The 226,344-nt window shown below is 67.9% G+C and carries 210 protein-coding genes, 3 pseudogenes and 1 riboswitch (2 of these 214 running past the window's edge); of the genes and pseudogenes, 106 read left to right on the top strand and 107 right to left on the bottom strand.

Annotated elements, in window-relative coordinates:
- Together HWX00_RS08785 and HWX00_RS08790 are read left to right on the top strand one after the other, a co-directional pair.
- On the top strand, positions 1-361 hold the final stretch of the coding sequence (locus tag HWX00_RS08785) for an MFS transporter (protein WP_049035680.1). The gene continues 950 nt to the left of window position 1, outside the view; 361 of the gene's 1,311 nt are visible here — the last part of the coding sequence; its start codon lies off the left edge, out of view; it ends in the stop codon at positions 359-361.
- Positions 358-636 (top strand): type II toxin-antitoxin system RelE/ParE family toxin, encoded by a 279-nt coding sequence (locus HWX00_RS08790; protein WP_175029053.1) that lies wholly within the window; start codon positions 358-360, stop codon positions 634-636. Before HWX00_RS08785 ends, HWX00_RS08790 begins: the two co-directional genes overlap by 4 nt.
- Before the next feature lie 37 nt (positions 637-673).
- Here HWX00_RS08790 and HWX00_RS08795 read toward each other — a convergent pair whose 3' ends face one another.
- Positions 674-2,467 carry a sensor histidine kinase gene (locus HWX00_RS08795; protein ID WP_175029042.1) on the bottom strand — a complete coding sequence of 598 codons (1,794 nt, stop codon included), beginning with the start codon at positions 2,465-2,467 and terminating at the stop codon, positions 674-676.
- Positions 2,464-3,117 carry a response regulator gene (locus tag HWX00_RS08800; protein ID WP_049031728.1) on the bottom strand — a complete coding sequence of 218 codons (654 nt, stop codon included), beginning with the start codon at positions 3,115-3,117 and terminating at the stop codon, positions 2,464-2,466. Before HWX00_RS08800 ends, HWX00_RS08795 begins: the two co-directional genes overlap by 4 nt.
- Before the next feature lie 322 nt (positions 3,118-3,439).
- Between HWX00_RS08800 and HWX00_RS08805 the strand changes: the two genes are divergently transcribed.
- Together HWX00_RS08805 and HWX00_RS08810 are read left to right on the top strand one after the other, a co-directional pair.
- Positions 3,440-3,892 (top strand): hypothetical protein, encoded by a 453-nt coding sequence (locus HWX00_RS08805; protein ID WP_059559643.1) that lies wholly within the window; start codon positions 3,440-3,442, stop codon positions 3,890-3,892.
- Positions 3,893-3,994: 102 nt separating this feature from the next.
- Entirely contained in the window at positions 3,995-6,013 is a 2,019-nt protein-coding gene (locus tag HWX00_RS08810) for an LssY C-terminal domain-containing protein (protein WP_175029043.1), read from the top strand.
- A gap of 15 nt (positions 6,014-6,028) precedes the next feature.
- Here the strand turns inward: HWX00_RS08810 and HWX00_RS08815 are convergent, their stop codons facing one another.
- From HWX00_RS08815 to HWX00_RS08825, 3 genes are read right to left on the bottom strand one after another with little or no spacing between them, the layout of a single operon-like run.
- A complete protein-coding gene (locus tag HWX00_RS08815) occupies positions 6,029-6,325 on the bottom strand; it encodes a helix-turn-helix domain-containing transcriptional regulator (RefSeq protein WP_049032874.1) in 297 nt (98 codons plus the stop codon).
- Positions 6,322-8,772 (bottom strand): flavin-containing monooxygenase, encoded by a 2,451-nt coding sequence (locus tag HWX00_RS08820; RefSeq protein WP_175029044.1) that lies wholly within the window; start codon positions 8,770-8,772, stop codon positions 6,322-6,324. Before HWX00_RS08820 ends, HWX00_RS08815 begins: the two co-directional genes overlap by 4 nt.
- Positions 8,759-10,477 (bottom strand): GMC family oxidoreductase, encoded by a 1,719-nt coding sequence (locus HWX00_RS08825; RefSeq protein WP_175029045.1) that lies wholly within the window; start codon positions 10,475-10,477, stop codon positions 8,759-8,761. Before HWX00_RS08825 ends, HWX00_RS08820 begins: the two co-directional genes overlap by 14 nt.
- Positions 10,478-10,716: 239 nt before the next feature.
- On the opposite strand from HWX00_RS08825, the gene HWX00_RS08830 reads away from it, so the two are divergent.
- Positions 10,717-11,748, top strand: a complete 1,032-nt coding sequence (locus HWX00_RS08830) for an AraC family transcriptional regulator (RefSeq protein ID WP_049033181.1) — start codon at positions 10,717-10,719, stop codon at positions 11,746-11,748.
- Between the two features lie 55 nt (positions 11,749-11,803).
- A complete protein-coding gene (locus tag HWX00_RS08835; RefSeq protein WP_034188321.1) occupies positions 11,804-12,313 on the top strand; it encodes a GNAT family N-acetyltransferase in 510 nt (169 codons plus the stop codon).
- Between the two features lie 20 nt (positions 12,314-12,333).
- Here HWX00_RS08835 and HWX00_RS08840 read toward each other — a convergent pair whose 3' ends face one another.
- Together HWX00_RS08840 and HWX00_RS37140 are read right to left on the bottom strand one after the other, a co-directional pair.
- Entirely contained in the window at positions 12,334-13,287 is a 954-nt protein-coding gene (locus tag HWX00_RS08840) for a CgnE/CgnB domain-containing protein (protein WP_175029046.1), read from the bottom strand.
- 58 nt (positions 13,288-13,345) lie between these two features.
- Positions 13,346-13,468, bottom strand: a complete 123-nt coding sequence (locus HWX00_RS37140) for a hypothetical protein (RefSeq protein ID WP_006766865.1) — start codon at positions 13,466-13,468, stop codon at positions 13,346-13,348.
- Positions 13,469-13,953: 485 nt separating this feature from the next.
- On the opposite strand from HWX00_RS37140, the gene HWX00_RS08845 reads away from it, so the two are divergent.
- Positions 13,954-15,204, top strand: coding sequence for a YbfB/YjiJ family MFS transporter (locus tag HWX00_RS08845; protein WP_175029047.1), 1,251 nt, complete (start codon positions 13,954-13,956; stop codon positions 15,202-15,204).
- 11 nt (positions 15,205-15,215) lie between these two features.
- Here HWX00_RS08845 and hpaC read toward each other — a convergent pair whose 3' ends face one another.
- A complete protein-coding gene (gene hpaC, locus HWX00_RS08850) occupies positions 15,216-15,761 on the bottom strand; it encodes a 4-hydroxyphenylacetate 3-monooxygenase, reductase component (protein ID WP_034188318.1) in 546 nt (181 codons plus the stop codon).
- A 351-nt stretch (positions 15,762-16,112) separates the two neighbouring features.
- On the opposite strand from hpaC, the gene HWX00_RS08855 reads away from it, so the two are divergent.
- Positions 16,113-16,748, top strand: a complete 636-nt coding sequence (locus HWX00_RS08855; protein WP_059559628.1) for a response regulator transcription factor — start codon at positions 16,113-16,115, stop codon at positions 16,746-16,748.
- An 11-nt stretch (positions 16,749-16,759) separates the two neighbouring features.
- Here HWX00_RS08855 and HWX00_RS08860 read toward each other — a convergent pair whose 3' ends face one another.
- The 5 genes from HWX00_RS08860 to HWX00_RS08880 all read right to left on the bottom strand — a co-directional run bounded on the left by HWX00_RS08860 (position 16,760) and on the right by HWX00_RS08880 (position 20,903).
- Positions 16,760-17,503 carry an SDR family NAD(P)-dependent oxidoreductase gene (locus HWX00_RS08860; protein ID WP_175029048.1) on the bottom strand — a complete coding sequence of 248 codons (744 nt, stop codon included), beginning with the start codon at positions 17,501-17,503 and terminating at the stop codon, positions 16,760-16,762.
- A gap of 59 nt (positions 17,504-17,562) precedes the next feature.
- Entirely contained in the window at positions 17,563-18,687 is a 1,125-nt protein-coding gene (locus tag HWX00_RS08865; RefSeq protein WP_175029049.1) for an amidase, read from the bottom strand.
- 31 nt (positions 18,688-18,718) lie between these two features.
- A complete protein-coding gene (locus tag HWX00_RS08870) occupies positions 18,719-19,240 on the bottom strand; it encodes a nuclear transport factor 2 family protein (RefSeq protein WP_034188590.1) in 522 nt (173 codons plus the stop codon).
- Positions 19,241-19,248: 8 nt separating this feature from the next.
- Positions 19,249-19,626, bottom strand: coding sequence for a hypothetical protein (locus tag HWX00_RS08875; RefSeq protein ID WP_175029050.1), 378 nt, complete (start codon positions 19,624-19,626; stop codon positions 19,249-19,251).
- 83 nt (positions 19,627-19,709) lie between these two features.
- Positions 19,710-20,903: an acyl-CoA dehydrogenase family protein gene (locus tag HWX00_RS08880; protein ID WP_175029051.1), complete on the bottom strand. Its 1,194-nt coding sequence runs from the start codon at positions 20,901-20,903 to the stop codon at positions 19,710-19,712.
- A gap of 195 nt (positions 20,904-21,098) precedes the next feature.
- Between HWX00_RS08880 and HWX00_RS08885 the strand changes: the two genes are divergently transcribed.
- Positions 21,099-22,628, top strand: a complete 1,530-nt coding sequence (locus tag HWX00_RS08885; RefSeq protein WP_226193656.1) for a sensor histidine kinase — start codon at positions 21,099-21,101, stop codon at positions 22,626-22,628.
- A 44-nt stretch (positions 22,629-22,672) separates the two neighbouring features.
- On the opposite strand, the gene HWX00_RS08890 is transcribed toward HWX00_RS08885, so the two are convergent.
- The 3 genes from HWX00_RS08890 to HWX00_RS08900 form a co-directional block, all read right to left on the bottom strand.
- Complete coding sequence (locus tag HWX00_RS08890) at positions 22,673-23,059, bottom strand: tautomerase family protein (protein WP_034188311.1); 387 nt, start codon at positions 23,057-23,059, stop codon at positions 22,673-22,675.
- Between the two features lie 65 nt (positions 23,060-23,124).
- Positions 23,125-23,628, bottom strand: a complete 504-nt coding sequence (locus HWX00_RS08895) for an aromatic-ring-hydroxylating dioxygenase subunit beta (protein WP_049030802.1) — start codon at positions 23,626-23,628, stop codon at positions 23,125-23,127.
- On the bottom strand, positions 23,625-24,908 hold the full coding sequence (locus tag HWX00_RS08900) for an aromatic ring-hydroxylating oxygenase subunit alpha (protein WP_175028476.1): 1,284 nt from the start codon (positions 24,906-24,908) through the stop codon (positions 23,625-23,627). Before HWX00_RS08900 ends, HWX00_RS08895 begins: the two co-directional genes overlap by 4 nt.
- Before the next feature lie 139 nt (positions 24,909-25,047).
- Between HWX00_RS08900 and HWX00_RS08905 the strand changes: the two genes are divergently transcribed.
- Complete coding sequence (locus HWX00_RS08905) at positions 25,048-25,968, top strand: LysR family transcriptional regulator (RefSeq protein ID WP_049030804.1); 921 nt, start codon at positions 25,048-25,050, stop codon at positions 25,966-25,968.
- Between the two features lie 24 nt (positions 25,969-25,992).
- On the opposite strand, the gene HWX00_RS08910 is transcribed toward HWX00_RS08905, so the two are convergent.
- Together HWX00_RS08910 and HWX00_RS08915 are read right to left on the bottom strand one after the other, a co-directional pair.
- Positions 25,993-26,982, bottom strand: coding sequence for a PDR/VanB family oxidoreductase (locus HWX00_RS08910; RefSeq protein ID WP_034188307.1), 990 nt, complete (start codon positions 26,980-26,982; stop codon positions 25,993-25,995).
- 151 nt (positions 26,983-27,133) lie between these two features.
- Positions 27,134-28,531 (bottom strand): spinster family MFS transporter, encoded by a 1,398-nt coding sequence (locus tag HWX00_RS08915; protein ID WP_069704515.1) that lies wholly within the window; start codon positions 28,529-28,531, stop codon positions 27,134-27,136.
- Between the two features lie 410 nt (positions 28,532-28,941).
- Here HWX00_RS08915 and HWX00_RS08920 point away from each other — a divergent pair, with 410 nt between their 5' ends.
- On the top strand, positions 28,942-30,060 hold the full coding sequence (locus HWX00_RS08920) for a porin (protein WP_124608057.1): 1,119 nt from the start codon (positions 28,942-28,944) through the stop codon (positions 30,058-30,060).
- A 32-nt stretch (positions 30,061-30,092) separates the two neighbouring features.
- On the opposite strand, the gene HWX00_RS08925 is transcribed toward HWX00_RS08920, so the two are convergent.
- The gene (locus HWX00_RS08925) at positions 30,093-31,130 is read right to left on the bottom strand and encodes a LysR family transcriptional regulator (protein ID WP_175028475.1); all 1,038 of its coding nucleotides are present in this window, start codon (positions 31,128-31,130) and stop codon (positions 30,093-30,095) included.
- A complete protein-coding gene (locus HWX00_RS08930) occupies positions 31,127-32,095 on the bottom strand; it encodes an AraC family transcriptional regulator (RefSeq protein WP_175028474.1) in 969 nt (322 codons plus the stop codon). Before HWX00_RS08930 ends, HWX00_RS08925 begins: the two co-directional genes overlap by 4 nt.
- 149 nt (positions 32,096-32,244) lie before the next feature.
- Between HWX00_RS08930 and HWX00_RS08935 the strand changes: the two genes are divergently transcribed.
- Both HWX00_RS08935 and HWX00_RS08940 read left to right on the top strand, forming a co-directional pair.
- Complete coding sequence (locus tag HWX00_RS08935; protein WP_124608054.1) at positions 32,245-33,351, top strand: NAD/NADP-dependent octopine/nopaline dehydrogenase family protein; 1,107 nt, start codon at positions 32,245-32,247, stop codon at positions 33,349-33,351.
- Positions 33,348-34,358 (top strand): 3-hydroxybutyryl-CoA dehydrogenase, encoded by a 1,011-nt coding sequence (locus tag HWX00_RS08940; RefSeq protein WP_175028473.1) that lies wholly within the window; start codon positions 33,348-33,350, stop codon positions 34,356-34,358. The genes HWX00_RS08935 and HWX00_RS08940 overlap by 4 nt, the downstream gene beginning before the upstream one ends.
- An 11-nt stretch (positions 34,359-34,369) precedes the next feature.
- Here HWX00_RS08940 and HWX00_RS08945 read toward each other — a convergent pair whose 3' ends face one another.
- The 8 genes from HWX00_RS08945 to HWX00_RS08980 form a co-directional block, all read right to left on the bottom strand.
- Positions 34,370-35,707 (bottom strand): MFS transporter, encoded by a 1,338-nt coding sequence (locus HWX00_RS08945; protein WP_175028472.1) that lies wholly within the window; start codon positions 35,705-35,707, stop codon positions 34,370-34,372.
- A 165-nt stretch (positions 35,708-35,872) separates the two neighbouring features.
- Positions 35,873-36,919, bottom strand: coding sequence for an ABC transporter substrate-binding protein (locus HWX00_RS08950; protein ID WP_069704520.1), 1,047 nt, complete (start codon positions 36,917-36,919; stop codon positions 35,873-35,875).
- On the bottom strand, positions 36,916-38,067 hold the full coding sequence (locus HWX00_RS08955; RefSeq protein WP_124608052.1) for an NAD(P)/FAD-dependent oxidoreductase: 1,152 nt from the start codon (positions 38,065-38,067) through the stop codon (positions 36,916-36,918). Before HWX00_RS08955 ends, HWX00_RS08950 begins: the two co-directional genes overlap by 4 nt.
- Complete coding sequence (locus HWX00_RS08960; protein WP_175028471.1) at positions 38,060-39,499, bottom strand: FAD/NAD(P)-dependent oxidoreductase; 1,440 nt, start codon at positions 39,497-39,499, stop codon at positions 38,060-38,062. Before HWX00_RS08960 ends, HWX00_RS08955 begins: the two co-directional genes overlap by 8 nt.
- Positions 39,496-39,828: a (2Fe-2S)-binding protein gene (locus tag HWX00_RS08965; RefSeq protein WP_059559588.1), complete on the bottom strand. Its 333-nt coding sequence runs from the start codon at positions 39,826-39,828 to the stop codon at positions 39,496-39,498. The genes HWX00_RS08960 and HWX00_RS08965 overlap by 4 nt, the downstream gene beginning before the upstream one ends.
- Positions 39,828-40,622, bottom strand: a complete 795-nt coding sequence (locus HWX00_RS08970; RefSeq protein ID WP_034188296.1) for an ABC transporter permease — start codon at positions 40,620-40,622, stop codon at positions 39,828-39,830. The genes HWX00_RS08965 and HWX00_RS08970 overlap by 1 nt, the downstream gene beginning before the upstream one ends.
- Positions 40,619-41,596, bottom strand: coding sequence for an ABC transporter permease (locus HWX00_RS08975; RefSeq protein WP_175028470.1), 978 nt, complete (start codon positions 41,594-41,596; stop codon positions 40,619-40,621). Before HWX00_RS08975 ends, HWX00_RS08970 begins: the two co-directional genes overlap by 4 nt.
- Positions 41,597-42,679, bottom strand: a complete 1,083-nt coding sequence (locus HWX00_RS08980; protein WP_175028469.1) for an ABC transporter ATP-binding protein — start codon at positions 42,677-42,679, stop codon at positions 41,597-41,599.
- A 294-nt stretch (positions 42,680-42,973) separates the two neighbouring features.
- Between HWX00_RS08980 and HWX00_RS08985 the strand changes: the two genes are divergently transcribed.
- Positions 42,974-43,861 (top strand): IclR family transcriptional regulator, encoded by an 888-nt coding sequence (locus HWX00_RS08985; RefSeq protein ID WP_034188293.1) that lies wholly within the window; start codon positions 42,974-42,976, stop codon positions 43,859-43,861.
- A 269-nt stretch (positions 43,862-44,130) separates the two neighbouring features.
- Here HWX00_RS08985 and HWX00_RS08990 read toward each other — a convergent pair whose 3' ends face one another.
- On the bottom strand, positions 44,131-45,216 hold the full coding sequence (locus tag HWX00_RS08990; protein ID WP_175028468.1) for a DUF1176 domain-containing protein: 1,086 nt from the start codon (positions 45,214-45,216) through the stop codon (positions 44,131-44,133).
- Positions 45,217-45,453: 237 nt separating this feature from the next.
- On the opposite strand from HWX00_RS08990, the gene HWX00_RS08995 reads away from it, so the two are divergent.
- The 3 genes from HWX00_RS08995 to HWX00_RS09005 all read left to right on the top strand — a co-directional run bounded on the left by HWX00_RS08995 (position 45,454) and on the right by HWX00_RS09005 (position 47,810).
- Positions 45,454-46,200: a glucose 1-dehydrogenase gene (locus HWX00_RS08995; protein WP_034188291.1), complete on the top strand. Its 747-nt coding sequence runs from the start codon at positions 45,454-45,456 to the stop codon at positions 46,198-46,200.
- Positions 46,201-46,351: 151 nt separating this feature from the next.
- Positions 46,352-47,206 (top strand): DJ-1/PfpI family protein, encoded by an 855-nt coding sequence (locus HWX00_RS09000; protein ID WP_049030899.1) that lies wholly within the window; start codon positions 46,352-46,354, stop codon positions 47,204-47,206.
- Positions 47,207-47,327: 121 nt separating this feature from the next.
- On the top strand, positions 47,328-47,810 hold the full coding sequence (locus HWX00_RS09005; protein ID WP_034188289.1) for a YybH family protein: 483 nt from the start codon (positions 47,328-47,330) through the stop codon (positions 47,808-47,810).
- A 93-nt stretch (positions 47,811-47,903) separates the two neighbouring features.
- Here HWX00_RS09005 and HWX00_RS09010 read toward each other — a convergent pair whose 3' ends face one another.
- Together HWX00_RS09010 and HWX00_RS09015 are read right to left on the bottom strand one after the other, a co-directional pair.
- On the bottom strand, positions 47,904-48,851 hold the full coding sequence (locus HWX00_RS09010) for a GlxA family transcriptional regulator (RefSeq protein ID WP_034188288.1): 948 nt from the start codon (positions 48,849-48,851) through the stop codon (positions 47,904-47,906).
- Positions 48,852-49,056: 205 nt separating this feature from the next.
- The gene (locus HWX00_RS09015) at positions 49,057-49,578 is read right to left on the bottom strand and encodes a GNAT family N-acetyltransferase (RefSeq protein WP_069704598.1); all 522 of its coding nucleotides are present in this window, start codon (positions 49,576-49,578) and stop codon (positions 49,057-49,059) included.
- A gap of 315 nt (positions 49,579-49,893) precedes the next feature.
- On the opposite strand from HWX00_RS09015, the gene HWX00_RS09020 reads away from it, so the two are divergent.
- Positions 49,894-50,277 (top strand): hypothetical protein, encoded by a 384-nt coding sequence (locus HWX00_RS09020; protein ID WP_034188287.1) that lies wholly within the window; start codon positions 49,894-49,896, stop codon positions 50,275-50,277.
- A 106-nt stretch (positions 50,278-50,383) separates the two neighbouring features.
- On the opposite strand, the gene HWX00_RS09025 is transcribed toward HWX00_RS09020, so the two are convergent.
- The 3 genes from HWX00_RS09025 to HWX00_RS09035 are packed head-to-tail and all read right to left on the bottom strand — an operon-like array spanning position 50,384 to position 52,098.
- The gene (locus HWX00_RS09025; RefSeq protein WP_175028467.1) at positions 50,384-51,229 is read right to left on the bottom strand and encodes an MBL fold metallo-hydrolase; all 846 of its coding nucleotides are present in this window, start codon (positions 51,227-51,229) and stop codon (positions 50,384-50,386) included.
- Between the two features lie 18 nt (positions 51,230-51,247).
- Entirely contained in the window at positions 51,248-51,574 is a 327-nt protein-coding gene (locus tag HWX00_RS09030) for a hypothetical protein (RefSeq protein WP_124670866.1), read from the bottom strand.
- On the bottom strand, positions 51,562-52,098 hold the full coding sequence (locus tag HWX00_RS09035; RefSeq protein ID WP_124670879.1) for a sugar ABC transporter: 537 nt from the start codon (positions 52,096-52,098) through the stop codon (positions 51,562-51,564). Before HWX00_RS09035 ends, HWX00_RS09030 begins: the two co-directional genes overlap by 13 nt.
- A 166-nt stretch (positions 52,099-52,264) precedes the next feature.
- On the opposite strand from HWX00_RS09035, the gene HWX00_RS09040 reads away from it, so the two are divergent.
- On the top strand, positions 52,265-53,155 hold the full coding sequence (locus tag HWX00_RS09040; RefSeq protein WP_175028466.1) for a LysR substrate-binding domain-containing protein: 891 nt from the start codon (positions 52,265-52,267) through the stop codon (positions 53,153-53,155).
- Positions 53,156-53,327: 172 nt separating this feature from the next.
- Here HWX00_RS09040 and HWX00_RS09045 read toward each other — a convergent pair.
- Positions 53,328-54,193: pseudogene (locus tag HWX00_RS09045) on the bottom strand (helix-turn-helix transcriptional regulator).
- Positions 54,194-54,288: 95 nt separating this feature from the next.
- On the opposite strand from HWX00_RS09045, the gene HWX00_RS09050 reads away from it, so the two are divergent.
- Positions 54,289-55,182, top strand: coding sequence for an SDR family oxidoreductase (locus HWX00_RS09050; protein ID WP_175028465.1), 894 nt, complete (start codon positions 54,289-54,291; stop codon positions 55,180-55,182).
- A 20-nt stretch (positions 55,183-55,202) separates the two neighbouring features.
- Here HWX00_RS09050 and HWX00_RS09055 read toward each other — a convergent pair whose 3' ends face one another.
- Both HWX00_RS09055 and HWX00_RS09060 read right to left on the bottom strand, forming a co-directional pair.
- Positions 55,203-56,582 (bottom strand): FAD-containing oxidoreductase, encoded by a 1,380-nt coding sequence (locus HWX00_RS09055; RefSeq protein WP_175028464.1) that lies wholly within the window; start codon positions 56,580-56,582, stop codon positions 55,203-55,205.
- A 116-nt stretch (positions 56,583-56,698) separates the two neighbouring features.
- Positions 56,699-57,277 carry a hypothetical protein gene (locus HWX00_RS09060; RefSeq protein ID WP_175028463.1) on the bottom strand — a complete coding sequence of 193 codons (579 nt, stop codon included), beginning with the start codon at positions 57,275-57,277 and terminating at the stop codon, positions 56,699-56,701.
- 270 nt (positions 57,278-57,547) lie between these two features.
- Between HWX00_RS09060 and HWX00_RS09065 the strand changes: the two genes are divergently transcribed.
- The 5 genes from HWX00_RS09065 (at position 57,548) to HWX00_RS09085 (ending at position 63,587) form a co-directional block, all read left to right on the top strand.
- A complete protein-coding gene (locus tag HWX00_RS09065) occupies positions 57,548-58,186 on the top strand; it encodes a LysE family translocator (RefSeq protein ID WP_175028462.1) in 639 nt (212 codons plus the stop codon).
- 304 nt (positions 58,187-58,490) lie between these two features.
- Positions 58,491-59,276, top strand: a complete 786-nt coding sequence (locus HWX00_RS09070; RefSeq protein ID WP_175028461.1) for a DUF3348 domain-containing protein — start codon at positions 58,491-58,493, stop codon at positions 59,274-59,276.
- 10 nt (positions 59,277-59,286) lie between these two features.
- Positions 59,287-62,334, top strand: a complete 3,048-nt coding sequence (locus HWX00_RS09075) for a DUF802 domain-containing protein (RefSeq protein WP_175028460.1) — start codon at positions 59,287-59,289, stop codon at positions 62,332-62,334.
- Positions 62,335-62,337: 3 nt separating this feature from the next.
- Positions 62,338-62,982, top strand: coding sequence for an OmpA family protein (locus tag HWX00_RS09080; RefSeq protein WP_049032929.1), 645 nt, complete (start codon positions 62,338-62,340; stop codon positions 62,980-62,982).
- Positions 62,979-63,587 (top strand): DUF2894 domain-containing protein, encoded by a 609-nt coding sequence (locus HWX00_RS09085; protein WP_175028459.1) that lies wholly within the window; start codon positions 62,979-62,981, stop codon positions 63,585-63,587. The genes HWX00_RS09080 and HWX00_RS09085 overlap by 4 nt, the downstream gene beginning before the upstream one ends.
- 33 nt (positions 63,588-63,620) lie before the next feature.
- Here the strand turns inward: HWX00_RS09085 and HWX00_RS09090 are convergent, their stop codons facing one another.
- Positions 63,621-64,124, bottom strand: a complete 504-nt coding sequence (locus tag HWX00_RS09090) for a DM13 domain-containing protein (protein WP_034188276.1) — start codon at positions 64,122-64,124, stop codon at positions 63,621-63,623.
- Positions 64,125-64,364: 240 nt separating this feature from the next.
- Here HWX00_RS09090 and HWX00_RS09095 point away from each other — a divergent pair, with 240 nt between their 5' ends.
- The gene (locus HWX00_RS09095) at positions 64,365-64,670 is read left to right on the top strand and encodes a DUF4148 domain-containing protein (RefSeq protein ID WP_049032932.1); all 306 of its coding nucleotides are present in this window, start codon (positions 64,365-64,367) and stop codon (positions 64,668-64,670) included.
- A gap of 81 nt (positions 64,671-64,751) precedes the next feature.
- Here the strand turns inward: HWX00_RS09095 and HWX00_RS09100 are convergent, their stop codons facing one another.
- From HWX00_RS09100 to HWX00_RS09115, 4 genes are all read right to left on the bottom strand, one after another.
- Positions 64,752-65,324, bottom strand: a complete 573-nt coding sequence (locus HWX00_RS09100; protein WP_175028458.1) for an NADPH-dependent FMN reductase — start codon at positions 65,322-65,324, stop codon at positions 64,752-64,754.
- 56 nt (positions 65,325-65,380) lie between these two features.
- A complete protein-coding gene (locus HWX00_RS09105) occupies positions 65,381-66,049 on the bottom strand; it encodes a histone acetyltransferase (RefSeq protein WP_226193651.1) in 669 nt (222 codons plus the stop codon).
- A 457-nt stretch (positions 66,050-66,506) separates the two neighbouring features.
- Positions 66,507-67,790 (bottom strand): isoprenylcysteine carboxylmethyltransferase family protein, encoded by a 1,284-nt coding sequence (locus HWX00_RS09110; protein ID WP_049032935.1) that lies wholly within the window; start codon positions 67,788-67,790, stop codon positions 66,507-66,509.
- 134 nt (positions 67,791-67,924) lie between these two features.
- On the bottom strand, positions 67,925-70,270 hold the full coding sequence (locus HWX00_RS09115; RefSeq protein WP_175028457.1) for a collagen-like triple helix repeat-containing protein: 2,346 nt from the start codon (positions 70,268-70,270) through the stop codon (positions 67,925-67,927).
- Between the two features lie 360 nt (positions 70,271-70,630).
- Between HWX00_RS09115 and HWX00_RS09120 the strand changes: the two genes are divergently transcribed.
- A complete protein-coding gene (locus tag HWX00_RS09120) occupies positions 70,631-71,029 on the top strand; it encodes a carboxymuconolactone decarboxylase family protein (RefSeq protein ID WP_034188269.1) in 399 nt (132 codons plus the stop codon).
- Between the two features lie 50 nt (positions 71,030-71,079).
- Here HWX00_RS09120 and HWX00_RS09125 read toward each other — a convergent pair whose 3' ends face one another.
- Genes HWX00_RS09125 through HWX00_RS09135 form a run of 3 tightly spaced genes read right to left on the bottom strand, consistent with a single transcriptional unit; the run spans position 71,080 to position 74,559 of the window.
- Positions 71,080-72,078 carry an alpha/beta fold hydrolase gene (locus tag HWX00_RS09125; protein ID WP_124610212.1) on the bottom strand — a complete coding sequence of 333 codons (999 nt, stop codon included), beginning with the start codon at positions 72,076-72,078 and terminating at the stop codon, positions 71,080-71,082.
- 7 nt (positions 72,079-72,085) lie between these two features.
- Entirely contained in the window at positions 72,086-73,660 is a 1,575-nt protein-coding gene (locus tag HWX00_RS09130) for a flavin-containing monooxygenase (protein WP_175028456.1), read from the bottom strand.
- Entirely contained in the window at positions 73,657-74,559 is a 903-nt protein-coding gene (locus HWX00_RS09135) for an SDR family NAD(P)-dependent oxidoreductase (protein ID WP_034188266.1), read from the bottom strand. The genes HWX00_RS09130 and HWX00_RS09135 overlap by 4 nt, the downstream gene beginning before the upstream one ends.
- A 103-nt stretch (positions 74,560-74,662) precedes the next feature.
- Between HWX00_RS09135 and HWX00_RS09140 the strand changes: the two genes are divergently transcribed.
- Positions 74,663-75,304: a TetR/AcrR family transcriptional regulator gene (locus HWX00_RS09140; RefSeq protein ID WP_226103882.1), complete on the top strand. Its 642-nt coding sequence runs from the start codon at positions 74,663-74,665 to the stop codon at positions 75,302-75,304.
- 216 nt (positions 75,305-75,520) lie between these two features.
- Here HWX00_RS09140 and HWX00_RS09145 read toward each other — a convergent pair whose 3' ends face one another.
- The 12 genes from HWX00_RS09145 to HWX00_RS09200 form a co-directional block, all read right to left on the bottom strand.
- Positions 75,521-76,423: a LysR substrate-binding domain-containing protein gene (locus HWX00_RS09145; RefSeq protein WP_124671348.1), complete on the bottom strand. Its 903-nt coding sequence runs from the start codon at positions 76,421-76,423 to the stop codon at positions 75,521-75,523.
- Positions 76,424-76,502: 79 nt separating this feature from the next.
- Complete coding sequence (locus HWX00_RS09150; protein ID WP_069245851.1) at positions 76,503-77,228, bottom strand: amino acid ABC transporter ATP-binding protein; 726 nt, start codon at positions 77,226-77,228, stop codon at positions 76,503-76,505.
- Between the two features lie 41 nt (positions 77,229-77,269).
- On the bottom strand, positions 77,270-77,926 hold the full coding sequence (locus HWX00_RS09155; RefSeq protein ID WP_049035687.1) for an amino acid ABC transporter permease: 657 nt from the start codon (positions 77,924-77,926) through the stop codon (positions 77,270-77,272).
- A complete protein-coding gene (locus HWX00_RS09160) occupies positions 77,923-78,687 on the bottom strand; it encodes an amino acid ABC transporter permease (protein ID WP_175028478.1) in 765 nt (254 codons plus the stop codon). Before HWX00_RS09160 ends, HWX00_RS09155 begins: the two co-directional genes overlap by 4 nt.
- A 43-nt stretch (positions 78,688-78,730) precedes the next feature.
- Positions 78,731-79,549, bottom strand: a complete 819-nt coding sequence (locus tag HWX00_RS09165) for a transporter substrate-binding domain-containing protein (RefSeq protein WP_049035690.1) — start codon at positions 79,547-79,549, stop codon at positions 78,731-78,733.
- A gap of 41 nt (positions 79,550-79,590) precedes the next feature.
- Positions 79,591-80,664 (bottom strand): ABC transporter ATP-binding protein, encoded by a 1,074-nt coding sequence (locus HWX00_RS09170; protein WP_124609012.1) that lies wholly within the window; start codon positions 80,662-80,664, stop codon positions 79,591-79,593.
- 40 nt (positions 80,665-80,704) lie between these two features.
- On the bottom strand, positions 80,705-81,547 hold the full coding sequence (locus HWX00_RS09175) for an ABC transporter permease (protein WP_175028455.1): 843 nt from the start codon (positions 81,545-81,547) through the stop codon (positions 80,705-80,707).
- Positions 81,544-82,464, bottom strand: coding sequence for an ABC transporter permease (locus HWX00_RS09180; protein ID WP_226193650.1), 921 nt, complete (start codon positions 82,462-82,464; stop codon positions 81,544-81,546). The genes HWX00_RS09175 and HWX00_RS09180 overlap by 4 nt, the downstream gene beginning before the upstream one ends.
- Before the next feature lie 4 nt (positions 82,465-82,468).
- Positions 82,469-83,566 carry an ABC transporter substrate-binding protein gene (locus HWX00_RS09185; protein ID WP_034185574.1) on the bottom strand — a complete coding sequence of 366 codons (1,098 nt, stop codon included), beginning with the start codon at positions 83,564-83,566 and terminating at the stop codon, positions 82,469-82,471.
- 150 nt (positions 83,567-83,716) lie between these two features.
- Positions 83,717-85,189 (bottom strand): aldehyde dehydrogenase family protein, encoded by a 1,473-nt coding sequence (locus HWX00_RS09190; RefSeq protein WP_175028454.1) that lies wholly within the window; start codon positions 85,187-85,189, stop codon positions 83,717-83,719.
- Entirely contained in the window at positions 85,186-86,880 is a 1,695-nt protein-coding gene (locus HWX00_RS09195; RefSeq protein ID WP_200086600.1) for a 5-guanidino-2-oxopentanoate decarboxylase, read from the bottom strand. The genes HWX00_RS09190 and HWX00_RS09195 overlap by 4 nt, the downstream gene beginning before the upstream one ends.
- A 203-nt stretch (positions 86,881-87,083) precedes the next feature.
- Positions 87,084-88,019, bottom strand: a complete 936-nt coding sequence (locus tag HWX00_RS09200; RefSeq protein WP_059558626.1) for a LysR family transcriptional regulator — start codon at positions 88,017-88,019, stop codon at positions 87,084-87,086.
- A 126-nt stretch (positions 88,020-88,145) separates the two neighbouring features.
- On the opposite strand from HWX00_RS09200, the gene HWX00_RS09205 reads away from it, so the two are divergent.
- The 11 genes from HWX00_RS09205 (at position 88,146) to HWX00_RS09255 (ending at position 104,460) form a co-directional block, all read left to right on the top strand.
- A complete protein-coding gene (locus HWX00_RS09205) occupies positions 88,146-88,790 on the top strand; it encodes a glutathione S-transferase family protein (protein WP_175027481.1) in 645 nt (214 codons plus the stop codon).
- A gap of 35 nt (positions 88,791-88,825) precedes the next feature.
- The gene (locus tag HWX00_RS09210) at positions 88,826-90,883 is read left to right on the top strand and encodes a pyridoxamine 5'-phosphate oxidase family protein (protein WP_175027480.1); all 2,058 of its coding nucleotides are present in this window, start codon (positions 88,826-88,828) and stop codon (positions 90,881-90,883) included.
- Positions 90,884-91,005: 122 nt separating this feature from the next.
- Complete coding sequence (locus HWX00_RS09215) at positions 91,006-91,209, top strand: DUF2970 domain-containing protein (protein WP_034185578.1); 204 nt, start codon at positions 91,006-91,008, stop codon at positions 91,207-91,209.
- A 599-nt stretch (positions 91,210-91,808) separates the two neighbouring features.
- Positions 91,809-94,040: a TonB-dependent siderophore receptor gene (locus HWX00_RS09220; RefSeq protein WP_175027479.1), complete on the top strand. Its 2,232-nt coding sequence runs from the start codon at positions 91,809-91,811 to the stop codon at positions 94,038-94,040.
- Positions 94,041-94,099: 59 nt separating this feature from the next.
- Complete coding sequence (gene pnuC, locus HWX00_RS09225; RefSeq protein WP_059558612.1) at positions 94,100-94,735, top strand: nicotinamide riboside transporter PnuC; 636 nt, start codon at positions 94,100-94,102, stop codon at positions 94,733-94,735.
- A gap of 36 nt (positions 94,736-94,771) precedes the next feature.
- Entirely contained in the window at positions 94,772-95,962 is a 1,191-nt protein-coding gene (locus HWX00_RS09230) for a phosphotransferase enzyme family protein (RefSeq protein WP_175027478.1), read from the top strand.
- A gap of 240 nt (positions 95,963-96,202) precedes the next feature.
- Complete coding sequence (locus HWX00_RS09235; protein WP_124609018.1) at positions 96,203-97,513, top strand: TolC family protein; 1,311 nt, start codon at positions 96,203-96,205, stop codon at positions 97,511-97,513.
- A 26-nt stretch (positions 97,514-97,539) separates the two neighbouring features.
- On the top strand, positions 97,540-99,009 hold the full coding sequence (locus tag HWX00_RS09240) for an efflux RND transporter periplasmic adaptor subunit (RefSeq protein ID WP_175027477.1): 1,470 nt from the start codon (positions 97,540-97,542) through the stop codon (positions 99,007-99,009).
- 125 nt (positions 99,010-99,134) lie between these two features.
- Positions 99,135-102,347 (top strand): efflux RND transporter permease subunit, encoded by a 3,213-nt coding sequence (locus HWX00_RS09245; protein WP_175027476.1) that lies wholly within the window; start codon positions 99,135-99,137, stop codon positions 102,345-102,347.
- On the top strand, positions 102,347-103,030 hold the full coding sequence (irlR, locus tag HWX00_RS09250) for a heavy metal response regulator transcription factor IrlR (protein WP_006490455.1): 684 nt from the start codon (positions 102,347-102,349) through the stop codon (positions 103,028-103,030). Before HWX00_RS09245 ends, irlR begins: the two co-directional genes overlap by 1 nt.
- Entirely contained in the window at positions 103,027-104,460 is a 1,434-nt protein-coding gene (locus tag HWX00_RS09255) for a heavy metal sensor histidine kinase (RefSeq protein WP_175027475.1), read from the top strand. The genes irlR and HWX00_RS09255 overlap by 4 nt, the downstream gene beginning before the upstream one ends.
- Before the next feature lie 79 nt (positions 104,461-104,539).
- On the opposite strand, the gene HWX00_RS09260 is transcribed toward HWX00_RS09255, so the two are convergent.
- Complete coding sequence (locus HWX00_RS09260) at positions 104,540-104,827, bottom strand: DUF4148 domain-containing protein (RefSeq protein ID WP_034185587.1); 288 nt, start codon at positions 104,825-104,827, stop codon at positions 104,540-104,542.
- A gap of 140 nt (positions 104,828-104,967) precedes the next feature.
- On the opposite strand from HWX00_RS09260, the gene HWX00_RS09265 reads away from it, so the two are divergent.
- Entirely contained in the window at positions 104,968-105,363 is a 396-nt protein-coding gene (locus tag HWX00_RS09265) for a hypothetical protein (RefSeq protein ID WP_226193649.1), read from the top strand.
- Positions 105,364-105,565: 202 nt separating this feature from the next.
- Here HWX00_RS09265 and HWX00_RS09270 read toward each other — a convergent pair whose 3' ends face one another.
- The gene (locus tag HWX00_RS09270; RefSeq protein ID WP_175027474.1) at positions 105,566-106,726 is read right to left on the bottom strand and encodes a porin; all 1,161 of its coding nucleotides are present in this window, start codon (positions 106,724-106,726) and stop codon (positions 105,566-105,568) included.
- Between the two features lie 316 nt (positions 106,727-107,042).
- Between HWX00_RS09270 and HWX00_RS09275 the strand changes: the two genes are divergently transcribed.
- Both HWX00_RS09275 and HWX00_RS09280 read left to right on the top strand, forming a co-directional pair.
- Positions 107,043-107,318 (top strand): DUF4148 domain-containing protein, encoded by a 276-nt coding sequence (locus HWX00_RS09275; protein ID WP_034185589.1) that lies wholly within the window; start codon positions 107,043-107,045, stop codon positions 107,316-107,318.
- 66 nt (positions 107,319-107,384) lie between these two features.
- Positions 107,385-107,888, top strand: a complete 504-nt coding sequence (locus tag HWX00_RS09280; RefSeq protein WP_175027473.1) for a hypothetical protein — start codon at positions 107,385-107,387, stop codon at positions 107,886-107,888.
- Positions 107,889-107,902: 14 nt separating this feature from the next.
- Here the strand turns inward: HWX00_RS09280 and HWX00_RS09285 are convergent, their stop codons facing one another.
- Both HWX00_RS09285 and HWX00_RS09290 read right to left on the bottom strand, forming a co-directional pair.
- Positions 107,903-108,628: a ZIP family metal transporter gene (locus tag HWX00_RS09285; protein WP_175027472.1), complete on the bottom strand. Its 726-nt coding sequence runs from the start codon at positions 108,626-108,628 to the stop codon at positions 107,903-107,905.
- A gap of 159 nt (positions 108,629-108,787) precedes the next feature.
- Complete coding sequence (locus tag HWX00_RS09290) at positions 108,788-110,083, bottom strand: O-acetylhomoserine aminocarboxypropyltransferase/cysteine synthase family protein (RefSeq protein WP_175027471.1); 1,296 nt, start codon at positions 110,081-110,083, stop codon at positions 108,788-108,790.
- 149 nt (positions 110,084-110,232) lie between these two features.
- Here HWX00_RS09290 and HWX00_RS09295 point away from each other — a divergent pair, with 149 nt between their 5' ends.
- On the top strand, positions 110,233-110,901 hold the full coding sequence (locus HWX00_RS09295) for an O-methyltransferase (RefSeq protein ID WP_175027470.1): 669 nt from the start codon (positions 110,233-110,235) through the stop codon (positions 110,899-110,901).
- A gap of 9 nt (positions 110,902-110,910) precedes the next feature.
- Here HWX00_RS09295 and HWX00_RS09300 read toward each other — a convergent pair whose 3' ends face one another.
- From HWX00_RS09300 to HWX00_RS09315, 4 genes are all read right to left on the bottom strand, one after another.
- The gene (locus tag HWX00_RS09300) at positions 110,911-112,062 is read right to left on the bottom strand and encodes a DUF1176 domain-containing protein (RefSeq protein WP_175027469.1); all 1,152 of its coding nucleotides are present in this window, start codon (positions 112,060-112,062) and stop codon (positions 110,911-110,913) included.
- A 196-nt stretch (positions 112,063-112,258) separates the two neighbouring features.
- On the bottom strand, positions 112,259-113,074 hold the full coding sequence (locus HWX00_RS09305; protein WP_034185595.1) for a nucleotidyltransferase domain-containing protein: 816 nt from the start codon (positions 113,072-113,074) through the stop codon (positions 112,259-112,261).
- A gap of 55 nt (positions 113,075-113,129) precedes the next feature.
- Positions 113,130-114,353 carry an RtcB family protein gene (locus HWX00_RS09310; protein WP_049036771.1) on the bottom strand — a complete coding sequence of 408 codons (1,224 nt, stop codon included), beginning with the start codon at positions 114,351-114,353 and terminating at the stop codon, positions 113,130-113,132.
- Positions 114,354-114,415: 62 nt separating this feature from the next.
- Entirely contained in the window at positions 114,416-115,555 is a 1,140-nt protein-coding gene (locus HWX00_RS09315; protein WP_034185957.1) for a slipin family protein, read from the bottom strand.
- A 665-nt stretch (positions 115,556-116,220) separates the two neighbouring features.
- Between HWX00_RS09315 and rtcR the strand changes: the two genes are divergently transcribed.
- Positions 116,221-117,837 carry an RNA repair transcriptional activator RtcR gene (gene rtcR / locus HWX00_RS09320; protein WP_049036766.1) on the top strand — a complete coding sequence of 539 codons (1,617 nt, stop codon included), beginning with the start codon at positions 116,221-116,223 and terminating at the stop codon, positions 117,835-117,837.
- A 28-nt stretch (positions 117,838-117,865) separates the two neighbouring features.
- Here rtcR and HWX00_RS09325 read toward each other — a convergent pair whose 3' ends face one another.
- Positions 117,866-118,459, bottom strand: a complete 594-nt coding sequence (locus tag HWX00_RS09325) for a nuclear transport factor 2 family protein (protein ID WP_049036765.1) — start codon at positions 118,457-118,459, stop codon at positions 117,866-117,868.
- 129 nt (positions 118,460-118,588) lie between these two features.
- On the opposite strand from HWX00_RS09325, the gene HWX00_RS09330 reads away from it, so the two are divergent.
- Positions 118,589-119,131: a MarR family winged helix-turn-helix transcriptional regulator gene (locus HWX00_RS09330; RefSeq protein ID WP_034185598.1), complete on the top strand. Its 543-nt coding sequence runs from the start codon at positions 118,589-118,591 to the stop codon at positions 119,129-119,131.
- Positions 119,132-119,171: 40 nt separating this feature from the next.
- On the opposite strand, the gene HWX00_RS09335 is transcribed toward HWX00_RS09330, so the two are convergent.
- Positions 119,172-120,383 carry an IscS subfamily cysteine desulfurase gene (locus HWX00_RS09335; protein WP_059558576.1) on the bottom strand — a complete coding sequence of 404 codons (1,212 nt, stop codon included), beginning with the start codon at positions 120,381-120,383 and terminating at the stop codon, positions 119,172-119,174.
- Between the two features lie 273 nt (positions 120,384-120,656).
- On the opposite strand from HWX00_RS09335, the gene HWX00_RS09340 reads away from it, so the two are divergent.
- The 4 genes from HWX00_RS09340 to HWX00_RS09355 all read left to right on the top strand — a co-directional run bounded on the left by HWX00_RS09340 (position 120,657) and on the right by HWX00_RS09355 (position 123,893).
- Positions 120,657-121,184, top strand: a complete 528-nt coding sequence (locus HWX00_RS09340) for a flavin reductase family protein (RefSeq protein WP_226193648.1) — start codon at positions 120,657-120,659, stop codon at positions 121,182-121,184.
- A gap of 36 nt (positions 121,185-121,220) precedes the next feature.
- Complete coding sequence (locus tag HWX00_RS09345) at positions 121,221-122,699, top strand: 4-hydroxyphenylacetate 3-hydroxylase family protein (protein WP_049035521.1); 1,479 nt, start codon at positions 121,221-121,223, stop codon at positions 122,697-122,699.
- Between the two features lie 45 nt (positions 122,700-122,744).
- The gene (locus HWX00_RS09350; protein ID WP_011356002.1) at positions 122,745-123,131 is read left to right on the top strand and encodes a hypothetical protein; all 387 of its coding nucleotides are present in this window, start codon (positions 122,745-122,747) and stop codon (positions 123,129-123,131) included.
- A gap of 72 nt (positions 123,132-123,203) precedes the next feature.
- Positions 123,204-123,893: a DUF2848 domain-containing protein gene (locus HWX00_RS09355; protein WP_175027468.1), complete on the top strand. Its 690-nt coding sequence runs from the start codon at positions 123,204-123,206 to the stop codon at positions 123,891-123,893.
- A 20-nt stretch (positions 123,894-123,913) separates the two neighbouring features.
- Here HWX00_RS09355 and HWX00_RS09360 read toward each other — a convergent pair whose 3' ends face one another.
- Positions 123,914-124,666, bottom strand: a complete 753-nt coding sequence (locus tag HWX00_RS09360; RefSeq protein WP_049035525.1) for a class I SAM-dependent methyltransferase — start codon at positions 124,664-124,666, stop codon at positions 123,914-123,916.
- 13 nt (positions 124,667-124,679) lie between these two features.
- Positions 124,680-125,306, bottom strand: a complete 627-nt coding sequence (locus HWX00_RS09365; protein WP_049035527.1) for a LysE family translocator — start codon at positions 125,304-125,306, stop codon at positions 124,680-124,682.
- Positions 125,307-125,475: 169 nt separating this feature from the next.
- Between HWX00_RS09365 and HWX00_RS09370 the strand changes: the two genes are divergently transcribed.
- The 3 genes from HWX00_RS09370 (at position 125,476) to HWX00_RS09380 (ending at position 127,969) form a co-directional block, all read left to right on the top strand.
- Positions 125,476-126,276: an AraC family transcriptional regulator gene (locus HWX00_RS09370; protein ID WP_175027467.1), complete on the top strand. Its 801-nt coding sequence runs from the start codon at positions 125,476-125,478 to the stop codon at positions 126,274-126,276.
- A gap of 124 nt (positions 126,277-126,400) precedes the next feature.
- A complete protein-coding gene (locus tag HWX00_RS09375; RefSeq protein WP_034185607.1) occupies positions 126,401-126,820 on the top strand; it encodes an ATP--cob(I)alamin adenosyltransferase in 420 nt (139 codons plus the stop codon).
- A 99-nt stretch (positions 126,821-126,919) separates the two neighbouring features.
- Entirely contained in the window at positions 126,920-127,969 is a 1,050-nt protein-coding gene (locus HWX00_RS09380) for a LysR family transcriptional regulator (RefSeq protein WP_080287694.1), read from the top strand.
- 27 nt (positions 127,970-127,996) lie between these two features.
- Here the strand turns inward: HWX00_RS09380 and HWX00_RS09385 are convergent.
- The 6 genes and pseudogenes from HWX00_RS09385 to HWX00_RS09410 all read right to left on the bottom strand — a co-directional run.
- Positions 127,997-128,492: pseudogene (locus HWX00_RS09385) on the bottom strand (LysR substrate-binding domain-containing protein); the annotation flags it as partial.
- Positions 128,493-128,583: 91 nt separating this feature from the next.
- Positions 128,584-129,378: a polysaccharide lyase family 7 protein gene (locus tag HWX00_RS09390; RefSeq protein ID WP_175027466.1), complete on the bottom strand. Its 795-nt coding sequence runs from the start codon at positions 129,376-129,378 to the stop codon at positions 128,584-128,586.
- 357 nt (positions 129,379-129,735) lie between these two features.
- Positions 129,736-130,233, bottom strand: coding sequence for a shikimate kinase (locus HWX00_RS09395; protein ID WP_175027465.1), 498 nt, complete (start codon positions 130,231-130,233; stop codon positions 129,736-129,738).
- Positions 130,234-130,444: 211 nt separating this feature from the next.
- Complete coding sequence (gene argG, locus HWX00_RS09400) at positions 130,445-131,779, bottom strand: argininosuccinate synthase (protein WP_059558537.1); 1,335 nt, start codon at positions 131,777-131,779, stop codon at positions 130,445-130,447.
- Between the two features lie 330 nt (positions 131,780-132,109).
- Complete coding sequence (locus HWX00_RS09405; RefSeq protein ID WP_175027464.1) at positions 132,110-133,180, bottom strand: FUSC family protein; 1,071 nt, start codon at positions 133,178-133,180, stop codon at positions 132,110-132,112.
- Positions 133,181-133,309: 129 nt separating this feature from the next.
- Positions 133,310-134,842, bottom strand: coding sequence for a sensor domain-containing diguanylate cyclase (locus HWX00_RS09410; RefSeq protein WP_034185612.1), 1,533 nt, complete (start codon positions 134,840-134,842; stop codon positions 133,310-133,312).
- A gap of 587 nt (positions 134,843-135,429) precedes the next feature.
- On the opposite strand from HWX00_RS09410, the gene HWX00_RS09415 reads away from it, so the two are divergent.
- The 4 genes from HWX00_RS09415 to HWX00_RS09430 all read left to right on the top strand — a co-directional run bounded on the left by HWX00_RS09415 (position 135,430) and on the right by HWX00_RS09430 (position 139,470).
- Positions 135,430-136,965: an amino acid permease gene (locus tag HWX00_RS09415; RefSeq protein WP_059558530.1), complete on the top strand. Its 1,536-nt coding sequence runs from the start codon at positions 135,430-135,432 to the stop codon at positions 136,963-136,965.
- 263 nt (positions 136,966-137,228) lie between these two features.
- Positions 137,229-137,474, top strand: coding sequence for a DUF3717 domain-containing protein (locus HWX00_RS09420; protein WP_031399027.1), 246 nt, complete (start codon positions 137,229-137,231; stop codon positions 137,472-137,474).
- 171 nt (positions 137,475-137,645) lie between these two features.
- The gene (locus HWX00_RS09425; RefSeq protein ID WP_021157347.1) at positions 137,646-138,563 is read left to right on the top strand and encodes a LysR family transcriptional regulator; all 918 of its coding nucleotides are present in this window, start codon (positions 137,646-137,648) and stop codon (positions 138,561-138,563) included.
- Positions 138,564-138,672: 109 nt separating this feature from the next.
- Positions 138,673-139,470, top strand: coding sequence for an alpha/beta fold hydrolase (locus tag HWX00_RS09430; protein WP_059558527.1), 798 nt, complete (start codon positions 138,673-138,675; stop codon positions 139,468-139,470).
- Between the two features lie 37 nt (positions 139,471-139,507).
- Here HWX00_RS09430 and HWX00_RS09435 read toward each other — a convergent pair whose 3' ends face one another.
- A complete protein-coding gene (locus tag HWX00_RS09435; RefSeq protein ID WP_034185614.1) occupies positions 139,508-139,861 on the bottom strand; it encodes a hypothetical protein in 354 nt (117 codons plus the stop codon).
- A 192-nt stretch (positions 139,862-140,053) separates the two neighbouring features.
- Entirely contained in the window at positions 140,054-140,674 is a 621-nt protein-coding gene (locus HWX00_RS09440; RefSeq protein ID WP_175027463.1) for a TetR/AcrR family transcriptional regulator, read from the bottom strand.
- Between the two features lie 93 nt (positions 140,675-140,767).
- Between HWX00_RS09440 and HWX00_RS09445 the strand changes: the two genes are divergently transcribed.
- A complete protein-coding gene (locus HWX00_RS09445) occupies positions 140,768-142,009 on the top strand; it encodes a glycosyltransferase (protein WP_175027486.1) in 1,242 nt (413 codons plus the stop codon).
- 15 nt (positions 142,010-142,024) lie between these two features.
- On the opposite strand, the gene hutC is transcribed toward HWX00_RS09445, so the two are convergent.
- From hutC to HWX00_RS09460, 3 genes are all read right to left on the bottom strand, one after another.
- Positions 142,025-142,720, bottom strand: a complete 696-nt coding sequence (hutC, locus tag HWX00_RS09450; protein WP_034185960.1) for a histidine utilization repressor — start codon at positions 142,718-142,720, stop codon at positions 142,025-142,027.
- 182 nt (positions 142,721-142,902) lie between these two features.
- Positions 142,903-144,030 carry a porin gene (locus tag HWX00_RS09455; RefSeq protein ID WP_175027462.1) on the bottom strand — a complete coding sequence of 376 codons (1,128 nt, stop codon included), beginning with the start codon at positions 144,028-144,030 and terminating at the stop codon, positions 142,903-142,905.
- A gap of 122 nt (positions 144,031-144,152) precedes the next feature.
- The gene (locus tag HWX00_RS09460; protein WP_080287695.1) at positions 144,153-144,467 is read right to left on the bottom strand and encodes a hypothetical protein; all 315 of its coding nucleotides are present in this window, start codon (positions 144,465-144,467) and stop codon (positions 144,153-144,155) included.
- Positions 144,468-145,016: 549 nt separating this feature from the next.
- Here HWX00_RS09460 and HWX00_RS09465 point away from each other — a divergent pair.
- The 4 genes from HWX00_RS09465 (at position 145,017) to HWX00_RS09480 (ending at position 148,164) form a co-directional block, all read left to right on the top strand.
- The gene (locus HWX00_RS09465) at positions 145,017-145,790 is read left to right on the top strand and encodes an ABC transporter substrate-binding protein (RefSeq protein WP_175027461.1); all 774 of its coding nucleotides are present in this window, start codon (positions 145,017-145,019) and stop codon (positions 145,788-145,790) included.
- Between the two features lie 173 nt (positions 145,791-145,963).
- Positions 145,964-146,653, top strand: coding sequence for an ABC transporter permease (locus HWX00_RS09470; protein WP_034185619.1), 690 nt, complete (start codon positions 145,964-145,966; stop codon positions 146,651-146,653).
- On the top strand, positions 146,650-147,363 hold the full coding sequence (locus HWX00_RS09475; protein ID WP_034185620.1) for an ABC transporter permease: 714 nt from the start codon (positions 146,650-146,652) through the stop codon (positions 147,361-147,363). The genes HWX00_RS09470 and HWX00_RS09475 overlap by 4 nt, the downstream gene beginning before the upstream one ends.
- 33 nt (positions 147,364-147,396) lie before the next feature.
- Entirely contained in the window at positions 147,397-148,164 is a 768-nt protein-coding gene (locus tag HWX00_RS09480) for an ABC transporter ATP-binding protein (protein ID WP_034185621.1), read from the top strand.
- 45 nt (positions 148,165-148,209) lie between these two features.
- On the opposite strand, the gene HWX00_RS09485 is transcribed toward HWX00_RS09480, so the two are convergent.
- Both HWX00_RS09485 and HWX00_RS09490 read right to left on the bottom strand, forming a co-directional pair.
- Positions 148,210-149,430: a M24 family metallopeptidase gene (locus tag HWX00_RS09485; RefSeq protein ID WP_208456738.1), complete on the bottom strand. Its 1,221-nt coding sequence runs from the start codon at positions 149,428-149,430 to the stop codon at positions 148,210-148,212.
- Positions 149,431-149,511: 81 nt separating this feature from the next.
- Entirely contained in the window at positions 149,512-150,300 is a 789-nt protein-coding gene (locus tag HWX00_RS09490) for a HalD/BesD family halogenase (RefSeq protein WP_208456739.1), read from the bottom strand.
- A 275-nt stretch (positions 150,301-150,575) separates the two neighbouring features.
- Between HWX00_RS09490 and HWX00_RS09495 the strand changes: the two genes are divergently transcribed.
- The 6 genes from HWX00_RS09495 (at position 150,576) to HWX00_RS09520 (ending at position 154,201) form a co-directional block, all read left to right on the top strand.
- Complete coding sequence (locus HWX00_RS09495) at positions 150,576-151,436, top strand: LysR family transcriptional regulator (RefSeq protein ID WP_244131157.1); 861 nt, start codon at positions 150,576-150,578, stop codon at positions 151,434-151,436.
- A 143-nt stretch (positions 151,437-151,579) separates the two neighbouring features.
- The gene (locus HWX00_RS09500) at positions 151,580-152,587 is read left to right on the top strand and encodes a glycine betaine ABC transporter substrate-binding protein (RefSeq protein WP_226193647.1); all 1,008 of its coding nucleotides are present in this window, start codon (positions 151,580-151,582) and stop codon (positions 152,585-152,587) included.
- 27 nt (positions 152,588-152,614) lie between these two features.
- A complete protein-coding gene (locus tag HWX00_RS09505) occupies positions 152,615-152,773 on the top strand; it encodes a hypothetical protein (protein ID WP_167361891.1) in 159 nt (52 codons plus the stop codon).
- Between the two features lie 24 nt (positions 152,774-152,797).
- Positions 152,798-153,232 carry a cupin domain-containing protein gene (locus HWX00_RS09510; RefSeq protein WP_049035781.1) on the top strand — a complete coding sequence of 145 codons (435 nt, stop codon included), beginning with the start codon at positions 152,798-152,800 and terminating at the stop codon, positions 153,230-153,232.
- A 304-nt stretch (positions 153,233-153,536) separates the two neighbouring features.
- Positions 153,537-153,674, top strand: a complete 138-nt coding sequence (locus HWX00_RS09515) for an HHHH-motif protein (protein ID WP_006488624.1) — start codon at positions 153,537-153,539, stop codon at positions 153,672-153,674.
- A 62-nt stretch (positions 153,675-153,736) separates the two neighbouring features.
- On the top strand, positions 153,737-154,201 hold the full coding sequence (locus tag HWX00_RS09520; protein WP_034185626.1) for a DUF3761 domain-containing protein: 465 nt from the start codon (positions 153,737-153,739) through the stop codon (positions 154,199-154,201).
- A gap of 108 nt (positions 154,202-154,309) precedes the next feature.
- Here HWX00_RS09520 and HWX00_RS09525 read toward each other — a convergent pair whose 3' ends face one another.
- Positions 154,310-155,665, bottom strand: coding sequence for a polyhydroxyalkanoate depolymerase (locus HWX00_RS09525; RefSeq protein WP_049035779.1), 1,356 nt, complete (start codon positions 155,663-155,665; stop codon positions 154,310-154,312).
- Positions 155,666-155,952: 287 nt separating this feature from the next.
- Here HWX00_RS09525 and HWX00_RS09530 point away from each other — a divergent pair, with 287 nt between their 5' ends.
- The 7 genes from HWX00_RS09530 to HWX00_RS09560 all read left to right on the top strand — a co-directional run bounded on the left by HWX00_RS09530 (position 155,953) and on the right by HWX00_RS09560 (position 165,381).
- Positions 155,953-156,615: a glutathione S-transferase family protein gene (locus tag HWX00_RS09530; RefSeq protein ID WP_034185628.1), complete on the top strand. Its 663-nt coding sequence runs from the start codon at positions 155,953-155,955 to the stop codon at positions 156,613-156,615.
- A gap of 236 nt (positions 156,616-156,851) precedes the next feature.
- Positions 156,852-158,102, top strand: a complete 1,251-nt coding sequence (locus HWX00_RS09535; protein WP_034185629.1) for a Crp/Fnr family transcriptional regulator — start codon at positions 156,852-156,854, stop codon at positions 158,100-158,102.
- A 13-nt stretch (positions 158,103-158,115) separates the two neighbouring features.
- A complete protein-coding gene (locus HWX00_RS09540; RefSeq protein ID WP_034185630.1) occupies positions 158,116-158,880 on the top strand; it encodes a flagellar motor protein in 765 nt (254 codons plus the stop codon).
- Between the two features lie 57 nt (positions 158,881-158,937).
- Positions 158,938-159,609, top strand: coding sequence for an OmpA/MotB family protein (locus HWX00_RS09545; protein ID WP_175027459.1), 672 nt, complete (start codon positions 158,938-158,940; stop codon positions 159,607-159,609).
- 152 nt (positions 159,610-159,761) lie between these two features.
- On the top strand, positions 159,762-161,624 hold the full coding sequence (locus tag HWX00_RS09550; protein WP_175027484.1) for a methyl-accepting chemotaxis protein: 1,863 nt from the start codon (positions 159,762-159,764) through the stop codon (positions 161,622-161,624).
- A 498-nt stretch (positions 161,625-162,122) separates the two neighbouring features.
- On the top strand, positions 162,123-164,201 hold the full coding sequence (locus tag HWX00_RS09555) for an AAA family ATPase (RefSeq protein ID WP_175027458.1): 2,079 nt from the start codon (positions 162,123-162,125) through the stop codon (positions 164,199-164,201).
- A gap of 331 nt (positions 164,202-164,532) precedes the next feature.
- Positions 164,533-165,381: a hypothetical protein gene (locus HWX00_RS09560; protein WP_175027457.1), complete on the top strand. Its 849-nt coding sequence runs from the start codon at positions 164,533-164,535 to the stop codon at positions 165,379-165,381.
- A gap of 1,160 nt (positions 165,382-166,541) precedes the next feature.
- On the opposite strand, the gene HWX00_RS09565 is transcribed toward HWX00_RS09560, so the two are convergent.
- The 3 genes from HWX00_RS09565 to HWX00_RS09575 form a co-directional block, all read right to left on the bottom strand.
- A complete protein-coding gene (locus HWX00_RS09565) occupies positions 166,542-167,783 on the bottom strand; it encodes a metal-dependent hydrolase family protein (protein WP_175027456.1) in 1,242 nt (413 codons plus the stop codon).
- A gap of 12 nt (positions 167,784-167,795) precedes the next feature.
- Positions 167,796-169,112: an MFS transporter gene (locus tag HWX00_RS09570; RefSeq protein WP_069704572.1), complete on the bottom strand. Its 1,317-nt coding sequence runs from the start codon at positions 169,110-169,112 to the stop codon at positions 167,796-167,798.
- Positions 169,113-169,243: 131 nt separating this feature from the next.
- Positions 169,244-170,155, bottom strand: coding sequence for a LysR substrate-binding domain-containing protein (locus HWX00_RS09575; protein WP_069245868.1), 912 nt, complete (start codon positions 170,153-170,155; stop codon positions 169,244-169,246).
- Positions 170,156-170,530: 375 nt separating this feature from the next.
- On the opposite strand from HWX00_RS09575, the gene HWX00_RS09580 reads away from it, so the two are divergent.
- The 3 genes from HWX00_RS09580 (at position 170,531) to HWX00_RS09590 (ending at position 171,919) form a co-directional block, all read left to right on the top strand.
- On the top strand, positions 170,531-170,734 hold the full coding sequence (locus HWX00_RS09580; protein WP_034185637.1) for a cold-shock protein: 204 nt from the start codon (positions 170,531-170,533) through the stop codon (positions 170,732-170,734).
- A 279-nt stretch (positions 170,735-171,013) separates the two neighbouring features.
- Complete coding sequence (locus HWX00_RS09585) at positions 171,014-171,238, top strand: hypothetical protein (protein WP_034185638.1); 225 nt, start codon at positions 171,014-171,016, stop codon at positions 171,236-171,238.
- Between the two features lie 270 nt (positions 171,239-171,508).
- Positions 171,509-171,919 (top strand): TIGR02594 family protein, encoded by a 411-nt coding sequence (locus HWX00_RS09590; protein ID WP_175027483.1) that lies wholly within the window; start codon positions 171,509-171,511, stop codon positions 171,917-171,919.
- Between the two features lie 145 nt (positions 171,920-172,064).
- Here the strand turns inward: HWX00_RS09590 and HWX00_RS09595 are convergent, their stop codons facing one another.
- The 5 genes from HWX00_RS09595 to HWX00_RS09615 all read right to left on the bottom strand — a co-directional run bounded on the left by HWX00_RS09595 (position 172,065) and on the right by HWX00_RS09615 (position 177,722).
- Positions 172,065-173,495, bottom strand: coding sequence for an efflux transporter outer membrane subunit (locus tag HWX00_RS09595; RefSeq protein ID WP_059558509.1), 1,431 nt, complete (start codon positions 173,493-173,495; stop codon positions 172,065-172,067).
- Between the two features lie 16 nt (positions 173,496-173,511).
- Positions 173,512-175,086 carry a DHA2 family efflux MFS transporter permease subunit gene (locus tag HWX00_RS09600; RefSeq protein ID WP_034185641.1) on the bottom strand — a complete coding sequence of 525 codons (1,575 nt, stop codon included), beginning with the start codon at positions 175,084-175,086 and terminating at the stop codon, positions 173,512-173,514.
- A gap of 13 nt (positions 175,087-175,099) precedes the next feature.
- Positions 175,100-176,194 carry an HlyD family secretion protein gene (locus HWX00_RS09605; protein WP_059558506.1) on the bottom strand — a complete coding sequence of 365 codons (1,095 nt, stop codon included), beginning with the start codon at positions 176,192-176,194 and terminating at the stop codon, positions 175,100-175,102.
- A 68-nt stretch (positions 176,195-176,262) separates the two neighbouring features.
- Positions 176,263-176,694, bottom strand: coding sequence for a MarR family winged helix-turn-helix transcriptional regulator (locus HWX00_RS09610; protein ID WP_034185643.1), 432 nt, complete (start codon positions 176,692-176,694; stop codon positions 176,263-176,265).
- Between the two features lie 107 nt (positions 176,695-176,801).
- On the bottom strand, positions 176,802-177,722 hold the full coding sequence (locus tag HWX00_RS09615; RefSeq protein ID WP_034185644.1) for a LysR family transcriptional regulator: 921 nt from the start codon (positions 177,720-177,722) through the stop codon (positions 176,802-176,804).
- Between the two features lie 91 nt (positions 177,723-177,813).
- Here HWX00_RS09615 and HWX00_RS09620 point away from each other — a divergent pair, with 91 nt between their 5' ends.
- The 3 genes from HWX00_RS09620 (at position 177,814) to HWX00_RS09630 (ending at position 180,109) form a co-directional block, all read left to right on the top strand.
- Positions 177,814-178,242: a MarR family winged helix-turn-helix transcriptional regulator gene (locus HWX00_RS09620; protein ID WP_034185645.1), complete on the top strand. Its 429-nt coding sequence runs from the start codon at positions 177,814-177,816 to the stop codon at positions 178,240-178,242.
- A gap of 177 nt (positions 178,243-178,419) precedes the next feature.
- A complete protein-coding gene (locus HWX00_RS09625) occupies positions 178,420-179,667 on the top strand; it encodes an aconitase X (RefSeq protein WP_069245871.1) in 1,248 nt (415 codons plus the stop codon).
- Positions 179,660-180,109: an aconitase X swivel domain-containing protein gene (locus HWX00_RS09630; RefSeq protein WP_175027455.1), complete on the top strand. Its 450-nt coding sequence runs from the start codon at positions 179,660-179,662 to the stop codon at positions 180,107-180,109. The genes HWX00_RS09625 and HWX00_RS09630 overlap by 8 nt, the downstream gene beginning before the upstream one ends.
- A 20-nt stretch (positions 180,110-180,129) precedes the next feature.
- Here the strand turns inward: HWX00_RS09630 and HWX00_RS09635 are convergent, their stop codons facing one another.
- The 3 genes from HWX00_RS09635 to HWX00_RS09645 all read right to left on the bottom strand — a co-directional run bounded on the left by HWX00_RS09635 (position 180,130) and on the right by HWX00_RS09645 (position 182,449).
- Positions 180,130-180,612, bottom strand: coding sequence for a hypothetical protein (locus HWX00_RS09635; RefSeq protein WP_226193645.1), 483 nt, complete (start codon positions 180,610-180,612; stop codon positions 180,130-180,132).
- 116 nt (positions 180,613-180,728) lie between these two features.
- Positions 180,729-181,274, bottom strand: coding sequence for a hypothetical protein (locus HWX00_RS09640; protein ID WP_175027454.1), 546 nt, complete (start codon positions 181,272-181,274; stop codon positions 180,729-180,731).
- 92 nt (positions 181,275-181,366) lie between these two features.
- Positions 181,367-182,449 carry an AraC family transcriptional regulator gene (locus HWX00_RS09645; protein ID WP_175027453.1) on the bottom strand — a complete coding sequence of 361 codons (1,083 nt, stop codon included), beginning with the start codon at positions 182,447-182,449 and terminating at the stop codon, positions 181,367-181,369.
- 75 nt (positions 182,450-182,524) lie between these two features.
- Between HWX00_RS09645 and HWX00_RS09650 the strand changes: the two genes are divergently transcribed.
- Positions 182,525-184,558: an NADPH-dependent 2,4-dienoyl-CoA reductase gene (locus HWX00_RS09650; RefSeq protein WP_175027452.1), complete on the top strand. Its 2,034-nt coding sequence runs from the start codon at positions 182,525-182,527 to the stop codon at positions 184,556-184,558.
- A 24-nt stretch (positions 184,559-184,582) separates the two neighbouring features.
- On the opposite strand, the gene HWX00_RS09655 is transcribed toward HWX00_RS09650, so the two are convergent.
- Both HWX00_RS09655 and HWX00_RS09660 read right to left on the bottom strand, forming a co-directional pair.
- Positions 184,583-184,993 carry a DUF2471 family protein gene (locus HWX00_RS09655; protein ID WP_049036155.1) on the bottom strand — a complete coding sequence of 137 codons (411 nt, stop codon included), beginning with the start codon at positions 184,991-184,993 and terminating at the stop codon, positions 184,583-184,585.
- Between the two features lie 138 nt (positions 184,994-185,131).
- The gene (locus HWX00_RS09660; RefSeq protein ID WP_175027451.1) at positions 185,132-186,025 is read right to left on the bottom strand and encodes a LysR family transcriptional regulator; all 894 of its coding nucleotides are present in this window, start codon (positions 186,023-186,025) and stop codon (positions 185,132-185,134) included.
- A gap of 86 nt (positions 186,026-186,111) precedes the next feature.
- Between HWX00_RS09660 and HWX00_RS09665 the strand changes: the two genes are divergently transcribed.
- Positions 186,112-186,891, top strand: coding sequence for an NAD(P)H-dependent oxidoreductase (locus HWX00_RS09665; RefSeq protein ID WP_175027450.1), 780 nt, complete (start codon positions 186,112-186,114; stop codon positions 186,889-186,891).
- A 139-nt stretch (positions 186,892-187,030) separates the two neighbouring features.
- On the opposite strand, the gene catC is transcribed toward HWX00_RS09665, so the two are convergent.
- Genes catC through HWX00_RS09680 form a run of 3 tightly spaced genes read right to left on the bottom strand, consistent with a single transcriptional unit; the run spans position 187,031 to position 189,433 of the window.
- Positions 187,031-187,321, bottom strand: a complete 291-nt coding sequence (gene catC, locus HWX00_RS09670; protein WP_034185653.1) for a muconolactone Delta-isomerase — start codon at positions 187,319-187,321, stop codon at positions 187,031-187,033.
- A 43-nt stretch (positions 187,322-187,364) separates the two neighbouring features.
- Positions 187,365-188,267: a catechol 1,2-dioxygenase gene (gene catA, locus HWX00_RS09675; RefSeq protein ID WP_175027449.1), complete on the bottom strand. Its 903-nt coding sequence runs from the start codon at positions 188,265-188,267 to the stop codon at positions 187,365-187,367.
- A 32-nt stretch (positions 188,268-188,299) separates the two neighbouring features.
- Positions 188,300-189,433, bottom strand: a complete 1,134-nt coding sequence (locus HWX00_RS09680; RefSeq protein ID WP_175027448.1) for a muconate/chloromuconate family cycloisomerase — start codon at positions 189,431-189,433, stop codon at positions 188,300-188,302.
- Between the two features lie 91 nt (positions 189,434-189,524).
- Between HWX00_RS09680 and HWX00_RS09685 the strand changes: the two genes are divergently transcribed.
- Positions 189,525-190,418, top strand: coding sequence for a LysR family transcriptional regulator (locus tag HWX00_RS09685; RefSeq protein ID WP_175027447.1), 894 nt, complete (start codon positions 189,525-189,527; stop codon positions 190,416-190,418).
- A 129-nt stretch (positions 190,419-190,547) separates the two neighbouring features.
- On the opposite strand, the gene andR is transcribed toward HWX00_RS09685, so the two are convergent.
- Entirely contained in the window at positions 190,548-191,507 is a 960-nt protein-coding gene (gene andR / locus HWX00_RS09690; RefSeq protein ID WP_034185657.1) for an anthranilate 1,2-dioxygenase regulatory protein AndR, read from the bottom strand.
- Between the two features lie 213 nt (positions 191,508-191,720).
- On the opposite strand from andR, the gene andAc reads away from it, so the two are divergent.
- From andAc to HWX00_RS09715, 5 genes are all read left to right on the top strand, one after another.
- Positions 191,721-192,992 carry an anthranilate 1,2-dioxygenase large subunit AndAc gene (gene andAc / locus HWX00_RS09695; RefSeq protein ID WP_049029683.1) on the top strand — a complete coding sequence of 424 codons (1,272 nt, stop codon included), beginning with the start codon at positions 191,721-191,723 and terminating at the stop codon, positions 192,990-192,992.
- Positions 192,993-193,006: 14 nt separating this feature from the next.
- On the top strand, positions 193,007-193,483 hold the full coding sequence (andAd, locus tag HWX00_RS09700) for an anthranilate 1,2-dioxygenase small subunit AndAd (RefSeq protein ID WP_175027446.1): 477 nt from the start codon (positions 193,007-193,009) through the stop codon (positions 193,481-193,483).
- 17 nt (positions 193,484-193,500) lie between these two features.
- The gene (andAb, locus tag HWX00_RS09705) at positions 193,501-193,827 is read left to right on the top strand and encodes an anthranilate 1,2-dioxygenase ferredoxin subunit AndAb (protein WP_006479527.1); all 327 of its coding nucleotides are present in this window, start codon (positions 193,501-193,503) and stop codon (positions 193,825-193,827) included.
- Positions 193,817-195,037: an anthranilate 1,2-dioxygenase system ferredoxin--NAD(+) reductase gene (gene andAa / locus HWX00_RS09710; RefSeq protein ID WP_175027445.1), complete on the top strand. Its 1,221-nt coding sequence runs from the start codon at positions 193,817-193,819 to the stop codon at positions 195,035-195,037. The genes andAb and andAa overlap by 11 nt, the downstream gene beginning before the upstream one ends.
- Positions 195,038-195,146: 109 nt before the next feature.
- A complete protein-coding gene (locus tag HWX00_RS09715; RefSeq protein WP_034185659.1) occupies positions 195,147-196,433 on the top strand; it encodes a DUF445 domain-containing protein in 1,287 nt (428 codons plus the stop codon).
- An 83-nt stretch (positions 196,434-196,516) separates the two neighbouring features.
- Here HWX00_RS09715 and HWX00_RS09720 read toward each other — a convergent pair whose 3' ends face one another.
- Entirely contained in the window at positions 196,517-196,816 is a 300-nt protein-coding gene (locus HWX00_RS09720) for an addiction module antidote protein (RefSeq protein WP_034185660.1), read from the bottom strand.
- 3 nt (positions 196,817-196,819) lie between these two features.
- The gene (locus HWX00_RS09725) at positions 196,820-197,158 is read right to left on the bottom strand and encodes a type II toxin-antitoxin system RelE/ParE family toxin (protein ID WP_175027444.1); all 339 of its coding nucleotides are present in this window, start codon (positions 197,156-197,158) and stop codon (positions 196,820-196,822) included.
- 338 nt (positions 197,159-197,496) lie between these two features.
- Here HWX00_RS09725 and HWX00_RS09730 point away from each other — a divergent pair, with 338 nt between their 5' ends.
- The 11 genes from HWX00_RS09730 to HWX00_RS09780 all read left to right on the top strand — a co-directional run bounded on the left by HWX00_RS09730 (position 197,497) and on the right by HWX00_RS09780 (position 213,263).
- Positions 197,497-199,137: an acetolactate synthase large subunit gene (locus HWX00_RS09730; RefSeq protein WP_034185662.1), complete on the top strand. Its 1,641-nt coding sequence runs from the start codon at positions 197,497-197,499 to the stop codon at positions 199,135-199,137.
- Positions 199,138-199,166: 29 nt separating this feature from the next.
- Positions 199,167-200,600 (top strand): aldehyde dehydrogenase family protein, encoded by a 1,434-nt coding sequence (locus HWX00_RS09735; RefSeq protein WP_034185663.1) that lies wholly within the window; start codon positions 199,167-199,169, stop codon positions 200,598-200,600.
- Positions 200,601-200,833: 233 nt separating this feature from the next.
- On the top strand, positions 200,834-202,417 hold the full coding sequence (locus HWX00_RS09740; RefSeq protein WP_034185664.1) for a Na+/H+ antiporter: 1,584 nt from the start codon (positions 200,834-200,836) through the stop codon (positions 202,415-202,417).
- 476 nt (positions 202,418-202,893) lie between these two features.
- Positions 202,894-204,027: a hybrid sensor histidine kinase/response regulator gene (locus HWX00_RS09745; protein WP_034185665.1), complete on the top strand. Its 1,134-nt coding sequence runs from the start codon at positions 202,894-202,896 to the stop codon at positions 204,025-204,027.
- Positions 204,028-204,153: 126 nt separating this feature from the next.
- Positions 204,154-205,830, top strand: a complete 1,677-nt coding sequence (locus HWX00_RS09750; RefSeq protein ID WP_034185666.1) for a methyl-accepting chemotaxis protein — start codon at positions 204,154-204,156, stop codon at positions 205,828-205,830.
- Positions 205,827-206,339, top strand: coding sequence for a chemotaxis protein CheW (locus tag HWX00_RS09755; protein WP_034185667.1), 513 nt, complete (start codon positions 205,827-205,829; stop codon positions 206,337-206,339). Before HWX00_RS09750 ends, HWX00_RS09755 begins: the two co-directional genes overlap by 4 nt.
- Positions 206,336-207,715 (top strand): CheR family methyltransferase, encoded by a 1,380-nt coding sequence (locus HWX00_RS09760; RefSeq protein ID WP_034185668.1) that lies wholly within the window; start codon positions 206,336-206,338, stop codon positions 207,713-207,715. The genes HWX00_RS09755 and HWX00_RS09760 overlap by 4 nt, the downstream gene beginning before the upstream one ends.
- Before the next feature lie 46 nt (positions 207,716-207,761).
- A complete protein-coding gene (locus tag HWX00_RS09765) occupies positions 207,762-208,466 on the top strand; it encodes a chemotaxis protein CheW (RefSeq protein ID WP_034185669.1) in 705 nt (234 codons plus the stop codon).
- On the top strand, positions 208,463-210,772 hold the full coding sequence (locus HWX00_RS09770; RefSeq protein ID WP_059558466.1) for a hybrid sensor histidine kinase/response regulator: 2,310 nt from the start codon (positions 208,463-208,465) through the stop codon (positions 210,770-210,772). The genes HWX00_RS09765 and HWX00_RS09770 overlap by 4 nt, the downstream gene beginning before the upstream one ends.
- Positions 210,769-211,788, top strand: a complete 1,020-nt coding sequence (gene cheB / locus HWX00_RS09775; RefSeq protein WP_034185671.1) for a chemotaxis response regulator protein-glutamate methylesterase — start codon at positions 210,769-210,771, stop codon at positions 211,786-211,788. The genes HWX00_RS09770 and cheB overlap by 4 nt, the downstream gene beginning before the upstream one ends.
- Positions 211,789-211,838: 50 nt before the next feature.
- Positions 211,839-211,942: riboswitch (Fluoride riboswitch) on the top strand.
- Positions 211,943-212,021: 79 nt separating this feature from the next.
- Positions 212,022-213,263 carry a voltage-gated chloride channel family protein gene (locus tag HWX00_RS09780; RefSeq protein WP_175028370.1) on the top strand — a complete coding sequence of 414 codons (1,242 nt, stop codon included), beginning with the start codon at positions 212,022-212,024 and terminating at the stop codon, positions 213,261-213,263.
- 125 nt (positions 213,264-213,388) lie between these two features.
- On the opposite strand, the gene HWX00_RS09785 is transcribed toward HWX00_RS09780, so the two are convergent.
- Positions 213,389-214,102, bottom strand: coding sequence for a riboflavin synthase (locus tag HWX00_RS09785; protein ID WP_034185673.1), 714 nt, complete (start codon positions 214,100-214,102; stop codon positions 213,389-213,391).
- A gap of 214 nt (positions 214,103-214,316) precedes the next feature.
- A pseudogene (locus HWX00_RS09790) lies at positions 214,317-216,178 on the bottom strand (ABC transporter ATP-binding protein).
- A 489-nt stretch (positions 216,179-216,667) separates the two neighbouring features.
- Between HWX00_RS09790 and HWX00_RS09795 the strand changes: the two are divergent.
- On the top strand, positions 216,668-217,549 hold the full coding sequence (locus tag HWX00_RS09795) for a Dyp-type peroxidase (protein WP_049028163.1): 882 nt from the start codon (positions 216,668-216,670) through the stop codon (positions 217,547-217,549).
- Between the two features lie 104 nt (positions 217,550-217,653).
- Here HWX00_RS09795 and HWX00_RS09800 read toward each other — a convergent pair whose 3' ends face one another.
- Together HWX00_RS09800 and HWX00_RS09805 are read right to left on the bottom strand one after the other, a co-directional pair.
- Positions 217,654-218,055 carry an OsmC family protein gene (locus HWX00_RS09800; RefSeq protein ID WP_175028371.1) on the bottom strand — a complete coding sequence of 134 codons (402 nt, stop codon included), beginning with the start codon at positions 218,053-218,055 and terminating at the stop codon, positions 217,654-217,656.
- Positions 218,056-218,136: 81 nt separating this feature from the next.
- Positions 218,137-219,060, bottom strand: coding sequence for a LysR family transcriptional regulator (locus tag HWX00_RS09805; RefSeq protein WP_034185677.1), 924 nt, complete (start codon positions 219,058-219,060; stop codon positions 218,137-218,139).
- A gap of 460 nt (positions 219,061-219,520) precedes the next feature.
- Here HWX00_RS09805 and HWX00_RS09810 point away from each other — a divergent pair, with 460 nt between their 5' ends.
- From HWX00_RS09810 to HWX00_RS09835, 6 genes are all read left to right on the top strand, one after another.
- Positions 219,521-220,585, top strand: coding sequence for a helix-turn-helix domain-containing protein (locus HWX00_RS09810; protein ID WP_175028372.1), 1,065 nt, complete (start codon positions 219,521-219,523; stop codon positions 220,583-220,585).
- Complete coding sequence (locus HWX00_RS09815; RefSeq protein WP_049028188.1) at positions 220,534-221,850, top strand: Nramp family divalent metal transporter; 1,317 nt, start codon at positions 220,534-220,536, stop codon at positions 221,848-221,850. The genes HWX00_RS09810 and HWX00_RS09815 overlap by 52 nt, the downstream gene beginning before the upstream one ends.
- Before the next feature lie 81 nt (positions 221,851-221,931).
- Entirely contained in the window at positions 221,932-222,522 is a 591-nt protein-coding gene (locus HWX00_RS09820; RefSeq protein WP_049028189.1) for a phosphatase PAP2 family protein, read from the top strand.
- A 435-nt stretch (positions 222,523-222,957) separates the two neighbouring features.
- Positions 222,958-223,746: an SDR family oxidoreductase gene (locus HWX00_RS09825; RefSeq protein ID WP_034185681.1), complete on the top strand. Its 789-nt coding sequence runs from the start codon at positions 222,958-222,960 to the stop codon at positions 223,744-223,746.
- Positions 223,747-223,783: 37 nt separating this feature from the next.
- Positions 223,784-224,800: an NADP-dependent oxidoreductase gene (locus tag HWX00_RS09830; protein WP_034185682.1), complete on the top strand. Its 1,017-nt coding sequence runs from the start codon at positions 223,784-223,786 to the stop codon at positions 224,798-224,800.
- A gap of 195 nt (positions 224,801-224,995) precedes the next feature.
- Positions 224,996-225,514 carry a hypothetical protein gene (locus HWX00_RS09835; RefSeq protein WP_034185683.1) on the top strand — a complete coding sequence of 173 codons (519 nt, stop codon included), beginning with the start codon at positions 224,996-224,998 and terminating at the stop codon, positions 225,512-225,514.
- A 9-nt stretch (positions 225,515-225,523) separates the two neighbouring features.
- On the opposite strand, the gene HWX00_RS09840 is transcribed toward HWX00_RS09835, so the two are convergent.
- Positions 225,524-226,344: the 3' portion of an AI-2E family transporter gene (locus tag HWX00_RS09840; protein WP_034185684.1), read on the bottom strand. 232 nt of this gene lie beyond the right edge of the window; the window shows 821 of its 1,053 coding nt (coding positions 233-1,053); the start codon falls outside the window, past its right edge — the gene reads right to left on this strand; its stop codon occupies positions 225,524-225,526.

Genomic DNA, 226,344 nt, shown 5'->3' on the forward strand with positions numbered 1-226,344 from the left:
GATCGTCGCGGCGCTCGGCGCGCTCGGCTTCCTGCTGAGCCTCGTGCTGCCGTCGACGCCGCTGCGCTTCGTGGCGCTCGTGCTGGGCGGCGCGTGCATCCCGCTGCTGTATCCGTGCTTCTGGTCGATGCCGCCGCGTTATTTCACCGGCGCGCGGGCGGCGGCGAGCGTCGCGGCGATCAACTCGATCGGCAACCTCGGCGGTTTCTTCAGCCAGAACCTGATGCCGTTCGCGGGCAAGGTGACGGGCACCGCGTTCGGGCCGATGATCGTGCCGATCGTGTGCCTCGCGCTGCTCGGCATCGGCGCGCTGGTCGCATGGACGCGATCGGAGCGGGGGATGGTGGCGGCGCGGGTGTGACCGGCGGGCGGATTGCGGTTCCAGATACGTTTCGAACCCTGCTCGAACGTGATGTGGATGCGGCGGCGCACGCCGCGGACGCGATCGGGCAAGGTGTTGCCGTGCTGCGCCTGTTTCCGTTCACATGCCGCAAGATCGAGAATGGAAATCCGTTTTTGCGCGAGCTGATCGTGTCCTTCGGCGCGTCGGGTTTTGTCCTGCTGTTCGAGATTGAAGCGGCCGAACAAGTTACGATTCTCGCGGTGCGACATCAACGGGAAGAGGATTACCACTGACGCGTGATCGATGCGGCGGCCGGCATCGCCGCCTCGGTCAGCGATCGGGCCGAGAACCCCCATTCCCGCCATGCGCGACCGCGACGGGCGCGTGCGTCAGCGGAATCTCGACGTCGACCGTCGTGCCTTCGCCGAGCGTCGTCGCGATCCGCAGCGTGCCGCCGACCAGATACGCGCGCTCGCGCAATCCCACCAGCCCGAACGAACCCGACTTGCGCGGCACGCCGGGATCGAATCCCGCGCCGTCGTCGCGAATCGTCAGCGCGAGCGTATCGCCGCCGTGCACGAGTTCGACGTCCGCATGCGACGCGGCCGCATGCCGCGCGACGTTCGCGAGCGCTTCCTGCGCGATGCGGAACACGGCCGTCGCGTACGGCTCGTCGAGTTGCAGCTCGGGCGGCTCGACGCGCAGCGAGCACGCAATCCCGTGACGGTGCCGGAAATCTTCCACGAGCCATTGCATCGCCACGGCGAAACCGAGGTCATCCAGCATCAGCGGGCGCAGGTCCGACGCGATGCGCCGCGTCGCGGCCACCGCGCCGCGCGCGAGCGCATGCATCGCCGCGATCTTGCGCGCGAGCAACGCGTCGTCCTGCGGCACGCGGTCGATCAGCCATTCGAGATCGTTCTTCAGCGTCGCGAGCGTCTGCGCGAGTTCGTCGTGCAGCTCGCGTGCGATGCGGCGCTGCTCGGCTTCGCGCGCGCTGGCGCTGATCGCGGCGATCTCGCGCAGTTCCTCGCGTGACGTCTGCAGCGCCCGCTCCGCGCGCACGCGCTCCTCGACTTCGCGCCGCAGGTCGCGGTTCGACGCGCTCAGTTGCGCGGTGCGCGCGGCGACGCGCTGTTCGAGCCGTTCGTTCGCGTCGTTCAACTGCGCGCTCTTCTGCACGACGAGCAGATGCTGGTAGCGCGCGCCGGCCAGCGCGCGCACGGTCTGCGCATGCAGCCGGCCGTTCTCGAACAGCATCGCGAACAGCACGACGCCGGACGCGACGAGGCCGTACGCGCGCCCCGCGTAGAAGCCGAGATCGTAGCGCCCGTGATTGAGCATCGACGACAGCGCGATATCGAACAGCCACGCGACGAGTACCGTCATCACCCACAGGTCGAGCACGGAATGGCGGCGCCGCTGCCGCCACATCAGCATCAGCGCGACCAGGTTCAGCCCCCAGACGATCGTGATCGCGTTCGTCATCGTCGCGGCCATCCGGTTGCCGTTCATGATGCGCGGCAGCAGGTCGTGGCCGGCGGTCGCGAGCAGCGCGAGCGCGACCGTCGCGGCGGCCGCCGACGCGAGGCAGAACCCCACCGGAATCGCCGCCCGGCGCTGCGGGCTCGCGATCGGGCGGGCGCGCGGCGTCGCGCGCAGCAGCGCATACGCGGAAACGGCCAGCGGAAACCCGCCGTGCCAGAACAGGTACAGCCACGCGGTGGTCTGGTCGCCGCCGCCGAGCAGGCCGTGCGGTGCGAACAGCCCGGGGAAGGTCAGCATGTGCGTGCCGGCCATGAAGCCCGTGAACAGGTAGCCGCCCGCGAGCACGAGCAGCGGTTTCTGGCGCAGGATCGCGTACTGGCCGAGCAGCAGGCCGGCCGTCACCATGTCGTTGACGACGATCGCCGACTGGTACACGGGAATGAACGCCGAGCCCGGCGCGAGCGGCATGCCCGCGAACGGCGCGAGCGCGGCGAAGATCACGGCCGACACGAGCACGGTCGCGAGCGCGAAGCGCCGTTCGCGCCGGCCCGGCGGCAGCGACGACATGAACAGGCGCGACGTGTCCGGATCGTCGTCTTCCGGCGGCGCGGGCGGGAGCCGGGACGCGGCCGTCATGCGTCGTCGGCGCCGGCGCCAGGATCGAGATCGTGGCGTACCGCGTAGCGGACCAGCGCCGCGTCGTGCGGCAACTCCATTTTCTCGAGGATCCGGGTCTTGTACGTGCTGACCGTCTTCGTGCTCAGCCCGAGCTCGGACGCGATCTGCGTGACGGTCTGGCCGGCGACGATGCGGCGCATCACGTCGAGCTCGCGGGCGGACAGCCGCTCGTGCGGCAACGTCCGGGCCGGCGCGCGCAGCGTGCGCGCGAGGCTTTCGGCCGCGGACGGGCTCACGTAGACGCCGCCGGCCGCGACCTTGCCGACGGCCTCGACGAGTTCGGCGGTCGCGCTGTCCTTCGTCAGGTAGCCGGTGGCGCCGGCCTTGAACGCGCGCGCGGCGTACTGCGCCTCGGCGTGCATCGTCAGCACGAGCGTGCGCAGCGACGGCGCGTGACTCTTGACCATCCGGATCAGCTCGATGCCGGTCGGCGCGGGCATCGACAGGTCGAGCAGCAGCACGTCGGCGGCCGCGTGTTCGGCCAGCGCGAGCGTGGCCGAGCCGTCGCTTGCCTCGCCGACGATCTCGAAACCGCCGGCCATTTCCAGGATGTAACGCAGTCCGTCCCGCATGACTGCGTGATCGTCAGCCAGAATTACCCTGATCATCTAGCGGCCCTCTTCGGGATGACGCCGCGAACTGCATGTCTGGTTATCGACGCGGCCGTTCTTCTGACCAATATATTCCGCCGAATTCGAAAACGGTACTCATTCGGGAAATTTTCGAGATGGCTGATCGACGAATGTGTACTGAAGCGAAATAATCGACCGGAAAGGGCACGACGTGTCGTGCGCGGCGGTCAGGGTATTCCCGGGTGACTGCCGTACCCGGGCCGGACCGGCGACGCGCTGCCCGGACCGTGCGTCGAGCCGCCGCGATTCGGGACTAAACTGGTGCCCGATGCCAATCCACCTACAGGGGAGCCCCGCGATGATCGATCTTGCCGATATCCTGCCGTCCGCATTGCCCGCCGCGGTCGCATGGGCCGAAGCGGAAGCGGCGCGCGGGATCGCGCAGGGGGCGCCGCTGACGCCGGCGCAGGCGGACGACGCACGCGCGGTGGGCGTTGCCCGGCCGGAACGGATCCGCGTGGTGACCGTCGATCGCATGCCGTTCCCCGAGACGCCGTCGCTGGCCGCGATCGCCCGCGACACGGGGCTGCTGTCGCCGGGGACGATCGGTCTGACGCTCGGCCATGCGGTGTACGTGCTGCGCGGGCAGGACACGCGCCGCCTGCTGACCCACGAATTCCGTCACGTGCATCAGTACGAGGCCGCCGGTTCGATCGGCGCATTTCTTGCGCGCTATCTGCAGGAAATCGCGACGGTCGGCTATCACGACGCGCCGCTCGAGGTCGATGCGCGGCAGCACGAGTTCGATTGACCGTTCACGCCGGCGCGAGCGCGCGCACCTCGCCATGACCGTTCACCCTGCCATCGCCGATCCGGTGTTCGACCGCCGGGCCGTTTCGCCGCGGGGCGTGCGATGAGCGACACGATCCACGCGTGGATCGGCGCGATCGGCGCGCATCCGCTGCTCGTGCTGGCAATCGTGTTCGTGGCGGCGTGCGCCGAGGCGATCGCGCTGATCGGCACGATCGTGCCGGCCGGCGCCGTGATGTTCGCGGCCGGTGCGCTGATCGGCGCGGGCGCGCTCGACGGCTGGACGACGATCGGCATCGCGGCCGCCGGCGCGGTGGTCGGCGACGGGATCAGCTACGAGCTCGGGAGGCACTACCGCGGGATGATCCGCAACGTGTGGGCGCGCCTCGGCTACGCGAACGCCTATGCGCGCGGCGAGGAGTTCGTCCTGCGTCACGGGATGAAGAGCATCGTGCTCGCGCGCTTCCTCGCGCCGGTGCGTGCGGTCGTGCCGGTCGTCGTCGGCTGCGCGACGCTGCCGCGGCGGTCGTTTTATCCGGTCAACGTCGTCTCGGCGCTCGTGTGGGCGCCCGTACACGTCGCGCCGGGCATCGTGTTCGGCGCGTCGGCCGCGCTGGCCGCGGCGATCAGCGTGCGGGTCGCCGCGATCCTGCTGGTCGTCGCCGCGCTGGTCGTGCTCGTCTGGGTCGGCGTGCGCGTCGCGCTGCGGCGCGGCTGGCCGTTGCTGCGCCGCGCGCTCGTCGCAGCCGTGCATGCTTGCGTGCGCCGCTGGCCGCGGGTGGGCGCGCGGCTGCACGACGCGATCGCGGACGTGCGCGGCCTGCCGGGCGCGGTGCCCGTGCTCGCGCTGCTGTTCGCCGGCTGCGTGTGGCTGTTCGCGGGGATGGTGCGGGATGTCGTCGCGAACGATCCGCTGATGCACGCGGACATCGCGCTGTATGCGTTCCTGCAGAACCTGCGCACGCCGCCCGTCGACGCCGCGATGAGTGCGCTTGCCGTGCTGCACGGGCACGACACGGGGCTGATCGTCGCGGCCGCGTTCCTCGTCTGGCTGATGATCCATCGCTGCTGGCTGACGTCCGCGTGGTGGCTCGCGACGGTCGGTGTCGCGGTCGTGCTCGTGCCGGCGTTCGGCGCGGGCGTGCCGGGCGCGACGCCCGCGAGCCTGCCGCCCGGCGCGCTGCACCTGCCGCTGCCCGATGCCGACGCCGCGTTCGCGATCCTCGCGAGCAGCGGCCTCGGCTGGGTGCTCACGCGCGACCGGCCCGCGCGATGGCGCATTCCGGTCGTGACGGCGGTCGTGCTGTGGATCGTGCTCGGCGGTTTCGCGCGGCTCTACGTTGGCGACACCTGGCTGTCGGGCCTGCTCGGCGGCTGGAGTCTCGGGCTGGCCTGGTTCGCGCTGCTCGCCGGCGCCTATGCGTACTGGCGCGTGCGCGAGCAGGTGCAGCCGCGCGGCGCGCTGGTCGCGGTGGTCGTGGTGCTCGCGACGGCCGGCGTATGGACGGTTCCCGCGCAATGGCAGCTCGAGCGCGCGGCGCGCCCGCACGTCGGCGACGTGGTGGCGATGACGGTCGATCAGTGGCTGCACGGCGGGTGGCAGCGCGTGCCGATGCGGCGCACCGAGATCGGCGGCGATCGCGAGGAATATCTGCCGTTGCAATGGAGCGCGACATCGGACACGCTCGACCGGCATCTCGCGCAGGCCGGCTGGCAGCGCGCGACGCCGTGGTCGCCGGCCACCGCGTTGCGCTGGCTGTTGCCGCAGGCGCCGGCCGACGCGCTGCCCGTACTGCCGCGCTATACGCATGGCGAAAGCACGCGCCGCGTGTTCGTCCGCGTCGATCCGGCCCATCCGGACAGCCGCCTCGTGCTGCGGCTGTGGCGCTATCCGTACGTGCTGGAGGACGCGCTCGGCATGCGGCCGCTGTGGTACGGCGCGCTGTATCGCGAGGCGCTGCACCGGCCGGCGCGGCTGATGACGATCGTGCGCACGACGCCGATCGACGATGCGGCGGCGATCGCGCAGGCGCTGGCGGTCGAGCCGACGATCGAGCGTCCGCCGGCGGGGATGACGGCCGCGCCGGCCGGGATGCTGCTCGTGTGGATGGTCAGGCCGTGAGCGGGCGCGCGCCGCTCATGCATGCTCCGGCTGGGCCAGGACGACGGACCGGCGCAGGCCGACGGTCTTGAGCACCGCGAGCAGGGTTTTCCGCGTCGGGTTGCCGTTCGGGGACAGCGTGCGATACAGCGATTCGCGGCTGATGCCGGCTTCGGCCGCGACCGCGCCGAGCCCGCCATAGGCTTCCGCGACCGTGCGCAGCGCGAGCAGGCCGGCCGCGCGATTGTCGGGATCGTCGAGCGATTCCATCGCGACGCGCAGATAGGCGACCGCGCACGCGCCGCTCGCCGCGCATTGCCGCCCGATCGTCACGCGCTCGCGGCCACCCGTGCCGACGCAAATCCCGCCAGCGTGCGCAGTGCATCGCGCGCCGAGCGCAGGTAGAACGCCTGCAGATGAAACACGTGCCAGCGCGCCGCGTGAATCTCCAGCCGGCACGGCACGCCGCACGCGCGTGCGTGATCCGCCAGCCGTTGCGCATCCGACAGCAGCACCTCCTGGTCGCCGGCCTGAATCAGCATCGGCGGCAGACCGCGCAGGTCGGTGTCGAGCGGGCCGCGCGCGGCGGTCGAGCCGGCGCCGTGATACCAGCGCAGCCCCTGTTCGAGCCAGCCGCGCCGGATCATCGGATCGTCGCGGCGGCGCGAGGCCAGCGTCGGACCGCCGAGCGCCGGGTCGGTCACGGGCGAGATCAGCAGCAGCGCGGCGGCGGCCGGATCGCCGCGCGCGCGCAGCGCAATGGCGAGTGAGAGGGCCAGCGCACCGCCGGCCGAGTCGCCGGCGATCACGATCCGGTGCGGCGCATGACCCTGCGCGCGCATCGCGTCGTACACGGCGAGCGCATCGTCGAGCGCGGCCGGGCTCGGATGCTCGGGCGCAAGGCGGTAATCGGGCACCCACACCGGCAGGCCGGCATCGTTCGCGAGCCGCGTCGTCACGCCGCGATGCGTATGCGGGCCGCCGAGGCAGAATGCTCCGCCGTGGAGATACAGGATCGCGCCACCCGTGTCGCCGCGTTTCGGCGCGACGACTTCGACCGGCACGTGGTGCGCGGACGTGCGATAGCGCAGCGTGCCGCCGGCACCGGGCATCAGCGGCGACAGCAGCGCGACGACGCGGCGCTGCGTGCGTGCACCGAACGGCGGCCCGATCAGCGGCCGGAACGCAACGCGCAGGAAGCCGCGCAGCGAAGCGGCGGCGAGCGCCTCCAGCCGACCGGCCGGCGGCGCGATCACCGTGCCGTGCGCTGCCGCGGCCGACTCGGGCAACGGGCGCGTGAAGCGGTATGCGGACATGCCGCCGACACGCGTGATCCACCGGTAGGTCAGCGTGAAACCCGGCCAGTTCGTGCTGTTGTGCCCCGCTGCATCGACGTACCAGCTCTTGCAGCCGCTCCAGACCGAACCGGCGAGCCGCTGCTGCACGTGCGCGTTGAAGCGCCGGTAGCGGCGCGTATCGACGTCGATCTCGCGCGCGCCGTCGCGCCGCATCGCCCGCACGCAGCGCATCACGTGCGCGATCTGGCTTTCGAGCATGTAGACGATCGAGTTGTGCCCGAGGTTGGTGTTCGGGCCGTACAGCATGAAGAAGTTCGGGAAGCCGGGCACGGTGAGCCCGAGATACGCCTGCGCGCCGCGTCGCCACGCGTCGTTCAGGTCGAGCCCGTCGCGGCCCGTGATGCGCATCGGCGACAGGAATTCGGTTGCCGCGAACCCCGTGCCGTAGACGATCGCGTCGACCGGATGCTGGACGCCGTCGACGGTTTCGATGCCGTCCTCGGTCACGCGCCGGATGCGTTGCGTGACGAGCGCGACGTTGTCGCGGCTCATCGTCGCGAGGTATTCGCTCGACAGCAGGAGGCGCTTGCAGCCGATCGGGTAGTCGGGCGTGAGCCGGGCGCGCAACGCGGGGTCCGGCACGTCGCGCGCGAGCAGCTTGCGGAACGGCCGGCCGACCGCCACCTTCATCAGCCCGTGCAGGCGCGTGAACGCGATCGCACGCGATTCGTAGCGGGTGTAGATCCACGCGCGATGCAGCTTCATCGCCCACGGCATCCGGCGAAACATCGCCTTTTCCCACGGGCGATACGCGCGGTCGGGACGCGGTATCACGTAGGCCGGCGAACGCTGGAACACGGTCAGCTGCCGCACGCTGCCGGCGATCGCCGGGACGAACTGGATCGCCGACGCGCCGGTGCCGACCACGGCCACGCGCTTGCCGGCGAGCGAATAGTCGTGATCCCAGTGCGCGGAGTGGAACGCGCGGCCGCGGAACGTGTCGATGCCGGGCAGGTCGGGCATCGCCGGGCGGCTCAACTGGCCGGTGCCGCTGACGAGCAGGGCGGCGCTGAGCGTCGTGCCGTCGACGAGCGTGACGTGCCACAGCGCACCGGTTTCGTCGTAGCGCGCGTGCCCGACTTCGGCGCCGAAGCGCAGGTGGCGTGCGAGCCCGTACTTGCGTGCGCAATGCTGCAGGTATGCATGAATTTCCGGCTGCGGCGCGAACACGCGGGACCAGGCCGGATTCGGTTCGAACGAAAACGAATACAGGTGCGAGGGCACGTCGCACGCGGCGCCCGGGTAGCTGTTGTCGCGCCATACGCCGCCGACGTCGTGCGAGCGTTCGACGATCACGAAATCGTGGATGCCGGCGCGTTGCAGCGCGACGGCCATGCCGATGCCGGCGAAGCCGGCGCCGATGATGATCGCGGCAAGCGGTGCGGCGGAGCCGGCGCAACGGGAAGGATCAGGCGACAGCATGGCGGGTTTCCTCGGGCTGGATGACGTCGTGTGCCGCGCGCGCGGCACGGGGGGAATCGCAATCCGTCGCTGTCCTGACGGTCTCGCCGGCATGCGGCCGGTCCGGCACGCGGCGCACGCCGCGCATCAGGTCGACGGCCTTCTCGGCGATCATGATCGTCGGCGCGTTGGTGTTGCCGCCGATCAGCGTCGGCATCACCGACGCATCGACGATGCGCAGTCCCTGCAGGCCGCGCACGCGCAGTTGCGGATCGACGACGGCGAGTGCGTCGTGCCCCATCCGGCAGGTGCCGACCGGGTGATACACGGTGTCGGTGCGCCGCCTCAGCACGTCGCGGATCTCGTCGTCGGTCGTCACGTTCGCGGTGAACAGGTCGCGCGTGATCCAGCTCGCGAGCGCCGGTGCTTCCATCAGCCGGCGCGTGATGCGGAAGCCCGCGACCATGTCGTCGACGTCGCGCGGATCGTCGAAGAACGCGGGGTCGATGCGCGGCGCCGCGAGCGGATCGGCGCTGTTCAGCGTGACCGAGCCGCGGCTGCGCGGCCGCAGCAGGCACACGTGGCACGACAGCCCGTGGCCGGCATGCGGCTTGCGCGCATGGTCGTCGACGAGCGCGACGACGAAATGCAGCTGGATGTCCGGCGCGGCGAGATCGGCGCGCGTTTTCAGGAACCCGCCGCCTTCCGCGAAATTCGACGTCAGCATCCCGCGCCGTTCGCGGCGAAAGCGCGCGAACTCGCGCAGCATCCGCAGGCCGCCGCGTGCGGACACGCCCATCGTGTCGACGCTGCGCGTGCGATAGCCGAAGATGAAATCCGGATGATCCTGCAGGTTGCGCCCGACGCCGGGCAGGTCCGCCAGCACCGCGATGCCGAACTGCCGGAGTGCGCGGCCCGGGCCGACGCCCGACAGCATCAGCAACTGCGGCGTCTGCAGCGCGCCGGCCGCGAGCACGACTTCGCGCCGCGCGCGCAGCGTGCGGACCTCGCCGTGCTGGCGGACCTCGACGCCGATCGCGCGCGTGCCGTCGAACAGGATGCGCAGCACCTGCGCGTGCGTCTCGACCGTCAGGTTGTCGCGGCGGCCCAGATGCGGCAGCAGGTACGCGCGCGCCGCGCTCCAGCGTTCGCCGTGCTTCTGCGTGACCTGGTAGATCCCGATGCCCTCCTGCCGCGCACCGTTGAAATCGTCGGTGAGCGGCAGGCCGGCCTGTCGCGCGGCTTCCAGGTAGCGTGCATGGAACGGGTTGTCGGTGCGCAGGTCGCTGACCCACAGCGGGCCGTCGCGGCCGTGCCATGCATCGTCGAAGCGCTCGTTGTGCTCGCTCAGGCGGAAGTACGGCAGCACGTCGTCGTACCCCCAGCCTTCGTTGCCGAGCGCGGCCCAGCCGTCGTAGTCGACACGATGGCCGCGGATGTAGACCATCGCGTTGATCGCCGACGATCCGCCGAGCGTCCTGCCGCGCGGCTGGTAGCCGATGCGTCCGCCGAGCCCGGGCTGCGGCACCGTGTCGAACGCCCAGTTGTTCAGGCGCGTGGACATCATCGCGACCGCGCCGGTCGGCACGTTGACGAGCGCGCCGTCGCCACGGCCGCCGGCCTCCAGCACGCATACGGTCACGGCCGGGTCCTCGGTCAGGCGCCCGGCGACGACGCAGCCGCCCGATCCGCCGCCGACGACGATGTAGTCGAACGTCTTGCTCATGGAATCGTCTCCTTTGTTCGGTAGTCGATGGATCAGCCGACGGGCGCCGGCACGGGGGCGCAGGCGGCGGGATCGGTCGGGCGGCTCGGTCGCATGGTGTCTCCTCCTGGGGCGATGGCGTCGTTCGGGTGACGACTGGATGACGCCGATGGTGCGGGCCGCACGGGGAAACACCAATGCTGCTTGGGGACAATTGTTTTAGTATTTGGGCCAAATCGGCGCTTCGAGGGTTTCTCCGCATGAGCTTCTGGGATTTCACCCGGAGTCCGGCCAGCGCCCGGCTGCTGGTCGATTTCGGCGACGAACGCGGCGTGCCGCACGCGACGCTGCTGGCCGGTACCGGCCTGGCGGATGCGCAGCTCGACGATCCGAAGGTCGAGGTGACGGCCGCACAGGAGTTGCGGCTGACCGGCAACCTGCTGCGCGCGCTCGGCCGCGCGCAGGGCCTCGGCTTCGAGGTCGGCCTGCGCTATCACTTCTCCGCGTACGGCGTGTGGGGCTACGGGCTGATCGCGAGCGCGACCGGGCGCGACGCGCTCGCGCTGGCGATGCGCTTCCTGCCGCTCACGTATGCATACACCGTCATCACGTACCGCGAGGCGCCCGATACGGGCGTGCTCAACTTCGGCGCGCCGGAACTCGACGGCGACCTGAGCCGGTTCCTCGTCGAGCGCGACATGACGGCTGCTGCCGTGCTGCTGCAGGAAATCGCCAGCGGCGATTTCGCGTTGTCGCGCTTCACGCTGCAGGCCGCGCGTTCACCGTCGCTCGTCGCGCCGCGCATCGCCGGCATCGAGCCGGCCTTCTCGGCGCGCGCGAACAGCCTCGCGTTCGACCGCGCGTTTCTCGACCGGCCGTTGCCGCATGCGAATCCGCTGACGGTGTCGATGTGCGAGCAGATGTGCGGGCAACTCGTCGAAGCGCGGCGCGCGCGCGTGGGCACGTCGGAGATGGTGCGCCAGTACCTGGGCTCGACGGCCGGCGGTGCGCCGTTTTCGCTCGAGGACATGGCGCGGCTGATGAACACGAGCCCGCGCACGCTCAAGCGCCGACTGCAGGAGGAGGGCACGACGTTTCGCACGCTGCTCGCGCAGGCGCGCGGCGCGATGGCCGAGACATTGCTCGGCGATGCGCGGCTGTCGCTCGCGGAGGTGGCCGAGCGGCTCGGCTTCAGCGACCTGTCGAGTTTTTCGCAGGCGTTCAAGCGCTGGTACGGCGTGCCGCCGGGCGCGTATCGCAGTGCGGCGCGGCGGGCCGGCGACCGTCGATGAATCGCGGTACGATCGACCGCTTGCCTGCCGACATCCCCCTCACGAGAGAACCCGCATGATCACGATTCGCCCGATGACCGACGACGATTTCCCGCGCTTCTGGCCGACCTATCGCGCCATCGTCGCCGCTCAGGAAACCTATGCATTCGATCCCGCGCCGACACGGGAAGCGGCGCGCGTGCTGTGGCTCGACGCGCCGCTTTGCACGTGGATCGCCGAGGAGGACGGCGTGGTGCTCGGCTCGTACTACCTGAAGGCGAACGCGGCCGGCCCCGGCAAGCACGTGAGCAACTGCGGCTACATGGTGAGCGAGGCCGCGCGCGGCCGCGGCGTCGCGCGCCTGATGTGCGAACACTCGCAGCAGGTCGCGCGCGAGCGCGGTTTCCTTGCGATGCAGTTCAACTCGGTGGTCGCGACGAACGAGGTCGCGGTCGCGCTGTGGCGGAAGCTGGGATTCGAGATCGTCGGCCGCCTGCCGCGCGCGTACCGCCACGCGCGGCTCGGCTTCGTCGATTGCCTCGTGATGTTCAAGTGGCTCGGCGACACGCCCGCCGCCGAAGCCTGAGCCCGCAAGCCGCCCCGTCGTCAGACGGCGAACGCGCCGTCGAACACGATCCGTTCGTCGAGCGCGAGCGTGCCGCGCGCGAAGATCAGGTCGAGGTGATGGCTGCCGTTTTCGCCGCCGCCGAGCCCGAGATGCAGGCCCGGATGGCGTTCCTCGAACCCGGCGTTGCGGCCGTACAGTCCGCGGATGCCGAGGTTCGTGCCGATGCCGAATTCCTCGATGCGCCGGTGGTTCGCGTGCCGGTCGAGATAGGTCGTGAAATCGCGTCGAAAGCCGGCATCGTCGGTGTCGAAATCGACGATCGTGCTGTTCTCGACCCGCAGCGTCGCGAGCCGCTCGGCCACCTTGTACTTGATCGCGAACGGCACGGTGCCGAGAAACGTGCCGCTGAACACGACCGAGCCGTTCAGGTCGGTCACGTGCGTCGCGATCTCGCCGGGCACGACGTCGAGGTTGCCCATGCCGTCGACGCTCGTCCATTTCTGGTCCGGTGCGAGCGAGCCCGTCAGCGTGTTGCCGGCTTCGTCGATGAAGCGGATCCGTGACGCGCGTGCGGCCGCGTCGATCAACCGGCCGTTGCGTGCGGCGATGTCGTCGAGCGATTCGGCGAAGGCTTCGTCGAGATGCGGGCCGTAATCCTTGAACAAGACCGACTTGCTCCAGTGCTCGACGATCGCGGGGCGGATCGCGGCGAGGAACGGCGGCCCGCTCGGCGAGGGTGTCGGCAGGCACGACGAGTCGTACAGCAGCACGAACAGGTCGGCGTCATTGAGCGCGGCGGCGATGTCGGCGGGCGGGGTGCTTTCGAGGCAGAGGGTCGTGGCGTCGAGCGAATCGGGCAGGGCGGAAAACGCGCGCAACGCGATGTCGCGGTTGCGGGTGTCATGGCCGACCAGCAGTTTTCCCGACTCGCCGCGCGCCAGCTTGTCGTGCAGCGCGGGGTGAAACCCGAGCGCGCGGTGCAGGTTCAGCATGCGTATCTCCGGAAGCGGCGGAAGGGCCGAGGCCCTTCCGCGAGAACGGGTGGCCCGCTCAGACCGGCCAGAGCGCGGTGCCGAACGGCACCACGGCGTCCTCGACCATCATGTCGACGGCCTCGGGGTGCGTGTCTTCCTGCATCCAGTCAAGCAATTCGATCTGCTGGGTGTCCTGCATGTCAATTCTCCTGTGGTGAACATGAGTGATTCAACATGAAAGTGCGGTAGAAAATCTTGCCGCTCCTTGTTCGGTATTTCGTGAATGCCGGACAAGTGGCGTCGATATTAGTCTGATGATTTTGTTAATGCAATGCATTGCGACGTTTTTAGCCAAAGCGTGCTAAACACCGGCATTTTATCGAGGTCGACGGGAAAAGGAGGCCGATAAATAGAATAACGGGACCGACCTGATTTTCCAATTATCGGGATTCCGTTCGATTAATGCATTCGGCCGTTTTTTATAATTCGACGTGCAATGGCGTCGATTATTTCGCATTGCGTGATTCATGAAAGACGATCGCGCACGCGTATCACGCGCATATTGCGCGCGGGCCCGCGTGCGGCGATGCCTCCGGTTTTCTGGCACCATCTGACGATCTTGCGCGATGGCCGCGGCCGCGTGCGCCGTCGTCAGGACGGCATCACAACGATGGAGACGACCCGATGCGTGCAGCGCCGCAACCGGAGCGCGCCGGCCCGACGCAGCCGGCCGCCGGCACCACCGATCCCGACCGCATGGCCGCGTGGCGGCTCGCGATCGGCCTGTCGCTCGGCAGCGCGATCGCGCTCGGCCTCGCACGCTTTTCGTATGCGCTGCTGCTGCCGCCGATGAAGGCCGATCTCGGCTGGACCTTCGCGCAGGCCGGCGCGCTGAATACCGCGAACGCGGCCGGCTACCTGGTCGGCGCGCTGGCGTTTCCGCTGCTATCGCGGCGCTGGCGCGCGGGCACGCTGCTGGCGGCCGGCTGCGCGTTGACCGTGGTGCTGATGGCGACCTGCGGGCTCACGTCCGGCATGCACGCGCTGCTCGCGCAGCGGCTCGCAACGGGTATCGGCAGCGCGCTGATCTTCATCAGCGGCGGCGTGCTGGCCGCGCGGCTCGCGTCGGCGTCGCCGCGCGATGCGGGGCTGCTGCTCGGCCTCTATTACGGCGGTACGGGGTGGGGCATCGTCGCGTCGTCGCTGCTCGTGCCGGCCACGCTCACGCATGGCGTGCACGGCTGGCAGGCCGCGTGGTTCGCGCTCGCGCTCGCCTGCGTGCTGTTCTCGGCGGTGGCCATCGCGGCCGCGCATCGCATCGAGCGCGCACACGCGGCACCGGCGAGGCCGCGCGACGGCACGGCACCGGCGGCAACCGCGCGCGCGGCCCGTTTCGGACTCGCGCTGGCCGGCTACGGCCTGTTCGGCGTCGGCTACATCGGCTACATGACGTTCATCGTCGCGCTGCTGCGCGGCGCGGGCATGAGCGGCACGGTGGTCGCCGCGTTCTACGTGATGCTCGGCGTCGCGACCGTCGTGTCGGCGCGGCTGTGGTCGGGGCTGCTCGACCGGATGCGCGGCGGGCAGGCGCTCGCGGTGCTCAACGCGCTGCTCGGCATCGCGACGCTGATGCCCGCGATGTTCGTGCATCCGGCCGCCGCGTTCGCGTCGGGCGTGCTGTTCGGCGCGACGTTCCTGTCGGCCGTCGCGTCGACGACGGCCTTCGTGCGGCACAACCTGCCGCCCGACGGCTGGGCGAAGGGGATCAGCGCGTTCACGACGGTCTTCGCATTCGGCCAGATCGCGGGGCCGGTCGCGATCGGCTGGGTGTCGGACAGCGCGGGGCTCGCGCGCGGGCTCGTGTATTCGGCGCTGACGCTGTTCGCGGGCGCGGCGCTTGCGGCCGCCCAGCGCGCGTTGCGGACGCCCGCGTAGTCACGCGAACGTCACCGCACGTACGCGGTGCGCGAGACGCGATGAAACGCGCGGCTGAAGTAGATGAGGCTGTCGCCGTCGTCGCGCACGCGGATCGACGTCGCCTCGATGAACATCACCGAATGCGAGCCGACTTCCTTCATGTCGGCGATCGTGCCCTGCAGGCTGGCGAGCGCGTCGCGCAGCACGGGCACGTCCTGCTCGCCCCGATCCCACACGGGCAGTTCGAAACGCTGCGCCATCGGCAGGTCGGTGAGTCCCGCGAAATGCCGCGCGAGCAGCTCGTGCTCGGCCGGCAGCACGTTGATGCAGACGTGGCGGTTGCGCTCGAAGGTCGCGTGCATCGCGCTCGACCGGTTCAGGCACACGAGCAACGTCGGCGGCGTATCGGTGACGGAGCACACGGCGCTCGCGGTGATCCCGCAGCGGCCGTGCGGCCCGGCGGTGGTGATCACGTTGACGGCCGCGCCGAGGTGGGCCATCGCCTGGCGGAAGGCCTTCTGCGTGTCGGTCGGTTCGACGCGTGCCGGTCGCGGGATATCGGTCGTGGAAGACATGGGTGCTCCTGTTGGACGAAGGCGGCGATCGCGTCACGCTGTCGAGGCAGCGCCGGATCGCCGACGATGATCCAAGCGTACGTCGCGAAAATGCGGGCGACCATTCGCACGATTGACGATGGACATGGCGTTCCCGCCAACGCATCTAAAGGTTCTACCTAGATGCGCGCCGCGCCGCGCGAAAAAAGCGCGATTGGGCGGACGTGCGGCACGCAAAAGGGTATTCAGCGGGTTTTCGGCTCGTTATGATGTGCCGCACACCCCCAGCGAACGACGCGCGCGACCCGCCGGCCACCGGCCTGTCGCGCGGCGCGTGCGACACCCATACCGATATTCAGCGAGACACCCGCGATGACGACGTCACCCGCACCGATCGTATACATCGTCGACGACGACGGCGGCATGCGGACGTCGCTCGCGTGGTTGCTCGAATCGGTCGGCATTGCGTCCGAAGGGTTCGCGAACGCGGGCGAGTTTCTCGCGCGCTTCGACGCGAACCTGCCCGCGTGCCTGGTGCTCGACGTGCGGATGCCCGAGAAAAGCGGCTTCGACGTGCAGGCCGAACTGAATGCCCGCGGCGCGACGTTGCCGGTGATCTTCGTCAGCGGGCACGGCGACATTCCGATGTCGGTGCGCGCGCTGCAGAACGGCGCGATCGATTTCGTCGAGAAGCCGTACAACTCGCAGCAGATGCTCGAACGCGTGCAGCGCGCGCTGCGGCTCGCGCAGCAGCGGCACGCGGTGAGCCAGCGCCACCGCGAGCTGCGCCAGCGGCTGGATGCGCTGACCGCGCGGGAGAAGGAAGTGCTGCGCGGCGTCGTGGACGGCAAGGGCAGCAAGCAGATCGCGTCGGACCTGTCGATCAGCGTGAAGACCGTCGACGTGCATCGCGCGAGCATCAAGGAGAAGCTCGGCGCGACGTCGATCGCCGCGCTCGTGCGCGACGTGATGGTCGTGTGGGGCGACGGCGGGGAGTCGTCGCGATAAGCCTGCCGCGCTCAGCGCATGTACAACCCGCCGTTGATGTCCCAGCACGCCCCGTTGGCGAAGTGCGCGTCGCCCGACGCGAGCAGCACGGCGGCATCCGCCACGAAACCGGCCGACCCGAGCTTGCCGCCCGGCAGGCTCGCGAGCACCTGGCGCAGCTTCTCCGGCGCGACGCTCTCGTACACGATCGGCAGGTCGAGCGGGCCCGGCGAGATCGCGTTGACGGTCACGCCCTGCGCGGCGAGGTCGCGCGCGAACACCTTGGTCAGCGTCAGCGTGCCGCCTTTCGCGGCCGCATAGTGCGCGCCCGTCGCCGAGCCGCCGTTCTGTCCGGCGAGCGACGCGATGTTGACGATGCGGCCCGCGCCGCGCGCCGCGAAGTACTGGCCGAACACCTGGCAGCCGAACAGCACGCTGCGCAGGTTCACGTCGATCACCTGGTCGAACTGCTCGGCCGTGATCTCCATGGCCGGCACGACCTTCGAGGCGCCCGCATTGTTGACGAGCACGTCGATCGTGCCCCAGCGTGCGACGAGCGCATCGCGCGCGGCTTCGAAATCGCGTTTCGACGTGACGTCGAGCGGCAGCGCGATCGCGCGGGCGCCGCTCGGGTCGAGGTCGCGTGCATGCGCGCGAACGGCGTCGGCGGCGATATCGGCCAGTGCGACGCGGTAGCCGGCTGCATGGAAGCGCTCGGCAATGACGGCGCCGAGCCCGCGCGCGGCGCCGGTGACGATGACGACTCGATCTGACATGGTGCGTGGTTCCCTGGTTCGCGGGCGCATGCCGGTGGAAGCGGCGCCCGTATCGTGGTTCATGCGGCGAGGGCCGCTTCGAAGTGCGCCGCGATCGCGCAGACCTGTTCGTCCGCGCCCTTGCGCCCGACGATCTGCAGGCCGGCCTTCAGCGGCGAACCGGCGAGCGGCAGCGGCAGGCTGAGCGCCGGATGGCCGCTCAGGTTGAACGGCCGGATCAGCGACGACATCGCGATGACCGACACGCCGTCGCGTGCCTGCTGCAGCGTGATCGGCAGCGCGGGCAGCGTCGGCAGCACCAGCACGTCGGCGTGCTCGAGCGCGGCATCGACCTGCGCGGTGAAGCGTGCGCGGACGGTTTCGGCTTCGGCGAGCGCGGCCGGTGTCGTCGTCGCGGCCATGCGCAGGCGCGTATCGAGATCGGCGCCGAGCCGGCCCGTCGCGACCAGATGACCGAACGCGCGCGACGTTTCCGCGTTGATGACGGTGAGCCCCGCCGCGAACGCGGCCGGCATGTCGTCGAGCACGACGGCGTGCGCGTGCAGGCCCGCGGCGCGAACGGCCGCATCGAGCGCGGCCGCGATGGCCGGATCGGCTTCGACCGTGACGTGCGCGACGGTAAAGCCTGCCGCGGATGCCGCGGCCTGCGCACGATCGAAGCCCGGTGCGATCGCGGCCATCACCGCGGCCAGCGTGCGGATATCGCGCGCAAACGGCCCGACGCAATCGAGCGTCGTGTCGGCGGGCGCGACGCCGCGGCGCGATACGCGGCCGAACGTCGGCTTCAGGCCGGCCACGCCGCAGCACGCGGCCGGCCCCCGGATCGAGCCGCCGGTGTCGGTGCCGAGCGCCGCGTCGACGGCGCCGAGCCCGACGAGCGACGCGGACCCGCTCGACGAGCCGCCGGGAATGCGCGTCGCATCTTGCGGATTGACGGGCGTGCCCGTGTAGTCGTTGATGCCGGTCATGCCGAACGCGAGCTCGTGCATGTTCGCCTTGCCGGCAATCTGCCAGCCGGCGTCGAGCAGCAGGCGGACCACGTCCGCGTGATGTGCGGCCGGCGGCGCGTCGGCGAGCGCGCGGCTGGCCGCGCGGGTCGGATGGCCCGCGATGTCGATCGTGTCCTTGATCGCGATCGTGGGGCCGGGGCCGCCCAGCGTGAAGGTGTCGATGAAGCCTGTCATGGTCGGTATCGCGCGAAAGCGGTGGAATGGATCAGGACCGTGGCGCGGCGGCGAGCGGCCACGGGCCGTCGAGTACGCGTTCGGTGCGGAAATGACGGATCAGCCACGCGGAGCCGCTGGCCGCCGGCGCGAAATCGACGGTCAGCCGCGCGGCGATCAGCTCGGCCGAACCGTCCGCATAACGCGACGCCTGCAGCATGATCCAGCGGCCGCGCGCGCGCGTGTTGCCGGCGCCGATCTCGATCGACTCCGACGTCAGGAAGTGCAGGTTCGCCGCGAAATGCGGGTCGGGCGGCAGGTAGCGGCCCAGCATCGCGACGATCGCGGCGGTGCCTTCGAGGCGGCCGAACTTGCGCGCGTAGTGCGGGCCGATGCCTTCCCACACGGCGTCGGCGGTGAACAGTTCGGCGAGCGACGGGCCGTCGCCGGCATCCTCGGGCACGTCGCACAGCGCCATGTAGCGCGTGAGCGTCGCGCGGACCGCGCGCTCGGCGTCGAGCGCGGCCAGGCGCTGCACGAGCGCATCGATCGGGTCCGGCGGCAGGTCGCTCATCGCGCGCCTCACGCCGCGGGCTTCCCGGCCGGCGGCACGGTCAGCGCGCGGCCGACGCGCGCCTCGATCTTGCCGTAGCGCCACAGGTTGTATTCGCCGACGGGCGTCGTGCGATACAGGTTGCATACGGCGACCGTCGTGTCGAAATCGGCGACGTCGGCCATGATGTAGAACGTCCACGGCGCGCCGTCGGCCTGGCCGACCACGAGGCGGTCGTCGTCCATCACGCCGAGCACGCGCACGCCGGGCATCGCTTCGACGGCCGCGAGCATCGCACCGTACGCCTGCCACACTTCGCCGATCTTCTCGCGCGGCAGGTCGAAGAAGTTCTGCGACACGCCGCAGCAGAACAGGACGCGCAGCGGCAGCGGATTCGGGTCGGACATATCGGGCTCTCCAGAGGAATCGATGGGGCGCATGAATCGGCCGGCGATCATGCGTGTTCAGGAACGGCTTCGGTCGACACGGGTCACAGATAGCCGGGAAACGGCGTCACGCCGGTGAACACCGCACCCGCGCCGTCGAAGTTGCCTTCGCCGAGAAACGCGTGCTGCGTGACGACCATCGCGTCGCGCAGCAGCCGCTGCAGCGGATGCGTGCGATAGATCGCCGCCGTGCCGCCGAGGCGGTACGCGCGTTCGACGACGCTCGCGCCTTCGCGTGCGATCTGCGTGGCCGCGAGCCGCAGCAGGCTGACCTGCTCGGGCGTCACCGGATTGCCGGCGAGGATCGATCGCCACACGGTGTCGGTCGCGTCGTAAAAAAACGCGCGCGCCGAGCGCAGTTGCGCCTCGGCCTTCGCGAGCTCGATGCGGTAGTACGCGCGATCGGCGAGACGCGGTGCGCCGGTCGTCGTTTGCCGGCCGCCCGACATCCGGTTCACGACGTCGAGCGCCGCGCGCGCGAGGCCGAGGTTGACGACGGCCAGCACCTGCGCCGCGTACGCGACGGTCGGGTAGCGGTACAGCGGCTCGTCGACGGTCGGTTCGCCGCCGCGTACGAAGGTCCACGCTTCCGGCACGAAGCGGTCGTCGATGCGCAGGTCGTGGCTGCCGGTGCCCTGCATGCCGACCACGTTCCAGTTCTCGACGATCTCGACGTCGGCCGCGCGGAACACGGCCGTGCGCGGCTTGTTCGGTGCGGCGTCCTGTGCGCCCGGCACGGCGATGCCGACACCGAGCCAGTCGGCGCCCTTGCAGCCGCTCGCGAATTTCCACGTGCCGTTCACGCGCCAGCCGCCCGGCGCGGCCTGCGCCGGCTGCACCGGGAACAGGCCGCCCGCGAACACCTGGTCGGGACCGCTCGCGTACAGCTCGGCCTGCGTCTCGAGCGGCAGCGCCGCGAGATAGACGTTCGCGGAGCCGAAGCTCGCGACCCACGCGGCCGACCCGTCGGCCGTCGCGATGCGCTCGATCATGTCGAGGAACGCGGTCGGCGCGAGCGCGTCGCCGCCGAAGCGACGCGGCGTGCCCGCGCGATAGATGCCGGCCTGCTTGAACAGCGCGATCACGTCGCGCGGCACGTGCGACAGACGGTCGAATTCTTCACGGCGCGCGGCGACGGTCTCGATCACCGCGTCGAGCGGCGACAACGGCGCGGCCATGGAACCTGCCACGGACGGCGAGGACGGCGCGGGTTCGATGGCGAGGGCGGCTTGCGGCATGGTTGTCTCCTGGGCGGACAAGGGTTCGGATGCGGGTGGCATGCGTGCCGTGCGGGGCTGGACCTGCGGCACGACGATGCAGCCAGTCTAGAAACGCCGAAAACACGCAGCAATTGGTGCGTTGGGCCGTGCGACTGGTGACGTTCCGGGCCGGCCTAAAGAAATCTTCAGGTGCGATCGGCGCGCGCCGGTGCTATGTTGGATTTCCGGCCGCGCGATGCCGCGCGCCTTCATCCGGATCCGATCATGAGTTTCCCCGAAGACGACGATTTCCACCGGCTGCTCGACGCGCTGACGACCTGCGTGCTGCTGCACGACGCGCGGACGAAGGCGATCGTGTGGGCGAATCGCGCCGCGTGCATCGCGCTCGGTTTCTCCGTCGAGGAGTTGCTGCCGCTGAAGGCGCCGGACATGACGCGGCCCGAGCCGAAATACCAGCGCGAGATCGCGGTGAGTGCCTGGGATCGTGCGCTCGTCGACGGGCCGCAGGTGTACGAGTGGTGCTATCGCTCGCGTACGGGCGTCGACATGCTGTCCGAGGCCACCGCCACCTACGTGCCGCTGCGCGGGCGCGACGTCGTGATGGTGCAGTTCCGCGACATCAGCGCGGAAGAGGCGGTTCGCCGGCAGTTGCGCCGCTACGAGGCGCGGCTGCGCGAGTTCATGCAGGATCTCGACGAAGGCATCGCGGTCGTGACGCCGCACGGCGGCGTGCAGTTCATCAGCGAATCGGGCCGCCGCGTGCTCGGGCTCGCGCCCGACGAACCGCTCGGCGCGGTGCTCGACTACTGTTCCGCGGCCGATCGCGACCGGCTCGTCGCACAACTGCGCGATGCGCCGTCGGCGTACCCGTCCGCGCCGCAGCGCTACCGGATCGTGCGGCGCGACGGCTCGCCGTGCTGGCTGCGCATCCTGTGCCGGCAGGTCGAGATCGAAGGCGATCTCGACGGGCTGCTCGTGCAGTTCCGCGACGTGAGCGACGAAGTCGCGATCGAGGACGCGCGGCGTGCGGAGGCGCGGATGCTCGAATACGCGGGCCGCTACAACGCGATGGGCGAGATGGCGAGCGTGATCGCGCACGAGCTGAGCCAGCCGCTCGCGGCCGTGCGCAACTTCATCGAGGGCGCGGTGCGGCGGCTGAACGGCAACGGCGCCGTCGACGACGCGATCTGGGGGCTGCGCAGCGCGGACCGGCAAGCCGAGCACGCGGCGCTGATCATCAAGAGCGTGCGCGAATTCATCGTGAAGCGCGAGCCGGTCGTCGCGGTCGCCGACCTGCGCGACATCCTTGCCGATGTCGCTTACTTCATCGAGCTGCGCGCGAAGGAAGCCGGCGTGACGGTCGCGCTCGTGCAGGCCGACGTGCCGCTGCCGATCCGCTGCGAGCGCGTGCTGATCGGGCAGGTGATCCTGAATCTCGCGTTCAACGCGATCGAGGCGTTCGCCGGCTGCGAGCGCCTGCCGCGTACGCTGACGCTCGCGACGGCAAACCTCGCCGGGCATGCGGAGCTGCGCGCGATCGACAACGGTCCCGGCATCGCGGAAGGTGCGCACGACCGGTTGTTCGACGGTTTCTCGTCGTCGAAAGCCGGCGGCAACGGCATCGGGTTGTCGCTGTGCAAGAGCATCGTCACGCGTCACGGCGGGCGGATCGCCGCGAGCCCGGCCGGCGGCGGCGGGCTCGACTGCCGCGTGACGTTGCCGCTCGCCGGCGCACCCGCGTAGCCGCCGCGTCGCGTCGCGGCCGGGCAGCGACGCGCGGCGCGCGCTCATCGTCCCAGCGCCCGCGCGGTCTGGCCGCCGATGCCGAAGTCGGTGGCCGGAATGTCCTTGATGATCACGCGCGTGGCTTGAAGCGGCGCGTCGAGCACGCTCGCGCCCGCGTCGGACAGCGCGGCGATCAGCGCGCGTTTCCGTGCGTCGGTGCGGCCGGCGATCAGGATCGCGACGATCACCGGCAGCGACGGCGGCGCGCCGTCCGCGGCACTGCGGCCGCCGAGGCCGACATGCGTCGCGGGCAGCTCGGTGAGCAGCACGCGCACGGATTCGGCCGGTGCGCCGATCGCGTCGACGGTCGCACCGGTCAGCCGCGCGATCAGCTCGGCCTTGCGTGCGTCGTCATGGCCGGCCGGCAGGAAAACTTCGAGTGTGGGCATGGTGGTCCGGAAAGGTGAAGGTTGCCGGCTCACCTTTGCACTTGCAGCGGTGAACCGGCCGCGGCTTACAGCAGGAAGCCGATCGCGCTGAGTGCTTCGGTCGAGTCGATCAGGCGCACGACCTTCTCCGCGATCCGCATCTCGCCTTCGGCATCGACGTGCAGCGTGTGCGTGACGTCGGCCGCGAACAGCGTCGCGGCGCCGCGCTTGTACGCGACGACGACCTGCGCCGATTTCAGCGCGACGGTGTCGGCGCCGCCGCTTTCCAGCGTGAAGCGCGACACGGTGCGCACCGTGCGCGCCGCGTCGGTCGCCGAGGCCGAATAGCCGGACACCATCCGCTGCACGCGCTTCTCGCGCATGTCGTGGTCGTCGAACACGTAGTTCAGCGTCGCCGCGAAATCGGTCGCATCGGGGTCGATCGGCACCACGTAGTGGCCGGCGGGCTCCCACAAGTCGAGCCAGGCGCGGTAGTCGCGGCGGTCGAGCATCTCGGCTTCGCGCCACACGAATTCGACCGCGCGGGCGAAGGTCTGCTCGGAAAAGAGGGCGTTGCGGTCGTCCATCATCGTTGCTCCATCATCTTGCGCCATTGCTGGTAGGCCTCGCGCATGCCGGTCTCGTCGGTCGCATGGGCGGTCTTTTCGCCGTTCGCGGCGGTCGTTTCGCGGTTCAGCCCGCGGTTCACGAGGATCGGCACGTCGGGGCCCGCATGCGCGCCGCGCTGCACGCGCTCCCACGCTTCCGCGTCGTCGGGGCTGCCGAACCCGAACGGGCCCTGGAAGTGCTCGTGAATCCGCAACCGCTCGCGGTTCGCTTCGTCGGGGCCGCCGTCCATCGCGAGCGCGACGTGGCGAATCTCGGTTTCGTTCGCGGAGATCGGCCGCAGCACGCGGAAGAACGCCATCGACAGCGCGAGGTTCGGGAACAGGTTCAGGTTGAAGCCGACGCCCATCAGCGAGCGCACGATGCGGCGCACCTCGTCCGGCGCGTGACGTTCGGCGAGCGTGGCCGCGAGCGGCGCGAAGCGCTCGGGCAGCGGCGCGCCGTCGTCTTCGTCGAGATCGATCAGCTCGGGCATCAGCACCGCGAGGCTGTGGCCGTTGCCGAGCCCGCGGCAGAACGCGTCCTCGCTCGTCATGAAGCTCGTGATCGCGGCGGCCGTCTCGTCGTCGATCGACTTCATCCACGACTTGTGCACGACCGGAAAGTGGTAGAGATCGGTGGTGTTCTCGAGCTGGATCTTCCAGTTGCCCTTGAACTTGAACTTGTGCTCGCCGTTCGCCTTGATCGGGTAACCGGCGCCCTGTTTCATGAACAGGTCGATCCACGGCTTCGCGCCGCCGAGGAAATCCTCGAGCGGCTCGACGGCGTCGTTGAAGCTCGCGAAGATCAGCCCCTGGTACACGCCGACGCGCAGCTTCACGAGCGGCAGGTCGCCCTTCTCGCACACGCCTTCGTAGCCGTCGCCGTACGGCAGCGCGCGCAGCGTGCCGTCGAGTGCGTACGACCAGCTGTGATACGGGCATGTGAAGCCTTTCGCGTTGCCCTTGTGCGCTTCGCACACGGTCGCGCCGCGATGGCGGCAGCGGTTCTGCAGCACGTTGATTTCACCCGTCCTGTCGCGTACGACGATCACCGGCTGGCGGCCGATCGTCGTCGTGACGAAGTCGCCCGGGTTCGGCAGCTCGCTTTCGTGCGCGACCCAGATCCAGGTGCGGTAGAAGATGCGGTCGAGCTCGGCTTCGAACAGCGCGGGGTCGTGATACATCGCGGGCGCGATGCGGTCGGGTTGCACGAGACCGTGCAGCGCACGGGTGTCGATCGTCTGGTAGGCAATGTCGCTCATCGTCGTCGTGGGGAAAGAGCTGCGAAATCGGGCCGCGTCGCGCGCGGCATCGAGTACCCAGTCTCGTCTTCCGCTATATATCCGTCAAATTGATCTAAAATTGGCCGTTCAATAAATGCGGCAAATGATGGAGGCTACAATGACGTCGGTCGATCATCTCGATCTGAACCTGTTGCGCGTATTCCAGGCGATCGTCGAGGAGCGCAGCCTGACGAAGGCCGGCGAGCGGCTTGCGCTGTCGCAGCCGGCCGTCAGCTATTCGCTCGGCCGGCTGCGCACGCTGTTCGACGATCCGCTGTTCGTGCGCACGCGCTCGGGCATGCAGCCGACGCCGGTCGCGCTGGAGCTGGCCGGCATCGTCGGCAAGGCGCTCGACATGGTGCGCGTGGCGCTGCGCTACGCGGAGCGTTTCGATCCGGCCACCAGCACGCGCACGTTCCGGCTGTCGCTGTCGGATGCGGGCGAGATGGCGTACCTGCCGGCGATCTGCCGGGCGCTGCGCGAGCGCGCGCCGCGCGTGACGCTGAGCGTGCAGCCGCTGCCGGTGGAGGAGATCGAGGAAGCGTTGCGGGCGAGCCGGCTGGATTTCGCGATCGGCAACCTGCCGGAGCTGATGCCGCGCACGCGTCACCAGGTGCTGTTCGAGGAAACCTACGTGTGCATGACGGGCCGCCGGCGCGGGTTGCCGGCCGGCGCCGCGCTGGGTCTCGAGCCATTCGTGCGCGCCGCGCACGTCAACGTGAAGTCGGTCGAGCACAGCCATCACGCGCTCGACGACGCATTGCGCGCGCAGGGCGTGGGCCGCAACATCGCGCTGGAAGTCCCGCACTTCGTCGCGCTGCCGAGCGTGCTGTCGGTCACCGATCTCTATGCGACGCTGCCGAGGCGGCTCGCGCAGATCCTGAACCGCGACAACGCGTTCCGCCTCTATGACCTGCCCGTCATGCTGCCGCCCGCACCGGTGACGATGCACTGGCACGAGCATTTCCACGAGGACGAGGGCAACGCATGGATGCGTGCGCTGCTCGCCGAGATCGTCGAGCGTTTCGACGACGCATGACGGCCGCGACGCGCGCGTCGAATCTCAGAGATCGAGCACCAGCACCGCCGAGCGCGCGCGCGACACGCAGCAGCAGATCACCGTGTTGCTCGCGCGTTCGGCCTTGCTGAGGCAGTGGTCGCGATGATCGGGCTCGCCGTCGAGGACGGGCACCATGCAGGTGCCGCACACGCCTTCGCCGCATGACGTATCGACTTCGATGCCGATGCGCGCGAGCGCGTCGACGATCGACGTGTCGGGCGTCACGCGCACCGATTGTCCGCTGCGTTGCAGCCGTACCTCGAAGCCGTCGACCGGACCGGGATCGGCGCCGGTCTTGCCCGCCTCGGCGGCGACGGGTTCCGCCGCGAAACGTTCGAGATGGATCGAATCGTCGGGCACGCGCGTCGCGGCCGCCGCGACGACCGCGTCCATGAACGGCCCCGGGCCGCACGTGTAGACATGCGCGCGAGCATCGATCGGTGCGACGCAGCGGCCGAGTTCGGCCGCGAGCGTATCGGGCTCGACACCGTAGTGGAACGTCACGTGCGGCGCGAACGGCTCGGCCGACAGCGCGTCGACAAAGGCCGCGTGCTCGCGGCTGCGTGCGAAGTAATGCAACTGGTAGCGCGCGCCGCGCTTGTGCAGCGCGTACGCCATCGACAGCAGCGGCGTGATGCCGATGCCGGCCGCGATCAGCACGTGCTCGCTCGCGTCGTCCGTCAGGCGAAACAGGTTGCGCGGCGCGCCGATCGACAGCTCGGCGCCGACGGCCACGTCGTCGTGCAGCGAACGCGAGCCGCCGCGCGACCGCGCTTCCTTCTTCACCGCGAACAGGTAGCTGCCGCGCTCGTCGGGGTCGCCGCACAGCGAGTATTGCCGCGTGATGCCGGACGGCGCGGTGACGTCGATATGGGCGCCCGGTTCGTACGCGTCGAACGGCTGGCCGTCGACGCGCGAAACCCGGAAACAGCGGATGTCCTGCGCCGCGTCGATCAGCGCGTCGATCCGGACCTGGTGGCGGTTCGCTTGCATGGAAAATTCCGTGGGGTAGGAGGAGCGCGGCGCGGCAGGCACCGCGCCGTCATGCGATCGAGAATAGGGACGGGCGTCGCATAAATCAAATCGATTAAAAAGCAATGTCCTAATCAGTGGGGCGGATAATGGTCGGTTGGCGCGATGGCGCTCACCGCACGGCGATCGCGTCGCCCGCATCGGCTGCCGGCAGCGGCGCCGCCGCTGCCTGGCCGCGTTCGCGATCGAGGCTGCGGCGATAGTGCCGGCAGCCGGCGGCGAGCAGCAGCGCCGCGAGCGTGGCCGCCGCGACGTTGACGATCGACATCGAATGGCCGACCGCGGCCGGCGCGCCGAACACCCGATCGGTGAACAGCGCGACGACGGTCGTGCCGATCCCGAGCGCGATCAGGTTCGACACGAGCAGGAACAGCGCGGAGATCTGCGCGCGCATCTGGTTCGGCGCGAGCGTCTGCATCGCGGCGGTCGACGTCGGCATCGGGAACGACGCGAAGAACATCGCGACGACGAGCATGGCCAGCGACGCCGGCAGGCTGTCGAGCTGCGTGAACAGCGTGGCGGGAATCACCATGCAGGCGGCGCCGAGCGCGCCCGCGCGCATCGGCGCATCGGCACGGCCGCGCCGCAGCAGCCAGTCGTTGAGCCAGCCGCCGCAGAACACGCCGGCCGTGTTCGCGACCAGCAGCACGATGCCGAGCGTGTAGCCGGCTTCGACGGCCGTCATCCCGAAGCGGCGGATATAGAACGCGGGCGTCCAGCTCAGCAGGCAGTACAGCGTCATCGCATAGAACGAGAAACCGAGGTAGTGGCACGAGAAGGTCGCCCGATGCGTGCCGACGAAGCGCAGCGAGTCGCGCATCGACACGCGCCGCACGGCGCCCGAGCGATCCTGCGCGAGCCCCTTGCGCTGCGGGTCGCGCACGGTCGCGGCGAATAGCAGCGCGACGAGGATCCCCGGCAGCCCGACGATCAGGAACGTGACCTGCCATGCATGCACCTGCCCGACGACGGGCAGCGTGAACGCGCTCGCATGCTTGAGCAGCGCGATCACGTAGCCGCCGATCAGGAACGCGACGCCGCCGCCGATGAACGAGCCGAGCGAATACACGGCGATCGCGCGCCCGAGCTTCTCCTTCGGGAAGTAGTCGGCGAGCATCGAATACGCGCCGGGCGACAGCGCGGCCTCGCCGACGCCCACGCCCATCCGCGCGACGAACATCTGCACGAACTGCTGGCTGAGCCCGCATGCGGCCGTCGCGACGCTCCACAGCGCGATGCCGAGCGAGATGATGCGCGGGCGCGCATAACGATCGGCGAGATACGCGACGGGCAGCCCCATCACCGCGTAGAACAGCGAGAACGCGAAGCCGTTGAGCAGGCTGAACTGCGTGTCGGACAAGTGCAGGTCGCGCTTGATCGGCTCGATCATCAGCACGAGGACCTGGCGGTCGACGAACGAAAAGACGTACGCGAGCATGCAGATGACGACGACATACCATTCGTACGTATAGCGCTTGCCGTCGGCAGCGCGGGCCGGGGATGCGGACATGCGGATTCTCCAGGAGCGGGCGGTGGAAAAGCGCGGCAGCGGCCTTGCGGGCCGGGCGCCGTCGCGGCGCGAAAGCGTGCGGGTGACACGATCGGAGACGCAGCGTAGTCGGCCAAATTCGGCTGCCATAGGCGGAGTGACAGCGGCGCCACACGGACATTTACCGACCCGGATAAAGAAAACACCGAGGCCGTGCTCACGGGCCGCCGCGCGGCACGCGTGCGGCGGGGCGCGCGCGCATCATGCGGCGCATCTATAAGCGTTATGGCGCGCATTGCGTCGACATCCGAAATTGTCGTTTCTAGACTCGGCCCGTTTTTGATCGGCAGCGTTGGCCGTTGGCGGCGAACGCGCATCACACCACGCGGCGCGGCGCCGACCGACGCCGGCACTTCTACGGGACGACGAAGATGAACCAACCGAACGGGCGGGCCGACCGGCTTGCCGTACCGCTTGCCGCGCTGCTCGCCTGCGCCGCGCTGCCGGCCGCCGCGCAATCGAGCGTGACGCTCTACGGCCGCATCGATACCGCGGTCGAATACGCGAATGCCGGGCCGAACCATGTGGCGCGCATGGGCAGCGGCAACTTGTGGGCGTCGCAGTGGGGGCTGAAGGGCGTCGAGGATCTCGGCGGCGGCTACGCGACGATCTTCAAGCTCGAGGACGGTTTCAACGCGGGCAGCGGCGCGCTGTCGAACGGCAGCGCGCTGTTCGGCCGCGAAGCGTGGGTCGGCATCACGGGGCCGTTCGGCGGCGTGCAGTTCGGCGAGCTTTACACGATCCTGCATACGACGCTCGTCACGTACAGCCTGCCGGGCCTCGGCGCGGGGCTCGCGTGGGGCAACGCGACCAACAATTTCGTCGGCCCCGCGTTCCTGCGCGTGCGCAACGCGATGCGCTACACGTCGCCGCGCTACGCGGGCTTCATGCTGCGCGCGATGGCCGCGCGCGGCACCAACGGCGCGGCCGGGCAGCCGGCGACGCTCGGCGACACGTATGGCGCGGGCATCAACTACGTGCGCGGCGGCCTGTCGGTCGACGTCGACTACATGCAGCAGAAGTTCAGCCCCGTGGCGGCCTCCGCGCTCGGCGACACCAGCCCGGCCGCGAACGGCAACTACACGCTCGGCGCGATTTCGTACGACTTCAACGTCGTGAAGGTCGCCGCGCTGTACCTGCGCCATCGCGGCGGCCCCGACGTCGCGGCCGCGATCGACAGCCAGAGCGCGTATCCGCACAGCGACATCATGGAGCTGAGCGCGACGGTGCCGATCGGGCGCGCGTCGCTGCTGTTGAGCGTCGGCCATTACCGGAAGGTCGCGGACAGCGACGGCAATGCCGATTCGTACGGCATCCGGTTCGACTATCCGCTGTCGAAGCGCACGGTGCTGTACACGGGCGCCGCGATGGTGCGCAACGGCGCGCATGCGCGCTTCGTCGTCAACGGCGCGGCGGGTGGCGGCGTCGCGGTCGCCAGGCCGGGCGCCACCGCCAGCTCGATCGTCGCGGGCATCCTCACGGCGTTCTGAGCGTCTCGCCCGCGCCGCGCCCGCTCGCGCCGCTACGCGCAGGCGGGCGGCTGCGGCGCGAGCCATGCGTCGAACGGCGCCTGCTCGCCGATGTTGAACAGCTCGAGCAGCAGCGCGCGCAGCCAGCGATGGCCGGGGTCCGCGTCGAAGCGCCGGTGCCAGTACGCGTTGACGGCCCATTCGCCGGCACCCGCGATCTCGTACAGCGCGCACGGCTGCCGCGCGGCGAACGTGATCGCGATCGTCTCCGGCAGGATCAGCGCGTAATCGCCGTGTTGCAGCAGCGCGGGCACCACCATGAAATCGGGCAACGCGGCGCGCACGCGCGGCATCAGCGCGTGCCGTTCGAGCAGTTGCATCGACTGCGGATGCGACGTGACCGCGACGAAGCGCAGCGCGTCGGGCGCGGCGCCGTCGAGCACGAAATCGTCGGGCAGCCCGGCGCGCCGCGCGGTGCGGCGCGGCATCAGCAGCACGCAGCGCTCGTGCAGCAGCGCGGTGCGCTGGAAGTGGCTCGAGGCGTCGGCGAAATGCCCGAGTGCGAAGTCGATGCGCCCCGATTCGAGCGCGACGTTGAGCTGGCATTCGTCGACGTGCAGCGTCTCGATCACCGCGCCCGGCGCGCGGCGGTCGAACGCGGCGAGCAGCGTCGGCAGGAACGCGCTCGCCGCGAAATCGCTCATATGCAGGCGGAACACGCGCTGCGTGCTGTCGGGCGTGAAACGCGACCCTTCGTCGAGCACGTCCTGCAGGATCGCGAGCGCCTTGTCGACCGAGATCGCGAGCCGCTGCGCGCGCGGCGTCGGTTCGACGCCGGTGCCGGTGCGCACGAACAGCGCGTCGCGGAACATCAGCCGCAGCCGGCCGAGCGCATGGCTGACCGACGGCTGCGTGACGCCGAGCCGTAGCGCCGCGCGGCCCACGTGCCGCTCCTCGTAGACCGCGCGAAACGTCTTCAACAGGTTGAGATCGAGATCCTGCACGCGCAAGCCGTCGGGCGAGTCGGCGTCGTGCGATGAAGGTTCGGGGCGGGCCGGCGTCAGCGGGCGGCCGGTTGCGGCGTGCATCATCGTGTCTGCCTCGCGGTAACGGAAGGCGCATGGCCGTAACGCCGCGCATAGGCCTTCGCGAAATGGCCGAAACCGTGGACGCCGTGCGCGATCAGCACGTCGGTCACGCTGCGCGCGTCGCCGCGTTGCAGCGCCGCGTGTACGGCCGTGAGCCGGCGTTCGCGCACGTACGCGGCGGGGGTGGTGTCCAGGAACGCGCGGAACGCGTGCTGCAGCGTGCGCGGGGCGACGCCCGCGACGGCCGCCAGCGCGGCGAGCGCGAGCGGCTCGCCGAGATGCGCATCGACGTGGTCGCACGCGCGGCGCACGTATGCCGGCAGCGGCGGCGTACGGTGCGCGAGCGCGTCGCTGTACGCATGCGGCAGGTGCGTGAGCAGCAGCGACATCAGCCACGCGGTGAGGTCCGCGCCGAATACGGGCGACGCGGTGCCGATGCCCGGCCGGGCGCCCAGCCGGCACAGGTATTCGAAGGTGGGCAAGACGAGCGCGGCGCCCGTGTCGCCGCTCGCGAGCGCGAACTGCAGCGGCCGCGTGAGTGTCGTCTGCAGCATGTCCTGCAGCTTGCGTTCGAGCGCGCCGCGCTCGAGGCGCAGCACGAGATTGCGGCAATCGGGGCTCGTGCGCAGGCGGCTCGCGCGCGCGGGCGACGACACCGTCAGCTCGCCGGGGCCCGCGCGCGCAACGACATTGCCGGCCCGCAGCTCGCACGCGCCGGCGAGCGTCAGCCTGAACAGGAAATGATCGGCGTCGTCGCCGAACTCGATGTGCGTTTCGCGGCCGTAGCAGAGTTCAAGCAGCGCGCCGTGGTGCAGCGGCACTTCGTACAGCTCCGCATGAAACGGATCGCGGCCGCACGCGGCCATCCGGTGCGGCCCGAGCCGGTGCGCGACCGCGCGTTCGACGTCGTCGGGCGCCTGCAGCGTGCCCAGCCGGTTCGGCGCATGGCGGGAAAGGGCGATGTCCATTCGTAGACCTCGTGGCGGATGCCGGGGCGCGGCGGGATGCGCAGCGCCGCGATTGCGTTGCGCGAACGGGCGTGTCGTTGCGCGTTTTGAAGCGACGCGGCGCGGGCCGCCGCGTAGTCTCGGAAACACTCAATCACCGGGAGACGGCAATGAAGGTATGTGTTCTGGGCGGCGGCCACGGCTGCCATGCGGCGGCCATCGACCTGCTCGAGAAGGGCCACGACGTGACGTGGTGGCGGCGCGACCGGGAGCCGCACGCGCGGCTGCGCGAGCTTGGCGTGCTGAACGTGACCGACTATCGCGGCAAGCGCGCGGTGACGCTCGGCGATGCGCCCGGCGCGATCCGCCTGACCGACGATCTCGCGGCCGCACTGCGCGGCGCGCGGCTCGTCGTGGTGCCGCTGCCGTCCACGTCGCACGATGCACTCGCCGCGCAGGTCGCGCCGCTGCTGGCGGACGGTCAGGTCGTGTTCCTGCCGCCGGGCACGTTCGGCAGCTTCGTGTTCGCGCGCGCGGCGGCCGATGCCGGCAACCGTTCGCGCGTCGCGTTCGCCGAAACGGGCACGCTGCCGTATCTCGTGCGCAAGCATGGCGACAACGAGGTGGTGATCAGCGCCTATGCGACGCGCCTGCCGACCGGCGTGTTGCCGGCGAGCGCGGCCGGCTGGGCGTTCGACGTGCTGCGCGCGGGCTATGCGTCGGTCGAGCCGGTCGAGGATGCGTTGTCCGGCGCGCTGATGAACGCAGGCCCGGTGATCCATCCGCCGTTGATCCTGATGAACGCCGGGCCGCTCGAGCACTTCGACGCGTGGGACATCCACAACGAGGGCACGCAGCCGTCGATCCGCCGCGTGACGAACGCGCTCGACGCCGAGCGCATCGCGGTGCGCGAAGCGCTCGGTTACCGCGCGCCGCATTTCCCGCTCGCGGATCACTACGCGGCCGAAGGGGACGAGTGGATGTACGGGCGCGGCGCGCACGGCAAGCTGACCGAGAGCGGCGACTGGCGCGAGAAGATCGATCTGCGCACGCATCGCTACATGCTCGAGGATACCCGGCTCGGGCTGTCGTTCGTCGTGTCGTGCGGGCGCCGGGCCGGCGTGCCGACGCCGGTCGCGCAGGGGCTGCTGAGCATCGCGAGCGCGGTCGCGGAGCGCGACCTGTACGCGGAAGGCCGCACGCTGGAGCGGCTCGGGCTGGCCGCGCTGTCGAACGACGCGCTGCGCGCGCTGCTCGGCAACGGGTACGCGGCATGAAGGCGGCCGCCGATGTGACGCGCATCCACGTGCTCGGCGCGGGGCGCATGGGGCAGGGGATCGCGCTCGTGTTCGCGTACGCGGGCCTCGACGTGACGCTGATCGACTTCAAGCGGCGCGATGCGGCCGGCTGGCGCGCGTTCGGCGAGCGCACGCGCGACGGGATCGCCAGGCCGCTGCACGCGCAGGTCGCGCTCGGCGGCATCGATGCCGCGCAGGCCGCAGCGGTCGTCGCGCGCATCGCGCTCGTCTCGCACGACGGCGCGGCGGACGCGGTGCGTGACGCCGATGTCGTGTTCGAGGCGCTGCCCGAGGTGCTGGACGCGAAAGCCGACGCGCTGCGCTGGCTCGGCGAGCACGTCGATGCGCGGGCAACGATCGCGTCGACCACATCGACGTTCGTCGTCACGGAACTGCAACGCCATGTCACGCATCCCGCGCGGATGCTGAACGCGCACTGGCTCAATCCCGCGCTGCTGATGCCGCTCGTCGAGATCAGCCGCAGCGACGCGACGGACCCGTCCGTCGTCGACATGCTTGCCGCGCTGCTCGGGCGCGTCGGCAAGAAGCCGGTGATCTGCGGGCCGGCGCCCGGCTATATCGTGCCACGCATCCAGGCGCTCGCGATGAACGAGGCCGCGCGGATGGTCGAGGAGGGCGTCGCCAGCGCGGAGGATATCGACACGGCGATCCGCACCGGCTTCGGGCCACGCTTCGCGGTGCTCGGGCTGCTCGAATTCATCGACTGGGGCGGCTGCGACATTCTGTACTACGCGTCGCGGTATCTGGCCGGCGAGATCGGCCCGCGCTTCGCCCCGGCCGCGAGCGTCGTGCGCAACATGGAAGCCGGGCGCGACGGCGTGCGTACCGGCGCGGGTTTCCACGACTATGCGGACGTCGACGTCCCCGCGTACATGCGGCAGCGGCTCGGCGAATTCGCGCGGCTGCTCGAGCACCTGGGGCTCGCGCCGGCGTTCGACGGCGCGCGGCGCGACGCCGGGCGCTGACCGTCGCGCGATCATGCGGCGTCGCCGCGTGAGCCGTCGGCGTGCGGGGTGCGCGTCTCGCGCATCACGCACAGGGTCGCGACGGTCACGAGGCCGAGCGCGACGAGGAACAGCGACACGGGCCACGACGCGTGATAGCGCGCGAGCAGCGCGGTGGCGATCAGCGGCGACATCCCGCCCGCGAAGATCGACGCGACCTCATGCCCGAGCGCGACGCCCGAGTAGCGTACCTCGGTGCTGAACAGCTCGCCGACGAGCGCGGGCAGCGTACCGATCATCGCGCCGTGGCTCACGGCCGTGCCGACCGTCAGCGCGAGCCAGACGAGCGGCGTCGCGCGCGTATCGAGCAGCCAGAAGAACGGAAACGCGCATGCGACGAGGCTCAGCGCGCCGATCAGGTACACGGGCTTGCGGCCGATCCGGTCGGACAGCCGGCCCCACGCGAGCATCGCGCCCATCTCGACGATCATCGCGATCATCACGCCGGTCAGCATCACGCCGTTCGGGATGCCGAGGTACTTGCCGTAGACGAGCGAGAACGCGAGAAAGATGTACGCACCGCCGTTCTCGGCCACGCGCAGCCCCATCGCGAGCAGGATTTCCTTCGGATGGCGGCGGATGCACTCGACGATCGGCAGGTGCGTGCGCGCGCCGCGCTGGCCGGCCTGCTCGAAGTCGCGGCTTTCCGGCAGGTGGCGGCGGATATAGATGCCGATCGCGAAGATGACGATGCTCGCGAGGAACGGCAGCCGCCAGCCCCAGGTGCGGAACAGGTCGTCCGGCAGCGTCTGCGCGGCCAGGAACGCGGCCGACGACAGGACGAAGCCGCCGCCCACGCCGAGCTGGCTCCACGCCGCGTAGTAGCCGCGCTGCTCCGGCGGCGCGTTCTCGCTGATCATCAGTACACCGCCGCCCCATTCGCCGCCGGACGCGATGCCCTGCAGCAGGCGCAGCACGACGAGCGCGGCCGGCGCCCACAACCCGATCTGCGCATAGGTCGGCAGCAGGCCGATCGCGAAGGTCGACGCGCCCATGATCAGCAGCGTCCACACGAGCGACGCCTTGCGCCCGTAACGATCGCCGACGTGGCCGAACACGATCCCGCCGAGCGGGCGCGCGACGAAGCCGAGCGCGAACGCCGCGAACGCGGCGAGGCTGCCCGCGAGCGGCGATGCGCCGGGCGGAAAGAACACATGGCCGAACACGAGCGCGGCAGCCGTGCCGTACACGAAGAAGTCATACCACTCCATCGCGTTGCCGGCGACGGAGGCGATGACGATCCGGCGCAGCTGCCGGTCGGCGAGCGGCCGGGCGGCGCTCGGGGATTGCACGGTGTCGGTCGGGTACATGGCGGACTCTGAAGGGGGCGGGCGCGTGCCGTCTCGTGCAGCACTGCGGGCTAGTGTTGTCGGCCCGCCGCGTCCCGGTCAAATCCGCAGAAAAAGGGGAGTGTCATCACTCCCGCAAATGATGGTCGCGGCGCGCGGTCCCGTGCCGCCGCGCGCCGCGGCCGGTTACCGCTCGATCTGCCGGTTCCAGCGCGTATCCCACTGCGCGCGGCGCGCGTTGATCGCGGCCCAGTCGACCACCGTCACCTTGCGCACGAGATCGTCGACGTTGCCGAGGCTCTGCTGCATCGCGGCAGGCATCTTCGCGAGGCGGTTGGTCGGGATCTGCTTGCCGGCCTCGGCCGCCTTCGTCTGCGCGGGCGCGGACAGCAGGAACTGCGCGAGCTTCTGCGCGAGCTGCGGATCGGGGTTGTTCGCGACCACGCACAGGTCGACGAGCAGCAACACGGGGCCTTCCTTCGGGTTCGCGTACGCGACGGGAATGCCCTTGTCCTGCAGATCGCCGACGCCGGTCGGCGTGAGCGGGAACAAGCCGGCTTCGCCGGTCTGCACCATCTCGGAGATCTTCGCCGAGTTCGGGATGTACTCGACGACGTTCGGCCCGACCGTGCTCGCCCACTTGCTGAAGCCGGGCTCGACATTCTGCTCGTTGCCGCCCAGCAGCCGGTTGATCGCGAGGAAGCCGTGCAGCCCGAACGTGCTGCTCGACGCCGACTGGAACACGACCTTGCCCTTGTATTTCGGGTCGGCGAAGTCCAGCCACGACGTCGGAGGCGCCCAGCCTTTCTCCGTGAACAGTTTCCGGTTGTACGCGATGCCGGTCATCCCGAGCTGCACGCCCGCGCCGACGTCGTCCTTCATCCGCGCGAACGGATACAGCTCCTTCAGCACCGGCGAATCGTCGAGCTTCTGGCACACGCCGAGGCTGACCGCGCGCGCCATCACGCCGTCGTCGAGGAACGCGACGTGGATCTGCGGCTTGTTGCGGTTCGCGAGCAACTTCGCGAGCACGTCCGACGACGTGCCGGGCACGACGACCACCTTTACGTTGTTCGCTTTCTCGAAGTCGGGCAGCACCTGGCTCGTATAGGCCTTCTCCATCGGCCCGCCGTTCATGCCGACGTAGATCGTCTTCGTTTGCGCGAACGCGGGCGCGCCGGCGCCCGCGAGGCAGAGGGCGGCGGCCGCCGCGATCGTTCCGAGCAGTTTCATTTGTGGGTCTCCTCTTGACGGAAAGGGGCGGTCGGCGCGGTTTGCGGTGCGAAGCGGCCGATCGAGAATGCATCGAGTGGCGTGGCGGTTTCGCCGGTCGTGACGAGGTCGGCGAGCACGTCGCCGACGCCCGGCGCGAGCAGGAAGCCGCCGCCGGAAAAGCCGAACGCATGCAGCAGGCGCGGCGTCGTGCGGCTCGCGCCGATGATCGGGTTGTGGTCGGGCGTGCAGCCTTCAACGCCGCTCCAGGTGCGGATCAGCAGCGCATCGCGCAGCGCGGGCAGCAGCGCGCACGCGTCGCGCATCACGGCGCGCGTCGTATCGACCGACGGCTGGCCGAATTCGCCGTCGCCGCGGCCGCGTCCGCCACCGATCACGCAGTTGCCGCGCGCGACCTGCCGCGCGTACACGCCGCCGCCGTATACGCCGAGGTTGTGCGTGATGAACGGCGGCAGCGGTTCGGTCACCCACATGTTCGGGTAGATCGGCTCCATCGGCACGGCTTCGCCGAAGCGTTCGGCGATCGTGTTCGCCCACGCGCCGGCCGAGTTGATCAGCCACGTCGCGGTGCATGCGCGGCCGCCGGCCTGAAAGTGAAAGCGCGCGCCGTCGTGGTGCACGTCGTCGACGGGCGTGTGCTCGAACACGTCCGCGCCCGCCGCGCGGGCCGCGCGCGCGAACGCGGGCGACACGAGGCGCGGGTTCGCATGGCCGTCGGTTTCGCACAGCGAGCCGCCGAGCGCCGCGCGGCCGAGCCACGGGTAGCGGCGGCGGAATGCGTCGCCGCGCATCACCTGCAGCGGCAAGCCGTGTTCGCCGGCGAGCGCGGCGTACGCGTCGAGCGCGTCGAGATCGGCGTCGCTGCGCGCGAGCCGCAGATGGCCCGACACGACGAATTCGCCGTCGATGCCGATCAGTTCGGGCAGGCGGTCCCAGATGCGCCGCGCACGCAGCGCGAGCGGCAGTTGCTCGGCCGGCCGGCCCTGGCAGCGCACGCCGCCGTAGTTCACGCCGCTCGCCTGCGCGCCGCAATCGCGCCGTTCGAACAGCCCGGTGCGCAAGCCGCGGCGCGTCAGCGCGAGGGCGGCCGACGCGCCGACGAGGCCGCCGCCGACGATCGCGACGTCGTAATGCGGGCGCTCACTCATCGCGCGCCTCGTCGGGAATCGCCGCGACATCGTCGCCCGTGAGCGCGGCCGAGATCGGGAACGGCTTCACGGGCGGTTGCGCACGCAACCGACCGACGTCGGCGAGCGGGCGCGCGGTTGCGGCGGCCAGCACGAGCGCGGCGGCGTCGCCGCACATGCGGCCCTGGCAGCGGCCCATGCCGACGCGCGTCAGCGCCTTCAGCCGGTTCAGCTCGGTCGCCGCGCCGTCGCGGACGCAGCGCCGCAGCGTGCCGGCGTCGATCTCCTCGCAGCGGCACACGATCGTGTCGTCGGGGCAGTGCGCGGCCAGCTCGACCGGCGGCGCGAACGCCGTGTCGAGGCCCGCGCGGAATGCGCCGATGCGTGCGAGCGTGCGTTCGAGCGTTGCCGCGTCGGGTTTGCCGGATAACGACGGCGACGCGATGCCGGCGTCGTCGAGCAACGCGAGCGCCGCTCGCCGGCCCGATGCTTCGGCCGCGTCGGCACCCGCGATGCCCGCGCCGTCGCCGGCGACGTACAGGCCGCGCACCGACGTGCGGCCGGCCGCGTCGCGCTCGGGCAGCCACGCACGATTGAGTGGGTCGAACCCGAACCGGCAGCCGGCGAGATCGGCGAGCTGCGTTTCGGACCGCAGGCCGAAGCCGAGGCCGAGCGCGTCGCAGTCGAGCCGGCGCGGCGGGACGCCGTCGCCGTCACCGGCGGCGCGCCACGCCAGTCCCGTCACATGCCGGTCGCCGAGCACGCGCTCGAGCGTGACGCCCGTTTCGATCGCGACGCCCCGCGCGCGCAGCCAGCCGATGTAATAGAGCCCCTTCGCGAAGGTCGACGGCACGCGCAGCAGCGCGGGCGCGGCGGCGGCCTGACGGCGCAGCGGGCTCGTGTCGAGCACGGCCGCGACCTGCGCGCCGGCCTTCGCATACTGATAGGCGACGAGGTAAAGCAGCGGGCCCGTGCCCGCGAACACGATGCGCCGGCCGATCGCGCAGCCCTGCGCCTTCAGCGCCACCTGTGCGCCGCCGAGCGTATACACGCCCGCGAGCGTCCAGCCCGGCACGGGCAGCAGGCGGTCGGTCGCGCCGCTCGCGACGATCAGGTGCGAGTACGGCACCGTCACTTCGCGGCCGTCCTGCAGCGTGTCGACGCGGCCCGCGCCGCACGACCACGCGAGCGTATTCGGCCGGTAGTCGACCTGCGGCAGCAGCGCGGCCATCGTCCGGTGCGCGGCGTCGGCCTTGGTCGCCTCGAAACCGTACAGCGCGCGCTTGCCGCGCGTGAATGCGCCGCCGGCCGGCGGTTGCCGGTAGATCTGCCCGCCCCAGCGCGCGTTTTCGTCGATCACGACGGGGCGCAGCCCCGCGTCGACCAGCGCTTCGGCCGCGCGCACGCCGGCCGGCCCGGCGCCGACGATCACCGGTTGCAGCCCGGCGCTCACGATGCGTCTCCACTCGCGGGCCCGGCGGCCGTGACAATCCGCATGCCGTCGGCGATCGGCGTCGAGCATGCGCGCACGCGCGCGCCGGCTTCGGTGCGCACCCAGCAGTCCTGGCACGCGCCGATCAGGCAGAAGCCCGCGCGCGGCTGGCCGCTGAATTCGCTCACGCGCACGCGGCGCTGCGCGACGAGGATCGCGGTGAGCACGGTATCGCCGGCGAGCGCCTGCGCGGGGCGGCCGTCGAGCGTGAACGCGACGGCGGCGCGCTCGCGTTCGGCGATGCGAACGAACTGTGCGCCGTCGGTGGAACGGGAAACGGAAGTCGTCATCAGTGTTGGCCGATCAGGATGCGGTTCAGGCCGTACACGCGATCGAGCAGCAGCATCGCGCCGGCGGTGATGAAGATGACGAGCGCCGACACCGACGCCATCATCGGGTCGATCGATTCGGTCGCGTACATGTACATGCGCACGGGCAGCGTGACCGTCTGCGGCGACGTGACGAAGATCGACATCGTCAGTTCGTCGAAGCTGTTGATGAACGCGAGCAGCCAGCCGCCCGTGATGCCGGGCACGATCATCGGCAGCGTGATGCGCCGGAAGGTCGTCCACGGGTCCGCGCCGAGCGAGCACGCGGCCTGCTCGATGCTGCGGTCGAGGCCCGCGACGGACGCGAGCACGAGCCGCATCACGAACGGCGTGATGACGATCATGTGCGCGAGCACGAGCCAGGCGAACGAGCCGGTCGCGCCGATCAACGCGAAGAAACGCAGCAGCGCGATGCCGAGCACGAGACCGGGAATCACGAGCGGCGACAGCAGCAGCCCGTTCAGGAACGCGCGGCCGGGAAACGCCGCGCGGCCGATGGCGAGGCCCGCCGGCAGCGCGATCGCGAGCGACAGCGTGGCCGACGCGAACGCGAGCTTCACGCTGTTGAGGAACGCGGTGACGAAGTCGGGATAGTCGAGGATCGCGCGGAACCAGCGCAGCGACAGCCCGCGGGTCGGCAGCGTCAGCGTTTCGTCGGGCGTGAACGCGACGAGCACGACGATCACGAGCGGCGCGAGCACGAACAGGATCACGAGCGTGTGGAAGGCGAGGGCAACGGGGCCGTTCTTTCTCATCGCGATGCGCCTCCGAGGCTGCGCGCGTAGCGGCGTTCGAGCGCGCGGTAGTAGGTGAGCATCACGACGAGGTTCGCCACCAGCAGCAGCACCGCGATCGTCGCGCCGAGCGGCCAGTTCAGCGAGCCGAGGAATTCGTCGTAGACGGCCGTGGCCGCGACCTTCAGCCGGCGTCCGCCGAGCAGGCCGGGGATCGCGAACGCGCTCGCCGACAGCCCGAACACCATCAGGCTGCCCGACAGCACGCCCGGCATCAGTTGCGGCAGCACGATGCGGCGCAGCGTCGTGAACGGCGATGCGCCGAGCGACAGCGCCGCGTGCTCGGTCTGCGGATCGAGCCGCTGCAGCGCGGTCCATACGGGAATCACCATGAACGGCAGCATCACGTGCACCAGCGCGATCACGATCGCGAAGGTCGTGTATTCGAGCTTGTACGGCCCGAGGCCGGCGAGCCCGAGCGCCTGGTTCACGAGCCCGCTCGTGTTCAGCAGCATGCTCCAGCCGAACGCGCGCACGACCACCGACACCAGCAGCGGCGCGAGGATCGCGAGCAGGAACAGCGAGCGCCACGGGTCGCGCATTTTCGACAGCACGTATGCTTCCGGCGTGCCGATCGCGACGCAGATCGCGGTCGTCAGCGCGGCGATGCCGAACGTGCGCGCGAAGATCGTGTGGAAGTACGACGAGCCGAGCACGTCCGCGTAGTTGCCGAACTGGAGCGCGGCGATCGGGCCGGTGGCCGGGTCGAAGCGGTAGAAGGTCAGTACGAACGTCATCGCGAGCGGCACGAGCACGAGCGCGGCGAACAGCACGAACGCGGGCGCGCACATCAGCCACAGCGGCGCATGTGCGCGCCAGGTCGCGCGCATCGCGTGCGCGGCGGCGGCGCGTGCCGGTACGGCGTCGGCGGAAACCGCGGCCGCGAGCGCGGACGGCGCGCCGTCGGTCGGGAGCGGGCGGACAGGCTGTCCCATTCAGGCCTCCCGGCGCATCACGCGCACCGCGTCGCTGTGCCAGTCGATCCCGACCGGCGCGCCTTCCGAAAGCGGCTCCGCGCCTTCGTTCTGGCAGCACACGAGCACTTCGCCGAGCGCGCTGTCGACGCGGTACAGCCACTGGCTGCCGAGGAAGAAGCGGCTCGTGACGGTCGCGGCGAAGCGGCCCGCATCGGGCGCGCACAGCCGCAGCTTCTCGGGACGGATGCAGACCGACACCGCATCGCCGACGCGCATGTCGCGCTCGCGCGGCGGCAGGTGCGCGGTGCGGCCCGTCTCGGCGAGGTCGTGCCCGAGGTCGATGCGCATGGCGTCGCCGTCGTGCGCGACGATCGTGCCGGGCAGCAGGTTCGCCTTGCCGATGAACTGCGACACGAAGCGGTTTTCCGGGCGCTCGTACGCGCGGTACGGCGTATCGGTCTGCGTGATGCGGCCGGATTCCATCACGACCACGCGATCGCTGATCGACAGCGCTTCCGACTGATCGTGCGTGACCATGATCGTCGTCGTGCCGATCTTGCGCTGGATCGCGCGCAGCTCGAACTGCATGTCCTCGCGCAGCTTCGCGTCGAGGTTCGACATCGGTTCGTCGAGCAGCAGCACCGGCGGCTCGATCACGACCGCGCGCGCGATCGCGACGCGTTGCCGCTGGCCGCCCGACAGCTCGCGCGGGAAGCGGTGCGCGAGCGTGTCGAGACGCACGAGCGCGAGCGCCGCACGGATGCGTTCGGCGCGCTCGGCCTTGTCGACGCCGCGCATGTCGAGGCCGAAGCCGACGTTCTCCGCGACGCTCATGTGCGGAAACAGCGCATAACTCTGGAACACGATGCCGAGCCCGCGCCGGTTCGGCTTCAGGTGCGTGATGTCCTGCCCGTCGAGTGCGATGCGGCCGCGCGTGACGTCGACGAAGCCCGCGATCATCTGCAGCGTGGTGGTCTTGCCGCAGCCGGACGGGCCGAGCAGCGACACGAACTCGCCTTGTTCGACCGACAGGTTGACGTCGGCGACGGCGGTGAGTTCGCCGAAGGTTTTCGTCAGGTCCGTAAGCGTGAGAAACGACATGGGAAGCTCCGGGTTCGCACACCGCGTGGCCGGTGTACCGATGTCGCGGACTCTAGCCAGCCATATTTCGGCGCGTCAATTTCGAATTCTGCTGAACGGGAGGAATTTCGGAAAAATTCCGATGAGTGGAACGGATGGCGAAATCGCGTGCGAATCGTTCCGTTGGGTGACGTGTGGCCGAGCCACGAAACGCGCGCGTCAATCCCGTGCACACCCGGATGCCCGTGGAATTTCGGCGGGACGACAATGACGGCTACCGTATTCCGTTCAGTGAAATCATCGAGGAGAGCCGGCATGCAGGAACCCCATTCGACCGGAACGTCGCCGGCCGCACGCGCGCCGCGCCCGGACGTGGACACCGCCGATGCGGCCGGCGCGCCGGGCACCGGCATGCTGCAGCGCGCGTTCGCGATCCTGCGCGCGCTGGCCGGCATGCAGCAGGATGGCGTGCGCGTCACGCATCTGGCGAAGGCCGTCGGGCTCACGCAGGGCACCGCGCACCGGATCCTGCAATCGCTGATCGCCGAAGGGATGGTCGAACAGGACGAGCAGTCGAAGCTGTACCGGCTGAGCGTCGACTTCTTCGCGCTCGCCGCGCAGGCCGGCAACCCGAGCAGCATGCGCACGCTGTGCCGTCCCGCGCTGCTGAGGCTGTGCGCGAGCCTCGGCGAGACCATCTTCCTGCTCGTGAAGAGCGGCTTCGACGCCGTGTGTCTCGACCTGTGCGAAGGGCCGTTTCCGATCCGCTCGTTTACCGGCGACATCGGCGGACGCATCGCGCTCGGCGTCGGGCAGGGCAGCCTCGCGATCCTCGCGTTCCTGCCCGAAGCCGAACGCGAGGAAGTGATCCGCTTCAACGTGCCGCGCATTCGCGGCTACGGCGTGCTCGACGAGGTGTACCTGCGCACCGAGATCGAACGCGTGCGGCAACTCGGCTACGCGGGCCGCAACAGCGGCGTGCTCGACGGGATGGCTGGCGTCGCGGTGCCGATCCTCGATCGCACCGGTTATCCGGTCGGCGCGTTGAGCGTCGGCACGCTCGCGTCGCGCCTCGGCGACGACCGCATGCCGATGGTCGTCGAACTGCTGCGGCGCCAGGCCGACGCGATCGGCCCGCGTACCAATCCGTTCGACGCCGCGTTGCGGCGGCCGATGCACGGGCTGTCGGGGAAAACCGTCTAACGCACGTCGCGCGTCGCCGTTTCGTCGGCTTGCCGACGCGCGCCATTCACGTCCGATCAAAGCGTGTGTTGTCCAGCGGGCCGGTGCCGCGCACGCGCAGTCGACGGTGACGCTGTACGGGTTCGTCGACGATTGTCCTCGTCGACCTGTTCCGGCCGCGCATGATGCCGATGAACATGCCTGTCTATCGCGTGACGTGTTCCGCGAACGCGGCCGACGTATGCACGACGATGGTCGGCGGCCGCGCGTCGTCGCGGGCGAGCGTGGCGTTACTTCCTTCGCGACCGATAGAGCGTGGGCCAGTCGCCGGGCGCGACACCGCCGCACGTCTCCTGCCGGGCCGCGGACGACATGCGAAAGGCCTGGCCATCCCAGATCCATTCGGCCCGAAACCCGCAATCGGTCAGCCCGCGTCCTTTGCCGAAAGTCGACAGGGTGCCGGTAGCGGGATCGAAGTTCGGTTCGAACAGCAAGGCGTCCGACACGCCGCCCTCGGCATCGCTCAGCTTGACGGGCTCCGGCGCGCCGCCACCGGTGCGCGGGGCGATGAACACGTCCGACGATCCCTGGTACGCGCCTTGAATGCAGGGAAGAAAAACCAGCGCCGTTTTGGCGTCGAGCGCATACGCCGCCTCTTCGAGATACTTCGACGCATTCTCTTCGCACCTGCTGGCATCCCGGACACGTTTCGTGCGCGCGATCAAGCTCTTTTCCTCCTGCGCGGACAGCTGCGCGGCGATCTTCCGCGCCGGCACGACCGGCAGCGGCGGCGCGGGCGGGACCTGCGACGCGAGCGCCGCGCCTTTGCGGATCAATGCGGTCGCGCCGCCGGCGCGCCCCTGCCGATCATCGATGCGCAAGAGGGCGGCGACCATGCCGTCGAGCGGAATGTAGGTGCTGGCATCCGATCCGAGCGCGAGCTTCGCGCCGTTGCGAAGCCGGGAGACGAACGCGGCGACGGCGGCCGGCCGTGTGGTCGACAGGGTTGCGATGTTGTTGGTGTGGTCGACCTTGATGTGCCAGGCCGACTCGTCCAGCCGCAGCGGCGCGCCGTCAATCCGCAGATCGCCGAGATCGTCACGGGTGTCGGTGGCCACGCTCACCCGCGCTTCGAGCGCGCCGTTCGGTCCGGCCGCGCGAATGAAGCGCAAGTCCGCACCGGTTTCGCCGCCGCTCGCGAAACTCTTCGCCTCGCAGGTCAGGCCGTTGTCGCAGGCGACCAACCACGACTTGTAGGTGTCGTAGCTCGGCGCGCCGACTTCCCGGGGCGGCGTTGCGCCGGCGGCGAGCGGGGCGCCGGCGATCGTGAAAAGGGCAATGACCACGGCGCGTGCGTTGAGGGATCGAGTGCTCATGTCTTTCCGCTGAGTCGAGGATGAAGCGCATCGTAGCGCAACCGAGGCGCCGGAAATGAAAAATCCCGATCCGTCGCCCGTTCCGATCGAGTGGCGTTTTTCGAGGGTTATACGACCTTTGCGCCATTGGCGTCGCGTTCCATACTGCAGTGGAAGGTCAAGCCGGGAACCGCGCACGAACGCGAACGCGTTTCGCGCTTTCGGCCCGATCAATCACGACATGAAAAGGAACGGAAGATGAGGCTCAAGAACAAGACGGCGTTGATCACGGGCGGAACCAGCGGCATCGGTCTCGCCACCGCGAAGCTGTTCGTTGCGCAAGGCGCCCGCGTGGCGGTGACCGGCCGCGACGATAGCGTGTTTGAACGCGTGAAGGCCGAGCTCGGCGAGCAGGCGATCGTCCTCAAGGGCGACGTCCGTTCGCTCGACGACATGCGGGCGATCGCCGCCGACGTCAAGGAAAGGTTCGGCGGCCTGGATATCGTGTTCGCCAATGCCGGCTGGGCGTTTCCGTCCGCGGTCAACGACATCGACGACACGCTCTACGACCAGATCATGGACATCAACGTCAAGGGCGTGGTGTTCACGCTTCAGGCGGTGCTGCCGCACTTGCGGGAAGGATCGTCCGTCATCCTCAATACTTCGTTCGTCGCGCAGACCGGCAAGCATGGCATCTCGTTGACCGCGGCCGCGAAGGCCGCCGTGCGCTCGCTTGCCCGCAGCTGGTCCTACGAGTTTCTCGACCGGAAGATCCGCTTCAACGCGATCGCGCCCGGTGCGATCGACACGCCGCTGCTCTCCAAATGGGGCATGCCCGACGAATGGGTGCGCGACCGCAAGGCCGAGTTCGCCGAAGCGATTCCGGTCGGCCGCATGGGCAAGGCCGAGGACATCGCCTACGCGGCGCTCTATCTGGCCAGCGACGAATCGTCCTACGTCGTCGGCACCGAACTGGTCGTCGATGGCGGTGCGTCGCAGCTTTAAGGCCGCGGCGCGCGATGCCGGAGCCCGACACGTCATCGCGGCGCATTCACCACCCGATCTCACGCCCGCCACGTCTTGCGTCGTGGCGGTTGTTCAATCCGGCCCGTCCTGGGTGCGCTCGCAGGGGGCCGCAGTGCAAGGAGAAATCATCTTGACCGACAGTAGCGATAACGAGGCGTCCGTCAATCAACTCACGCGTGCCGGCCGTTCGCGCCGCGATGCGCTCAGGCTGGGTGGCGCCGCCGCGCTCGGCGCCGCGCTGGGCGGCGGGGCGTTGTTCGGACACGCCACGCCCGCGCTCGCGCAGGCCGGTGGCGACGGCGTACTCGCGCAGAACGAGCCGCTCAATATCCTGATCGTCAATTACGACGGAGGGACGCTTCTCGATTTCGCGGGCCCGAGCGAGATTTTCCACCGGCTGCCGAATACGAACGTGCGCTACGCGAGCCTCGACGGCGGCAACGTGACGCTCGAATTCGGCGTCGTGTACGGCAATACCGAGCGGCTGGCCGATATCGAGAAGACCGACGTGATTCTGGTTCCCGGCGGGTCCGATTTGAGCGCGCCGATGCGCCCGGCGTACCAGGCGCAGATCCGGCGTCTGGCGCAAGGCGCGAAACACGTGACGTCGGTCTGCAACGGATCGCTCGTGCTTGCCGCGACGGGCGTGCTCAACGGCAAGCGCAGCGCGTGTCATTGGGCGTTCGTCAACAAGCTGGCCGAGTACGGCGCCATTCCCGTTCCCGAGCGCTTCGTCGAAGACGACGACGGCCGCTTCATGAGCGGCGGCGGCGTGACGGCGGGCATCGACTTCGCGCTGCGCGTGGCCGCGAAGCTGCGCGGCCAACGGGCCGCCGAATTCACGCAGCTCGTGATCGAATACGATCCCGCTCCGCCGTTCCATTCTGGTCATCCGAGGGACGCGCGACCGGAAGTGATCGCGATGGTCGACAAGGAACTGCCCGGCGCATCCAGGGGGCTCGCGCGCATCCCCGGCGTTCGTTGAACGCCTCGGCCCATGTTTGCGATGCCATTCGCCGGCGTCAATGAAGGCGCAGGCGACGCTGGCTGCGCCACCGCCCAATCGGGCAACCGCTTCAATTCAAGCCCAAACCGGAAATCACTCGATGCAACGAATTCGTTTTTGTACAGCCGCGCTTGCAGCGTGCGTATCCCTTTTCGCATTCACGGCGCCGGCTGTTGCCGGCGGTTCGCAACGTCTGCCCGAAGCGGCCATCAAGGCCGAAAACGCGCGCTGGGCCGATGCCTTCGCGCGAGGGGACTATGAAGCGATCGGCCGCCTCTATACCGACGACGGCGCGCTCCTGCCGCCCGGCGGCGACAAGGTCACGGGGCGCCGCGCGATCGTCGAATATTTCTTGAACGGGTATGCCGGATCGAAACCCGGCACCGTCTCGTTCAGCAACTACGAGTTTTACGGTAGCGATCGGGCCGTGACGGAAGTGTCGGATGCGGAGGTGCGCGACCACGACGGCAAGCTCAAGATCCGCGCGAAGCAGACGCTCGTCTTTCTGAAGCAGGGCGGCGCGTGGAAGCTGCATCGCGACATGTGGAGCGATTACGCGCCCGTCAAGACCGACGGCCATTGAAGGTCCGGCGACAGGGCGCGTCGCGTACCGATGCGCCACCAGCCGGTTGAAGTGACGTCGAACCCGTAGCGCGCTGAGCGGCCAGGCGGTCGATCAGCGTGCTGCGTTCGACCGGCTCTCGCGTCGAATCGCTTGCGGCGGGTGCCCATGCAGTTTGATGAAGGCTCGCCGCATCCGTTCGGGATCGGTGAATCCCACCGCCAGCGCAATCTGTTCGATCGGTTCGCTGCCTCCCTGCAGGCGCAGCCGCGCGGCTTCGACGCGCAAGCGCTCGACCGCCTTCGCGGGCGTTTCGCCGGTTTCCCGGCGAAAGGCGCGGCCGAACTGCCGCAAGCTCAATCGCGCGGCCTCGGCCAGCCGTTCGACAGGCAATGCTTCCGCCAGATGTTCCCGCGCGAAATTCAGTGCGATGCGGATGCGATCCGATTCCGGTTCCATCTGCGACATCGCGGAGAACTGGGATTGCCCGCCGGGTCGTCGATACGGAACGACCAGCAGCCTGGAGACCGCGCGTGCAATCTCCGCACCCATGTCCTTTTCAATGATGCCGAGCGCCAGGTCGATGCCGGAGGCGATGCCCGCCGACGTCCAGACGCGGCCGTCCACGACATAGATGCTGTCGCCGTCGACCTTGATGCGAGGGAAGCGCGACTGCATCAGCGCGGCGTATCGCCAGTGCGTCGCGGCCCTCAAGCCGTCCAGCGAGCCGGTTTCCGCGAGCAGAAACGCGCCCGTGCACACGCTGGCGACCCGCGGTGTCCTGGCGGCCAGTTTTCTGGCGGCGGCGATATTGTCCGATGTCTGCATCGGCGCGATGTCGCCGCCCACGAACACGACGGTGTCGAACGTGCGCCTGCCGATCGGTTTCGTGTCGATCGCAAGGCCCGTATTGCCGGGAATCGGGCCGCCCGATGGCGAGATCACATGAAGGTCGTACGGCGTATGGCCGGCCGCCGTGGCCACCTGATTGAAGGCCGACAACGGGCCGCCAAGGTCGAGTGCATCGTAGCCACGGCAAATGAAGAATCCAATTCGATGCATGACAGCGCGGAAACTCGGAAACGCGGAGAGGCGTATTTTACCGAGAACCCTCAAATCGTGCCGTTCGGCCCGAAACGAGGGAAATACGTCGTTGACAGCGCCATCGATGGCCGCGCGGCCGGCAAGGTGCGACGAAACGTTTGCGCGAAACGCGAAGCGCCCCGCCGTTTGCGGGCGGGGCGCGGTTGTCATGCGAGGGCGCAGGTCAGCGGCGGTAGATGTATTCGAGGTCGGTCGATTCACCGACCTGGAAATGGTACGTGCCGACTTGCCGGAAACCCGCCTTCTCGTAGAACGCGATGGCCTTCGCGTTGCCGGACCACACGCCCAGCCATACCGGGCCGGGCCGCGTCTCGGCGAGATAGTGCAGCGCGGCGTCGAACAGCGCGCGTCCGGCGCCGGTGCCCTGGATACCGCGGCGAAGGTAGATTTGATGTATCTCGCCCGAACCGTCCGCGACTTCCGGATGCGGGAGTTTGCACGGCCCCGCATGTGCGTAGCCGACCAGCGTGCCGTCGTCGTTTTCGGCCACCCACGTGCGGCATTGCGGGTCGACGAGTTGCGCGCTGATCGTTTCGACCGAGTAGCTGCGCGCCTCGTACGCGGCAAGGTCGTCCGGCGGATAATCGATGCCGAAACCGTCCTGCAGAAAGGTTTCGCGAAACGTCTCGCGCTTCAGGTCGGCAAGCGCGGCTGCATCGGCCAGTGTCGCAACGCGGATCAACATCGGAAGTTTCTCGCTTCGGTGGTCGGGCGGACAGTGTATCGCGAGCGGCATCGGGCCCGCGTTGTTGACGACGACGTCGATGCGGCCATGCTCGGCGAGCGATTCTCCGACGATGCGGCGGCGGGATTCGGTGTCGGGTACGAAAACCGTCCCGGTCCAGGCGCGAGTACGCGCGCCGGTTCAACACGCCGCCGACGCGCGGCGCGGCAACGCGAAAGACGCTGGCGCGTGCCCGAGCGGCGCGGCAAACATGCCGATGGTTGACCGCCGACGGACATGCTAGGATTTCCGTCAAACAACTTCGGAGACGCTGCGATGCCGTTCATCTGCGAAAACGTTGAATGTCGTGCCGTGCTGGCGCGCGGGCAGGTCAAGGCCCGTCAGGAGGACGCGGGGTGGTGTTTCTACTGCCCGGACTGCAAGGCCAGGAACGAGTTGATGGATATCGGCACGGTGGTGGGCCACGCCGAGCTGGTTCAGCCTGAGCGGGCGAGCCCGCCGCACAAGGTCGTCGCGACGGCCCGGCCGCTGGACGACGGCACGTATGCGGCGCAATTGAGCGTCCAGCGCGCGCTCGCGGTGAAGGGCACATTCGCGGCCGAAGAGCACTGGGATCAGCTCGGCGTGTTCGGCGACCCGCAGGAAGCCGTCGCGCATGCGCAGTCGTTCGCGGCGGATCTGTTGCAACGCGCGGCTTAGTGTACGGCCGCGCGCCGAATGGCGCGGCACCGCGCCACGCGCGGATCGCGGCGGGCGTCATGACCGCGGATCCGCGCGCCGGATGTGACCGTCTCCGTTCGTGATCTCACGCATCGGTCTCGTCAAGCAGGCCGTATCCCTCTTTCGTTCGCGTGACGCGTGCGAACCCCGCTTCTCCCAAATGCATGCCGGCGATCAGCAACCCCTCCGCGCTGACCCGGTCCAGCAGCCGCGATCGTGTGGTGGCGGCCTCGGTCGCGTCCTGATCGAAGGCGATCGACACGTCGGGCCGCCTGATCTGGATGTGCGGGAAATGCACGATATCCCCCCACACGAGCAGGCCCCGATCGCCGGATTCGACGACGTATCCCGTGTGCCCGTCCGTATGCCCCGGTAGCGGCATCGCGCGGATGCCGGGCAGCACTTCGCCTTCATCGAACATACGCAGCCTGTCGCGATAGCCGTCGAATACCTGACGCGCGATCAGGAAGTTGCCGCGGGCCCGCTCGCTGGCACGGCTCAGATTGGCGTCGTCCTGCCAGAAGCCGACTTCGCGCCGATGTACAACCAGCTCCGCCTGCGGGAAGGTCACGTGGCCGGCGGCATTCATCAGTCCGCCGACATGGTCGGGATGCGCGTGCGTGAGCAGGATCGTGTCGATCACGGCCGGGTCGATGCCGGCCAGCAACAGGTTGGGAATCAGGCGACCGCCCCATTGCCGGATGCCGCCGGCCCCGGCGTCGACGAGGATCGTGCGGCCCGCGCCGCGTATCACGTAGCAGTTGATGTGAATGGCGGACGGTTCCTGCTGCCCGGCGTCGCGCTGCATCCGGGACGCCTCGGCCGTGTCGATATTCGACAGGAAATCGAGGCTGGCGGTCAGGTAGCCGTCGCTGATCGCCGTGACCGTGAAGTCGCCGACTTGTTGAAAGGGAAAGGTAACGGTGGACACAAGGCTGCTCCAGGCAAGCTAGTTTCGTGCATGAATATTCGGTGCGGCATGGCCGAAACAGCGGATGCGCGCCGACAGGCCGGTACGGCGAACGATCGCGTGATCGAGCGCTTCCATGAACCGGTTCATGATCGCGGGTTGGCGAAACGCGTCGACGCGATACTGGATTTCCGCGTATGCGGGATGCCCGTATCCGTGCCGAACCGCGATGAAGATCACGTGAACGTTTTCGAGTTTCGCGTGGAGAACATCCGTGCAAAGCGCGACGCAGTCGCTGGACAGCGCGGCGAGGTCATCGTCGGACGGCAGGCGTTCCGCCTGAATATGGAGCGTCACGTTCGGCATGGTTCGCCTGCGTGGGTCAGCTGCGCGGTGATCGGTGCGTAAAGATGAAGGCCGGCCGCGGCGTACCCGGCCGGCGCGGCGTCGCGCCGCGGCACGACGGCGAGCCAGCGGCGCGCCGGACACTGCTCCAGCGCGACGGCCTGCATGGCCAGCGGCGCCAGTCCCATGCGGATCAGCGGCTCGGGGCCGCGCTCGCCCAGCACGAGCAGCTCGTCGGCGGCGACGGCGGGTGCGACACCGATATCGCTGTACAGATTGCGGTGCCAGTCGGTGATGTGCTGCTGCCATCGCGCGAAATTGCCGCCGCCTTTCCGGCGATATTCGTCCCCGGTCAGCACGTCGAGACCGTCGATCGTGTGGACGGCCAGGTAGACGGGGCAACCGTCGCCGATCGCCTTGAAGCGCTGCGACGAGTGAAACCCCGTCACCGAGATGAGGGCCGGCAGCTTTTCGAGGCTGTAAAAGTCGTTCCATTCGGCTTCGCTGTCGCGATCGGCGAAGCTGCATTCCACGGTGTAGATCATCGGATCGTCCTTCGTCACGGAGGGGGTATCGTGCGGTGAACACGCGGTGTTCAGTGCGGTGACGTAATGCTAAGCTGATGTTTGCGCGGTAAATAACGACAAAAAATCAGCCTTCAGTGATGTTTGCTCAAGCTGGCATCGAATCCCTCCCATCGGCGAGATCCCCATGCGACGCAAGATTCCCAGCAATTCCGCGCTCCTGGCTTTCGAGGCGGCGGCCCGGCACGGGAGCTTCGCCCGCGCGGCCGACGAGCTGGCCCGCACCGAAGGCGCGATCAGCCGCCAGATCGGCCGGCTGGAGGCGTTTCTGGGCGTGACGTTGTTCGAGCGCGTGGGAAACCGGGTGAAGCTGGCGCCGAACGGCACGCGATACGCGGCGCAGGTGCGCGAGATCCTGGACCGGCTGGAACGGGACAGCCTGTATCTGATGGGGCAGCCCGTCGAGGGCGCGAGTATCGATGTCGCCGCGATCCCGACCTTCGCCACGCGCTGGCTGATTCCCCGGCTGAAGCGGTTTCAGGAGCGGCACCCGAACATCACCGTGCATATCGCCGAGCGGATGGACCCGTTCCTGCTCGCGGGCAGCGGTTTCGACGCCGCCATTCATTTCGCGCATCCGGCATGGGCCGGCATGCATCTGCATCCTCTGCTGGAGGAAGTGCTGGTACCGGTCTGCAGCCCGGCGCTCCTGAAGGGCGCGGGAAAGCGCGCGTCGCTGGATGCGCTGCCGCGCCTTCACCGGCGGCAGAATCCCGATGCCTGGCAGACGTATGCGGAAGCGTCCGGCATCGCGCTGAGCAATTCGGCGATCGGCCCGCGGTACGATCTCCATTCGATGCTGATCGAGGCGGCGCTGGCCGGCCTGGGGGTGGCCTTGGTGCCGCGCCTTTACATCGCGGCGGAGCTCGAGCAGGGCCGCCTGGTCGCGCCCTGGCCCGACGGGCAGGCGGTGACCAAGACCTTCTGTCTCGTGCTGCCGGAGCCGCTCGAATTGAGCGAGGGGCCGGTACGGGCGTTCGCGGCATGGATGCTGGAAGAGGCCGGCGGCGCGCGTTGAAGCCGCGCGTCGCGCGTGCGTCCGTGCATGTCGCGTCGTTTTCGTGATCGAACGTCGAGCGGCATCCGGTGCGATCCGCGGGAGGAGAAAATCAAATATTCGTCCGGGAATCAGTGCGGATCGCGGTGATTCGACGCGGACTGAAGAGGAGGCGGCTGCTTGCTGCTTGCCGTCATGCCGCGGACACCGGCAACGCGCGCGCCCGTTCGCGGGCCTCGACGAGTGCCCGGATGCGCGCGCGGTCGGCCGGCGTCGCCGGCGTGAAGATCACGAGACTCAGGTCGGGGCGGCCGGTCACCGAGAACGCCGAATATTCGAGCGCGATCCGGCCGGCCTGCGGGTGGCGGATCTCCTTCGTGCTTTCGTCGTGCGTATGGATATCGTGGTCGCGCCACATCGCGTCGAATTCGGCGCTCGTCGCGCGCATCTCGTCGACGAACACCTGCACGGCCTGCGTCGCACCGCTGCGCGCGACGTCCGCGCGAAACGCGCCGACCGCGAACCGCGCGACGCGCTCCCAGTTCGGCTGGGCGTGGCGTACGCCCGCGTCGACGAAGATCAGCCGCAGGATGTTGCGCGCGGCGGGCGGCAGCGTCGCGTAGTCGGTCAGCGTCGCGGCCGCCGCGTCGTTCCACGCGACGACGTCCCACGTCGCCGAGCGCACGATCGCGGGGCTCGCGTCGAGCGAATCGAGCACGTGCTGCAGGCGCGGCGTCATGCTGGCCGGCGCGTGATAACGCACTTCGGGCGGATGGCCGACGCCGATCAGGAACAGGTGCTCGCGTTCGGCTTCGTTCAGCATCAGCGCGCGGGCGAGCCGGTCGAGCACGTCGGCCGACGGCGCGCCGCCGCGCCGCCGCGCCCCTGTTCGAGCCACGTGTACCACGCGGCGCTCACGTGCGCGCGCTGCGCGACTTCCTCGCGCCGCAGCCCCGGCGTGCGGCGGCGCGTGGCCGGCAGCCCGAGCGCGGCCGGGTCTAGTTTCTCGCGGCGGTCCCGCAGGTACGCGCCGAGCAGGTTGTCGGGGGCGTCAGCCATATCCTGTTAGTTCGTTTACCGGTAAACCGTCACGACTTCACCGTGTGCGGCGTTCGACAGATAGTAAGCCTCCATTCCATCCGGAGGTGCTGAACATGCGTGTCTTTGTTACTGGAGCGTCGGGGTTCGTCGGCTCGGCCGTCGTCGCCGAACTGGTTGCCGCCGGGCATTCGGTGCTCGGCCTCGCGCGGTCCGATGCGGCGGCCGCGGCGGTGGCGGCCGCGGGCGCCGACGTGCATCGCGGGTCGCTCGAGGATCTCGACAGCCTGACGCGCGGCGCCGAACGCGCCGACGCGGTGATCCACACGGGATTCAATCACGACTTCTCGCGCTTCGCACAGAACTGCGAACTCGATCGCCGCGCGATCGAGACGATCGGCGCGGTGCTCGCGGGCTCGACGCGGCCGCTGGTCGTCACGTCGGGGCTCGCGCTCGTCGCGCCCGGCCGCGCGGCGACCGAGGACGATCCGCACGTGCCGGTGTCGGCGACCTATCCGCGTGCGTCCGAAGCGACCGCGGTCGCGCTGGAGGCGCGCGGCGTGCATGCGTCGGTCGTGCGCCTGCCGCCGTCCGTGCACGGCGACGGCGATCACGCGTTCGTGCCGCGCCTGATCGCGTTTGCGCGGGAGAAGGGCGCGTCGGCGTTCATCGGCGACGGCGCGAACCGCTGGCCGGCCGTGCACCGGCTCGACGCGGCGCGCGTGTACCGGCTCGCGGTCGAACGCGGCGCGGCCGGCGCGCGTTATCACGCGGTCGACGATACGGGCGTGCCGTTCCGGGCAATCGCCGAGGTAATCGGCCGCCGGCTGAACGTGCCGGTCGTCGCGAAGTCGCCGGCCGAGGCCGCCGAGCACTTCGGCTGGTTCGCGATGTTTGCCGGAATGGATGCGCCGGCAACCAGCGAGCGCACGCGCGCATCGCTCGACTGGGTACCCGCGCAGCCGGGGCTGCTGGCCGATATCGACCGGCCGCGGTATTTCGAAAGCTGATAAGCCCCGCGCACCGCGCGTCATTCGACCGGATGCAGGTCCTGCAGCAGCGTCGGCACGAGTTCCGACACGGTCGGATGGATATGCATCGCGCGGCTGATCGTCGTGTACGGCGCGCCGGCGGCCATCACGTCGAGCATGCCGTGCACGACTTCGTCGCCGGTCACGCCGAGGATCGAGGCGCCGAGGATCGCATGGCTGTCCGCGTCGACGATCACCTTCATGAAGCCCTGGCTTTCGCCTTTCTCGACTGCACGGCCGACGCGCGTCATCGGGCGCGTGCCGACCAGCAGCCGGCGGCCCGTCTGTTTCGCTTCCGCGAGCGTCATGCCGATGCGGCCGAGCGGCGGGTCGATGTACATCGCGTAGGCCGTGATGCGGTCGGACACCTTGCGCGGATCGTCGTCGAGCAGGTTCGCCGCGACGATCTCGTAGTCGTTGTACGCGGTGTGCGTGAACGCGCCGCGACCGTTGCAGTCGCCGAGCGCCCAGATGCCCGGCACGTTCGTGCGCAGTTGCTCGTCGACGGCGATGTAGCCGCGCGCATCGGTGCCGACGCCCGCGCGGTCGAGCCCGAGATCGTCGGTGTTCGGCACGCGCCCGACCGCGAGCAGCAGGTGCGAGCCCGCGACTTCGCGGCCGCCGCCCGAACAATCGAGGCCGACCACGATGCCTTCGCCATCGCGTCGCGCGCTCAGGCAGTTCGCGTCGAGCTGCACGTCGATCCCTTCGTTCTCGAGAATCTCGCGCACGGCCTGCGACACGTCTTCGTCCTCGCGGCGAATCAGCCGCGGTCCTTTCTCGACGATCGTGACCTGCGATCCGAAGCGGCGATACATCTGGCCGAATTCGAGCCCGACGTAGCTGCCGCCGACGATCACCAGATGCTCGGGCAGGAAGTCGACATCCATCATCGTCGAATTGGTCAGGTACGGCACCGAGTCGAGGCCCGGCATCGCGGGCACCTGCGCGCGGCCGCCGACGTTGATGAAGATGCGCCCGGCCTCGAGCAGTTCGTCGCCCACGCGCACGGCGTCGGCGCGCTCGAAGCGGGCGTGACCCTGAAACACCGTGGTGTTCGCGAGACCGCGCACCCATTGCTCGACGCCGTGGTTCGAGCGGCCGGAGATCTGGTCCTTGCGCGCCTTCACGGCTTTCATGTCGACGGTGACGGGGCCGCCCACCGACACGCCGTATTCGCCGGCGCGCCGTGCGAGCTGCGCGGCGTACGCGCTCGCGATCAGCGTCTTGGTCGGGATGCAGCCGGTGTTCACGCAGGTGCCGCCGAAGCGGCCGCGCTCGATGATCGCGACCTTCATGCCGGCGGCCGACAGCCGCGCGGCGAGCGGCGGGCCGGCCTGGCCGGTGCCGATGACGATCGCGTCGAAGTGTTGCGTCATGACGTCCTCCTGTGCGGGTGCGACGAGGGAACGCGTGCGGGCGAGCCGCGTGCGATGCCGGCGCACGGTCGCGCGACGGCGAGCGCCTATGGTAGTCCTGTTGGCGTGCGCCCGCGTCAGTCCTTGCGCTTCCACTGGCCGAACGACACCGGCCGGTGCGTGTCGGCGCGCGTGACGGTGACGCGGTCAGGCTGGTCGTCGAGCGGGAACGATTCGGTGACGATCTGGTTCGAGAACAGCCAGCCGCGCGTACGGGGGTCGTAGCGGAACGTGATGTAGTCGGTCCAGTGCTGCCCGCACGCGACGAAGTTCTGCACGGTGAAATAGCGGCCCTTCACCGACAAGCCGTTGTCGGCGGCGTCTTCGGGATCGAACGGGTCGCACTGGCCGCCGTCGTTCGCGCGCAGCACGACCACGTCGTTGCGCGCGGCGAGCCGGTAGGTGTGGTCGGCCTGCTCCTCGTAGATCAGCAGCGGGCGCGGCGACGGGTGTTCGCGCGTATCGACCGCGCGATGCACGACGACGAGCACGCTGTGCCGCCCGTGGTCGAGATCCGGCCCGGCTTGCGCGAGCAGCGGCTGGTAGCCGGGCGGCAGTTGCGCGGCGATCGACTTCGGCACATCGGCGGCGCGGGCGGCGGCCGGCAGGCCCGCGAGCAGCGGGAGCATCAGGGTAGCGAGGCGGAGAGCACGCATGGCGGGAGGTCGGATCAAAAGGCGGAAAGGGTTACCGGTCGCGCGGTTGCTGCGCGCGCTAGGGAAATTCGGTGCCCGGCATCGAATTGAACGCAACGGGGAGCGCGGATCTCGATCATGGCGGCGGGGCGGGATGACGGTAAAGAGGGCCAGCATAGCAGCGTGCAGCCGCTTTCGATCATGCGCGAAGCGTGCCAGAATCGGCGGCTCGACCGTCGGAAACGACACGCCGGCGCTGGCGAAACGGCGTCGTTGAACAAGGAGACTTCGATGACTGCATCGGCTGCCGTACTCGCCATCCTGGCCGCGTTGTTTCTCGGTGCGATGATTCCGGGCCCGAGTTTCGTGCTGGTGGCCCGCAATTCGATCGGGCTGTCGCGTCGCGACGGGCTGGCCACCGCGCTCGGCATGGGTATCGGCGGCATCGTGTTCGGCGGCGTCGCGCTGGCTGGGCTCTACACGCTGCTGCAGGCCGTCGAATGGCTGTACGTGGGCCTCAAGGTCGCGGGCGGCGCGTACCTGATCTACATGGCGTCGAAGATCTGGCGCGGCGCCGACCGGCCGATCGCGATGGACGATCCGCAGGCGCTGGCCGGCGGCAGCGCGCGCAAGTCGTTCCTGACGGGCCTGACGACCCAGCTCAGCAACCCGAAGACGGCAATCTGGTACGGCAGCATCTTCGCGGCGCTGCTCCCGCAGCATCCGCCGCTGTGGTGCTATCTCGCGCTGCCGCCGCTCGTGTTCGCCGTCGAATTCGGCTGGTACACGCTCGTCGCGCTGTGCTTCTCGACGCGCCGGCCGCGCGAGCTCTACCTGCGCGCGAAGAAGTGGATCGACCGCATCGCGGCCGGCGCGATCACGCTGCTCGGGCTGCGGCTGATCCTGAACGCGCCGAAAGCAGGGATCTGACCTTTCATTCGCGATCCGCATCGCACGGCGGCCGGCCATGCGTCGGCCGGGCCGCCGGAGCGAACCGCCGGGGCCGGCGCGCGAATGCGCATCGGGTCGCCGGAAACGCCTGCCTTTTCTCGTGACGCGGCCGCGCGCCGGGCCGCCGCCGACTTGCCTCCCGGAGCCCTCCGCCGCCCGCCGAGCCTTGCGTGGCGGGCGTTCGCGCGTGCCGCGCGGCGCGCCGACGGGCGCCGCCTCCCCGATTCTGACGGTCGACCTCCCGGCGGCGTGTAAACTGCTGCCTTTTTTGACGGTTTGCAGCATGGTGCAAGCACCTCCGCGCCCGGCGCTGAGCGGTCCGACGCTCGTCCGGCTGCTCGCGCGCCTGGCCGATGCCGACGTCGCGGAATCCCGGCAGACGTTGTCCGACCGGCTGAGCCAATGGCTCGGCTGGACCGACGCGATCACGCTGTCGTCCGCGCTGAACGCGAGCCCGCCGGGCGTCGCGGCCGGCGTGCGCGGCTACGATGCGGAACGCGACTGCGCGCGCGTGCGCCACGACCTCGCGCAGGCGATCACGGCCACCCACCGGCCGCGTGCGCGGCGCCGGCCCGGCGACCTGCCGCCGCCGGCCGCCGATACGGCCGATTTCGCGGACTTCCGCCAGCGTTACCTGACGCTGCAACAGGATATGGAGACCGCGATCGGCCAGTTGCGCGGCCGCCTGCGGGTCGCGCTCGCCGCGCGCTCGTCCGGGATGGCGCGGCTCGCGACGCTCGACACGATCATGGAGCGCGTGCTCGGCGCGCGCGAGCGCAGCCTGCTGTCGGCCGTGCCCGCGCTGCTCGGCACGCGTTTCGCGCGGTTGCGCGACGCGGAACGGCAGGCGCTGGCCGACGCCGAATCCGCTGCTGCTGCTGCTGCTGCCGCCGACCCGGCCGGATCGGCCGATGACGGCGCGGCGGCCGGCACCACGGCCGTCGCGGCGATCGTGCCCGGCACATGGCTCGATACGTTTCGCGACGAGATGCAAAGCATCCTGCTTGCCGAACTCGAAGTCCGGTTTCAAACGGTAGACGGGCTGCTCGCGGCCCTTCGCACCTGCTAATCAACACGCTATGTCCAGAATTCGCCTTGATCTCGTTGTCTTCGTCGCCGGTCTGCTCGCTGTGGGCTGGATCGGTGCCGGCTATGTCGCGTCGAACCCGCTGGCGTCGGCCGTCACGCTGCTGATCGGCGCGTGCTACGTCGCCGGCGCCTGGGAACTGCTGCGCTACCGCCAGGCGACCGCCACGCTGTCGCGCGCGGTGGCCGGCCTGGCCGAGCCGCCCGCGAAGCTCGACACGTGGCTCGACACGCTGCACCCGGGCCTGCGCGGCGCGGTGCGTGCGCGTGTCGAAGGCGCGCGCGTCGCGCTGCCGGGCCCGGCGCTCACGCCGTACCTCGTCGGCCTGCTCGTGCTGCTCGGCATGCTCGGCACGTTGCTCGGCATGGTCGTCACGCTGAAGGGCACGGGCGCCGCGCTCGAAAGCGCGACCGATCTCGACGCGATCCGCGCATCGCTGATCGCGCCGGTGAAGGGCCTCGGGTTCGCATTCGGCACGTCGATCGCCGGCGTCGCGACCTCCGCGATGCTCGGCTTGCTGTCCGCGCTCGTGCGCCGTGAGCGGATCGACGCGGCCCAGCAGCTCGACGCGAAGATCGCGACGACGCTGCGCGTGCATTCGTCCGCGCATCAGCGCGACGAATCGTTCCGGTTGCTGCAGCGCCAGGCCGACGTGATGCCGGCGCTGGTCGACCGTCTGCAGACGATGATGACGACGCTCGAAGCGCGCAGCGTCGCGCTGCACGATCGCCAGCTCGAAAACCAGCAGGCATTTTTCGACCGGACCGAGCGCGCGTATGCGGGCCTTGCATCGAACGTCGGCGACGCGCTGAAGGAAAGCGCCGCCGAAAGCGCACGCGTGGCCGGCGCCGCGTTGCAGCCGGTCGTCGCCGCGACGATGACGGGGCTCGCGCAGGAGATGGCCGCGTTGCGCGACACCGTGACGGGCGCCGTGCAGCGTCAGCTTGACGGATTGACGGACGGCTTCGAGAAGACCACCGGCAACGTGACGGCCGTCTGGAACCGCGCGATCGACGAACAACGTCAGGCGGGCGACGCCGTCGCGCGTCAGTTGCAGACGACGCTCGGCCAGTTCACCGATACCTTCGCGCAGCGCACGTCGGACCTGCTCGACAGCGTCGCGACGCGCCTCGAATCCACCGAAAGCCGTCTGTCGGATGCGTGGCGCGATGCGCTGGCGCGCCAGGAGCAGGTCGGCGAGACGCTGGCCGGCCAGCATGCGCGTGCGCTGGGCGAAGCCGCCGCGACGTTCGAGCGCCATTCGGGCGCGGCGCTCGCCGCGATGCGCGAGTCGCACGCCGGGCTGCAATCGCAACTGGCCGCACGCGACGAAGAACGTCTGTCGGCGTGGAACGATTCGCTGGCCGCGATGGCCGCGAAGCTCGGCGACGAATGGCAGCGTGCGGGTGTGCACAGCGCAGGCCGCCAGCAGGAAATCTGCGACGCGCTCGCGCAAACGACGCGCGAGCTCACCGCACAGGCCTCGACGTTCGAACAACGCTCGAACGACTTGCTGACGACGATCCGCGAGTCGCACACGGGCCTTCAATCGCAACTGGCTGCGCGCGACGAAGAGCGTCTGTCGGCGTGGAACGACTCGCTGGCCGCGATGGCCGCGAAGCTTGGCGACGAATGGCAGCGTGCGGGTGTGCACAGCGCCGGCCGCCAGCAGGAAATCTGCGATGCACTCGCGCAAACGACGCGTGACCTCACCGCACAGGCGTCGACGTTCGAACAACGCTCGAACGATTTGCTGACGACGATCCGCGAGTCGCACACGGGCCTTCAATCGCAACTGGCCGCACGCGACGAAGAGCGTCTGTCGGCGTGGAACGACTCGCTGGCCGCGATGGCCGCGAAGCTCGGCGACGAATGGCAACGTGCGGGCGTGCACAGCGCCGGCCGCCAGCAGGAAATCTGCGACGCGCTCGCACAAACGACGCGTGAGCTCGCCACGCAGGCGTCGACGTTCGAACAACGCTCGAACGACTTGCTGACGACGATCCGCGAGTCGCACACGGGCCTTCAATCGCAACTGGCCACACGCGACGAAGAGCGTCTGTCGGCGTGGAACGACTCGCTGGCCGCGATGGCCGCGAAGCTCGGCGACGAATGGCAGCGTGCGGGCGTGCACAGCGCCGGCCGCCAGCAGGAAATCTGCGACGCGCTCGCGCAAACGACGCGTGAGCTCGCCACGCAGGCGTCGACGTTCGAACAACGCTCGAACGATCTGCTGACGACGATCCGTGAGTCGCACGCCGGTCTGCAATCGCAGCTCGCCGCACGCGACGAAGCTCGCCTGTCCGCCTGGAACGATTCGCTCGCCGCGATGGCGGCGGCACTGCGCGACGAATGGGCGCAGACGAGCGCGCAAGCCGCGACGCGCCAGCAGGACATCTGCGACACGCTGGCCCGCACCGCGAACGACATCACCGCGCAGGCACAGGTGCACGCGAGCGACACGATCAACGAGATCGCGCGCCTCGTGCAGGCCGCGTCGGAGGCGCCGAAGGCCGCGGCCGACGTCGTCGCCGAGCTGCGCCAGCGCCTGTCCGACAGCATGGTGCGCGATACCGCGACGCTCGAGGAGCGCAGCCGCCTGCTCGCGACGCTCGAAACGCTGCTCGGCGCGGTCAACCACGCGTCGACCGAACAGCGCGCCGCGATCGACGCGCTCGTCAGCACGTCGGCCGACCTGCTCGATCGCGTCGGCGCACGCTTCAACGATGCCGTCGATGCCGAAACGCGCAAGCTCGACTCGGTGGCCGCGCAGGTCACGGCCGGCGCCGTCGAGGTGGCGAGCCTCGGCGATGCGTTCGGGATGGCCGTGCAGGTGTTCGGCGAATCGAACGACAAGCTGCTGACCCACCTGCAGCGCATCGAGGCCGCCCTCGAGAAGTCGCTCGCGCGCAGCGACGAGCAGCTCGAGTACTACGTCGCGCAGGCGCGTGAGGTGATCGACCTGAGCATGATGTCGCAGAAGCAGATCGTCGAAGACCTGCAGCAGCTCGCCGGCCGGCGCGCGCCCGTCGGAGCGTAACGCATGCACGACGAAATCGACGGCGGCGCGCAATCGGCGCCGGTTTGGCCCGCGTTCGCCGACCTGATGTCGGTGCTGCTCGGCGCGTTCGTGCTGATCCTCGTCGGCGTGATCGGCATGCAGCTTCAGTTGACGTCGAAGCTCGAGGAAGCCGTGCGGGCGCGCCAGCTCGAGGCGCAGCAGCGCAAGTCGCTCGAACAGGCGCTCGCCGGGCCGCTCGCGGCCGGCCGCGTGACGCTCGTGAACGGGCGCATCGGCATCAGCGGCAGCGTGCTGTTCGCGCTGAATTCCGACCAGTTGCAGCCGGCGGGCCGCGACCTGCTGAAGTCGCTGGCCGCACCGCTGGCCGCGTACCTGAAGACGCGCGACGAGATCCTGATGATCAGCGGCTTCGCGGACGATCAGCAGGTGCACGCCGGTAACCGCCTGTTCGCGGACAACTGGGAACTGTCGGCCAAGCGCGCGTTGACGGTCACGCGTGCGCTGATCGACGCCGGCGTGCCGGCATCGTCGGTGTTTGCCGCCGCATTCGGCTCGGAGCAGCCGGTCAGCTCGAATGCGGACGATGAAGGCCGCGCGAAGAACCGCCGCGTGGAGATCGCGCCGGTGCCGCGCAAATCGGCATCGAACGGAGGGAAGGCGAAGTGACGGACGACGCGACGCACGTCCGCGCGACGCTCGACGCATGGCGCGAGCAGGGCGCCGACCGGCTCGATCCCGTCCGCTTCCACCGGATCGACGCGCTCGAACGGCGTGCGGCCGCGCTCGGCGGAAACGCGCGTGCATTGCTCGACGCGCGGCTGGCGGCGTTGATCGAAGACTATTCGGCAGTCGTCGCGCGGGCGGAGGAAACGCGCGCCACGGATGACGCGGCACCGGTTGCGCCCCGGCGTGGCGCGCTCGCGGCGCTCGTCGACCGGCTCGCGCGCGATGCGCAGGCCGACCGGCGCGGGCTCGATCCCGAACTGGTCGACTACTTCCGCACGATGTGGTCGAAAGTCCGCACGGAGCAGCAATACCGCCAGTCGCTCGACCAGGTGCCGCGCAACGCGGGGCCGCTCAATTCGAACAGTCTCGTGCACCGGTCGCTGGCAACGATGCGCGAATTGTCGCCGGAATACCTGCAGCAGTTCCTGTCGTACGTCGATGCGCTCGCGTGGCTCGAGGATCTCGCCGGCGGCGGCGCGCAACCCGAGAAGGAAGCGCCGCGCGCGAAGGTGGTGAAGAAGTCCACGCGGAGCAAGAGCCGCTAGCGCACTGGCGCGCACCGCCGCGGCGGGGGGCGGTTACATCGACAGCCGGCCCGAGGCCGCCGCGTGTTGATACCGCGCTGCGCTGATGAATTTCGAAAAGCGTTCGCACCAGATCACGACGGACGTGTATTGCGCCGGATTCACGTCGTCGGGCAGCGGCACGACGAAATTGCCGAATGTCCTCAGGTCGCCCACGCGCGCGGCACGCGCCTTGATCGCGAGGAACGATGCCTTGGTATCGACGAATTCCGGCACGAGATAGATCTTGTAGTCGGGCCCCGGTGCGATGTCGCCTTCGAACGCGATCGACGTATCGGTGACCGTCAGCTTGCCGTCCGCCCAGTGCAGCGCATCGCTGCCCGGCAGGCCGCGTTCGAAGCGGCCGGTATGGCGTGCGTTTTCCGCGGCCACTTGCAGTTCGACGGCGCTCGCGCCTTCCGATGCCGTCAGGATCGGCAGCACGTAGATGCCCGCGGCGAATGCCACGAGGCCCGTCGCGAGATGCGACGCGATCAGTATTCCGATTCCGGTTTTCATATCGGACCCTTTGAGCGTGAACAGAGGGTGGCGCACGGCTACGTCCCTGTAGTCGCGCGAGCCGGTGAAATCTGACAGCGGGCCGGTTTTCCGTTGAACACGCCGATTCGGTCGGGCAAGCCGCGTGACGGCCGTGTCGCGACACGGCGAACCATTTTTTCCGTCGGCGTGTGTCATCTTTGCCCGCGTGGAGCGACTCACTCTCCGTCGACAACATCGTCGATGCCAAGGAGAGTTCAAATGAACAAGCTTGCTCTGTATGTTCTTGCGACGGTTGCCGCAGCCGCTTCCGTTTCCGTATGGGCCGCGCCGGAATCCACCGTGACGCGTGCCGGGGTTACCGCCGAACTGGCCGCACTGCACGCGGCCGGATACCGCCAGACCGGCGAAGATCCGCATTACCCGGCACGGCTGGCTGAAGCGTTGACGAAGATCGGCTCGACCGGTGCGTCGACGGCCGATACCAGCGGATACGGGATGGCGGAAACGGCAACGAGTGAATCGGGCTCGATCACCGCCGACCGGCCGATCTATCGGGGACGATGATCCGGGCCGGACGTTGCGTCCGTCGACGGGCGCAACGTCCAATTGTTTCGGACTACGGTGAATTTCACCGAATGCGCGGTGTCAGTGCGTTGACTCGCCTTCCGAAATCGCGGTGCCGAGTGCGTGCAGCGCTTCGGCCAGTGCCGCCGCGAACGGTGGATGCGCGGCGATGCCCGCCGCATCGAGCTGGCTGCCGAGGATCGGCAGCGCGATCGACGCGCGCTCGACGATGCGTGCGGACATCACCGACAGCGTTTCGCGCAGCGCCGCGTCCGCATGCGTCGCGCGCGGCGACGCATTCAACACCGCGACCGGTTTGTACACGACCGCCTCGCATCCCACGACCCAGTCCAGCGCGTTCTTCATCACGCCGGTGATGCCGTGCGCGTATTCCGGGCTTGCGATCAGCACGCCGTCGGCGGCGTTCAGGCGATCGATCAGGTCGCGCACGGCGGCCGGCGACGGAGATTCGGCATCGGGATTGAACAACGGGAATTCGCCGAGCTGATCGAAGCGCGCGATGCGCATGCCGGGCGGCGCGACGAGTGCGGCCGCATCGAGCAGCGCGGCGTTGTACGACTGCGCGCGGAGGTTGCCGCACAGCGCGACGATGTCGATGGGACGGTCGGTGTCGGTTCGGGGATGGGTGGTCATCGAGGGGCGTGTCGGTTGGCGCGCGGTGTGCGGCCGCGTTGAGCGGGCCGGACCGATTATCGCATCGGCGTGCGGGTGGCGTGGCGTGCGTTGCCAATGCGCGCGGCTCGCGGCGCCGCATTGAAAACCGCCGCGGGATCATGCCCATCCGGTTCCGCGTCGCTCATCCCGGCCGCCCGGGCGAATTCCGTCATCGTCCATCCGTTGCCGAGCAGCAGCCGGCGTGTATGCAGTGCGCCGTGCACCTCGTCGGCGACGGCTTCGCCGAGATAGCGCAGCGCGCGGCCCTCGACATCGACGAAGCCGTGACGGTAATCCTGCGCGAGCGCCGTCCACAGCCGCGCGGCGCCGACCGACTGGCGCGCGCCGCTGATCAGGCACAGGCCCGCGTCGAGCCCCCAGCGGTACAGCGTCGTCGCGAGGCCGTTGCGTTGCGCCGAGCCGCGCAGCCGTGTGTGCGGCGCGCGCAGGTAGCGATCGGCGCGGCGGGGGATTTCCGGAAGACGGTTGAATACCGTGTAGCCGGCGAGCTGGCGCGAGGCCGGATCCTCGACATACAGGAAGTATTCGCCGTCCGCTTCGCGGTGGCGGACGATCAGGCCCGAGCGGCCGAGCGTAACGGCCGGCAGGCCGTGCAGGCGATGGCCCGGCTGGTGGAGGCGCTCATGGAGTGTGTCGAGTTCGTCGTCGATGTCGTGCTGGGAATGCTGTACGTCGATACGCATGGCAAAGGTCGCCCGTCCCGGGCGGTTCGAGAAAGGGGTTCATCGCAAAAGGGAACAGGAGCGGGTGCGGCCCCCGGGCTCGGCGGAGCGAGCCGGGGCCGCGAATCAGCTGGGGATGTGCTGGAAACCGGCGGCGATCGCGGCGAGGCCCGCGATGCAGAGTGCGAACAGGATCAGGACTTTGTGGATCACGCCTCTTTCCTCATGAATGCGCGGCGCCGGCGGGCGGCATCGCGGAGACGGTGAGCGGCGGGCACGGCCCGCACGGCCGTCGTGCGGGACGACGGTCGGGTGTCCGGGCGACGGATCGTGCGCGGACGGCCAGCACCATACGCGAGGTGCCGGAGGCGGGCAATCGGACGGGCGGAAAAAGGCGATGAAAAGCGGAGAAAGACGTTGTTTCGCGACAATGGGCCGCAGGCTGCCGGGCGTCGCCGCCCGGTAGCCGATCGATGCATCACGCCACCTGCCGCCCCCCGAACGCCTGCCGTACCCGCGCGAACAACCCATGCTGCGCGATCCATTCGGCATACGCGCGATAGTCGGGGTCGCGCATCAGGTGGCGCTCTTCCGTCTTCGCGCGCGTGTAGTAGATCAGGTTGACCGCGACGAGCCCGGCGCAGTGCATGAGCCCGACCTGCCAGCCGAGCGGTTCGACGAACGGCACCGACACCATCCAGTACGACAGGTTCTTCGTGATGTACGCCGGATGCTTGGTGAAGCGGTACGGGCCCGACGTGATGATCCCGCGGTTGGTGAGATTCGAGAAACGCAGCCCGAACGAAATCGTGCACAGCGCGTAAGTCAGCAGCAGCAGGATGATCACCGTGCCCCAGATCACGCGCAGCGTCGGCGCCGACAGCAGCCAGTTGTCCCAGAACACCGAGCCTTCGTAGCGGATGTAGTTGTTCGAGATCAGCGACCAGAACGGCTGGTAGCAGATCAGCGCGGCCACCCAGCCGAGCGTCGTCGGCTCGACGGTGCGCACGTGGCTGTCGAGGATGCGGAACGTGCACAGGTAGCCGACCGTGCCGAACATCAGGTCCATCGTGAACGACAGGTCGTACATGAACACGAAGGTCGCGATCGTCATCGGCGCGTGCATCGCGTTCGCGAGCGACGCGCTCAGGTGATCGGCGTCCTTCGACAGGTAGACGGTCATCAGCGGCAGGAAGAATGCCTTCACGCCCCAGCCGGCGAGCATCTCGCGCACCGGCTTCCAGCTCGCGGGCTGCTCGCGGCGGAACAGGAAGCGGCCCCACAGCAGGTACGCGTCGTCGGTCTCGCGCTGGTGACGGTCCATCCACGCGAAGTAGAACGGTGCGGCGACGATCACGTACGGCGCGAGCGAGCGCAGCAGCGACCAGAACGGCAGGTAGAACGCGCCGTGGTATTCGGGCAGCAGCCAGTAGATCACGCCGATGCCCGCGTAGATCGACGTCAGCGCGCCGAGCCGCGTCGCGACGCGCGCGATGCTCAGGGGCCGCACGGCCTGCCGCGACAGCCCCGCGCTCGGGCGCAGGTAGACGCGCGAGATGAAGAGTTCGTGCAGCGCGATCGTGCCGATGATCGCGAGGCTGGCGATGACCCCGCGCGTGGCCGCGTCGAGCGTCGGATGGTCGCGCGTGATCCACAGCGCGAAGAGTCCCGCCGTGATGCCGAGCAGGCCGGCGCGGAAGGGCGTGGCGGAGCGCGGTGGGCGGTCCTGGGCGGCGACGATGCCGTCGAGCGTGGAATTCATGATCGGATCCTCGTGGGGATGAGGGCCGGCGCCCCCGCTTGGCGGGTGACGCCGGCCGTCGGCCGGGCTTGGTATCGATGCGCGCCCGGCCATTGGCCTGTGGTTCTGATGGGTGAAACGTCGACGCTTGCTTCTTACTTCTTGGTGCCGCCGCCCAGCAGACCGCCGAGCAGGTTGGTCACCGGCGACAGCAGGTTGCCGGCACCGCCCGCGGCGCCCCCGTTCGAGCTGCCGGTCAGGCCGCCGACCACGGAGCCGCTGCCGGCCGGCGTCGTCACCGTGCCGGCCGCGCCGCCGGGGCTGACCGTGCCGGTGGCGCCGGCCGCACCGGCCGGCGTCGTCAGCGCACCCGTCAGCGTGCCGACCGGGCCGCTCGACAGCAGGCCGCCGAGGGTGCCCGTCACGTTGCCGCCCGGCGTCGTGACCGTGCCCGTGAGGCTCGCGCCGAGCGGGGTCAGCGAATTGACGAGGTTCGTGACCGGCGCCAGCAGGCCGCCCAGGCCCGCGCCACCGGTGCCGCTGGTGCCGCCGGTCCCGCTCGTGCCGCCCGTGCCGCTCGAACCGATCCCGCCGAGGGCGCCGGTCAGCGAGCCGAGCAGGCCGGTGACGGGGCCGAGCGGGCCGCCGCTGCTCGTGCCGCTGGTGCCGCCCGAACCGCTCGAGCTGCCGCCGCCGAGCCCGCCCGTCAACGTGCCGAGCAGGCCCGTGATCGGGGCGAGCGGGTTGCTGCCGCCCGAGCCGCTGCTGGAGCTGCCCGCGTTGTTGTCGTGGACGAGGCCGCCGGTCGACGTCACCGTGTTGCCGAGCTGCGTGACGACGCCGCCGAGTGCCGCGCCGACCGGGTTGTCGGTCGCGCCGCCGACCTTCGAGCCCGCGAGCGCGAGGCCGTTGCCGAGCGTGCTCAGCAGGCCGTTGAGCGGCGTGCCGAGCAGCGTCACGCCGCCGAGCGTCTGCGTGGCGCCCGGCGTCGTGACGCCGCCGGTCAGCGTGTTCGTGATCGGGTTGATCACCTTGCCGAGCTGGGTCTCGAGCTGCTGGACCGGCGAGCTGTTCAGCGCCGTGTTGAGGCCCGATGCGGTCGAGTTGACGGCACCGCCGACGGTGTTGACGAGATCGCCGACGAGCGTCGTCACGGGCGACAGCGGCGACAGCGGGCCCGAGCCGAGGCTCTTCACCGCGTTGCCGAGGTTGTTGACCGCGCCGCCGGCGCCGGTCAGCAGGCCGGTGGTCGACGTCAGCGTCGGCCCGAGCGGATTCGCCGACACGCCGATCGAGCCGAGGCCGGCCGCGACGCCGTTGCCGAGTGCCTGCACGCCGTTGCCGAGGCTCGTGACCGCGTTGCCGACACTGGTGGCCGTCGTCGGGTTCGTGCCGGGGATCTGCACGCCGCCGATCTGACTGCCGCCGGTCGCGACCGTCGTGCCGAGCGCCGTCACGAGGTTGCCGGATTTCTGCAGGACATTGCCCAGCGGGGTGACGCCGGAGCCGGAGGTGCCGGAAGTACCCGAGGTGCCGGAGGTGCCGGAGGTGCCCGAGGTGCCCGAGGTGCCCGAGGTGCCGGAGGTGCCGGAGGTGCCCGAGGTGCCCGAGGTGCCCGAGGTGCCCGAGGTGCCCGAGGTGCCGGAGGTGCCCGAGGTGCCGGAAGTACCCGACGTGCCGGAGGTGCCCGAGGTACCGGAAGTACCCGACGTGCCGGAGGTGCCCGAGGTGCCGGAAGTACCCGACGTGCCGGAGGTGCCCGAGGTGCCGGAAGTACCCGAGGTGCCGGAAGTACCCGACGTGCCGGAAGTACCCGACGTGCCGGAAGTGCCCGAGGTGCCGGAAGTGCCCGAGGTGCCGGAAGTACCCGAGGTGCCCGAGGTACCGGAAGTACCCGAGGTACCGGAGGTACCGGAGGTGCCCGAGGTACCGGAAGTGCCCGAGGTGCCGGAAGTGCCCGAGGTACCCGAGGTACCGGAAGTGCCCGACGTGCCGGAAGTGCCCGACGTGCCGGAAGTGCCCGAAGTACCGGAAGTGCCCGAAGTACCGGAAGTGCCCGAGGTACCGGAAGTGCCCGAGGTACCGGAAGTGCCCGAGGTACCGGAAGTGCCTGAGGTGCCGGAAGTGCCCGAGGTGCCGGAAGTGCCGGAGGTGCCGGAAGTGCCCGAGGTGCCGGAAGTGCCCGAGGTGCCGGAAGTACCCGAGGTGCCGGAAGTGCCTGACGTACCGGAGGTGCCTGACGTGCCGGAGGTGCCCGAGGTACCCGAAGTCCCCGACGACGTACCGGAAGTCCCCGAGCTACCCGACGTGCCGGAACTACCGGAAGTCCCGGAACTACCGCCGCCCGAAGTCCCCGAAGTCCCCGAACTGCCGCTCGTCCCCGACGTGCTGGGCTTGATCGTCGGCGGGGTCGTCGGTCCGTCGACCGAACCGCAGCCGTACAGCGCGAGCAGCGAGGAGACGGCCATCGTTACCGTCGTCTTCTTGAAGAGTGTGTGCATGTTGGCCTCGACATTGGAAGTGTGTCCAAGCCTCCTCTGCAAATTCCGAGCCACGACAGCTTTCGCGAAACGGTGCCGCGCTTTGTTGCAGGAATCGGGAATATCTGCGCGATTTAAACGGAGTAACGGCGTTTTCGCGCATCGGCCGCGCAAGGGGGGCCGCCGTGTCCGTCGTGATGTTCCCGTAAGCAGACGTAACGCGCGGCGGGATGTTACGTAGCGTTCGGCACCGCGTCACGCGGGCGGCGCCCGACCGAGGGCCCTGTCTTTGACGAAACGCGTCCGGCCCCCGAACATGACACGACACCCCGCGGCCGCCGGCGACGCCGAAGCGGCCGCGACTCCAACCAGGACACCGACATGAGCGAACAGGACAGGGAAGACGGCAAGGCGCGGCGGATCGACGTGATGGGCGAGGCGTTCGTCGAGCGCGCGATGCGCGATCTCGACGGGTTTTCGCGCCCGTTGCAGAACTGGCTGAACGAGCACGCGTGGGGCAGCACGTGGCAACGGGGCGGGATCGACCTGAAGACGCGCAGCCTGTGCACGTGCGCGATGCTGGCGGCGCTCGGCCGCAGCACGGAACTGAAGGGGCATATTCGCGGCGCGCTCAACAACGGCGCGAGCCTCGTCGAAATCCGCGAGGTGTTGCTGCACAGCGCGCTGTACGCCGGCGCACCGGCCGCGGTCGAGGCGTTCCGGACCGCGCGCGAGGTGATATCGGATCTCGGGTTGCCGATCCCCGACGACGAGGCCTGATTCCGCGCCAGCGTCCGCCGCGCGGCACGGCATCAGGCCGGGCTTCGTCGTTACGCGATGCGCCGTGCCGCTTGCGCCGGCACCTCGGCCGGCACCTCGGCGGGCGCGGCGGCCACGTCGAGCAGCCAGTCGGCCGTTGCATCGGGAATCGTGACCGGCAGCATGTGTCCGCCGTCGACGACCTTCAGCCGCACGCGCGCCGATTTCTTCGCGAGCGCTTCGCCGTGCTCGCGCCAGTTCAGGATCGGATCGGCGCGGCCGTACAGCACGTCGACCGGCAGCGCGAGATCCGCGTAGCGGCGCTCCATCGCGGGCAGGTCGACCGGCGCCGACAGCAGGTCCGTCGCCGTCGCGTAGAACACGTGCGGGCGCATCCCGAGCAGGCCGCCGCCCTTGACCGGAAAGTCGCGCGGCACCGCTTCCGGCGCAAACACCTGGCGCACGGCCTTGCGGCCGGTCAGGATCGTCAGCGGGATCGCGAAAGTCCACGACACGAAGCGGCGCACGAGCGGCGACGGCAGCATCAGCGGCTTGAACGGCCCCGGCGGCTCGGTTTGCTCGTGCGACAGCGGCGCGATCAGCGCGAGCCGGCTCACGCGGTCCGCGTGGTTGAGGCCGACCGCGAGCGCGATCGCGCCGCCGAGCGAATGGCCGACCAGCACGGGCTTGTCGAGCCGCAGCGCGTCGATGAACGCGGCGACCGTGCGGGCCTGGGCGAACACGTTCGCCTGCGAGCCCGCGCCGCGCAACGACCGGCCGGCGCCCGGCCGGTCGAGGAGGATCACGCGATGCCGCTGCGCGAGCCGCGCAAGCGGCAGGTACGCGAAGTTGCGCAACTGCCCCGCGAGCCCGTGGACGAACACGATCGGCGGCCCGTTGCCGTATTCGACGTAATGGATGCGGTCGCCGCCGATGTCGACGAAGCGGCCTTCGGGCGGAAACGCGCGCGTCACGCGGCGGGCCACGTAAGCGGTGAACAGCGCGAGCGCGGCGAGTACCGCGACGACGCCGAGCAGCACGTTCTGGATCAGATGGAGCACGGGGGTCATGTCGGCCTCAACGGGGTTCGAGTGCGGGTTCGGCAACCGGCGCCGTGGCAGCCGTGCCGGCTTTCGCGCGGCGTTCGAAATGCATCGCCGAATCGGCGAGCGCGCTGAACTTCAGCGATGCGAGATCGCGCACGTAGTTCTGGTGGAATTTCCACGGCTTGTGATGGCCCTGCTTTGGCAGGATGCCGGCCGCGCGCTGGATGTAGCCCGAGCTCAGGTTGACGGCCGGCACGTCGCCGAGCTCGCCGGCGCCGAGCCGCGGCACGCACGTGTCGTAGTCGTTCGCGCGCATGTGGTTGAGCAGCCGGCACACGTAGCGCGCGATCAGCTCGGCCTTCAGCGTCCACGACGCGTTCGTGTAGCCGAACGACGACGCGAGGTTCGGCACGTCGCTGTACATCATCCCCTTGTACGACACGGTTTCCGGCAGGTCGACCGCGCGGCCGTCGACCGTGACGCGCGCGCCGCCGAGCATCTTCACCTTCAGCCCGGTGGCCGTGACGATCACGTCCGCGTCGAGCTGCTGGCCGCTCTTGAGCTTGAGGCCGGTCGGCGTGAAGCGCTCGATCTCGTCGGTGACGATCGACGCGCGGCCCGCGCGGATCGCCTTGAACAGGTCGCCGTTCGGCACGAGGCACACGCGCTGGTCCCACGGCATGTAGCGCGGCGTCAGGTGCTTCGCGACGTCGAAGTCGGGGCCGAGCTGCTTGCCGGCCGCGCGGATGATGAACTTCTTCGTCTGCTCGGGCTTGCGGCGCGATACGTTGTACAGGTAAATCGTCAGCAGCACGTTCTTCACGCGCACGAGCCGGTGGGCGAGCCGCGACGGCAGCACGCGGCGCAGTGCGTTCGCGATCTTGTCGCGGGCGGGCAGCGACACGATGTAGGTCGGCGAGCGCTGCAGCATCGTCACGTGCTGCGCATCGGCCGCCATCGACGGCACGAGCGTGACGGCCGTCGCGCCGCTGCCGATCACGACCACGCGCCGGTTCGCGTACGACAGGTCCTTCGGCCAGTGCTGCGGATGCACGAGCTCGCCCTCGAACGTGTCCATGCCGGCCCAGTCGGGCAGGTAGCCGGCGTCGTAGTCGTAGTAGCCGCTGCACATGAAGAGGAAGCGGCAGGTATACACGAGCGTGTCGGTCGCGCCGTCCTGCGTGCGCTCGATGCGTACCGTCCAGCGCGCGCGGTTCGAATCCCAGTCGGCCGCGACGACCTTCTGGCCGTAGCGGATCGTCTTGTCGATGCCGTGGGCCCGCGCGGTGTCGCGGATGTAGTCGAGGATCGTCTGGCCGTCCGAGATCGCCTTGTCGCTGTGCCACGGGCGGAAGCTGTAGCCGAGCGTGAACATGTCGGAATCCGAACGGACGCCCGGATAGCGGAACAGGTCCCAGGTGCCGCCGATCGCGTCGCGCGCTTCGACGATGGCCACGCTCGCGTACGGGCAGCGCTGCTTCAGGTGATACGCGGCGCCGATGCCGGACAGGCCGGCGCCGACGATCAGCACGTCGAGGTCGTTGCCGTCGCGGCGGGCGCCGGGGGCGGACGGCGCGTCGCGCCGGTCGGTCGTCGTCGAGGTCATGCGGGGTCCTTGGTCGGCGTGGTCGGGAGCGCGGCCGGAGCGTGGGCGCGTTCGAGGTTGCGTGCGCGGGCGCGGCGCACATGGCGCAGCATCAGCCACTGGTAACCGGCACCGAGCAGGCGCGCGATCCGGTCGAGCCGGCGCGCGTCGGCGCCGACGAGCACGCGGCGCGCATTGCGTTCGACGCCCGCGAGGATCTGCCGCGCGGCATCGTCGGCCGTCGTTGCGTTGATCAGCCGGTTCGCCTGGCGGCGATGGGTTGCTTCGTCCTGGCCCGTCAGTGCGTGGATGCTGGTATCGACGCGGCCCGCGTCGACGATGCCGGTCGCGACGCCGCCCGGATGCACGCAGGTCGCGCTCACCGGCGCGCCGTCGAGTTCGAGCTCCATCCGCAGCGCCTCGGTGAAGCCGCGCACCGCGAACTTGGTGGCGTTGTACGCGCTTTGCGTCGGCATCGCGACGAGCCCGAACAGGCTCGACGTGTTGACGACGTGCCCGTCGCCCGACGCGCGCAGGTGCGGCAGGAACGCCTGCGTGCCGTGCACGACGCCCCAGAAGTTGATGCCGACGATCCATTCGAGATCGGCGAGTCGCGCCGTCTCGGCGCTGGCGGCCAGCGATACGCCCGCGTTGTTGAAGACCAGGTTGACCTTGCCGTGCTCGGCGCGCACGCAATCGGCCCATGCGAACACCGCGTCGCGGTCGGCGACGTCGAGCCGCCGCGTGCTCACGCGCACGCCGTGCCGCGCGCAGGCGGCCGCCGTGCCGGCGAGCCCGGTTTCGTTGACGTCGGCGAGCGCGACCTCGCAGCCGCGCCGCGCGAGCTCGACCGCGAGGCTGCGGCCCATGCCCGAACCGGCGCCCGTGATCGCGGCAACCTTCCCGGAAAACCCCTTCATCCGTCGTTCCTCCCGTTCCGCTTGCGCTGCGTCGGCGGCGCGTCTATTGTGGTGTTGGTCGTCACCACTTTAGTTTTCGGGTGTCCTGATGTCAAATAGCGGAATGGAGAAAGCACTCGAAACGGAAAAACGGGGCCGGTCGTATGGCGGCGTGGCGCCCGAGGTACGGGCCGCCGAGCGGCGCGGCGCGTTGATCGGCGCGGCGACGCGCGTGTTCGGCACGGTCGGGTTCCGCAAGGCGACCGTGCGGTCGATCTGCCAGGAAGCGAAGCTGAACGACCGCTATTTCTACGCGGCGTTCGACAGTACCGAGGATCTGCTGCGCTGCACCTACCTGCACCACGCGCAGCAACTGCACGATGCGGTCGCGCAGGCGGTGGCCGCGCGCGGCGGCGAGCTGCGCGAGCGCGTCGACGCGGGGCTCGCCGCGTTCTTCGCGTTCCTGCGCGACCCGTGCGCGGCGCGCGTGCTGCTGCTCGAGGTGATGGGCGTGAGCGCGGATACCGACATGACCTACCAGCGCATGCTGATCGACTTCGGCAAGCTGATCATGGCGATCGGCGCGCCGGGCGAGGCCGGGACGCCCGCGGAGCGCACCGAGCAGCGGCTGATCGGGCTCGCGCTGGTGGGGGCGATGACGAACGTGGGCGCGGCGTGGCTGCTCACCGGGTATCGCGATCCGGAGGCGCAGATGATCTCGAGCTGCCGCAAGGTGCTGCTGGGGACGTTGCGGGAGATCGGCTGACCGGATGGCGCCGCGCCGGCCGTGTTCGGTCCTCGCCAATGGCAGGCTGAACATGAAAACAAGGTGGTAACCGCACGGCACGCGGAGTGAAGTGTCGTCTGTTTGCGTGATTGGGCCGTCTTTTCAATAAATGAACATTGGCCGTGCGGACACGAATCGACGGCGTGGTTCCCCATGAAATCGCGGCGCGCGCCGGCCTGCGCGCGGCCGGCCGGCTCACGCCGGCTGGTTGAATGCCGAGGTCTGGCGCTCGCGTTCGCCCGCGATCCAGTCGCCGAACAGCTGGATCTTGTACTGCTGTTCGGCCCCGCCCGGATACACGAAGTAGTAGCCCATCCCGGTCGGCAGCGACACGTCGAACGGAGTCACGAGCCGGTGCGCCGCGACGCTTTCGTCGACGAGCGTCCGGTCGCCCATCGCGACGCCGTAACCGTCGAGCGCCGCATGTGTCGCGAGGTCGAGCGTCTCGAAGCTCAGTCCGCGCGTCGAGTCGACGTGCGGTGCGCCCGCATGGTCGAGCCAGTGTTTCCAGTCCCGGTGATCGCGCGTCGGATGCAGCAGCGTATGGTGGGTCAGGTCGTCGACGCTCGCGAGCGGTTGCCGCTCCAGCAGGTCCGGCGCGCATACGGGCGTGAGCCGCTCTTCGAACAGCGGAATCGCATGCATGTCGGGGCCGGCGCCGGGAGCGTAGATCACCGCGGCATCGAACGGTTCCATGCGGAAATCGACGTGATGACCCCAGGTCGTCGTGATCTGCACCTGGAGCTCGGGGTGCTCGGACTGAAACCGCATGATCCGCGGCAGCATCCACTGCATCACGCAGGTCGGCACCTTCAGCGCGAGCTCGGTGCGTCGGCGCGACAGGCGCATCGACACCTCTTCGATGCGCGCAAAGCTTTCACGCACCGTCGGCAACAGCAATTCGCCTTCCGCCGTCAGCGTCAGGCCCTTCGGCGTGCGCTTGAACAGCGGGAACTGGTAGAACGCCTCCAGCGCGAGGATTTGCCGGCTCACCGCCCCCTGCGTCAGGCACAGCTGCTCGGCGGCGCGCGTGAAGCTGCCGTGTCGGGCGACGATGTCGAATATCTGCAGCGCGTTGAAGGAGGGAAGTCGTCTCATCGGAAAGGCGGATGTGGAGCGGGCGACCGGAAGGGCAGGGGGGCGGCGCGTCGTCCGGCACGACGCACCGCGGCATCGTTCAGTGCAGGATCTTCGCGAGGAAGTCCTTCGCGCGTTCCGATTTCGGATTCGAGAAGAAATCGTCCTTGCGGTCGTCCTCGACGATCGCGCCCTTGTCCATGAAGATCACGCGATGCGCGACCTTCTTCGCGAAGCCCATCTCGTGCGTGACGACCATCATCGTCATCCCTTCCTGCGCGAGTTCGACCATCACGTCGAGCACTTCGTTGATCATCTCGGGATCGAGCGCGGACGTCGGTTCGTCGAACAGCATCGCGATCGGGTCCATCGACAGCGCGCGCGCGATCGCGACACGCTGCTGCTGGCCGCCCGACAGCTGCCCCGGGAACTTGTGTGCATGCGCCTTCAGGCCGACGCGCTCGAGCAGCTTCATGCCCTTCTCGGTCGCTTCGTCCTTGCCGCGGCCGAGCACCTTGACCTGCGCGAGCGTCAGGTTCTCGGTGATCGACAGATGCGGGAACAGCTCGAAATGCTGGAACACCATCCCGACCTTCGAGCGCAGCTTCGACAGGTTCGTCTTCCTGTCGCCGACCGACTGGCCGTTCACGAGGATCTCGCCCTGCTGAAACGGCTCGAGGCCGTTGACGGTCTTGATCAGCGTCGACTTGCCCGAGCCCGACGGGCCGCACACGACGACCACTTCGCCTTTCTTGACCTCGGTCGTGCAGTCGGTGAGAACCTGAAACTGGCCGTACCACTTCGAAACGTTGCTGATGGAAATCATGGGGAATACCTGCATCGTAATCAGGCGCGAGCGGCGCCGGTTCAGCGTACCTTCGCGGCGCGGTAGCCGCGCTCGAGCGCGCGGGCGTACCACGTGAGCGGGAAGCACATCGCGAAGTAGAGCAGCGCGACCATCGCGTAGATCGGGAACGGCTTGAACACCGCGTTGGTGATGATGTTGCCGGTCTTCGTGAGTTCGGTCAGCCCGATGATCGACGTCAGCGCGGTGCTCTTCACCGCCTGCACGAGAAAACCGACGGTCGGCGGCAGGGCGATTTTCCATGCCTGCGGCCACACCGCGTAACGCAGTTGTTGCGTCCACGTCATGCCGAGGCTGGCCGCCGCATTCCACTGACCGCGCGGCACGGCGTCCACGCAGCCGCGCCAGATGTCGGCCAGACAGGCGCTCGCGTTCAACGTCAGTACGACCGACGCGGCGACCCATGGTGTCACGTCGATGCCGACCAGCGGCAGTCCGAAGAAACCGAGGAACAGCTGCATCAGCAATGGCGTGCCCTGAAACAGCGCGATGTACAGGATCACGAAGCGGCGCAGCGCCGGCACGGGCGAGATGCGCATCGCGAGCAACACGAACCCGGCGACGCTGCCGCCGACGAACGTGATCAGCGACAGCAGCACGGTCCAACGTGCGGCAAGCAGCAGGTTCCACGCAATATCCTGGAAGGTGAATTCGATCATCGTGCCCGCTCCGTCGGGAGGCCGGTTTCAGGGGAGCGCAGGCGCCACCTGAAGCGGGCGCCGCACGATCGGCGCGGTGCGGCGGCCGCATCGTGCGGTGCACGGCCCGCAAACAGCCGGCGGGCGACGCGATTGAGCAGCGTGCGCAGCGCGATCGACAGCAGCAGATAGATCGCGGTCACGACGATGTAGATCTCGAACGCACGGAAATTGCGCGACTGGATGAAGTTCGCCGCGTAGGTCAGGTCAGGCACGGAGATCTGCGACACGACGGCCGAGCCGAGCATCACGATCAGCACTTGCCCGAGCAGCGCGGGGTACACGTTCGCGAGTGCCTGCGGCAATACGATCTGGCCGAACACCTGCCGGCCATGCAGCCCGAGCGCGCGTGCTGCTTGCGTCTGCCCGTGCGGCACCGATTCGATGCCGGCGCGCAGGATCTCGACCGCATACGCGCCCAGGTTGACCGTCATCGCCAGCACGGCCGCCTGCGCTTCGTCGATGTGCACGCCGATCCCGGGCAGCCCGAAGAAGATGAAGAACAGCTGGACCAGGAACGGCGTATTGCGGATCAGTTCGACGTAGGCCGCGACGAGCGCCCGCGCCCAGCGCGGGCCGGCGAGCGCGGCCCACGCGCCGGCGGTGCCGATCAGGCCGCCGAGCACGGTGGAGGCCGCGGTGAGGCCGAGCGTCACGCCGATCCCGCGCGCGAGCATCCCGGCGTAGAGGTCGAAATCGCTGAAGTCGAACACGTAGGTCATCACGATACCTTTCGTCGCGCATGCGGGGCGGGCGCGGCGCGCATCACAGGTCGGCCGGCAGTGCCGCGTGCAGCCACTTCTGCGACAGCGTGTTCAGCGTCCCGTTCTTCTTCGCGCCGGCGATCGCGTCATTGACCTTCTGCATCAGACGCGGCTCGTTCTTGTTCAGGCCGACGTGATCGGGCGAGCTGAACAGCGAGAACTTCTGCTCCGGATCGATCGACGGGTGGCGCGCGATGATCGTCGCGCCGACGTCGTTGCCGACCACGAGCAGCTGCGCCTGTCCCGACAGGAACGCCGCGATCGCGCCGTTCGGATCGTCGAAGCGCTTGATGGTCGCGTTCGGCGGGGCGACCTTGCTCACGCTCAGGTCCTCGAGCGTGCCGCGCGCGACCGCGACGGACTTGCCGGCGAGATCCGCGGTGCCCTTCACCGCGAGCGATTTCGGGCCGAATACCGCGAGATAGTACGGGGCATACGCATTCGAGAAATCGATCACCTTCGCGCGCTCCGGCGTCTGGCCGACCGACAGCAGCATGTCGGTCTTGCGGTCGGCGAGGTACGCCATCCGGTTGTCGCCGGTGACCTGCACGAGCTCGACTTTCGCATTGAGCGCCTTGCCGATCAGCGTCGCCATGTCGATGTCGTAACCCTGCGGCTTCATGTCGGGGCCGATCGAACCGAACGGCGGGTAATCCTCGAACACGCCGATGCGCACGACGCCCGATTTCGCGATCGTGTCGAGCGCGTCGGCATGGGCGAGCGGCGCGATGGCCGCGAGACCCGCCGTGCAGGCGCAGAAGAGGGCGGTGCGGGCGAACAGGCGTCGCACGAGACGATGGGCTTGGGTCGATGCGTTCATGGTGAAGTCCTTGTTGCTGCGCTGGAGGGAGGGAAAGGGCATCAGGCGCCGCGTGCGGCGATCAGTTTGCAGGCATGCGCGGGCAGTTCGGCGGCGACCGGCATGCCGACGTGCAGGTCGGGCGTCTCGCGTGGCGTCGTCGCGGCCGTCAGCGTGAAGCCGCGGCAATCGATCGTCGCCTCGATCGATGCACCGACGTCGCGCACGAACGTGACCGTGCCGGCGAGCGTGTTCGGTGCGGACGGCGATACCGCGATCGGGCGCACGCACACGTCCTCGGGGCGAATCAGCAGGCGCACGGTGTCGTCCGCGCGCGGCGTGTCGGGCGCGCGCCGGATCGCGAGCCGCTGCCCGCCGGGCAGCACGATCGCGTCGTCGCCATCGCACGCGACCGGCAGGATGTTGCCGAGGCCGATGAAATCCGCGACGAATTCGTTGACCGGATCGCGATAGATGTCGAGCGGCCGGCCGACCTGCTGGATGCGGCCTTTCTCCATCACGACGATCTCGTCGGCCATCGTCATCGCTTCGCGCTGGTCGTGCGTGACCATGATCGTCGTGATGCCGAGCCGTTGCTGGAGCAGCCGGATCTCGACCTGCATCGCCTCGCGCAGCTTTGCGTCGAGTGCCGACAACGGCTCGTCGAGCAGCAGCAGGCGCGGCGAAGAGGCAATCGCGCGCGCGATCGCGACCCGCTGGCGCTGCCCGCCCGACAGTTGCGTGACGAGCCGGTCGGCCAAGTGCGGAAGCTGGATCAGCTCCAGCAGCTCCGCGACGCGCCGCGCCTGCGCGGCCTTGGCGGTCTTGCGCAGCCGCAGCGGATACGCGATGTTCTGCGCGACCGTCATGTGCGGGAACAGCGCGAGCGACTGGAACACCATGCCGAAATCGCGCCGGTTGGCGCTCACGTGCGTGAGGTCGCGGCCGGCGAACGTGATCGTGCCCGACGTCGGTGTCTCGAGGCCGGCGATGATCCGCATCAGCGTGGTCTTGCCGCAGCCCGACGGGCCGAGAAAGCAGACGAGCTTGCCGTCCGGTACGGACAGATCGACGTGATCGACGGCATACGCGTGATGGAAGCGCTTCGTCACGTTCTGGAGGGTGAGCTGGGTCATGGGGATTCCTTGGATGAGCGAAGGCGGAGCCGTACGCGCGTCAGAGCGCGACGCCCTTGTCGCCGACGAGTTTTTCGAGCATCCAGATCAGCGCGAAATCGATCGCGACTGTGAACACCGCGAAACAGAACACGGTCGGGTCGAGCGACGACACGGTGCGGCTGTAGAGCCAGACCGGCAGCGTCATCGTGTCGACGCTGTACAGGAAGAACGTCACGGTGAATTCGTTGAACGACACGATGAACGCGAACAGCATGCCGGCGAGGACGCCCGGGCGCATCAGCGGCAGCACGACATCGACGAACGCGCGGCGCGGGCTCGCGCCCATCAGGCACGCGGCTTCCTCGAATTCCTGGCCGATCGACGCGACCGACGCGACGCAGTTCTTCACGGTGAAAGGCAGTGTCAGGATCACGTGCGCGACGACGAGCCGCACGAACCCGAGTTCGACCGGCAGCGCGTTGAACACGAGCAGCAGCGCGAGGCCGAGCATGACGAGCGGATAGACGACCGGCAGTGCGACGAGCTGTTCGACCAGCGTCTTGCCGCGGAAGCGGTAGCGCGACAGCGCATAGGCGGCCGGCACCGACACCGCGGTCGCGACCAGCATCGTCGCGATCGCGACGACGAGGCTCGTCGTCAGCGCGGCGCCCATCGATTGGGCGCTGCCCGCGTCGCCGGCCACGAAGGTCTGCAAGGCGGCGCGGTACCAGTGCAGGCTGAAATCGCGCGGCGGGAATTCGAGCGTGCCGGACGAGCCGAACGACATCGTGATCATCGTCAGGATCGGCATCGCGGCGGCGAACAGCACGAGCGTCGCGAGCGCGCCGGTCGAGCGGCTCAGGCGGCCGGGCAGCGGCGCGCGCGGCGAAAGGGCATTCATCGGGTCACCTCGTCATGTTGCACGGCGCGCACGAGGCGCTGGGACACGGCCATCACGACCAGCGTCGCACCCATCAGCACGACACCCGACGCCGAAGCGGCCGGCCAGTTCAGCAGCGGCGCGACCTGGTCGTGCACGAGCACCGCGAGCATCGGCACGCGCCGGCCGCCGAGCAGGAGCGGCACCGCGAATGCGCTTGCGTTGTACGCGAACACGAGCAGCGCCCCCGACACGAGCCCCGGCATCGCGAGCGGCAACGTCACGTGCCGCAGCGTTTGCCAGCGCGTCGCACCGAGCGTCGCGGCCGCTTCGTCGTACGAGCGGGACACGGCGCGCAGCGCGCTCGACAGCGGCAGCACGGCGAGCGGGAATGCCGTCTGGATCAGCCCGAGCAGCACGCCGTGTTCGCGGTACAGGAGCTGCAGCGGCCGTTCGACGATGCCGGCCGCCAGCAGCGAGCGGTTGAGCAAGCCTGCCGGGCCAAGCATCACGAGCCAGCCGTAGCCCTGCAGCAGCAGGTTGACGAGCAGCGGCAGCAGTACGCCGGCGAGCATGAGTCGCCGCGCGAGCCGCGATTCGGCGCGCGCCATCGCCAGCGCGACGGGGATCGCGAGCAGCATCGCGCACACCATGCTCTCGAACGCGAGGCGCAGCGTGAGCCACAGCGAATGCATGAAGTACGGATCGGCGAGATCGGCGTAGTTCTGCAGCGTGAATGTGCGCCATTCGTCGCCCGGCGTACCGACGCTCATCCGCAGCACGGTGAGCGTCGCGGCCGCGAGCACCGCGAGGAACGCGAGGACCGGCGCGAGCAGCAGCCACGGCGGCACGCCGGGCCGCGCGGCGGCGGCCTGAGCGCCGCCGGCCAGGCCGGCGGCGACCGGCTCCGCGTGACGGGAGGAGGGCAGCGAGGCCATGTCGTCAGGCCGCGAAGAGGCTGGTATAGCGTTTGATCCACGCCGGCTGGACGGCCGCGAGGGCCTTGTCGTCGTGCAGGATGGCCTTCTCCGCGATCTGCTGCGGCGACGGCACGAACGGGCGGCTTTCCGCCGGGATCACGGCCTTCGCGTTCACCGGCCCGTTCAGCACGTCCGCCGCCATCCGGCCCTGCACGCCCGCGTCGAGCGTGTGGTTGATGAACGCATGGATCAGATCGAGGTCGCCGGGGTGCGCTTTCGGAATCACCGTGAACATCAGTTGCGTCGCGAAGCCTTCCTTCATCCCGTACGTCACGCCCATCTTGTAGTCGGGTTTGCGGATCTGGTCGGGGAAGAACGCGGGCGAATAGATGCCGCCGATGTCGAGCGAGCCGGTGCGGAACAGGTCGGCGATCTGGTTCGGGTTCTCGCCGAGCGTCATCACGCGATCCTTGAGCGCCGCGAGCTTGCGGAAGCCGGGCTCGATGTTCTGCTGCGAACCGCCGGCCAGCTTCGCGGCGACGATCGCGAGATCGACCGCCTCGGCCCATTCCGGCGGCGGCAGGAACAGGCGGCCCGCATATTTCGGATCCCACAGCGCTTCGTAGCTCGCGGGTGCGGTCTTGATGGTCGACGTGTTGTAGATCAGTCCGTCCGACCACAGCAGGTAGCCGATGCCGAACCCGTTCGCGCCCGTGCGGTACTGCGGCGCGACGTCCTTCAGGTTGGGCAGCCGGTTCAGGTCCGGCTTCGCGAGCAGGCCCGCGTCGGCGAGGCCCGCCGCGCCCACGCCGGCCAGCGTGATCACGTCGTAGGTCGGCCGCTCGCCGGCGGCCTTGACCTTGGCGACCATGCCCGACGTGCCGTCCGCACGGTCGGCGATCACGCGCGCGCCGGTCTGCTTGCTGAAGGTTTCCGCGATGTTGCGCAGCGCGGCCGCGCCGGTATCGTCAGACCACGTGAGCAGCCGAAGTGTCTTTCCCGCGAAACTGCTCGACTGTGCTTTCGCAGTACTGATGAATGGCATCGGAAGGGCGGATGCGGCGAGTGCCGTGCCGAGGGTTTTGATCACCTGCCTTCTGCCCGCCTTGAAGTGTTGCATGGCCGTCTCCTGATGAACGATGCCGGGTGGTTCGATGCCGGTCGCCGAACGGCGGCGCGGGGTGTGGATGAACTGTAGGGAGGTCAAATTTCCGCAACAAACGAAATATCCGCATGCGCGGCATGAGATAAACGCATGAGCCGGGCGGCCTCAGCGGGCCGGCATCATGACCTGCTTGATCTCCTGGAACGCAGCCAGCCCGAACGGACCGAGCTCGCGCCCGACGCTGCTGCGCTTGTAGCCGCCCCATGAGGTTTGCGGATAGATCAGCTGCGGTGTGTTGATCCACACGACGCCTGCCTCGAGTGCGTCGGCGACCCGCTTGCCGCGTGCCGTGTCGCGCGTGACGATGGTCGCGACGAGCCCGTATTCGGTATCGTTGGCGGCCGCGATCGCGTCGTCCTCGGTATCGAATGTGCGGACGCACAGCACCGGCCCGAAGATTTCGTCGCGCCACAGCGCGCTGTCGGTCGGCACGTCGGCGAACAGCGCGGGCCGGACGAAGTAACCGGGGCCGGCGGGCACGTCGCCGCCCGCCACCAGCCGCGCGCCGTCGGCGCGGCCTTGCGCGAGGTAGTGCTTCACGCGTTCGTATTGCGCACGGTTCGTCAGCGGGCCCATCTGCACGCCCTCGGCGAACGGCGGGCCGACGACGGTCGCGTCGATCCGCCGCGCGAGACGCGCGATCAGGTCTTCGGCGAGCGGAGCGGCGACGAGCACGCGCGAGGTCGCCGAACACATCTGCCCGGCGTTGAACAGGCCGCCGCCGGCGATCAGCTCGACCGCCTGGTCGGGATCGGCGTCGTCGAACACGACGATCGACGACTTGCCGCCCAGTTCGAGGCCGATGCCCTTGATCGTGTCCGCGGCGGCTTTCATGACCTGCGCACCGACCCCCGTGCTGCCGGTAAATGACACCTTCGCGACGAGCGGATGCGCGCACAGCGGGGCGCCGACGTCGTGACCGGTGCCCGTCACGACGTTCAGCACGCCGGGCGGCAGGCCCGCCGCGGCGGCGATCGCGGCGAGTTCGAGTTCGGGCAGCGGCGTGATCTCGGACGGCTTCAGCACGACGGTGCAGCCGGCTGCGAGCGCGGGCGCGAGCTTCCACGCCGTCGTCACCATCGGGAAATTCCACGGCACGATCAGCGCGGCGACGCCGGCCGGTTCGCGCCGGATCCACGCGCGGTGGTGGTCGTCGGGTAGCGCGACCTCGGTTTCGCCGTCCGTGTCGAGCCGTTCGGCGAGGCCGGCGTAGTAGTCGAACGTGGCGATCACGTCGGCGACGTCGATCTCCGCTTCCGCGAACGGCTTGCCGTTGTTGAGCGACTGCAGTGTCGCGAGCCGCGCGCGGTGCGCGTCGACGCCGCGTGCGATCGCGCGGAGCAGGGCCGCGCGCGCGGTGCCCGTCGTGCGTTTCCAGCGGGGAAACGCGCGGGCCGCGGCCCGGACGGCGCGCTCGACGTCCGCGTCGTCGCCGGCATCGACCCGCGCGAGGACCGCTTCGGTCGACGGATCGACGACGGGCAGCGTGGCGCCGCCGACGCCGGGTCCCCACACGCCATCGATGAGGAGCCCGGTATGCAGCGGCGGATCGAAACGAAACGCGGCGGCCGGACTCATGGCTGCACCTGACCGAACCACGCCGCTTCGTCGATCTCGATCACAGTCGGAATCGCGCGCGCGGCGGCGTCGCGCAACGCGGCGGCCAGTGCGGCGGGCGTCGCGGCCGCGTGCGCCGCGCAGCCGAAGGCGCGCGCGAGCGCCACGAAATCGGGTGCGTACGGATCGACGCCGACCGGCGTGATGTCGCGCGCGATCATGTATTTGCGGATCTCGCCGTAACCGCGGTTGTTCCAGACGATCACGATCACCGGCAGGCGGGCCTCGACCGCGCTCGCGAGCTCCGGCAAAGTGAACTGCAGGCCGCCATCGCCGATCAGGCAGACGACCGGGCGCGCCGGCGCGGCGAGCTTCGCGCCGATCGCGGCGGGCAGCCCGTAGCCGAGCGTGCCGTAGCCGGTCGACGAGTTGAACCAGCTGCGCGGCGCGGGCGCGTCGTGGGTGAAATTGCCGACGTAGACGGGGCTCGTCGAATCGCCGGCGACGATCACGCCCGGCAGCGTCGTGACGACCGTGTCGATCAGTCGCGCCTGCGCGCGCACGTGGCCGTCGTGGCCGGACGCGATCTCGGCACGCACGGCGGCCACGCGTGAGGCACCCCAGCCGGCTTCCGGTGTCGGCGCGGGTTTTTCGTGCAGACGGGTCGACAGCGTGCCGAGCGCGAGCCGCGCATCGCCGGCGATGGCGATCTCCGCGCGGGCATTGCGCATCAGCTGCTGCGCATCGATGTCGATGCGAATCAGCCGTCCGTCGATCGCGAAGCGACCGTCGAACGTGACGTCGTAATCCGTTTCGCCGAGCTCGGTGCCGACGGCGAGCACCACGTCGGCATCGCGGATCGCCGCGCGGGTGGCCGGCAGCGACTGGGTGGAGCCGATCAGCAGCGGATGGCCGGGCGGCAGCAGGCCCTTCGCGTTGATCGTCAGCGCGACGGGCGCGTGCAGGCGTTCGGCGAGTTCGCGCAATTCGGCTGCCGCCTGCACGGCACCGCCGCCCGCCAGGATCAGCGGCCGGCGTGCGTGGGCGAGCAGGTCCGCGGCCGCCGCGAGCGCACCGGCATCAGGCGCGGGGCGCGCGGGCAGCGCGGGCGGGGTGGCGGGCAGCGCGGGCGCCGGCATCACGATCACGTCGAGCGGAATCTCGATATGCACGGGCCGTGGCCGCGCGCTTTCGAAGACGGCGAATGCGCGCGCGAGGACCTGCGGCAGGTCGGCCGCGTCCAGCAGCGTGTGCGAGAACGCGGTGAGCCCCGCGAAGACGTTGCGCTGCGACGGCAGCTCGTGCAGACGGCCGTCGCCGCTGCCGAGCTCGCGCCGCGCGTTGACGCTCGAGATCACCAGCATCGGGATCGAATCCGCGTAGGCCTGTGCCATCGCGGTCGCGATATTGGTCATGCCGGGCCCGGTGATGATGAAGCAGACGCCCGGCCGGCCGGTGACGCGGGCATAACCGTCGGCCATGAAGCCGGCGCCCTGTTCGTGGCGCGGCGTCACATGGCGGATCGACGACTCGGCGAGCCCGCGATAGAGCTCGACGGTATGCACGCCGGGAATGCCGAACACGCATTCGACGTCGTAACGTTCGAGCAGGCCGACGAGTGCTTCGCCGCAAGTGCGGGGGCGGGCAAGGGACGGTGCCGGCGGGGCCGTGCAGGCCGCGGCGATGCAGGGAAGAGGGACTGGGCGGTTCATGGATCGTGACGTGCCGATTGGGAGGGTGAGTGGCCCGTACCGCAAACGAGGGGGCATGAAGCGGATTGTCGGCGTCGATCCGGGGCGCCAACAATCGATTAGTTTTCATGCCGCGCATGAGCGCCGTGCATGGCGGTACCTGATCGCGGGGACGTCGTGATTCGTCAGGTGAATGGCGTGCGCGGGCACGCAACCGGCGCGCGCTAGCGTTCGCGTTTCGTCTTGCGTGCCGGCCGTGTGTCGCCAATCCTCTCCTTCATCGCATCGATGAACGCCCGCACCTTCGGCGTGGGCAGCCGCGTCGACGGATACACCGCATGAATTCCGGCCGGTGCCGAGCGCCACGCGGGCAGCAGCCGCACGAGCCGGCCGGCCGCGACGTCGTCCGCGGTCGAGAAATCCGTCAGCAACCCGAAGCCGCCGCCCGCGAGCACGATCGCGCGGCATGCGGTCGCGGTGTTCGATACGACCGGTGCGGCACAGCGGACGGCCGCGCTGCCGCCGCTCGCGTTGTCGAGTTCGAGCGTGTGCGGGCGCGGCAGCGTCGACAGCATCACGAACGGCAGCGCGGCGAGCGCATCCGGATCGCGCGGCAGCCCGTGCCGGGCGACGAACGCCGGGCTCGCCACCAGCCATTTCTCGTACGTGCCGAGCTGCACCGCGCGATAGTTCGAATCGGCGAGGCGGCCGATGCGGATCGCGACGTCGAGATTGTCCGCGACGAGATCGACGACGCGGTCGTTCGCCACCAGTTCGACGTCGAGCCCCGGATGCCGGTCGCGCAACGCGACGACGGCCGGAGCGACGACCAAAGCGCCGTAGTCGATCGGCACGCTCACGCGCAGCGTGCCGCGCAGCGGCCCGGCGTCGGACGATACCGCGTCGAGCGCGGTTTCGGTCGCGCGTACGATGTCGCGGCACGCGTCGTAGAACACGCGCCCCGCATCCGTCACGCTCAGCCGCCGCGTCGTGCGCACCAGCAGGTTCGTGCCGACCTCGGATTCGAGGCGCTGCATGTGCGTGCTGACGACCGTCTTCGCGAGGCCGAGCCGCTCGGCCGCGGCCGTCAGCGAGCCGGCCTCGACCACCGCGACGAAGATCGCCAGCCGGTTCAGGTTCACGTCGCGCAAGTCGGCCATCGTCGATTGTCCTATGAAAGAGGATAATGTTTCCGCGATTATCCGTCTTCTGGCGACGAACGGCGAGCGCTACGCTGGAGCCGTTCGTCGCCGATTCCCGGCGGCGCGAGAATCCGGAGTGTTTCCATGTCTGCCGCCCGCAAGCCTGCCTCGCCGATCCGCGTCTATTCGTTCCTGTTGTCCGGCCACGCGCACCGTGTCCGGTTGTTCCTGTCGCTGCTCGGGTTGCCGTCCAAAACCATCGACGTCGATCTCGCGGCCGGCGCGCAGCGCGAACCGGCTTTTCTCGCGTTGAATCCGCTCGGGCAGGTACCGGTGATCGACGACGGCGGCACCGTGATCGCCGATTCGAACGCGATCCTCGTCTACCTCGCGAAGCGCTACGGCGACGCCCACTGGCTGCCCGACGATCCGGTCGGCGCGGCCGTCGTGCAGCGCTGGCTGTCGTATGCGGCCGGCCCGATCGCGTCGGGCCCGGCTGCCGCGCGGCTCGTGACCGTGTTCGGCGCGCAGCTCGATCCGGAGGCCGCCAAGCGTACGGCCGCGAAGGTGCTCGACGTGATCGATCGCGAGCTGGTCGGCAAGCCGTTCGCGGTCGGCGCGCAGCCGACGATCGCGGACATCGCCGCTTATACGTACATCGCGCACGCACCGGAAGGCGGCGTGTCGCTCGAACCGTATCCGCACGTGCGCGCATGGCTGGCGCGTATCGAGGCGCTGCCGGGCTTCGTCGCGATGCCGACGACGCGCGCGGGCCTGCTCGCCGCGTAACCTCCCCTTCAACCAGGCCTCGTCAGGAGCATGCGATGAACGCGCCGACCGCCGTCGTACCGGGTTGGGAACTCGACACCGCGCCGTTTCACGCGGGCGAGCTTGCCGTGCAGCAGCGCGCAGGCGTGACGGACGCGGCGGGTGCGGCCGGCCGGCGCGGCATCCGGCGCTTCATGCCGGACCAGCACCGCGCGTTCTTCGCGCAACTGCCGTTCTTCGTGCTCGGCGGCGTCGATGCGCACGGCCAGCCGTGGGCGACGCTGCGCGCCGGTGCGCCGGGTTTCGTCACGTCGCCGGACCCGCGCACGCTGCGCATCGCGGCGCGCGCGCTGCCGGGCGATCCGCTGGCCGGTACCTGGCAACCGGGCGCGGCGCTCGGCGGGCTCGGGATCGAATTCGATACGCGGCGGCGCAATCGCGTGAACGGCGTCGTGCGCGCGGTCGACGGCGATGCGCTGACGATCGCCGTCGAGCAGAGCTTCGGCAACTGCGCGAAGTACATCCAGGGCCGCAAGCCCACGTTCATCGCACGCGAAGCCGATGCGGCCGTCGCGCCCGACGTGTCGGACGCATTGAGCGACGCCGACCGCGCGCTGCTCGCGCAGGCCGATACGTTCTTCGTCGCGAGCGCGAACACGTCGGCGGAGGCGGGCGCCGCGCGCGGCGCGGACGTGTCGCATCGCGGCGGGATGCCGGGCTTCGTGCGCGTCGACGATGCGAACACGCTGACGACGCCCGATTTCAGCGGCAACCGCTTCTTCAACACGCTCGGCAACCTGCAGCACGATCCGCGCGCGGGGCTGCTGTTCATCGATTTCGACAGCGGCGACGTGCTGGTTGTCGCCGCGCGCGCGGAGATCGTGTGGGACGGGCCGCTCGTCGCGTCGTTCGACGGCGCGCAGCGTGTCGTGCGGTTCCATGTGCGGGAAGTGCGGCGCCTGCGTGCGGTGCTGCCGTTCCGGTGGTCGGCGGTCGAGCGCGCGCCGCAGTTCGCGGCGACGGCGGCGACTTCGCCGGGCGCCGCGCAGGCGGTCCCGGTGCCGTCCGCCGTGCCTGCATCGGCACCCGCATGGCGGCCGTTGCGCATCGCGAAGATCGTCGACGAAGCGCGCGCGATCCGGTCGTTTCATTTCGAACCGGCGGATGGCGGCGTGCTGCCGGCCTACGAAGCCGGACAGCACCTGACGCTGCGCGTCGCGCTGCCGGGCGGCGATGCGCCGGCGATTCGCAGCTACACGCTGTCGGATGCGCCGGGCGGCGCGCATTACCGGATCACCGTGAAGCGCGAAGGGCGCGTATCGGCGTGGCTGCACGATCATGCGCTGGCCGGCATGACGTTCGACGCGCAGATGCCGCGCGGCCGCTTCACGTTCGATCTCGCGAGCCCGCGCCCGGCCGTGCTCGTGTCGGCCGGCATCGGCATCACGCCGATGGTCGCGATGCTGCGCCGCGCACTGGCCGACGACACGCCGTCGCGCCGCGTGGTGTTCGTGCATGGCGCACGCGATGCGGCCGACCGGCCGTTCGCGGCGCAACTCGCGGCCATCGCGGCCGCCGACGCGCGCCTGTCGTTGCACTGGTTCGACAGTCATCCTGACGAACGCTCGGCCGCGCGGGCCGGCCGCATCGACGTCGCGCAGCTGAAGCGGATCCTGTCGTTCGACGACTACGACTTCTACCTGTGCGGGCCCGCGGCGTTCATGCGCGACCTGTACGACGGGCTGCGCGCGCTGAACGTGCCGGACGAACGCATCCGCTTCGAGGCGCTCGGGCCGTCGAGCGTCTCGCGTCGTGTGGCGCGCGAGACGCTCGCGCGAGCGGCGCCGGGCGTGCCGGTCGTGTTCCGGCGCACGGCGCGCGAAACCGCGTGGACACCTGCCGACGGCACGCTGCTCGAATTCGCCGAGGGGCAGGGCGTGGCCGTGCCGTCCGAATGCCGTTCCGGCTCGTGCGGCACCTGCGCGACGCGCGTGCTGTCCGGCGCGGTCGACTACGCGCAAACGCCCGACGCGCCGGTCGAACCGGGCTGCGCGCTGCTGTGCGTCGCGCGGCCCGCGCCAGGCGCCGCGGAGCCGCTCGTGCTCGACCGCTGACGCACCCTGCGACACGCCGCCGCAGACGGCCTGCTGCGCGAAAAGCGCGCGCAACTGCTTCTTTTTTCGGATGCCGGTCGGATCGACGATAGCGTCAACCGATTCGATGAAAGGAGCCCATCATGAAACTGCTCGGCATGGTCCGCCTGGTCCTGTGGAGTTTCTTCGGCGTGCGCAACAGCAAGTCGCACGCGACCGATCTCGCGAACGCCAACTTCACGTTGCTGCCGTTCGTGGCGATCCTGCTTGCGCTGCTGGTCGGCGCGGTGATCTACGGCGTCGTGCATCTCGTCGTCGATCCGACCGTGACGATGCAGGGGTTCTGAGCGGTGTCGAACCGGTAGCGGGCCGTGATTCCCGCGCCGGTTTTCGTCCGTTCGACCGGCGCGTGACCGCACCGGTCGTCGAGGTCGCCGCGCACGATGCGCGGCGCGATCGCGCCGCCGCCGCCGGCGCGCCCTCCGCAGCCTATTTCCCCCATCCCGCCGTTCCCGCCTCCCGTTCCGCCCGATTCCACGGCCATCGGTCCCGCCCGGGGTAAAATGCGCGCCACGCCGCGATGTCGCGCGCGACGGGCAGGCCGCCGTTCCGACGAACGGCCGGCGCAAGCGCCCGCCGCCCGCACCGGGGCGTTCGAAGCGTCCCCCGCATGACACGACCGCGCGATGCCGCCGGCCGCCCGCCCGCTCCCGACGAATCCGTCGGCGGCTGCGTCGGTGCCCGGCGCGTCACCTGAATCCGATGTCCCATCCCGCGTCCTCCTGGCTGACCGGCATGCGTGCGTGCCATATCGTCCGGTTCGTCTGATGAATGGCGTGTCGCCGCACGCGGCCGGTGACGGTGCGGATTACGTCCGCGGGGGCATGCTTCGCAGCTTCGTAACGGGTTTCGACAGGGTCGAGTGGCGAGTTTTCCATCCAGAACAATGACGGTGAATCGAACAACAGCGGCGTCCGCACGGCGGTGGCGCACCAAGGTCGGGCTCGGAGTCGGCCTCGGCATCACGCTTTTCGCGGCGCAGGCCGCCGCGGCACCGGGTGACGCGCCCGCACCGGACGCCGACGCGGCCGGCACCGCGACGCTGCCCGCGATCACGGTGAGCGGCGAGCGCGGCGGCACGCTGCGCGCGCGGAATGCGTCGGTGGCCGGGCTCGACGACGCGCCGCTGCGCGACACGCCCGCGTCGGTGAACGTCGTCACGCGCGCGCTGATCGACGACCAGCAGGCGAAGCGGCTGAGCGACGTCGTGCGCAACGACGCATCGGTCGTCAACGACTACGCGCCGGTCGGCTATTTCGAAGGCTTCGCGATCCGCGGTTTTCCGGTCGATCTCGCGAGCGCGATCCGGATCGACGGGCTGACGGTGTCGGGCGAGCAGAACGTGCCGCTCGAGAACAAGGAGCGCGTCGAGATCCTGAAGGGGCTGGCCGGCATCGACAGCGGCGTCGTCGCGCCGGGCGGCGTGATCAACTTCGTGACCAAGCGCTCCGCGAACGTCGCGAGCGTGACGGGCGGCGTCGACAGCCGCGGCTCGACGTCGGCGGCCGTCGATCTCGGCCGCCGCTTCGGCCCCGACCATCAGTTCGGCTTCCGGATCAACGCCGCGAAGGAGAACATGCACGCCTACATCGACGGCACGAACGGACGGCGCACGTTCGGCTCGATCGCCGCCGACTGGGACATCAGCCCGCGCGCGAGCCTGCAGCTCAACGCCGAATTCCAGCAGTGGATCCAGCGCTCGGCGCCCGGCTACCAGTTGCTCGGCGGCACCGTCGTGCCGTCGGTCAAGACGACGTCGAAGGCGCTCGGCACGCAGCCGTGGGCGAAACCGGTGACGACCGATGCGCTGAACCTGAACGCCCGCTTCGACTACCAGTTCAACGACGACTGGAAGGCGTACGTCGCCGCGGGCCGCAGCCGCACGATGATCGACGACAACAGTGCGTTCGCGTACGGTTGCTATTACGCGGCAAGCTGCACGGCCGGCGCGACGTCGCCGTTTTTCTTCGGCGCGAACGGCGACTACGACGTGTACGACTTCCGCAGCCCCGGCGAATACCGGCGCAACGACGACCTGCGCGCCGTCACGACCGGCAAGTTCGCGACGGGACCGCTGCGGCACGAACTGACGCTCGGCGTAAGCGTGCAGCGTCGCGTCGTGCACATGGCGACCGCCGTGTACGACTATGTCGGCAGCGAGAACATCGACGGACCCGACGTCTCGTTTGCACCGTCGCCGAATACGCCCGGGCCGTCGTATCCGCAGCTCGATTCGTGGCAGTACGGCGTGTTCGGGCTCGACCGCATCAGCATCGGCGAACACTGGCAGGTGCTCGCGGGCGGCAAGGAAGTGCTGCTGCGCCAGCGCAGCTGGAGCAGTCCCGACGGCGACACGACGCACACCGACCGCTCGGTGTTCCTGCCGCAGGTCGCGCTCGTCTACAAGCCGGTCAACGTGCTGTCGCTGTATGCGTCGTACAGCAAGGCGCTGTCGCTCGGCGACCAGGCGCCGGTGCGCGCGACCAATGCGTATGCGTTCCTGCCGCCGGTCGAATCGCACCAGATCGAGGTCGGCGCGAAATACGACTGGCTCGACCGGCTGAGCCTCACGGCCGCCGTGTTCTCGATCAGCAAGCCGTTCCAGTTCGCCGACCCGGATGCGTCGGGCACCGCCTACACGTTCGTGCAGCGCGGCACGCAGCGGCACCAGGGGATCGAGCTCGGCGCGGCCGGGCGCGTGACCGAACGGCTGGGGCTGACGGCCAGCGTCGCGGCGATCCGCGCCCGCGCGTACGATTCGGGGTCGCCGGCCTACGAAGGGCACCAGATCATCAACGTGCCCGCGCTGCGCGCGTCGCTGTATGCGGATTACGCGGTGCCGGGCGTGGCAGGGCTGAACGTGCTCGGCGGTGTCGAGTACAGCGCGGCGCGCAACGCGAACGAGGAAGGCACCGCGCGCGTGCCGTCATGGTTCGTGTTCAATCTCGGCGCGCGCTATACGACGAAGCTCGGCGGCCATCGCACGGTGCTGCGCGTGTCGGTCGACAACCTGTTCAACAAGTTCTACTGGCGCGACGCGGGCGAGCAGCAGGGTGATGCGTACCTGTTCCCGGGGGCGCCGCGCACCGCGCACGTGTCGTTGACCTATGATTTCTGATGACCGGGAACCGGCTGCGTGACGCGCGGCCCCGGCAGCCAACCAGGAGGGCACAGACGATGTCCCCACTCGAAATCGCCGGCGTGATCGTCAGCGCGCTCGCGATCTGGCTGACCGCGAAGCGCCGCATGCTGTGCTGGCCGGTCGGGCTCGCGTCGGTTGCGCTGTACGGCTGGATCTTCTTCGATGCGAAGCTGTATTCGGACATGCTGCTGCAGGGCGCGTTCGCGGTGCTGCAGGTGTACGGCTGGCAGCGCTGGCTCGCGCAGCGCGCGAGCGAAGCCGGCGGCGGCGGCGCGGCACCGGCCGGCGACGTCGCACCCGTCACCGGCGTGCGGCCGCGCCAGATGCTGCCCGACCTGGTCGCGGCCGTCATCGGCAGCGCGTTGCTCGGCGGCATGATGGCACGCTGGACCGACGCGGCGCTGCCGTTCGTCGACGCGTCGCTGACCGCGTTCAGCCTCGTCGCGCAATACTGGACCGCGCGGCGCTATATCGCGTCGTGGGGACTGTGGATCGTCGTGAACGTCGTCTACGTCGGGATGTTCGTGTTCAAGGAACTGTATCTGACGGCCGGACTCTATGCGCTGTTCATCGGGCTGGCCGTCGTCGGCTGGCGCGACTGGAGCCGGACCGCCGCCGCGTTGCGCGCGGCGGCCGGCGGCGCGCTGGCGCCGGGCGGCGGCGCGCGCTGATTCACGCACGGATTCAACCACGGAGCAACGTCGTTCATGTCATTCCCCCTCGAGCCGGACGGCCCCCTGTCGCGTGACGTCGCACCGCCGCAATTCGGCGTCGACGGCGAGCAGGCCGAACGCGACTGGCCGCTGATGACGCACGACGAGGTGGCGGCCATACTCGCGCGGATCGATGGCGCGGGCGAGCCGGCGCGGCTGACGTGGCACAGCCCGCGGCAGTTCGCGGCGGCGGTGCTCGTGCGGATGGCGGACGGGCGCGGGTTGTTCGTCAAGCGTCATCATGCGAGCCTGCGCGATGTCGCGGGCCTCGAGGAAGAGCATCGCTTCATCGCGCATCTGCGCGAACGCGGCATCCCCGTGGTGGACGTGCTGGCCGGTCGCGACGGCGCGACCGCGTTTGCGTCCGGCGAGTGGACGTACGAGGTGCACGTGCTCGCGCCCGGCGTCGATCCGTATCGCGGCGTGATGTCGTGGCAACCGTTCACGCATCCTTCGCACGCGTACGCGGCCGGCCGCGCGCTGGCCGAGCTGCATCGCGCGTCGGCCGGTTACGCTGCGCCGGCGCGCCCCGTACGGACGCTGCTGTCGAGTTTTCGCGTGCTGTCGTCCGCCGATCTGGCCGGCGCGCTCGAACGCTGGGTCGAGGCGCAGCCGCTGCTCGTGCGTGCACTCGGTTCGCGCGACTGGCGCGGCGACGTAGCCGACGCGATCGGCCCGTATCACGCGCGCCTCGTGCCGCTGCTGCCCGCGTTGCCGCCGTTGTGGACGCACGGCGACTGGCATGCGTCGAACCTGCTGTGGACCGGGGCGGGCCCCGGCGCACAGGTGCGGACCGTGCTCGATTTCGGCCTGTCGGATCGTACGTGCGCGGTGATGGACCTCGCGCTCGCGATCGAGCGCAATACGATCGACTGGATGGCGCCGGCCGATGCGCGGCGCATCGAGTACGACCAGATCGACGCGCTGCTCGACGGTTACGAATCGCTCGAACCGCTGAACGACGACGCGTATGCCGCGCTGGTCGCGCTGCTGCCGATCGTGCATACGGAGTTCGCGCTGTCGGAAGTCGCGTATTTCGGCTGCATCATCGATGCGCCGGCGATCGTCGACATCGCGTACGACGGCTACCTGATCGGGCACGCGCGCTGGTTCGGCGAGCGCGACGGGCGGCAACTGCTCGACTGGCTCGTGCAACGCCGGCGCGCGAAACAAGCCGTCACCTGATTCGCGTGCGGGGCGGCGGCCCGCGCGTGCCGAAGTCCCAAGCCTCCGCAGTCTTTCGCGCGGCCGTCGCGCCGCGCGCTCACCGAACTTTCCCGATCGTCAAAACGGGGCGCCGTCCCCGCGGGGCGCCGCGCGTCTGCGTGCGGCTGCGTCCAACATGACGGAAATATCATCTTCGCCTCATGTTCGCACTGCGGCCCGACCGTAGCATCGGTCGCAACCGTTACCGCAGAACCGAACATGCTCAAGCTCCCTCTCTCCGCGGCCGTCGCCTTCGCGATGGCCGCGACGGCGTATGCGCAGCCGTCGCTGCCGCCGCCGGCGACAGCTGCCGCCGGCAGCGCCGCACCGATCGGCGCACCGCCGTCCGACGCACGTCCCGCCCCGTCGTTGACGCTTTCCGATGCACTCGCCGTCGCGGCCCGGAACAATCCGGCGCTGCGCGGCGCGCGCGCGGACGTCGATGCGTCGGCCGGCGCGCTGCTGCAGGCCGGCGCGCGCCCCAATCCCGAAGTGTCGTTCCTGCAGGAGAGCTTCCGCAGCAACGAACGTACGTCGACCGCGCTGATCAACCAGACCATCGAACTGGGCGGCAAGCGCCGCGCGCGGCTCGACGTCGCGTCGTACGGCCGCGAGTCGGCCGGCGCGTCGCTCGACGAGCAGGGTGCGGTCGTGCGCGCCGACGTGATCGCCGCGTTCTACGGGCTGCTCGCCGCGCAGCGGCAGCTCCAGGTCACCGAGGAATCGGCCGCGATCGCCGCGCGCTCCGCGGATCTCGCGGGGCGCCGCGCGCAGGCCGGCAAGGTGTCGCCGGTCGAGGCGACGAAGGCGCAGGTGGCGGCGGCCGGCGTGCGGATCGAAGTCGTGACGGCGCGCGGCAAGGTGGACGTCGCGCGCGAGAAGCTGAACGCGGTGATGGGCGAAGCGCGCGGCGACCGGCTCGCCGTGCTCGGCGACCTCGAAACCGTGCCGCCGGTCGAGCCGCTGCCCGCGCTGACCGCGCAGCTCGACGATGCGCCGCTCGCGCGGATCGCGCGCGCCGAGATGCTGCGCTCGAATGCGGCCGTGTCGCTCGAACGTGCGAGGCGCATTCCGGACGTGACGGTCAGCGCGGGCGTGAAGCGCGTGACGACGGGCGGCGTGCCCGACAACCAGGCCGTGGTCGGCGTATCGATCCCGATTCCGCTGTTCAACACGAACAAGGGCGCGCTGCTCGAGGCGACGCACAAGGCCGAGCGCGCGAATGCCGATCTCGATCGCGAACGCATGCGCCTGCGGCTGGCGCTCACGCAAGCCTACGCGAATTTCGAGGCCGCCGAGCAGGAAGCGCAGCGGCTGAAGTCCGACATCCTGCCGGCCGCGCGCGTCGCGCTCGACGCGATGTCGCGCGGCTACGAACTCGGGAAGTTCAGCTTCCTCGACGTGCTCGATGCACAGCGCACGCTGTTCCAGGGGCAGTCGCAATACGTGCGCGCGCTCGCCGACGCCCATTCGGCCCGCGCCGATATCGGCCGCCTCGTCGGCACGCCGCTCGCGGCCGTCGCGCAATAAGCGGCACTCTTACCGGAAGGATCATCATGTCACGCAGCAGAATCTTCGTTATCGCGGCGGCCGTGCTCGGCAGCGCAGGGATCGTGATCGGCGCGCTCGCCGTTACACGCGGCGGGAGCAACCCTTCGGCGCCCGCGGGCGCCGAAGCCGCGCAGCCGGCCGATGGCGCCGGCGCGCACGGCGGTGTCGTGCTGAAGCGCGGCAAGCTGTCCGTCGAGATCGTGATGACGGAAAAGCCCGGCGACGCGCGGCTCGTCGTCTATCCGTTCGTCGACGGCAAACCGGCCGACCAGGGCGTCACCGTGTCCGGCACGCTGGTGCGGTACGACCGCACGCGCGAGCCGTTGCGTTTCGACGCGTCGGGCCCGAAGTTCGTGTCCGCCCAGTCGATCGCGAAGCCGCACGTGTTCGACGCGACGATCGACGTGAAGGCCGGCAGCGACGCCGCATCGTTCCCGATCGCGCGCGCCGACGGCGCGATCGCGCTGACCGACGCGCAACTGACGGCGTCGAGGATCGCACTCGCGAAGGCCGGCCCCGCGCAGATCGCGACGCCATTCCAGCTGCCGGGCGAGATCAAGTTCAACGAGGACCGCACCGCGCACGTCGTGCCGCGCGTGGCCGGCATCGTCGAGCAGGTGTCGGTATCGCTCGGGCAGAACATCGCGAAGGGGCAGGTGCTCGCGGTGATCGCCAGCACCGACCTGGCCGACCGCCGCAGCGAACTGCTGACGGCCGAGCGCCGGCTGTCGGGCGCGCGTGCGACCTACGCGCGCGAACGGACGCTGTGGCAGGAGCGCATCTCGGCCGAGCAGGACTACCAGCAGGCGCAGGTGCAGTTGCGCGAGGCCGAGATCGCCGTGCAGAACGCGCGGCAGAAGCTCGCCGCGCTGAATGCGCCGGCCGGCGCGGGGGCATTGAACCGCTACGAACTGCGTGCGCCGTTCGCGGGCACGATCGTCGAGAAACACGCGACGCCCGGCGAGGCGATCGCCGCCGATGCGAGCCTGTTCGTGATTTCCGACCTGTCGACCGTCTGGGCCGAGATGGCCGTGCCGGCGCAGCGGCTGAACGACGTGCGCGTCGGCCGCGACGCGACCGTCAGCGCGACCGCGTTCGAATCGCGTTCGAGCGGCCCGATCGCATACGTCGGCTCGCTGCTCGGCGAACAGACGCGTACCGCGCCCGCGCGTGTCGTGCTGCCGAACCCGGACGGCGTGTGGCGCCCGGGGATGTTCGTGAACGTGTCGGTCGACGCGGGCAAGCAGGGCGTACCGCTCGCGGTCGCGAGCGAGGCGCTGCAGGATGTCGACGGCGCGCCGTCGGTGTTCGTGCGCTCGCCGAAGGGGTTCGTCGCGCAGGCCGTCGAGACGGGGCGGCGCGACGAGCGCGCGACCGAGGTGCTGAAGGGGTTGAAGCCGGGCCAGGAATACGCGGCGTCGAACAGCTTCGTGCTGAAGGCCGAACTCGGCAAGGGGAGCGCCGAACATGAATGAGCGATATGTGTGCGCCATTGCGCGGATGGCGGCCCGACTGGCGGCCCGCTTTCCGGCGCGCCGCGTGACCGGCCGGGCGGCTCGTCCGGTGCGGGCGACCGTTCCCCGTTTCAAGGAATTCCGACATGTTTGAGCGCCTGATCCGCTTTGCGATTGCGCACCGCTGGCTCGTGATGCTGGCGATCGCGGCCGTGGCCGCACTGGGCGTGTTCAGCTACCAGAAGCTGCCGATCGACGCGGTGCCCGACATCACGAACGTGCAGGTCCAGATCAACACGTCCGCGCCCGGCTATTCGCCGCTCGAGGCCGAGCAGCGCATCACCTATCCGGTCGAGACCGTGATGGCCGGGCTGCCGGGCCTCGAGCAGACGCGCTCGATCTCGCGCTACGGGCTGTCGCAGGTCACCGTGATCTTCAAGGACGGCACCGACATCTACTTTGCGCGGCAGCTCGTCAACGAGCGCATCCAGGAGGCGAAGGACAAGCTGCCGGCCGGCATCGCGCCCGCGATGGGGCCGACGTCGACGGGCCTCGGCGAGATCTACCTGTGGACCGTCGAGGCCGACGCCGGCGCGCGCAAACCCGACGGCACGCGTTATACGGCGGCCGACCTGCGCGAATTGCAGGACTGGGTGGTCCGGCCGCAGTTGCGCAACGTGCGCGGCGTGACCGAGGTCAACTCGATCGGCGGCTACGTGAAGGAGTACCGCGTCGCGCCGAACCCGGCGAAGCTGATGTCGTACGGGCTGACGCTCGCCGACGTCGTGCGCGCGCTGGAACGCAACAACGACAACGTCGGCGCCGGCTACATCGAAAAACGCGGCGAGCAGTACCTGGTGCGCGTGCCGGGCCAGGCGCGCACCGTCGACGACATCGCGAACATCGTGCTGACCAACGTCGGCGGCGTGCCGGTGCGGATGAAGGACGTCGGCGCGGTCGACATCGGCCGCGAGCTGCGTACCGGCGCCGCGACGTCGAACGGCGAGGAGGTCGTGCTCGGCACGGTCTTCATGCTGATGGGCGAGAACAGCCGGACGGTGTCGAAGGCCGTCGCCGCGAAGATGGCGGACGTGAACCGCACGCTGCCGGCCGGCGTGAAGGCGATTCCCGTGTACGACCGCACCGTGCTCGTCGAGAAGGCCGTCGCGACGGTGAAGAAGAACCTGCTCGAAGGCGCGATCCTCGTGATCGCCGTGCTGTTCCTGTTCCTCGGCAATATCCGCGCGGCGCTGATCACCGCGCTCGTGATTCCGCTGTCGATGCTGATGACCTTCACCGGCATGGTCAACGCGAAGGTGAGCGCGAACCTGATGAGCCTGGGCGCGCTGGACTTCGGGATCATCGTCGACGGCGCGGTCGTGATCGTCGAGAACTGCGTGCGGCGGCTCGCGCATGCGCAGGCGGCGGCCGGGCGGCCGCTCACGCGCGAGGAGCGGTTCGCCGAGGTGTTCGGTGCATCGCAGGAAGCGCGCCGCGCGCTGATCTTCGGGCAACTGATCATCATGGTCGTGTACCTGCCGATCTTTGCGCTGACCGGCGTCGAAGGCAAGATGTTCCACCCGATGGCGATCACCGTCGTGATGGCGCTCGCCGCCGCGATGGTGCTCACCGTCACGTTCATCCCGGCGGCCGTCGCGCTGTTCATCGGCGAGCGGGTCGAGGAGAAGGAGAACCGGCTGATGGGCTGGGCGCGGCGCGCGTACGAACCGGTGCTTGCCGCGTTCATGACGCGCCCGGCGCGCGTGATGATCGGCGCCGGCGCGATCGTGCTGGTCACGCTCGGGCTGGCCACGCGGCTCGGCAGCGAGTTCATCCCGAGCCTCAACGAAGGCGACCTGGCCGTCTCCGCGCTGCGGATTCCCGGCACGAGCCTGTCGCAGTCGGTGGAGATGCAGAAATCGATCGAGAAGACGCTGAAGGCGCGCTTCCCCGAGATCGAGCGCGTGTTCGCGCGCACCGGCACGGCCGAGATCGCGGCCGACCCGATGCCGCCGAACCTGTCGGACGGCTACATCATGCTGAAGCCGGCCGACCGGTGGCCCGACCCGAAGAAGCCGCGCGACCAACTGGTGCGCGAGATCGAGGCCGCGCTCGCCGCGCTGCCGGGCAATGCGTACGAGTTCTCGCAGCCGATCCAGCTGCGTTTCAACGAACTGATCTCGGGCGTGCGCAGCGACGTCGCGGTGAAGATCTTCGGCGACGACATGGCCGTGCTGAACCAGACCGGCGAGCAGATCGCGGCCGCGCTGCGGAAGGTGCCGGGCGCGTCGGAGGTGAAGGTCGAGCAGACGACCGGGCTGCCGGTGCTGACCGTCAACCTCGACCGCGACAAGCTCGCGCGCTACGGCGTGAGCGTCGCCGACCTGCAGGACTCGGTGGCCGCGGCCGTCGGCGGGCAGAAGGCCGGCACGCTGTTCCAGGGCGACCGCCGCTTCGACATCGTCGTGCGGCTGCCCGACGAGCTGCGTTCCGACATCGAGACGATCAAGCGGCTGCCGATCGCGCTGCCCGCGCCGGCGGCGGGCGCCAGCGGGCCGATTGCGGCGGCGCCGTACGTGCCGCTCGCGGAGCTCGCGACGATCGACGTCGCGCCGGGCCCGAACCAGATCAGCCGCGAGGACGGCAAGCGGCGCGTCGTCGTCAGCGCGAACGTACGCGGCCGCGACGTCGGCTCGTTCGTCGCCGATGCGCGCGAGCAGCTGCAGCAGGACGTGCGCGTGCCGGCCGGTTACTGGGTGTCGTGGGGCGGCCAGTTCGAGCAGCTGCAGAGCGCGAGCGAGCGCCTGAAGCTCGTCGTGCCGCTCGCGCTGTTCATGGTGTTCGTGCTGCTGTTCGTGATGTTCAACAACGTGAAGGACGGGCTGCTCGTGTTCACCGGCATTCCGTTCGCGCTGAGCGGCGGCGTGGTGTCGCTGTGGCTGCGCGGGATTCCGCTGTCGATCACGGCGGCGGTCGGCTTCATCGCGCTGTCGGGCGTCGCCGTGCTCAACGGTCTCGTGATGATCTCGTTCATCCGCAACCTGCGCGACGAGGGGATGCCGCTCGACGCCGCGGTGCGCGACGGCGCGCTGACGCGGCTGCGGCCGGTGCTGATGACCGCGCTCGTCGCGTCGCTCGGCTTCCTGCCGATGGCGTTCGCGACCGGCACCGGCGCCGAGGTGCAGCGGCCGCTCGCGACGGTCGTGATCGGCGGTATCCTGTCGTCCACGGCGCTGACGCTGCTGGTGCTGCCCGTGCTGTACCGCGTCAGCCATGCGGTGTCGTGGCGCGCCGCGTTTCGCGGCGGCCTCGGTGCGGGCGTGCTGCGCCGGCTGGGTTTCTTCAAGGGTCATGCGTGATGCGAATTCTGATTGTCGAGGATGAACCGAAGACGGGCGCGTATCTGCGCAAGGGTCTCACCGAGGCCGGCTATGTCGTCGACTGGGTCGAGGACGGCATCACGGGCCAGCATCAGGCCGAGACCGAGGAGTACGACCTGCTCGTGCTCGACGTGATGCTGCCCGGCCAGGATGGCTGGACGCTGCTGCAGAACCTGCGGCGCAGCAAGTCGACGCCGGTGCTGTTCCTCACCGCGCGCGACGATGTCGGCGATCGCGTGAAGGGGCTCGAGCTTGGCGCCGACGACTATCTCGCGAAGCCGTTCGACTTCGTCGAGCTGACCGCGCGCATCAAGTCGATCCTGCGGCGCGGCCAGCCGCGCGACTCGAACACGCTGCGCGTGGCCGATCTCGAACTCGACCTGACGCGCCGCAAGGCCACGCGGCAGGGCGACACGATCCTGCTGACCGCGAAGGAGTTCGCGCTGCTGTGGCTGCTGATGCGCCGCGAAGGCGAAATCCTGCCGCGCGCGACGATCGCGTCGCAAGTGTGGGACATGAACTTCAACAGCGACACGAACGTCGTCGATTCGGCGATCAGGCGGCTGCGCTCGAAGATCGACGACGCGTACGAGCCGAAACTGATCCACACGGTGCGCGGCATGGGCTACGTGCTCGAAGCGCGCGGCGGCGCGGCCGCATGATCGCGCATCTGCTGCCGCGTACGCTGCGCGGACGCCTGACCGCGCTGATCATCCTGTCGACGTCGGTGATCCTCGCGTCGAGCGGTGTTGCGCTCTACGAGGCGCTGAGCAATCGCGTCGAAACGACGGCGGCCGAGCAGATGGCCGGCACGTCCGCCGCGCTGGGGGCCCACCTGGCCGGGGTGCGCACGCCGGCCGACGTCGCGCGCAACGCCGACATCTGGATCGACCAGTTGCACGGCCATCCGAACATGGATCTCGCGATCTTCGACGCCACGGGCACGCGCCTCGTCGGCACGCCCGGTTTCCGCCCGTATGCACCGCTGATGTCGCTGGAGGCCGGGGGCGTGCCGGTCGGCATCGCGCCGCCCGGCGCGCGGCACCAGTACCTCGTGACGAACGTGCCGCTCGCCGGCGCGGGGGCCGGTGGCCCGGTGGTGCGCGTCGCGGTGCAGTACGACCGCAGCGCCGACCTGCTGCTGCTGCTGCGCACGCATGCCTATACGATCGTCGTGATCGAGGTGTTCGGCGTGGTGCTCGCCGCCGCGATGGCCTACGGTATCGCCGCGCTCGGCTTGAGCCCGCTGCGGCGGTTCGCGGCGCGGGCCGAGCAGATGTCGACGAGCCGGCTCGCGCATCCGCTGCCGGAACTCGATACGTCCGGCGAGCTGAAGGAACTCGAGCATGCGTTCAACGGCATGCTCGAACGTCTGAACGAGTCGTTCACGCGGCTGAGCCAGTTCTCGTCGAATCTCGCGCACGACATGCGCACGCCGCTCACGAACCTGCAGGCGGCCGCGCAGGTCGTGCTGTCGCAGCCGCGCGGCGCGGACGAATACCGGAGCGTGATCGAGTCGAGTATCGACGAATACCAGCGGCTGTCGCGGATGATCGAGGACATGCTGTTTCTCGCGCGCTCGGAACAGGCCGGCACGTCGATCGGCGTGCGGCGCCTGAATGCGGCCGAGGAGGCGGAGCGGGTGGCCGGCTACTACGAGCCGCTTGCGGAGGACGAGGGCGTGACGGTGAAGGTCGATGGCCACGCGTGGGTCGACGCGGACCTCACGCTGTACCAGCGTGCGCTGAGCAACCTGCTGTCCAATGCGCTGACCTATGCGCCGCGCGGCAGCGTCGTGACGATCGATTGCGTCGAGCAGGGCGGCGCGACGACGATCGCCGTGTCGGATACGGGGCCCGGCATCGCGGCCGAGCATGTCGGGCGGATCTTCGAGCGCTTCTATCGTGTCGATCCGTCACGGCACAATTCCGCGTCGGGCACCGGGCTCGGCCTCGCGATCGTCCGGTCGATCATGGACAATCACGGCGGCGAATGCGGCGTCGACAGCGATCCCGGCCGCCGCACGACGTTCTGGCTGCGCTTTCCGCGCCGGCCGGCCGAGCCGAACCGGCCGGCGGCCATCGGCACCTGACAGCGCGGGCGGGCACGTTCGCGCGTTCGCCCGGTGGCGGCCGCGCGCGGCGTGCTGCCCGCACGCGTGTGGCCGAGCGTCATTGCCGTGCGGTCAGGTTGTCGTGGTTGTCGGTCTGCGGCTTCTTCTCGCCGCCGTGCACCGAAATCCCGTGAAGCTCCTTGTTGCGCGCGACGATCTCGCCGGTCGGCGGGTATTGCGTCTTGCCCGTCGGCACGACGCCGTCGTGCTGCGCCTGCTTCAGTTCGTTGACGACCTGCGTGCGGCTCTTGCCCTGCGGTTGCGTTTGCGCGAACGCGGCCTGCGTGGCCATGCCGAGCGACAGCGTGGCGGTGACGAACAGTGCTGCGAGTTTTGCCGTTTTCATCGAGTGTTCTCCTTGATCAGGTCGCCGGGTGGCGAACCATGGACCCAGTATGCGAAAGCGGCCGTGCGTCATCGTGATCGCGAGATGAAAAAAACGTCAGATTGCGCGAGCAGGCAGCGTGCCGTCGGGATCCGGCCGGCATGACGCAACCGTCATGTTCGCGTCATGGGCGCGATGAGCGGGAAGCGGAACATGAAGCCTGCCGATGGCCGACGTGGCCGGCGGCATGCGTGCCGTTCGCGACAGCAGCATGGAAAGCGGGCGGTCCTGTTCAGACATTCATTCCGGACCGAAAAGTGCATCGTCCCGCCATCCGTCTAGCCTTGATCGCAGTCCTGATCGTCCCGCTGTTCGCGGGCTGCGTGTCGACACGTTCCGGCACGACCGAGGCCAGGCCCACCGCTGCGCGCAAGGCGGTGCCGGCCGACCTCATGCCGGGCGAGCAGATCGACTATGCGGGCCACCGCTGCGGAAATCCGAATCTGTACGTGAAAACGCATCCGTGCCTGTTCCCGCGACCCGATCCCGCACCGTGATCGTCCGGCTGGCGACAAAAAAAGGCCCGGCACTCAGCGAGTGCCGGGCCTAATGCGTGATCGTGCCGTGCGGCAGCGACCCGCTGCGTGGGTGGTAACGGGCGCGGCCCGTCACGTCTTCGATCGTAGCGGCGCGATGCGTCGCGAACCTGATTGCAACATGAAATTTCCGTCACGTTGCGCGCAAGGATGGCGGCCGCGATCAGAACCGGTGCCGCAACCCGAGATTGACGATGCCCTGCGTGCGCGTGCCGCCATAGCCGTACGAGCCGATCGATGCCTGCGCCGTTTGCGTGCCGCCGTCGAGCGTGCGCTGTTCGCCGTTCGCACGCTGCCAGGCGCCGACCGCATAGAGATCGGTGCGCTTCGACAGCATGTAGTCGGCGCCGGCGGACACCTGGTGGTAGGTGGCGCTCGTATCGCCGCGGGCGCGCGTGTAGCTGTAACCGACGCCGACGAGCAGGCCGGGCGTCGCCTGGAAGTTGAAGAAACCGCGCGCGGTGTCGTATTTCTGCGTGCTGCGGAACGCGGACATCGCATCGGCCTTGTACTGCGCATTGCTGTAATCGATGCCGACCGCGAACGGCGCGAAGTTGTAGCGCAACGCGCCGCGCGCGATGTCGATCGATTTCGCGGAGAGGTAGCCGCCGTTGACCAGCGATCCGTCGAACGTGCCGTCCGACGTGCCGTTCCAGCTGGTCCGGATGCCGTTCTCGAGCGACGAGCGGTTGGCTGCGGAGTAGTAGCCGCCCGCGACGTCGAGCGGGCCGTAGCTGTACGACAGGCCGGCCGACCAGGTCTGGCCCGCACCGCTCTTGCCGGCCACGCCGCTGAGCGCATACATGCCGACGAACTGGAAACCGCCGATCACGGGCGACGTGTATTTCACGGCGTTGTCGGTGCGCGACGACGTGTCGTAGTTGTCGACGTCGCCGGGCGTCGCGTACACGCTGCCGAAATAGAAATCGCCGGTCACGGGCCAGGCGACGTCCGCGAGCGCGTCGTACTGGCGGCCGAGCGTCAAGGTGCCCCAGCGTGCGCTTTCCAGGCCGACGAACGCCTGCCGGCCGAACATCCGGTTGCCTTGCCCGAGCGCGCCCGTGTTCGGATTGAAGCCGTTTTCCAGCGTGAAGATCGCTTTCAGGCCGCCGCCCAGATCCTCGGCGCCTTTCAGCCCGAAACGGTTGCCGAGCAGGTTGCCGTTGCCGAGGCCGACGAGGTTCTTGCCGTCGGCATTGGCGTTCCACACATAGGTCAGCGACGTATCGAACAGGCCGTAGAGGCTGACTTCCGCGGCATGGGCCGGTTGGGCAGTGGCGAGCAGCGCCCCCGAGAGCATGGCGAGCCGAACTGGATATTTCATGGTGCTTCCCCTGAAGTTCAAGATGATCGTTTCGCGCATCGTTCGACTCCGGTGCCCGGGCTTGCGGCGGCGGCCCGGAATATCGCGATCGCGCTGGCGATTCTGGAAAGCGTTCGGATCGTGGAGGTGAGGGACAAATGAGAAAAATGTCATCGCGGTGTCATGCACGCCCGAACATTCGAATTATTTAATGTGCACTGCGATGCAGAAGTCGCTCGCATGGTGACGAAACCGTCATGCGGCGATCACGCATCCGCACCAGCGCGGGATCAAAGTGAAGGCACCTGTCACGCCTTTTCAGCAAGGAGCACACCCGATGAACATTCCGCGCCCGATGATCGTCGCCGTCGTTGCCGCACTGTCGGCCGCAGCCCTCTCGCAGACCGTGTCGGCACAGCCGAAGAGTCGTCAGGAAGTGGTTCGGGAACTGGTGCGCGCGCGTCACGACGGCGTGATCCCGAGCCCGAATCACGACTATCCGGCGAGCCCGGCCGTTGTCGCGCGCAATCGGGAAATCCATCGTTCGACGGTGCATCGCGGCGAGAAAGCGCCGATGGTCGATGCGCACGACAACGGTTTCGCGGTGCTTTGATCAACGATTCACGGCCGGCCGGGGCCGTATCCGTCGGCCGGCTTCATCCATGCAGAGGAGCGAGTCATGCGTCATATCGCGAAAGGAATCGTGCTGGCGGGGTGCCTGATGACGACGGCGGCGATGGCGGCCGGCTGGCCCGAGCGTGCGCTGTCGCACGCGCCCGCCCACGACGTCGGCCCGCGGGCGAACGAGCGGATGCGGTGCGAATTCGCGGCCGTGCCTGCCGGCGCGTGGACGGCAACGTTCACGCAGGGGCAATGCGAGGTCGACAACGGGCGGCTGACGTTCGTGCCGGCCGAAGCGGGGAGCGGGGCGGCTGCGACGGAGAGGCGGATCGTGCTCGGTGACGTCCGTACCGCGTCGCATCAGTCGCGCAAGTTGAAGGAACAACTGCAGTTGACGACGCGCGACACGGTCATCGCGCTGAACGTGCTGACCGACGACGGCAGCCGCAAGTCGCGCGAACATGCGATCGACCTGTGGACTGCGTTGCGCAACGAGGGCGTCACGCCCGTGAATGGCACGCGCGTCGTCGATACGTATCCGGCCGGCGCGACGACGTGGTAGCCGCCGCGTGCGGCTTATCCCGCCTTGACCGACCCTTCGATCAGGAAGAACACGATGAAGCCGATGAAGAACGCGGCCGTCGCGAACGGCGTTTCGGGCACCTCGTGCGCTTCGACGAGCAGTTCCTCGGTCACGAGGTACAGCAGCGCGACGGTGCCGAGCCCCAGCAGGGCCGCGTAGATGTTCGCCGGCAGGCCGGCGAATGCCGCATTGCCGGCCACGGCCGAGAGGCTCAGCAGTGCGGCCAGCCCGACCGGTACGACGATCGACAGCGTCCGGTCGATGCCTGCCGCGGCAAGCGCCGCGCTGACCGACAGCGCGAGGAACAACACTTCGAGCGTCAGCGCGACGGTCAGGATGATGCCGCTTTCGTCGCTGGCGGAGAACGCGATGCCGAGCACGAGGCCGTCGACGACGAGGTCGATCGCGGTAACGATGATCAGGCTCACGGGCAGCCGCGCGTCCTCGAAGCGTGCCTCGATCGTGCCCGACAGCGCGCGGATCGCGAGCATCAGCGCGAGGCCGAGCACGAACCCGACGACGACCGGAAACAGCGCATGCGCGCGGTCCTGCGGCAGCAGTTCGAGCGCCGCGGCCGCGAACACGATGCCGCCGGTGAAATGCTGGATGACGCTCGACGTTTTCGGGCCGGGCGCCCGCCATGCGGCCGCAAGCGCGCCGAAACAGGCTGCCAGCACGGGCGGTAAGGTGAGCAGCGCAAGCTTCGCGGTCGGTGTCATGGGGCCTCTCGGTCGGCGTGCCGCGCGGGAGCGGCATTGCACGGATCGTACGCGCCGGGCTGTGCCGCGGCATCAACCGGGGATTGAACACCTTGAAGCCGCTTCAGAGTCAAGCGGCTTGATGCAGGGCGCACCGGCCAGCCGGTACGCCCGTTCGCGTCAGAGCTGCGCGAGCGCCTGGTCGAGGTCGGCGAGCAGGTCGTCGATATGCTCGATACCGATCGACAGCCGCACCGTTTCTTCCTTCACGCCGGCCTTCGCGAGTTCGGCGGGCGACAGTTGCCGGTGCGTCGTCGAGGCCGGGTGCGTCGCGAGCGACTTCGTGTCGCCGATGTTGACGAGTCGCGTGAACAGCTTCAGCGCGTCCTGGAACTTCGCGCCGCCGTCGCGGCCGCCCTTCACGCCGAACGTCAGGATGCCCGGCGCGCGGCCCGACAGGTAGCGGGCGACGAGTGCGTGGTCGGGGTGATCGGGCAGGCCCGCATGGTTCACCCATTCGACGTGTTCGTGGCGCGCGAGATGCCGCGCGATCTTCAGCGCGTTGTCGCTGATCCGCTCGATGCGCAGCGCCAGCGTCTCGATGCCCTGCAGGATCTGGAACGCGTTGAACGGCGAGATCGCCGCGCCCATGTTGCGCAGCGGCACGACGCGCGAGCGGCCGATGTACGCGGCCGGCCCGAACGCTTCCGTATAGACGACGCCGTGGTAGCTGACGTCCGGCTCGTTCAGCCGCTTGAAGCGGTCGGCGTGTTCGGCCCACGGGAACTTGCCCGAATCGACGATCGCGCCGCCGAGGCTCGTGCCGTGCCCGCCGAGATACTTCGTCAGCGAGTGCACGACGATGTCCGCGCCGTGCTCGAACGGGCGCAGCAGGTACGGCGACGGCACCGTGTTGTCGACGATCAGCGGAATGCCGTGCCGATGCGCGACGTCCGCGAGCGCGGCGATGTCGGTGACGTTGCCGAGCGGGTTGCCGACCGATTCCGCGAAGATCGCCTTCGTGCGCGCGTCGATCAGCGGTTCGAACGACGCGGGGTCGCGCGGGTCGGCGAAGCGCGTGGTGATCCCGTATTGCGGCAGCGTATGCGCGAACAGGTTGTAGGTGCCGCCGTACAGCGAACTCGCGGACACGATGTTGTCGCCGGCTTCCGCGATCGTCTGGATCGCGTACGTGACGGCGGACTGCCCCGATGCAAGCGCCAGCGCGCCGATGCCGCCCTCGAGCGCGGCGATCCGCTGCTCGAGCACGTCCGTCGTCGGGTTCATGATGCGCGTGTAGATGTTGCCCTGGACCTTCAGGTCGAACAGGTCGGCACCGTGCTGCGTGTCGTCGAATGCGTACGCAACGGTCTGGTAGATCGGGACGGCGACCGCGCGCGTGGTCGGGTCGGGGCGATAACCGCCGTGCACGGCGATCGTTTCGAGGCGCCAGTTCGGCTTGGTCTGATCGGTCATGGGTGCTCCGCTTGTTGTTGTGAAGGTCGAGGGGGCCTGCCGTCCGGCGATTATAGGAGCACGTGCGCTGCGGTTCTTAGAACGAATGGTGGGTTGCTTATGCGAGCGTCGCGCATAGAATGCCTTTTTCCGCAGACGAAAGGTGCGCGATGGATCAGGATCGGTGGAGCCAGGTGGATGCGTATTTCTCCGCGACGCTCGTGCCGTCGGACGACGCGCTCGACGCCGCGCTGGCGGCGAGCGACGCGGCCGGGCTGCCGGCGATCAACGTCGCGCCGAACCAGGGCAAGCTGCTGCAGTTGCTGGCGACGATCCGCGGCGCGCGGCGGATTCTCGAAGTCGGTACGCTCGGCGGCTACAGCACGATCTGGCTCGCGCGCGCGTTGCCGCCCGGCGGCACGCTCGTGACGCTCGAACTCAACCCCGCGCATGCGAAGGTCGCGACGCAGAACATCGCGCGCGCCGGGTTCGCGTCGGTCGTGTCGGTGGTGGTCGGCAGCGCGAAGGACAGCCTCGCGCGGCTCGTCGACGCCGGCGAGGCGCCGTTCGATTTCGTCTTCATCGATGCGGACAAGGACAACAACGCGGTCTATCTCGACGCGGCGCTGAAGCTGTCGCGGCCCGGCACGGTGATCGTCGTCGACAACGTGGTGCGGGGCGGGCGCGTGGCCGATCCGGACAATCGCGAGCCCGACGTGATCGGCGTGCGCGACGGGTTCGCGCGCCTCGGGGCCGAGCCGGCGCTCACGACGACGGCCGTGCAGACGGTCGGGCAGAAAGGCTGGGACGGCTTCTCGATCTCGATCGTCGGCGCGTGACCGGATGCGTCAGTGCGCGCTTGCGGTCGCGTCGGCGCGCCGATACAGGCGCGGCCACTGGTCCTGGAACAGGCCGTTGCAGGTGCCGTGCGTCGCGATGTCGGCGAGCTGGAAGCGCCGGCCGTCGAAGATCCACGACGCGGTCGACCCGCAATCGCCGGCACTGCGCAACCGGACCTTGCTCGACAGCATCGCGCTGGCCGGATCGTAGCCGGCGTCGGTCAGTTCGTTCGGGAACGACGCCGAATCGAGGCCCGCATTCGCGTTCTCGCCGAAGTTCATGGCCGTCGGCGTGTACGGTGCGGTGCGGCGAATGCGATACCACAGGTCGGTGTGGTTATACATGCTGCTGGTCTGGCACGGGATCGCGACGAGCGCCTCGTCGGCCGAGATCGCGACGGCGGTCGACGCCTTCCTGCGATCGCTCGCCGACATTTCGTCTTCGACATCGGCCGCGCACTGCTTCACGTCGGCGCCGAATTTCGCGAGCACCGCGTCGACGAGCGGGCGCTGTTCGGCGGCCGACAGGTTCGCGACGGGTGGCGGCGCCGGCGTGACGGCGGGCGGGAGCACCGGCGCGGGCGGGACCGACGACGCGGGCCGGGTGCCCGGGCGCAGCAGCGCGGTGACGGTGCCGACGCGGCCCTGCGTATCGTCGATCAGCAGCAGCGCGGCATTCAAGCCCGACAACGGCGTGCGCGCGGCGTGCGCGGAAGCCGGATCGCCGAAGCTCAGCGCCCGTGCATTGCGCGATGCAGACAGCCACGCGGCGACCGTTGCCGGATCGTTCGTGCGGATCCGGAACGGGTGTGCCTGGTCGTCGTTCGGGTCGCCCAAGGCATGCCATTGGGCCGGCACCGCATCGAACGGGCGGCCGTCGACGCGTGCGGTACGCAAGTCCAGCGGTGCCGACGCGTAGAGGTCGAGCGACGGTTGCGCATCGGGGCCGGCATCGCGCGTCACGCGCAGGATCAGGCTGGGGCGTGCATCGTCGGTATCGTCGGCGTGACTCTCCGCGATGCAGCGATTGCCGTTGTCGCAGACGACCGACCAGCTCTTGAAGTCACGCTCGACCGGCGGCCGCGCGAGCGGACGAGCCTGCGTGACGATCGGGGAAACGGCGAGGAGCACGGCGAGGGCAAGCGGAAAACGGTGCGACATGACGGTTCGTATCGACTGGGAAAGGGCGGGCGGAAGATGCCGGACTGCAAGCGCATCGTCAGCAAGCGGTGCAGGTCGAGTGCAGTGGCGCGAACGGCATCCAGTATACCGCTGCAACGGGCGGCGCTTGACGCGGCGACGCGTCAGGCGGATGGACAAACGGCGCGATGCCCGCCGGCACCGCGCCGTTCGTTTGTCATCGGCTGTCGACCACGTCGCGCAGGAACGTATCGAGCGTCGCCACGTCGCCCCACGGCCGCTTGTATGCGCGATCGTGTTCCGCATCGGCGAGCATCGACTCGACGAGCGCGTGGATCGCGGGCCGGCGCGGCCCGTACTCGCTTTCGTTCGCGCGCATCTTCAGTGCGAGCAATGCATCGAGTTCCGCGCGCACCGCCGGCTCGTGCACGGTGCCTTCGACGAGATCCGCGAAGCGCATCGGCGGCATGCCGAGCCCCATGTCGATCCAGCGCACCGCGAGCAGCGGCCGCAGTACGTACAGGTACTTCTTGTAACGCACCGTGTCGCCTTGCAGATAGCCGCGAAAGTTCTTCTTCGCCATCGCAAGGTAGTGGTGGCGTCCGCGCACCGGAGAGAAGAACGCCGCCGCCAGCGACCGCAGTCGCGGCGCCCAGCGCGCGTCTTCGCGATACACGACCGGCGAGTCGAGCCATTCGAGCAGCGTGGGATTCGAGCGGCGCAGCAGTTGCAATGCCTTGCGCAGCTCCCAGCCGCTCACGTCGAGTTCGTCGTCGAGCGGCCGTTCGATCACGTCGCGTCGCGCTTCGACGCTCAGGTACCAGTCGCGCCGGTGCACATACACGAAGCGGACGTCGTAGTCGCTGTCCGGCGACGCGAACCCCCAGCCGCGGCTGCCCGATTCGCACGCGAACAGGACGCTCACATCGTGGCGACGCTCGACTTCCGCGAGTTCCGCCATCACGCGCGCCCGCACGGCCGGGGCGACCGGGTGCGCGCTGCGCACGGGCGTCAGGTTTTTTTCCGTTTTCATGATTGTCGTTTCCGTTTCGTTGCGCGCGGCCGCCGGCCATCGGCCGCGCACCGCGCTATCCTTTCACGCACACCACCTGGCGCAGCGTGTGCACCACTTCGACGAGGCTGCGCTGGGCCGCCATCACCGCGTCGATGTCCTTGTAGGCCATCGGGATTTCGTCGACGACGCCCGCGTCCTTCCGGCATTCGACGCCCTGGGTGGCCTTGACCTGGTCGTCGGCCGTGAAGCGGCGCTTCGCTTCGGTGCGGCTCATCGTCCGGCCCGCGCCGTGGCTACACGAGCAGAAGCTTTCCGGGTTGCCGAGCCCGCGCACGATGAAGCTTTTCGCGCCCATCGAGCCCGGGATGATCCCCAGTTGCCCCTTCTGCGCGGACACCGCCCCCTTGCGCGTCACGAGCACGTCTTCGCCGAAGTGGCGTTCGCGCTGCACGTAGTTGTGGTGACAGTTCACCGCGTGTTCTTCGAGCGCGAACGGCTTCGCGATCACGCCGCGTGCTGCCGCGATCACCGCGTCCATCATCGCCTGCCGGTTGCGCCGCGCGTAGTCCTGCGCCCAGCCGACGGCCTCGACGTAATCGTCGAAGTGCCGGCTGCCTTCGGTGAAATACGCGAGGTTGCGGTCCGGCAGGTTCGCGATGTGCTGGCGCATGTCGGCCTGCGCGAGTTCGATGAACAGGCTGCCGATCGCATTGCCGACGCCGCGCGAGCCGCTGTGCAGCATGAACCACACGTGGTCCGCTTCGTCGACGCACACTTCGATGAAGTGATTGCCGGTGCCGAGCGTGCCGAGATGCGCGTAGTGGTTCGTCTTTTCCAGCTTCGGATACTTGTCGACGATCCGCTGGAAGCCCGGCTGCAGCGACTTCCACGAGTCGGTCACGGCGGCCGGCGTGCGATCGCCCCACGCGCCGGGATCGCGGCGCCCGGGCGCGCGGCCGTGCGGTACCGCGCGTTCGATCGCGCCGCGCAGCCCCGCGAGCGAATCCGGCAGATCCGACGCCGTCAGCGTCGTGCGCGCGGCCATCATCCCGCAGCCGATGTCGACGCCGACCGCGGCCGGGATGATCGCGCCCTTCGTCGGAATCACGCTGCCGATCGTCGACCCCTTGCCGAGGTGGACGTCCGGCATCACCGCGATGTGGCGGAAGACGAACGGCATCTGCGCGGTGTTGCGCAACTGCGCGCGCGCTTCGTCCTCGACGGCGACGCCTTGCGTCCACATCTTCACCGGCTTGCCGTTGGCCAGTTCCATCACCTGATAGTCCATGTTGCTCATTTGCTTCACCTGATTCATTCGATTGTCCGGCGCGACACACGCGTGCCGCGCCGTGTCCTGCATTACGTGCCCTTGATGCTGACGAGTCCGTTCAGCACCTGGTCGAGACCGCCGAACACCGAGATGCGGTCGATCCGTTCCGCGACGCGCTCGAGCGTTTCCAGCTCCTTGAGCCGCAGCGCGGTCGGGTTTTCCTCCATCACCTTCGCGGTGTTCAGCAGCGAACGCGTGGCCGCCGTTTCCTCGCGGCGGCGAATCACGTTCGCCTGGGCGGATTTCTCCGCTTCGACCACCTGCGCGAGGATCGTCTTCATGTCGCCCGGCAGCACGATGTCCTTCACGCCGACGCTGCGCACGTCCACGCCCGAATCGCCGAGACGGGCGCGCACCTGCGCGATCACGACCGCGTCGATCGACTGCTTGTCCTCCAGCAGCTCGTCGAGCGAGCGTGTGCCGACCGCCGAGCGCAGCGCGAACTGCAGCTCGCGATACAAGTGCTCGACCGGTTTTTGCAGCTGGCCGAACGCATGCAGCACGTCCGCGTAACACCACGTCGCCGACAGGTTCAGCCGCAGCGCAACCTTGTCGCGCGTCAGGATTTCCTGCCCGCCGACTTCGATCGCCTGCAGGCGCAGATCGACGAGTTCGACCGCGACGTCGCGGTTGAAGCGCCAGAACGCCGACGTACCCGCGTCCAGCAACCGCTCGATCTTGCCGTCGATCTTCAGCACGCCGACGTGGTACGCCGGCACCTGCGCCACCAGCACGCCCGTCAGGCCCGCCACGCCGCGCGCCCGCAGCGCCGGTTGCGCGATGCGTTTGACGAGCGCGGCCGGCAGCATGCTGTCCTGCGTGAGATCGACGCGTTCGAGACGATGCGCGGCCAGGCCGCGCCAGTACAGCCGGCGCGTGCCCGGTGCCAGGATCTCGACGAGCACGTCGTCTTCATAGCGCAGGCCCGCTTCGTCGTCGGCGAGATCCATCGCGACGAAGTATCGCGCGAGCACGTCGGGCGCGTCGTGGCGCAGATAGTCGGCCAGCGCGGTGTCGGCGAGCGGCGCGTCGAGACGCGCGGTCTGCACCGACAGACGCTTGAACGGATCGAAGGCCTTGAACACGCCCGGTTCCAGCACCTTCACGAAATCGCCTTCGCTCATCAGCAGCGCGCGTTCGTTCTTTTTCACTACATGACGCTTCCACATATTTTTGTCCTTTTTTTCAACGACCGCCGGATCGCGCATCGTGCGGATCGCGGTGCGACGCAACCGGGCGGACGGCGCGCTGGCCGGCGCCGACGCACACGGTGACGCATCCTGCATCGCGTCGTCGTGCGCATTCGCGCGGGCCATGCGGCCGCCCGGCCGATCGCGCGGAACCGCAACCGGTCCGACGCGCGGCGGGCCTGTCGGCCCGCACCGGCGGGTACTGCTTTCATCACGAGACTGTCCTTGCGGACAGGGTTCGAGCGGGATTCGAACCCGCCACCGGCCGGCTTTCGCCGGCTGCTCCACCTGACTGAGCTTCCGAACGACGGGCGCTCCGGGATTCGAACCCGGACGAGGCATCCTGGCGCGCGCCCCTTTGCCTTCATCTGTCCATGGCGGCATGCGCTGCCGCGACGAACGAGGTTCGGCGGCGGCGCACCAGCAGGGCGTGTGAACCCTGGCTCGCGGGCCAGCGGGACATCCGGCGTCTTCTATTTAGCGAGGAGCGTGCCAGTGGCTGCCTTGATGCTCGAATAATTTTTCAAGTGGTTGAAAACAAATGGGAATTTATTTCATTAACCGATTTTCGGTGATGCCGGGCGTGCGGATTCATCATGGAAATCCGATACAATCGGATCGCTTCTTATCCCATGAGATAAAAAATGCGCAAGACCGTCGCGATCGGTTTTCTCGGCACCGTGCTGGACCAGGGCGGCCGCGCGCCGCGCCGTTACCGCAAATGGCGGCCGACGATTTCGCTGTGCGAGCAGCCCGACCTGCCGATCGACCGGCTCGAACTGCTGCATGCGCCGGGCTACACGCGTCTCGCCCACCAGGTGCGGGACGATCTCGCGCGCCTGTCGCCGCATACCGACGTGCGGCTCGTGCCGGTCACGATCCACGATCCGTGGGATTTCGAGGAGGTCTACGCGACGCTGCACGACTACGCACGCGCGTATCCGTTCGACCTCGAGCATGAGGATTACCTGATCCACATCACGACCGGCACGCACGTCGCGCAGATCTGCTGGTTCCTGCTGGCGGAGGCGCGCTACCTGCCCGCGCGCCTCGTGCAGACGGGGCCGCCGCAGCGGACCGACGAAGGGCCGAGCGGGCCGGGCACGATATCGGTGATCGACCTCGACCTGTCGCGCTACAACCGCATCGCGCAGCGCTTCACGCGCGAGCGCGACGAAACGGTGTCGTTCCTGAAGGCCGGCATCGCAACGCGCAACGCGCGCTTCAATGCGCTGATCGAGCAACTGGAGCGCGTCGCCGTGCGGTCGCGCGCGCCGATGCTGCTGGTCGGGCCGACGGGCGCCGGCAAATCGTTTCTCGCGAAGCGCGTGTACGAGCTGAAGCGCGGCCGCCATCGGCTCGCGGGGGCGTTCATCGAGATCAACTGCGCGACGCTGCGCGGCGACGCGGCGATGTCGACGCTGTTCGGTCACGTGAAGGGCGCGTTCACGGGCGCGCAGTCGGCACGGGCGGGGCTGCTGCGCGCGGCCGACGGCGGGCTGCTGTTCCTCGACGAAATCGGCGAACTCGGGCTCGACGAGCAGGCGATGCTGCTGAAGGCGATCGAGGAGAAGCGCTTCCTGCCGGTCGGCGCGGACGTCGAGGCGAGCAGCGATTTCGAGTTGATCGCGGGCACGCATCGCGACCTGCGGCAGATGGTGGCGGCCGGCACGTTCCGCGAGGATCTCTATGCGCGGATCAATCTGTGGACGTACGAATTGCCGGGACTGGCCGAGCGCCGCGAGGACATCGAGCCGAACCTCGAATTCGAACTCGACCGTTTCGGCCGCGAGCAGGGCGAGCAGGTGCGATTCAACGTGGAGGCGAAGCGGCGCTATCTCGCGTTCGCGGCGTCCCCGCGCGCGGTGTGGGCCGGCAACTTCCGCGAACTGTCGGCCTCGGTCACGCGGATGGCGACGCTGGCCGATGCGGGGCGGATTACCGAGGCACTCGCCGAGCAGGAAGTCGAGCGGTTGACGCGCACCTGGTCGTCGCCGCGCGACGCGGGCGCGGCCGACCCGTGCGTCGACGCGGTGTTCGGTGCGCGCGCCGCGGATCTCGACCTGTTCGACCGTGCGCAGCTCGAACGCGTGCTCGACGTGTGCCGCGCGTCGGCGAGCCTGTCGGAGGCGGGGCGCACGCTGTTCGCGGTGTCGCGGCGGAGCAAGAAGCAACCGAACGATGCGGACCGGCTGCGCAAGTATCTCGCGCGGTTCGGGCTCGATTGGGAGGCGGTGCGGCAGGCGCTTGACGCGGCATGACGCGCGGCGGCGCGGCCGGCGCGATCGGTCAGGCCGCCGCCGCCGCCGCGTCGTGAAACGGTGCCAGGAATCCCCAATCCGGGTGTGCCGCCGCGATATCCGCCAGCCCGCGCGCGAACGCATGCGCCGGCAGCCACGGATACCCGAACGCCGCATGCAGCCCGTCGAGCTTCGACGACCGCGGATCGTCGATCGTGTCCATTCGCGCGATGTGGATGTGCAGCGCGGCGATCCGGGCCGCGTCGTCGCGGGTGTCGTCGCCCGCGAACTGCCAGCGGTACGTGCCATGCCCGATCCGCAGCGCGCCGGTGTCCTTCTGCCGCATCACGACGAGCCACGGCATGTTGGCGACGCGATGCGCGTCGACGTCCGGCTCCGCGCAGACGTAACAGGTCCGGCACCGCTCGAACCGCTCGCCGAATTCCTCGACCAGCGTGCGCGCGATGGCGGCCGCGCCCGTCACGCGCGGCGGAAAATCGATATCGTCGCTGGCGAGCGAAAAGCTCAGTTCGGCATCGGCTGCGAAGCAGTCGGCGATCAGTGACGGACGGTTCAGGTCTTTCGCGCGCAGATAACATTCGAGCAGCGCGCGGACCGTCGCGGGATGAAGCGGAAAGGACATGATCGAGTCTCCGGTGCCGGACAATCGGGCAGCATGCGGGTCGCCGGACCCGGCCGGGAGCGCATGTGCCTTTACCGTATAATTTCGTTTCAAAGCTAAATTCGCATGACTGCACGGAGCGTCGACGTCATGGCCAAGCAGCAAGAGGAGTCCGTTCTGACCATTACCAACCCGGCCTGCCTGATCGACGGCACGGACACGGAATTTCGTCACCTGATCAACGGGTTGCTGCCGTTCGCGGCGCGCCTGCTGTCGGTCCGCGACGGTTTCGGCTCGATCGCCGGGCTGACCGGCATCCAGTATTCGTTGCTCGTGTCGGTCGCGCACCTGTCCCACGACGACGTCGTGACCGTCAACCGCCTGGCCGATCACCTGCACCTGAGCGGCGCGTTCGTGACGATCGAAACCGGCAAGCTCAAGAAGCTCGGCCTGATCGACAAGCGGGCGGACCCGGACGACAAGCGCAAGATGCGCGTCACGGTCACGCCGGCCGGCACGAAGCTGCTGAAAGCGCTGGCGCCCACCCAGCAGCGAATCAACAACGTGCTGTTCGAGGGCGTGACCAAGACCGAGTTCAAGGTGCTGTGCTCGGTGATCGACCGCCTCGTCACCAACGGCGATCGCGCAACGCTCGATCTCGCGCACATGATCGCGCGCCAGGAAAAAAGCTGACGCACGCCGGCCGCGGGCCGGCGCGACGCGTCGGCCATGCTCAGTGCGCGGCCCACTCGATCGTATCGAGGTCGACCCCTTCCAGATGCATGTCCCATAGCGGGCTCAGCGCGCGCAGCTTGTCGACCGTGTCGCGCACCTGCGCGATCACGCTGTCCACTTCGGCTTCGGTCGTGAAGCGGCCGAGCGTGAAGCGGATCGAGCTGTGCGCGAGTTCGTCGCTTCGGCCGAGCGCACGCAGCACGTAAGACGGTTCCAGCGACGCCGACGTGCACGCGGAGCCTGACGATACCGCGACGCCCTTGATCCCCATGATCAGCGATTCGCCCTCGACGAAGTTGAAGCTCACGTTCAGGTTGTGCGGAATCCGGCGCGCCAGGTCGCCGTTCACGTAAACCTCGTCGAGCGTCGACAGGCCGGCCAGCAGCCGGTCGCGCAACGCGCCGACGCGGCGGCTTTCTTCCTCCATCTCTTCCTTCGCAAGCCGAAACGCTTCGCCCATCCCGACGATCTGGTGTGTCGGCAGGGTGCCCGAGCGCATCCCGCGCTCGTGGCCGCCGCCGTGCATCTGCGCTTCGATGCGCACGCGCGGCTTGCGGCGCACGTACAGCGCGCCGATTCCCTTCGGGCCGTACACCTTGTGCGCGGTCACCGTCAGCAGGTCGACGTTCAGTGCATTCACGTCCACCGGAATCTTGCCGGCCGCCTGTACGGCGTCGCAGTGGAACACGATGCCGCGGGCGCGGCACAGCGCGCCGATCTCGGCGATCGGCTGGATCACGCCCGTTTCGTTGTTCGCGAGCATCACCGACACCAGGATCGTGTCGGCGCGCAGCGCCCGCCGCAGCGCATCGAGATCGAGCAGACCGTTTTCCTCCACGTCGAGGTAGGTGACGTCGAAGCCCTGGCGTTCGAGTTCGCGGCACGTATCGAGCACGGCCTTGTGTTCGGTCTTCACCGTGACGAGGTGCTTGCCCGTGCCTTGATAGAAGTGCGCGGCGCCCTTGATCGCGAGGTTGTTGCCTTCGGTGGCACCCGATGTCCACACGATTTCGCGCGGGTCCGCGCCGAGCAGCGCGGCGACGTGCGCGCGCGCTTCCTCGACCGCTTGCTCGGCGTCCCAGCCGTGGCTGTGGCTGCGCGAAGCGGGGTTGCCGAACTGCTCGTGCAGGAACGGCACCATTTTGTCGACCACGCGCGGATCGACGGGCGTCGTCGCGCTGTAGTCCATGTAGATCGGGCGGGATGGCATCGAATGGGCTCCGGGAAGCGGGATCTCTCGCGGGTCGCTAAAGCCGCGGGATACGGTTGCCGCAGTGTACGTGGACATTCGCGGGCGTCGCGCAACATCCATCACGCCAGTAGGGTTGTCTTTTAAACAAAGCTTTCAAGATCAGGGTTTACGACAGCTTGAACCGGCTTTTGTGTTTACATTCAATAAAAGCTAAATCACAAAGCTAAATTGAAGTGATTCGTTGGTCGGATTCCGCCGCGGAATCCGGCGATGCAACCCCAGGAGAACGAGATGAGCGAGAACCATGCCGGAACCGGCGCGGGCGCCGACGAGCAGCGACGCTTTCGTACCGCGTTGTCGATGTTCGCGACGGGCGTCGCGGTGATTACCGCCCCGCGCAAAGAGGGGATGCCGGTCGGCATCACGGTCGCGTCATTCAATTCGGTGTCGCTGGATCCGCCGCTGATCCTGTTCTCGGTCGACCGCCGCAGCCTGAGCCTCGGCGACCTGGCCGGCGCGGACGGCTACGCGGTCAACGTGCTCGACGAGACGCAGCAGCACCTGTCGAACTGTTTCGCGAAGGCGAACGGCGACAAGTGGGGCTGGCGCGCCGGCGCGGCGCCCGCCGACGGCGCGGTGCTGCTGCCCGACGCACTCGCGACGTTCGAATGCGAGCCCTATGCGCAATACGACGGCGGCGACCACGTGATCTTCGTCGGCCGCGTGACGCGGCACCGCGCGCGCTCGGAAGGGCGCCCGCTGATCTTCTTTGGCGGTCGCTACCGCGCGCTCGACGGCGCGCATGCGCCGTCCGTGTGAACGCAACCCACGATTCATTCCACCCAGGAGGACATCATGATCAAGAACGGGACTCAGCACATCGCGTCGCTGCGCGACGGGCGGCAGGTCTACCTGAACGGCCAGCCGGCCGGCGACGTGACCGCGCATGCGGCATTCCGCAATTCGATTCGCAGCTACGCGAGCCTGTACGACTACCAGGCGCGCGACGAGAACGTCGAGAAGATGACGTTCGTGTCGCCCGGCACGGGCAACCGCGTGAGCCGGATCTGGCAGCTGCCGACGTCCTATGACGAACTCGTCGAGCGCCGTGCCGCGCTGGAAGCGTGGTCGGAGCTGCATTACGGCTTCATGGGCCGCTCGCCCGACCACGTCGCGTCGTGTCTTTCCGGCATGTATATGGGCGCCGACGTGTTCGAACAATACGACCCGGCGCGCGCCGGCGCGCTGCGCGACTACTACCGTTATGCACGCGACAACGACCTGTTCCTGACCTACGTGATCGTGAATCCGCAGGCGAACCAGTCGAAGGCCGCACACGAGCAGGAGGACAAGTACCTCGCGGTCGGCATCGTCGATCAGGATGCCGAAGGCATCACGGTGCGCGGCGCGAAGATGCTCGCGACGAGCGGGATCATGGCGAACGAGGTGTTCTGCAGCTGCATCCAGCCGCTGCGCGAAGGCGACGAGATGTACGCGCTGTCGTTCGCGGTGCCGATGAACGCGAAGGGCATGAAGATCCTGTCGCGCAAGTCGTACGAGGAGCACGCGACGTCGGTGTTCGACAACCCGCTGTCCAGCCGCTTCGACGAGAACGACGCGGTGCTGTACTTCGACGACGTGAAGGTGCCGTGGGAACGGATCTTCGTCGCCGGCAACACGGCGATGTGCGCGAAGCAGTTTCATGCGACGCCCGCGCACGTGTACCAGAACTATCAGTGCCAGGTGCGCCTGATGACGAAGCTGCGCTTTCTCGTCGGGCTCGGCCTGAAGATTTCCGAGGTCAACGGCACGAACACGTTCCCGCAGGTACGCGAGACGCTGGGCCAGCTCGCGGCCGAAGCGTCGATGGTCGAGGCGTGGGTCTACGGGATGGAAGCGAAGGGCACGGTCGTCAACGGCTTCTACGTGCCCGACCGCAACATGCTGTACGGCTCGCAGGTCGTCACGCAGCAGCTGTATTCGAAGGTGCTCAACACGCTGCGCGAGCTCGCGGGCGGCGGAATGATCATGCTGCCGTCCAGCGTGCGCGATTTCGAGAACCCCGACCTGCTGCGCATCATCGAGAAGACGCAGAAGTCGCCGGTGTGTTCGTCCGAGGAGCGCGTGAAGTTCTTCAAGCTCGCATGGGACGCGGTCGGCTCCGAATTCGCGTCGCGCCACAACCAGTACGAGCTGTTCTACGCCGGCGCGTCGTTCGTCACGAAGGGCCACGCATACCGCACGTACGACTGGCAGCGCGCGTCGCATCTCGTCGATTCGATGCTCGGCAGCTATTCGCTGAACCAGGAACGGTCGACGCCGCACGCCGCTTGACGCGTCGTGCCCGACTTCACCCGCTATCGCATTCAGGAGAGACAGATGGCCATCAACAAGCTTCACGACGAATTCCATACGCTGGACATGCAGCGCGACTGGCGGCTGCCGGAAGGGTATGACCCGGCATCCGGCGCACAGGAGCTGATTCTGTCCGGCGCGCTCGATACCGAGCGCAAGCGCGGCAGCCGCACGCGCCTGCTGCGCCTGCCGGCGGGGCTGCATACGAAGAAGCCGTTCGTGCACGACTACTGGGAAGAGGTGTTCCTGGTCGAGGGCGACCTGACCGTCGGCAACGACGAGCACGGCAACGGCGGCACGCCGTTCAAGGGCTACACGTATGCGGTGCGGCCGCCCGGCGCATGGCACGGCCCGTTCAAGTCGAACGGCGGCTGCGTGCTGCTCGAGATCCACTACTACGACCCGGCCTGAGCGCGGCCGGTCGACGACACACGGCGAGCGGCGCCGCGCGACGCGTGCGCGCCCCGCCACAAGGAGCATTCGATGAAAACCATTACGTTCGCGATCGACGGTCGCGACGGCCGCACCGAGCGCGCGATCGCGATCGACACGCTCGTGATCGCGGGCTGGACCGGCCGTGACACGGCGGCCATGGAGCGGCACATCCACGAGCTGGAGGCGCTCGGCGTCAGGCGCCCGGCGGCGACGCCGGTTTTCTACCGCGTTGCGGCCGACCGCCTCGACCCGTCGCCCGCGATCCAGGTATCGGGCGGGCAGAGCAGCGGCGAAGCGGAATTCGTGCTGGTGCGCGCCGGCGGCGAGACCTTCGTCGGCATCGCATCCGACCACACCGACCGCGAAGTCGAGACATACGGGATCACCGTGTCGAAGCAGATGTGCGGCAAGCCGTGCGCGAGCACGCTGTGGAAGTTCGACGACGTGGCCGGTCACTGGGATCAGCTCGTGCTGCGCGCGTACGCGACGATCGACGGCGAGCGCGTGCTGTATCAGGAAGGCCAGGTGACGGCGATGCGCGCGCCGGACGATCTGCTCGCGCAGTTCGCGCGCCACGGCGGCCGTTTCGAGAACGGCACCGCGATGCTGTGCGGAACGCTGGCCGCGATCGGCGGCATCCGGCCGGCCGAGCGGTTCGAGATCGAGCTGGAGGATCCGGTGCTGGGCCGCACGATCCGGCATGCGTATGCGGTGGACACGCTACCGGTCGCGGGCTGACGCCACCGGCACACGCGCGCTCATGCGCGGCAGATCGCGATGATCTCCGCGCTGATCGTTTCGTCGAAAGGCGCGCGTTGCCAGTCGCCGCACCACTCGGCCGATGCGAAACCGGCTGCCGACACGCGCGCCTGCAGGGCGGGCTGCGCGATGAAACGCAGCCGGCTCGTGTTCGTCAGCACCGTGTCGTCGCGGCGGAAGCGGTAGTGCGTGTCGAACGTCACGATCGCGTCGTCGACCGCACGCACCGCGTGATGGAGATCGACGCGGCCGAAGTCGCGCGATTCGACGCTGCATGCCGAACGCGCGGGCGTCCACGCGCGCCACGGTGCGACGTGCGGGTTGCGGGTGTCGAACAGGAAGCGGCCGCCGTTGGCGAGCACGCGTCGCACGCCGCGCAGCGTCGCGTCGATTTCATCATCGGACAGCAGGCACTGGAACGCATGCCCGGTCATCACGACCGCATCGAACGGTGCGGCGGGCGGCAGGCTGCCGAGTTCGCATGCGTGCCAGCGCACGGTGTCGGCGCGCGGCTGGCGTCGTGCGTAATCGATCATTGCCGGCGCCGGATCGATCGCGACGACCTCGTGCCCGGCCGACGCGAGCCGGCGTGCGAACGTGCCGGTGCCGCATCCGAGATCGAGGATGCGCTGCGGCGCGGGGCCGATCACGGCTGCATAGAACACGAAGTCGCGATCGCCCGCGTTGAACAGGTCGTAGACCGCGACGAGGCGCGGGTCGATGTAGAGGCGGTCCGCGTCGGCAGGCGTCATGCGGCCGTGCTTATCAGCGCTGCTGCACGGCCACGCGCAGCCCGAGCGCGATGAAGATCGACCCGATGATCTTCCCCTGCCAGCGCGTGAGCCACGTGAGCCGCTTCATGACGCGGCCGAGCGGGCGGATCGAGCACGCGATCAGCGTCGTATAGAGCGAGCTGAGCACGACGAAGATCAGCCCGAGCACCGCGAACTGCACGAACGTCGAGCCGCGCTCCGGGTGCACGAACTGCGGCATGAACGCGAGGAAGAACAGCGCGGTCTTCGGATTCAGCACTTCGGCGGGAATGGCCTGCAGGTACGCGACGAGCGGCGTGACGGGCGCCACCTGCGGCAGCGACGGATCCGACGGTTTTTCCAGCAGCGCACGCGCGCCGAGATAGAGCAGGTACGCGGCGCCGACCAGCTTCACGACGTTGAATGCGAGCGCCGACGTCATCAGCAGCGCGGACAACCCGACGGCCGCGAACAGCGTATGCACGAAGTCGCCGCTCGCGACGCCGAGGCCGGTCAGGATGCCGGTCTTGCGCCCGCCCTGCACGGTGCGGCTCAGCACGAGCAGCACGGCCGGGCCGGGGATCAGGAACAGGCCCAGGACGACGGCGGTGAAAGTGCTCAGCGTGGTCAGGTCGAACATGGCGGCTCCGGCAGGTTGGCGCAGCGGCGGGGGATCGGGGCATTGTATTCGGTTCGGCGGGCGGCCGCTGACGCGCGCTTGAACGGCCCGGCCGTGCCGGCGCCTTTCTGGTATAAGCACGAAACGACGTGCGGCACGGCGTCCGGCTTCTTCCACCGCCTATCGTTTCATGCGCGAGCTTCCACCGACCACCCAACCCGCCGCGGACGCCGACGTCTATCACGTGCCGCGTCCACTCGTCGTGTTCGGCGGCTCGGTCGTCGAGCCCGAATGGCGGCTGGAGCGGCACAGCCATCGCCAGGCGCAGCTGCTCTACACGCTGAGCGGCGTCGTCTATTGCGAGATCGACGGCGGCGTGTGGAGCGCGCCCCCGCAATGCACGGTGTGGATTCCCGGCGATGTTCCGCACGCGGCGCGCGGCTCGGCCGGCGCGACCTTCTACGCGGTGCTGGTCGAACCCGACGCCGCGCTCGACCTGCCCGCGCGCTGCTGCACGCTGTCCGTGTCGCCGCTGCTGCGCGAACTGCTGCTGAAGGCCGCGAGCTTTCCGAACCTGTACGACGTCGACGGGCCGCAGGGGCGGCTGATGGCGACGCTGCTCGACGAACTCGTCGCGGCGCCGGTCGAGGACCTGTACCTGCCGATGCCGACCGACCGCCGGCTGCGCAAGCTGATCGACCATCTGCTCGACGATCCGGCCGACAAGTCGCCGCTGGCCGAACTCGCACGGCGCGCGGGCATCAGCGAGCGCAGCCTCACACGGCTCGCGACGAAGGAGCTCGGGATGAGCCTCGGCGACTGGCGCCGGCGGCTGCACGTCGCGCTGTCGCTGCGGATGCTGACGACCGGCCGCCGCGTGCACCAGATCGCGATCGACCTCGGCTACGAGAGCGCGAGCAGTTTCGTGACGATGTTCCGCAAGGCGACCGGCAAGTCGCCGACGCAATTCCTGACCGACCGGCAACGCTGAACGCGCCGGCCGCGCCCGCGGATGCGCAGGTTTGGCCAGATTGAAAAAGCAGTTGGCCGGGATGAGAAATGACGCGTTTGGCCTCGATCCATAAAATGAGAATCGTTCTCATCTGGAGGTCGACATGCAAATCACCACGACTGAATTCCCGTTCGTCTGGCTGCGTTACCGCGGTTCGACGCACTTCGAACCGGCCCGGTTGATCGCCGAGCTCGACGCGTTGCTGGCGCGCGGCGAACGCTTCGTTCTTCTGACCGACGACGCGCCGTCCGGCGACGATCGCGGCGATACCGACCACGAGATGCGCAAGCAGCTCGCGAAGTGGAGCAAGGCCAACCGTGCGCAGTCGCGCGAATGGATCCCGGCGATGATCGCGATCGAGCCCGATGCGGCCCGGCGTGCCGCGCTCGATGCATTCTCGGGCACGTTCGAGAAGGTCTGGGGCTATCCGCTGAACGCGGCGGCGAGCCGCGAAGACGCGCTGGCGCTCGCGCAACGGCTGCTCGCCGAACCCGCGCGCCGCATCGCCGCGGCGAACGCCTGACCCGGCCGCCGCGCGCCGCGCGGCTTTCGTCGACATCGACAACCGTGTACGGTGCGCGCACGCGCGCCGCGGCCTGTCGCAACCACGCAGGGGTGACCGGTGGACAATCCGATCCGCGCGATGCGCATCTTCACGCGCATCGTCGAAATGAACAGCTTTACACGCGCGGCGCAGGCGCTCGGCATTTCGCGCGCTACCGCGACGCGGACCGTGCAGGAGCTCGAGGCGGCGCTCGGCACGCCGCTGCTGGTGCGCACGACGCGCGCGCTGCGGACGACGTCCGAAGGCGACGCGTATTACCGGCGCTGCGTGAGCATCACGGCGGACGTCGACGAGCTCGAAGCCAGCATGCGCGGCGCCGCGCGGCATCCGGGCGGGCCGCTGCGCGTCGAGGTGCCGGCGTCGGTGGCCGGTGCGATCGTGCTGCCGGCGCTCGACGCGTTTCACGCCCGGCATCCCGATCTCGTGCTGATGCTGGGCGTGGCCGGGCGCGCGGGCGATCGCGACGCCGACACGGTCGACTGCGGCATCCGGCTGGGCGCGCTGCCCGATTCGTCGCTCGTCGCGCGCCGGCTCGGCACGCTCGAACGCGTGACGTGCGCGAGCCCGGCGTATCTCGACCGCTTCGGCGTTCCGCGCACGCTCGACGCGCTCACGGCGCACCGCGCGGTCAGCGGCGCGCGGGTACCCGGCCAGCGCTCGGCCGAACTCGATTTCGTCGCGGACGACGGCGTGCGCAAGGTCCGGCTCGACAGCATCGTCAGCGTGGACGACGAGCAGGCGTACCTGGCCTGTGGCGTGCACGGCCTCGGGCTGATCCAGCCGACGCGCATCGCCGCGCAGCCGCTGATCGACGCGGGCCGGCTGCGGGAAGTGCTGCCGTGCTGGCAACCCGAGCCGGCCGCCGTGTCGGCGGTCTACGTGAAGCGCCCGCATGTGTCGCCCGGCGTGCGTGCGTTCGTCGACTGGATCGCCGAGCGTTTCGTGCAGGCCGCGCACGAGCATGAAGGGCTGGCGGCGGCGGGGGCGGCAGGGTGGCGGGCGCGAGAGGCAGCTGTGACGCGTGAGCCTGTTGCGAGCAGCGTGCGCGCGGCGCCGGCAACGACCGGCATCGATCTTGAACACGTCGCGCTGGTCGCCGCGAGCTGAGTGGCCGGCGGATCGGCTTCCGGCGCGTTATCCGCCTCTCGACCGCTCCAGCTCTTCCGCCAGAAAATCCACGAACGCGCGAATCCGCGCGGACGTCTGGTGACGCTGCGCATACACCGCGTAGATATCGGCGCTCGGCATTTCGTGATCGGGCAGCACGACGGCGAGACGCCCGTCCGCGAGGTAGTCGCGCAGGTCCCGTTCCGCGCGCATCAGAATTCCGTGTCCGTCGAGCGCCCACTTCACCGCGATCTTGCCGTCGTTCGTCGTCCGGTTGCCGTTGATCCGAACGGTTTCCGTGTGGCGTGTCGAGCCGTGTCCGTTCGTCAGGCGCCGTACTCTTCGTCGTCTTGCCGGATGCCGATGCAGGTGTGCCGCGTGAGGTCGTGCGGCGTGCCGGGCGTCGTGCCGCGCGAGATGCGCACAGAAGCCGGCGGTTCGATGCGAGCCGTCGCGCGACGACGCGCGTGTCGGGCGGCTCGCCGAAGCGGATGCATACGTCGAACGAGTCGTTAGTGAGCGGCACCACTCGTAAGCGCGAGGTGCGCCGAAACGGCGGACGGATGCGCATCGCGCATCCGTCCGGCCTCATGCGTCGTCACGCGCGACCGGCTTCAGCTGTGCGTGAGCGTCAACGCATGGAACTTCACGACGGTGCCGGGCGTCGTCAGCGGCGTACCGGACACGGCCGTCTGGTCGTAGTCGCCGGCCTTGAAGTAGAAGCTTTCGCCGTCGAAGCTCGAATCCATCGTGAAGGTCCTGGTCGTGCCGTTCGCGGTGACGGTGATCGTCGTGCCGCTCAGGCTCAGCGCATAACTGAACTTCTTGCCGACGCCGACCGTCGTGATCGGCGTGGTCGTCGACTTGCCGCCCTGGTTGGTGCTTTCGAGCAGCAACTGGACGACGCCGCCGGACGTGAACTGCAGCTCGCACAGCGGCTTGCTCGGGCCGGTGCCCTGGAAGATCTGGCCGATCGTCGTGTGATCGGGCACCTGCGTGACGGTCACTGTCGCGTTCAGCCGGTTGGTGCCGGAGGTCGGCCAGATCGCGTTCTCGCGCAGCTCGGTGCGCGGATGCAGCGAGCCGGACGTCGTCCAGCCCTGCGTCGGGTCCATCATCACCATCGAGCCGTCGCTGCCGTCCGTATAGAAATACGTCGGGTTCACGTAGCCGCCCGCGAGCGACGAACCGCTCACGGTATCGACCTTGCCGGGCGCGCCGGCCGGCAACTGCAGCGTGAACGGTGCGAGGTTGAAGTTCGAGCCGGGCGGATTCGACCGACTGAGCGCCATGACGGTGGCCTGCTGGCGCGCGGCGGCGGCCGGGCTGGCCGGGTCGTCACCGCCGCAGGCGGAAAGGAACGCAACGGACAGCACGGCGGCGACGCACGGGATGATCCGGTTCTTCATGATGTCTCTCTCTCTGATGGTCCGTGGCTGGGTGCCACGTCGCGGATAACGTTTTCCTTTTTTGGCATGAGATCGCCGGGAAGGCGGTCGACAGCCTGTAGAAAGCACGCCAAAACACAGAAAGCAGGTGCGGTTCGAAAGCGACTGCAGAAACTGCAAAGCGGGGAATGCTGATATTTCACGAGGCTTGCGATCGGCTTTCCGGATGGCACTTGGCGGCCGATCGGGAACGATGCTAGCAAGAAGCCTTGGAAGAGTAAACGTTTTCCTATTCGGGTATGGCAACGCCACGTGGCGTCGAGCCGCGGCGAGCATCATTCGGGTTTCGGTACCGCGGCGTGCGTGCTGGCATGGGCGTTACGACGCCACGGTAGCGACGTGCCGCGCGATGCGCGCCGCACATGCATCGGGCGTCGTACCGGCCGTGTCCAGCACCATCTGGCTGAACGGCCGCGACGCATAGCCTTCGCGATACATCTCGGCGATCCGGCTGCGCTCCCAGTCCGTCAGCGCGCGCGTGCCGCGATTCGACGCCGCGATCGCTTCGGGCGGTGCGAGCGTGACGACGAACAACCGTGCATCACGCGCGTCGCAGGCGGTGCGCAGCCGCGCGTGTTCCGCTTCGCCGATCGGATAGGCGATGACCAGATGGCGTTCGCGCGCGGCCGCGATCTGCGCGACGAGACGTTCGAGCGCGAGTGCCCACTGCACGTCCAACGGCGCGTCGTCTGGCGCATCGTGATCGTCGCCGTCAATGAAGCACGCATCGGGCAGCACGCGTGCGAGCGCGAGGCCGATCGTCGTCTTGCCGCTGTTGATCGGGCCGTTCAGGTGGATGACGGTAAGGGCGGTCATGGGTCGAGGCAGGAAGCGGATGACTCGCAGCTTGCCATGACGGGCGCGGCGGCGCGGTGCCGTGAGGGCGTCGCGTGGTGCAATGCGAAGGGGGGAAAGCGGACAGGCAGGGAGGGGGAGCGGCAGGCTGCGTGCGCGACGAGGCGCCGCACATGCAGCCTGCCCGACCGTGCCGCATGCAGCGATGCGGCACGGCGTCGAGCGAGACGGCTTACTTGTCGTCGCCCTTGATCTGCGGCAGTGCCGACGCTTCGCCCGGCGTCAGCAGGCCGACTTGCGCATACACGCGCAGCTTGTCGCGCGTATCGGTGATGTCGAGGTTGCGCATCGTCAGCTGGCCGATCCGGTCGCGCGGCGAGAACGTCGATGCAACCTTCTCCATCGACAGGCGTTCCGGCTGGTACGTGAGGTTCGGCGACTTCGTGCTCAGGATCGAGTAGTCGTTGCCGCGGCGCAGTTCGATCTTCACTTCGCCGGTGACCGCGCGTGCGACCCAGCGTTGCGCGGTTTCGCGCAGCATGATCGCCTGCGGGTCGAACCAGCGGCCCTGGTACAGCAGGCGGCCGAGGCGGCGGCCGTTCTCGCGGTACTGCTCGATCGTGTCTTCGTTGTGGATGCCGGTAACGAGGCGCTCGTACGCGATGTACAGCAGCGCGAGGCCCGGGGCTTCGTAGATGCCGCGGCTCTTCGCCTCGATGATCCGGTTCTCGATCTGGTCGCTCATGCCGAGGCCGTGGCGGCCGCCGATGCGGTTCGCTTCCAGCAGCAGCTCGACCTGATCCTTGAACTCGACGCCGTTCAGCGCGACCGGCTGGCCGGCTTCGAAGCGCACCGTCACTTCTTCCGCGGCGATCTTCACGTCGTCGCGCCAGAACGCGACGCCCATGATCGGGTTCACGATCTTGATGCCGCTTTCGAGGCTTTCCAGATCCTTCGCTTCGTGCGTCGCGCCGAGCAGGTTCGAGTCGGTCGAATACGCCTTCTCGGCCGACATCTTGTACGCGAAACCCGCCTGGTTCATGAACTCGGACATTTCGGCACGGCCGCCGAGCTCGTCGATGAAGGTCTGGTCGAGCCACGGCTTGTAGATCTTCAGATCCGGGTTCACGAGCAGGCCGTAGCGGTAGAAGCGCTCGATGTCGTTGCCCTTGTACGTGCTGCCGTCGCCCCAGATGTTGACGCCGTCTTCCTTCATCGCGGCGACGAGCATCGTGCCCGTCACGGCGCGGCCGATCGGCGTCGTGTTGAAGTAGGTGACGCCGGCCGTCGTGATGTGGAACGCGCCGCTTTGCAGCGCCGCGATGCCTTCGGCGACGAGCTGCGCACGGCAGTCGATCAGGCGGGCGCCGGCTGCGCCGTATTCGATCGCGCGTTTCGGGATCGCGTCGTAATCGTCTTCGTCGGGCTGGCCGAGGTTCGCCGTGTATGCGTACGGGACGGCGCCCTTCAGTTTCATCCAGTGCAGCGCAGCGCTGGTGTCCAGGCCGCCGGAGAAGGCGATACCGACCTTCTGGCCGGTCGGGAGGCTTTCGAGAATCGTGCTCATAGGAATTACCGTGGATTGAAGCCGGTGGGATCGTATTTCGCGGAATATGCGAGTATCGGCTGTCCGGGAAGTTGGGGCAAGGGCTGATTTTCGTGCGGAATCGTCGTCCGGCCCGTCGGGCGGGCCGGACGGGCGGTTAACCACGCGGAGAACGCGAGGCCGGAAGGTGCGAAATCGCGGCTGAAACCGGCCGCGGCGAGCACGGTCGCGAGGCCGGCTTGCGGGGCCGGATCGGCCGAAACGCGCGGCAGCCGCGATGGAAATGCCGGTCCGTCATTCCGAAAGGAATATGAAAGAATTGCGCCCGACACCCGGCATCCGCCGGGAACCTCAGATATTCCACGACTGCGCGGTATCCAGCAGCTTCTCGCGCAACTGGTCGACTTCGCCGGCCAGCTTGGCCGTGATCGACACATAGCCGGACAGCTGCGGCGGCGGCACGTCGTGCGGCGGGTCGGCCGGCCGGCGGCGCGGCGCAAGCCGGCTCGGCGTGCCGAACTTGAGCGCGCGGCTGGCGCCGACCAGCGTGTCGCGGATGCGCCGGTTCACGGCCTTCATCTCGGCGCGCATGTATTCGCGGGCCGCCACGTCGTCGCGGGCCGGCACCGCGCTCGACAGGATCTCCAGGTAGCCGATGCACAGGCGCAGGCTGCGCTGGATCGCCTCGAGCTGCGCCATCGACGTCTCGCATTCCTTCGACACCGACGGCATCAGCGAACGCAGCTGCACGAGCAGCGCGCTCAGCGCGGCCATTTCCTTCAGGTGCGCGTCGTCGCTGACCTGGCGGTCGCCCGCGAGCCGGGCATGCACGGCCGCGCACGCGCGCAGCGCGTCGGCGAGCTTGTAGCGCCACGAATAGGTGGCGTAGAGCGGCAGCGCGAACGAGAACGCCAGCGCGATCGCGATGCCGGTCAGCACGTTCACCGCGCGCCACAGGCCGTCGACGATCTCGTTGTCGCCGTGCCCGGCGACGATCACCATCGTGATCGCCGACAGCAGCGCGATGTAGCCGGCCTTGCCGATCGCGTGATACGCGCAGATGCCGCATGCGACGGCCATCAGCAGGTAGATCGCGACGGGCGCATGCAAGACGGAATACAGCACGATCAGCCCGAGCCCCGCGAGCGCGCCGATCGACGTGCCGAGCGCGCGCTCGGCCGCTTTCTTGCGGATGTTGCCGTGATGCTGCAGCCCGCCGACGACGATCAGCACGGTGATCGTCGACCACTCGCCGTGCGGCACGTTCAGGCCGGTGGACAGCGCGATCGACACGAGAATCGCGAGCGCGACGCGCGCCGCATGGATCAGCTTCGCGTGCCGGTAGCGGCGATACGGGTCGAGCAGCGGGCGGAGCGCATTGCGCAGCAGGGGCGGCAGTCGGGTAGGGAGCGGGGTGGTCATGACGAAACGGAGGTGGCCGGAACGCGCACGGCGGCGTGCGCGGGCAGGCGCGACGCCGCTGGCGCAGCAGACGTCACGCTAACCGAACGCGCGCGGGCTGTCCACGGCGCGGCCGGGCGGCACGCGACGTCACGCGTCGGCCGGAGTCGGCAGCGCTTCCAGCACGCGGTTGCGGCCGCCGGACTTCGCGCGGTACAGCGCTTCGTCGGCGCGACGCAGCAGCGTCGCGGCGTTCATCCGGCCGTCGGCGGTGGTCGCGGTGCCGATGCTGGCCGTGACGCGCCCGTACGGGCTCTTCACGTGCTCGATGCCGAGCTCCGCGATCGCGTACCGGATGGCTTCGGCGACGGTGGCCGCGCCTTGCGCGTCGGTGTCGGGCAGCGTGACGACGAATTCCTCGCCGCCGTAGCGCGCGACATGGTCGCTGTTGCGGCGCAGGCAGCCCGACGCGGATTGCGCGACGCGGCGCAGCACGTCGTCGCCGGCCGGGTGGCCGTAGTAGTCGTTGAATGCCTTGAAGTGATCGACGTCGACGAACAGCACGGACAGCGGCCGGCCGTTGCGTGCCGCGCGCTGCGCTTCTTTCGCGAGCACCGTGTCGAACGTGCCGCGGTTGTCGAGGCCCGTCAGCGAATCGGTGTGCGCGAGCCGGTACAGCTTCGATTCGGCGACCTGCCGGCGCTTCAGTTCGCGCGACAGCGCGAGCGATCCCCACGCGATGAATCCGGTGAACAGGCACATCAGCACGACGGTCCAGACCGCGCGGTAGTGCCACGACGCGTAGATGTCGAGCTCGGCCGGCGCGACGTCGACGATCAGCGGCAGGCCGGCGAGATGCTTGTAGACGTAGATGCGCCGGACGCCGTCGATCGCGCCGATGCCGGTCAGCTCGCCGATGCGGCTGCGCTGCGACTCGACGAACAGCGGCGAGTCGTGCAAGTCGAGGCCGACCACGCGGGTGTCGTACGGCAGGCGCGATACGAGCGTGCCGTTGTCCTCGACGATCGCCGCGCTGCCGTGCCGGCCGACCGCGAGGCCGTCGAGCAGCGCGCGGAAGTAGTCGATGCTGAGCGTGCCGACGACGATGCCGCCGAAACTGCCGTCGGGCAGGGTGATCCGGCGGCTGAGCGCGATCGTCAGTGCGCCGCCGCGCAGCCGGGAAGCGTACGGGCGGCTGATGTAGAGGCCGCGGGCGAGCCCGTCGCGATGCACGGCGAAATAGTCGCGGTCGGCGAAATTGCCTTGCCGGGCAGGCGACGCACTCGAATCGATCATGATATTGCCGTGCGGATCCATCACGAAAATCGAGCCGAGATACTCGCCGGTTGCCGCGCGGTCGAACAGCAGCCGGTGGCGCTGGCGCGGCGGCAATGTCATCAGCTCGGGATCGGTGACGCCGTCGACGACGTTTTGCAGCGACAAATCGTAGAGTTCGATATTGCGCGCGATATCGCGCTCGATCAGCAGCATCAGGTTGCGCGCATTTTCGACCGCATGGTCATACGCGTCGCGCCTTGCCTCGATTAATAGCGACGTGGAAAGTCCCCAACTGAACATCAGCAGCAAGATGCCCGCAACGAGCACGCCGCGGGGCGACAGAACGCGTGCCACGATCGACGCGGTGTGGCGGCGCAGCGTGGCGGGCAGCGGGAGTGACTTCATCCTCGGGCGTGGCGGGCGGCGGATATTCGCGTGACTGGCGGTTCCGCGCGCGGATTATTTCGAATTAATCCGCATTATCTCGCGAAATCATGATTTTCGCGTGCGCATGCAAAACATGCATGCGGAAACGGCAATTCGAAACCGTTACGCGCCATTACCGCATCGCGCGCGGGCAGGTTGATTTGAATCAATTATCAGACCAGGTCATTTTGTCTGATTAATGGAGTGAAGAAGTGTCGATTTTGCGCGTCGGCGCGGTATTTGGCGGATCGCGACAGGATTGGCTGCTTTCGGGCCGGAATGAAAAACCGGATAACCACGAGTAACGCGTGGGTTTTTGGGGCGGCATGCGGTTGCGACCGCGCCGACGCAGCCAACGCCCCGACGGCGCGACATCTCCCCGCGCTGGCATGCGTGCCGGGCCGACCGGTCCCGTTGGCGAATCAGGTAGAATCCGCGCTTCGCCGCAGGCGCCCGCCGCGCAACGCGTATCGGGGCCGCATCGAATGCATCGCCGGACGCGCACCGCGCTCCGGTTCCGCATGCGCCGGCTACGGATGCCGGCCCGCTCAACGTTCGTCTCGTTTATGTCCGCAATTCCGAATTCCGACCCACCCGGTTCGTCCGCGAACCCACCCAAGCTTCATCGCGCGCTGAAGGCGCGCCACCTGACGATGATCGCCATCGGCGGCTCGATCGGCACGGGCCTGTTCGTCGCGTCCGGCGCGTCGATCTCGCAGGCCGGCCCCGGCGGCGCGATGGTCGCGTACATGCTGATCGGCCTGATGGTGTACTTCCTGATGACGAGCCTCGGCGAGATGGCCGCGTTCATGCCGGTGTCGGGTTCGTTCGCGACCTACGGCGCGAAATACGTGGACGAAGGCTTCGGCTTCGCGCTCGGCTGGAACTACTGGTACAACTGGGCCGTGACGATCGCGGTCGAACTCGTCGCCGCGCAGCTCGTGATGCACTACTGGTTTCCGGACGTGCCGGGCGTGTGGTGGAGCGCGGCCTTCCTCGGCGTGATGTTCCTGCTCAACGCGCTCACCGTGCGCGGTTTCGGGGAAGCCGAATACTGGTTCGCGCTGATCAAGGTCGTCACCGTGGTCGCGTTCATCGGCGTCGGGCTGCTGATGATCTTCGGCATTCTGAAGGGCGCGCCGGGCAACGGCTGGGGCAACCTGACGATCGGCGACGCGCCGTTCGCGGGCGGGCTGCCGGCGTTGATGGGCGTCGCGATGATCGCGGGCTTCTCGTTCCAGGGCACCGAGCTGATCGGCGTTGCGGCCGGCGAATCGGAGAACCCGCGCACGACGATCCCGCGCGCGGTGCGCCAGGTGTTCTGGCGGATCTTGCTGTTCTACGTGTTCGCGATCTTCGTGATCGGCGTGCTGATTCCCTACACCGACCCGAACCTGCTGAAGACGGACGTGACCGACATCGGCGTGAGCCCGTTTACGCTCGTGTTCCGCCACGCGGGCCTCGCGTTCGCGGCCGGCGTGATGAACGCGGTGATCCTGACGGCCGTGCTGTCGGCCGGCAACTCGGGCATGTACGCGTCGACGCGCATGCTCTACACCCTCGCGACCGAAGGCCGCGCGCCGAAGATCTTCGCGAAGCTGTCGCGGGGCGGCGTGCCGCGCAACGCGCTGTATGCGACGACCGCCGTCGGCGCGCTGTGTTTCTTCACGTCGCTGTACGGCGACAAGACCGTGTACCTGTGGCTCCTGAACACGTCGGGGATGACGGGCTTCATCGCGTGGCTCGGCATCGCGGTCAGCCATTACCGCTTCCGCAAGGGCTACGTGAAGCAGGGTTATGTGCTCGACCAGCTGCCGTACCAGTCGAAGTGGTTCCCGTTCGGCCCGCTGTTCGCGTTCGTGCTGTGCCTCGTGATCGCGCTCGGCCAGGATTACCAGGCGTTCCTCGCGAACCGGATCGACTGGGCCGGCGTCGCCGCGACCTACGTCGGCATTCCGCTGTTCCTCATCGTGTGGCTCGGCTACCGGTTCCTGAAGAAGAGCCGCTTCGTGCGCTACGAAGACATGGAGATCGCGCCGTGGATTGCCGCGAACCGCGGCGCGCAGCGCCAGCCGGTGGCGAACCGCGAAACCGCGGGCTGACGCGGGCGCGGCAGGCGGCCGCGCGACGGACGTTGAAACGGGAAGCCGCGTGCTTCCCGTTTTTTTTGCCCGGCTTTCGCCTGCACGGGGTCAAAGCCGGTTATATTGCCCGACCCTACCGGGCCACGGCCCGGCCGGCGCGACACGCGCGGCGCGGATCGGCATCCGGCGTGCGCGGCGCGCGGCGGCCGGCGAGATGCCCGGCGTTTTCATCGTTCCATCCGGGCCGCCTGGCCCGCGGAGCGCGCAACCCAGAGGAATCCATGAGCGCATCACCCGCCGAGCGGAAGGCCGGACCCGTTTCCATCGTGCGAATCGAAGCCGCGATCAACGCGTGGCGCGAAGTGTACCCGCCGGCGCCGGACGGCGAGGACGGCTACGCGCTGGACGCCGGCAGCAACTGCCTCGCCGAGCTGTACGGCACGATGATCTGCTATCGGTTGCCGGACGTGCCGCTCGACACGCTGAGCGACGCGCAGCGCGACGCGCTCTACGCGACCGAGGTGTGATGCGCGGTCGCGACGTCATCGCGATGCCACCGCGATGAAACGACGGGAAGCCCGCGGGCTTCCCGTTTTGCTTTGCGCGGTGCGGCGCGTGGCGGCGGGCGCCGCCTGCGGTATCGTGACGACATCGTCCGGCCGGGGTGTGCGCCGGATGGCTGTCCGGGAGACATCAACATGGAGTTGAGACATCTCCGCTACTTCGTCGCGGTGGCCGAAGAGCGGAATTTCACGCGGGCGGCGGAACGGCTGCACATCGCGCAGCCGCCGCTGAGCCGGCAGATCCAGCAGCTCGAGGAGGCGCTCGGCGTGCCGCTGTTCGAGCGCAACGCGCGGCCGCTGAAGCTGACCGACGCGGGGCGCTTCTTCTATTCGCACGCGGTGCAGTTGCTCGCGCAGACGACCGAGCTCGAATCGATGACGAAGCGGGTCGGCAAGATCGAGCGCAGCATGTCGGTCGGCTTCGTCGGCTCGACGTTGTACGGGATGCTGCCGAAGATCATCCGGCGCTTTCGCAGCGAGTATCCGGCGGTCGAGCTGAGCCTGCACGAGATGTCGACGATGGACCAGATCAAGGCGCTGAAGGAAGGGCGCATCGACGTCGGGTTCGGCCGCATCCGCCACGAGGATCCGAGCGTGCGGCGCGTCGTGCTGCGCGAGGAGCGGATGATCGTCGCGCTGCCGGTCGGCCATGTGCTCGACAGCGCGAAACCCGTGCTGTCGCTGCACGATCTCGTGAACGACACGCTGATCATCTTCCCGAAGGCGCCGCGCCCGAGTTATGCGGACCAGGTGCTCGCGGCCTTCCACGATCGCGCCTTGCAGCCGCGCAAGATCTACGAGACGCGCGAGCTGCAGATCGCGCTCGGCCTCGTCGCGATGGGCGAGGGCGTGTCGGTCGTGCCGCACAGCGTGTACGGGCTGAAGCGCGACGACATCAGCTACAAGCCGCTCGACGATCCGAACCTCGTGTCGCCGATCATCATGAGCATGCGGATGCTCGACGAATCGGAGGACATCCGCGCGATGCAGGCGCTGATCTACCGGCTGTACGACGAAGCGCAGATGGAGTACCTGCCGCCGCAGCCCGAATGAGCGCGCGGGCGGTAGGGGCTTGCTTGACGCGGTGCGCGCCGGCAGGCCACCATGACCCGATTCGATGCGGCCGCCGGTGTGCGGCCGCTTTCACGCAGACGACCGACCCATGACCGATATCGTGACCGAGGAGACGACCGTCGGGACGCCGCAAGGGCGTCTCTTCGCGAAACGCTGGCGTGCGCGTGCGGCGCACGACGCGTCCGCGCCGATCGTGCTGCTGCACGATTCGCTCGGCTGCGTCGATCTGTGGCGCGATTTCCCCGCACAGCTCGCCCGCGCGACGCAACGCGACGTGATCGCCTACGACCGCCTCGGGTTCGGCCGCTCGGATCGCCATCCGGGGGCGCTCGGCACGACGTTCGTGCGCGACGAGGCCGACCATGCGTTCCCCGCGGTGCTCGCGCAACTGGGTGTCGATGCGTTCGTCGCGTTCGGGCACAGCGTCGGCGGCGGGATGGCGGTGGGCTGTGCGGCCGCGCATCCGGAGCGTTGCCGTGCGCTCGTGACGGTCGCCGCACAGGCGTTCGTCGAGGATCGCACGCTCGCCGGCATTCGCGAGGCGGCGCGGCAGTTCGACGAACCGGGGCAGCTCGACCGGCTCGCGCGCTATCACGGCGACAAGGCCGAATGGGTGCTGCGCGCGTGGGTCGACACGTGGCTGTCGCCGGCGTTTCGCGACTGGCGTCTCGACGACGAACTGCCGCGCGTGCGATGCGCGACGCTCGCGATTCACGGCGAGGACGACGAATACGGCTCCGACGTGCATCCGAAGCGGATCGCCGCGCGCGTCGCGGGGCCGTCGTCGTTCCTGTTGCTCGCTCGATGCGGGCACATGCCGCACCGCGAGCGGCCGGACGACGTGCTGGCCGCCGTCGCGACGCTGCTGCGCGACGCGGGCGCCTGAGCACGCCCGCCCCCGGCGGGCGGGTGCCCGCCGGACGTCAGAACGACAACTGGATCGCGAGATCGATCGCGAGCAGCGCGATCGAGCAGCCGATCCCGAGGATCACGTTCGGCAGCCGGTGCTCGAAGTCGCGATTGTCGCGGCGCATCGCGGCGCCGAGCAGGAAGATCGCCTCGACGGCGATCTGCAGCCCGACGAACAGCAGCATCAGCAGGTACTCGTAGCCCATCTGCTTGAACGCGGCGAAGTGCATCCCGTGATCGCGAATCCACTGGCCGACGCGCAGCAGTTCGTACGCGAACAGCAACGCAGGGAACAGGTAACTGATGAAGTAGGTCGGCGCGGTGGCGTGCCGTAGTTCGAGGTGGAAGTGCTGATGCGTGGTAGCCATCACAACCCTCCTTGCAACGCATGATTGCGGTCGCGACGGCGGCGCGAGTCCAGGCAGACTACGGGATTGCCCTATGCACAGTGCGCTACCGTACGACATCAGCATACTGCCGCGCGGGAAATTTGGCATGCGGTGCGTGTGTTCGCCGCAAAAAGGTGTGTACATCGCACGACGCGGGTCGGCCGCGGCCCGTCAGCGTTTTGCTTCCGCTCCTTTGATGAACAGCTTCGCGACCGACTGAAACTCCCGTTTCAGCGACAACCCCGGCACGGTCAGCCAGCGCAGCATCGCCGCGAGATACAGGTGATGGAACCACGTCGCGAGCTGATCGGCCCGCAGCGTGCCGTTCAGTTCACCGGCCTGCTGCGCGGCGACGATCAGTTGCTGCCACACCCGCGCGATGTCGCTGCCATTTTGTCCCGCGCTTTCCGGTTCGGCCGCACCGATGCTCAGGAGCCGGTGCCGCAGATACGCGAGCAGGTACGCGGGATGCCGCTCGCACCACGCGGCCGACGCGTCGAGCACGCAACCGATGCGCGATGCGAAGGTCCTGCGCCGCGCGACGTCGCGCTGAAGAGGCGCGAGATCGCGCGCGAGTTCGCCTTCGAGCCAGTGCGCGAGCACGGCTTCCTTCGTCGGAAAGTGGTTGTACAGCGTGCGCTTCGCGACATCGGCCTCGGCGGCGATCTGCTCCATCGTGACGGCCTCGTAGCCGTGCGCGTCGAACAGGCGCGCGGCGGTGGCGGCGAGATGCGCGAGCATCTGGATGCGCTTGCGTGCGCGGCGGCCCGGATCGTCGGTCTGAATCGGCATGGCGGGGGATTGGCTGAAAATGCACGAATTACATTAGTATACGACGTGCATTTTTGTGAATCCACCCCGTTTCCGCCGTGCAAGGAGTCGTGCATGAAGCTCGTCATCGCCACCTATGGCACCGAAGGCGATACGCGCCCGCTCGCGGCGCTTGGCCGCGCGCTGATGGACGCCGGCCACGATGTCCGGTTGCTCGCGGACGCCGCGACACTCGGGGCGGCCGCGGCGCTCGGCGTGCCGTCGGCGCCGTTGTCCGGCGAGATCCGCCGCGCGATCGCGCCGCAAGGCGCGCTGGCCGACGCGGTGCGCGGGCGCGGCGGCTTCCACGACACGTCGAAGGCGCTCGCGGCAATCGCGAATGCGAATACGGCCGCGTGGATGCGCGAAGTCGCGGATGCATCGGACGGCTGCGACGCGCTCCTCGTGTCGGGGCTTGCGTCGTTCGTCGGGCTGTCGGTCGCCGAATATCGCCGCGTGCCTGTGATCGGCGCCGGCATGATCCCGATCACGCCGACCGCCGGATTCGCGTCGCCGTTCCTGCCGCCGGGGAAGGTGCCGGGCTGGCTGAATCGTGCGAGCCATCGGTTCGTGAATGCGCTGCTGTGGCAGGCGTTCCGGAACTCGACGAACGCGGCACGCGCCGGCGTGTGCGGGTTGCCGCCGCGCAAGCATGTGTGGACCGATCATCCGATGCTGTATGGCGTGTCGCCGGCGCTGCTGTCAGGCCCGGCCGACTGGCCGCCGAATGTGTGGGCATGCGGGCAATGGCGGGTCGACGGGCGTGCATGGGCGCCGCCGTGCGATCTGTCGGCGTTTCTCGAATCGGGCGTTCCGCCCGTGTACATCGGCTTCGGCAGCATGGCCGGCTTCGACCGGGCCGCCATGGCCGACGCGCTGCCCCGTGCGCTCGCAGGCCGGCGCGCGCTGTTCTATCCGGGCTGGAGCGGCATCGAGGCGTCGATGCTGCCGGCACACGTTCGCGTGATCGGCGACACGCCGCACGACTGGCTGTTTCCGCGCGTATCGATGGCGATTCATCATGGCGGGTCGGGCACCACGCATTCGGCCGCACGGGCCGGCATTCCGTCGGTCGTCGTGCCGTTTGCGGGCGATCAGTTCTTCTGGGCGGACCGGTTGCAGCGGCTCGGCGTGGCCGATGCGCCCGTGGCGGGACGGCGCGTGGATGCCGCCGCACTGGCGCGGGCCATTGCGTTCGCCGAACGGAGCGAGACGCAGGCACGCGCGACGGAGCTTGGCACGCGCATCGCGCAAGAGGACGGTCTGGCGCTGGCCATCAGCGCGATCGAACGATGGGCGCGTGCCGGTGCGCGGTGAACCCGCGCACCGGCATCAGAAATGCCCGGTGAACCGGTAACGGCTGCCCGGGTGCCACAGATTGGCGACCGACGCGACCAATCCCTGCGACCACGTGCGCCGATGCAGCATCAGGCATGGTTCGCGGTCGTCCATCGTCAGGTGGCGGCGCGTTTCGGCGTCGGGCATCGCGGCCTCGATCCGGTACTCGACGCGCTGCAGCGGCGCGACGCGCGTCAGGTACTGGTTCGGCGTCGTCGTCGTGAAGTCCTGCAGCGCGTATTCCGGCGCGCAGGCCGGATTGACCCAGCGTTCCTCGAGCTGCACGGGCGTGTCGTTCTCGAAATGCAGCACGCGCGAATGAAAGATCGGGCGGCCGGTATCGAGCTGCAGTTCGTCGGCGAGCTTCGCGTCGGCGACGGCCGCGCCGACCTGCAGCACCTGCGCGCGATAACCGTGGCCGCGCGCGGCGACTTCGTCCGAGATGCTGCGGATCGCGACGAGCGTCGATTCGTATTTCGGTGACGCGACATACGTGCCGGAGCCGCGCGTGCGCGTGAGCACCTGCTCGGCCGTCAGCTCGCGCAGCGCGCGGTTGACGGTCATCCGCGCGACGTTGAATTCGCGCGCAAGCTCGTTCTCCGACGGCACCTGGTCGCCTTCCGCCCATTCGCCGGCATGGATGCGCGCGAGGATGAAGTCCTTGATTTCCTGATAGATCGGTGTGGTCATGGGATCACGATTCCAGAGTCGGCAGCGGCCCGCCGCCGAATGCCGATCCGGCGCGCGCCCGGCGCCGAGTGTACCGGTTTCGCGGACGCGCCGGCCCGGATGCCCCGAATGATCCCTGTTCGGCCGGCGCGCGTCCATGCGGGATTGCACAGAGCGGCCGGCCCGCGACAGCCGGCGCGCGGTCAGAACCGATGCCGGATGCCGACCGTCGCGACGACCTGCGTATTCGTCGATGAAGCCGCGAGCCCCGTCACGTTCGCGAACCCGAGCGTCGCGCCCGACGGCACGCCGAACTGGTGCTGGTACACGGTTTCCGCATACACGTCGGTGCGCTTGCTCAGCGCGTAATCGGCCATCAGCGTCACCTGGTGCCATTTCGGCCGGTGGCTGCCGGCCGCGTCGTCGTAGCGGCCGTCGGTGAACGTATAGGCGCCCGCGAGCGAGACGGCCGGCGTCAGCGCATAACGCGCGTTGACCTCGTAGTTGTCGAACCGCAGCGCATTCAGTGCACCGGGCAGCGACGACGCGGCCGTTTCGTCGAACATCGAATGCGTCCACAGCGCGCCAACCGTCAGCCGGTCGAACGCGTAGCTGCCGCCGGCGCCCATCACGCGCTGGCGCACGGCCGGGAAGTTCGCGCCGTCGTTGGTCGACAGCGCGCCGCTCGCCGTCAGCCCGCCGCGATCGAGCTGCAGGTAAGCGGCGCCGAGGCTGACCGGCCCGTTCGCATACGACATGCCCGCGCTGTACGCGCGGTTGTTCGCGAAGCCGCCCGCCGCGTTGCTGAACCCGTACAGGCCGCCGAACTGCCAGCCCGCGAGCGTCGGGCTCGTGTATTTCACCGCGTTGTCGATGTAGAACGAATCGTCGATGTTGTCGTTGTCGAACGGGTGCGACGCGAGGTTGTTGCCGTCGCCGTTGTTGGCCATCGCGAGCGGGCCGAGATAGTCGACCACGGCGTCGTACTGGCGGCCGAGCGTCAGCGCGCCGTATCGGTCGCTCTGCAGGCCGACGTACGCGCGGCGCCCGAACATCGTGTTCTTGTAGGACTGCGTGCCGTTGTTCAGGTTGAAGCCGTTCTCGAGGCGGAACAGCGCATGCAGGCCGCCGCCGAGATCCTCGTTGCCGCTCAGGCCGAAGACCGTGTTCGACAGCAGGCCGCTGCCTTGCTGCCACGCGCTTTTGCCCGACTGGTTGTTCGTATAGGCGATACCGGCATCCAGCATCCCGTAGAGCGTGACGCTGCCTTGCGCATGCGCGGCGGCGCCGAAGAACGCGAGGGAGAGGGTGCCGACGACTGCTTTTTTCATTGAGTGTGCTTCCTGGAAAGGCCCGTCGAGACGGGAACGACGATTCGCCGCGCGGATCCGCGCGTTCGAATCGATGAAAGGGGGAGCGCGTGACGCGAGTCACGCGCGGCGGCGAACGCCGGTTAGTGCTGCAACAGGCGGATCGTGCCGAACTCGGCGGCCGGCAGTTCGCGCAGGATCGACAGGATGGCCGGCGACGCCTGCGATCGCGCGACTTCGAACTCGATGCACGCGCGCCCGGTGCGGCGGTCGATCACGGCCGTATAGAAATTGAGCGCGGCGCCGACGGCCCGATGCAGCCGGCGCCGCACGGCCGCGAGGTTGTCCGATTCGACGCGGATCGACAGCAGCACGAGGTCGTCGTCGGGACACGTGCGCCGCGAACGCACGGGCAGCAGATCGTGTGAAGCGGCGGATTCGGTTCTGGTCGGTTTCATGCATGCATCCCCGGGTCGCCTCGTGCCGTGCAGCGTGGCGATCTCGTCTTTGACATGACGCCCATTCTAGGAATCGCGGTGACGATACGGTGTATAGACTCGCGCCGGGCCTGAAAAGAACGCATAAAAACGGCATTGGCCGGCCCCGGATCGATCCCCGCGATGCGTCGACGCGCCCCGCCCTCGGCCGTGGCACCCGTTGACGGAGCTGCTGTCCGGTTACCGGCTGGTCGGGTTGGGAAGCGGACGGCATGCGGCACGAGGTCTAGACAGGTTTCGCGCGGCTCCAGGCGGGGCAGTCTGCCGCGAGAAAGCCTTCATTCAACATCGTGTAATCGTTAATTAATTGAAAGTTAAGGAAAATTCCGGACCACGACCATAATCGGCCGACAATTAGAGATAAACACGGATTGCTGGCACCCTCCCGAAAAAGGCAAAGTTGTATGTACAACTTGGAGCGTCGCCGAAAGGGGCGATATCCGGGTTGGAAGGGTTCGCGGCGGGCAGTCCGGCCGGAACCCGGCCCAGTTCGCCTTTGACAGGAACACGATGAAGAAACTCGCGCTCAGTATTGCCCTTGCCTGCATCGCGGTCGGTGCTCACGCCAAGGATTGGTCGACGATCCGGTTCGGCGTCGACGCCAGCTACCCGCCGTTCGAATCGAAGGATGCAAGCGGCAAGGTCGTCGGCTTCGACGTCGATCTCGGCAACGAGATCTGCGCCCGCCTGAAGGCGAAATGCGTATGGATCGAGAACGACTTCGACGGGATGATCCCGGCGCTGAAGGCGAAGAAATTCGACGGCGTGCTGTCGTCGATGTCGATGACGCCGGCGCGCGCCGAGCAGATCGCGTTCTCCGACAAGCTGTTCAACACGCCGACGCGCCTCGTCGCGAGGAAGGGCGCGAATCTGCAGCCGACGGCCGAATCGCTGAAGGGCAAGTCGGTCGGCGTCGAGCAGGGCACGATCCAGGAAACCTATGCGAAGGCCTACTGGGCACCGAAGGGCGTGCAGGTCGTGCCGTACCAGAACCAGGACGGCGTGTACCAGGACCTGATGTCGGGCCGTCTCGACGCGGCGCTGCAGGACGCGGTGCAGGCGGACATCGGCCTCCTGAAGACGCCGCGCGGCGCGAACTTCGCATTCGCCGGCAAGGACATCGACGATCCGAAGACGCTCGGCAACGGCGCCGGCATCGGCCTGCGCAAGGACGACGCCGACCTGAAGGCGAAGATCGACCATGCGATCGCCGACATCATCAAGGACGGCACGTACAGGAAGCTCGAGAAGAAGTACTTCGCGTTCGACGTCTACGGCGGCTGAACGTCCATGCGGCGCGCATCGGTTGTGGCGCGCCGCGTTAGTGACCGGGTGCAACCCGCTTCACGCGATGCGTCCGACTTGATGAGCAGCGTGCATCAGGTTGTGCGCAGATATCGTTTGATGCACGGCTAATGGCTATTGACAATCCAGCCACCTCGCTCTGGACCCCACATATGATCTTCCAAGGATTTGGCCCGCTGCTGTGGGCCGGCACGGTCGAGACCGTGAAGCTCGCGGTGCTGTCGCTCGCCGCGTCGCTCGTGCTGGGCCTCATCGGCGCGAGCGCGAAACTGTCGACGAACCGCATGCTCAAGTCGATCGGCACCTTCTACACGACGCTGATCCGCGCGGTGCCGGACCTCGTGCTGATGCTACTGCTGTTCTACGGGATCCAGATCCTGCTGAACAACTTCACCGACATGCTTGGCTGGGACCAGATCGACATCGACCCGTTCGTGGCGGGCGTCATCACGCTCGGCTTCATCTACGGCGCGTACTTCACCGAGACGTTTCGCGGCGCGTTCCTCGCGGTGCCGCGCGGCCAGCTCGAAGCCGGCTTCGCGTACGGGATGAGCGGCTGGCGCGTGTTCCATCGCATCCTGTTTCCGCAAATGATGCGCTTCGCGCTGCCCGGCATCGGCAACAACTGGCAGGTGCTCGTCAAGGCGACCGCGCTCGTGTCGATCATCGGCCTGGCCGACGTCGTGAAGGCGTCACAGGACGCGGGCAAGAGCACGCTCGATTTCTTCTTCTTCACGCTGGCTGCGGGCGCGATCTACCTCGCGATCACGACGGTGTCGAACGTCGTGCTGCATCACCTCGAGAAGCGTTATTCCGTCGGTGTCCGGAGGCTCGCACTGTGATCGAACTCGTCAGCCAGTACTGGCAAAGCTATCTCTATTCCGACGGCTACCGCTTCAGCGGCCTCGCGATCACGCTGTGGCTGCTGGTCGTGTCGATCGCGCTCGGTTTCGCGCTCGCCGTGCCGCTCGCGATCGCGCGTGCGTCGTCGAACCGCTGGATCTCGGGCCCCGTCTGGCTCTACACGTACGTGTTCCGCGGCACGCCGCTCTACGTGCAGTTGCTGATGTGCTACACGGGCATCTACAGCCTGCAGGTCGTGCACGACCACGTGCTGCTCGACACGTTCTTCCGCAACGCGATGAACTGCACGCTGCTCGCGTTCGTGCTGAACGAATGCGCGTATGCGACGGAGATCTTCGCGGGCGCGATCAAGGCGACCTCGGCCGGCGAGATCGAGGCCGGGATGGCCTACGGGATGTCGCGCTTCAAGCTGTATACGCGCATCATCCTGCCGTCCGCGCTGCGCCGCTCGCTGCCGAGCTACAGCAACGAAGTGATCCTGATGCTGCACGCGACGACACTCGCGTTCACCGCCACCGTGCCCGACATCCTGAAGGTCACGCGCGACGTCAATTCGGCGACTTACATGTCGTTCCAGGCCTACGGCATCGCTGCCGTGCTGTACGCCGCCGTCGTGTTCACGCTCATCTGGGCGTTCCGCAAGCTCGAGACGCGCTGGCTCGCGTACCTCGCGCCGCGCAGCCATTAACGCATCCGCACGATTCGCAACGAAGGACCCAGCATGTACAAGCTTACCGTTGACAACCTGCACAAGAAATTCGGCGACAACGAGGTGTTGAAGGGCGTGTCGATGAAGGCGAAGGCCGGCGACGTGATCAGCATCATCGGTTCGAGCGGCTCCGGCAAGAGCACGTTCCTGCGCTGCATCAACTTCCTCGAGCAGCCGTGCTCGGGGCAGATCACGATCGGCAGCGAGCCGATCCAGACCACCCGCGACCGCAACGGCGCGCTGCGCGTGGCCGACCAGAAGCAGCTGCAACGGATGCGCACGAAGCTGTCGATGGTGTTCCAGCACTTCAACCTGTGGGCGCACATGACGGTGCTCGAGAACGTGATCGAGGCGCCGATGGCCGTGCTCGGGATCGGCAAGGACGAAGCGATCGCACGCGCGCGCACGTATCTGGAGAAGGTCGGGCTCGCGCCGCGCGTCGAGGGCATGTATCCGTCGCACCTGTCGGGCGGCCAGCAGCAGCGCGTCGCGATCGCGCGTGCGCTCGCGATGGAGCCGGAGGTGATGCTGTTCGACGAACCGACGTCGGCGCTCGATCCCGAACTGGTGGGCGAAGTGCTGAAGGTGATGCAGAAGCTCGCCGAGGAAGGCCGCACGATGGTCGTCGTCACGCACGAGATGGGCTTCGCGCGCAACGTGTCGAATCACGTGATCTTCCTGCATCAGGGGAAGATCGAGGAGGAAGGCGATCCGCAGGAGATTCTCGTGAATCCGAAGAGCGAGCGGCTCGGGCAGTTTCTGTCGGGGCGCTTGAAGTAGGAGACGGCTTCATAAAGGCCCCGTGGGATCGGTCTCGCGCGGCGTTCAGGCGAGCAGGCGGCGCTCGAACGGGTAGTCGGACAGCAGTTCGAGCTGGCCGTCGTCGCGGACGTAGACCTGTTCCTCGAGCTTCACGCCTTCGCCTCCGTCCTCGTGGCCGATGTAGCTCTCGATGCACAGCGTCATGCCGGGTTCGATCACGCCGTCGTAGCCCTTTGCATCGTTGTCCTCGCGATGACAGATATACGGGTATTCGCCTGTCATCCCGACGCCGTGGGCCAGCGCGAAATAGCGGCGTGCGCGATACGGCTGCGGGATCTGCCACGCCTTCGCGATGAATTCCTGGAACGTGGTGCCGGCCCTTACGTTCTCCATGTTCGTGTGGATCTGCTCATAGGCGAGGCGGTACAGCGTCTTTTGCGCGGCGGACGCGGGACCGTCGCCGCAAAGAAAAGTGCGCGAGAAATCCGCGTAGTAGCCGAAGCGGCCCACCACGTCGGTATCGAGCCCGACCAGTTCTCCCGCCTGGATCTTGCGTGGGCTGCTTTCCTGGAACCATGGATTCGTGCGCGGGCCCGAGCTTATCAAGCGGGTCTCGACATAGTCACCGTCGGTCTCGATCACATGCTGATGCAGGTACGACCACAGCTCGTTCTCGCTGATGCCGGGCACGAGGGCGGCCTCGAGCTTGCGCACACCCGCTTCCGCCGCGCGCAGTGACGCGCGGATCATCTTGATCTCGTTCGGCACCTTGATTGCACGGGCGCGTTCGAGCGGCTCCTGGGCGTCCGAAATCTCATAGCCGCGCGCTTGCAACGCAAATGCGGCCGCCGATGTCGCACTTTCGATCGCGATCCGCTTGCCGCCACCGCACGAGCGAACCAGATCGTCAATCTCGTCCGCCCAGCGCTCCGTGATCTGACGCAGCATGTCGTCACAAAAGTAGTACGAAATCGCGGTCGCGGGGCGGACTTCATCCACGGTATCGAGTCCGTCGGCCAGGAATTCGCATCCCGCGTATTCGAACAGCACGACTTTTCCCTCGGCCGGCACGAACAGATAGCGTGCGGGATTGCGCATCGAATACACCTGCATGTTGCGAGAGCCGGTGGCGTATCGCATGTGGGTAGGGTCGAACAGGATAGCGGCGGTCAGGTCGCGTTTCTTCAGTTCGCGGCGAACCGCGGCAAGCCGGTCGCGCTGGATCTGGGCGATTTCGTCGGCGGTAGGCTCGCAATCTTCCGGGCGGTGAGTCGGTCGAAGCATCGTCATGATGTCAGGGGTAACGTTATAAGTGTCAGTACAACGAAGTAATGGGATGGGTCTACCCATCGGGAAATCGCATCGTCAGTCGACCAGGTTGTCCGCGCGGACCAGTGTCTGTTCGGCTTCCAGATGCATTTCGGATACGCGGCCGTACAGCTGACGGGTTCGCTCGAGGCGGCCGACCACCCCGGGCTTCTTCGAATAGGCGAAGATCGTAGTGTGACGATCGATGTCGCCGCGCACCTGGGTCACGCGGTGCAGCGAGAAACGGCCCTTGAACAGTTGCAGATCGCCCGGCTGCAGCGTAATCACGCTGATCGGCGTGCGCGTCTCTCCGCGCACCACCGCGCCGACCGCGTCGTAGTTTTCACCCTCGGGCGACCGGATGTTCGGGCAGTACTCGAAATCGCCGCCTGCCGTGGGCTGCTGCGTCATCATCGACACGATGAATTCGTTGGTGTCGTAGTGCCACGGCTGTTCGGTGCCGGGCGGCATGACGTTCTGAACCAGTCCGGCGTACGGGTCCGCGTATTCCCAGATCTGCGTTTCGCCGAGACATGCAGCGACGAATTGCTTCATCGCACGCGCCACGTAAATCCGGTGAACGATTGCATCGGCCGGGATCACGTCGCGCGTGACGAAGCCGCTCGTGCGATCCATAAAGATGCGGCGCGGATCCGTGGCGGGCAACGACGGATCGTCGGCGGTGAAATACGCATTGACCTTGCGGCTCGAGAAATAGGTTTTTTTCGCGAAGCCGAGCCCTTCGACGCGCGCCTGTTCCAGTGCGGCGGGGCGCAGGAAGCCGCGCAACACCGCGCTGCCGCTGGCGGTCAGCTGGGCCCGGCACGTTGCGAGCAGATCGCGCATTCCGGCGTGCCCGGGGTCATGCAACGGATAGTGGTCGGTATCGACGATGTCGCTCAGATCAGTACATTCTGCGTCGGCGAGAGGCGGGCTTGCTTGCACGGTTGGCTCCAGTTTCGAGGGGTGAGGCGTTTGTGGCCTGAATTGTTTTCGACAACAATCGGCCTATCGATGCGTCAATGATTCGATCGACAAATTCCCTTGGATAACGAGTAATTTCGATGACTGACATCAGCGAACCCGATTGGTCTCAACTCAGCTCGCTCGACGGAGAACTGGTGCGCGCGTTCATCACGGTGGTCGACAGCGGCGGCGTGACCGCCGCAGCCAGGCAGATGCACCGGACGCAATCGACGATCAGCCTTCGCATCCGTACGCTCGAAGAGCGGCTGGAAACGCACCTGTTTCTGCGCGACAGTCGCCGTCTGGCATTGTCGCGAGACGGGGAAAACTTCCTGATCCATGCGCGCCGCATCATTCAGGTGCAGAACGAAGCGATAGCGGCACTTAAACGCACGAGCGCTCATGGCGTGATTCGCTTCGGCTTGCCTGAGGATTACGCGGAGCTCTGGTTGCCCGATCTGCTCGAAAAGTTCTATCGCCTGCGGCCGGATGCGCGCCCGCATATCGATTGCAGAATGTCGCTGGAGCTGATCGAGCGCCTGCAGGCGGGCGAACTCGATCTGGCACTGGTCGTCAGGCACGGCGCGCAAAGCGGTGGGCGTCATCTCGGCCGCGAGGACGTGGTGTGGGCCGCGCATCGCGATTTCGTGTTACCGGGCGGCGCGTCCGTGCCGCTCGCGCTGTTTCCGGAAACATGCTGCTACCGTCAGCGTGGACTCGCGGCACTGGCGGCACTCGGGCGGCATTATCACGTGATCTACACGAGCCAGAGCCCGACCGGCATCAAGGTCGCCGTCAATCACGGTGCGGCGGTGACGATCATCGACCGCTGCACGCTGCCCGCGAACTGGCGCGTGCTGGACATGGAAGACGGCTTGCCGGCGCTGCCGCCCGCAGATCTCGAGCTGCTGCGCTCACCCGGCAGTCGCAATCCTGCAGCCGACGATCTGGCTCTGCTGATCGAGACGATGGTCGAGGAGCGCCGCCGCGCGGCGAGCGCGCCGTCGCCGGCCTGAATGATCGTGCATCGCATCCCGTAGCCTCGCGGGAGCCGGGCCCAACGCAACGACGCGATCGTTCGGCCTCTCCGATGGTCCCTATCGGAATTCCTCGCTGTCAAAACGAAATTGGCGCAATAAATATATCTGTGAGCGAACGGATGACCGTTGCCACGGATGCCGGTATCCGCGCGATCGCTCCCGCCCGGTTCCATCGGCCGCGTTATGCCTTGCCTCAGTGCCTTCCCCATTCAATAGGAGCCCTTCTCATGATCCTGTCGTTGCTTGCCCGCCTGTTTATTGTCACCATGCGTCGCCCGGTACTCGGGCGGTTCGTGCTTTTCTTCGCGCTATCGGTTTCGGCGTCGGCGCACGCCGCCGGCAACGGAACGGTGGTGATCGGAGTGAACAACTGGGCCGAGAATATCGCGGTCGCGAATCTGTGGAAGGCGCTGCTTGCGGAAAAAGGCTACGACGTCACGCTGCAGTCGGGCGACAAGGCGATCATCTATAACGGCGTCGCGCAGGGCAAGCTCGATCTGACGTTCGAAGTCTGGCTGCCATCCGCGGACGGCCCGCCGTACGATGCGATCAAGTCGCGCGTCGAGAAGATCGGCCCGTGGTTTCCCCGCGCTCAGCTGGGCCTCGCGGTGCCCGATTACGTCGCGATCGACAGCATCGACCAGTTGAACGCACATGCCGCCCAGTTCAGCCACGACGGCAAGCCGACGATTTTCGGCATCGAACCCGGCAGCGGCCTGATGAAACTGACGGGCGAGGCGCGCACCGCTTATGCGCTCGACGCGACTGTGTTGCCGTCATCGGAGGCTGCGATGTTGCTCGCGCTGGATCGCGCGGCAAAGCGTCGCCAGCCGATCGTCGTCACGCTGTGGAATCCGCATTGGGTGTGGGCGAAGTATCCGATGCACTACCTGAAAGACCCGAAGCAGGTGTTCGGTCAACCCGATGCGATCTATGCAATCGCGAAGGCCGGCTTCAGTCAGACACGTCCGGATGTCGCGCGCTGGCTCGGTGCATGGAAGATGGACGACCAGACGCTCGGCTCGCTGATGAACGATATCCGTGCCGCCGGTGAATCCGATCCGCAGAAGGGTGTCGCGCGATGGATCGCGTCGAATCGCGCCCGGGTGGGTGAATGGCTACGCTAAGAGCAGGTTTCTCGAAGACTGCTTTGCATGCCGGGTATTCCTGCGGATCAGGCGGCAACCCAGTTTGAGAAACGCGCCATGAATGTCGGCGCGGCGATGATCGCGCAAACGCTGCTGACAGGCAGGGCTTCGCACGCGGGCGTCGCGCCGCTGCAAACTGGAACGCTAAATGCTTGTCACGCGTGATCCTTTCGATGAAGGAGCACAGCGATGAGCGAGCAGACCACCACCGCTTTTTCCCACGTGAAGCCGCAGGACACCGCCTATCAAGGCGAGGGCCTGCGCGACTTCTTCCTGTACCGCGATCTTGGCATTGCGGCCGCGACGAACGGCAAGGTCGTCGCGCAACTCGTCAGGGCAAACCATGCACCGGAGGCGGGCACCGGCTGGCACCGTCACGAGGCCGAGTTCCATATCGTGATCATGCTGAAGGGCTGGGCTCGCTTCATGTATGGCGAACAGGAAACGCTGGTAGCCGCCGGCGACTGCGTGCACCAGGCGCCGGGGATCGTCCACTACCTGTTCGACTATTCGCCGGACATGGAGTACCTGGAGATCGTCGGGCCCGCCGATTTCAAGTCGATCGACGTCGACGGGCCGTGCGCGGTACCCGCGCCGACGCCGTGGGGCGAGGCGGGCGCATAGCTTGCCGGGTTTCCGGCGCGCGCCGGGCGCATGCTCGAGACCAACCGCCTTCGGGCGGTTTTTTATTGAGCTGTGGACTGCTGCGACCCGCCTCCCGCTTCGGAACGTTGCTTCGAATTCCAAACCGTTGCGGCGCTGAAGATCCGGAAAGAAAAGAAAGACATTCGTCAGCTTCGAGCGCCGATTCGCGACGCGATGTCAAAGATCGTCAATTGCGCGGCCGCGCGGTGCACGGCCGGTCGACGACCGGCGTTAAGGAGTGACCAGCCGGATCACCGGCTGATTTATCCGGGAGAGTTTCACCATGAACCGCATCGCGAAGATCCTGACGGCAACCGCACTGGCTTGCGCCGTGCTCGTGCCGGCACTGGCCGAAGCGCATTCGCACCGTGTGTGCCATTTCGATCATCACCACCATCGCGTGTGCCGCTGGGTGCGGTAACCGTGGCTTTGCCCGGGGATGCCCGGGACGTTTTCATCATTCAGGCAAATCAGGAGAGGACCATGAAAAAAACGATGTTGATCGCCGCGCTGGTCGCCGGCATGGGTGTGTCGATCGGTGCGTTCGCGCAGGTTCCGGCCAGCGCGCCGGCCGGCACGACCGGGCTGTGCAAGGACGGCTCGTTCTACTCGGGCGCATCGAAGAAGGGCGCCTGTGCGGGCCACAAGGGTGTGAAGACGTGGTACGGCGCATCGGCCGCCGCTGCAGCGAGCGCACCGGCCGCGGCGCCGGCCACGGCGGCGTCCGCCGCGCCGGCATCGGGCACGGCACCCGCGAAGAGCGCCGCCGCGACGACGGCAGCCGCGCCGGGCGGCGGTGCGGGCAAGGTGTGGGCGAACGACAGCACGAAGGTCTACCACTGCTCGACCGACAAGTACTACGGCAAGACGAAGCACGGCAGCTACATGTCGGAAGCCGACGCGAAGGCGAAGGGCTACCACGCGTCGCACGGAAAGGCCTGCTCGTAACGCGCGGTGCCGGCGCGCGAGTGCCTTCGCTCGCGCGTCGTCCGAACGCCGCAGCAAACGTCGCCCCGCCTCTTCGGCGGGGCGATTCGTTTGCGGCGACGCGCACGCTCAGTGCGCGTGATGCGATCGTGTTTCCGTCGTTGCGTCGCTCCCGGTTGCGCGCGCATCGAGCAGGGCGCGCAGCGTGACGTAGTGGGTGCCGCTTGGGTCGCCTTCCGCATTCGCGGTGCGATCGTACGGCTCGTTGTCATGGATCGTCGCCCGCACGATCGGATAGATCTGCGTTTCCCACCGGCTGCCGTTGAACACGCCGTAGTGCCCCACACCCGTCTGAACGTGGTGCGTCTTCAGATACGACGGTAACCCCGAACACAGTTCCTGCGCGGCCACCGTCTGGCCCACCGCGCAGATATCGTCCTTCTCGCCTTCGACCGTCAACAGCGCGGTGCGATGAATCGCCGCCGGTTCGACGAGCCGGTCGCCGACCGTCAGCTCCCCGCGCGCGAGCGCGTATTGCTGGAACACCTTCTCGACCGTTTCCAGATAGAACTCCGCGGTGAGGTCGGCCGTCGCGAAATATTCGTCGTAGAAATGCCGCAGCGTGTCGGCTTTCGCCGGGTCGCCTTTCGCGCGCTGGTAGTACAGATCGGCGAACGACGCCGCGTGCCGGTCCGGGTTCATCGACATGAACGCGCCGACCTGCACGAAGCCCGGATACACGCACCGCTGCGCGCCGACGAAGCCCGCCGGCACGACGCTGATCAGGTTGCGCGCGAACCATTCGATCGGCTGGCTCGTCGCGAGCGCGTTGACCTTCGTCGGATTCACGCGGCAGTCGATCGGGCCGGCCATCAGCGTCAGGCTCGCGGGCTGCGCCGGATCGCCGCCGGCTGCCATCAGCGAAACCGCCGCGAGCGCGGCGACCGTCGGCTGGCAGATCGCGAGCACGTGCGCGTCCGGGCCGATCTGGCGGATGAAGTCGATCACGTGCGCCACGTATTCGTCGAAGCCGAAGCGCCCGGCCGTCAGCGGGATGTCGCGCGGGTTGTGCCAGTCGGTGATGTACACGTCGTGATCGGCCAGCATCGTCTGCACGGTGCCGCGCAACAGCGTCGCGAAGTGTCCGGACATCGGCGCGACGATCAGCACGCGCGGCTGGCGTGCGACGGGCCGCGCCTTGCGGAAGTGCAGCAGCGTCGCGAAGGGCGTGACGGCCGCCGCTTCCTCGACGATCGGCACCGTGTCGCCGTCGACGGCGATCGATTCGATTCCGAACGGCGGACGCCGGTGCGAGAATGCGCAGCATTCGAGCAGTTCGCACAGCGCGTCGAGCATGCGGCCGGTCGGCGTCGACGTCGAGGGCGGCCACAGCGACATCGTCGCACGGGTGGCGGCCGCCCATGCGCGCGCCGGGCGCACGCATTCGGCAGACCATTGGTAAAACGGATAGGCAAGCAGGTTCATGGCCGTCGCTCGTTGCGCCGCGTTGCAAGGAACGAGGCAAGCCGTGTGCCAGCATGCGGCTGGCACGCGCGTTGCACGCGGTTCGGAAACGCGGCGGCGCGGGCGGCGCAAGACGACGGGCAGGTGCGGTCGATGCGTGGCCGCACCGCTCCGGCGTGCGATGCGTGTCGCGACACCGTGCGGCGCTGCGCCAGTTCGGCGAATGGGTCGCACAGGCGTGGTGCGGATCACGGCGTGATGCATCCGTTTCGGTGCAGGGGCACGAACGGCAACCAGCAGGGAGCAACATGGAATCCACCGGACTGACGACGCTGACCATCAGCAGCCGCAATTACTCGTCGTGGTCGATGCGCGGCTGGCTGCTCGCGAAGCTGAGCGGCCTCGCGTTCGAGACGGTCAGTGTGCCGATCGATGCGGCGTCGCGCGCGGAACTGCTGTTGCTGTCGCCGTCGATCCTCGTGCCGTGCCTGACGCACGACGGCAGCAAGGTATGGGATACGCTCGCGATCGCCGAGTACCTGAACGAGATCCGGCCGCAGGCGCGGCTGCTGCCCGACGACCGGCATGCGCGCGCGCATTGCCGCTCGATCTGCGGTGAGATGCATTCCGGCTTCAGCGCGTTGCGCTCCGCGCTGCCGATGAACCTGCGCGCGCATTTTCCCGGCTTCCGGATCTGGTCACGCGCGCAGCACGATATCGAGCGGATCGTCACGATCTGGCGCGAGTGCCTCGCCGCGTACGGGGGCCCCTGGCTGTTCGGCGCGCAGATCGGGATCGCCGATGCGATGTACGCGCCGGTCGTCACGCGCTTCCTGACCTACGACGTCAAGCTCGAGCCGGACATCGCCGAATACTGCATGCGCGTGCTCGCGCAGCCGTTCGTCGCGGAATGGATCGATGCGGCGAAGGCCGAGCATGAAGACATCGACGAACTCGACATGGAGTTCTGACGCACACGGCCGCCGTACGCTTTCAATTTCACTACACGCGCAAGCGGCGAAACGAACATTCGACGCGCTTGCGCCACTCGCAAACGTTTTACCTTGATTTCGGTCGGAAACGAGGACGAATTCCCTAAAGGATGTTGAGCCCAATGACGTAAACGAGTCACGGGGACGACTCGCGATCGCGCGCTTTCGACGGGCGACGCGCAGTCCGCAACAACCAGCGCAGCAGGGGAATCGACTTGAATCGTCAGCAATCGTGGACGCGTACGGCGGCGCCCGGAGAAATCATTTATTCCGAGGGCTTCGCCGGCGAGCCCGTCATCTTCCTCATTACCGACGGCAAGGTCGAGCTGTCCACGCGCTGCGACGACAAGCGCGTGATCGTCGCGACGCTCGGCCGCGGCGAGTTCTTCGGCGAATCGGCGCTGCTCGCGGCCGAGCCGCGCGCGCATACCGCGAAGGCGCTGTCGTTCTGTCAGCTCACGGTCGTGCCGGCCGGCATGCTTGACGATGAAATCGAGCGCGTGTCCGCGCTGCTGCGCCATATCGTGCGAACCATGATCCGCCGCGTGAAGCGCAAGGACGACCAGCTTGCGACTTACACGCATGCCGACTTCATGCCGGGCGTGCTGTCGTATGCGCACGTGCTGTCGCTGATGGCGGGCGCCGACACGCGCGACGCGGGCGATACATGGGCGCGCCGGCCGATGCAGGCGCATGCCGCCGAAGCTTCCGTGCCGCTCGCCGAGGTGATCCGCAAATGCCGCGCGATTGCCGGCCACTCGCGCCCGCACGTGCTCGCGATGCTGCGCCGCATGGAGAAACTCAATCTCGTCACGATCGAAGCCGCGCAATCCGACGGTGCCGGCGGTGCCGTCGACTACGCGGCTTCGTCGGACGCGCGTCAGGTCGTCACGTTCGACGCCGCGCGCATCATCGATCGCGCGCAGCAGGTCGCCGATCACGATCTCGACCTGTCGATCAACAGCGAACTCGAACTCATCGAACTGGCCGATCTCGAATCGCTGATCGGCGTCGACAAGACGCTGCTGCTCAACAAGCTGTCGAACGGCGAGATCGCCGACGAAGTGTTCGCGTTCCGCAAATCGAAGGTGCTCAGTTACGTCGAGCAGAAGGGCGTTGCGTACTTCTCGCGGCGCAACGCGCGGCGCGGCGGCGACGTGCGCGCGCTGGAGGATCTCGTGTGGGTCGACCAGCGCACGTTGTTCGACGTGATCAGCGCGTTCGACACGTACGATCTCGCGAAGCTGATCGCGAACCTCGACGATCGCGCGGTGGCCGACAAGCTGTTTTCCGTGATGACCGAGGCGCGGCGCAACGAGGTGTCATGGGTGATGCGCCGCGAGATCAAGCTCGACCCGATCGAGGTCGAGGAAATCGAGCAGCGCGTGCTGGATGCCGTGCGTGCGGCGAAGGCGCCTGCGGCGGGCGTGGCGCCGGTGGCGTCCACGTCGTCGTCGGATGCATGAGACGGGGAGGCGTATGGATCTGTTGACCCTGGCCGGTGTGGTGCTCGGCGGCGCGGCGATCGTGTTCGGTTTCGCGCTGGAAGGCGGTCATTTCTCGATGCTGTTTCAGTTCGAGGCGCTCGTGATCGTGCTCGGCGGCACGCTCGGCGCGGTGATGATCCAGAACACGTGGGCACGCTTCTTCGATGCGGTGAAGCAGCTGCGGCTCGCGTTCGTGCGCGCGCGCGAGGTCGATCGCAAGAACCTGTCCGACCTGCTCGAATGGGGCGACCGCGCGAAGCTCGACGGGCTGCTCGCGTTCGAATCGATGGACGTAAGCGGCATTCATCCGTTCGCGCGCCGCGGGCTGGAACTGCTGGCGAACGGCGTGTCGACCGCCGTGCTCGAGGATGCGTTGCAGCGCGAACTCGATGCGTACGAGCGCAGCCGCCTCGCCGCCGTGCGCGTGTGGCAGCAGGCCGGCGGCTATGCGCCGACGTTCGGCATTCTCGGCTCGGTGCTCGGGCTCGTGCAGGTGACGAGCCATATTCTCGAACCCGCGCAGCTTGGGCCGGGCATCGCGGTGGCGTTCGTCGCGACGCTCTACGGGCTCGCGTTTGCAAACCTCGTGTTTCTGCCGCTGTACGGCAAGCTGCGCGCGCAGATCGACAGCGAGATGCGGTTCCGCAAGCTGTATCTCGACGGCTTGCTCGCGATTTCGCGCAGGGAGTCGCCGCACACTATCGAAACGCGCCTGACCGGCGATGTGCGCGGGCGGGCGGCGGAATCGCTTGCTTGATGGATGTGTGCGCGTTCAGGTGCCAGCGCTATATGACGAACCGGGATTCTCGACCGCATGACAGCTCGAACTGACGGCGCATCCGCGGCCGATCGCGACGATGACGAACTCGAAGGCGCGCAATCCGGACGCTGGCTGATTTCGTACGCGGATCTCATCACGACGCTGATGGTGCTGTTTCTCGCGCTGTATGTGCTGCAGCTCGCGAAATACAACGCGCTCGATGCGCGCTTCCAGACGCTAGCGCGGCAGGCCGGAAGCGCTGCCAGTGCTGCCGACACCGTGAAACCCGACCGTGCGCCACCGCCGTGGCTCGCGCTGCTCGATTCGTTGAAGTCGAATGGCCGGATCTCGCTGGTGAAGGCGCCGCACGGCGTCGAGATCGGCATCGATGCGAAGATCCTGTTCAATGTCGGCGATGCGCGCCTGCTGCCCGATTCGTCGCCGGTGCTGAACCAGATCGCGCAGGCACTGAGCGCGCACGCAACCGGCGACATCCTCGTCGAAGGCCACACGGACAATGTGCCGATTGCCAACGCGAAATACGAATCGAACTGGGAGCTATCGTCGGCGCGTGCGGGGAGTGTGGTGCGCTACCTGACGGAGCGCGGTGTGGCGCCGCATCGGCTGGCGGCGATCGGGCGGGGCGATACGCAGCCGCTCGTTGTGGGGGACGACGCCGCATCAAGGGCAAGGAATCGGCGCGTCACGATTTTCGTTGCGTACTGATCCGATCCTTGCGTATGGGTCGACGCTTATGTCCGCCCGTCATCAACATAACGAATCTCGCATGGTCGATATCTGAAATCAGCGATGCGATTCCGCGCGTGCATGCCGATAACCCAAACTGGCTCAGACCGAGCGGTTACCGAGGGTTCCCCATGCACTTCTGGCGCAAGCTTTCCATTCAGAACAAGCTGATTCTCAGCATGACGAGTTGCCTGCTCGTGTTTGTCGCGATTTCGAGCGGGCTCAGCGTTCGTCTGATCGGCAACGCGGTGCGCGATCGCGTCGTCCGTGAAGAGTTGCCGACCGCCGTGAACGGCATTCGTGCCGACGTGCAGCGCCAGATGGCCGGCCCGATCGCCGCGTCGCGCATTCTCGCGCGCGATGCGTTCCTGCTGCAATGGGAAGCCGACGGCGAACCCGACGCCGGCACGCGCAACTGGATCCAGCTCGCGAAGAACGTGAAGGACGAGCAGAAGGCCGCGTCCGTGCAGTGGGTGTCGGTGAAGAGCGGCAACTACTACAACGAAGCCGGCCTGCAGCGGAAGGTGACCGACAAGGATCAGTGGCTGACGCGTTTCCTGTCGTCGGGCAAGGCATTTGACGTGAACATGGATCGCGAGGTGACCGTCGGCGGCTACATGATGTTCATCAACAGCCGCGTGGAACTCGACGGCGCGCCGATCGGCGCGGCGAGCATGAGCTTGTCCGTGGATGCGCTTGCGAAGGGCATCTCGGCCTACCGGATCGGCCAGACCGGGTTCGCGTATCTCGTGCGTCCCGACGGCGCGTTCATGATGCATCGCGATACGTCGCTGATCGACGGCAAGCATTTCCTGAAGGATCAGCCAGGGCTGCCGGGCGATGCGTCGTCGACGCTGCTCGCCGGCAAACCGTACGCGTACCTCAGTTACGACGGCGACGGCGGCGCGCGCTTCATCGCGACGTCGTTCATTCCGGAGCTGAATGCGTATGTGGTCGTCGAAGTACCGCAGGCTGAATTGCTCGGGCCGGTGACGCGCGCCATTCGCAGCGCGGCGCTGGTTGCGGCGGTGGTGGGCCTCGCGGTTGCGCTGCTGGTGATCTGGCTGGTGGGCCGTGCGATTGCCGCGCCGATTCGTCGGGCGGCGACGCTGCTGTCGGAGATCGCCAGTGGTCAGGGCGATTTGACGCGCCGGATGACGGTCGAGAGCCAGGACGAGATCGGGCAGTTGTCGGATGCGTTCAACCGGTTCGTGTCATCGCTGTCGACGCTCGTGCACCGGATTCGCGCGGCGTCGGCGTCGATTGCGACCGGGTCGGCGCAGATTGCTTCGGGGAATGCGGATCTGAGCGAGCGTACCGAAGGGCAGTCGAGCAACCTGGAGCGGACGGCTTCGTCGATGGAAGAGATCACGGCCGTGGTGCGCAACAACACCGAGACGGCGACGACGGCCGCGAAGATGATCAACGGCGCATCGGATACGGCGGCGCGTGGCGGGCAGGTGGTGGGCGAGGTCGTGACGACGATGGAGCAGATCAGCAACGCGTCGCAGCGTATCTCCGAGATCATCGTGATGATCGACAGTATTTCGTTTCAGACGAATATTCTGGCGCTGAATGCCGCGGTGGAGGCGGCTCGGGCGGGGGAGCAGGGGCGCGGGTTTGCTGTTGTTGCTTCGGAGGTGCGGAATCTGGCGCAGCGCAGTGCGCAGGCGGCGAAGGAGATCAAGGCGCTGATCGAGCATAGCGCGGGGACGGTGAATACCGGGTCGCGGCTGGTGAGCGAGGCGGGGAAGGTGATGAGCGACGTTGTCTCGCAGGTTCAAGGCGTGAGCGCGATGATGAGCGAGATTGCCGAGGCCAGCCTGGAGCAGAGCGCCGGGATCGATCAGATCGGGGATGCGGTGCAGTCGCTCGATGAGATGACGCAGCAGAATGCGGCTTTGGTCGAGGAAAGCGCGGCAGCGGCGGAGAGTTTGAAGCAGCAGGCGGCGGAATTGACCAAGTTGGTTTCGGCTTTTAAGGTGGATGCGTAAGGGGTGGTTTGGGGTTGGGACGTTTCTGAGGACGGCTGCCGTGAGGCTGCGGCAGCCGTTTTGCTTGTGGGTGCCGGATTTGTGGCGATTAGGGAAATGAAACGCATTTCCAGATCGAAGGGCTGAGGTGGATGTGGTGGTGTTTGTCACTGTCATTGCTGCGATGGTGGCGAAAGTCGCCGCCGGATTCTTATCTTGAGTGACATTGTTCAATAGGAAGCACAGTTTTGGTACCGGATTGTCGGACGCATTGTCTGCGTTCGGCTAATTGCGGTCGCTCGCCTTTCGGGCCGAGGCACAATTTGAACGTCCGCTTCATCCTGCGATTGGACCGATATGGGTCCGGCAACAAGCGCCATCGGTGACCGGCATAGCAGAGGAGATCATTGAGGCGCGGCGAGACCCCATCAAGCACGACAGGAAATAGGCGTAAAGCGTAGAATGAATATTGAATCATTGTTGCGCCGCACAATTGCGTCACTGTAGGGGGTGAATCCAATGAAAATTGAAGCTCTGAATATTCGAAACTTCCGTGGCATTCGATCTGCCGTCATCCGTGACCTCGGAAACATGGTGGTGATAGCCGGTCAAAACGGTTCCGGCAAGTCCTGTGTTTTAGATGCAATCCGGCTACTTAAATCGGTCTATGGTGGCTACCAGCAGAATGAGTGGCACCAATGGATGGGCGAATTTCAAATTAATTTCTCCAATCGAAATGATTTGGTGAATCTTCTGAATACGCCCGATGCTGAATTAAGAATCACCTGCGAATTCACCATTCACTCTGATGAGCGAGCCTACATCACGGCGAATTGCGAGGACCTTGTGCGGCAGTCGATATGGCGATCCCGCTATCCCGAACTCTACGCGTGGTCGTCTTTCCGCGCTGTATCCTTGGCGGCTCACCTGCGTGATCACGAACACGAAATAAGAGAGCAAACCGAGCTACAGGTCGCCGCATTGGTTGAAGAATTGAAAAGTGGTCGAATCATTGGTGAATTTGTTCTTCCCATTGGGCAACCTCCTCATGTGCGCCCAAGCAAGATATTGGAGATCATCTTCGGCACATTTCGGCCGAGTTTTCTTGGGGTAATCGATTATCACGGTCCTCATCGAATGTATGGCCGTGAAACTCTGCAGGGAATTAATCTAAATCTTGACGCTATAGAGCAACAAAAGAGCCAACATGCGCTATACAACTACATAAACAAGTACGCCAACGTTAAATCGGAAATGGCCGCCTCATACATCAAAGAGGTTCTCGCCAACGAAGCGGGAAATAAGGCTGGAGAGGGGGAGTCTCTGTCAAATACGCTGAAGGAACTGTTCCGAACATTCTTTCCGGAAAAGGAGTTCCTAGGGCCTCAGCCTACCCCAGACGGTACCCTCGCTTTTCCAGTTCGAACCGCAGACGGGGCGACACACGACCTCAACGAGTTAAGTGCAGGTGAAAAGGAGGTTCTCTACGGTTATTTGAGACTTCGAAACTCGGCACCTCGCTTCTCTGTGATTCTGCTTGATGAACCAGAGCTTCATTTGAATCCGCGTTTGATAAAGGGGCTACCTCATTTCTATCATCGACACTTAGGTTGCGCCCTCGATAATCAGATATGGCTAATCACTCATTCGGATGCATTGCTTAGAGAAGCTGTTGGTCACGAAGGTTACTCGGTATTTCATATGCAAGGCGCCACTGTCGGCGGCGACGAACAATTGACGCCCCTTCTTGCCAAGGAAGGCTTGGAGCGTGCGGTTATCGATCTGGTTGGAGATCTCGCTGCTTATAGGCCAAACGCAAAACTGGTTATATTTGAGGGAGAGAATTCTGAGTTTGACCAACGGATGACGAATTCACTCTTTCCTTTGTTTCAACAGGCTGTTAATACCATTTCCGCGGGAAGCAAGCAGCGCGTTCGTGGACTTCACGGAATTCTGGATGCCGCCCTTGAAAAGGGGCAAATTCCAATGAAGATTTTTTCCATTGTCGATTCTGATAATGCAGCGGAAGCTTCAGGTGCGTCGGCGCAAAGCTTTGCATGGGATGTTTACCACATTGAAAATTATCTCATTGAGGCTAAATTTATCTTAAAAGTCGTTAGGGATCTTGGCGTAAGCAAATTTCAATCAGAAGAGGATGTTTATGTCTGCCTACGCACCTGCGCACAGGACTCGTTGGCCGATCTTATTCGGCACCGAATGGCGTCGGAGATCAATAAGAGGCTCGTCGGTTCGATTGACCTTTCGACTGACCCGCGCAATACCGAGATTGCTCCGCTGTTGGAGGCCGCTATTGCGCGTTCCAAGGATCGACTTTGCAAGATAGCTGCCGAGGACTGCACAGTCGACAAGTTATCTGTTATGGAGGCGAATCTCAAGTTAGAGTTTGAAAAAGCTCTTGCTGCGGACACGTGGAGAAAGAAGTTTATGGGAAGGAGCGTGCTGCGGCGGTTTGCAGAGCAGTTGGACGGCGCCGCGAAGTACGAAACTCTGCGAAATCTCATAATTGCAAGCATGAGAGATGCTGGATTCCAGCCGCCAGGTATGCACGACGTCATCACGAAGATCCTTACTGCTTAGTTCGCGTCTTCACTTTGCCGTGCTTTTTCGTCTTTTGATATGGTTCGCTTCTAACGACAACAGGCCTCGGCAGGTAAATCAGCAAGAGCCGACACTGATGGGATTTGCATCCAATGGCCGAACTGGGTCGATCTGCGCCGGTCGCGCGTCACAGGGCGGCGGCCGGCCGCGTTCGACCATCGGCGGCCGCTCGAGGTCGTCGTCCAGTGTGGGTAGCAGACCCGTCTCAGCCATTCGGACATTGATTGTTAACGTCTGCTTTGCAGCGAAGAGCTGACTTAGGTCAGCGCTGTTGTTATCGTGTAATTGATCCTCCTGATTGGAATCGCCCATGACACTCGTAGTCGCTTGGACTAGAACGACCGGGACTGGTCGTGAACTGTGGATGCTGTCTGACAGCAGACTTAGCGGTGGAAAGCTCTGGGACTATGGTCCCAAGATATTTGGTATTGGCCGGAGTGACGCTGTCATTGCGTTCGCTGGAGACACATCCTGGACGTACCCATTAATTGCCCAGATTTCCTCTTACGTAGAATCGTTCGTCAACTTGCGGGATCGAGTTGTAGATGTGGCGGACCTCTGCGATCGGATCCTCCAGATGCTGAATGACTCACTCTCCTTCGTAACAGATCCCGCCAATCCTTCCATGGCAGTCCCGGAGTGCTCGTTTGTCTTTGCGGGCTATTCAGCGCGCAGGAAGGATTTCTTTGTGCGGCGGATTGAGTTCCAGTCAAAACGCAATGAGTTTGTATCGACTCACCCCAAGTCTTACGGCAGAGAGTCGATCGCGTACGTAGGAGACACGGAACCTGTCAAAGCGACCGTCCGGCGGATTTCCGAAATTCTCAAGCAAAGCAGGGTGAAACGCCCAAGACTCGATATGACACCGGCGGTGGCGTTCTTCGAAGTACTCTCATCCGAGAAGTTCAGAGATATCGGCGGAGCGCCTCAAGTCGCCAAAGTCTATGAGCACATGAATCTACAGCACTTTGGCGTCTACTGGCCTCCGAACGTTCCCAATGAAGAGCAGAAGATCTTTCTGCGGGGTCGCCGCCTAAAATCATATGAGGTGCTTGACCATCCATGGGTGTACGACCCAACTTTGACCAAGCTATGGTGGCATGACTTCTCTCCGGATCAACGTCGCAACGCTGAAGTCGCGAAGGCGGCCGGTCAGTAACACCCGAGGCGACAGTCTAGGCGGCGACCATGGTGTGGGCGACCGACTATGGTCCGTTGTGTGAGATCGCCACCGGCCGCTTTGGGGTGCCCCAGTTCGCGAAACCTCGATTCGACTGGCTGACCGCTTTGGAGAAGATCCTTTGACCGTAGTGGGTCGAAAGCAGCCGACCATGACTGCCCGCGTTCGAACCGTTCTGGTCCTTCGGCGCTATCAAGATTTAGGTATCCTTGATCCGCAAAGCGGGCGATCACGATTAGTGGGCCCGGGAATTCCCGGTAAGAAAGGGTGCCTCTTGCCCGAACGAGTCTTCGTCCCCACACTGCACGAGTGGTCGGCAACCTGCACCCGACGAAGCGATTCATGGCGGGTGCGTCCTAACGCCACGGAATATGCTCGATACCGTCCGATTTTTCTTTGTCGTAATTGTTTTCTTTGGTTCCGGGCTCCAGGTAGTGCGGTGGCTGTCCGGCTGGAAGGATCTTGAGCGGTACAAGACGAGGCGGGATGCCCCGAACGAGAGGCCAGTCTCCAATGGCTCCTATCGCTGGGCTTCATGCCGAGCAAAATGGACGAGCTTCACCGTGGCCGTTGAACTCTATCCTCAACACTTGTGGATACGCCCCGGCTTTCCCTTGAACTTGCGACTTCCCGCGATTTCCATACCCTGGGATGCAATCAGCGCATCTCAAAGAAAGATATTCCTTTTACGCACGGTCACGTTACGTGTCCGTGGTTGTTCTACTGGGCTGCGCTTTTACGGCGCGGTAGGCAAGCGAATTCTGGCGGAAGTCGAAACACAAAGGGCAAGGAGCGTAGCGCCTAACCGTGTTGATCGCGCCGAGGGGGCCACCGGCCTTTGAGTTTGCTGGCAACGCAGATAAGGCGTCGACAATGGCTGGCGCCGGCACTCCAAGAGCAGCCATACCACGAACCTGGCCGGGGGCCGTCGCCGCTATAACACCTGCACGGGCCGTTTGATGCGGCTCTGGCGAATGGAAGGCAGGCGTCGCATGAACACGACTGACGGCCGGGGCGACGCCGCCCGGCCATTGCCGCAAACGCCGTGACTCACACCCACTGCCGTCTTCGATAACTGTCACGACCGCGTGGTCCGTGAGGCAGCACCGCGCCTGCCGAAGTCGCGGCATGAATTCACATCAACGCCCGCCGGCACGCCGCTTCACAACCGCCCCCCGCTGCAACACATACTCGACCCGCGCGCCTTCATCAGCCACGACCCCAATATCCTCAAGCGGATTCCCATCCAGCACGACGAGGTCGGCGATCGCCCCCACGGCAACCACCCCAAGCTGCCCCTGCATATTCACAATCTCCGCCGCCACCGTCGTCGCCGACCTGAGCGCTTCCAGATTCCCGAGCACTTCCGCGCGAATCCGAAACTCCCCAGACTGAAACGCATGCATCTCGCCAAGCAGGTCCGACCCGAACCCCATCTTCACGCCGGCCTTCGCATAAATCTCAAGCGACTCGCGTCCCTTCTGCTGGACGGAAGCCACCTTCGCGATGGAATCCGCCGGCATCCCGAACTCCGCCCCATGTTTGGCCAGTGCGTCATAAGTGACGAGCGTCGGCACCACGAACGCCCCATGCTCATGCATGATCTTCGCGGCCGCTTCATCGACGAGATTCCCATGTTCGATCGTCCGCACGCCGCATCGCACGGCCCGCGCAATCGCTCGCCCCGTATAGGCATGCGCCATCACATACGTATTCGCGGCCTCGGCCTCGTCGACGATCGCCCGAATCTCGTCCTCCGAATACTGTGTGTTCGCAATCGGATCGGTCGGCGAAGCCACGCCGCCTGACGCCATGATCTTGATCTGCGTCGCGCCTTTCTGAATCTCCTCACGCACGGCAAGCCGTACACCTTCAACCCCATCGACGACCCGCGCAATCGCCCCCGTCCTGAAACAGCAGGAGCAGGGCTCCAGCAAATCCCCCCGAGGCCGAAAATCCCCATGCCCGCCGGTCTGCGACAACGCCTTCCCCGACGGAAAAATCCGCGGCCCCGGAATCAGCTCCGTCTCGACCGCCTGCATCAAACTCCAGTCCGCGCCCCCGGCATCCCGCACGCTGGTAAACCCGCGCGACAACATCGCATCGAGAATCGGCAGCGACCGGATCGCCGCAAGAATATTCGGCTGCGTCGCATTCGCGCCAAGATTCGCATTCGAAGCCAGCACATGCACATGGCAATCGATGAACCCCGGCATCACGGTTTTGCCGCGCACGTCGATCACCTGCGCATTCGGCAAATCCACCGGCCGATCGGTGACTTCGACGATCCGTTCGCCTTCGATCACGACATGATGATGTTCGAGCAACACGCCTCGTTCGAGGTCGAGCACGTCGCCGCCTTGCAGCACGGTAATGGTCATATGGAAAAATCCTTATCGAGTCGTGGAGGCCGCACGCTTCGCATCCTTCACGAAGCGCGTGCCGACGAAACTGACGGCCGCCGCGAGCATCACGTAGAACGCCGGCGCCATGTTGCTGCCCGTGCGGGCGATGAGCCACGTGATCAGGAACGGCGCGAACCCGCCGAAGATCGTCACCGCGAAGTTGTACGCAACGGAGAGCCCGGTCGACAGCACCTTGGTCGGAAACAGCTCAGCGAACGCCGCGAGGATCGGCCCCGTATAGGTCGCGATCAGCACGCCGAACACGGCCTGGAACACGATCAGCGACGCGAACCCGGGCGCATGGTTGATCCACGCGAACATCGGCCACGCGAGCACGAGGATCGCGAGCGCCGAGCCGGACAGGAACACGCGCCGTCCCCACACATCGGCGAGCCGGCCGACGATCGGCGAGCAGCACATGATCATCAGCCCGCCGATCATGCCGGCCGCGAAGCCGGTCGATTGCGGCAGATGCAGCGTGCGCACGGAATAGGTCGGCATGTAGAACAGCAGCACGTAGGTGCAGACGGTCCACAGGATGACCATCGAGAAACTCGCGAACGTCTCGCGCGGGTAGGTGGACAGCACCTCCTTCAGCGGCGAGCTTTCCTTCACCTGCGATTCGACGGCGCTGAACGCGGGCGTCTCGTCGATGTGGCTGCGGATGAAGTAACCGACCGGCCCGACGATGATTCCGAGCAGGAACGGCAACCGCCAGCCCCAGCTGTGCAGTGCCTGCGTGTCGAGCGATGTCGTGACGAACGTGCCGGTCGCCGCGCCGAGCAGCACCGCGAAGCCGATGCTCGACTGGATCCAGCTGGAGTAATACGCGCGCTTCTCCGGCGGCGCGTATTCGGTAAGGAACGCGGTGGCGCCGCCCATCTCGCCGCCGGCCGAGAAACCTTGCAGCAGCCGCGCGACGACGATCAGGAGCGGCGCGGCGATGCCGGCCTGCTCGTAGGTCGGCGCGATCCCGATGAGCGCCGTGCCGGCCGCCATCAGCAGGATCGTGAGCGACAGCGCGGCCTTGCGTCCGACCTTGTCCGCATACACGCCGAGGACGATCCCGCCCACCGGCCGCATGAAGAAGCCGACGCCGAACGTCGCGACGGTCAGCAGCACGGACGTCAGTTCGTTGCCGGTCGGGAAGAACAGCTTCGCGATGATCACCGCGAAGAAGCTGTAGACGGTGAAGTCGAACCATTCGAGGCCGTTGCCGATCACGGTCGCGACGATGGCGCGGCGGCGTTGCTGCACGGCCGCATCGACGGCAGGCGCGGCGCGCGGGGAAAGCGTTCCTTGCATGGTCTTTTCCTTTGTCAGAAGCCGGGACGACTGCCCCGCGTGAATCCCATGCTACGGACAGCCGGATTTTTTTCTGAAACGAAAGATTCGCATGCACGCATGCGCTGTACGCATGCATCGCGCCCGGAGCGTCAGGGCGCGGTCTGCTGCTCCGCCTGTTCGAACAGCCAGCGCGTGAACAGGCGGGCGGCCTGGTTCTGCACGCGGTCGTTCGGCGAGATCACGTAATAGCCGCCGCCATGGCTCGCGGACGCTTCCGTCACGCGCACGAGCAGGCCCGCTTCGATGCATGCGTCGATCATGTAGCGCCAGCCGAGCGACACGCCCTGGCCGAGAATTGTCATCTGCACGATCTGCGGATAGGAGTTGATCGTGATGTCCTGCGGTTGCGCCTTCTGCCGGTCGACGTCGTTCATGTCGAACCATTCGGACCACGACATCCATTGGCGCTGGCCGTCCTCGAGGCGCAGCAGCGTTTCGTTCGCGAGATCGGCCGCGTCCAGCGTGCGGCCGGCCAGATAGCCCGGCGCGCAGACGGGAAACACTTCCTCGTCGAACAGCCGGCGCGCGGTGTATTCGGCCGGCGTCTGCTGACGCACGTAGTAGACGCCGACGTCGAATTCCGCCGGCGACATCGATGCGAGCGCATCGCGCACGATCAGGCGCAGCTTGATGTTCGGATACGCGGCGCGAAAGTGCGGCAGCCGCGGCGTCAGCCACAGCACCGCGACGCCGGACGAGCACGCGATCGTCAGTTCGAGATCGCCGTATGGCTTCATCACGTCGTGCGTGGCTTCCGCGCATTGCGTGAGCAGGTGGTGGACCTGTGCCGCGTATTGTTCGCCGGCGATCGTCAGCCGCAGCGAGCGGTGCTCGCGCACGAACAGCGAGCGGCCGAGGAATTCCTCGAGTTGTTGAATCTGGCGGCTGATCGCGCTTTGGGTCAGGTGCAGTTCGGCGGCGGCTTTGGTGAAGCTCGCATGCCGCACGGCGGCTTCGAACGCGACGAGGCATTGCAGTGGGGGGAGAGGCGTGATGCGCATGGCAGGCGGGAATCGGAGGCGGCTACCGACATGATACGGTTGGATCGAGCGGAAATCATCCGGCGGGAAGGGTGTTGCCGATCGGCGTATTCGCGTGGGGACCGTGTGCCATTCGCGCCAGGCCAGCCAAGGCGCGCAGCCGGTTGGGGCCACATCGATTCGCCCGAAAAGCGGATCGCGAGATGAAACAGTTACAAGTTATCTGTTGACGCGCACCTGCCCGGCGGTTAGTGTGTGCATCGAAGTCCAAGAAGTCCGATTGCTGTTCATCAATTGCTCGCTCTCCACAGCGGTATTCGTTGTCCTCTCCCTCCTTGACGCTTCACGCGCTCTTCAACAGAGCAAATCTCTCTATTTTTTTCTCAAGGAATCTTCATGGATACCGGTATCGTCAAGTGGTTCAACGACAGCAAAGGCTTTGGCTTCATCACGCCGGACAACGGCGGCGACGACCTGTTCGCTCATTTCTCGGAAATTCGTGCCGACGGCTTCAAGACGCTGGCTGAAAACCAGAAAGTGAGCTTCGAGACGAAGCAAGGCCCGAAGGGTCTGCAAGCGGCCAACATCCAGCCGCTGTAAAGTTTGAAGGGCCCGGCCTCCCACGATGGGCGCCGGGTCGCAGCGACATCCTCACGGAGCCTGGTCTCCTAAAGTTGGCGCGCGTGTTCGTGGCTGCTTCTGTTCATTCAGCGGCCAACCCGGCGTCACACGTCTCGTTGCACTTCATTCCCCCTCCGGCCGCAGCGCCTTATTTTCGCTTTCCGACTGCTTGAGATTCAGCGCGCAATGGCGTTGAATCGGCGCATCCGTGCACATATCGCACGGCACGCGCGCAGTCGAACATTATTAAAATTAGAAATGCAAAACATACAAAATCATCGATATAACGGCTATGCCGTCCAGCCCTCGGCGCATCGTCTGCCCGACGGCAGTTTTTCAGCCAACCTGCTGCTCGAGCGCGTCGATAGCGCGTCCGCGGAAGGCCGCTACCGGTTCTATTCGCTCGACTACTTCGAGAGTGAAGCGCAGGCACTGCGGCACTCGGCACACTGGGCACGCAACTGGGTCGATACGCGCGGCTAACCACAACGCCGTGGTGCCCACCCGGCGCATGTAGTTACCCGGGCGCGCAACAGCGCGCGCCCGAACCTCGCGTGCGATCGATTCTCTACCTTCCGATTGCATCCGCGCGCCCGGTTCGGGCTGCCGGATTTTCCTTTTTCGACGTCGTCGGTGAGTGGCGCTGCCAACCTTCGGATTCGTGCGAAGATTGCACGCACATCACACTCGCCCGAGAACGACGTGACCCTGTCCAATCCTGAGCGCAGCCCGGAGGCCGCCCATCCGCCATGGATGGGCGTCGCGCTGGCCGAACTCGGTATCCGCCGCCATCCACCCGGCAGCATCAACCCGCGCATCGTCGAGTACAACAACCACACGAACCTGGTCGGCTACGACGACAAGATTTCCTGGTGTTCGTCCTTCGTCAACTGGTGCATGACGCACGCGGGATTCCGCGGCACCGGCTCCGCACTGGCGCGCTCATGGCTCGAATGGGGCCGGCCGCTGGAGCGGCCGGTCTACGGCTGCATCGCGATCCTGACGCGCGACGATCCGGCGAGCTGGAAAGGGCATGTCGGGTTCTATCTGCGTCACGACGACGAATACGTGCATCTGTTCGGCGGCAATCAGCTGGAAGAGGTGCGCGAGCTTGCGTATCCGCTGAACGAAGTGATCGGTTATCGTTGGCCCGATGCGGGATGACCGCGTCGCGGTGGCATGTGCGAATTCGCAATCGCGTGATGGCGGTTGACTCGATCGGGTTGTCGTCGATCAAGTGTCCGGAATCGTGCTGCTGATGCACGGCGCGCCGGCCAATGTAGCGGCCGGCACCGTATCGCGATCGCGCCTAGTTCTTCGCCACCGCCTCCACCTCCCCGGCCGCGTCATTCCTGCTCCACCCACCCCCCAGCGACCGATACAACGCCACCGCCGCCAGCGCATGCTCACGCTTGACCTGGTTGAGCGAATCCGAATCCCGCAGATACACCTCCTGCGCCGACAACACATCCAGAAAATCCGTCGCACCGCCCTTGTAGAGCTGATTCGCCAATCCAAGCGCCTTGTCCGACGCGGAAAGCGCGCTACCGAGCTTCCGTGTCGCCTCGTCGGAGCTGACGAGATTCGCGCGCGCATCCTCGACTTCCCGCAATGCCTGCAGCATCGTCTGCCGCAACCCGAGTTCCGACTCGCGCATCCGGCTTTCGCTCTGCGAGATATCCGCGGTAATCCGCCCCGCATTGAAAATCGGGCTCGTCGCACTCAGCGCCGCGCTGAACAGGTTGTCGGTCAACGTCGGCAACCCGAGATAGGACGCGGCCAGGATCCCGTCCGTCAGGTTCAACGAAAACTTCGGATACCGCTCGGCCTTCGCCACACCGACTTGCGCCGCACGCCGTTCGACCTGCGCATAGGCGGTCAGCACGTCCGGCCGCCGCAACAACGCCTGCGAAGGCAGCGTCCCCGGCGCCCCGATCGGCGGCGCCGGGATCTCCCCGGCCTGCGCCAGCACGAGCCGGTCGACCGCTTCCGGCGTGCGCCCCGAATACACGGCAATCAGGTTGAGCTGATGCGAGATCTGCGCCTGCGTCGGCGGAATCCGCGCTTCGAGCGCATCGAGCTGGTTCTGCGCGCGGGTCACGTCGAGTTCGGTCGACAACCCGAACGCCTGCCGCTTGCGCGTGAGTTCGAGCGCATGCTGGCGAATCCTCGCGTTGTCCTGCAGGATCTTCAGTTCCTGCTGCGCCCAGCGCAGATCGACATACGCGGATGCCGCATCGGCCGCCAGCGCGAGCCGCATCGCGTCTTCCGCATGCTTCTGCCCGACGAGTTCAGCTTGCGCGGCGAGCAGGTCGAGGCGTTCGCCGCCGAACACATCGGGCGACCAGCTCAGCGCGAGCCCGGCACCTGCCTGCCGCACGTAGCCGAGCGGCGGCGGCGTGTTCTGCCGCGCGTCGGACGCGTGCGCGGTCGCGTCGAGTTCGGGCAGCAGCACCGCACGTTTCTGCACGGTCAGCGCCTGTGCCTGCTTCACGCGTTCTGCCGCGGCCTGCAGATCGAGGTTGCCGTCGAGCACGGTCGCGATCAGTTGATCGAGCACGGGATCGTGGAATTGCGCCCACCAGCCGGCGGCGTCGATGTCCGCGCGCGGCACGTCGGTATCCCATGCGGTGGGCGCGAGCGTCTGGACGGATTCGGACAGCGCCGGATGCTGCGCGGGCTGCACCGCGCACCCGGCGGCGAATGCGCTGACGGCCAGCGCGACGAGTAGCTTTTTCATGATGATGACCTTGGCCTCAGTGCGCGTCCGGCGGCGGCGCGTTCAACGTAATGGGTTTGGAAAACACGACGGCGAGCAGCGCGACGACGAAACACAGCGACAGCGCGTAATACGCATCCGCATAAGTGAGCGTCAGCGCTTCGCGATAGATCAGCCGATGCAGGTTCGCGAGCCCGGCCTGCGCGGTATTCAGCGTATTGCCTGCGACGGAGCCCCAGTACGCGGCCTGTCGATCGAGCAGCGACGCGATCTGCGGTTCGCCGGCGCTCACGTGCTCGTTCAGGCGCAGATAGTGAAAATTCAGCCGGTCGTTGAGCATCGTCGCGCTCACCGCGATGCCGATCGCGCCGCCGAGGTTGCGCATCAGGTTGAACAGGCCGCTCGCGGATTTGAGCCGCGACTGCGGCAGCGAGCCGAGCGCCATCGTCACGATCGGCGGCACGCTGAACTGCTGGCCGATGCCGCGCAGTGCTTGCGGCAGCAGCAATTCGCGCCAGCCCCAGTCGTGCGTGATCGGCGTGTACAGGTAGCAGCCGAGGCCGAAACAGATCAGCCCGAACACGAGCAGCGCGCGCAGGCTGAAGAAGCGCGCGGCGAACGCATAGGCGCAGAGCGCGACCAGCTGGAACGCCCCGACCGACAGCAGCGCGATGCCGATCTGCAGCGAGCTGAATGCGCGCACCTGCGCAAGAAACAGCGGCGTCAGGAACACGGTCACGAAGATCCCGATACCGGTCACGAACGACAGCAGGCTGCCGATGCCGAAGTTGCGCACGGCGAGCGCGCGCAGGTCGACGATCGGATCCTTCGCGGTCAGCGCATGCACGAGGAACAGGAAGCCGCAGATGCCGGAAATCCATGCGCAGATGATGATCACGTCGTCCCCGAACCAGTTCTTGCGCGGGCCTTCCTCGAGCACGTATTCGAGGCAGCCGAGAAAGCCGGACATCAGCACGATGCCGAGATAGTCGCCGCGCTTGATGAGGCTCAGGTCGGGCTCGTCGATATGCACGTAGCGCGGCACGAGCACGGCCACCGCGATGCCCGGCACGAGGTTCAGGTAGAACAGCCAGTGCCACGACCATTGGTCGGTGATCCAGCCGCCGATCACCGGGCCGATCGCCGGGGCGAGCGAGGCAAGCGCGCCGATGGTCGTCGACGCGATCAGCCGCTGCTTGCCGGGGAACAGCACGAACGCGGTGGTGAACACGGTCGGGATCATCGCGGCGCCGAGCGCGCCTTGCAGCCCGCGAAACAGAATCATCGAGTTGATGTCCCACGCGAGCCCGCACAGCATGCTGGTGATCGTGAAGCCGACGGCCGACGCAACGAACAGCCAGCGCGTCGACATCACCTTCGACAGCCAGCCCGACATCGGGATCACGATGATCTCGGCGATCAGGTAGGCCGTCTGCACCCACGACAGTTCGTCCTGGCTCGCGGAAAGCCCGCCGCCGATGTCGCGCAGCGACGACGCGACGATCTGGATGTCGAGCGTCGCCATGAAAAAGCCGACGCACATCAGCGCGAACGCGAATACGCGCTGCTTCGTCGGTTGCGACGCGGGGTCGCCGGAAAACGCGGTGGTCATCGTCGGCTCCCGCTCAGTTCGCGTGGTCGGTGTGCACGGTCACGACCGCGGAGAGGCCGGGGCGCAGCACGTGATCGATACCGGGTTGCGGATCGAGATGCACGCGCACGGGCACGCGCTGGACGATCTTCGTGAAGTTGCCGGTCGCGTTCTCGGGCGGCAGCACGCTGAAGGTCGCGCCGGTCGCGGGCGCGAGGCTGTCGACGCGGCCATGCAGTTTCGTGCTCGACGCATCGAGCGACACGTCGACGCGATCGCCCGCGCGCATCTTGCGCAGCTGGTCTTCCTTGAAGTTCGCATCGACCCACAGTCCGGAAGCCGGCACGACGGTCAGCAGCGGCACGCCGACGTTCGCGAGCATGCCGACACGGCCCGTGCGGTTGCCGACGTAGCCGTCGACGGGCGAGCGGATCGTCGTGTATTCGACGTTGAGCGCCGCGACGCGCTGCGCGGCCAGCGCGGTGTTCACGCGGGCCCGTGCATCGGCGAGCTGCGCGCCGAGCACGTCGAGCTGTCGCTTCGAGGCGAGCAGCGCGGCGTCGCTGCGTTCGACGGCCGCGCCGGCTTTCGAGTAATCGGCGTCGGCGCGCTCGACGATCTGGTTCGATACGGCGTCGGATTTGACGAGTTCGCGGTAGCGCACGCGGTCCGATGCGGCACGCGTCAGTTCGGCCGACGACGCGTTCTTGTCCGCCGCGTGCTGGCCGATCACCGCGAATTGCAGTTGCTGCTTCGCTTCGAGTTCGGTGACGGCGGAGCGCGCGCTGTCGACTTCGGCGCTCGCTTGCGCGAGCTTCGCGTCGTAGTCGCGTGCGTCGAGCTGCACGAGCACGTCGCCGGCCTTCACGCGCTGGTTGTCGGTCACGAGGATCTTGTCGACGAAACCGCTGACCTTCGGCGCGAGCACGGTCACGTCGCCGCCGACGTACGCATCGTCGGTGCTCTCCTGGAAGCGCAGCACGAACAGCCAGTCGAGCGCGGCCGCGGCCACGACGACGACGACGGCGCCTACCGCGATTCGCATCCACGGCACGCGGCGTTGCTGCTTCGCGGGCTGCTCGGTTGTGGCTGCTTCGCGTGACGCGGCAGCGGCTTGGGTCGTTTCCATCGATTCACCTATGTATATGCACTTATAAAAACGAAAGACGGCGTGCCGTCCGTCGGGGAAGTCGTCGATCAGCGTTCCGGCAGGTTGTGCGTGATCCGGAACAATTCGTCTCTGAGGCGGGCCGCCTGTGCCGACCCGAAACACCGCTCGAATGCTTCCTGCGCGGCGAGCCAGTGCACGTGCGCATCGGCGACCTTGGTTTCGCCGTGCGCGGTGAGCGCGAACGTCTGGCCGCGGCACGGCGGCTCGATCCGGCCCGTCACCAGCGCCGCGCCGACGAGCGGCTTGAGCGCGCGCAGCAGCGCGGTGCGTTCGATCACCAGCACGCTCGACAAGGTTGCCATCGTGAGGCCGGGCTGGTCGCGCAGCAGCGCGAGAATGCTGTACTGCGACGGCGTGACGCCCGCGCGCGACAGATAGCGCTCGTAGAACTGCGAGATTCGCCGGGCGGCCTGGCGGACCGCAAAGCAATCGTCGTCGGTGAGCGTGGTCTTGTGCATGTGCACATGTTAGGGCGGGGGATCGCGTGAAGCGATGGGCGGGGCGGGATCAGATTGGTGTCGTGGCTGTACCAATCGACTGCAACATGGCGCGTTCGCGCGCCCGGTCAGGCCGCGGCGGGAACGATCCAGCCTTCGCGGTCGCAATAGGCGGCCGTGTAGTCGATGAACGCCTTCACCTTCGCGGGCAGCAGCACGCGGTTCGCGTACGCGAGCTTGATCTCGACGGATGCGTCGACGAGGTCGGCGTCGGGCAGCAGTTGCACGAGCGCGCCCGACGCGAGTTCGGCCTGGACGAGCGTTTTCGGGACGACGCCGATGCCGAAGTCGTTCATCACCATTTCGCGGTTGAAGACGGGGCTGTTCGACGAGATGTCGAAGCGGAACGGCACGGTCAGCAGGTCGCCGTCGACGCGAAACGACAGGGCGGGGCGGCGCAGCGAAGGCGAGATCGGCACGAACGGATGATCGGCCAGGTCGGCCGGCGTTTCGGGGCGCGCATGCGCTTGCAGATACGCGGGCGTCGCGACGATCACGACCGGAATGCGCTCGATCAGCCGCACGACGGTCGATTCGCTCGTCAGCATGTACGGCACGACGATGCCGATGTCGTAGCCTTCGCCGACGAGATCGACCGGGCGCTCGGTCAGCGTGACGTCGAGGCGCACCTTCGGATGCGCGCTCTTGAAGCCGGCGATCAGCGGCACGAGGCGGTTCAGCGCGGCCGTCGTGTGCGCGACGAGGCGCAGCAGGCCTTCGGGTTCGCGGTTCTGCGTCTGCGCTTCGACCTCGAGCGCGTCGAGTTCGTCGAGCACGGCCGCGCAGCGTTCGTAGATGCGCTCGGCCGTTTCGGTCAGCGACACCTGGCGCGTGGTCCGGTGCAGCAGCCGGCTGCCGAAACGCGCTTCCAGATCCGCGACCGCGCGCGACACGACCGGCCGCGCGAGACCGTGCATGTCGGCGGCGCGCGTGAAGCTGCGCATCTCCACCACCGACCGGAAAATCCGCAGCTTGTCGATGTAGTCCATGTCCGTCTCCTTGACGCGAGGGCCGGCAGCCGGCCGCGTTACGGCGGAGTGTACATTGACTTTATGCATATGCACATATAAATTGCGGAGCATGAACGACACCTCGATTGCCCAGGCGTGCCACTGCCTCGCGCTGCGTCAGGCGGCGCGCTTCGTCACGCAACTGTACGAACGCCATCTGGCCCCGGTTGGCGTCACGCCCGCGCAGTTCTCGATCATGGCGAACCTCACGCGCCGGCCCGGCCTGCTGATGAGCGAACTCGCCGAGACGCTCGTGATGGATCGGACGACCTTGCTGCGCGGGCTGAAACCGCTGCAGCGCGACGGTTTCGTCATGACGACCGCGTCCGAGCACGATGCGCGCGCGCATGTGCTGCACCTGACGAAGCTCGGCGAGCGCACGTTCGCACGGGCGCGGGTCGCGTGGCAGGCCGCGCAGGACGAATACGAGGCGCAGGTCGGCCGCGATCGCGCGAATGCCTTGCGCGACGAGCTGTTCGGCCTGACGGCGGAACGCTAGGCGAACTGGAGCGGATTTCGATCCAATGATGGCGCTGGTGGTCGATTTCTGAGAGAAGTGGTTTTTAAACTGTCCGGATTAATCCTGATCTGGACAGTTTTTGTTTCCAGTTGTAAAGTCCTCTGACGGATCACACGAACCGGCGCACTGCCGGGCACGAGTCACGAGGAGCAACCGATGCTGCAGTTGAGCGACCGCGACGACGCGATGTTGCGCGGGGATTTCGGCGACGGCGTCGCGCGCGCGATGCGGATCGTCGTGCGTACCGCGCACGTGATGTCCGCGCCGCACCTGATCGACATCACGTCCGCCCACATCGACGGCTGTCTTTACCACGGCCGGACGAGCCTCGATTTCGTCGAGTATTTCGTCGACACCGGCACGAAGGTCGCGGTGCCCACCACGCTGAACGTCGGGTCGCTCGACCTGATCCATCCCGAGCTGTACCACGGCGACCGCGCGATCCAGCGCGACGCGCAGCGCCTGATGGATGCGCATCTGCAGCTCGGTTGCGAATCGAGCTTCACGTGCGCGCCGTATCAGCTGAAGCATCGTCCCGCGAAGGGCGAGCAGATTGCGTGGGCCGAATCGAATGCGATCGTGTTCGCGAACTCGGTGCTCGGCGCGCGCACGAGCCGGTACGGCGATTTTCTCGACCTGGCCGCCGCGATCACCGGGCGCGCACCGTATGCGGGGCTCCATGTCGAAGCGAACCGCGCCGCGCGGCTCGTGTTCAACGCGCCGGATTTCACCGGCCTGCCGTCGCGCGACATCTACTTTGCCGCGCTGGGTCTGCTGATCGGCCGGATCGCGGGCGCGGTCGTGCCGGCGATCGTCGGGTTGCCGGCGGACACCACCGAGGACGAACTCAAGGCACTCGGTGCGGCCGCCGCGTCGAGCGGTGCGGTCGCGCTGTTTCATGCGGTGGGCATCACGCCGGAAGCGCCGACGCTCGACGTCGCATTGCACGGGCAAGCGGCGCAACGCACGGTCGACGTCGCGATGGCCGATCTCGACGCGATTCGCCGCACGCTGAACCACGGCGCGGCCGGCGATCCCCTCGTCGCGGTCGCGCTCGGCACGCCGCATTTCTCGCTGGCCGAATTCCGCACGCTCGACACGTTGCTCGACGCGTTCGACGGCAAGCCGGCGTGCGATTTCTACGTGAACACGAGCCGCTTCATCCTGTGGGAGCTGGAGGAGGCCGGCCTCGCGCGCAAGTTCGCCGCGCGCGGCATCCAGATCGTCGTCGATACCTGCACGTACATCACGCCCGTGATGAAGCAGATGTCGGGGCTCGTGATGACCAATTCGGGGAAATGGGCGTCGTATGCGCCCGCGAACATCGGCGTGACGGTCGCGTACGGCAGCATGCGCGAATGCGTGCGCTCGGCGTACGAAGGAAAGGTGCGATTCGATGACTGAAGCCGTGGGCAAGGGTCTGACGGGCGACACGCTCGTGCCGGGCAGCGCGTGCGCGCGCCCGTTCGTGCTCGACAAGCCGCTCAGCTTCTGGGGCGGCTACGACTCGGGCGCGGGCAGGATCGTCGATCGCGGCCATCCGCAGGCCGGCGCGAGCCTCGCCGGCAAGGTGATGGTGATGCCGCATGCGAAGGGTTCGAGTTCGAGCAGCAGCGTGCTCGCGGAAGCCGTGCGCAACGGCACGGGGCCGGTCGGGATCGTGCTGAAGGAGCGTGACTTGATCCTCTCGATCGGTGCGATCGTGGCGGCCGAACTGTATGCGATCGCGGTGCCGGTGGTGTGCGTGAGCGACGACGTGTACGACGCGATCGCCGCCGCGACCGGGGAGGTGCGGATCGAGGCGGGCGACGGGGAAGGGGGCGCGCGGATCGTCGTCGGGGGCTGACGCGTCGTGCGCGTATCGTGTCAGAGAAAGCGGATGTTCGGCGTATCGTCATGCGTGAGCGACAGCGCGTGCCGGGCGGCATTCATCTCGCGTTTGCCGCCGGGCTGCGTGAGCCGCCGGATTTCCGGCCACGCGATCACGCCGAACATGGTGCGCAGGATCGTACTCAGCACGAAGAGGCCAATCGCGGTGCTGCCGAACCACGCCACCATGTCGAGCATGCCGTCCGTGCTGCGTTGCAGTGCGGACATGATGCCGGTGACGAAGGCCATGGCGACCAGAATGGCGATCGTCACGAATACGTCGGTGCGGGCACCGGCGACTTCGGCGGTGCGAACGAGATACACCGAACCGTCCGTGACGTTGCGAATGCCGTAGATGGCGGCGCGATCCGGGCTTCGGACGTAAGCAACATTCAGCCGGTCGCCGGCGCCGATGAACAGGCTTCGCGCGCTGTCCGTCCTGACCGTGAGCGGTGCGTCGAACGTGTCGAGTTGCAGCACGATTTCCTCGATGCCTTGCGTGGTCCAGCCGAGGTTGTTGCTCCAGACTTTCGTCCTGATCGTATTCTGGCTCACGGACGTCACGGCGCCGGTCGCGATCTGCATCACACGATCGGTCATCCGATGCTCCGTTCCGCCTTGAATCCGGCGGGTTCGTTTCGCCACTTTTCCTGGGCCTCGCGCCGCTGGGGCCGGAAGACCCGTTCGGACAGGCCGGCGATCGCGAGCAGGGTGCCCAGCAGGCTGATGATGCTCACGAGCACGGCCAGCGCGATGACGAGCGCCCAGCCCGCTTTGAACGCAGCCGCGCCGATCAGCAGGCTCAGCATGAACAGGCACGACGCCCATGCCAGCAGCGACAGGTTGCGGCGCTTTTGTCCGAGCGCATCGTAAGGCGCGATCGCCAGATCGCCGCTTCTGAGCCACGCGATCCGGTGGCGGCCGCGATCGTCGAAGACGCACGCGCGCACGGCCATCCCGGGCTTCAATCGATCGATCTGCCTGAAGGCCGCCGCGTCGATATCGCCGGCGCCGATGAAGTAGCAGACGTTCTGCATCGTGAGTCGGTAAAGCGGCACCTTCGCGATATTGGCCTCGACCCGGACGAGGTTCGTATCGATACGGTCGATCGTCGCTTCGATCAGCGTGGTCTGATTGGACATGGGGCGGGAGAGTGCGCCGGTGGCGCCGCTTTGGCTTGGCATTGATCATACCGATGAAACCGCGGGCCGGCACCTCGTGCCGGGGCCCGGCATCAGTCGCGCGCCGCCGCCGCCGCCGCCTCCCGGTACGCGCTCGGTGTCTGCCCGGCCCAGCGCCGGAACGCGCGCGTGAAGTTCGCCGGGTCGGTGAATTGCAGCCGTTCGGCGATCGTCTTCAGGTCGAGATCCGACGCCGCGAGCAACTGCTTCGCGTCGCGAAACCGCGCTTCATCGAGCAACTGCCGGTAGCTCGACCCGGCTTCCTCCAGCCGGCGCCGCAGCGTGCGCGTCGACACGAGCAACGCGTGGGCGAGCGTGTCCGGCCCCGGGTAGTCGCCGGCTGCGCGCGCCAGCTCCGCGCGCACGCGCCCGACCAGGTCGCCTTCTTCCTGCCGCACCTGCGCATACTCGCGCTCGACCTGCACGAGCGCCTGCCGGTGCGCGACTTCATCGGCGAGCGGCAACGGCCAGTCGAGCACGTCGCGCGCGATCCATAGCGCGTTCGCCGCGCAACCGAATTCCACCGGCGGCAACGAGTCGCGATAGCGCGCGAAATACGCAGGCTCCGGCCACGCGAACCGCAGCTCGATCGGCGGCGAAGCGCGCCCGGCCCATTGCGAGATGTTCTGCGCGAGCCCCGTCAGCACGAATTCGAACATCACGTGATGCTGCAATACGGGGCTCGCCTGCACGCCGTGCAGTTCGAGCGTCGCGCCGCGGTCGTCTTCCGCATAGGTCAGCCGGTACTGGCGGTTGCGCATCCGGAAGTAGCGCTGCGTGACCGACAATGCTTCGCGGATGTCCCGCGCGGTCAGCGTCGCGTAGCCGAGAAAGCCGTGCACGGTCGGCTTCAGCAGCAGCCCGAACGCGAGCCCGATGCCCGGATCCCCGCCGATCTCGATCGCATTGAGCACCAGCCGCCCCCATTGCGACGGCGCGACGCGCGCGTCCGGTTCGGCCAGCACCGTGTCGCGCAGACCCGTGCCGGCGCGCACGGCGGCCAGGTCGACGCCGCGCGCGGCCAGCGCCTGCAGCAACAGGCGCGTATAGGCGACCGGAATCGTCGGCCGGCGCAGCCCGAGGCGGTCTTTGGCGAGAGCGGAGGTCATGTCTGTTTGGCCGGAAATGACAAGCATTATGGCTGTTTGTCCCCTCACGCTCAAGGCGGCGCGCGCCTACGATGGCAAGCATCGCTTATAGGCTCGACCATCATGACCACCTCCTTTCCCCACCTGCTCGCGCCGCTCGACCTGGGCTTCACGACGCTGAAGAACCGCGTGCTGATGGGCTCGATGCACACCGGCCTCGAAGACAGCCGCAAGACGTTGCCGCGCCTCGCCGAATATTTCGCCGAACGGGCGCGCGGCGGCGTCGGCCTGATCGTGACGGGTGGTTTCGCGCCGAACGTGGCCGGCTGGACCAAGCCGTTCGGCGGCACGCTGATGACGTCGGCCGCCGCGCGGCGGCACCGCGAGATCACGGAGGCCGTGCATGCGGAGGACGGCAAGATCGCGCTGCAGATCCTGCATACGGGCCGCTACGGTTATCACCCGTTCGCGGTCGCGCCGTCGAAGATCAAGTCGCCGATCTCGCCGTTCGCGCCGCACGAGCTGAGCGCGCGCGGCGTCGAGCGGCAGATCCGCGCGTTCGTGCGCTGCGCGAAGCTCGCGCGCGAGGCCGGTTACGACGGCGTCGAGATCATGGGCTCCGAGGGCTACCTGATCAACCAGTTCATCTCGATGCATACGAACAAGCGCATCGATCAGTGGGGCGGTTCGTACGAGAACCGCATCCGCTTGCCGATCGAGATCATCGAGCGCACGCGCGAAGCGGTCGGCCGCGATTTCATCCTGATCTACCGGCTGTCGATGCTCGACCTGATTCCGGACGGCAGCGACTGGAGCGAAACCGTGCAGCTCGCGAAGGCCGTCGAGCGCGCGGGCGCGACGATCATCAACACGGGGATCGGCTGGCACGAGGCACGTGTGCCGACGATCGCGACGTCGGTGCCGCGCGGCGCGTTCGCGTGGGTGACGAAGAAGATGAAGGGCGAGGTCGGCATTCCGCTCGTGACGACCAACCGGATCAACCGGCCCGAAGTGGCCGAGCAGATTCTCGCGGACGGCTGCGCGGACATGGTGTCGATGGCGCGCCCGCTGCTCGCCGATGCCGAATTCGTCGTCAAGGCCGCGCAGGGCCGCGCCGACGAGATCAACACCTGCATCGGCTGCAACCAGGCGTGCCTCGATCACGCGTTCAGGAACAAGATCGCGTCGTGCCTGCTGAATCCGCGCGCGTGCCACGAGACGGAGCTGAAATACACGCCCGCACCGCAGCCGAAGCGCATCGCGGTGGTGGGCGCCGGGCCGGCCGGGCTCGCATGCTCGACCGTGCTCGCGCAGCGCGGCCATCACGTCGACCTGTTCGACGGCGCGGCCGAGATCGGCGGTCAGTTCAACATGGCGAAGCAGGTGCCGGGCAAGGAGGAGTTTCACGAGGCGCTGCGCTACTTCGGCCGCCAGGTCGAGCTGACCGGCGTGAACCTGCACCTGAACCGCCGCGTGGACGCGAGCGACCTGATCGCGGGCGGCTACGACGAGATCGTGCTCGCGACCGGCGTCGCGCCGCGCGACCCGAAGATTCCGGGGCAGGACGGGCCGAACGTGCTCAGCTATATCGACGTGCTCGCGGGCAAGCGGCCGGTCGGGCGGCGCGTCGCGGTGGTCGGCGCGGGCGGGATCGGCTTCGACGTGGCCGAATACCTGGTGCAGGACGGCGAATCGCCGGCGCTCGATCTGCCGGCGTGGAAGGCCGAGTGGGGCGTGACCGACCCCGCCGCGACGCGCGGCGGCGTGACGCGCGCGCAGGTCCCGGCGCCCGCGCGTGAAGTGACGCTGCTGCAGCGCAAGGCCGCGCCGCTCGGCAAGGGGCTCGGCAAGACGACCGGCTGGATTCACCGCGCGACGCTGAAGATGAAGCAGGTGAAGATGATCGGCGGCGTGAACTACGAATTGATCGACGCGCGCGGGCTGCACGTGTCGTACGGCGAGCAGCGCACCGATCACGAACTGATCGAAGCCGACACGATCGTGCTCTGCACGGGGCAGGAGCCGCAGCGCGCGCTGCTCGCGCCGTTGCAGGCGGCCGGGCGCCCGGTGCACCTGATCGGCGGCGCGGAGCTGGCCGCCGAACTCGATGCGAAGCGTGCGATCGATCAGGGCGCGCGGCTCGCGGCGCGGCTGTAACGGGACGGCCGCGCGTCGCGGCGGTCACTCCATCTCGACGCGTTGCGCCTCGCGCTCTTCCGCTTCCAGCATCGCCTTGACGATCAGGTAGACGGCGGGCAGATCGTCGTCGTCGCGTTTCCAGTCGACGGCTTCCTCGATGTCCGCGGCGACCATCCGGCTGTCGCGCAGCCGGATGAAGGCATCGACGACGGCCGGATCGTTGCGGTTCAGGAAGCCGGTGTTCGAGAACGCCAGCTCCTCGACATTCAGCAGCGCCTGCCAGCTCATCGTGCGGACGGCGGCCGGATGGCTGCGGCGCCGCAAGCCGAGCGCCCGCTGCGCGGGGCCGCCGACGACACGCTGAAGATCGACGACCGCCTGCCGCGCGGCGCGCTCGAAGTGGACGGGATTGAAGCCGGGTTGCTCGGGATCGAATGCGGATGACTGGAACATGGTCGCCTCACTAAAGACCGTCTCGGGTGACGGAATTCGGGTCAAATGACGCAGAAACACTGTAAATATATACAGTGATCGACGCACTTTCAAGCCCCCGATGACAGCAGGCGGCAGTCGTCCGGCAACCGGGCCGGTTCAGACCGCCGCCGCGATCGTCTCCCGCAGCCACCGATGCGCCGGGTCGCGATGCACGCGTTCATGCCACAGCATCGACATTTCATAGCCGGGCACCTCGACCGGTGCGTCCACCACGCGCAACGCGGGCACGTCGCGCACCAGCCGCTCGGGCAGCATCGCGACGAGATCGGTGCTCGCGACGGCCGACATCACGAACAGGAAGTGCGGCACCGACAGCACGACGCGCCGCGTGGCGCCGACCCTCGCGAGCACTTCGTCCGTCACGCCGAAGAAGCCGCCGCCGTCGGGCGACACGATCACGTGTTCGAGCGTGCCGAACTGCGCGAGCGTCGGGCGCCGCTTCAGCTTCGGATGCCCGGCGCGGCCGATGAGCACGTAGCGTTCGACGAACAGCGGCAGGCGCCGCATGCCGGCCGGCGACCCGTCGCTCGTATGGAACACGAGGTCGATGCCGTTTCGTTCGGTATCCTGCTCGATGCGTGGCGGCACGAGTTCGACCACGGCGAGCCGCGTACCGGGCGCGGCCGAGCGCAGCGTATTCAGCGCGGGCAGCACGATCGTCGATTCGCCGTAGTCGGTCGCGGCCACGCGCCACGTGTTCGTCGCGGTCGCGGGATCGAACGGCGTGGCCGGCACCACCGCGCGCTCGATCGCTTCGAGCGCATCGCGCAACGGCTCGCGCAGCGCTTCCGCACGCGCGGTCGGCCGCATCCCGCGCGGCCCCGGCAGCAGCAGCGGATCGCCGAACAGGTCGCGCAGCTTCTGCAGCTGCACGCTGACCGACGGCTGCGACATGTTCAGCTTCCCGGCCGCGCGCGTGACGTTGTGCTCGGCCAGCAGCACGTCCAGCGTGACGAGCAGGTTCAGATCGAACCGTCTGAGATTGTCCATGGCTATACCTGGAATATCAGGAATTCATTTCAAATATACCTTCGGCAGGCGCATCCTGCAGTCATTCAATCGACGGAGTGACGAACATGAATGTGCTGATCGTGTATGCCCATCCCGAACCGCGGTCGCTGAACGGCGCGTTGCGCGACTTTGCCGTCGGGCATCTCGAGGCGGCCGGCCACGCGGTGCAGGTGAGCGACCTGTACGCGATGAACTGGAAGGCGATATTCGATGCGAACGACGTGACCGACCATGCGCCCGGCGCGCGTTTCGATCCGTCGCTCGATTCGAAGCGCGCGTTCGCGGCGGGCACGCAAAGCGACGACATCGCACGCGAGCAGGAGAAGCTGAAGTGGGCCGACGCGGTGATCCTGCAGTTTCCGCTGTGGTGGTTCTCGATGCCGGCGATCATGAAGGGCTGGTTCGAGCGCGTGTATGCATACGGCTTTGCGTACGGGGTCGGCGAGCATTCCGATACGCACTGGGGCGATCGCTACGGCGAAGGCAGGATGACCGGCAAGCGGGCGATGGTGGTCGTCACGACGGGCGGGTGGGAGTCGCACTACAGCCCGCGCGGCATCAACGGGCCGATCGACGACGTGCTGTTCCCGATCCATCACGGCGTGCTGTATTACCCGGGGTTCGACGTGCTGCCGCCGTTCGTGATCTACCGGACGGGGAAGATGAACGACGCGCGCTTCGACGAAACGCGCGCGGCGCTCGGCCGGCGTCTCGACGATCTGTGGACCACGCCGCCGATTCCGTTCCGTCGGCAGAACGCGGGGGAATACGCGATTCCGGCGCTGACGCTGAAGGACGACATCGCGCCGGGGCAGGTGGGATTCGCGGCCCATCTGGCCGCATGACGGCTGCCGCGCACCGCGTGCGCGGCGACACGGACGACCGTTCCCAAACGCAAAGCGACACGAGCGGCCCGCGAGACTTCACCGGCCGCTCGTGTCGTACATCGCGCGGCCGTGGGTCACGGCCGCGATTCATCGTGGCTCAGCGATCGTCGTCCCGGATCGACGAAGGGTGCCGGCACAGCGCCCGCACGTCCATCTCCATGTACGGGAACAGCGGCAACTGGCTCAGCAGGTCATGCAGCTGCTGCACGCTTTCGACGTCGAAGATGCTGACGTTCGCGTACTGCCCGGCGATCCGCCACAGATGCCGCCAGACGCCTTCGTTCATCAGCCGCTGGCACATCGCCTTTTCTTCCGCCTTCAGCGTGGCCGCCTTGACCGGATCCATGTCCGCCGGCAGGCGAACGGTCATTTCCACATGAAACAGCATCCTGCACTCCTTGAATGATCGATGCGTCGAACGCGGCGCGCGCTCAGGCCTGTGCGCGTGCGCGCTCGACTTCGCTGCCCGGCACGTGCTGCTTGTCCTTGAGCAGCGAGAAATCGAAGTCGATCAGCGCGAACTGCCCGTCGACGCCATACGGCTCGCCTTCCGCGCCTTCGGCCTGCTTGACCGGCGGGATCAGCCCGTCGCGCGTCGCGAACGCGAAGTCGTCCCACAGATGCGGATCGCCGTCGATGTTGATCTGCGTCGTCAGCTTACGATAACCGTCGGCCGAAACGAAGAAGTGAATGTGCGCCGGACGGTGGCCGTGGCGGCCGAGCTGGTCGAGCAGCTGCTCGGTCTTGCTGCCCGGCGGCACGCTGTAGCCGACCGGCAGCACGCTGCGGAAGCTGTAGCGGCCGTCGGCGTCGGTCCGGATCGAGCGGCGCAGGTTGAACGCGGGCTGCGACTGATCGAAGTACGAGTAGTTGCCCAGATGGTTCGCGTGCCACACCTCGACGAGCGCGTTCGCGAGCGGCGCGCCGTTCTCGCCGAGTACCCGGCCGCGCATGATCAGCGTCTGGCCCGGATCGGTGCCGTCGTCGAGACGCGCGTGGCCGACCGATTCCGGCGCACCGGCGACGTACAGCGGCCCTTCGATCGTGCGCGGCGTGCCGCCCTGGATGCCGGCCTTTTCCTCGGCCTCGTCCATCCGCACGTCGAGGAAGCGCTCGAGGCCGAGGCCCGCGGCAATCAGCCCGAATTCGCGGCCGGCTTCGTTCAGGTAGTTCAGCGCGGTCCAGAACTCGCTCGGCTGCACGTCGAAGTCCTCGATCGTGTAGCAGATGTCCTTCACGATCCGGTTGACGATCGCGCGCACGCGCGGGTTGCCGGGTTTCTCGGCGGCGTCGTCGAAGGTCTGCAGCAGTGCGTCGATGGCTTGCTTGTTCATCTGTGTCTCCGGTTTCGGTTGTCGTGTGGGGATCAGCGGGCGTCGCGTCGCATCCGTTCGATGCGGGCCCAGTCGAAGGTGATGCCGAGGCCGGGCGCAGCCGGCAGATGCAGCTTGAAATCCTGGTAGCGCAGCGGCTCGACGAGGATTTCCTCGGTGAGCAGCAGCGGGCCGAACAGTTCGGTGCCCCATTTCAGCGAATCGAACGTGCTGAACAGCTGCGCGGACGCCATCGTGCCGGCCGCGCCTTCGAGCATCGTGCCGCCGTACAGCTCGATGCCGGCCGCCGCGGCGATCGACGCGACGCTCGCCGCGCCCTGCAGGCCGCCCGACTGCGCGATCTTCACCGCGAACACGTCGGCCGCGCGGTCCTGCGCGAGTGCGAACGCGTCGACCGGGCCGTGCAGCGCCTCGTCGGCCATGATCGGCACCTGCGCGAGCTGCGTGAGGCGTTTGAGCCCCGCGCGGTTGGTCGCGGCGATTGGCTGCTCGACGAGGCTCACGCCGGCTTCGGCCAGCCGCGCGCCGGCCCAGATCGCATCGGTTTCGCTCCAGGCCTGGTTCACGTCGACGCGCACGTCGCCGCGCTCGCCGAGCGCACGCTTGATCGCGACCACGTGCGCCACGTCGTCGACAACCGCGTTCGAGCCGATCTTCAGCTTGAACGCACGATGGCGGCGCGCGTCGAGCATCGCTTCGGCCTCCGCGATGTCGCGCTGCGTGTCGCCGCTCGCGAGCGTCCAGGCGACATCGACCGCATCGGTCCGGCGGCCGCCGAACAGCTCGGACAGCGGCACGCCGAGGCGCCGCGCCTGTGCGTCGAACAGCGCGGTCTCGATCGCGCACTTCGCGAAACGGTTGCCCTGGAACAGCTTGCGCGCACGCGCCAGCGCGGCGCCGGGGCGTGTCGCGTCCATGCCCTGCAGCAGCGGCGCGAAGTAGGTGTCGATGTTGACCTTGATGCTTTCGGGGCTCTCCTCGCCGTAGGCGAGGCCGCCGATGGTCGTCGCCTCGCCGACGCCTTCGATACCGTCCGTGCATCGAACCCGGACCAGCACGAGGGTCTGGCAATTCATCGTCGCGACCGACAGTTTGTGGGGCCGGATCGTCGGCACGTCGACGAGCAGCGTGTCGATGCGTTCGATGGTGGCGGCAGTTGCTATCATGCGATTCCTCCTGTTGGTGCACATGGTAGGAATTCCCGCCCCGCGTCGTCCAACACTCTTTCCGACTACTTCCATACCTTTGAGGCATGAAATGGAATTGCGTCAGCTCCGCTACTTCATCGCCGTCGCCGAGGAAATGAACATCACGCGGGCGGCGGAGCGGCTGCACATGACGCAGCCGCCGCTGAGCCGCCAGCTCCAGGCGATCGAGGACGAAATCGGGTTGCCGCTGTTCGAGCGCGGCGCGCGGCCGCTGAAGCTGACCGATGCGGGGCGCGTGTTCTATGCGCAGGCGAAGCGCCTCGTCGACCAGGCCGACGAGCTCGGCCCGCTGACGCGGCGGCTTGCGCAGCTGTCGGAGCGGATCGTGATCGGCTTCGTGCCGTCGACGCTGTACGGCGCGCTGCCGGACGTGATCCGCGCGTTTCGCGAGGCGCAGCCGGACGTCGAGCTGTCGCTGATCGAGATGTTCACGCTCGAACAGCTCGGCGCGCTGAAGGGCGGGCGGATCGACGTCGGGTTCGGCCGCCTGCGCTTCGACGACGACCAGCTGGTGCGCGAGGCGCTGATCGAGGAAAAGCTGATCGCGGCGCTGCCGGTCGGGCATCCGCTCGCCGATCCGGCCCGGCCGCTGACGCTCGCGGATATCGCGAACGAGACGATGATCGTCTACCCGAGCACGCCGCGGCCGAGCTTCGCCGATCAGCAGCTGTCCGCGCTGCGCGACGGCGCGGTCGTGCCGGCGGCCGTTCACGAGGTACGCGAGTTGCAGACGGCGCTCGGGCTCGTCGCCGCGCAGGTCGGCGTGTCGCTGGTGCCGGAGAGTGTGGAGGGCGTGCGCGTGCGGGGCGTCGTCTACCGGCGGCTGCCGGAGCCGGCCGCGACGTCGCCGATCATCATGAGTCGCCGGCTGCACGGCGAAAGCGCGGCCACGGCGGCGTTCTGCGCGATTGCGCGGGAGATGATCGCGTCGGCGGCGCAATGACCGCCGTGGGTGCGATGAATCGCAACTAACGGTCTGTTTGGGCGGACGCCGCCGAATGGGGCCAGGGCGGTGCGGCGCGATGCCGTTGCGGCTCGCGCGAAAGCCGGCCGGCCAGCCTGGCGGTCGCGGCTACCGCTTCGCGTCGAGCGTCTCCGACGGCGATTCGCCGAACTTTTCCCGATACGCGATCGCGAAGCGTCCGAGGTGCGTAAACCCGCAATCGAGCGCGACTTCGGCGATCCGCCGGCCGGCCGCCGCGCCGCGCAGCAGCTCGCGCGCATGGTCGAGCCGCGTCGCGCGCAGGTATTGCATCGGGCTCATGCCGCGGAACTGCAGGAAAGCGTCGCGCAGCGTCCGTTCGGGCACGTTGGCGGCCTGGACGATATCGGCGAGCTGCAGCGGCTGCGCATAGTGCGCGTTCACGAACTCCTGCGCGCGCCGCACGAAGCCCGGCGCGGGGTCGCGGTGCGTCGCGCGCAGCACCGACGGCGGATGGCCTTCGATCAGCAGGTCAATCAGCAAATGCTCGAGCTGCGACGCGACACGCGGGTTCGCGTTCGCGCGCTCGAGCAGTTCGGGCGACCGCGCGACAAGCATCAGTTGCTGGCGCCACGCGGAAAGCGCGGCGTCGCTGATGTGCAGCACGGGGTCGAGCGTCGCGCGCGGGTCGCCGGTCAGCGCGCCGACGGTCGCCGCGTCGATGCGCAGCACGAACTGCTCGCAATCGGCCGACAGCACCGCGTCGAAGCGCTCGCCGGGCGCGCACAGCACGCCGGTCTGGCCGTCGACGCCGAGCTGCCGCCCCATCGCGCGCACCTCGGCCTGGCCGGACAGGCAGAACATCAGCAGGTAATAGCCGTCGACCGCGTCGACCTGCACGCGCATCGCGTCGCCGAATGCGATCGTGCCGATCCCGAGCCCGCCCAGCTTGACGAAATCCATGTGCGACGCGCCGTGCACGCGGCCGTTCGGCAGCAGTGCATGCGGCTGCATCACGCGCGAGATGCGCTCGCGCGTCTCGTCGAGATCGCGGGATTCGAACAGCCGGTGCGCGCGCAGCGCGGACGGCTCGAACGACGTTGGGGACATGGGCCTCAGCCTTGGTATGGGCGACGCGCGCTTCGATCCGACGAATGGGTCGCGATCGTGCGCCGGGTCGCGTGTGCCGTCATGCTAGCGCAGAAATCCGCCGAAAGTGGATATTGCGCCGCCGCAATCGCACTTTCCGGATAGACGACGAATATTAGCTTTTCAAAAATCGGCTCCATGCATTCAACGAAATCGATCGACAAGGAGTCCGACATGGAGCAGACAGAATCGCCCGTCGTTTTCGCCGAGCGCGGCGACGCATCCGACGTGACCTTTCCGCACGACGACGGCTCGCGCGTGCCGTACAAGGTGTTCAGCTCGCGTGCGGTCTACGATCGCGAGCAGGAGCGCATCTTCCGCGGGCCGACATGGAACTTCGTCGCGCTCGAAGCGGAAATCCCGAAGGCCGGCGACTTCAAGAGCACGTTCGTCGGCGACACGCCGGTGGTCGTCACGCGCGCCGAGGACGGCACGCTCTCGGCGTGGGTGAACCGCTGCGCGCATCGCGGCGCGCAGGTGTGCCGCAAGTCGCGCGGCAACGCGAGTTCGCACACGTGCGTGTATCACCAGTGGAGCTTCGACAGCCAGGGCAACCTGCTCGGCGTGCCGTTCCGGCGCGGCCAGAAGGGGATGACCGGGATGCCGGCCGACTTCGACCCGAAGCAGCACGGGCTGCGCAAGCTGCGCGTCGACAGCTATCGCGGGCTCGTGTTCGCGACCTTCAGCGACGCCGTCGCGCCGCTGCCCGAGTATCTCGGCGAGCAGATGCGCCCGTGGATCGACCGGATCTTCCACAAGCCGATCGAGTATCTCGGCTGCACGCGCCAGTATTCGAAGTCGAACTGGAAGCTGTACATGGAGAACGTGAAGGACCCGTATCACGCGAGCATGCTGCACCTGTTCCATACGACCTTCAACATCTTCCGCGTCGGGATGAAGGCGCGTTCGATTCCGGACGCGAACCACGGGCTGCACAGCATCATCACCGTGACGAAGACGAACGACGACACGTCGGCCGCGTACAAGCAGCAGAACATCCGGTCGTTCGACGAAGGTTTCCATCTCGAGGACGAATCGATCCTCGATCTCGTGTCGGAATACGACGAGGACTGCACCAACCATATCCAGCCGATCTTCCCGCAGCTCGTGATCCAGCAGATCCACAACACGCTGGTCGCGCGGCAGATCCTGCCGAAGGGTCCCGACAACTTCGAGCTGATCTTCCACTTCTTCGGGTACGCGGACGACACGCCCGAGCTGCGCGCATTGCGCATCAAGCAGGCGAACCTCGTCGGGCCGGCCGGCTACATCTCGATGGAAGACACCGAAGCGACCGAGCTCGTGCAGCGCGGCACGATACGCGATGCCGATGCGACGTCGGTGATCGAGATGTCGCGCGGCAATCCGGACCAGCAGGACACGGTGATCACCGAAAGCCTGATCCGCAAGTTCTGGGTCGGCTACCAGAAGCTGATGGGCTATTGAGGCGGGAGCGAAAAATGACGGAAGACATGAAGACCTGGTTCGAGATTTACATGCTCCAGAACCGCTATATCGGGCACCTCGACAACGACCGGCTCGAACACTGGCCGGAGATGTTCACCGAGGACTGCACGTACGAGATCGTGCCGAAGGAGAACGCCGATCTCGGGCTGCCGGTCGGGATCGTCCATTGCACGAACCAGCGGATGCTGCGCGATCGCGTGGTGTCGCTGCGGCACGCGAACATCTACGAGGAGCACACGTACCGGCACATGACGTCGGGCCTGACGATCGTCGCGGAACGCGACGGCGAGATCGACACCGAGAGCAACTACGTCGTCGTGCAGACGCGCAGCAACGGCGAGTCGAACGTGTACCAGGCCGGCAAGTACTACGACACGGTCGTGCGCACGCCCGACGGGCTGCGCTACAAGACCAAGCGGGTGATCTACGACACGCCGCGCGTGCAGACGCTGCTCGCGACGCCGATCTGACGAAGCAAGGAAACGACATGACCGAAGCAACGCTGGCCGAGTGGCATCCGCTCGGCGCTTTCGACGAATTCTCCGAAGACGAACCGGCGGCGCGCGTCGCCGGCCAGAAGCCGATCGCCGTGTTCCGGATCGGCGACGAACTGTTCGCGATGCACGACCTCTGCACGCACGGCCATGCGCGGCTGTCCGAGGGTTACGTGGAGGACGGCTGCGTCGAGTGCCCGCTGCACCAGGGGCTGATCGACATCCGCACCGGTGCGCCGAAATGCGCGCCGATCACCGAGCCGGTAAGGACCTATCCGATCCGGATCGTCGACGGGCAGGTGGAAGTCAATGTCGGCTGATCCGTTCGTGATCGTCGGCGCCGGCCATGCGGCGCGGCGCACGGCCGAAGCGCTGCGCGAGCGCGATGCGGCGGCGCGCATCGTGATGATCGGCGCGGAGCGCGCGCTGCCGTACGACCGGCCGGCGCTGTCGAAGGATGCGCTGCTGACGGACGGCGGCGAGCAGCGTGCGTTCGTGCGCGACGCGGCGTGGTACGACGCGCAGCGCATCGAGCTGCGGCTCGGCACGCGCGTCGACGCGATCGAGCGTGATGCGCGGCGCGTACGGCTCGACGACGGCACGACGCTGCCGTACGCGCGGCTCGTGCTCGCGACGGGGTCGCGCGTACGCACGTTCGGCGGGGCGGTCGACGAAGGCGTCGTGCCGCACTATGTTCGCACGGTCGACGATGCGCGTGCGTTGCGTGCGCGACTGGCGCCGGGCCGCCGCGTGGCGGTGCTCGGCGGCGGTTTCATCGGCCTCGAGGTCGCGGCGGCGGCACGCCAGCTCGGCTGCGACGTGACGGTGATCGATCCGGCGCCGCGCTTGCTGCAGCGCGCGCTGCCGGAGGTGGTCGGTGCGTATGCGCGTCGGTTGCACGACACGCGTGGCGTGGCGTTCCGGATGGCGACGCTGCCGCGTGCGATCCGCCGCGCGCCGGGCGGCGCCGCGATCGTCGAGACCGATCGCGGCGACGTGCCGGCCGATATCGTCGTGGTCGGCATCGGCGTGGTACCGAACGTCGAGCTTGCGCAGGCGGCCGGGCTCGACGTCGACAACGGGATACGCGTCGACGCGGGCTGCCGTACGGCCGATCCGGCGATCTTCGCGGCGGGCGAGGTGACGATGCACTTCAATCCGCTGCTGGGGCGCCACGTGCGGATCGAGTCGTGGCAGGTGGCCGAAAACCAGCCGGCCGTCGCGGCGGCGAACCTGCTCGGCGCCGACGAAACCTATGGCGAGCTGCCGTGGCTGTGGTCCGATCAGTACGACTGCAACCTGCAGATGCTCGGGCTGTTCGGCGGCGAACGCACGATCGTCGTGCGCGGCGATCCGGCGAGCGGGCCGTTCACGGTGTTCGGGCTTGGCGACGACGGCAGGATCGTCGCGGTGGCCGCGGCGAACCTCGGGCGCGACATCGGCGCATCGCGCCGGCTGATCGCGGCAGGGGCGGTGCCCGACCCGGCGAAGCTGGCCGATCCGGCGGTGAACCTGAAGACTTTCCTGTAACGGCGGCGCGCGCGGTGTGCGTGCACCGCATGCGCCTGCGCGGCCCGCGCGTTTGTCGGTTGCGGCGAAATCGGGGATATTAGCGGCATCGCCGATCCGCCGGTCCGCCATGACGCCAGACAAAGCCCTCGAACTGAAACGCAGCAAGCGCCGCGCGCTGTGGCTGCTGCTGGCCGCCGTCGCGGTGTTCGTCACGACGATCCTGCTGCCGCGCGGCCCGTGGGTCGACGGCTTCAAGGCCGTGGCCGAAGCCGCGATGGTCGGCGCGCTCGCCGACTGGTTCGCGGTCGTCGCGCTGTTCCGCCGCGTGCCGATTCCGTTCGTGTCGCGCCATACCGAGATCATTCCGAAGAACAAGGACAAGATCGCCGACAACCTCGCGGTGTTCGTGCGCGAGAAGTTCCTCGGCCCCGACGCGCTCGCCGCGCAGATCCGCCAGCACGATCCCGCGCGGAAACTCGGTGCGTGGCTCGGCGAGCCGGCGAACACCGATGCGCTCGGCGGCTACGTGACGAGGCTGATGAGTTTCGCGCTCGACATGACCGACGACGCGCGGATCCAGACGTTCGTGCACGACGCGTTCCGCGCGGTGCTCGACCGGGTCGACCTGTCGCAGTCGGCCGGCGCGATCCTCGATACGCTGACGAAGGACGGCCGCCACCAGGCGCTGCTCGACGACGCGATAGAACAGGTAGTGGACGTGCTCGACAAGGAGGAGAACCGAGAGGTGATCGCGGGCTTCATCGTCGAATGGCTGAAGACGCAATACCCGAAGGTCGAGAAGATCATGCCGACGCAATGGTTCGGCGAGAACGGCGCGCGGATGCTCGCGAGCGCGGTGAGCCGCGTGCTCGAAGGCGTGGCGGCCGACCCCGAGCACGAGCTGCGGCAGCGCTTCGACCGGACGGTCGCGCGACTGACCGAGCGGCTGAAGCACGATCCGGCGTTCGTCGCGAAGGGCGAGGAGATCAAGCGCTATATCCGCGACGGCGATGCATTCAACGAGTATGCGCGCGACTTGTGGGACCAGTTGCGCGCGTGGCTGAAGGCCGATCTTGCCCGCGCCGATTCGGCGCTGCACCGGCAGGCCGCGACGCTGGGCGGCTGGCTCGGCGCGCGGCTGTCGGAGAGCCCGGCGCTGCGCGCGTCGCTGAACGAGCATGTCGAGAAGGCCGTGCACGAGATGGCGCCGGATTTCGCCGATTTCCTGATGCGCCACATTCGCGATACGGTGCGCAACTGGGATGCGCGCGAGATGTCGCGGCAGATCGAATTGAACATCGGCAAGGATCTGCAGTACATCCGCATCAACGGCACGCTGGTCGGCGGGCTGATCGGGCTCGGGCTGTATCTGGTGTCGCTGGTGCCGCGCTGGGCGGCGGGGTGGCTGCCTTGACGCGCCCATGCCGTTGAACGGCGGCGCCGGCGCGGCCACGAGTACCGCACAACGGGCGCGATGCCGGGCACGCGCTTTTTTTGTCATGCGTGCGCTTTCGCGCCGTGCAGCTGCAGGCCGAGCGCCTTGATGACTTTCAGGATCGTGCCGAAGCTCGGATTGCCGTCGTGCGACAGCGCCTTGTACAACCCTTCGCGCGACAGGCCCGCATCGCGCGCGACCTGCGACATGCCGCGTGCGCGTGCGATCACGCCGAGCGCGTGCGCGATGAAGGCCGGATCGTCGCCGGCCTCCTGCAGGCAGGCCTCGAAGTAGTCGGCCATGTCGTCTTCGGTTTTCAGGGGTTCGGCCGAATCCCACGGCCGGGTGCGGATCTTGTCCATCGATCACTCCATGTCGAGGCGCGCGAGCATCGCGTGCGCGGCGCGTATGTCGGCCAGTTGCGTCGATTGATCGCCGCCGCAGCGCAGGATGACCCGGATCGGTCCGCGCCGAACGGAGTAGACGCGATAGCCGGGGCCATGGTCGATCCGCATTTCGACGACCGGCGAGCCGGCGGACTTCCGGTCGCCCGGGTTGTCCATCGACAGGCGGTCGATGCGAGCCTGGATGCGGCGCTTCGTGACGCGATCCTGCCGGCCGGCAAACCAGGCGTCGAAGACGTCGGTGGTTCGGGCACTGAACGTAGGTGCACGGTAGGGCGTCGATGGCAGTATGTCAACCATGGTTCACAGAAAAAAGGGGCGGTGGCAAGTCGATTCGCGGCTGCTGCGGTAGGGCCGTCCGCCTCGCTTGGGTGCCGATTGGCCGTTCGGCCGAAGTCGAAATCTTTCGAATCCGTCTACAATCAAACACGTCCTTGCCGCTCGTGCATGCTCGTCGCGCACGGGTGGGTCCGTTCGTCCTCCGGCATCCGGGGGCGCCGCCGCGCATCGTTCGTCGCGCGGCGGGAAGTGCCGTGGTCTGTGTCCAGTAGGTAGAGCGTCCGCGTGCCGTAGGCCGGCGCGCGTCATGTACGCCGCGCGCCCGTAGGCCGGGCAGGCGGCATAACCGAGAGTCCCCCATGAAAGCATCGGATCTGTTCGTGAAGGCGCTGGAAGCCGAAGGCGTCGAGTACGTGTTCGGTATTCCCGGCGAAGAAAACCTCGATCTGCTCGAATCGCTGCGGCGATCGAAGATCAAGCTCGTGCTGACCCGGCACGAGCAGGCGGCCGGGTTCATGGCCGCCACCTACGGCCGCCTGACGGGCCGCACCGGCGTGTGTCTCGCGACGCTCGGGCCGGGTGCGACGAACTTCGTCACGGCCGCCGCGTATGCGCAGCTCGGCGGCATGCCGATGCTGATGATCACCGGGCAGAAGCCGATCAAGTCGAGCAAGCAGGGCCACTTCCAGATCGTCGACGTGGTGGACATGATGCAGCCGCTCACGAAATTCACGCGGCAGATCGTGTCGATCGGCAATATCCCGTCGGCCGTGCGCGAGGCGTTCCGCCGCGCGGAGGAGGAGCGCCCGGGCGCGGCGCACCTCGAATTGCCGGAAGACATCGCGCACGAGGAGGGCGACGGCAAGCCGATCCCGCGCAGCTACAGCCGGCGGCCGGTGGCCGAGGAGAAAGCGGTCGCGCGTGCGGTCGACGCGATCCAGGCCGCCCGCCATCCGCTGCTGATGATCGGCGCGGGCGGCAACCGCAAGACCACCTGCAAGATGCTGCTCGAATTCGTCGACAAGACGGGCATCCCGTTCTTCACCACGCAGATGGGCAAGGGCGTGATCGACGAGACCCATCCGCTGTGGCTCGGCAATGCGACGCTGTCCGACGGCGATTTCGTGCATCGCGCGATCGAGCATGCGGACTGCATCATCAACGTCGGCCACGACGTGATCGAGAAGCCGCCGTTCTTCATGCGCACCGACGACAAGACGGTGATCCACGTGAACTTCCTCGGCGCGCAGGTCGATCCCGTCTATTTCCCGCAGATCGAAGTGGTCGGCGACATCGCGAATGCCGTGTGGCAAATGAAAGAGGCCATGTCGCCGCAGCCGCACTGGGATTTCGCGCGCTTCGCGATGATCAAGGAGCATTTCGACGCCCATCTGGAGAAGGGCCAGCACGATCCGCGCTTCCCGATGTACCCGGTGCGGATCGTCAACGACCTGTACAACGCGCTGCCGGTCGACGGCATCGTCTGTCTCGACAACGGGATGTACAAGATCTGGTTCGCACGCTACTGGCGTGCGCACGAGCCGAATTCGCTGCTGCTCGACAACGCGCTCGCGTCGATGGGCGCCGGCCTGCCGTCGGCGATCGCGACGAAGATCGTGCATCCGCAGCGCAAGGTGATCGCCGTGTGCGGCGACGGCGGCTTCATGATGAATTCGCAGGAGCTCGAGACGGCCGTGCGGCTGAAGCTCGACCTCGTCGTGATGATCCTGCGCGACGACGCGTTCGGGATGATTCGCTGGAAGCAGGAGAACATGAATTTCCCCGATTACGCGATGACGCTGCAGAACCCCGATTTCGTGTCGTATGCGCAAAGCTACGGCGCGCACGGGCATCGTGTCGAATCGGCCGACGATCTCGAGCCGCTGCTGCGCGAGTGCTTCTCGTCGCCGGGCGTGCACGTGATCGACGTGCCGATCGATTACTCGGACAACGAGCGCGTGCTGAACCGCGAGATCAAGCGCCTGTCGGCACAGCTCTGAATTCCCCGTTCACCGGAAGGAGTCGTTCCATGTTGAAGGAAACCTATCCGTACTACCTCGCCAACGAAGCCGTCTACGCGAACACCGATCTGGAGGTCACGGACAAGTTCAGCGGCAAGGTCGCGACGCGCGTCGCGCTGGCCGATGCGAAGGCGATCGATGCGGCGATCGGCGCGGCGGTCGCCGCCGCGAAGCCGATGCGCGAGATGCCGGCCTTCAGGCGGCAGGCCGTGCTCGACCATTGCGTCGCGCGCTTTCGCGAGCGCTTCGACGAGCTGGCCGAGGCGTTGTGCATCGAGGCCGGCAAGCCGATCAACGATTCGAAGGGCGAAGTGACGCGGCTGATCGACACGTTCCGCGTCGCCGCGGAGGAATCGGTGCGGATCGACGGCGAGATCGTCAACCTCGAAATTTCCGCGCGTGCGCAGGGTTATACGGGGTACGTGAAGCGCGTGCCGATCGGCCCGTGTTCGTTCATCTCGCCGTTCAACTTCCCGCTGAACCTTGCCGCGCACAAGGTCGCGCCCGCGCTCGCGGCCGGCTGCCCGTTCGTGCTGAAGCCCGCGAGCCGCACGCCGATCGGCGCGTTGATCATCGGCGAGGTGCTCGCGGAAACCGACCTGCCGAAGGGCGCGTTCTCGGTGCTGCCCGCGCATCGCGACGGCGCCGACCTGTTTACGACCGACGAGCGTTTCAAGCTGCTGTCGTTCACGGGTTCGCCGGCCGTCGGCTGGGCGCTGAAGGAGAAGGCGGGCAAGAAGAAAGTCGTGCTCGAACTCGGCGGCAACGCGGCCGCGATCGTCGATGCGGATCAGCGCGACCGGCTCGACTACGTGGTCGAGCGTCTCGCGTTCGGCGCGTACTACCAGTCGGGCCAGAGCTGCATCGGCGTGCAGCGGATCCTCGTGCATGCCGATCTTTACGATGCGCTGCGCGAGAAGCTGATCGCGAAGACGCGTTCGCTGAAGATGGGCGACCCGAAGGATCCGTCGACGTTCGTCGGCCCGATGATCTCCGAATCGGAGTCGCGCCGGCTGTCGGGCTGGATGGACGCGGCCGTCGCGGCGGGCGCGAAGATCGTCGCGGGCGGCAAGGTCGACGGCGCGATGTTCGAGGCGACGCTGCTGGAAAACGTCGGGCACGAGCAGGACCTGTACCGGAAGGAGGCATTCGGCCCGGTCGCGATCCTCGAGAAGTTCGACCGCTTCGACGATGCGCTCGCCCGCGTGAACGACAGCGACTTCGGGCTTCAGGCCGGCGTGTTCACCGATTCGCTCACGCATGCGCAGCGCGCGTGGGATGAACTGGAAGTCGGCGGCGTCGTGATCAACGACGTGCCGTCGTTCCGCGTCGACAACATGCCGTACGGCGGCGTGAAGGATTCGGGCCTCGGCCGCGAAGGGGTCCGCTACGCGATCGAGGACATGACCGAACCGCGGCTGATGGTCGTGCGGCGCCGGTAACGCGCCGGCCGCGGCGTCAGTCCACAACGGCACGCAGGCAGGCGATCGGGCCGGCCTGCGTGCCGTTTTCATTGCGCCGCGCGCATCGGTCCGGCATCGCGCGCGTACCGCCGCGCGGCGGGCCGCCCGACGCGCGCTCGACTGCGGGCCTCGCCTCGTGATGTAATCGCGCCAAACTGCGGACCGGGGCACGGCACCGGAAAGCGCGAATTCATTCTTCACGAGGTCGATTCATGTCCCCCGTCTCGGCATTCAAGCTGGTTCTGTTGTCATTCCTGGCGATCGTCGCGCTCGAATGCATCGCCAAGCGGTTGCGGTTGCCGCCCGCGGCCGCGCTGCTGATCGGCGGTATCGGGATCGCATTCATTCCCGGCCTGCCGCCGATCAACCTCGATCCCGAGCTGGTGCTGCTGGTGTTCCTGCCGCCGCTGCTGATGGACGGCGCGTACTTCTCCGTATGGGAAGAGTTCAAGCGTAACGTCGGCGGTATCCTGATGCTCGCGATCGGCGCGGTCGTCTTCACGACGTTCGCGGTCGGTTTCGCCGTGCACTGGGTCGTGCCGGCGCTGCCGTGGGCCGCGTGCTTCGCGCTCGGCGCGATCGTGTCGCCGCCCGACGCGGTCGCCGCGAAAGCCGTGCTCGAACGTGTCGCGCTGCCGCGCCGGCTGATGGTGCTGCTCGAAGGCGAGAGCCTGCTGAACGACGCGGCCGGCCTCGTGCTGTTCCGCTTCGCGGTCGCGGCCGCCCTCACCGGTGCGTTCAGCCTCGAGCATGCGGTCGTGCGTTTCGCGGAACTCGGGCTCGGCGGCGTGGTGGTCGGCTTCGTGATCGGCCGGCTCGTCGTGTGGTTCCTGAAGCTGCTCGACGACGACTATCTCGTGATCACCGTCGCGGTGATCGCCGGCTGGATCGCGTACATCGCGGGCGAAATGGTCGAGGTGTCGGGCGTGATCGCGACGGTCACGGCCGGCATGATCATCGGCTGGCATCAGCACGAGGTGTTCTCGGCCGCCGTGCGCACGCGCGGCACCGCATTCTGGCAGGTCATCGTGTTCCTGCTCGAAGCGATGGTGTTCGTGCTGATCGGGCTGTCGCTGCGCGGCGCGATTCACCGGCTCGGCGGCTTCGAGCAGGTGCTCGCCACGATGGTGCCGCCGGTGGTCGCGGTGCTGGCGGCGGTGATCGTGTCGCGCTTCGTGTGGATCTACGCGGTCGAGGCGCTGAAGTGGCCGGTGCGCGGGATCGCACGGCGCGGCGAAGCGCCCGACTGGAAGGCCGCGACGATCATGAGCTGGGCCGGGATGCGCGGGGTCGTGACGCTCGCGATCGCGCTGTCGCTGCCCGAGGCGTTGCCCGGCCGCGACGTGATCCTGGTCGCGTCGTTCGCGGTGATCCTCGTCACCGTGCTGCTGCAGGGCACGACGATCGGGCCGTTGATCCGGCTGCTGCGCCTGCCGCAGCGCGAGGAGCGCGCCGCGCACCATCTGACCGAGCCGCAGACGTGGGCGCACGTCGAGGCCGCGCAGCTCGCGGCGATCCAGCCGCTCGTGCGCGACGAGCACGGCGTCGTGATCCATCCGCGCCTGCTCGAGCAATACACGTATCGCGCGGAGCTGACCGAACGCTCGAAGAACGAACCCGAGTACCCGGCGGAAGTGCGCACCGCGCACTACGACGTCGTGCTGGCCGCGATCAGGGCCGGGCGTGCGGAACTGTTGCGCCTGCATCGGTCGGGGCGCATCCACGACGAGATGCTGCACACGCTCGAACGCGATCTCGACCTGCAGGAAGTGTCCGCGCAGCACGCGCGCGGGTAAGCGGGCGCGACCCGTCATCCCACGGGCCGGCGTTCTGCCGGCCCTGCACCGCGCGCGGCCGATCCTTCCCCGCCGCGCGATGTTGCTCCCGCCCACCAGCCGATTCGACCTGTCGGAATCCGGCCCTCAATACCACCGGCAAACAGCCTTGCAGACCATGCAAGCCTTATGGCGCCGGTCTCGCAAACGTTATCGTCTTTCGAATCCGGAAATGATCAGATTTATCTGATTCCGTCTCTTTCTGCATATTTGGCAAAACTAAACCGGAAGGAGATAGATGCTGTGTTCTAATTTCATTTAGAATCAGCCGGTTATCTTTATTGAGAGAAAGAATGCGGAGGTAATGCGGTTGCCGATGAGGAAGGAATCGGCGTCTCAAGCCCCGCAAGGCAGTGCCGACAGGCCAAATCGGCGGAATCAGGCGGGTTTTTCAACCGCCAAAATAAGATAGTGTCCAAGTCGGATAAACAACTCCTATGAAAGAATCGATTGGAGATTCGGCGTTTGAAACTGTATTTATGAAAGAATCGAGCAGTGATAATGCCTCGGATTGCCTTGAATCGGGGTTATCGGTCCTTCTGGTCGACGATCAACCGTTCGTCGGCGAGGTGATCCGCCGCGCGCTGCGCAGCGAGCACGACATCGATCTGCACGTGTGTACCGACGCGCACCGGGCGATGGCGGTCGCGCGCGACGTGAAGCCGACGGTGATCCTGCAGGACCTCGTGATGCCGGAGATCGACGGCCTCGATCTCGTCCGCGCGTGGCGCGCCGACGCCGGCACCGCGCGGGTGCCGATCATCGTGCTGTCCGCGAAGGAGGAGCCGATCGTCAAGCGCGAGGCGTTCATCGCCGGCGCGAACGACTATCTGGTGAAGCTCCCCGACGCGATGGAGCTGACCGCGCGCATCCGCTATCACTCGAATTCGTACCTGATGTCCCGGCAGCGCGACGAGGCGCTCGATTTCCTGTCGCACGACATGCGTTCCCCGCAGACGTCGATCCTCGCGCTGCTCGACGTCTACCGCGCCGAACACGGCGACATGCCGGCGATCATGGAGCGCATCGCCGGCCATGCGCGGCGTGCGCTGGCGCTTGCCGACGGCTTCATCCACCTGACCCGCGCGCAGTCCGAGCGCCGCGCGCACGAGGTCTTGAGCCTCAACGAGATCGTGGTCGATGCCGTCGACCAGCTGTGGGAGAAAGCGGCCGGGCTCGGCTGCCGGGTCGTCGCGCACGTGCCCGACACCGAGTGCGTGACGATGGGCGACCGCATGATGCTCACGCGCGCGGTCGCGAACCTGATCGACAACGGGCTGAAGTACGGCCCGGCCGGCACGGACGTGCACTGCACGCTGAGCAGCGAGGACGGCGCCTGGCTGATCGGCGTCGAGGATGGCGGCGCCGGCATCGCGCCCGAGCAGCGCACGGCCGCGACCGAGTCGTTCGTGCAGCTCGAAACCGTGAACGGCGCGGCGCGCGGCGGCTTCGGCCTCGGGCTTGCGTTCGTGCGCGCGACGGCGGCGCGGCATCGCGGCCAGATCCTGATGCGCAATACGGCGCGCGGCTTCATGGTCGCGCTTCGGCTGCCGGCGCAAGCGGAGCGGTGATTTCGCGGCGCGGCCTGCCGGCGCCGCGTCGTCCGCATCCGACCCCGATGCGCTCGTGGCGCGCCGACCGGCGCGCAGGCGGGCGCGGATTTTTTCAACGCTGATTTTAGAAAGCCCATAACGAACATGGCCACCGTGACGCCCCGCGCGACCAATGAAAGCCTGCATCCGACGATCGGCGCTGCCCGGCTGACGCTCGGCAATCGCATCCTGCTCAGCTTCGGCGTGTTGTTCGTGCTGATGCTGGTGACAGCCGGCGTGTCCTACGAGCGACTGCGCGCGATCAACGCCGAAGCCATCAGCATCGAGCGCGACTCGCTGCCCGGCGTGTACCTCGCGTCATCGCTGCGCGGCTCGGTCAACGAATCGTTCATGCTGTTGCAGCAGGCAACGTTCGTCGATACCGACCCCGACAGCGTGCATCGCGATCTCGCGAAGATCGCCGACGCGATGAAGGAAGTCGAGGCGCTGTCGGTCGACTATCAGGCCACGACGTTCCGCGACGACGACCGGCAGCGGTTCGCCGCGTTTCGCGGCGCATACGATCGTTACCTGCCGCTCCTGAGCGACGCGATTCAGAAGACCCGCGCGTCGCACGACGACGCGGTCGCGGCATACACCAAGGCGCAACCGGCCTGGGCCGAGGTCGTGCGCAACGCCAACGTCCTGGTCCAGGAGAACCGCAAGTTCGCCGAGCAGTCCGCGAAGCTGATCCGCGAATCCGTGCAGGACACCGAGGTCGTGCTCGCGACCGCGCTCGCGTTCGTGCTGCTGTCCGCGCTCGGGCTCGGCTACGTGCTGTACCGTTCGGTGACCGTTCCGATGGCGCGCCTGGTGGAAGTGCACGACGTGATGCGCACCGGCAACCTCACGCGCCGCCTCGACCTGCGTCGCCGCGACGAATTCGGCACGCTCGAGACGGGCTTCAACCGGATGGCCGACGAGCTGACCGAACTCGTCGCGCGCGCGCAGCAGTCGTCGCTGCAGGTGACCACGTCGGTGGCCGAGATCGCGGCGACGTCGCGCGAGCAGCAGGCGACCGCGAACGAAACCGCGGCGACGACGACCGAGATCGGCGCGACCTCGCGCGAGATCTTCGCGACCTCGCGCGACCTGCTGCGCACGATGAACGAGGTGGCCGGCGTGGCCGAGCAGTCGGCGACGCTCGCCGGCGTGAGCCAGAGCGGGCTCACGCGGATGGGCGAGACGATGCGCAGCGTGATGGACGCGGCCGGCTCGGTGAACGCGAAGCTCGCGATCCTCAACGAGAAGGCGCTGAACATCAACCAGGTGGTCGCGACCATCACCAAGGTGGCCGACCAGACCAACCTGCTGTCGCTGAACGCGGCGATCGAGGCCGAGAAGGCCGGCGAGTACGGTCGCGGCTTCGCGGTCGTCGCGACCGAGATCCGTCGCCTGGCCGACCAGACGGCCGTCGCGACCTACGACATCGAGCAGACGGTGAAGGAAATCCAGTCGGCCGTGTCGGCGGGCGTGATGGGGATGGACAAGTTCTCCGAGGAAGTGCGCCGCGGGATGCTCGACGTGCAGCAGGTCGGCGGGCAGCTGTCGCAGATCATCGCCGAGGTGCAGACGCTCGCACCGCGCTTCCAGATGGTCAACGAGGGGATGCAGACGCAGGCGAACGGCGCCGAGCAGATCACGCAGGCGCTGTCGCAACTGTCGGAGGCCGCGCAGCAGACGGCCGAGTCGCTGCGCCAGTCGTCGCAGGCGATCGACGACCTGACGCTGGTGGCGAACCAGTTGCGCACCAGTGTGTCGCGCTTCAAGGTCGACGCGTGACGCGCGCCGATCCGCAGAACGGCGCGCAGGCGCTGTTCCTGATGTTCGAGCTCGACGGCGAGCGTTATGCGCTCGACGCGGCCGGCATCGACGAGGTGCTGCCGCTCGCGGACACGAAGGCCGTGCCCGGCGCGCCCGACTGGATCGCCGGGCTGTTGATGCGCGCCGGCCAGCCGGTGCCGGTGATCGACGTGCCGATGCTGGCGCTCGGGCGGCGCGCGCACGCGCTGCGCTCGACGCGGCTCGTGATGGTCCGCTACCGCGCGGGCGAGGCCGGTGTCGAGCGCACGCTCGGCCTGATCGTCGAACGTGCGACGCAGACGATGCGGATCGACCGCGCGGCGTTCCACGCGAGCGGCATCTCGACCGCGCGCACGCGCTGGCTCGGGCACGTCGCCAATACGCCTGACGGCATCGTGCAGCAGGTGTCGGTGTCCGACCTGATCGATGACGTGGCGCGCCTGTATCTGTTCGATGGCCTGCCGGGCCACGGGGGGGAGTTCGCATGAAAGCGTCCGAATCGCGATTTCGCGGCTGGCTGTTGCGCGAGACCGGCATCGACCCCGATTCGCTCGGCAACGATTTTCTGACGCGGGCGCTGACGGAGCGCGTGCATGCGCTGCAGGCGGACGGCGAGCGGCTGCCGTCGGCGGCGCGGCCGCCGGTCACGCCGGAGGCGCTCGACGCGTACTGGCAGCAGTTGAACGCATCGGCCGACGAGCGGCGCGCGCTGATCGAGCTGTTCGTCGTGCCCGAGACGTGGTTCTTCCGCGACCGCGAGGCGTTCGCGACGCTCGCGCGGCTGGCGGCCGAACGGCTTGCCGCGCTGCCCGGCCGGGTGATCCGCGTGCTGAGCGCGCCGTGCTCGACGGGCGAGGAGCCGTATTCGGCGGCGATGGCGCTGCTCGACGCGGGGCTCGAGCCGGCCAGCTTCACGATCGACGCGATCGATCTCAGCGCGCGCGCGATCGAGTACGCGCGGCTCGGCTGTTACGGACGCAACGCGTTTCGCGGCACGGCGACGGAGTTTCGTTCACGGTATTTCACGCCGGCCAGCGACGGCTGGCTGCTCGACGAGCGCGTGCGCGCCTGCGTGCAGTTTCGTCACGCGAATCTCGTCGAACCGGCCGCGGATACGGGCATTCGCTACGATTTCGTGTTCTGCCGCAACGTGCTGATCTATTTCGACCGCGACGCGCAGGATCGCGTGATCCGCTCGCTCGACGCGCTGCTCGTCGACGACGGCATGCTGTTCGTCGGGCCGGCCGAAACGGGCGTCGCGATGCGGCACGGAATGCGCTCGGCGCGCGTGCCGCTGGCATTCGCGTTTCATCGCGAGCCGGCCGGCACGGCGGCCGACGCGGCCGCGGCTGCGGCGGCGCCGTACCGGCGCACCGAGCGCTTCACGGTCGCGCCGCTCGCCGCGACGCGCTCGGTGCTGGCCGTTGCGCCGCCGTCCTGGCCGGGTGATGCGCGTCAGCCGTTCGCGGTGCCGCCGCCGGCCGTGAACACGGCCACCTTCGATGCGCGGGCCGACCTGTCGGCCGCGACGGCCGAAGCGGTCGCGCCGGTTGCCGAAGCCGTCGCGCCGACACTCGAGGATGCGCAGGCGCTCGCGAACGCCGGCGCATTCGACGAGGCCGAGCGCGTGCTCGCGCAGTTCTCGGCGCGCGTCGGCCCGCATGCCGATGCGTTCTACCTGAACGGATTGATCGCGGATGCGCGCGGGCGCGCCGCGGAAGCGGGCGACTTCTACCGGAAGGCGCTGTACCTGCGACCCACGCACCACGAAGCGCTGACCCATCTCGCGACGCTGCTCGACGTCGGCGGCGATCGTGCGGGCGCGCAATGGCTGCTCGAGCGCGCACGGCGCTCGGCCGGCTGACACGATGACGGAATCGGGACCGACACCGCGATGACCAGAGGAATTCATGAACCGCGCCGCCGCTGCCATTGACGACACGACGATCGACGTCGACGATTGCTGGAACCGGATCGGCACGCGCGGCGACCGCTCGTGCGAGCGGCTGAACGACTGCCTGCGCTGCCTGAACTGTCCGGTCTACGCGTATCACGCGGCGAAGCTGCTCGAGCGCCCGCTCGACGTGGCCGAGATGGCCGACGCGACGCGCCGGATCAGTGCGTTCGGCGCGACGCGCGCGGGCGACGACGGCGACACGCACCACGCGGCGCTGGCGTTCCGCGTGGCCGACGAATGGCTTGCGCTGCCGATCGGCGTGCTGCGCGAGATCGCCGGCACACGCCCGATCCATTCGCTGCCGCATCGCCGCCATTCGGCCGTGCGCGGCGTGGTCAACATCCGCGGCACGCTGCGCATCGCGATCTCGATCGGCGCGTTGCTCGGCCTCGATGCCGGCAAGGGCGGCGACCGCGACGGCGACGGCCGCTTCACGCGGCTGCTGGTCGCCGCGCACCAGGGCGAGCCGGTCGTGTTTCCGGTCGACGAAGTCGAGGGCGTGCTGCGCTACGGCGCGTCCGACTGGGTGCCGGTGCCCGCGACCGTCGGGCGCGCGAGCGCCGGGCTGTCGCGCGGCGTGCTGTCGTGGCGCGGCAAGTCGGTGGGCCTGCTCGACGACGACCGTCTGTTCGACGCCGTGACACGGAGCATGCGATGAGCGGTGATGACGACCTGAGCCACCTGTCGCTGCTCGAGCTGTATCGCGAGGAGACGCGCACGCAGACCCAGGCGCTGTCCGAGCGGCTGCTCGCGCTCGAATCGGGCGAGCCCGACTCGGTCGCGCTCGAAGCCTGCATGCGCGCCGCGCATTCGCTGAAGGGGGCCGCGCGCATCGTCGGCGTGCCGCTCGGCGTCGACATCGCGGGGCGGATGGAGGAGTGCTTCGTCGCCGCGCAGGCCGGCACGATCTCGCTGACGGCCACGCACGTCGACGTGCTGCTCGCCGGCGTCGATCTGCTGGTGCGCGTCGGCGATCCGCAGGCGCAGCCCGTCACGTCGACCGAGATCGACGTGTTCGCGGCCGCGCTCGCGGGCGCCGACGGCGCGCAGACGATGCAGGCGCCTGCCGGGATGCCGCCGCCGGTGCCGCCGCCTGCCATGCCGTATCGCGACCACGACGGCGCGGCGAACGAGCCGGTCGGCGCGAGCGCCGCGGTGCCGCCGCTCGCGGTGTCGGGCGCGGCGCCCGATCCGGCGCAGGCCGGCCGCGTGGCCGGCGCCGGCGCGATGCGCCGCGTGCGGGCCGATACGCTGAACCGGCTGCTGAGCCTGTCCGGCGAATCGCTGGTCGAATCGCGCTGGCTCAAGCCGTTCGCCGAATCGATGCTGCGCGTGAAGCGCGCGCAGCGCGACGCGGCCCGTTCGCTCGATCTGATGTACGAACAATTCGCCGACGATCTCGACGCGGGCATGCTCGCGTCGATGAACGAAGTGCGGCACATGCTCAACGACCTGCAGCGTTCGCTGGCCGAGCGCATGGACGAATTCGACCGCTTCGAGCGGCGCAGCACGCATATCGCCGAGCAACTGTACGACGAGGCGTTGCAGTGCCGGATGCGGCCGTTCGGCGACGCGACGCGCGCGTATCCGCGCATCGTCCGCGATCTCGCGCGTTCGCTCGGCAAGCAGGTACGCTTTTCGATCGTCGGCGAGAGCACGCAGGTCGATCGCGACATCCTCGACCTGCTCGACGCGCCGCTCGGCCATCTGCTGCGCAACGCGATCGATCACGGCGTCGATTCGCCCGATGCGCGGCGTGCGCGCGGCAAGCCGGCCGAGGCCAGCGTGACGCTGGAGGCGCGCCACAGCGCCGGCTCGCTGCTCGTCAGCGTGATCGACGACGGGCCGGGCGTCGACATGGACGCGCTGCGCGCGGCCGTCGTGCGCCAGCGCCTGACCGACGACGAGACGGCCGCGCGGCTGTCCGACCCCGAGCTGCTCGAATTCCTGCTGCTGCCGGGCTTCTCGATGCGCGATGCGGTGACCGACGTGTCGGGGCGCGGCGTCGGCCTCGATGCGGTGCAGGAGATGGTGCGCGGCGTGCGCGGCGCGGTGCGGATCTTCAACGAACCGGGCGCGGGCATGCGCTTCGTGCTGCAGCTGCCGCTCACGCTGTCGGTGATCCGCAGCCTGCTCGTCGAAGTCGGCGGCGAGCCGTATGCGTTCCCGCTCGCGCATGTGCGCCGCACGCTCGAACTCGCGCACGACGACATCGACGTGCTCGAAGGGCAGCCGCATTTTCCGTTCGACGGCCGGCGCGCGGGCCTGGTCGCCGCGCACCAGCTGCTCGACGCGGGCGAACCCGACGTCGCGCGCACGAGCACGGCCGTCGTGGTCGTCGGCGGCGAGCCCGAGCTGTACGGCGTCGCGGTCGACCGTTTCCTCGGCGAGCGGATGCTCGTCGTGCAGCCGCTCGACAGCCGCCTGAACAAGATCCAGAACATCGCGGCCGGCGCGCTGCTCGAGAACGGCGACCCGGTGCTGATCGTCGACGTCGAGGACCTGATCCGCTCGGTCGACAAGCTCGTGCGCGGCGGGCAGCTTGCGCGGGTCACGCGCGACCCGCAACTCGCGTTCGCCGATCGCCGCCGCCGCGTGCTCGTCGTCGACGATTCGCTGACGGTGCGCGAGCTCGAACGCAAGCTGCTGGAAAAGCGCGGTTACGACGTGACGGTCGCGGTCGACGGGATGGAGGGCTGGAACGCGGTGCGCAGCGATACGTTCGATCTCGTCGTGACCGACGTCGACATGCCGCGCATGGACGGCATCGAACTCGTCACGCTGATCAAGGGCGATCCGATGCTCAAGCGCGTGCCGGTGATGATCGTGTCGTACAAGGATCGAGACGAGGATCGCCGTCGCGGGCTCGACGCCGGCGCCGACTACTACCTCGCGAAGAGCAGCTTCCACGACGAGGCGCTGCTCGATGCCGTGCACGACCTGATCGGGGGTGCACGCGGATGAACATCGGTATCGTCAACGACCTGCCGCTGGCCGTGGAGGCGCTGCGCCGCGTGATCGCGCTGCGCGCGGACCACCGCGTGCTGTGGGTCGCGACCGATGGCGACGAGGCCGTGGATTTCTGCGTCGCGCAGCCGCCCGACGTCGTGCTGATGGATCTCGTGATGCCGAAGGTCGACGGCGTCGCGGCGACGCGCCGGATCATGGCGCGCGCGCCGTGCGCGATCCTGATCGTCACGGCGAGCGTCAGCGCGAACACGTCGTCGGTGTACGAGGCGATGGGAGCCGGTGCGCTCGATGCGGTCGACACGCCGACCCTCGCGCTCGGGCTGTCGACCGACGCGTCGCCGCAGGCGCTGCTCGCGAAGATCGACCAGATCGGCCGGCTGCTCGAAAGCCGGACGGCCGCGCTCGTGCCGCCGGGGCCGGCGCCCGCGCGCGGCCAGCCCACGCTCGTCGCGATCGGCGCGTCGGCGGGCGGACCGACCGCGCTCACCGCGCTGTTGCGCGCGCTGCCGGCCGATTTCCCGGCGGCGCTCGTGATCGTCCAGCACGTCGACCAGGCGTTCGCGTACGGGATGGCCGAGTGGCTCGACGGCTATACGCGGCTGCCGGTGCGCGTCGCGCGGCAAGGCAGCGTGCCGCAGGCCGGCGAGGTACTGCTGGCGGCCACCAACGATCACCTTTACCTGTCGCCGCGCGGCGTGCTCGGCTATACGCAGCATCCGGTCGAGACGCCGTACCGGCCGTCGATCGACGTGTTCTTCAACAGCGTCGCCGACGGCTGGCAGGGCGACGCGCTCGGCGTGCTGCTGACCGGCATGGGACGCGACGGTGCGCTCGGCCTGAAGGCGATGCGCGCGAAGGGGTGCTACACGATCGCGCAGGACGAGGCGACCAGCGCCGTCTACGGGATGCCGAAGGCGGCCGCGGCGATCGGCGCGGCGTCGGCGATCCTGCCGCTCGAGCGGATCGCGCCCCAGCTGATCTCGCGCATCACGCGCCCGCTGCGCGACTGACGGCACGCGGCGGGCCGCATTGCGGGCGATGCGCGGCGTCGCGTACAATGGCGGCCTGCGGAGATGGCATGCCTCCCTGCGGCCGTTGCCGGCGCGTTGCGCGCGGGGCGGCCCTCAACCGCCGGTTTGCCCGGCTGATGATGCCTGCGTGTTCCTGGGTCGTCAGGAGGTCGCAGGCCGTCCATGCGGTATTCTGCCGCCCAGGTTTTGATGTTCCGTCGAATCTGGAAATCATGTTTTTCACGACTTCTTCCGATCTTCTCGCGACCGTGCGCTACGTATGCCGCTGGCTCGCGCTCTCGGCGCTGCTCGGCGCGCTCGCGGGCACGGCTTCCGCGTTGTTCCTGATCGCGCTCGACTGGGCGACCGGCACGCGCGTCGCGCATCCGTGGCTGCTGTGGGGGCTGCCGGCCGCCGGTTTCGCCACTGGCTGGACCTATCACCGTTTCGGCCAGTCGGTCGCGCGCGGCAACAACCTGCTGATCGACGAGATCCACGATCCTAAGGCGCTCGTGCCGAAGCGGATGGCGCCGCTCGTGCTCGTCGCGACCGTCGTCACGCATCTGTTCGGCGGCTCGGCCGGCCGCGAGGGCACGGCCGTGCAGATGGGCGGCGCGCTGGCCGATCGCATCACGCACGTGTTCAGGCTCGATCGCGAGCATCGCCGCGTGCTGCTGATGGGCGGCATCGCGGCCGGTTTCGCGTCGGTGTTCGGCACGCCGCTCGCGGGTGCCGTGTTCGGGCTCGAGGTGCTCGCGATCGGGCGCGTGCGGTACGACGCGCTGCTGACCTGCGTCGCGTCGGCGATCGTCGCGGACGTCGTGTGCCGCGCGTGGGGCGTGCATCACACGGCCTATGCGATTCCGTTCGTGCCGGCCGTGTCGGCGACGGGGCTGGTCGTGACGATCGTCGCGGGCGTCGCGTTCGGCGTCGTCGGGCGGCTGTTCGCGTTCGCGACGCATGCGCTTACCGCGTGGTTCCGCGGCGTCGTCCGCCATGCGCCGCTGCAGCCGGTGCTCGGCGGCCTGCTGGTCGCGGTGGCGGCCACCGTGCTGAACGTGCCGCAGTACCTCGGCCTCGGCATCCCGACGATCGAAGCGGCATTTCACGGCCCGCTGCCGCTCTACGATTTCGCGGGCAAGTTCGCGTTCACGGTCGTCACGCTCGCGTCGGGATTCAAGGGCGGCGAAGTGACGCCGCTGTTCTATATCGGCGCGACGCTCGGCAACGCGCTCGGCCAGGTGCTGGCGCTGCCGGTGCCGGTGCTCGCGGGGCTCGGGTTCGTCGCGGTGTTCGCGGGCGCGGCCAACACGCCGATCGCGTCGACGATCATGGCGATCGAACTGTTCGGCGCGGACATCGGCGTGTATGCGATCGTCGCGTGTGTCGTCGCGTACCTGTTTTCGGGGCACGCGGGGATTTATCGCGCGCAGCGCGTGGCGGTGGGCAAGGGGACACAGGCCGGGGCGGAGTGAGGCGCGCAAGCGGCAGCGGTCGAAGCCGTTCGAGCGTGCCGTTTGACGAACCGGAACCCCGGATCGAGGTGTGCTTCGACGAAAACCGGGTTCCGGTGATCCGGCGGATCACCGGACACGCGGCTTTACTGCTTCGGCAGCCGCGCGACGTTGCGCGCGAGCAGTTCCTCGATGTCGATGCCTTTTTCCGCCAGCAGCGCGGTGACGACGCCGTTGAGTTCGCCGAGCGTTTCCTTGACCGCTTCGCGGATCGTATCGACGACCACCTGCGTGCTGCGCTCGATCTCGATGTTGACCTTGTCGTTGACGCCTTTCGCATCGAAGGTCGTCGCGCGGCGCGTTTCGGGAATCAGCCAGATATCGAACCAGCCTTCGTCGCGGTTCACGTCCGAGACCGTGAGGCTGCAGCCGTTGATCGCGATATAGCCCTTCGCGAACACATAACGCTTGAACTCGGCGGGCACGCCGATGCGGATCATCCGGTTGTGTTCGGACGTCGCGATGTGCAGGATGGTGCCCGGGAAGTCGACATGGCCCGACAGCGGATGCCCGCCGATTTCCGCGCCGTCCTTCGCGGCCCGTTCGACGTTGATCCGCGAGCCGGTCGCGAGATCGGCCAGCGTCGTGATTTTCAGGCTCGGCAGCATCACGTCGAAGTCGACCAGCGTCGGCGAATGGATGGTCGTCACCGTCAGGCAGACGCCGTCGACCGAGACGCTGGCCCCGATTTCGATGTCGTCGGTGAACCGCTCGGGGAATTCGATGCTGAACGTTCTCAGCTCCCCGTGATCCTTGGTGGCCTTGATGACGCCAACGCCCTGGACAATTCCTGTAAACATCGTCGATCCCTCGTCGCTAATTTCCTGGCCGACATGATAAGTGATCCCGCAAGAGGCGGTGCCGCCGCGCGCGATCCGGGGGAGGCCCCGCGATATTCGGGGACATGAAAAAGGCCGTGCACACGGCACGGCCTCGAACCGGATCTCGTGGGGCGCCCCGGCCCGGCAGTCCCGCCGGCATCACCGGGCCGGGCCGGAGCGCGGCGGGCTTGCGTCAGGCTTCCGCCGGCTCCCCCAGCGGCCCGGCGGCGTGTTCGCCATGCGCCGCGGCGCATCGGCGAGCCCCTTCGCGAGTTCCAGCGCCTGCCGCTCGAACAGCCGGCGGTAGATGCCGCCGTCGATGCGGATCAGCGCGTCGTGGTTGCCTTCCTCGATCACCTTGCCGCGATCGAGCACCAGCAGCCGGTCGAGCGCGCGCACCGTCGACAGCCGGTGCGCGACCACGAGCGTCGTGCGGCCGACCATCAGCCGCTCCATCGCCTGCTGGATCAGCAGCTCGCTTTCGCTGTCGAGGCTCGACGTCGCTTCGTCGAGGATCAGGATCGGCGCGTCGGCGAGGAACGCGCGCGCGATCGCGACGCGCTGGCGTTCGCCGCCCGACAGCTTGATCCCGCGTTCGCCGACGAGCGTGTCATAGCCGTCCGGCAGCGCGGCGACGAAGTCGTGCGCGCTGGCGAGACGCGCGGCGCGCTCGATGTCGGCGCGGCTCGCGTCGGGGCGCGCGTAGGCGATGTTCTCCGCGAGCGTGCGGTGGAACAGCACGGGCTCCTGCTGCACGATCGCGATCTGGCTGCGCAGCGAATCCTGCCGCACGCGCGCGATGTCCTGGCCGTCGATCGTGATGCGGCCGCCCGACACGTCGTACAGCCGCTGGATCAGCTTGATGAACGTCGTCTTGCCCGACCCCGAGTGGCCGACGAGGCCCACGCGCTCGCCCGGAGCGATGCGCATCGAGAAGTCGTCGTACAGCGGCACCGGATGGTTGCCGTAGCGGAACGTCACGTGCTCGAAGCGGATCTCGCCTTGTCCGATCCGGATGGCCGGCGCGTCGGAGCGGTCGTCGATGCCGAGCGGCTGGCGTTCGAGCGCGACGAGCTCTTCCATGTCGTTCACCGAGCGCTGCAGGTTGCGGATGTGCATGCCGACGTCGCGCAGGTAGCCCTGCAGCATGAAGAACATCGTCAGCGCGAACGCGATGTCGCCGACGCTCGCCTCGTCGTTCGCCCACAGCCGCAGCGCGACGCCGATCATCGCGGCCTGCATCGCGACGAGCATCGCGCCCTGCAGCCCGCCGTTGAACGTGCCGCGCACCCACGTGCGGCGCGTGCGCTGCCGCCACTTGCCGATCACGCGCGCGAGCCGCGCTTCCTCGCGCGTTTCCGCGCCGAAGGCCTTGACCACGGCGTTGCAGCTGACGGCGTCGGCGAGGGCGCCGCCCATGCGCGTATCCCACAGGTTGCCGAGCCGCGCGGCCGGCGCGACGATGCCGAGCGACACCGCGACCGTCACCGAGATGTACAGCAACGAGCCCGCGCCAACGACGAGCCCCATCACGGGCCAGTGCGTACCGAGCAGCACGGTGGCGCCGACCAGCATCGTGACCGACGGCAGCAGCGCGATCAGCACCGTGTCGTTCAGCAGGTCGAGCGCCCAGATGCCGCGCGTGATCTTGCGTACGGTCGAGCCCGCGAAGCTGTTCGCGTGCCAGTCGGTCGAGAAGCGCTGCACGCGATGGAACGACGCGGCGGCGATCTCGCTCATCATCTTCAGCGTGAGCGTGATGATGTTCAGGTACACGCCCTGGCGCAGCACCGTCGCGCCGATGCCGAGCGCCGCGAGCATGCCGAACGCGGCGAGGGCCGAATGCCACGCGGCGGCACGGTCGGTGAGGCCGGTCGACAGTGCGTCGACGAGGCGGCCGGCGAACAGCGGCGTGAGGACGTCCGCGAGCGCGGCGAACAGCGCGAGGCCCGCGACCGTGGCGGTGCGTGCCGGCTGCTTGCGCCAGTAACGAAGGGTGAAGCCGAAGACGGCCCGGAATGCGTGGCCGCCCAGATGGGAGGTTTTTCTGGTCATTTATCGTTGCCCGGCGCATCGCGCGACGGGACTTTCCGGTTCGGAGAACGTCGAAAACGCAACAGCCGGGCCGCGCGGAAAACGCGGGCGGAGCGAAAAACGGGCTGTCGGGAAAAGCGCGGCGGACGGGTTAGCGGAAAACTCGGGAGCCGGCGCGGACGGCGGGCTGGATCAGCTGCGCCGTGGGACCACGTTCGAGAAGGTGGCTGGCATTCGGAACATCTGCACCTCCTCTGAAGTGAACGTTGAAAGGACGCCGAAAAGACGTGAAAAGATTCTATCAGCAGTGTACGGCGCGCTGCAACGTCTGACGAATGCGGCGTTGCGGCGTCGATACGGTTAGTATTCAGGGTTTCGGCCCTGCTTTCGCGGGCGTCTCGCGGCGCGGCAGCGCAGGGGCCGGCAGGGGCATCGATTACACTTCGGCGTCCACGGCGCACGATGGTGCGACCCTTGCAGATTCACCCCCGATACACTCCTGAGGAAACGATGAGCGACGTTCAGCAAGGCATCCTGGCTCCGATCGACACGGCAGCCCGGTACCTCACTTTCACGATTTCGAATGACGGCAACGTGGCGGCGGCACTGGCCGCGCTGCGCGAGATCGTCGACGGACGCGACACGGTCGTCGGTTTCGGACAGTCGCTGGCCGCTCACCTCGGGCGTCCGGTGCCGGGCCTGACCGACTTTCCTGCGTTCGCCGTGAAGGATCGCACGCTGCCGGCCACGCCGGCCGACGTATGGGTCTGGCTGCGCGCCGACGACCGCGGCGAGATCGTGCTGCGTGCGCGGGCGATCGAGCGCGCGCTCGCGCCGGCATTTGCGCTGCAGGATGCCGTCGACGGTTTCCGCTATTCGAACGACCGCGACCTGTCCGGTTACGAGGACGGCACCGAGAACCCGGAAGGCGACGACGCGGTGGCCGCGGCGATCGTCACGGGGCAGGGGGCGGGGCTCGACGGTGCGAGCTTCGTCGCGGTGCAGCAATGGCTGCACGACTTCGACCAGATGGAGCGCATTCCGTCGGGCGACATGGACAACATCGTCGGGCGCCGCCGCTCGGACAACGAGGAGCTCGACGACGCACCCGAGTTCGCGCACGTGAAGCGCACCGCGCAGGAAAGCTTCGAGCCCGAGGCGTTCATGCTGCGCCGTTCTTCGCCGTGGTCGGACGCGCGTCGCGCGGGCCTCTACTTCGTCGCGTTCGGCTGCTCGTTCCGCGCGTTCGACGTGCAGATGCGGCGGATGAGCGGCGCGGACGACGGGATCGTCGACGGCCTGTTCCGCTTCACGCGGCCGCTGACGGGCGCGTATTTCTGGTGTCCGCCGATGAAGGGCGGCAAGCTGGACCTGTCCGCGCTCGGACTGTAAGCGCGCGGCGGTATCGATGAACGGGCGGGTCGCGCATCATGCGCGGCCCGCCCGTTTTGCATGTCGGGCGGCGATCGCGTGTCGCGTGTCGCTCGCCGCGTGCATCAGTTCAACGTCGTTTCGATCCGCGTGCCGCGCTTGATGAACTGCGTCACCGGCGTCTTCTCGCAGATTTCCGCGAGACGCTGGCGTTGCGCGTCGTCGAGCGGGCCGTCGAGCGTCACGACGCGCCGCACGTACTGCACGCCTTCACGATCGGCATGCAGCTCGGTGCGCACGGCGATGCGCCCGGCCGGCCACGTCTTGCGCTGCATGTACATGCGCAGCGTCGCGGCCGTGCATTGCGCGAGACCGGCCAGGACGAACTCGTACGGCGCCGGCCCGCGATCCTGGCCCCCTTCGCGCGGCGCTTCGTCGCCGGTCAGCGCGTGCGTGCCGGCCTGCAGCCGGACGACGTAGTCGGGTGCGTCCGCGTCGAGCACGGCGGCGGCATGGATGAGCGACATGGCAAGTCTCCGGTAAGCGGGAAGTAAAAGGCGGGCGCCGCGTGACGGCGCGCAGCCGTCAGCATACCGTCCCGGCCTGGGCTATGCGTTGGCGGCGCCGGCGCTGCTGCGCACGAGTGCGGCGATGCGTTCGCGTACCCACTGGTGCGCGCGATCGGTGTCGCGCGATTCATGCCAGTACGCGAGCAGCGGAAACGGCTTGAGCCGCAACGGCAGCGGCCGCACGACGATCGGCAGCAGTGCGGCCATCCGCAGCGCATACGTATGCGGCAGCGTGACCAGCAGGTCGCCCGTCGCGGCGATCTGGCACGCGGCGAAATAGTGCTGGCAGGTGAGGCGGATATCGCGGAAGCGCCCGTCGTTGCCGAGCAGCACGTCGAGCGATTGCGGTTCGCCGAGCGACGACACCGCGATATGTCGGGCCGCGAAATAGTCGCTGCGCCGCAGCGGGTCGCCCGCCAGCGGATGATCGCGGCGCAGCGCGACGACGAGCGAATCGTCGAGCAGGTGTTCGGTGGCGATGCGCGGACCCGTCTGCACGCGACGATCGACGACGAGGTCGGTATTGCCCGACGCGAGTTCGCGCTCGATGTCGGCCACCGCGACACGGCGGCTCACGAGTCGCAGGCCCGGCGCTTCGTCGGCGAATGCCGCGACGATCCGCGGCAACGCAATGGATTCCAGCACGTCTCGAATGCCGACGGCGATGCTCAGGTCGAGCGTCGCGGGATCGAAGGCCGACGGATCGCGCACGGTGCGTTGCAGGCCCTTCAGATGCAGCTGCACGTCCGCGATGATCGCGCGCGTGCGTTCGGTCGGCACGACGCGATTGCCCTGGCGCACGAACAGCGGATCGTCGAAATGCGCGCGCAGCCGGTTGAGCGCGTGCGTGACGGCCGGCTGCGTGAGATGCAGCGCGCGGGCGGCCGCGCCGATGCCGCCGTATACGTACACGGCGTCGAGCACGCGAAACAGGTTCAGGTCGAGGCGATGATCGGCAGGCACGGCGCGCGGTGGGGGTGGTGAACGGTGGATCGATTCTAAGGGATGCGCAGGCAACGGATGCGCCGCGTGTGGTGCGTGACGTGCGTGCCGATCGAACACGTTCGATGCGTATCGATGCCGTTCGGACCGGTACGCGCGTGCGGCTTCGCCCGCGGTGCGGCACGCCACGATGCGTGCCTCGCTTGCGTGATTCTGCATGGGCATACCGGCAATACGTGAGAGCCTGTAGTAATCCGCCATCATGCTGTCCACGTCGGCCATTTCGTGCCAAAGGCGCTACCCGTTCGGCTAAGATGCCGTCGCTTCATATTTCGGGATAGCCGTCCTGTCGCACGCATTCAAACCAAATATAAGCCTGACAGTTCGACGGTATTAGAAGAAGTCGAACAAGTCGGGGGCTTGGCCAGTGAATGCAGCAGATCAGCGGTGGGTCGTTATCTATTTGAGTACGGGGTTTTCGTTGGCCCAGGCCGCGCGTCTTGGCGAGGCCTTCAACCTGGCGAATCGCCTGCATGCGTACAGTGCGGATTACCAACTGAAGTACGTATCCGAAAGCGGGGGACTGTTGCAGTCGTCGTCCGGCGTGAGAATCGCGGCCGAGCCGCTCGGTGACGAGCATGGCCGTCGCGCACTCGCGTTCTTTCATCTTCACGGCGAGCGCGCGGCCGTCAACTGGAACGACGCGTTGCAGCGGCGCCTGACCGACATTCGACGGCATGCGCGCTGGATCGTCGATGCGATGGACCTGCCCGCGCTCGCGGCCACGCGGCGGCCGTCGGCGTCGATCGACGTGCGGCCGGGCCGGGGCGCGCGTCGTGGCGCGACGACGGTCGAGTTGCAGGCCGGCGAGACCGACGTGTTCGCCGCCGCGCTCGACATGTTCCGCGTCGACCTCGGCGACAGCGCCGCGCAGGAGATCGCCAGCAACATGATGCGGCCGGTCGAGCAGCGCTACGCGCAGTCGATGTGGGCGTTTCGCGAACTGAGCGCGAGCCCGCCGATCCGGATGTCGGCGCAGCGGCTGCGCGCGCAGAGCGTGAACCGCGTGTCGATCGCGAACGCCGCGCGGGTCGCCGCGATGAGCGAGCGCAATTTCCTGCGGCGCTTCAAGAAGGAGATCGGCGTGACGCCGACCGAGTTCGTTCAGCACGTGCGGCTCGAGCGTGCGTGCCACATGCTGATCCACACGACGCTGCCGGCCGACAAGGTCGCGCGGCGCACCGGGTTCGGCAGCGGCGAGCGGCTCGCGAAGCTGTTTCGGCAGCGCCTGCTGATCTCGCCGACCGAATTTCGCGTCGCCGAGCGGGACCGGCTGCTGAATCGCGGCACCATGTCGACCGAGGCGGACGAGGGTTCCGGCGCCGCGTACCGCGCCGGCGACGGGGCGAGTTGGGACGCGTGTATCGACGCGCACGAGAAAACGGGACGGATACCCGTAAAATCGCCCTGTCGCGATCTCGATTCCCGGTTTCCATGCCCTTCCTCCCCACTACCGCCACCGCCCCTTTCTGCCCGTCGGAAGTAAAGGGCAGCATCACGATCGACGCCGGCGCGCCGCGCTGGCAGAAGCTCAAGCGCTTTTTCGGCCCCGGCCTGCTCGTCGCGATCGGCTACATGGATCCCGGCAACTGGGCGACCGACATCCAGGCCGGCTCGCAGTTCGGCTATTCGCTGCTGTGGGTCGTCGCGTTCTCGAGCCTCGCGGCGATCTTCCTGCAGATGCTCGCGGCGCGGCTCGGCCTCGTCGCGGGCAAGGATCTCGCGCAGGCCAGCTACGAACGCTACGGCCGGTTCGGCCGCATCGTGCAGTGGATCACCGCCGAAATATCGATCATCGCGTGCGACATCGCGGAAGTGCTCGGCTGCGCGCTGGCGTTCAAGCTGCTGCTCGGCGTGCCGCTCGCGTGGGGCGTCGTGCTGACCGCGCTCGACACGGTGATCGTGCTCGGCCTGCAGGGCAAGGGCTTCCGGCAGATCGAGGCGATCGTGCTCGGGCTGATCGCGACGATGGCGTTCTGCTTCGTCGCGCAGGTCGCGATCACGCCGCCCGACTGGCATGCGGTGGTCGGCGGGCTCGTGCCGGGCGATCCGGGCCATGACCGCAAGGACGCGATCGTGCTCGCGCTCGGCATCGTCGGCGCGACGATCATGCCGCACAACCTGTACCTGCATTCGTCGGTCGTGCAGACGCGGCATGTCGTCGGCGGCGCGCGCGGCATGATCCGCGACACGCTCGCGCTCGTGCGCATCGATACCTGCGTGTCGCTGTTCGTCGCGATGCTCGTCAATGCGGCGATCCTGATCGTCGCCGGTGCGGCGTTCCACGCGACCGGCCTGCACAACGTGACCGACATCGAGCAGGCCTACAAGCTGATTACGCCGATCGCAGGCGGCGCGGCCGCGCTGCTGTTCGGCATCGCGCTGCTCGCGTCGGGGCAAAGCTCGACGCTGACCGGCACGATCGCCGGCCAGGTGATCATGGACGGCTTCCTGCATACGAAGATCCCGTGCTACCAGCGCCGGCTGATCACGCGCGGGCTCGCGCTCGTGCCGGCGCTGATCGGCGTGCTGTGGCTCGGCGACGGGTCGGTCGGGCAACTGCTCGTGTGGAGCCAGGTGCTGCTGAGCCTGCAGCTGCCGTTCGCGATGTGGCCGCTGATCCGCTCGGTCAGCGACCGCGACACGATGGGCGAGCACACGATCGGCCGCGGGATGCAGGTCGCCGCGTGGGCGCTGTTCGTCGTCATCACCGGCACGAACCTGTTGTTGATTACCGGTGTCGCGGGCTGATACAGCCTGTCACAGGCTGACACAGCCGCGCGGCGCGCATGCGGTAAACTGCGGCCTTTCCATCGTTGTCCGAAGTCCGTTATGTGGAGTGAAATCAGCAACATCGGCGACGCCGCGCTGACCTTGCCGATCGCGCTGACCTGCGCGGCCTGGCTGGCGATGGCCGACTGGCGCCTCGCCGCCCGCTGGGGCATGCTGCTCGCCGCCGGCATGGGCGTCGTCGGCGCGACGAAGATCCTGTATGCCGGGTGCGGCATCGAGCTGCCGCAATTCGATTTCCGCGTGATCAGCGGCCATACGATGCTGTCGACGTCCGTGTGGACGGTCGCGTTGTCGATGCTGTGGCAGGCGTTCCGGCCCGGCAAGGCGCCCGGCATCGCGGCCGGGCTGGCCGTCGGCGCGATCACGGCCGTCGCGCGTGTGTTCGACCACTCGCACACGCTGCCTGAAGTCGTCGTCGGCTGGCTGCTCGGCGCGCTGGTCGCGCTGGTGTTCCTGCGCGGCTACGACGGCGCGCGGCAGCGCGCGTTCTCGCCGCGCATCGCGGCGGTTTGCCTGCTGCTCGTGTCGGGCATCGCGTACGGGCATCGCGCGCCGTTCCAGCAGATGATCGACATGCATTCGCCGCAGCTCTGCGCGTTCGTGCGCGCGCCGTCGGGCGACGGATTCTGACGGCTGGCCGTTTCCCGCCGGCGTTCGTCCGGCGGTTCCCCGATCGATTGTCCCGAGCGCCATTGCGCGTCCCGCGTCGCGGAACGTCACCCTTGCCATTCCCCGAATCGGCGCATCGGCCGGCCCGCCGGATCGTCCGTATCGGCTCGCGCGTTCGCGCAGGGGCGCGAAGGTCATGAACGGTGCCTATGACCGGGTATAACGAATATTCATTTCATCGATTGGCGGCATTCGCGTACGCTGGCTGACGTTCAACCGGGGCCGGCCGCCGGACTGACCGGTGCGCGTCACGATCATCTCGATATACTCGCGGAAACCGTGCGGTGCGTCGTCACGACCGCGCACGGTCGACCGGCCCGTGTCGGCCGGGATAGGCACGGAAAAACCCGTCGCGGCAGCGTTCCGCGACGACGAACCACGACAGGAGCCCGTCACATGACAGCCGTTTCATCGCGCCTCGCAGGCAAGTGCGCATACATTACCGGCGCCGCTGGCGGCCTCGGCCGCGCGATCGCGCGCCGGATGGTCGAGCAGGGCGCGCGCGTGTTCGTGACCGACATCGCCGAGGCGGCGGTGCTCGATGCGTTCGCGCAGGAACTCAATGCGGGCCACGCCACGCCGGTCGCGTTCGCCGCGACGCAGGACGTGCGCGACGAAGCGCGCTGGCAGGCGCTGCTGGCGCAGGCGGTCGATGCGATGGGCGGGTTGTCGGTGCTCGTCAACAACGCGGGCGTCGGCTCGATCGGTTCGCCCGCGCAGATCGAGCTGGACGAATGGCGGCGCGTGATGGCGATCAACGTCGAGAGCATCGTGCTCGGCTGCAAGCATGCGCTGTCGTATCTGGCCGAGAGCCATCCCGCGTCGATCATCAACATCTCGTCGGTCGCCGCGTTCAAGGTCGAACCGGATTTCACCGCGTACAACGCGTCGAAGGCGGCGGTCGCGTCGCTGACGAAGTCGGTCGCGATCGACTGCGCGCGCCGCGAAATCGACGTGCGCTGCAATTCCATTCACCCGGCGTTCATCCGCACGGGGATCGTCGAGCCGCTGTTCCAGTCGCTCGGCGAACGCGACGCGACGCGCAAGCTCGCGCGCGGCATTCCGCTGCGCCGGCTCGGCGAGCCGGACGACGTCGCGCACGCGGCGGTGTATCTCGCCTCCGACGAGAGCCGCTTCGTGACGGCCGCCGAACTCGTGATCGACGGCGGCATGTGCGCGGTCTGACGCGCATCCCGAACCACAACGACTGGAGGAGAACATCGTGTCGACACCCGTGAACCGCCAACTGCTGCTGAAGACGCGCCCCGAGGGGCGCGTCGGCCGCGAACATTTTTCGCTCGTCGAGACGCCGGTGCCGGCGCTCGCGGACGGCGAGGTGCTCGTGCGCGTGCTGTACCTGTCGATGGACCCGACCAACCGCGTGTGGATGAGCGACGTGCCGCAGTACCTGCCGCCCGTCGCGATCGGCGAGGTGATGCGCGCGCTCGGCATCGGGCGCGTGGTCGCGTCGCGTCATGCGGGGTTCGCGCCCGGCGATCTCGTGCAGGGGCTCGTCGGCTGGCAGGACTACGCGGTCGTGCCGGCCGACCAGGCCGCGCAGCTCGTGAAGCTGCCCGCGCAGTCGGGCCTGCCGCTGCCGACGCTGCTCGGCGCGTGCGGGATGAGCGGGCTGACCGCGTACTACGGGCTGACCGACATCGCGCCGGTGCAGCCGGGCGAGACGCTCGTCGTGTCGGCGGCGGCCGGATCGGTCGGCTCGATCGCCGGGCAGATCGGCAAGATCCACGGCGCGCGCGTGGTCGGCATCGCGGGCGGCGCGGACAAGTGCCGCTATCTGACCGAGACGCTCGGCTTCGACGCGGCCGTCGACTACAAGGCCGACGATTTCCGTCAGCAACTGAAGGCGGCGACGCCGGACGGCGTGCACGTGAACTTCGAGAACGTCGGCGGCGAGGTGATGCGCGCGGTGCTGTCGCGAATGGTGATCGGCGGGCGCGTCGCGCTGTGCGGCGTGATCTCGAACTACAACAGCGGCCGCGCGGCCGACGACGTCGGCGTGCTGATCTCGAAGCGGTTGACGATGCGCGGCTTCCTGATCCTGGACTACCGCAAGAGCCGCGAAGCCGTGCAGACGCTTGCCGGCTGGCTGCGCGACGGCCGGCTCAAGGCCGAGGAAACCGTGGCGGATGGTCTCGAGAATGCGCCCGACGTGCTCAATCGCCTGTTCGACGGCGACCATCGCGGCAAGCTCGTGCTGCGCGTCGATCCGGATGCGTGACGAGGCGGAGAGGCGGGTCGCCGGTTGCCGGCGACCGGTGCCGACTACAGTGAGTTCGATTAACCGGGCCGCATTTTAGGACTAGTCCCATATATTGTCCCGGCCGCTCTCCCTAAAGTGATTGCCAGCAGACAGGCGGCGTGACCGACGCGTCACGCCGCCTTTTTTTGGGTCACGCGAAAGGGGAGAGGGAACATGCGAAACGACGCGAAACGGGGGGCATCGGCATCGGGCGCGGTGCGCAATCGAACGGCGTCGCGTACGGGTGGCGTGCAGCGGATCGCTGTCGGGCTCGGTGTCGCGCTGGCCATGTCGAGTGCGATGGCAAACGGGCAGGCGACGTCGGACGGCGTCGTGCATTTCACGGGCGCACTCGTCGATCTCTACGACGTGACGCTCGATGCGCCGTCCGGCGCGTTCGTCGAAGGGCGGGAGATGACCGGCAGCGCGGTGGCGACACTGCGGTTCGAAGCGCACGGCCGGCGCTTGCCGGGCGCGCAGGTGACGCTGGCCGCGGCCGATGGCACGCCGTTCGAGCCGGATGCCGGTTCGGGGGTACGCGCCACGTGGCGCGATGCGCGCGACGATCGAAGCGTGCCGCTGGTATCGGGGCGCGCGTATCGCGTCGGCCCGTACGGCGGTGTGATGACGGTTGCGGCGGATGACGAAACGGGCGCCGTGGCGCCCGTCGTCATCAACATCCGTCATCCTTGACGGCGCGCGTCACTCGCCCTGTTCCGAGCGTGCATAGATGTCCCAGCTCGCCATGAACAGCGCCGCCACGAGCGGCCCGATCACGAAGCCGTTGATGCCGAACAGCGCCATCCCGCCGAGCGTCGAGATCAGCACGACCCAGTCGGGCATCTTCGTGTCCTTGCCGACGAGGATCGGGCGCAGCAGGTTGTCGACGAGGCCGATCACGCCGACGCAGAACGCGACGAGGATCACGCATTTCCAGACCGCGCCGATCATCAGGAAGTAGAGCGCCGCCGGCACCCATACGAGGCCCGCGCCGATCGCGGGCAGCAGCGACAGGAACGCCATCAGCGCGCCCCACAGCACGACGCCCTCGATGCCGAGGATCCAGAAGATCAGGCCGCCGAGCGCGCCCTGCACGAGCGCAACCGCGATGTTGCCCTTCACGGTGGCGCGCACGACCGTCGTGAATTTCGCGAGCAGCAGGTTCTTGTGCTCGTCGTCGAGCGGCAGCGCGCGGCGCACGCGGCGGCCGATCTCGCCGCCGTCGCGCAGCAGGAAGAACACCATGTACAGCATCACGCCGAAGCTCACGATGAACTGGAACGTGTTCTGGCCGATGCTGAGCGCCTGGGTGGCCGCGAACTGGCTGATCTGCGCGGCGCCGTCGGTCAGCTTCTTCTGGATGCCCGGGATGTTGGTCAACCCGTATTTCTGCAGCAGGTGCTGGATCGACGACGGCAGCGCGTGAATGATGTCCTGGAAGTACTGCGAATAATTCGGCGGCGCCGACTTGATTTCCTGGTAGACATACGCGATTTCCTGCACGAGCGTCGCGGCGACGAACA

Source organism: Burkholderia seminalis DSM 23518, assembly GCF_902832885.1.
Classification (GTDB): Bacteria; Pseudomonadota; Gammaproteobacteria; order Burkholderiales; family Burkholderiaceae; genus Burkholderia; species Burkholderia seminalis.

Coding starts and splice junctions, on each gene's coding strand:
- HWX00_RS08795 (WP_175029042.1), bottom strand. CDS start 2,467: ATGACGGCCGCGTCCCGGCTCCCGCCCGCGCCGCCGGAAGACGACGAT.
- HWX00_RS08800 (WP_049031728.1), bottom strand. CDS start 3,117: ATGATCAGGGTAATTCTGGCTGACGATCACGCAGTCATGCGGGACGGA.
- HWX00_RS08805 (WP_059559643.1), top strand. CDS start 3,440: ATGATCGATCTTGCCGATATCCTGCCGTCCGCATTGCCCGCCGCGGTC.
- HWX00_RS08810 (WP_175029043.1), top strand. CDS start 3,995: ATGAGCGACACGATCCACGCGTGGATCGGCGCGATCGGCGCGCATCCG.
- HWX00_RS08820 (WP_175029044.1), bottom strand. CDS start 8,772: ATGCTGTCGCCTGATCCTTCCCGTTGCGCCGGCTCCGCCGCACCGCTT.
- HWX00_RS08825 (WP_175029045.1), bottom strand. CDS start 10,477: ATGAGCAAGACGTTCGACTACATCGTCGTCGGCGGCGGATCGGGCGGC.
- HWX00_RS08830 (WP_049033181.1), top strand. CDS start 10,717: ATGAGCTTCTGGGATTTCACCCGGAGTCCGGCCAGCGCCCGGCTGCTG.
- HWX00_RS08835 (WP_034188321.1), top strand. CDS start 11,804: ATGATCACGATTCGCCCGATGACCGACGACGATTTCCCGCGCTTCTGG.
- HWX00_RS08840 (WP_175029046.1), bottom strand. CDS start 13,287: ATGCTGAACCTGCACCGCGCGCTCGGGTTTCACCCCGCGCTGCACGAC.
- HWX00_RS37140 (WP_006766865.1), bottom strand. CDS start 13,468: ATGCAGGACACCCAGCAGATCGAATTGCTTGACTGGATGCAGGAAGAC.
- HWX00_RS08845 (WP_175029047.1), top strand. CDS start 13,954: ATGCGTGCAGCGCCGCAACCGGAGCGCGCCGGCCCGACGCAGCCGGCC.
- hpaC (WP_034188318.1), bottom strand. CDS start 15,761: ATGTCTTCCACGACCGATATCCCGCGACCGGCACGCGTCGAACCGACC.
- HWX00_RS08855 (WP_059559628.1), top strand. CDS start 16,113: ATGACGACGTCACCCGCACCGATCGTATACATCGTCGACGACGACGGC.
- HWX00_RS08860 (WP_175029048.1), bottom strand. CDS start 17,503: ATGTCAGATCGAGTCGTCATCGTCACCGGCGCCGCGCGCGGGCTCGGC.
- HWX00_RS08865 (WP_175029049.1), bottom strand. CDS start 18,687: ATGACAGGCTTCATCGACACCTTCACGCTGGGCGGCCCCGGCCCCACG.
- HWX00_RS08870 (WP_034188590.1), bottom strand. CDS start 19,240: ATGAGCGACCTGCCGCCGGACCCGATCGATGCGCTCGTGCAGCGCCTG.
- HWX00_RS08875 (WP_175029050.1), bottom strand. CDS start 19,626: ATGTCCGACCCGAATCCGCTGCCGCTGCGCGTCCTGTTCTGCTGCGGC.
- HWX00_RS08880 (WP_175029051.1), bottom strand. CDS start 20,903: ATGCCGCAAGCCGCCCTCGCCATCGAACCCGCGCCGTCCTCGCCGTCC.
- HWX00_RS08885 (WP_226193656.1), top strand. CDS start 21,099: ATGTTGGATTTCCGGCCGCGCGATGCCGCGCGCCTTCATCCGGATCCG.
- HWX00_RS08890 (WP_034188311.1), bottom strand. CDS start 23,059: ATGCCCACACTCGAAGTTTTCCTGCCGGCCGGCCATGACGACGCACGC.
- HWX00_RS08895 (WP_049030802.1), bottom strand. CDS start 23,628: ATGATGGACGACCGCAACGCCCTCTTTTCCGAGCAGACCTTCGCCCGC.
- HWX00_RS08900 (WP_175028476.1), bottom strand. CDS start 24,908: ATGAGCGACATTGCCTACCAGACGATCGACACCCGTGCGCTGCACGGT.
- HWX00_RS08905 (WP_049030804.1), top strand. CDS start 25,048: ATGACGTCGGTCGATCATCTCGATCTGAACCTGTTGCGCGTATTCCAG.
- HWX00_RS08910 (WP_034188307.1), bottom strand. CDS start 26,982: ATGCAAGCGAACCGCCACCAGGTCCGGATCGACGCGCTGATCGACGCG.
- HWX00_RS08915 (WP_069704515.1), bottom strand. CDS start 28,531: ATGTCCGCATCCCCGGCCCGCGCTGCCGACGGCAAGCGCTATACGTAC.
- HWX00_RS08920 (WP_124608057.1), top strand. CDS start 28,942: ATGAACCAACCGAACGGGCGGGCCGACCGGCTTGCCGTACCGCTTGCC.
- HWX00_RS08925 (WP_175028475.1), bottom strand. CDS start 31,130: ATGATGCACGCCGCAACCGGCCGCCCGCTGACGCCGGCCCGCCCCGAA.
- HWX00_RS08930 (WP_175028474.1), bottom strand. CDS start 32,095: ATGGACATCGCCCTTTCCCGCCATGCGCCGAACCGGCTGGGCACGCTG.
- HWX00_RS08935 (WP_124608054.1), top strand. CDS start 32,245: ATGAAGGTATGTGTTCTGGGCGGCGGCCACGGCTGCCATGCGGCGGCC.
- HWX00_RS08940 (WP_175028473.1), top strand. CDS start 33,348: ATGAAGGCGGCCGCCGATGTGACGCGCATCCACGTGCTCGGCGCGGGG.
- HWX00_RS08945 (WP_175028472.1), bottom strand. CDS start 35,707: ATGTACCCGACCGACACCGTGCAATCCCCGAGCGCCGCCCGGCCGCTC.
- HWX00_RS08950 (WP_069704520.1), bottom strand. CDS start 36,919: ATGAAACTGCTCGGAACGATCGCGGCGGCCGCCGCCCTCTGCCTCGCG.
- HWX00_RS08955 (WP_124608052.1), bottom strand. CDS start 38,067: ATGAGTGAGCGCCCGCATTACGACGTCGCGATCGTCGGCGGCGGCCTC.
- HWX00_RS08965 (WP_059559588.1), bottom strand. CDS start 39,828: ATGACGACTTCCGTTTCCCGTTCCACCGACGGCGCACAGTTCGTTCGC.
- HWX00_RS08970 (WP_034188296.1), bottom strand. CDS start 40,622: ATGAGAAAGAACGGCCCCGTTGCCCTCGCCTTCCACACGCTCGTGATC.
- HWX00_RS08975 (WP_175028470.1), bottom strand. CDS start 41,596: ATGGGACAGCCTGTCCGCCCGCTCCCGACCGACGGCGCGCCGTCCGCG.
- HWX00_RS08980 (WP_175028469.1), bottom strand. CDS start 42,679: ATGTCGTTTCTCACGCTTACGGACCTGACGAAAACCTTCGGCGAACTC.
- HWX00_RS08985 (WP_034188293.1), top strand. CDS start 42,974: ATGCAGGAACCCCATTCGACCGGAACGTCGCCGGCCGCACGCGCGCCG.
- HWX00_RS08990 (WP_175028468.1), bottom strand. CDS start 45,216: ATGAGCACTCGATCCCTCAACGCACGCGCCGTGGTCATTGCCCTTTTC.
- HWX00_RS08995 (WP_034188291.1), top strand. CDS start 45,454: ATGAGGCTCAAGAACAAGACGGCGTTGATCACGGGCGGAACCAGCGGC.
- HWX00_RS09005 (WP_034188289.1), top strand. CDS start 47,328: ATGCAACGAATTCGTTTTTGTACAGCCGCGCTTGCAGCGTGCGTATCC.
- HWX00_RS09010 (WP_034188288.1), bottom strand. CDS start 48,851: ATGCATCGAATTGGATTCTTCATTTGCCGTGGCTACGATGCACTCGAC.
- HWX00_RS09015 (WP_069704598.1), bottom strand. CDS start 49,578: ATGTTGATCCGCGTTGCGACACTGGCCGATGCAGCCGCGCTTGCCGAC.
- HWX00_RS09020 (WP_034188287.1), top strand. CDS start 49,894: ATGCCGTTCATCTGCGAAAACGTTGAATGTCGTGCCGTGCTGGCGCGC.
- HWX00_RS09030 (WP_124670866.1), bottom strand. CDS start 51,574: ATGCCGAACGTGACGCTCCATATTCAGGCGGAACGCCTGCCGTCCGAC.
- HWX00_RS09035 (WP_124670879.1), bottom strand. CDS start 52,098: ATGATCTACACCGTGGAATGCAGCTTCGCCGATCGCGACAGCGAAGCC.
- HWX00_RS09040 (WP_175028466.1), top strand. CDS start 52,265: ATGCGACGCAAGATTCCCAGCAATTCCGCGCTCCTGGCTTTCGAGGCG.
- HWX00_RS09050 (WP_175028465.1), top strand. CDS start 54,289: ATGCGTGTCTTTGTTACTGGAGCGTCGGGGTTCGTCGGCTCGGCCGTC.
- HWX00_RS09055 (WP_175028464.1), bottom strand. CDS start 56,582: ATGACGCAACACTTCGACGCGATCGTCATCGGCACCGGCCAGGCCGGC.
- HWX00_RS09060 (WP_175028463.1), bottom strand. CDS start 57,277: ATGCGTGCTCTCCGCCTCGCTACCCTGATGCTCCCGCTGCTCGCGGGC.
- HWX00_RS09065 (WP_175028462.1), top strand. CDS start 57,548: ATGACTGCATCGGCTGCCGTACTCGCCATCCTGGCCGCGTTGTTTCTC.
- HWX00_RS09070 (WP_175028461.1), top strand. CDS start 58,491: ATGGTGCAAGCACCTCCGCGCCCGGCGCTGAGCGGTCCGACGCTCGTC.
- HWX00_RS09075 (WP_175028460.1), top strand. CDS start 59,287: ATGTCCAGAATTCGCCTTGATCTCGTTGTCTTCGTCGCCGGTCTGCTC.
- HWX00_RS09080 (WP_049032929.1), top strand. CDS start 62,338: ATGCACGACGAAATCGACGGCGGCGCGCAATCGGCGCCGGTTTGGCCC.
- HWX00_RS09090 (WP_034188276.1), bottom strand. CDS start 64,124: ATGAAAACCGGAATCGGAATACTGATCGCGTCGCATCTCGCGACGGGC.
- HWX00_RS09095 (WP_049032932.1), top strand. CDS start 64,365: ATGAACAAGCTTGCTCTGTATGTTCTTGCGACGGTTGCCGCAGCCGCT.
- HWX00_RS09100 (WP_175028458.1), bottom strand. CDS start 65,324: ATGACCACCCATCCCCGAACCGACACCGACCGTCCCATCGACATCGTC.
- HWX00_RS09105 (WP_226193651.1), bottom strand. CDS start 66,049: ATGCGTATCGACGTACAGCATTCCCAGCACGACATCGACGACGAACTC.
- HWX00_RS09110 (WP_049032935.1), bottom strand. CDS start 67,790: ATGAATTCCACGCTCGACGGCATCGTCGCCGCCCAGGACCGCCCACCG.
- HWX00_RS09115 (WP_175028457.1), bottom strand. CDS start 70,270: ATGCACACACTCTTCAAGAAGACGACGGTAACGATGGCCGTCTCCTCG.
- HWX00_RS09120 (WP_034188269.1), top strand. CDS start 70,631: ATGAGCGAACAGGACAGGGAAGACGGCAAGGCGCGGCGGATCGACGTG.
- HWX00_RS09125 (WP_124610212.1), bottom strand. CDS start 72,078: ATGACCCCCGTGCTCCATCTGATCCAGAACGTGCTGCTCGGCGTCGTC.
- HWX00_RS09130 (WP_175028456.1), bottom strand. CDS start 73,660: ATGACCTCGACGACGACCGACCGGCGCGACGCGCCGTCCGCCCCCGGC.
- HWX00_RS09135 (WP_034188266.1), bottom strand. CDS start 74,559: ATGAAGGGGTTTTCCGGGAAGGTTGCCGCGATCACGGGCGCCGGTTCG.
- HWX00_RS09140 (WP_226103882.1), top strand. CDS start 74,663: ATGGAGAAAGCACTCGAAACGGAAAAACGGGGCCGGTCGTATGGCGGC.
- HWX00_RS09145 (WP_124671348.1), bottom strand. CDS start 76,423: ATGAGACGACTTCCCTCCTTCAACGCGCTGCAGATATTCGACATCGTC.
- HWX00_RS09150 (WP_069245851.1), bottom strand. CDS start 77,228: ATGATTTCCATCAGCAACGTTTCGAAGTGGTACGGCCAGTTTCAGGTT.
- HWX00_RS09155 (WP_049035687.1), bottom strand. CDS start 77,926: ATGATCGAATTCACCTTCCAGGATATTGCGTGGAACCTGCTGCTTGCC.
- HWX00_RS09160 (WP_175028478.1), bottom strand. CDS start 78,687: ATGACCTACGTGTTCGACTTCAGCGATTTCGACCTCTACGCCGGGATG.
- HWX00_RS09165 (WP_049035690.1), bottom strand. CDS start 79,549: ATGAACGCATCGACCCAAGCCCATCGTCTCGTGCGACGCCTGTTCGCC.
- HWX00_RS09170 (WP_124609012.1), bottom strand. CDS start 80,664: ATGACCCAGCTCACCCTCCAGAACGTGACGAAGCGCTTCCATCACGCG.
- HWX00_RS09175 (WP_175028455.1), bottom strand. CDS start 81,547: ATGAATGCCCTTTCGCCGCGCGCGCCGCTGCCCGGCCGCCTGAGCCGC.
- HWX00_RS09180 (WP_226193650.1), bottom strand. CDS start 82,464: ATGGCCTCGCTGCCCTCCTCCCGTCACGCGGAGCCGGTCGCCGCCGGC.
- HWX00_RS09185 (WP_034185574.1), bottom strand. CDS start 83,566: ATGCAACACTTCAAGGCGGGCAGAAGGCAGGTGATCAAAACCCTCGGC.
- HWX00_RS09190 (WP_175028454.1), bottom strand. CDS start 85,189: ATGAGTCCGGCCGCCGCGTTTCGTTTCGATCCGCCGCTGCATACCGGG.
- HWX00_RS09195 (WP_200086600.1), bottom strand. CDS start 86,880: ATGAACCGCCCAGTCCCTCTTCCCTGCATCGCCGCGGCCTGCACGGCC.
- HWX00_RS09200 (WP_059558626.1), bottom strand. CDS start 88,019: ATGGCCGACTTGCGCGACGTGAACCTGAACCGGCTGGCGATCTTCGTC.
- HWX00_RS09205 (WP_175027481.1), top strand. CDS start 88,146: ATGTCTGCCGCCCGCAAGCCTGCCTCGCCGATCCGCGTCTATTCGTTC.
- HWX00_RS09210 (WP_175027480.1), top strand. CDS start 88,826: ATGAACGCGCCGACCGCCGTCGTACCGGGTTGGGAACTCGACACCGCG.
- HWX00_RS09215 (WP_034185578.1), top strand. CDS start 91,006: ATGAAACTGCTCGGCATGGTCCGCCTGGTCCTGTGGAGTTTCTTCGGC.
- HWX00_RS09220 (WP_175027479.1), top strand. CDS start 91,809: ATGACGGTGAATCGAACAACAGCGGCGTCCGCACGGCGGTGGCGCACC.
- pnuC (WP_059558612.1), top strand. CDS start 94,100: ATGTCCCCACTCGAAATCGCCGGCGTGATCGTCAGCGCGCTCGCGATC.
- HWX00_RS09230 (WP_175027478.1), top strand. CDS start 94,772: ATGTCATTCCCCCTCGAGCCGGACGGCCCCCTGTCGCGTGACGTCGCA.
- HWX00_RS09235 (WP_124609018.1), top strand. CDS start 96,203: ATGCTCAAGCTCCCTCTCTCCGCGGCCGTCGCCTTCGCGATGGCCGCG.
- HWX00_RS09240 (WP_175027477.1), top strand. CDS start 97,540: ATGTCACGCAGCAGAATCTTCGTTATCGCGGCGGCCGTGCTCGGCAGC.
- HWX00_RS09245 (WP_175027476.1), top strand. CDS start 99,135: ATGTTTGAGCGCCTGATCCGCTTTGCGATTGCGCACCGCTGGCTCGTG.
- irlR (WP_006490455.1), top strand. CDS start 102,347: ATGCGAATTCTGATTGTCGAGGATGAACCGAAGACGGGCGCGTATCTG.
- HWX00_RS09255 (WP_175027475.1), top strand. CDS start 103,027: ATGATCGCGCATCTGCTGCCGCGTACGCTGCGCGGACGCCTGACCGCG.
- HWX00_RS09260 (WP_034185587.1), bottom strand. CDS start 104,827: ATGAAAACGGCAAAACTCGCAGCACTGTTCGTCACCGCCACGCTGTCG.
- HWX00_RS09265 (WP_226193649.1), top strand. CDS start 104,968: ATGACGCAACCGTCATGTTCGCGTCATGGGCGCGATGAGCGGGAAGCG.
- HWX00_RS09270 (WP_175027474.1), bottom strand. CDS start 106,726: ATGAAATATCCAGTTCGGCTCGCCATGCTCTCGGGGGCGCTGCTCGCC.
- HWX00_RS09275 (WP_034185589.1), top strand. CDS start 107,043: ATGAACATTCCGCGCCCGATGATCGTCGCCGTCGTTGCCGCACTGTCG.
- HWX00_RS09280 (WP_175027473.1), top strand. CDS start 107,385: ATGCGTCATATCGCGAAAGGAATCGTGCTGGCGGGGTGCCTGATGACG.
- HWX00_RS09285 (WP_175027472.1), bottom strand. CDS start 108,628: ATGACACCGACCGCGAAGCTTGCGCTGCTCACCTTACCGCCCGTGCTG.
- HWX00_RS09290 (WP_175027471.1), bottom strand. CDS start 110,083: ATGACCGATCAGACCAAGCCGAACTGGCGCCTCGAAACGATCGCCGTG.
- HWX00_RS09295 (WP_175027470.1), top strand. CDS start 110,233: ATGGATCAGGATCGGTGGAGCCAGGTGGATGCGTATTTCTCCGCGACG.
- HWX00_RS09300 (WP_175027469.1), bottom strand. CDS start 112,062: ATGTCGCACCGTTTTCCGCTTGCCCTCGCCGTGCTCCTCGCCGTTTCC.
- HWX00_RS09305 (WP_034185595.1), bottom strand. CDS start 113,074: ATGAAAACGGAAAAAAACCTGACGCCCGTGCGCAGCGCGCACCCGGTC.
- HWX00_RS09310 (WP_049036771.1), bottom strand. CDS start 114,353: ATGAGCAACATGGACTATCAGGTGATGGAACTGGCCAACGGCAAGCCG.
- HWX00_RS09315 (WP_034185957.1), bottom strand. CDS start 115,555: ATGTGGAAGCGTCATGTAGTGAAAAAGAACGAACGCGCGCTGCTGATG.
- rtcR (WP_049036766.1), top strand. CDS start 116,221: ATGCGCAAGACCGTCGCGATCGGTTTTCTCGGCACCGTGCTGGACCAG.
- HWX00_RS09325 (WP_049036765.1), bottom strand. CDS start 118,459: ATGTCCTTTCCGCTTCATCCCGCGACGGTCCGCGCGCTGCTCGAATGT.
- HWX00_RS09330 (WP_034185598.1), top strand. CDS start 118,589: ATGGCCAAGCAGCAAGAGGAGTCCGTTCTGACCATTACCAACCCGGCC.
- HWX00_RS09335 (WP_059558576.1), bottom strand. CDS start 120,383: ATGCCATCCCGCCCGATCTACATGGACTACAGCGCGACGACGCCCGTC.
- HWX00_RS09340 (WP_226193648.1), top strand. CDS start 120,657: ATGAGCGAGAACCATGCCGGAACCGGCGCGGGCGCCGACGAGCAGCGA.
- HWX00_RS09345 (WP_049035521.1), top strand. CDS start 121,221: ATGATCAAGAACGGGACTCAGCACATCGCGTCGCTGCGCGACGGGCGG.
- HWX00_RS09350 (WP_011356002.1), top strand. CDS start 122,745: ATGGCCATCAACAAGCTTCACGACGAATTCCATACGCTGGACATGCAG.
- HWX00_RS09355 (WP_175027468.1), top strand. CDS start 123,204: ATGAAAACCATTACGTTCGCGATCGACGGTCGCGACGGCCGCACCGAG.
- HWX00_RS09360 (WP_049035525.1), bottom strand. CDS start 124,666: ATGACGCCTGCCGACGCGGACCGCCTCTACATCGACCCGCGCCTCGTC.
- HWX00_RS09365 (WP_049035527.1), bottom strand. CDS start 125,306: ATGTTCGACCTGACCACGCTGAGCACTTTCACCGCCGTCGTCCTGGGC.
- HWX00_RS09370 (WP_175027467.1), top strand. CDS start 125,476: ATGCGCGAGCTTCCACCGACCACCCAACCCGCCGCGGACGCCGACGTC.
- HWX00_RS09375 (WP_034185607.1), top strand. CDS start 126,401: ATGCAAATCACCACGACTGAATTCCCGTTCGTCTGGCTGCGTTACCGC.
- HWX00_RS09390 (WP_175027466.1), bottom strand. CDS start 129,378: ATGAAGAACCGGATCATCCCGTGCGTCGCCGCCGTGCTGTCCGTTGCG.
- HWX00_RS09395 (WP_175027465.1), bottom strand. CDS start 130,233: ATGACCGCCCTTACCGTCATCCACCTGAACGGCCCGATCAACAGCGGC.
- argG (WP_059558537.1), bottom strand. CDS start 131,779: ATGAGCACGATTCTCGAAAGCCTCCCGACCGGCCAGAAGGTCGGTATC.
- HWX00_RS09405 (WP_175027464.1), bottom strand. CDS start 133,180: ATGACCACCCCGCTCCCTACCCGACTGCCGCCCCTGCTGCGCAATGCG.
- HWX00_RS09410 (WP_034185612.1), bottom strand. CDS start 134,842: ATGAAGTCACTCCCGCTGCCCGCCACGCTGCGCCGCCACACCGCGTCG.
- HWX00_RS09415 (WP_059558530.1), top strand. CDS start 135,430: ATGTCCGCAATTCCGAATTCCGACCCACCCGGTTCGTCCGCGAACCCA.
- HWX00_RS09420 (WP_031399027.1), top strand. CDS start 137,229: ATGAGCGCATCACCCGCCGAGCGGAAGGCCGGACCCGTTTCCATCGTG.
- HWX00_RS09425 (WP_021157347.1), top strand. CDS start 137,646: ATGGAGTTGAGACATCTCCGCTACTTCGTCGCGGTGGCCGAAGAGCGG.
- HWX00_RS09430 (WP_059558527.1), top strand. CDS start 138,673: ATGACCGATATCGTGACCGAGGAGACGACCGTCGGGACGCCGCAAGGG.
- HWX00_RS09435 (WP_034185614.1), bottom strand. CDS start 139,861: ATGGCTACCACGCATCAGCACTTCCACCTCGAACTACGGCACGCCACC.
- HWX00_RS09440 (WP_175027463.1), bottom strand. CDS start 140,674: ATGCCGATTCAGACCGACGATCCGGGCCGCCGCGCACGCAAGCGCATC.
- HWX00_RS09445 (WP_175027486.1), top strand. CDS start 140,768: ATGAAGCTCGTCATCGCCACCTATGGCACCGAAGGCGATACGCGCCCG.
- hutC (WP_034185960.1), bottom strand. CDS start 142,720: ATGACCACACCGATCTATCAGGAAATCAAGGACTTCATCCTCGCGCGC.
- HWX00_RS09455 (WP_175027462.1), bottom strand. CDS start 144,030: ATGAAAAAAGCAGTCGTCGGCACCCTCTCCCTCGCGTTCTTCGGCGCC.
- HWX00_RS09460 (WP_080287695.1), bottom strand. CDS start 144,467: ATGAAACCGACCAGAACCGAATCCGCCGCTTCACACGATCTGCTGCCC.
- HWX00_RS09465 (WP_175027461.1), top strand. CDS start 145,017: ATGAAGAAACTCGCGCTCAGTATTGCCCTTGCCTGCATCGCGGTCGGT.
- HWX00_RS09470 (WP_034185619.1), top strand. CDS start 145,964: ATGATCTTCCAAGGATTTGGCCCGCTGCTGTGGGCCGGCACGGTCGAG.
- HWX00_RS09480 (WP_034185621.1), top strand. CDS start 147,397: ATGTACAAGCTTACCGTTGACAACCTGCACAAGAAATTCGGCGACAAC.
- HWX00_RS09485 (WP_208456738.1), bottom strand. CDS start 149,430: ATGCTTCGACCGACTCACCGCCCGGAAGATTGCGAGCCTACCGCCGAC.
- HWX00_RS09490 (WP_208456739.1), bottom strand. CDS start 150,300: ATGCGCGATCTGCTCGCAACGTGCCGGGCCCAGCTGACCGCCAGCGGC.
- HWX00_RS09500 (WP_226193647.1), top strand. CDS start 151,580: ATGACCGTTGCCACGGATGCCGGTATCCGCGCGATCGCTCCCGCCCGG.
- HWX00_RS09505 (WP_167361891.1), top strand. CDS start 152,615: ATGCCGGGTATTCCTGCGGATCAGGCGGCAACCCAGTTTGAGAAACGC.
- HWX00_RS09510 (WP_049035781.1), top strand. CDS start 152,798: ATGAGCGAGCAGACCACCACCGCTTTTTCCCACGTGAAGCCGCAGGAC.
- HWX00_RS09515 (WP_006488624.1), top strand. CDS start 153,537: ATGAACCGCATCGCGAAGATCCTGACGGCAACCGCACTGGCTTGCGCC.
- HWX00_RS09520 (WP_034185626.1), top strand. CDS start 153,737: ATGAAAAAAACGATGTTGATCGCCGCGCTGGTCGCCGGCATGGGTGTG.
- HWX00_RS09525 (WP_049035779.1), bottom strand. CDS start 155,665: ATGAACCTGCTTGCCTATCCGTTTTACCAATGGTCTGCCGAATGCGTG.
- HWX00_RS09530 (WP_034185628.1), top strand. CDS start 155,953: ATGGAATCCACCGGACTGACGACGCTGACCATCAGCAGCCGCAATTAC.
- HWX00_RS09540 (WP_034185630.1), top strand. CDS start 158,116: ATGGATCTGTTGACCCTGGCCGGTGTGGTGCTCGGCGGCGCGGCGATC.
- HWX00_RS09545 (WP_175027459.1), top strand. CDS start 158,938: ATGACAGCTCGAACTGACGGCGCATCCGCGGCCGATCGCGACGATGAC.
- HWX00_RS09550 (WP_175027484.1), top strand. CDS start 159,762: ATGCACTTCTGGCGCAAGCTTTCCATTCAGAACAAGCTGATTCTCAGC.
- HWX00_RS09555 (WP_175027458.1), top strand. CDS start 162,123: ATGAAAATTGAAGCTCTGAATATTCGAAACTTCCGTGGCATTCGATCT.
- HWX00_RS09560 (WP_175027457.1), top strand. CDS start 164,533: ATGACACTCGTAGTCGCTTGGACTAGAACGACCGGGACTGGTCGTGAA.
- HWX00_RS09565 (WP_175027456.1), bottom strand. CDS start 167,783: ATGACCATTACCGTGCTGCAAGGCGGCGACGTGCTCGACCTCGAACGA.
- HWX00_RS09570 (WP_069704572.1), bottom strand. CDS start 169,112: ATGCAAGGAACGCTTTCCCCGCGCGCCGCGCCTGCCGTCGATGCGGCC.
- HWX00_RS09575 (WP_069245868.1), bottom strand. CDS start 170,155: ATGCGCATCACGCCTCTCCCCCCACTGCAATGCCTCGTCGCGTTCGAA.
- HWX00_RS09580 (WP_034185637.1), top strand. CDS start 170,531: ATGGATACCGGTATCGTCAAGTGGTTCAACGACAGCAAAGGCTTTGGC.
- HWX00_RS09585 (WP_034185638.1), top strand. CDS start 171,014: ATGCAAAACATACAAAATCATCGATATAACGGCTATGCCGTCCAGCCC.
- HWX00_RS09590 (WP_175027483.1), top strand. CDS start 171,509: ATGGGCGTCGCGCTGGCCGAACTCGGTATCCGCCGCCATCCACCCGGC.
- HWX00_RS09595 (WP_059558509.1), bottom strand. CDS start 173,495: ATGAAAAAGCTACTCGTCGCGCTGGCCGTCAGCGCATTCGCCGCCGGG.
- HWX00_RS09600 (WP_034185641.1), bottom strand. CDS start 175,086: ATGACCACCGCGTTTTCCGGCGACCCCGCGTCGCAACCGACGAAGCAG.
- HWX00_RS09605 (WP_059558506.1), bottom strand. CDS start 176,194: ATGGAAACGACCCAAGCCGCTGCCGCGTCACGCGAAGCAGCCACAACC.
- HWX00_RS09610 (WP_034185643.1), bottom strand. CDS start 176,694: ATGCACAAGACCACGCTCACCGACGACGATTGCTTTGCGGTCCGCCAG.
- HWX00_RS09615 (WP_034185644.1), bottom strand. CDS start 177,722: ATGGACTACATCGACAAGCTGCGGATTTTCCGGTCGGTGGTGGAGATG.
- HWX00_RS09620 (WP_034185645.1), top strand. CDS start 177,814: ATGAACGACACCTCGATTGCCCAGGCGTGCCACTGCCTCGCGCTGCGT.
- HWX00_RS09625 (WP_069245871.1), top strand. CDS start 178,420: ATGCTGCAGTTGAGCGACCGCGACGACGCGATGTTGCGCGGGGATTTC.
- HWX00_RS09630 (WP_175027455.1), top strand. CDS start 179,660: ATGACTGAAGCCGTGGGCAAGGGTCTGACGGGCGACACGCTCGTGCCG.
- HWX00_RS09640 (WP_175027454.1), bottom strand. CDS start 181,274: ATGTCCAATCAGACCACGCTGATCGAAGCGACGATCGACCGTATCGAT.
- HWX00_RS09645 (WP_175027453.1), bottom strand. CDS start 182,449: ATGCTTGTCATTTCCGGCCAAACAGACATGACCTCCGCTCTCGCCAAA.
- HWX00_RS09650 (WP_175027452.1), top strand. CDS start 182,525: ATGACCACCTCCTTTCCCCACCTGCTCGCGCCGCTCGACCTGGGCTTC.
- HWX00_RS09655 (WP_049036155.1), bottom strand. CDS start 184,993: ATGTTCCAGTCATCCGCATTCGATCCCGAGCAACCCGGCTTCAATCCC.
- HWX00_RS09660 (WP_175027451.1), bottom strand. CDS start 186,025: ATGGACAATCTCAGACGGTTCGATCTGAACCTGCTCGTCACGCTGGAC.
- HWX00_RS09665 (WP_175027450.1), top strand. CDS start 186,112: ATGAATGTGCTGATCGTGTATGCCCATCCCGAACCGCGGTCGCTGAAC.
- catC (WP_034185653.1), bottom strand. CDS start 187,321: ATGCTGTTTCATGTGGAAATGACCGTTCGCCTGCCGGCGGACATGGAT.
- catA (WP_175027449.1), bottom strand. CDS start 188,267: ATGAACAAGCAAGCCATCGACGCACTGCTGCAGACCTTCGACGACGCC.
- HWX00_RS09680 (WP_175027448.1), bottom strand. CDS start 189,433: ATGATAGCAACTGCCGCCACCATCGAACGCATCGACACGCTGCTCGTC.
- HWX00_RS09685 (WP_175027447.1), top strand. CDS start 189,525: ATGGAATTGCGTCAGCTCCGCTACTTCATCGCCGTCGCCGAGGAAATG.
- andR (WP_034185657.1), bottom strand. CDS start 191,507: ATGTCCCCAACGTCGTTCGAGCCGTCCGCGCTGCGCGCGCACCGGCTG.
- andAc (WP_049029683.1), top strand. CDS start 191,721: ATGGAGCAGACAGAATCGCCCGTCGTTTTCGCCGAGCGCGGCGACGCA.
- andAd (WP_175027446.1), top strand. CDS start 193,007: ATGACGGAAGACATGAAGACCTGGTTCGAGATTTACATGCTCCAGAAC.
- andAb (WP_006479527.1), top strand. CDS start 193,501: ATGACCGAAGCAACGCTGGCCGAGTGGCATCCGCTCGGCGCTTTCGAC.
- andAa (WP_175027445.1), top strand. CDS start 193,817: ATGTCGGCTGATCCGTTCGTGATCGTCGGCGCCGGCCATGCGGCGCGG.
- HWX00_RS09715 (WP_034185659.1), top strand. CDS start 195,147: ATGACGCCAGACAAAGCCCTCGAACTGAAACGCAGCAAGCGCCGCGCG.
- HWX00_RS09720 (WP_034185660.1), bottom strand. CDS start 196,816: ATGGACAAGATCCGCACCCGGCCGTGGGATTCGGCCGAACCCCTGAAA.
- HWX00_RS09725 (WP_175027444.1), bottom strand. CDS start 197,158: ATGGTTGACATACTGCCATCGACGCCCTACCGTGCACCTACGTTCAGT.
- HWX00_RS09730 (WP_034185662.1), top strand. CDS start 197,497: ATGAAAGCATCGGATCTGTTCGTGAAGGCGCTGGAAGCCGAAGGCGTC.
- HWX00_RS09735 (WP_034185663.1), top strand. CDS start 199,167: ATGTTGAAGGAAACCTATCCGTACTACCTCGCCAACGAAGCCGTCTAC.
- HWX00_RS09740 (WP_034185664.1), top strand. CDS start 200,834: ATGTCCCCCGTCTCGGCATTCAAGCTGGTTCTGTTGTCATTCCTGGCG.
- HWX00_RS09745 (WP_034185665.1), top strand. CDS start 202,894: ATGAAAGAATCGATTGGAGATTCGGCGTTTGAAACTGTATTTATGAAA.
- HWX00_RS09750 (WP_034185666.1), top strand. CDS start 204,154: ATGGCCACCGTGACGCCCCGCGCGACCAATGAAAGCCTGCATCCGACG.
- HWX00_RS09760 (WP_034185668.1), top strand. CDS start 206,336: ATGAAAGCGTCCGAATCGCGATTTCGCGGCTGGCTGTTGCGCGAGACC.
- HWX00_RS09765 (WP_034185669.1), top strand. CDS start 207,762: ATGAACCGCGCCGCCGCTGCCATTGACGACACGACGATCGACGTCGAC.
- HWX00_RS09770 (WP_059558466.1), top strand. CDS start 208,463: ATGAGCGGTGATGACGACCTGAGCCACCTGTCGCTGCTCGAGCTGTAT.
- cheB (WP_034185671.1), top strand. CDS start 210,769: ATGAACATCGGTATCGTCAACGACCTGCCGCTGGCCGTGGAGGCGCTG.
- HWX00_RS09780 (WP_175028370.1), top strand. CDS start 212,022: ATGTTTTTCACGACTTCTTCCGATCTTCTCGCGACCGTGCGCTACGTA.
- HWX00_RS09785 (WP_034185673.1), bottom strand. CDS start 214,102: ATGTTTACAGGAATTGTCCAGGGCGTTGGCGTCATCAAGGCCACCAAG.
- HWX00_RS09795 (WP_049028163.1), top strand. CDS start 216,668: ATGAGCGACGTTCAGCAAGGCATCCTGGCTCCGATCGACACGGCAGCC.
- HWX00_RS09800 (WP_175028371.1), bottom strand. CDS start 218,055: ATGTCGCTCATCCATGCCGCCGCCGTGCTCGACGCGGACGCACCCGAC.
- HWX00_RS09815 (WP_049028188.1), top strand. CDS start 220,534: ATGCCCTTCCTCCCCACTACCGCCACCGCCCCTTTCTGCCCGTCGGAA.
- HWX00_RS09820 (WP_049028189.1), top strand. CDS start 221,932: ATGTGGAGTGAAATCAGCAACATCGGCGACGCCGCGCTGACCTTGCCG.
- HWX00_RS09825 (WP_034185681.1), top strand. CDS start 222,958: ATGACAGCCGTTTCATCGCGCCTCGCAGGCAAGTGCGCATACATTACC.
- HWX00_RS09835 (WP_034185683.1), top strand. CDS start 224,996: ATGCGAAACGACGCGAAACGGGGGGCATCGGCATCGGGCGCGGTGCGC.